General features: G+C 37.5%; 183 protein-coding genes, 1 tRNA gene, 2 pseudogenes and 1 riboswitch (2 of these 187 running past the window's edge). Of the genes and pseudogenes, 103 read left to right on the top strand and 83 right to left on the bottom strand.

All coding sequences use genetic code 11. The annotated features are described in order from the left end of the window. The 3 genes in view from eboC to AC0L6O_RS06045 are tightly spaced (at most 34 nt apart) and all read right to left on the bottom strand, a layout consistent with a single transcriptional unit that may run on beyond the window. A protein-coding gene (gene eboC, locus AC0L6O_RS06055; protein ID WP_473307082.1) for a UbiA-like protein EboC crosses the window boundary here: on the bottom strand, positions 1–653 show its 5' portion. 232 nt of this gene lie to the left of the window's left edge; the window shows 653 of its 885 coding nt (coding positions 1–653); it begins with the start codon at positions 651–653; the stop codon falls past the left edge of the window. Next, on the bottom strand, positions 653–1,564 hold the full coding sequence (locus tag AC0L6O_RS06050) for a TatD family hydrolase (protein ID WP_473307081.1): 912 nt from the start codon (positions 1,562–1,564) through the stop codon (positions 653–655). The genes eboC and AC0L6O_RS06050 overlap by 1 nt, the downstream gene beginning before the upstream one ends. Positions 1,565–1,598: 34 nt before the next feature. Further along, on the bottom strand, positions 1,599–2,444 hold the full coding sequence (locus AC0L6O_RS06045; RefSeq protein ID WP_473307079.1) for an EboA domain-containing protein: 846 nt from the start codon (positions 2,442–2,444) through the stop codon (positions 1,599–1,601). Between the two features lie 276 nt (positions 2,445–2,720). Between AC0L6O_RS06045 and AC0L6O_RS06040 the strand changes: the two genes are divergently transcribed. After that, entirely contained in the window at positions 2,721–3,725 is a 1,005-nt protein-coding gene (locus tag AC0L6O_RS06040) for an NADP-dependent oxidoreductase (RefSeq protein ID WP_473307077.1), read from the top strand. A gap of 70 nt (positions 3,726–3,795) precedes the next feature. Here AC0L6O_RS06040 and AC0L6O_RS06035 read toward each other — a convergent pair whose 3' ends face one another. The 5 genes from AC0L6O_RS06035 to AC0L6O_RS06015 all read right to left on the bottom strand — a co-directional run bounded on the left by AC0L6O_RS06035 (position 3,796) and on the right by AC0L6O_RS06015 (position 7,410). Further along, complete coding sequence (locus AC0L6O_RS06035) at positions 3,796–4,764, bottom strand: succinylglutamate desuccinylase/aspartoacylase family protein (RefSeq protein WP_473307076.1); 969 nt, start codon at positions 4,762–4,764, stop codon at positions 3,796–3,798. A 75-nt stretch (positions 4,765–4,839) separates the two neighbouring features. Next, positions 4,840–5,610 carry a glutamate 5-kinase gene (gene proB, locus AC0L6O_RS06030; protein WP_473307074.1) on the bottom strand — a complete coding sequence of 257 codons (771 nt, stop codon included), beginning with the start codon at positions 5,608–5,610 and terminating at the stop codon, positions 4,840–4,842. A gap of 188 nt (positions 5,611–5,798) precedes the next feature. Further along, a tRNA-Ser gene (locus AC0L6O_RS06025) sits at positions 5,799–5,885 on the bottom strand. 143 nt (positions 5,886–6,028) lie between these two features. Further along, entirely contained in the window at positions 6,029–7,102 is a 1,074-nt protein-coding gene (locus AC0L6O_RS06020; protein WP_473307073.1) for an asparaginase, read from the bottom strand. Further along, on the bottom strand, positions 7,096–7,410 hold the full coding sequence (locus tag AC0L6O_RS06015; RefSeq protein ID WP_473307072.1) for a tetratricopeptide repeat protein: 315 nt from the start codon (positions 7,408–7,410) through the stop codon (positions 7,096–7,098). Before AC0L6O_RS06015 ends, AC0L6O_RS06020 begins: the two co-directional genes overlap by 7 nt. Before the next feature lie 118 nt (positions 7,411–7,528). On the opposite strand from AC0L6O_RS06015, the gene AC0L6O_RS06010 reads away from it, so the two are divergent. The 3 genes from AC0L6O_RS06010 (at position 7,529) to AC0L6O_RS06000 (ending at position 9,724) form a co-directional block, all read left to right on the top strand. Beyond that, positions 7,529–8,263, top strand: a complete 735-nt coding sequence (locus AC0L6O_RS06010) for an electron transfer flavoprotein subunit beta/FixA family protein (RefSeq protein ID WP_473307070.1) — start codon at positions 7,529–7,531, stop codon at positions 8,261–8,263. A 53-nt stretch (positions 8,264–8,316) separates the two neighbouring features. Beyond that, the gene (locus AC0L6O_RS06005; RefSeq protein ID WP_473307069.1) at positions 8,317–8,670 is read left to right on the top strand and encodes a four helix bundle protein; all 354 of its coding nucleotides are present in this window, start codon (positions 8,317–8,319) and stop codon (positions 8,668–8,670) included. A gap of 91 nt (positions 8,671–8,761) precedes the next feature. After that, entirely contained in the window at positions 8,762–9,724 is a 963-nt protein-coding gene (locus AC0L6O_RS06000; protein WP_473307068.1) for an electron transfer flavoprotein subunit alpha/FixB family protein, read from the top strand. Positions 9,725–9,898: 174 nt separating this feature from the next. Here the strand turns inward: AC0L6O_RS06000 and AC0L6O_RS05995 are convergent, their stop codons facing one another. Beyond that, the gene (locus AC0L6O_RS05995) at positions 9,899–10,882 is read right to left on the bottom strand and encodes a zinc dependent phospholipase C family protein (protein WP_473307066.1); all 984 of its coding nucleotides are present in this window, start codon (positions 10,880–10,882) and stop codon (positions 9,899–9,901) included. A gap of 173 nt (positions 10,883–11,055) precedes the next feature. Between AC0L6O_RS05995 and rpsT the strand changes: the two genes are divergently transcribed. The 8 genes from rpsT (at position 11,056) to AC0L6O_RS05955 (ending at position 21,214) form a co-directional block, all read left to right on the top strand. Next, a complete protein-coding gene (rpsT, locus tag AC0L6O_RS05990) occupies positions 11,056–11,313 on the top strand; it encodes a 30S ribosomal protein S20 (RefSeq protein WP_341226924.1) in 258 nt (85 codons plus the stop codon). Between the two features lie 90 nt (positions 11,314–11,403). After that, entirely contained in the window at positions 11,404–12,102 is a 699-nt protein-coding gene (gene radC / locus AC0L6O_RS05985; protein WP_473307064.1) for a RadC family protein, read from the top strand. After that, positions 12,083–12,379, top strand: a complete 297-nt coding sequence (locus AC0L6O_RS05980) for a rhodanese-like domain-containing protein (protein ID WP_473307062.1) — start codon at positions 12,083–12,085, stop codon at positions 12,377–12,379. Before radC ends, AC0L6O_RS05980 begins: the two co-directional genes overlap by 20 nt. Before the next feature lie 368 nt (positions 12,380–12,747). Next, positions 12,748–13,791, top strand: a complete 1,044-nt coding sequence (locus AC0L6O_RS05975; RefSeq protein WP_473307061.1) for an efflux RND transporter periplasmic adaptor subunit — start codon at positions 12,748–12,750, stop codon at positions 13,789–13,791. 7 nt (positions 13,792–13,798) lie between these two features. Then, a complete protein-coding gene (locus AC0L6O_RS05970) occupies positions 13,799–16,891 on the top strand; it encodes an efflux RND transporter permease subunit (RefSeq protein ID WP_473307060.1) in 3,093 nt (1,030 codons plus the stop codon). Between the two features lie 32 nt (positions 16,892–16,923). After that, complete coding sequence (locus tag AC0L6O_RS05965) at positions 16,924–18,267, top strand: TolC family protein (protein WP_473307058.1); 1,344 nt, start codon at positions 16,924–16,926, stop codon at positions 18,265–18,267. A 350-nt stretch (positions 18,268–18,617) separates the two neighbouring features. Continuing rightward, positions 18,618–20,630: a cyclic nucleotide-binding domain-containing protein gene (locus tag AC0L6O_RS05960; protein ID WP_473307057.1), complete on the top strand. Its 2,013-nt coding sequence runs from the start codon at positions 18,618–18,620 to the stop codon at positions 20,628–20,630. After that, complete coding sequence (locus AC0L6O_RS05955; RefSeq protein ID WP_473307055.1) at positions 20,627–21,214, top strand: SGNH/GDSL hydrolase family protein; 588 nt, start codon at positions 20,627–20,629, stop codon at positions 21,212–21,214. The genes AC0L6O_RS05960 and AC0L6O_RS05955 overlap by 4 nt, the downstream gene beginning before the upstream one ends. 128 nt (positions 21,215–21,342) lie before the next feature. Here AC0L6O_RS05955 and AC0L6O_RS05950 read toward each other — a convergent pair whose 3' ends face one another. After that, entirely contained in the window at positions 21,343–21,663 is a 321-nt protein-coding gene (locus AC0L6O_RS05950; protein ID WP_111371282.1) for a single-stranded DNA-binding protein, read from the bottom strand. Between the two features lie 260 nt (positions 21,664–21,923). Between AC0L6O_RS05950 and AC0L6O_RS05945 the strand changes: the two genes are divergently transcribed. Both AC0L6O_RS05945 and AC0L6O_RS05940 read left to right on the top strand, forming a co-directional pair. Then, positions 21,924–23,912 carry a DUF2075 domain-containing protein gene (locus tag AC0L6O_RS05945; RefSeq protein WP_473307054.1) on the top strand — a complete coding sequence of 663 codons (1,989 nt, stop codon included), beginning with the start codon at positions 21,924–21,926 and terminating at the stop codon, positions 23,910–23,912. 30 nt (positions 23,913–23,942) lie between these two features. Next, entirely contained in the window at positions 23,943–24,359 is a 417-nt protein-coding gene (locus AC0L6O_RS05940) for a hypothetical protein (protein ID WP_473307053.1), read from the top strand. A 143-nt stretch (positions 24,360–24,502) separates the two neighbouring features. Here the strand turns inward: AC0L6O_RS05940 and AC0L6O_RS05935 are convergent, their stop codons facing one another. From AC0L6O_RS05935 to AC0L6O_RS05920, 4 genes are all read right to left on the bottom strand, one after another. Then, positions 24,503–26,071 carry a sulfatase family protein gene (locus AC0L6O_RS05935; protein ID WP_473307052.1) on the bottom strand — a complete coding sequence of 523 codons (1,569 nt, stop codon included), beginning with the start codon at positions 26,069–26,071 and terminating at the stop codon, positions 24,503–24,505. A gap of 113 nt (positions 26,072–26,184) precedes the next feature. After that, positions 26,185–26,766 (bottom strand): hypothetical protein, encoded by a 582-nt coding sequence (locus AC0L6O_RS05930; RefSeq protein WP_473307050.1) that lies wholly within the window; start codon positions 26,764–26,766, stop codon positions 26,185–26,187. 72 nt (positions 26,767–26,838) lie between these two features. Next, positions 26,839–27,429, bottom strand: coding sequence for a DUF4126 domain-containing protein (locus tag AC0L6O_RS05925; RefSeq protein WP_473307049.1), 591 nt, complete (start codon positions 27,427–27,429; stop codon positions 26,839–26,841). 40 nt (positions 27,430–27,469) lie between these two features. Further along, the gene (locus AC0L6O_RS05920; protein ID WP_473307047.1) at positions 27,470–28,354 is read right to left on the bottom strand and encodes a YicC/YloC family endoribonuclease; all 885 of its coding nucleotides are present in this window, start codon (positions 28,352–28,354) and stop codon (positions 27,470–27,472) included. Positions 28,355–28,669: 315 nt separating this feature from the next. Here AC0L6O_RS05920 and argS point away from each other — a divergent pair, with 315 nt between their 5' ends. Next, on the top strand, positions 28,670–30,439 hold the full coding sequence (gene argS / locus AC0L6O_RS05915) for an arginine--tRNA ligase (protein ID WP_473307045.1): 1,770 nt from the start codon (positions 28,670–28,672) through the stop codon (positions 30,437–30,439). A 29-nt stretch (positions 30,440–30,468) separates the two neighbouring features. Beyond that, positions 30,469–30,813 carry an arsenate reductase (glutaredoxin) gene (gene arsC / locus AC0L6O_RS05910; RefSeq protein WP_473307043.1) on the top strand — a complete coding sequence of 115 codons (345 nt, stop codon included), beginning with the start codon at positions 30,469–30,471 and terminating at the stop codon, positions 30,811–30,813. A 47-nt stretch (positions 30,814–30,860) separates the two neighbouring features. On the opposite strand, the gene AC0L6O_RS05905 is transcribed toward arsC, so the two are convergent. Continuing rightward, on the bottom strand, positions 30,861–31,376 hold the full coding sequence (locus AC0L6O_RS05905) for a hypothetical protein (RefSeq protein ID WP_473307041.1): 516 nt from the start codon (positions 31,374–31,376) through the stop codon (positions 30,861–30,863). Positions 31,377–31,548: 172 nt separating this feature from the next. Between AC0L6O_RS05905 and AC0L6O_RS05900 the strand changes: the two genes are divergently transcribed. Both AC0L6O_RS05900 and AC0L6O_RS05895 read left to right on the top strand, forming a co-directional pair. Continuing rightward, positions 31,549–32,508 (top strand): glycosyl hydrolase family 18 protein, encoded by a 960-nt coding sequence (locus tag AC0L6O_RS05900; protein ID WP_473307039.1) that lies wholly within the window; start codon positions 31,549–31,551, stop codon positions 32,506–32,508. Next, positions 32,505–35,315 carry a CHAT domain-containing protein gene (locus AC0L6O_RS05895; protein WP_473307037.1) on the top strand — a complete coding sequence of 937 codons (2,811 nt, stop codon included), beginning with the start codon at positions 32,505–32,507 and terminating at the stop codon, positions 35,313–35,315. Before AC0L6O_RS05900 ends, AC0L6O_RS05895 begins: the two co-directional genes overlap by 4 nt. Here AC0L6O_RS05895 and AC0L6O_RS05890 read toward each other — a convergent pair. Continuing rightward, positions 35,282–35,878 carry a hypothetical protein gene (locus AC0L6O_RS05890; RefSeq protein WP_473307035.1) on the bottom strand — a complete coding sequence of 199 codons (597 nt, stop codon included), beginning with the start codon at positions 35,876–35,878 and terminating at the stop codon, positions 35,282–35,284. The two genes, AC0L6O_RS05895 and AC0L6O_RS05890, sit on opposite strands and share 34 nt — an antisense overlap. After that, positions 35,871–36,395, bottom strand: a complete 525-nt coding sequence (locus tag AC0L6O_RS05885; protein ID WP_473307033.1) for an RNA polymerase sigma factor — start codon at positions 36,393–36,395, stop codon at positions 35,871–35,873. The genes AC0L6O_RS05890 and AC0L6O_RS05885 overlap by 8 nt, the downstream gene beginning before the upstream one ends. A 144-nt stretch (positions 36,396–36,539) precedes the next feature. Here AC0L6O_RS05885 and AC0L6O_RS05880 point away from each other — a divergent pair, with 144 nt between their 5' ends. Next, positions 36,540–37,625, top strand: a complete 1,086-nt coding sequence (locus AC0L6O_RS05880; protein WP_473307031.1) for a 3-coathanger stack domain-containing protein — start codon at positions 36,540–36,542, stop codon at positions 37,623–37,625. Positions 37,626–37,681: 56 nt separating this feature from the next. Beyond that, entirely contained in the window at positions 37,682–40,033 is a 2,352-nt protein-coding gene (locus tag AC0L6O_RS05875; protein ID WP_473307030.1) for a 3-coathanger stack domain-containing protein, read from the top strand. An 84-nt stretch (positions 40,034–40,117) separates the two neighbouring features. On the opposite strand, the gene AC0L6O_RS05870 is transcribed toward AC0L6O_RS05875, so the two are convergent. After that, positions 40,118–40,750: a hypothetical protein gene (locus tag AC0L6O_RS05870; protein ID WP_473307029.1), complete on the bottom strand. Its 633-nt coding sequence runs from the start codon at positions 40,748–40,750 to the stop codon at positions 40,118–40,120. A 19-nt stretch (positions 40,751–40,769) separates the two neighbouring features. Then, a complete protein-coding gene (locus tag AC0L6O_RS05865; RefSeq protein WP_473307028.1) occupies positions 40,770–41,780 on the bottom strand; it encodes a hypothetical protein in 1,011 nt (336 codons plus the stop codon). 104 nt (positions 41,781–41,884) lie between these two features. On the opposite strand from AC0L6O_RS05865, the gene AC0L6O_RS05860 reads away from it, so the two are divergent. Then, a complete protein-coding gene (locus AC0L6O_RS05860) occupies positions 41,885–42,868 on the top strand; it encodes a polysaccharide deacetylase family protein (protein ID WP_473307027.1) in 984 nt (327 codons plus the stop codon). A 27-nt stretch (positions 42,869–42,895) separates the two neighbouring features. Here AC0L6O_RS05860 and AC0L6O_RS05855 read toward each other — a convergent pair whose 3' ends face one another. Continuing rightward, the gene (locus AC0L6O_RS05855) at positions 42,896–43,531 is read right to left on the bottom strand and encodes a DUF4230 domain-containing protein (protein WP_473307025.1); all 636 of its coding nucleotides are present in this window, start codon (positions 43,529–43,531) and stop codon (positions 42,896–42,898) included. Positions 43,532–43,596: 65 nt separating this feature from the next. Here AC0L6O_RS05855 and miaA point away from each other — a divergent pair, with 65 nt between their 5' ends. The 13 genes from miaA (at position 43,597) to lpdA (ending at position 69,067) form a co-directional block, all read left to right on the top strand. Next, complete coding sequence (gene miaA / locus AC0L6O_RS05850; protein ID WP_473307024.1) at positions 43,597–44,505, top strand: tRNA (adenosine(37)-N6)-dimethylallyltransferase MiaA; 909 nt, start codon at positions 43,597–43,599, stop codon at positions 44,503–44,505. A gap of 86 nt (positions 44,506–44,591) precedes the next feature. Beyond that, positions 44,592–45,209 carry a YceI family protein gene (locus tag AC0L6O_RS05845; RefSeq protein ID WP_473307023.1) on the top strand — a complete coding sequence of 206 codons (618 nt, stop codon included), beginning with the start codon at positions 44,592–44,594 and terminating at the stop codon, positions 45,207–45,209. A 107-nt stretch (positions 45,210–45,316) separates the two neighbouring features. Then, positions 45,317–46,003, top strand: a complete 687-nt coding sequence (gene cmk, locus AC0L6O_RS05840; RefSeq protein ID WP_473307021.1) for a (d)CMP kinase — start codon at positions 45,317–45,319, stop codon at positions 46,001–46,003. Position 46,004: 1 nt separating this feature from the next. Then, entirely contained in the window at positions 46,005–47,066 is a 1,062-nt protein-coding gene (locus AC0L6O_RS05835) for an NAD(P)/FAD-dependent oxidoreductase (RefSeq protein ID WP_473307019.1), read from the top strand. 23 nt (positions 47,067–47,089) lie between these two features. Next, a complete protein-coding gene (locus tag AC0L6O_RS05830; protein WP_473307018.1) occupies positions 47,090–49,387 on the top strand; it encodes a ShlB/FhaC/HecB family protein in 2,298 nt (765 codons plus the stop codon). Positions 49,388–49,515: 128 nt separating this feature from the next. Beyond that, complete coding sequence (locus AC0L6O_RS05825) at positions 49,516–49,776, top strand: hypothetical protein (RefSeq protein WP_473307016.1); 261 nt, start codon at positions 49,516–49,518, stop codon at positions 49,774–49,776. Beyond that, a complete protein-coding gene (locus AC0L6O_RS05820; protein ID WP_473307015.1) occupies positions 49,748–58,411 on the top strand; it encodes an SdrD B-like domain-containing protein in 8,664 nt (2,887 codons plus the stop codon). The genes AC0L6O_RS05825 and AC0L6O_RS05820 overlap by 29 nt, the downstream gene beginning before the upstream one ends. Before the next feature lie 121 nt (positions 58,412–58,532). Beyond that, complete coding sequence (locus AC0L6O_RS05815; protein WP_473307014.1) at positions 58,533–59,537, top strand: PorP/SprF family type IX secretion system membrane protein; 1,005 nt, start codon at positions 58,533–58,535, stop codon at positions 59,535–59,537. 53 nt (positions 59,538–59,590) lie between these two features. Further along, on the top strand, positions 59,591–62,080 hold the full coding sequence (locus AC0L6O_RS05810; protein WP_473307013.1) for an OmpA family protein: 2,490 nt from the start codon (positions 59,591–59,593) through the stop codon (positions 62,078–62,080). A 105-nt stretch (positions 62,081–62,185) separates the two neighbouring features. After that, positions 62,186–63,073: a type IX secretion system membrane protein PorP/SprF gene (locus tag AC0L6O_RS05805; protein ID WP_473307011.1), complete on the top strand. Its 888-nt coding sequence runs from the start codon at positions 62,186–62,188 to the stop codon at positions 63,071–63,073. Positions 63,074–63,270: 197 nt separating this feature from the next. Next, the gene (locus tag AC0L6O_RS05800; RefSeq protein WP_473307009.1) at positions 63,271–66,057 is read left to right on the top strand and encodes a 2-oxoglutarate dehydrogenase E1 component; all 2,787 of its coding nucleotides are present in this window, start codon (positions 63,271–63,273) and stop codon (positions 66,055–66,057) included. A 3-nt stretch (positions 66,058–66,060) separates the two neighbouring features. Then, on the top strand, positions 66,061–67,596 hold the full coding sequence (gene odhB, locus AC0L6O_RS05795) for a 2-oxoglutarate dehydrogenase complex dihydrolipoyllysine-residue succinyltransferase (RefSeq protein ID WP_473307007.1): 1,536 nt from the start codon (positions 66,061–66,063) through the stop codon (positions 67,594–67,596). A gap of 64 nt (positions 67,597–67,660) precedes the next feature. Next, on the top strand, positions 67,661–69,067 hold the full coding sequence (gene lpdA / locus AC0L6O_RS05790; protein ID WP_473307006.1) for a dihydrolipoyl dehydrogenase: 1,407 nt from the start codon (positions 67,661–67,663) through the stop codon (positions 69,065–69,067). A gap of 74 nt (positions 69,068–69,141) precedes the next feature. On the opposite strand, the gene AC0L6O_RS05785 is transcribed toward lpdA, so the two are convergent. Further along, a complete protein-coding gene (locus AC0L6O_RS05785; protein WP_473307004.1) occupies positions 69,142–71,496 on the bottom strand; it encodes a thrombospondin type 3 repeat-containing protein in 2,355 nt (784 codons plus the stop codon). A gap of 267 nt (positions 71,497–71,763) precedes the next feature. Here AC0L6O_RS05785 and AC0L6O_RS05780 point away from each other — a divergent pair, with 267 nt between their 5' ends. Together AC0L6O_RS05780 and AC0L6O_RS05775 are read left to right on the top strand one after the other, a co-directional pair. Continuing rightward, positions 71,764–72,933, top strand: a complete 1,170-nt coding sequence (locus tag AC0L6O_RS05780; RefSeq protein ID WP_473307003.1) for a DUF4249 family protein — start codon at positions 71,764–71,766, stop codon at positions 72,931–72,933. Positions 72,934–72,937: 4 nt separating this feature from the next. After that, the gene (locus AC0L6O_RS05775; RefSeq protein WP_473307001.1) at positions 72,938–75,319 is read left to right on the top strand and encodes a TonB-dependent receptor; all 2,382 of its coding nucleotides are present in this window, start codon (positions 72,938–72,940) and stop codon (positions 75,317–75,319) included. 21 nt (positions 75,320–75,340) lie between these two features. Here AC0L6O_RS05775 and AC0L6O_RS05770 read toward each other — a convergent pair whose 3' ends face one another. The 6 genes and pseudogenes from AC0L6O_RS05770 to AC0L6O_RS05745 form a co-directional block, all read right to left on the bottom strand. Next, positions 75,341–76,801: an FG-GAP repeat domain-containing protein gene (locus AC0L6O_RS05770; protein WP_473306999.1), complete on the bottom strand. Its 1,461-nt coding sequence runs from the start codon at positions 76,799–76,801 to the stop codon at positions 75,341–75,343. Next, positions 76,794–80,294, bottom strand: a complete 3,501-nt coding sequence (locus AC0L6O_RS05765) for a VCBS repeat-containing protein (protein ID WP_473306997.1) — start codon at positions 80,292–80,294, stop codon at positions 76,794–76,796. The genes AC0L6O_RS05770 and AC0L6O_RS05765 overlap by 8 nt, the downstream gene beginning before the upstream one ends. Before the next feature lie 149 nt (positions 80,295–80,443). After that, positions 80,444–82,168 (bottom strand): RagB/SusD family nutrient uptake outer membrane protein, encoded by a 1,725-nt coding sequence (locus AC0L6O_RS05760; RefSeq protein WP_473306995.1) that lies wholly within the window; start codon positions 82,166–82,168, stop codon positions 80,444–80,446. A 26-nt stretch (positions 82,169–82,194) separates the two neighbouring features. Further along, a complete protein-coding gene (locus AC0L6O_RS05755) occupies positions 82,195–85,425 on the bottom strand; it encodes a SusC/RagA family TonB-linked outer membrane protein (RefSeq protein ID WP_473306993.1) in 3,231 nt (1,076 codons plus the stop codon). 142 nt (positions 85,426–85,567) lie between these two features. Next, positions 85,568–87,235: a lamin tail domain-containing protein gene (locus tag AC0L6O_RS05750; RefSeq protein ID WP_473306991.1), complete on the bottom strand. Its 1,668-nt coding sequence runs from the start codon at positions 87,233–87,235 to the stop codon at positions 85,568–85,570. Positions 87,236–87,248: 13 nt separating this feature from the next. Beyond that, positions 87,249–88,145, bottom strand: a pseudogene (locus tag AC0L6O_RS05745) (hydroxypyruvate isomerase family protein). A gap of 56 nt (positions 88,146–88,201) precedes the next feature. On the opposite strand from AC0L6O_RS05745, the gene AC0L6O_RS05740 reads away from it, so the two are divergent. Further along, on the top strand, positions 88,202–89,065 hold the full coding sequence (locus AC0L6O_RS05740; RefSeq protein WP_473306990.1) for a glycoside hydrolase family 16 protein: 864 nt from the start codon (positions 88,202–88,204) through the stop codon (positions 89,063–89,065). Positions 89,066–89,067: 2 nt separating this feature from the next. Here AC0L6O_RS05740 and AC0L6O_RS05735 read toward each other — a convergent pair whose 3' ends face one another. After that, the gene (locus AC0L6O_RS05735; RefSeq protein ID WP_473306989.1) at positions 89,068–90,363 is read right to left on the bottom strand and encodes a hypothetical protein; all 1,296 of its coding nucleotides are present in this window, start codon (positions 90,361–90,363) and stop codon (positions 89,068–89,070) included. Between the two features lie 40 nt (positions 90,364–90,403). Between AC0L6O_RS05735 and AC0L6O_RS05730 the strand changes: the two genes are divergently transcribed. Beyond that, positions 90,404–90,970 (top strand): RNA methyltransferase, encoded by a 567-nt coding sequence (locus AC0L6O_RS05730; protein ID WP_473306987.1) that lies wholly within the window; start codon positions 90,404–90,406, stop codon positions 90,968–90,970. On the opposite strand, the gene AC0L6O_RS05725 is transcribed toward AC0L6O_RS05730, so the two are convergent. Together AC0L6O_RS05725 and pheS are read right to left on the bottom strand one after the other, a co-directional pair. After that, complete coding sequence (locus AC0L6O_RS05725; RefSeq protein ID WP_473306986.1) at positions 90,928–93,216, bottom strand: T9SS type A sorting domain-containing protein; 2,289 nt, start codon at positions 93,214–93,216, stop codon at positions 90,928–90,930. The genes AC0L6O_RS05730 and AC0L6O_RS05725 overlap by 43 nt on opposite strands. A gap of 21 nt (positions 93,217–93,237) precedes the next feature. Beyond that, positions 93,238–94,266, bottom strand: coding sequence for a phenylalanine--tRNA ligase subunit alpha (gene pheS / locus AC0L6O_RS05720; RefSeq protein ID WP_473306984.1), 1,029 nt, complete (start codon positions 94,264–94,266; stop codon positions 93,238–93,240). 296 nt (positions 94,267–94,562) lie between these two features. On the opposite strand from pheS, the gene AC0L6O_RS05715 reads away from it, so the two are divergent. Then, positions 94,563–94,904: a LytR/AlgR family response regulator transcription factor gene (locus AC0L6O_RS05715; RefSeq protein ID WP_473306982.1), complete on the top strand. Its 342-nt coding sequence runs from the start codon at positions 94,563–94,565 to the stop codon at positions 94,902–94,904. A gap of 63 nt (positions 94,905–94,967) precedes the next feature. Here the strand turns inward: AC0L6O_RS05715 and AC0L6O_RS05710 are convergent, their stop codons facing one another. Continuing rightward, positions 94,968–95,714, bottom strand: a complete 747-nt coding sequence (locus AC0L6O_RS05710) for a M15 family metallopeptidase (RefSeq protein ID WP_473306981.1) — start codon at positions 95,712–95,714, stop codon at positions 94,968–94,970. 87 nt (positions 95,715–95,801) lie between these two features. On the opposite strand from AC0L6O_RS05710, the gene AC0L6O_RS05705 reads away from it, so the two are divergent. The 3 genes from AC0L6O_RS05705 to AC0L6O_RS05695 all read left to right on the top strand — a co-directional run bounded on the left by AC0L6O_RS05705 (position 95,802) and on the right by AC0L6O_RS05695 (position 99,034). After that, on the top strand, positions 95,802–97,040 hold the full coding sequence (locus AC0L6O_RS05705) for a nucleoside recognition domain-containing protein (protein WP_473306979.1): 1,239 nt from the start codon (positions 95,802–95,804) through the stop codon (positions 97,038–97,040). A 263-nt stretch (positions 97,041–97,303) separates the two neighbouring features. After that, on the top strand, positions 97,304–97,744 hold the full coding sequence (locus AC0L6O_RS05700) for a DM13 domain-containing protein (protein ID WP_473306978.1): 441 nt from the start codon (positions 97,304–97,306) through the stop codon (positions 97,742–97,744). Positions 97,745–97,882: 138 nt separating this feature from the next. Next, positions 97,883–99,034, top strand: a complete 1,152-nt coding sequence (locus AC0L6O_RS05695) for a hypothetical protein (protein WP_473306976.1) — start codon at positions 97,883–97,885, stop codon at positions 99,032–99,034. 69 nt (positions 99,035–99,103) lie between these two features. Here the strand turns inward: AC0L6O_RS05695 and AC0L6O_RS05690 are convergent, their stop codons facing one another. The 3 genes from AC0L6O_RS05690 to AC0L6O_RS05680 all read right to left on the bottom strand — a co-directional run bounded on the left by AC0L6O_RS05690 (position 99,104) and on the right by AC0L6O_RS05680 (position 102,103). Beyond that, a complete protein-coding gene (locus AC0L6O_RS05690) occupies positions 99,104–100,660 on the bottom strand; it encodes an Rne/Rng family ribonuclease (RefSeq protein WP_473306975.1) in 1,557 nt (518 codons plus the stop codon). 335 nt (positions 100,661–100,995) lie between these two features. Then, positions 100,996–101,814, bottom strand: a complete 819-nt coding sequence (locus tag AC0L6O_RS05685) for a tetratricopeptide repeat protein (protein ID WP_473306973.1) — start codon at positions 101,812–101,814, stop codon at positions 100,996–100,998. Positions 101,815–101,818: 4 nt separating this feature from the next. Continuing rightward, positions 101,819–102,103, bottom strand: coding sequence for an HU family DNA-binding protein (locus AC0L6O_RS05680; protein WP_111371231.1), 285 nt, complete (start codon positions 102,101–102,103; stop codon positions 101,819–101,821). 189 nt (positions 102,104–102,292) lie between these two features. Here AC0L6O_RS05680 and mutY point away from each other — a divergent pair, with 189 nt between their 5' ends. Together mutY and AC0L6O_RS05670 are read left to right on the top strand one after the other, a co-directional pair. Continuing rightward, positions 102,293–103,327 (top strand): A/G-specific adenine glycosylase, encoded by a 1,035-nt coding sequence (gene mutY / locus AC0L6O_RS05675; protein ID WP_473306971.1) that lies wholly within the window; start codon positions 102,293–102,295, stop codon positions 103,325–103,327. 38 nt (positions 103,328–103,365) lie between these two features. Beyond that, positions 103,366–103,836 (top strand): single-stranded DNA-binding protein, encoded by a 471-nt coding sequence (locus AC0L6O_RS05670; protein WP_473306969.1) that lies wholly within the window; start codon positions 103,366–103,368, stop codon positions 103,834–103,836. Here the strand turns inward: AC0L6O_RS05670 and AC0L6O_RS05665 are convergent. Continuing rightward, positions 103,833–106,418 (bottom strand): OmpA family protein, encoded by a 2,586-nt coding sequence (locus AC0L6O_RS05665; RefSeq protein ID WP_473306967.1) that lies wholly within the window; start codon positions 106,416–106,418, stop codon positions 103,833–103,835. The two genes, AC0L6O_RS05670 and AC0L6O_RS05665, sit on opposite strands and share 4 nt — an antisense overlap. 129 nt (positions 106,419–106,547) lie before the next feature. After that, a complete protein-coding gene (locus tag AC0L6O_RS05660) occupies positions 106,548–109,118 on the bottom strand; it encodes a zinc-dependent metalloprotease (protein ID WP_473306965.1) in 2,571 nt (856 codons plus the stop codon). Positions 109,119–109,376: 258 nt separating this feature from the next. On the opposite strand from AC0L6O_RS05660, the gene AC0L6O_RS05655 reads away from it, so the two are divergent. Continuing rightward, positions 109,377–110,051, top strand: a complete 675-nt coding sequence (locus AC0L6O_RS05655) for a hypothetical protein (protein WP_473306963.1) — start codon at positions 109,377–109,379, stop codon at positions 110,049–110,051. On the opposite strand, the gene dnaG is transcribed toward AC0L6O_RS05655, so the two are convergent. Beyond that, positions 110,022–111,989, bottom strand: a complete 1,968-nt coding sequence (dnaG, locus tag AC0L6O_RS05650) for a DNA primase (RefSeq protein ID WP_473306962.1) — start codon at positions 111,987–111,989, stop codon at positions 110,022–110,024. The two genes, AC0L6O_RS05655 and dnaG, sit on opposite strands and share 30 nt — an antisense overlap. A gap of 135 nt (positions 111,990–112,124) precedes the next feature. Here dnaG and AC0L6O_RS05645 point away from each other — a divergent pair, with 135 nt between their 5' ends. Next, positions 112,125–113,492 carry a phosphatase PAP2 family protein gene (locus AC0L6O_RS05645; protein ID WP_473306960.1) on the top strand — a complete coding sequence of 456 codons (1,368 nt, stop codon included), beginning with the start codon at positions 112,125–112,127 and terminating at the stop codon, positions 113,490–113,492. Positions 113,493–113,642: 150 nt separating this feature from the next. Here AC0L6O_RS05645 and rlmB read toward each other — a convergent pair whose 3' ends face one another. Both rlmB and AC0L6O_RS05635 read right to left on the bottom strand, forming a co-directional pair. Then, positions 113,643–114,458 carry a 23S rRNA (guanosine(2251)-2'-O)-methyltransferase RlmB gene (gene rlmB, locus AC0L6O_RS05640; RefSeq protein WP_473306958.1) on the bottom strand — a complete coding sequence of 272 codons (816 nt, stop codon included), beginning with the start codon at positions 114,456–114,458 and terminating at the stop codon, positions 113,643–113,645. Beyond that, positions 114,431–115,726 (bottom strand): GWxTD domain-containing protein, encoded by a 1,296-nt coding sequence (locus AC0L6O_RS05635; RefSeq protein ID WP_473306956.1) that lies wholly within the window; start codon positions 115,724–115,726, stop codon positions 114,431–114,433. Before AC0L6O_RS05635 ends, rlmB begins: the two co-directional genes overlap by 28 nt. 61 nt (positions 115,727–115,787) lie before the next feature. Here AC0L6O_RS05635 and AC0L6O_RS05630 point away from each other — a divergent pair, with 61 nt between their 5' ends. Then, positions 115,788–116,156, top strand: coding sequence for a group III truncated hemoglobin (locus tag AC0L6O_RS05630; protein WP_473306954.1), 369 nt, complete (start codon positions 115,788–115,790; stop codon positions 116,154–116,156). Then, positions 116,153–116,815, top strand: a complete 663-nt coding sequence (locus AC0L6O_RS05625) for an alpha/beta hydrolase (protein ID WP_473306953.1) — start codon at positions 116,153–116,155, stop codon at positions 116,813–116,815. The genes AC0L6O_RS05630 and AC0L6O_RS05625 overlap by 4 nt, the downstream gene beginning before the upstream one ends. Here AC0L6O_RS05625 and AC0L6O_RS05620 read toward each other — a convergent pair. The 6 genes from AC0L6O_RS05620 to gcvP all read right to left on the bottom strand — a co-directional run bounded on the left by AC0L6O_RS05620 (position 116,796) and on the right by gcvP (position 124,464). Beyond that, on the bottom strand, positions 116,796–117,809 hold the full coding sequence (locus AC0L6O_RS05620; protein ID WP_473306952.1) for a homoserine O-acetyltransferase family protein: 1,014 nt from the start codon (positions 117,807–117,809) through the stop codon (positions 116,796–116,798). The two genes, AC0L6O_RS05625 and AC0L6O_RS05620, sit on opposite strands and share 20 nt — an antisense overlap. A gap of 57 nt (positions 117,810–117,866) precedes the next feature. Beyond that, positions 117,867–119,159: an O-acetylhomoserine aminocarboxypropyltransferase/cysteine synthase family protein gene (locus AC0L6O_RS05615; RefSeq protein WP_473306949.1), complete on the bottom strand. Its 1,293-nt coding sequence runs from the start codon at positions 119,157–119,159 to the stop codon at positions 117,867–117,869. Between the two features lie 106 nt (positions 119,160–119,265). After that, positions 119,266–119,387, bottom strand: a riboswitch (SAM riboswitch). Positions 119,388–119,528: 141 nt separating this feature from the next. Beyond that, positions 119,529–119,960, bottom strand: a complete 432-nt coding sequence (locus tag AC0L6O_RS05610; RefSeq protein ID WP_473306945.1) for a hypothetical protein — start codon at positions 119,958–119,960, stop codon at positions 119,529–119,531. Then, positions 119,957–120,568: an aminotransferase class IV gene (locus tag AC0L6O_RS05605; RefSeq protein ID WP_473306944.1), complete on the bottom strand. Its 612-nt coding sequence runs from the start codon at positions 120,566–120,568 to the stop codon at positions 119,957–119,959. The genes AC0L6O_RS05610 and AC0L6O_RS05605 overlap by 4 nt, the downstream gene beginning before the upstream one ends. Next, on the bottom strand, positions 120,552–121,571 hold the full coding sequence (locus AC0L6O_RS05600) for an aminodeoxychorismate synthase component I (RefSeq protein ID WP_473306942.1): 1,020 nt from the start codon (positions 121,569–121,571) through the stop codon (positions 120,552–120,554). Before AC0L6O_RS05600 ends, AC0L6O_RS05605 begins: the two co-directional genes overlap by 17 nt. Further along, positions 121,558–124,464, bottom strand: coding sequence for an aminomethyl-transferring glycine dehydrogenase (gene gcvP / locus AC0L6O_RS05595; protein ID WP_473306941.1), 2,907 nt, complete (start codon positions 124,462–124,464; stop codon positions 121,558–121,560). Before gcvP ends, AC0L6O_RS05600 begins: the two co-directional genes overlap by 14 nt. 481 nt (positions 124,465–124,945) lie before the next feature. On the opposite strand from gcvP, the pseudogene AC0L6O_RS05590 reads away from it, so the two are divergent. From AC0L6O_RS05590 to AC0L6O_RS05480, 23 genes and pseudogenes are all read left to right on the top strand, one after another. Then, positions 124,946–125,638: pseudogene (locus tag AC0L6O_RS05590) on the top strand (M28 family peptidase); the annotation flags it as partial. Positions 125,639–125,979: 341 nt separating this feature from the next. Next, positions 125,980–126,822, top strand: coding sequence for a MotA/TolQ/ExbB proton channel family protein (locus AC0L6O_RS05585; protein WP_473306940.1), 843 nt, complete (start codon positions 125,980–125,982; stop codon positions 126,820–126,822). Positions 126,823–126,883: 61 nt separating this feature from the next. Continuing rightward, the gene (locus AC0L6O_RS05580) at positions 126,884–127,474 is read left to right on the top strand and encodes an ExbD/TolR family protein (RefSeq protein WP_473306939.1); all 591 of its coding nucleotides are present in this window, start codon (positions 126,884–126,886) and stop codon (positions 127,472–127,474) included. Between the two features lies 1 nt (position 127,475). After that, positions 127,476–128,033, top strand: a complete 558-nt coding sequence (locus AC0L6O_RS05575; protein WP_473306938.1) for an ExbD/TolR family protein — start codon at positions 127,476–127,478, stop codon at positions 128,031–128,033. An 18-nt stretch (positions 128,034–128,051) separates the two neighbouring features. Further along, positions 128,052–128,897 (top strand): energy transducer TonB, encoded by an 846-nt coding sequence (locus AC0L6O_RS05570; protein WP_473306936.1) that lies wholly within the window; start codon positions 128,052–128,054, stop codon positions 128,895–128,897. A gap of 292 nt (positions 128,898–129,189) precedes the next feature. Then, positions 129,190–130,098, top strand: coding sequence for a PstS family phosphate ABC transporter substrate-binding protein (locus tag AC0L6O_RS05565; protein WP_473306934.1), 909 nt, complete (start codon positions 129,190–129,192; stop codon positions 130,096–130,098). A 183-nt stretch (positions 130,099–130,281) separates the two neighbouring features. Beyond that, the gene (locus AC0L6O_RS05560; RefSeq protein ID WP_473306932.1) at positions 130,282–131,982 is read left to right on the top strand and encodes a tetratricopeptide repeat protein; all 1,701 of its coding nucleotides are present in this window, start codon (positions 130,282–130,284) and stop codon (positions 131,980–131,982) included. A 118-nt stretch (positions 131,983–132,100) separates the two neighbouring features. Beyond that, on the top strand, positions 132,101–132,679 hold the full coding sequence (locus AC0L6O_RS05555; RefSeq protein WP_473306931.1) for an adenylate kinase: 579 nt from the start codon (positions 132,101–132,103) through the stop codon (positions 132,677–132,679). 64 nt (positions 132,680–132,743) lie between these two features. Continuing rightward, complete coding sequence (gene obgE, locus AC0L6O_RS05550; RefSeq protein ID WP_473306930.1) at positions 132,744–133,730, top strand: GTPase ObgE; 987 nt, start codon at positions 132,744–132,746, stop codon at positions 133,728–133,730. 66 nt (positions 133,731–133,796) lie between these two features. Beyond that, the gene (locus tag AC0L6O_RS05545) at positions 133,797–136,508 is read left to right on the top strand and encodes a sialate O-acetylesterase (protein WP_473306928.1); all 2,712 of its coding nucleotides are present in this window, start codon (positions 133,797–133,799) and stop codon (positions 136,506–136,508) included. A 161-nt stretch (positions 136,509–136,669) separates the two neighbouring features. Beyond that, positions 136,670–137,044, top strand: a complete 375-nt coding sequence (locus AC0L6O_RS05540) for an NADH-quinone oxidoreductase subunit A (protein ID WP_473306927.1) — start codon at positions 136,670–136,672, stop codon at positions 137,042–137,044. Positions 137,045–137,062: 18 nt separating this feature from the next. Then, positions 137,063–137,602 (top strand): NADH-quinone oxidoreductase subunit B, encoded by a 540-nt coding sequence (locus tag AC0L6O_RS05535; protein WP_473306926.1) that lies wholly within the window; start codon positions 137,063–137,065, stop codon positions 137,600–137,602. Then, the gene (locus AC0L6O_RS05530; protein WP_473306925.1) at positions 137,599–138,099 is read left to right on the top strand and encodes an NADH-quinone oxidoreductase subunit C; all 501 of its coding nucleotides are present in this window, start codon (positions 137,599–137,601) and stop codon (positions 138,097–138,099) included. The genes AC0L6O_RS05535 and AC0L6O_RS05530 overlap by 4 nt, the downstream gene beginning before the upstream one ends. Before the next feature lie 3 nt (positions 138,100–138,102). Further along, positions 138,103–139,341 carry an NADH-quinone oxidoreductase subunit D gene (locus AC0L6O_RS05525; RefSeq protein ID WP_473306923.1) on the top strand — a complete coding sequence of 413 codons (1,239 nt, stop codon included), beginning with the start codon at positions 138,103–138,105 and terminating at the stop codon, positions 139,339–139,341. Further along, complete coding sequence (nuoE, locus tag AC0L6O_RS05520; RefSeq protein ID WP_473306922.1) at positions 139,334–139,837, top strand: NADH-quinone oxidoreductase subunit NuoE; 504 nt, start codon at positions 139,334–139,336, stop codon at positions 139,835–139,837. Before AC0L6O_RS05525 ends, nuoE begins: the two co-directional genes overlap by 8 nt. After that, complete coding sequence (nuoF, locus tag AC0L6O_RS05515) at positions 139,837–141,189, top strand: NADH-quinone oxidoreductase subunit NuoF (protein ID WP_473306920.1); 1,353 nt, start codon at positions 139,837–139,839, stop codon at positions 141,187–141,189. Before nuoE ends, nuoF begins: the two co-directional genes overlap by 1 nt. Then, complete coding sequence (locus AC0L6O_RS05510; protein WP_473306918.1) at positions 141,189–142,361, top strand: SGNH/GDSL hydrolase family protein; 1,173 nt, start codon at positions 141,189–141,191, stop codon at positions 142,359–142,361. Before nuoF ends, AC0L6O_RS05510 begins: the two co-directional genes overlap by 1 nt. Next, entirely contained in the window at positions 142,362–143,447 is a 1,086-nt protein-coding gene (locus tag AC0L6O_RS05505; protein WP_473306916.1) for an NADH-quinone oxidoreductase subunit G, read from the top strand. Between the two features lie 4 nt (positions 143,448–143,451). Further along, entirely contained in the window at positions 143,452–144,594 is a 1,143-nt protein-coding gene (gene nuoH / locus AC0L6O_RS05500; protein ID WP_473306914.1) for an NADH-quinone oxidoreductase subunit NuoH, read from the top strand. A 1-nt stretch (position 144,595) separates the two neighbouring features. Beyond that, positions 144,596–145,162, top strand: a complete 567-nt coding sequence (locus AC0L6O_RS05495) for a NuoI/complex I 23 kDa subunit family protein (RefSeq protein ID WP_473306913.1) — start codon at positions 144,596–144,598, stop codon at positions 145,160–145,162. A 41-nt stretch (positions 145,163–145,203) separates the two neighbouring features. After that, positions 145,204–145,725 carry an NADH-quinone oxidoreductase subunit J family protein gene (locus tag AC0L6O_RS05490; RefSeq protein ID WP_473306912.1) on the top strand — a complete coding sequence of 174 codons (522 nt, stop codon included), beginning with the start codon at positions 145,204–145,206 and terminating at the stop codon, positions 145,723–145,725. Then, complete coding sequence (locus AC0L6O_RS05485; protein ID WP_473306910.1) at positions 145,725–146,210, top strand: GNAT family N-acetyltransferase; 486 nt, start codon at positions 145,725–145,727, stop codon at positions 146,208–146,210. The genes AC0L6O_RS05490 and AC0L6O_RS05485 overlap by 1 nt, the downstream gene beginning before the upstream one ends. Before the next feature lies 1 nt (position 146,211). After that, positions 146,212–146,736, top strand: a complete 525-nt coding sequence (locus AC0L6O_RS05480) for a gamma carbonic anhydrase family protein (RefSeq protein ID WP_473306909.1) — start codon at positions 146,212–146,214, stop codon at positions 146,734–146,736. Positions 146,737–146,751: 15 nt separating this feature from the next. Here AC0L6O_RS05480 and AC0L6O_RS05475 read toward each other — a convergent pair whose 3' ends face one another. From AC0L6O_RS05475 to gldD, 4 genes are read right to left on the bottom strand one after another with little or no spacing between them, the layout of a single operon-like run. Next, a complete protein-coding gene (locus AC0L6O_RS05475) occupies positions 146,752–147,456 on the bottom strand; it encodes a carboxypeptidase-like regulatory domain-containing protein (protein WP_473306908.1) in 705 nt (234 codons plus the stop codon). After that, positions 147,456–148,289, bottom strand: a complete 834-nt coding sequence (locus AC0L6O_RS05470; protein WP_473306906.1) for a phosphatidate cytidylyltransferase — start codon at positions 148,287–148,289, stop codon at positions 147,456–147,458. The genes AC0L6O_RS05475 and AC0L6O_RS05470 overlap by 1 nt, the downstream gene beginning before the upstream one ends. After that, entirely contained in the window at positions 148,270–148,512 is a 243-nt protein-coding gene (locus AC0L6O_RS05465) for a putative signal transducing protein (protein ID WP_473306904.1), read from the bottom strand. Before AC0L6O_RS05465 ends, AC0L6O_RS05470 begins: the two co-directional genes overlap by 20 nt. Further along, positions 148,509–149,099: a gliding motility lipoprotein GldD gene (gene gldD, locus AC0L6O_RS05460; protein WP_473306903.1), complete on the bottom strand. Its 591-nt coding sequence runs from the start codon at positions 149,097–149,099 to the stop codon at positions 148,509–148,511. The genes AC0L6O_RS05465 and gldD overlap by 4 nt, the downstream gene beginning before the upstream one ends. Before the next feature lie 170 nt (positions 149,100–149,269). On the opposite strand from gldD, the gene AC0L6O_RS05455 reads away from it, so the two are divergent. From AC0L6O_RS05455 to AC0L6O_RS05445, 3 genes are read left to right on the top strand one after another with little or no spacing between them, the layout of a single operon-like run. Then, positions 149,270–149,587 (top strand): LytTR family transcriptional regulator DNA-binding domain-containing protein, encoded by a 318-nt coding sequence (locus AC0L6O_RS05455; RefSeq protein ID WP_473306902.1) that lies wholly within the window; start codon positions 149,270–149,272, stop codon positions 149,585–149,587. A gap of 10 nt (positions 149,588–149,597) precedes the next feature. Further along, positions 149,598–150,206, top strand: a complete 609-nt coding sequence (locus AC0L6O_RS05450; RefSeq protein WP_473306901.1) for a hypothetical protein — start codon at positions 149,598–149,600, stop codon at positions 150,204–150,206. Positions 150,207–150,264: 58 nt separating this feature from the next. After that, positions 150,265–152,571, top strand: coding sequence for an acyl-CoA dehydrogenase family protein (locus tag AC0L6O_RS05445; protein ID WP_473306899.1), 2,307 nt, complete (start codon positions 150,265–150,267; stop codon positions 152,569–152,571). Here the strand turns inward: AC0L6O_RS05445 and AC0L6O_RS05440 are convergent. Further along, positions 152,568–152,927, bottom strand: a complete 360-nt coding sequence (locus AC0L6O_RS05440) for a hypothetical protein (RefSeq protein WP_473306898.1) — start codon at positions 152,925–152,927, stop codon at positions 152,568–152,570. The genes AC0L6O_RS05445 and AC0L6O_RS05440 overlap by 4 nt on opposite strands. A gap of 339 nt (positions 152,928–153,266) precedes the next feature. On the opposite strand from AC0L6O_RS05440, the gene AC0L6O_RS05435 reads away from it, so the two are divergent. After that, entirely contained in the window at positions 153,267–155,144 is a 1,878-nt protein-coding gene (locus AC0L6O_RS05435) for an ABC-F family ATP-binding cassette domain-containing protein (protein ID WP_473306896.1), read from the top strand. Positions 155,145–155,240: 96 nt separating this feature from the next. Then, on the top strand, positions 155,241–155,879 hold the full coding sequence (locus AC0L6O_RS05430) for a DedA family protein (RefSeq protein ID WP_473306894.1): 639 nt from the start codon (positions 155,241–155,243) through the stop codon (positions 155,877–155,879). A 56-nt stretch (positions 155,880–155,935) separates the two neighbouring features. On the opposite strand, the gene AC0L6O_RS05425 is transcribed toward AC0L6O_RS05430, so the two are convergent. The 5 genes from AC0L6O_RS05425 to AC0L6O_RS05405 form a co-directional block, all read right to left on the bottom strand. Continuing rightward, positions 155,936–156,847, bottom strand: coding sequence for an OmpA/MotB family protein (locus tag AC0L6O_RS05425; protein WP_473306892.1), 912 nt, complete (start codon positions 156,845–156,847; stop codon positions 155,936–155,938). A 121-nt stretch (positions 156,848–156,968) separates the two neighbouring features. Beyond that, positions 156,969–158,336: a sensor histidine kinase gene (locus AC0L6O_RS05420; RefSeq protein ID WP_473306891.1), complete on the bottom strand. Its 1,368-nt coding sequence runs from the start codon at positions 158,334–158,336 to the stop codon at positions 156,969–156,971. Continuing rightward, positions 158,333–159,025 (bottom strand): response regulator transcription factor, encoded by a 693-nt coding sequence (locus tag AC0L6O_RS05415; RefSeq protein WP_473306890.1) that lies wholly within the window; start codon positions 159,023–159,025, stop codon positions 158,333–158,335. The genes AC0L6O_RS05420 and AC0L6O_RS05415 overlap by 4 nt, the downstream gene beginning before the upstream one ends. Before the next feature lie 206 nt (positions 159,026–159,231). Next, positions 159,232–160,146: an OmpA/MotB family protein gene (locus AC0L6O_RS05410; protein ID WP_473306888.1), complete on the bottom strand. Its 915-nt coding sequence runs from the start codon at positions 160,144–160,146 to the stop codon at positions 159,232–159,234. A 182-nt stretch (positions 160,147–160,328) separates the two neighbouring features. Beyond that, on the bottom strand, positions 160,329–161,117 hold the full coding sequence (locus AC0L6O_RS05405; protein ID WP_473306886.1) for a UDP-2,3-diacylglucosamine diphosphatase: 789 nt from the start codon (positions 161,115–161,117) through the stop codon (positions 160,329–160,331). A gap of 144 nt (positions 161,118–161,261) precedes the next feature. Here AC0L6O_RS05405 and AC0L6O_RS05400 point away from each other — a divergent pair, with 144 nt between their 5' ends. The 7 genes from AC0L6O_RS05400 to AC0L6O_RS05370 all read left to right on the top strand — a co-directional run bounded on the left by AC0L6O_RS05400 (position 161,262) and on the right by AC0L6O_RS05370 (position 166,856). Then, on the top strand, positions 161,262–161,729 hold the full coding sequence (locus AC0L6O_RS05400) for a TspO/MBR family protein (RefSeq protein ID WP_473306885.1): 468 nt from the start codon (positions 161,262–161,264) through the stop codon (positions 161,727–161,729). Between the two features lie 62 nt (positions 161,730–161,791). After that, on the top strand, positions 161,792–162,214 hold the full coding sequence (locus AC0L6O_RS05395) for a DUF1801 domain-containing protein (RefSeq protein WP_473306883.1): 423 nt from the start codon (positions 161,792–161,794) through the stop codon (positions 162,212–162,214). A gap of 128 nt (positions 162,215–162,342) precedes the next feature. Continuing rightward, the gene (locus tag AC0L6O_RS05390) at positions 162,343–163,299 is read left to right on the top strand and encodes an RraA family protein (protein WP_473306881.1); all 957 of its coding nucleotides are present in this window, start codon (positions 162,343–162,345) and stop codon (positions 163,297–163,299) included. Positions 163,300–163,364: 65 nt separating this feature from the next. Beyond that, positions 163,365–164,636 (top strand): mandelate racemase/muconate lactonizing enzyme family protein, encoded by a 1,272-nt coding sequence (locus AC0L6O_RS05385; protein WP_473306880.1) that lies wholly within the window; start codon positions 163,365–163,367, stop codon positions 164,634–164,636. 98 nt (positions 164,637–164,734) lie between these two features. Continuing rightward, positions 164,735–165,286: a DinB family protein gene (locus AC0L6O_RS05380; protein ID WP_473306878.1), complete on the top strand. Its 552-nt coding sequence runs from the start codon at positions 164,735–164,737 to the stop codon at positions 165,284–165,286. Positions 165,287–165,406: 120 nt separating this feature from the next. Then, entirely contained in the window at positions 165,407–166,444 is a 1,038-nt protein-coding gene (locus AC0L6O_RS05375; RefSeq protein ID WP_473306877.1) for a DUF4056 domain-containing protein, read from the top strand. A gap of 190 nt (positions 166,445–166,634) precedes the next feature. Continuing rightward, positions 166,635–166,856 (top strand): PspC domain-containing protein, encoded by a 222-nt coding sequence (locus AC0L6O_RS05370; RefSeq protein ID WP_473306875.1) that lies wholly within the window; start codon positions 166,635–166,637, stop codon positions 166,854–166,856. Positions 166,857–166,961: 105 nt separating this feature from the next. Here the strand turns inward: AC0L6O_RS05370 and AC0L6O_RS05365 are convergent, their stop codons facing one another. Together AC0L6O_RS05365 and AC0L6O_RS05360 are read right to left on the bottom strand one after the other, a co-directional pair. After that, positions 166,962–167,162, bottom strand: coding sequence for a PspC domain-containing protein (locus AC0L6O_RS05365; protein WP_473306874.1), 201 nt, complete (start codon positions 167,160–167,162; stop codon positions 166,962–166,964). A gap of 12 nt (positions 167,163–167,174) precedes the next feature. Then, the gene (locus AC0L6O_RS05360; protein WP_473306873.1) at positions 167,175–167,501 is read right to left on the bottom strand and encodes a HesB/IscA family protein; all 327 of its coding nucleotides are present in this window, start codon (positions 167,499–167,501) and stop codon (positions 167,175–167,177) included. 95 nt (positions 167,502–167,596) lie between these two features. Here AC0L6O_RS05360 and AC0L6O_RS05355 point away from each other — a divergent pair, with 95 nt between their 5' ends. After that, a complete protein-coding gene (locus AC0L6O_RS05355; RefSeq protein ID WP_473306872.1) occupies positions 167,597–168,190 on the top strand; it encodes a YiiX/YebB-like N1pC/P60 family cysteine hydrolase in 594 nt (197 codons plus the stop codon). Between the two features lie 138 nt (positions 168,191–168,328). On the opposite strand, the gene AC0L6O_RS05350 is transcribed toward AC0L6O_RS05355, so the two are convergent. Beyond that, entirely contained in the window at positions 168,329–169,159 is an 831-nt protein-coding gene (locus AC0L6O_RS05350; RefSeq protein WP_473306871.1) for a hypothetical protein, read from the bottom strand. A gap of 271 nt (positions 169,160–169,430) precedes the next feature. Further along, positions 169,431–170,153, bottom strand: coding sequence for a 3-keto-disaccharide hydrolase (locus AC0L6O_RS05345; protein WP_473306870.1), 723 nt, complete (start codon positions 170,151–170,153; stop codon positions 169,431–169,433). A 501-nt stretch (positions 170,154–170,654) separates the two neighbouring features. Here AC0L6O_RS05345 and AC0L6O_RS05340 point away from each other — a divergent pair. Next, complete coding sequence (locus AC0L6O_RS05340) at positions 170,655–171,026, top strand: BlaI/MecI/CopY family transcriptional regulator (RefSeq protein WP_111374002.1); 372 nt, start codon at positions 170,655–170,657, stop codon at positions 171,024–171,026. Between the two features lie 77 nt (positions 171,027–171,103). Further along, positions 171,104–173,089 (top strand): M56 family metallopeptidase, encoded by a 1,986-nt coding sequence (locus tag AC0L6O_RS05335; protein ID WP_473306868.1) that lies wholly within the window; start codon positions 171,104–171,106, stop codon positions 173,087–173,089. 48 nt (positions 173,090–173,137) lie between these two features. Here the strand turns inward: AC0L6O_RS05335 and AC0L6O_RS05330 are convergent, their stop codons facing one another. The 5 genes from AC0L6O_RS05330 to AC0L6O_RS05310 all read right to left on the bottom strand — a co-directional run bounded on the left by AC0L6O_RS05330 (position 173,138) and on the right by AC0L6O_RS05310 (position 182,538). Further along, complete coding sequence (locus AC0L6O_RS05330) at positions 173,138–173,335, bottom strand: hypothetical protein (RefSeq protein WP_473306867.1); 198 nt, start codon at positions 173,333–173,335, stop codon at positions 173,138–173,140. A gap of 211 nt (positions 173,336–173,546) precedes the next feature. Further along, the gene (locus tag AC0L6O_RS05325; RefSeq protein WP_473306865.1) at positions 173,547–174,452 is read right to left on the bottom strand and encodes a hypothetical protein; all 906 of its coding nucleotides are present in this window, start codon (positions 174,450–174,452) and stop codon (positions 173,547–173,549) included. Positions 174,453–174,614: 162 nt separating this feature from the next. Next, positions 174,615–176,924: a translocation and assembly module lipoprotein TamL gene (gene tamL, locus AC0L6O_RS05320; protein WP_473306864.1), complete on the bottom strand. Its 2,310-nt coding sequence runs from the start codon at positions 176,922–176,924 to the stop codon at positions 174,615–174,617. Next, positions 176,925–181,817 carry a translocation/assembly module TamB domain-containing protein gene (locus AC0L6O_RS05315; RefSeq protein ID WP_473306862.1) on the bottom strand — a complete coding sequence of 1,631 codons (4,893 nt, stop codon included), beginning with the start codon at positions 181,815–181,817 and terminating at the stop codon, positions 176,925–176,927. A 4-nt stretch (positions 181,818–181,821) separates the two neighbouring features. Continuing rightward, the gene (locus AC0L6O_RS05310; RefSeq protein WP_473306861.1) at positions 181,822–182,538 is read right to left on the bottom strand and encodes a hypothetical protein; all 717 of its coding nucleotides are present in this window, start codon (positions 182,536–182,538) and stop codon (positions 181,822–181,824) included. Positions 182,539–182,700: 162 nt separating this feature from the next. Here AC0L6O_RS05310 and AC0L6O_RS05305 point away from each other — a divergent pair, with 162 nt between their 5' ends. Continuing rightward, positions 182,701–183,270, top strand: a complete 570-nt coding sequence (locus tag AC0L6O_RS05305) for a uracil-DNA glycosylase family protein (RefSeq protein ID WP_473306860.1) — start codon at positions 182,701–182,703, stop codon at positions 183,268–183,270. Between the two features lie 33 nt (positions 183,271–183,303). Here AC0L6O_RS05305 and AC0L6O_RS05300 read toward each other — a convergent pair whose 3' ends face one another. After that, complete coding sequence (locus AC0L6O_RS05300; RefSeq protein ID WP_473306858.1) at positions 183,304–183,723, bottom strand: SRPBCC family protein; 420 nt, start codon at positions 183,721–183,723, stop codon at positions 183,304–183,306. 71 nt (positions 183,724–183,794) lie between these two features. Then, the gene (locus AC0L6O_RS05295) at positions 183,795–184,748 is read right to left on the bottom strand and encodes a mechanosensitive ion channel family protein (RefSeq protein WP_473306857.1); all 954 of its coding nucleotides are present in this window, start codon (positions 184,746–184,748) and stop codon (positions 183,795–183,797) included. Between the two features lie 220 nt (positions 184,749–184,968). Here AC0L6O_RS05295 and AC0L6O_RS05290 point away from each other — a divergent pair, with 220 nt between their 5' ends. Both AC0L6O_RS05290 and AC0L6O_RS05285 read left to right on the top strand, forming a co-directional pair. Beyond that, positions 184,969–186,588: a sulfatase family protein gene (locus tag AC0L6O_RS05290; RefSeq protein ID WP_473306856.1), complete on the top strand. Its 1,620-nt coding sequence runs from the start codon at positions 184,969–184,971 to the stop codon at positions 186,586–186,588. A gap of 231 nt (positions 186,589–186,819) precedes the next feature. Next, positions 186,820–187,815: a glycosyltransferase family 2 protein gene (locus tag AC0L6O_RS05285; protein WP_473306855.1), complete on the top strand. Its 996-nt coding sequence runs from the start codon at positions 186,820–186,822 to the stop codon at positions 187,813–187,815. 11 nt (positions 187,816–187,826) lie between these two features. On the opposite strand, the gene AC0L6O_RS05280 is transcribed toward AC0L6O_RS05285, so the two are convergent. The 5 genes from AC0L6O_RS05280 to AC0L6O_RS05260 form a co-directional block, all read right to left on the bottom strand. Further along, positions 187,827–188,360, bottom strand: a complete 534-nt coding sequence (locus AC0L6O_RS05280) for an NADPH-dependent FMN reductase (protein ID WP_473306854.1) — start codon at positions 188,358–188,360, stop codon at positions 187,827–187,829. Positions 188,361–188,367: 7 nt separating this feature from the next. Beyond that, positions 188,368–188,589 carry a hypothetical protein gene (locus AC0L6O_RS05275; RefSeq protein WP_473306853.1) on the bottom strand — a complete coding sequence of 74 codons (222 nt, stop codon included), beginning with the start codon at positions 188,587–188,589 and terminating at the stop codon, positions 188,368–188,370. 1 nt (position 188,590) lies between these two features. After that, positions 188,591–190,810, bottom strand: a complete 2,220-nt coding sequence (locus AC0L6O_RS05270) for a SulP family inorganic anion transporter (RefSeq protein ID WP_473306852.1) — start codon at positions 190,808–190,810, stop codon at positions 188,591–188,593. Positions 190,811–190,854: 44 nt separating this feature from the next. Beyond that, positions 190,855–199,398, bottom strand: a complete 8,544-nt coding sequence (locus AC0L6O_RS05265; protein WP_473306851.1) for an Ig-like domain-containing protein — start codon at positions 199,396–199,398, stop codon at positions 190,855–190,857. Between the two features lie 126 nt (positions 199,399–199,524). Then, complete coding sequence (locus AC0L6O_RS05260; RefSeq protein ID WP_473306850.1) at positions 199,525–199,662, bottom strand: hypothetical protein; 138 nt, start codon at positions 199,660–199,662, stop codon at positions 199,525–199,527. A 417-nt stretch (positions 199,663–200,079) separates the two neighbouring features. Between AC0L6O_RS05260 and AC0L6O_RS05255 the strand changes: the two genes are divergently transcribed. Further along, positions 200,080–201,264 (top strand): mechanosensitive ion channel, encoded by a 1,185-nt coding sequence (locus AC0L6O_RS05255; protein WP_473306848.1) that lies wholly within the window; start codon positions 200,080–200,082, stop codon positions 201,262–201,264. Between the two features lie 243 nt (positions 201,265–201,507). After that, a complete protein-coding gene (locus AC0L6O_RS05250; protein WP_473306847.1) occupies positions 201,508–202,026 on the top strand; it encodes a DUF4199 domain-containing protein in 519 nt (172 codons plus the stop codon). Here the strand turns inward: AC0L6O_RS05250 and AC0L6O_RS05245 are convergent. From AC0L6O_RS05245 to AC0L6O_RS05235, 3 genes are read right to left on the bottom strand one after another with little or no spacing between them, the layout of a single operon-like run. Further along, entirely contained in the window at positions 202,023–204,155 is a 2,133-nt protein-coding gene (locus AC0L6O_RS05245; protein WP_473306846.1) for a c-type cytochrome domain-containing protein, read from the bottom strand. The genes AC0L6O_RS05250 and AC0L6O_RS05245 overlap by 4 nt on opposite strands. A 20-nt stretch (positions 204,156–204,175) precedes the next feature. Then, entirely contained in the window at positions 204,176–205,630 is a 1,455-nt protein-coding gene (locus AC0L6O_RS05240) for a DUF1501 domain-containing protein (protein ID WP_473306845.1), read from the bottom strand. A gap of 4 nt (positions 205,631–205,634) precedes the next feature. Next, positions 205,635–207,947: a PSD1 and planctomycete cytochrome C domain-containing protein gene (locus AC0L6O_RS05235; protein ID WP_473306844.1), complete on the bottom strand. Its 2,313-nt coding sequence runs from the start codon at positions 207,945–207,947 to the stop codon at positions 205,635–205,637. A 355-nt stretch (positions 207,948–208,302) separates the two neighbouring features. On the opposite strand from AC0L6O_RS05235, the gene AC0L6O_RS05230 reads away from it, so the two are divergent. The 6 genes from AC0L6O_RS05230 to AC0L6O_RS05205 all read left to right on the top strand — a co-directional run bounded on the left by AC0L6O_RS05230 (position 208,303) and on the right by AC0L6O_RS05205 (position 213,879). Beyond that, entirely contained in the window at positions 208,303–208,647 is a 345-nt protein-coding gene (locus AC0L6O_RS05230) for a hypothetical protein (RefSeq protein WP_473306843.1), read from the top strand. 106 nt (positions 208,648–208,753) lie between these two features. After that, complete coding sequence (locus tag AC0L6O_RS05225; protein WP_473306841.1) at positions 208,754–209,965, top strand: hypothetical protein; 1,212 nt, start codon at positions 208,754–208,756, stop codon at positions 209,963–209,965. A 305-nt stretch (positions 209,966–210,270) separates the two neighbouring features. Then, positions 210,271–211,482: a phage integrase SAM-like domain-containing protein gene (locus AC0L6O_RS05220; protein ID WP_473306840.1), complete on the top strand. Its 1,212-nt coding sequence runs from the start codon at positions 210,271–210,273 to the stop codon at positions 211,480–211,482. Between the two features lie 65 nt (positions 211,483–211,547). Further along, on the top strand, positions 211,548–211,865 hold the full coding sequence (locus tag AC0L6O_RS05215; protein WP_473306839.1) for a helix-turn-helix domain-containing protein: 318 nt from the start codon (positions 211,548–211,550) through the stop codon (positions 211,863–211,865). Beyond that, entirely contained in the window at positions 211,862–213,100 is a 1,239-nt protein-coding gene (locus AC0L6O_RS05210; protein ID WP_473306837.1) for a type II toxin-antitoxin system HipA family toxin, read from the top strand. The genes AC0L6O_RS05215 and AC0L6O_RS05210 overlap by 4 nt, the downstream gene beginning before the upstream one ends. A 413-nt stretch (positions 213,101–213,513) precedes the next feature. Further along, a complete protein-coding gene (locus AC0L6O_RS05205; protein WP_473306836.1) occupies positions 213,514–213,879 on the top strand; it encodes a hypothetical protein in 366 nt (121 codons plus the stop codon). Here the strand turns inward: AC0L6O_RS05205 and AC0L6O_RS05200 are convergent. Further along, the gene (locus AC0L6O_RS05200; protein WP_473306835.1) at positions 213,876–214,961 is read right to left on the bottom strand and encodes a hypothetical protein; all 1,086 of its coding nucleotides are present in this window, start codon (positions 214,959–214,961) and stop codon (positions 213,876–213,878) included. The genes AC0L6O_RS05205 and AC0L6O_RS05200 overlap by 4 nt on opposite strands. Positions 214,962–215,109: 148 nt before the next feature. On the opposite strand from AC0L6O_RS05200, the gene AC0L6O_RS05195 reads away from it, so the two are divergent. Next, positions 215,110–215,445, top strand: a complete 336-nt coding sequence (locus AC0L6O_RS05195; protein WP_473306834.1) for a hypothetical protein — start codon at positions 215,110–215,112, stop codon at positions 215,443–215,445. Here the strand turns inward: AC0L6O_RS05195 and AC0L6O_RS05190 are convergent. From AC0L6O_RS05190 to AC0L6O_RS05155, 8 genes are all read right to left on the bottom strand, one after another. Further along, positions 215,432–216,532: a hypothetical protein gene (locus AC0L6O_RS05190; RefSeq protein WP_473306833.1), complete on the bottom strand. Its 1,101-nt coding sequence runs from the start codon at positions 216,530–216,532 to the stop codon at positions 215,432–215,434. The genes AC0L6O_RS05195 and AC0L6O_RS05190 overlap by 14 nt on opposite strands. 9 nt (positions 216,533–216,541) lie before the next feature. Continuing rightward, positions 216,542–216,970 carry a hypothetical protein gene (locus AC0L6O_RS05185; protein ID WP_473306831.1) on the bottom strand — a complete coding sequence of 143 codons (429 nt, stop codon included), beginning with the start codon at positions 216,968–216,970 and terminating at the stop codon, positions 216,542–216,544. A gap of 562 nt (positions 216,971–217,532) precedes the next feature. After that, complete coding sequence (locus AC0L6O_RS05180) at positions 217,533–217,697, bottom strand: hypothetical protein (RefSeq protein WP_473306830.1); 165 nt, start codon at positions 217,695–217,697, stop codon at positions 217,533–217,535. 21 nt (positions 217,698–217,718) lie between these two features. Then, positions 217,719–218,381 carry a hypothetical protein gene (locus AC0L6O_RS05175; RefSeq protein ID WP_473306829.1) on the bottom strand — a complete coding sequence of 221 codons (663 nt, stop codon included), beginning with the start codon at positions 218,379–218,381 and terminating at the stop codon, positions 217,719–217,721. 4 nt (positions 218,382–218,385) lie between these two features. Then, entirely contained in the window at positions 218,386–219,258 is an 873-nt protein-coding gene (locus AC0L6O_RS05170; RefSeq protein ID WP_473306827.1) for a hypothetical protein, read from the bottom strand. 52 nt (positions 219,259–219,310) lie between these two features. Next, complete coding sequence (locus AC0L6O_RS05165) at positions 219,311–219,463, bottom strand: hypothetical protein (RefSeq protein ID WP_473306826.1); 153 nt, start codon at positions 219,461–219,463, stop codon at positions 219,311–219,313. Positions 219,464–219,914: 451 nt separating this feature from the next. Continuing rightward, a complete protein-coding gene (locus AC0L6O_RS05160) occupies positions 219,915–220,463 on the bottom strand; it encodes a hypothetical protein (RefSeq protein ID WP_473306825.1) in 549 nt (182 codons plus the stop codon). A gap of 49 nt (positions 220,464–220,512) precedes the next feature. Continuing rightward, positions 220,513–221,100, bottom strand: coding sequence for a hypothetical protein (locus AC0L6O_RS05155; RefSeq protein WP_473306823.1), 588 nt, complete (start codon positions 221,098–221,100; stop codon positions 220,513–220,515). A gap of 588 nt (positions 221,101–221,688) precedes the next feature. On the opposite strand from AC0L6O_RS05155, the gene AC0L6O_RS05150 reads away from it, so the two are divergent. From AC0L6O_RS05150 to AC0L6O_RS05130, 5 genes are all read left to right on the top strand, one after another. Then, positions 221,689–222,336 (top strand): hypothetical protein, encoded by a 648-nt coding sequence (locus tag AC0L6O_RS05150; protein ID WP_473306821.1) that lies wholly within the window; start codon positions 221,689–221,691, stop codon positions 222,334–222,336. A 72-nt stretch (positions 222,337–222,408) separates the two neighbouring features. After that, entirely contained in the window at positions 222,409–223,386 is a 978-nt protein-coding gene (locus AC0L6O_RS05145) for a toprim domain-containing protein (protein WP_473306820.1), read from the top strand. A gap of 240 nt (positions 223,387–223,626) precedes the next feature. Then, positions 223,627–225,165 (top strand): hypothetical protein, encoded by a 1,539-nt coding sequence (locus AC0L6O_RS05140; protein ID WP_473306818.1) that lies wholly within the window; start codon positions 223,627–223,629, stop codon positions 225,163–225,165. Positions 225,166–225,188: 23 nt separating this feature from the next. Beyond that, a complete protein-coding gene (locus AC0L6O_RS05135) occupies positions 225,189–228,962 on the top strand; it encodes an NPCBM/NEW2 domain-containing protein (RefSeq protein ID WP_473306816.1) in 3,774 nt (1,257 codons plus the stop codon). Positions 228,963–229,477: 515 nt separating this feature from the next. Continuing rightward, positions 229,478–230,686 carry the 5' end (the start) of a hypothetical protein gene (locus AC0L6O_RS05130; RefSeq protein WP_473306814.1) on the top strand. It continues 2,421 nt past the right edge of the window, so 1,209 of the gene's 3,630 nt are visible here — the first part of the coding sequence; its start codon is at positions 229,478–229,480; its stop codon lies beyond the right edge, outside the window.

The following is a 230,686-nucleotide window of genomic DNA, read 5'->3' as shown; positions in this document are numbered from 1 at the left end:
ATCCATAAATTCATAATGCCTTTAAAGGCCAATACTAAAATAGTAGCGGTCACAAGCAAATCTAAAACCAAAGCGAAAGCGACCGAGAGTTTATTATTTCCTAAAACCTCGCCTTGACTAGTTAAGGTAATAGCAGCTATAAACACGATAGGAATAAAAGCCATCATCCACATTTCTGGCAACTGACCATTAGCCAGAATACTCATCCCCAAGGTTAAATTCAAACCTCTACAAAGCCCCATGGTTAATGGCCCAGCCACTATATGATGCTTTGCAAATTTGTCATACAAAACCGCACAAAGTGCCACCAAAGCTGCTATAACGCCACTCTGAATACTCACCAATGAAGCAAAAAATATAGCACATATAAAAAGTGCCATTCCAAAAAATATGGCTTGACTAGAAGTCAGTTTTCCGCTCGGTATTATTCTTTCGGGTCTTTCTACTTTATCTAACTCTAAATCAAAAACATCATTAAAAACAATGCCTCCTGCGTAAAGTCCTGAGGTGGCTAAAGCCAAAAACAGAAACGATGTCCATGGAAAAGGGCTTAAAGCAAAAGCTCCTGCTATAGCTACGCCAGCCGCAATATCTGAAACCGCAGTAATGACATTGGCGGGCCTAGTTAAAGCCAAATAATAAAAAAGCTTCATCAGTTTTCTATGATATCGGAATCTGCAGCAGTTCCTTTTACTGGTTCTTGACCACGTAAAACACTGTTTCCTCCATAAAGAACCGACTGGTCAAAGGTCACACCGTTTTCCCAATCGCTTTCATTCATGTTTCCACTTTGAGCATAAGCATCTAAAGCATTTTGGTAACAGGTCATATGTACATCTTCTTTTGAGATGCCATTTGCCAACATAAGATTGGCTGTTTTAGGCACTGCAAGCGGGTCACTCACACCCCAGTCGGCAGAGCTATCCACGATTATTCTTTCAGAACCATATTGTTTTACAACCTCCACCATTCTCTCGCTACCCATTTTTGTTCTTGGGTAAATGGTAAATGCTGCCCAATAGCCTCTATCCAAAACAGCTTTTGCCGTTTCTTCATTATTATGGTCTATGATGGCCATTTTAGGGTCAATGCCATGCTCTTCTAGCACATCCATGCTGCGTAGCGTACCGTTTTTCTTATCTCTATGCGGTGTATGAATCAAAATAGGAAGATTCACTTCTTTTGCCAGCTCTATTTGAGCTCTGAAAAACCTATCTTCTGCTTCGGTTTGGTCATCATAACCAATTTCGCCTATTGCCACCACATTATCTTTCATAGCGTATAATGGTAATAATTCCATTACCTGCTCCGCTAAAGGCACATTATTGGCTTCTTTAGAGTTTAAGCCAATAGTACAGTAATGTTTGATACCAAACTGAGAAGACCTAAACGGCTCCCAACCCACTATACTGCTATAATAATCTTTAAAAGCACCTTTTTCTGTACGCGGCTGACCCAACCAAAACGCTGGCTCTATAATGGCCACAATTCCCGCTTTTTGCATTGCTTGATAGTCGTCCGTGGTTCTGGATGACATATGCACATGAGGGTCTATAAATTTCATATTTCTAAATATTAATGTTCGTATTTTATCTTTTCTAAGCCTCCCAGATTTCTTTGCCTATTTCTTCCCAAGTAAGTTTAACAGGTTCCAATCCTTGACTTTTTATCCATTCCGTTTGACCTGCATCTTCTAATACCTTTTGAGCGGCAGCTTTACCTAAATCAGTATCGTTAAGCACCGCTTTTTTCAAATCTTCGATGATTGATTCTGTGGTAAGTCCACTAATCATTCTCCATAGCTCGGGTGTGACGACTCTTCCAGCAGCCCATCTTTCATGCACAAAGTCTTGAAGTATGCCTGCTAGCTTTCCGTTTTTACGTTGGTCTATGCCATGAATTCTATAAATAGGCCTTTCCATGAAAATGGCTTTCAAAACCATGTGGTTCCAAGCATCTTCACTGAAATACGTAAACGCATAATTGTTTTCTAAGGCAATGGCATCAAAAACATCAATCATATTGGTACGGATACCGTCAATGATATTCAATTTAAAATCTTCTGCATTTTCTAGGTATTGCAAAGCTTTATAGATAATCACCTGCTCTTTTATATCAGCAGAGGCGAGCAGCGTCTCTATTTTCTCTTTATTCTCTGGCGTATTTAATTGAAGCAAAAAGGCAAGCCGACAGAAAGAAACTAAATCCCAATCTTCTTCCGAAAAAGCAGGATTAGCACTTTTCAAATTACTTTTTAAAGATGTAGAAATAATGACAGAGCCATTTTCCACTTTCCTTTTTAACATACCAAAAGCAAGAAAGAAAGCCGAAGCAGTCTCTAGGTTCTTAGCTTTTTCGGTAAACCAGCTTAGGGAAGCCTGCTTCGCTAAATTATCTAAACAACAGTTAAATACGTCTTCTTTTAAACTTGTATTTCCACTCACAATACTCCTGATGCTTTCAGCACTTTATTCATTAATCAAGGACAATTCTCAATAGGTTGGACAAAATTAGGGATTTTAAGGTTCAAAATAGCCTGTTTTTGACCTAATTCGATGGGTTCTGACAAAATCAAAAAAAATATGGATGATTATACGAAATCTGGAGTTCTAATCAAGAAAAGAGACTTTCTAGAAACAGTAAATGGGAAGAAAAACTGTATTTAATTTTCCATTGACTAATTTTAGGGTGCACTATTGAAAAACTTCAAAACAAATTAAATGAACAAACAAATCTTATTGAAAGAACGTCCAGAAGGATTGCCAACGGCATCAACATGGACTTTAAACAATGCCGAAATTCCAGAATTAGCTGACGGCGAAATTTTAATCAAAAACGAATACATTTCTTTAGACCCTGCCATGCGAGGTTGGCTTAGAGATGTACGCTCTTACATCCCACCTGTTGGCATTAATGAAGTGATGCGTGCTGGCTCCTTAGGCCGAGTGGTAAAAGCCAATAATCATCCTAAATTTAAAGAAGGTGACTTACTAGTAGGCACCGGTGGTGTGCAGCAGTATGTGGTCTCTAACGGAAAGGGATTTTTAAAAATAGAAGAAGGCAACAGACCTTTAACAGAATATCTCGGCGTATTAGGCATGCCAGGTATGACAGCCTATTTTGGAATACTAGAAGTAGGTGAGTTAAAAGACGGTGAAACCGTAGTGGTTTCTGGTGCTGCAGGTGCCGTAGGAAGTGTAGTGGGGCAAATTGCCAAAATTAAAGGCTGTAAAGTCATAGGAATAGCTGGCGGCAAAGCCAAATGCGATTACCTCGTCAACGAACTAGGTTTTGATGCCGCCATTGATTATAAATCTGAGAATATTTACGCTGCTATAAAAGAACATTGCCCAAAGGGAATTGATGTATATTTTGACAATGTAGGTGGTGAAATTTTAGATGCCGCTCTTTCAAGATTAGCAATGCACGCTAGAATTGTTATTTGCGGAGCCATCTCCCAATATAACAACACCGAAAAAGTAAGCGGGCCTAGCAATTATATGTCGTTACTGGTCAACCGAGCTTCTATGAAAGGTATGGTGGTTTTTGATTATGCCAGCCGTTACCACGTAGCTAGAGAGCAAATGGAAATTTGGCTAAACGAAGGCAAGCTAAAAAGTAAAGAAGACATTTATGAAGGTATTGAAAACTTCAACGATACCTTGCTAAGGCTATTTGATGGCAACAAACAAGGAAAGTTAATCTTGAAAGTTTCGGAAGATTGATAAAACGAAAAGCGGCACAATTTCAAATTTTGTGCCGCTTTTATTTAATGGCTCTGTGTCTTTTCTAAAACTACACCATCTCTTCATGCACGGTACTCACATGTACCAAAGCATCGCCTTGATTAACAATAGGTGAATGATTAGAACCTATTATATAACCAGTGTAAGTTGATTTCACCTTCTTTTCAAAATCACCGTAAGGGTCAGAAATACTGCCGATAGTATCACCTTTTTCTACTTTTTGACCAATACTAACCACCCTTCTATACATACCAGAATGATTGGCTCGTAGCCAAGTAGATTTTCGAATATATATCTGTTCTTTGGATGCTGGTTTGGTTTCCAGTTCTTTGGAAAAGTCTCTTAATCCCAAATACTGCATCACACGCATGGTGCCATTAATGGCTTGTCGAGTTACCTCTTTATCCAAATGGTGATCTTTCCCTCCTTCAAAAAGCAATACCTTTTTGCCTAAAATACTGGCAGATTTTCTAAATGACTTATCACGGATAGGTGCGTCAATCACAAATTTGACCCCAAAAATCTTTGCAAGGGCTATACACTCCTTGTCTTCGCCATCCATTCTGACTTGAGCATAATTAAAACGACTACTACTTCCTGTATGGAAGTCGATGCAATAATCTACATGTGGAACTATATCATGCATAATGGCATGAGCAAAACGCCCTGCCAACGAACCTTTGGCAGAACCAGGGAAAGTTCTATTCAAATCTCTTCCATCTGGGAAGTCACGTGTTTGATTCAAAAAACCAAAAACATTCACCACCGGAATGCAAATTACGGTACCGCTAGTGGGCTTACTTATTTTCTTTGAAATGATTTGGCGGACTATCTCTACGCCATTAACCTCGTCTCCATGAATTCCTGCAAGCAGCAACAAAACGGGGCCATCAACAGCAGAGCGTTCAATAATCACAGGCACTTCTAAACTAGTACGCGTGTGTAATTTGGCTATATCAAGCGATAAAACTGTCTTACCTACACCAATATCTTGACCAAGAATTTGTAATGATTTCATTAATGCAAAATATAAAATTTTGCAAATAACGCTATATATTGATTACTAACCATCAAAAAACAGTTTGAAGCTATTTTACTTGGAAACCCTAGTTCCAATAGCCTCACCATGAACAATATCAATGATAACGTTCTCTCTTTTTCCGTTTGCTATTACCGTAGGAATATCTTTTCTGGCAGTGGCTTTTGCCATATTTAATTTAGAGCCCATTCCACCTCTTCCTTCGCCTTCTCCTTTTTCTTTGTCGTCTACGTATTTTTCTACGTTTTGACCTACCGAAACATTTTTAATTAGCGTGGTATCTTTTGACTCTGGGTCACCCGTAAAAAGTCCGTCTGTACTTGTTAATATAATCAACAAATCTGCATTGATAAGTTCTGCCACTAAAGAAGCTAACTCATCGTTATCAGAAAACATAGATTTGGTTACTGATACGGCATCATCCTCATTTGCCACCGGAATAACACCCTCTGCCAATAAACCCTCGTAGCAGTTTATCATATTCTCACGGTGCATGCCTGGATTAAAGTCTCTTTTAGTAGCCAAAACCTGAGCACACTTTAAACCATACTGGCCAAAAAGAGTGTAATAATGGAACATCATTCTTGGCTGCCCCACTGCGGAATAAACCTGTCTTTTTTGAGCTTTATCCTGTATTTTAATTCTTCCTAAAACTTCTCTTCCTGCTATCACAGAACCTGAAGAAACCAACACGCAGATGATATCTTCTTCAAAAAGTGTCGCAATTTGCTTTACCAAACTCTCCAACACAGGCTTTATAATCCTTTTGGACTTATTCACCATTACGTTGGTACCTACCTTAATTACTATTCTTTTTTTATACATAAAAATTGAGCGTTAATCGAGAAGACTATTCCCGATTATTATTAAATAAAATTTCAAAGATGGAGGCTAGCCTGACTGCTACCCCATAAATTGACCGACATAGACCTACCGTCAAATGCCCTAAGACACAAGCTAGGTGTCTTAAAATGAGTGAGGTACCTGAACTCAGATACCTCAATGCGTTTATGCAGAGGGAGCGGGATTCGAACCCGCGAAGCCATTGCTGACTTACACGCTTTCCAAGCGTGCTCCTTCAGCCACTCGGACACCCCTCTGTATCGGGCTGCAAAGTAAACGTTTTAAGTTTAAATTGACAATAGATATTAGTCGTAAGATTTACGAACATATTCGCTATTAAGTTCCAAAAAGCTCTATTAACTCGAATAGCAAAATTTGTAATTTCTTATAGTACAGCTCACTAATCCACCACTTCACCTCTCAAATTCTCCTGAAGCAACCTCTTCGTTTCGGAAATAGGATTACCCATGGCCAGTAAATACATCAATTTACAAACCGCGGCTTCGGTAGTAGTATCCTTTCCACTTATTACACCAGCATTTTGAAGCCCCTTACCAGTATCATAGTCTCCCTGACGCACCTCTCCCCCACTACACTGCGACACATTATAGATGATAATACCTTTATCCGAAGCAGCTTTTAACAAGTTTAAAAAGCCTTCGTCTGAAGAAGCATTTCCTGAGCCGTATGTTTCCAAAACCACAGCTTCTAGATTCTCCGTCGCCAACATTTGCTTCACAAAAGCATTTGAAATCCCAGGAAAGAGTTTCAAAATCAAAACATTAGGATTTAAAGCTGTGTAAACTTTAAAATCTCCCGCCGGCTTAGAAAGCATGTAGGGCCTATTATAAACACAGTAAATGCCAACCTCCGCCAGCATAGGATAATTTTCTGACTGAAAAGCGTCAAACTGTGAGCTTTCATACTTCTTAGCCCTATTCCCTCTTAATAACCTGCCATTAAAATAAATACACACTTCGTGCAAAATGGTTTCGCCGTCCACTTTATCAGCTGCCAACTCCAGTGCGGTCATCATGTTTTCTCTAGCATCTGTCCTCGTCACTCCTATAGGTAACTGTGCCCCTGTAAGTATGACAGGCTTTGTCAAATTTTCTAACAAAAAGCTCAAAGCAGAAGCTGTATGAGCCATAGTATCGGTACCATGAAGTATCACAAAACCATCATATTTTTCATATTGCTTCGCAATCAATGCTGCCAATTCTATCCAAATAGCTGGACTCATATTAGAAGAGTCAATAGGTGGCTCAATAGGAATAATGGTCAGCTCTGACTCAAACCTTTCTAACTCTGGAATGTTCTTTTGAATCTCTTCAAACTTTAGCGGAACCAGCGTTTTCTTAAGCTTATCATAAACCATCCCTAAGGTTCCTCCTGTATATATCATCAAAACCTTTGACACGGCAGCTTTCCCTTTAGTATCGGTATCTATTTTAAACGATTTATATTTCACCATTCTTCCATTTCGTCTTTTAACATTTGATAAGCTCCCTCTAATTCTTTTTCAATTTTCAGGTTCTTTTGGGCCTTGGCCAAAGCAATTCCCGCTTTGTAAACCTCCGCAGCTTTCTCTAAGTCATCTTTGTCAAAATACAACTGAGCTAATTGATAATAAGTGGGTAAATACTCAGGAAAGTCAGCAGCCAAAATCTCTAAATGTTCTATGCTCCTTTGAGCATCAACCTTTAACAACTCCATAGCCACCGCATATCTGTTAAAGGGCAGATTAGGTTCTTCTTCCAAAAATTCTAATAATAATTTCAAACGGTCTACTTGCATACTCCTAAAAGCCTATTTACATTTGTAATGTTATGCATGCATAACAATTTTATGAGTTTAAGACTCAAATATCAATATTTCAATCAAACAAATTTTATAAAGCATGAAAATACTGGTTTGTATATCAAGTGTTCCTGATACAACTTCCAAGATAAGTTTTACAGATAACGACACCACTTTCGACAGTAATGGTGTGACTTATATTATTGGACCCTATGACGATTACGCATTAGCAAGAGCTGTAGAATTAAAAGAGCAAAACGGAGGAACGCTTACCGTTTTAAATGTAGGCACTGCCTCTTCCGACCCACAAATAAGAAAGGCTTTAGCCATTGGTGCTGATGATGCCATCAGAGTAAATGCAGAACCAACTGATTCTTATTTTGTAGCGGAACAAATAGCTCACATAGCAAAAGACGCAGGATATGACTTAATTATGATGGGTAGAGAAACTACCGATTATAACTCAGGCGTGGTTCATGGTATAGTAGGAGAACTTTTAGAAATCCCTTCTTTATCACCCGTAATGGAATTGACCATTGATGGCGACAAAGCCAATATCTCAAGAGAAATAGAAGGAGGAAAAGAGAAAATTGAAGCAACACTTCCCCTAGTTTTAGGCTGTCAAGAGCCAATAGCAGAATGGAAAATAGCAAGCATGAGAGGTATCATGACTGCTAGAAAGAAGCCTTTAAATGTAGTAGAGCCCGTAGGCGACACATTGACAAGCATTTCTTCTTACTCACTTCCTCCGGCAAAAGGAGCATGTAAAATGATTCCTGCAGAAGAGGCGGAAAAGCTTATTGAACTTCTAAGAACGGAGGCTAAAGTCATTTAATTTGTTAAGTGCCCGAAGTCGGGTGTCTGATGATTGATGTTTTTTTAAGCGATATGAAATTTAAATTTGAGAAATTAAATATTTGGCAGAAAGCAATGGATTTTGGTGAAGAGATGCACTCGGTAGCTCAATCCTTCCCGAAATCAGAAATTTACAATCTGTCTTCTCAAATTTTAAGAGCAGGTGACTCAATAGCTCTAAATATTGCTGAAGGTTCCATATTTCAATCAAAAAAGGAGTTTCATAAATTCCTTGGATACTCAATCAGGTCCTTAGCAGAAGTGGTAACATGTTTACACAAAGCCAAAAGAAGAAATTATTTAAATGAAGAAACTTTCATCAAACACGAGGCAGAAGCTTTTCACTTGATGAATATGATGATAGCATTTAAGAAAACAATAGATTAAAAACGCTGAACAACGAGCATCTGACAACGGACATCAAACACCCGACATCAAACATCTATTACTCAGCATCAAACATTAAAACAAAAACATCATGTCAATTTTAGTATTTGCAGAATTAGCAGATGGAGCAGTAAAAAAGACCTCTTTAGAGGCTGTATATTATGGAGCTAAGGTAGCAGAAATGCTAGGTAGCACCAATACTGTAATAGCCATTGGAAATGCATCCGAAACAGAGTTAGCCAAACTGGGTAACTACGGAGCTAGTAAAGTTTTACATGCTGCCGACAGCAAATTAGAATCTGCCAACATCATGGCTTATTCGGAAACATTAACCGCTGCAGCCAAAAGCACAGGTGCTACGGTAATAATTACCGCAAAATCATCCCTAGCTGATGCTGTAACAGCAAGAACAGCGGGAGCTCTTAAAGCAGGTGTAGTAGGAAACGTAACAGAATTACCAAAGCTTGACAATGGCTTTAGTGTAACCAGAAGCATATTTACAGGGAAAGCTTTCGCTGAAACCACTATCAATACAGACGTTAAAGTTTTGGCTATTAAGAAAAACGCCATTACTCCAGTAACATCTGACGCATCTGCTCCAGTAGAAACCTTTCAAGCAGAAATTAATGATGCAGCTTTCGGAGCAAAAATCACTGAAACATTAAAAGCTACTGGAACAGTTTCGCTTCCAGAGGCAGACTTAGTAGTATCAGGAGGAAGAGGAATGAAAGGCCCTGAAAACTGGCAACCATTATTAGACCTAGCAGAAGCATTAGGAGCAACCACAGCATGCTCTAAACCAGTGTCTGATTTAGACTGGAGACCTCACCACGAACACGTAGGACAAACAGGCGTAAAAGTGGCTCCAAATCTTTATATAGCTTGCGGTATTTCTGGAGCTATTCAGCATTTGGCTGGTGTTAACTCATCAAAAGTTATTGTGGTTATAAACACAGACCCAGAAGCACCTTTCTTTAAGGCAGCTGATTACGGAATAGTAGGAGACGTTTTTGACGTACTTCCTAAGCTTACTGCCGCTGTAAAAGCAGGTTAATAAGCTAAATAGTATTTTATCAAAAAGGAGGAAGTCTCATAAGTAAAAAGTAAGCTCTGAGAATTGCTTATTTGAAAATGTTCTCAGATAGGAGTCCAAATAAAAAGAGGCTGTCTCACACTTTTGAGACAGCCTCCTTTTTTTATGCTTTACTAAGGTGTTTATCTATCCAAATCAAATATCATCCGCCTCTTTTCTTACTTTCAATATTTGGCGAAGCCATGCTTTTTTGAGCTCTACTTCGTCTTCATTACTTTCAAATTCAAAAACGCCTAGCCCATCTAAATCAGGCTGTCCGGCATCTACCCAGCAGGTATACCAAAAATTCCCGACCATTTTGACAGAAGAACGCATCCGTTTTTCTACCTGACCTTCTAGCATTTTATGATATTTTTTTGAGAAGTCTTTAGAATACTGCTTTACGGTTTGACCGTTTCGCTCTCCTACTGAATATTTCTTATCGTCACTCATTTTGAGCGTAAGCTCTCTTTCAAAAGCAAATACCGAATCTAGAGCTGCATGAGAGCTTAAAACCACCTCCCAAATGCTTTCATGAACATTATTTAAATAAGTAGCTTGGCCTATCCAGAAGGAATAATTATTAGAAAAAAGCTCTGGTAAGCGTGACTCCCAAAAGCCATGAATTCCTATTTGATTAGTCATTTGACCATTATAATTTTCTGTAGTATGTAAAGGCACATGAGCATCTGCTATATAATGCCCTACATCAGCAGATAGTCTTAAAATATTTGGCAAATCACGTTTGACAAAAGCGTCAGTAAGTTGATACTTCATTCGTACCACCTGCCATGGCACCACACCATAGGCCATCAGCGTATCTTCCGAATATTTTTCTACCGCTTTTGACCAGCTTAAACTAGCCAAATCTTCTTGCACCTCCTTTGGGTAAATATCTAAGTCAATATAATGCCTTGGAGCCTCCCCTTCTACCGCATACCTCCTTCTATCAGGATTTACGGCATTTTCTGTAACATAATCAATATTCTTTTTATAAAAACCCAGCATTTCCTCAGGCAGGGTGTAAATTGCTAATCTATTGATTTGCTGATGGGCATAAAAGCCCCAAATAAATGAACTAAATGCCCCTAAAGACATTAAACCAACAATGAGAATAACAAAAGGCCTTATTTTTTTCAATACGTAACAGTTTTAAAATGACTTCATTTTAGTCAATTTAAAGGACTCCCACATAAATTTTTCAATTATTTTATATCTGTTCTACTTTTTTTTAAGTAAGACTAGTAAATTATTTTCTTTCTCTTTATCTTTGCAGCCCGAAAGAAGAAGAATCGTACAAATATTTAGATATAATGGCAAATCATAAGTCAGCATTAAAGAGAATTAGGTCTAACGAAAGCAAGACTTTAAGAAATAAGTATCAGCACAAAACTACACGTACTGCTGTAAGAAAATTACGTGCTGCAACAGATGCTAAAGAAGCTGCTGAGCAATTAAAAGTTGTTTCTGCTATGCTTGATAAATTAGCTCGTAAGAACGTAATTCATAAAAACAAAGCTGCTAACATCAAGTCTTCATTGACTAAGTTAGTAAACGGACTAGCGGCGTAAGCCTCAAGTTTTTGTTTTTGAAAAGATACAGGAAGCTGTACTCGGAAGAGTACAGCTTTTTTTTTGTGATAATTGGCTGTATATTTCGCTATGACACATAACGACCGCATCTCTATTTCTTACTGGGCAGAAGAAGACCGACCTAGAGAAAAACTTTTATTAAAAGGCCGAGGTGCATTATCTGACTCTGAACTCATAGCAATATTGATAGGCTCTGGCAGTAGAGATAAATCTGCCGTAGAGCTTTCTAGAGATATTTTAGCTTACTATAAAAACGACATCAACCTTTTAGCCAAAGCCAGTATCAAAGAACTGACAAGCTTTAAAGGAATTGGCGAAGCTAAAGCCATCTCCATAGTCGCGGCATTAGAATTAGGAAGAAGAAGAAAACCAGAAAGCACTGAAGTAGTGGCTAAGATTGATTCGCCAGCTAAGGCTTACAACTACTTCAAACCATTTTTAATGGACCTACATCATGAAGAGTTTTGGATACTCTTGCTAGATCGCTCTTTAAAGCCCATCAAGCACTTTAAAATAGGACAAGGCGGTGTAGCCATGGTCATGGCAGACCCAAAGCTAGTTTTCAAACATGCAATAGACCACCTAGCCACTTCTATCATACTTTGCCATAATCATCCATCTGGAAAAAAGATACCAAGCCATGCGGATATGCAGCTCACCAAAAAACTACAGCATGGAGCAGTGCTACTAGACATGATAATTTACGACCATATAATATTTACCGATAACGGCTTTTACAGCTTTTCTAATGAAGACAAACTCAAGTGAGATAAAAGAGATTAGTCAAAAGGAACTTCAGGAAGTTCTTGACAATCAAAACGCAGTCATAGTAGATGTGAGAGAGACGTCGGAATTTAATGACTTCAATATTGGCGGAATTAGTGTTCCCGCACATTTGCTCAATGAGCACCTTAATGACTTGGAAGAATTTGACACACTAATAGTAGCATGCTCAAATGGAGCTAGAAGCTATATTCTAGCCAGAGTAATTCAGAAAAAATTACCAGAAAAAAATGTCCTACACTTAACGGAAGGCGTTTTCTAGAAACCTTTATACTTTCTATCATTCTTTACCAACCACTTACCTACTACGTAAGAGCCAGCTAAAAGAACAACGAAAAATAAGATAGGTAACCAAGTAGGAAACTGATAATCAAACATGCTTTTTTGCTTTTTTAAATTACTCCTACAAAAGTACAAAGCTTTCAAATAGAAGCTAAATATTTTAAAAAAAATATCCCAAAATAGTCAAAAAGAGAATATTTGGCGTCCACTATTGATGTATCTACAAACATTCCTTTGGTCTATGCAAAACTTAGCTCTATCCATATAGCTAAAATTGTATTATTCTTAGGATGTAAATTCAATCAGATTTAATCCTTTTCTACGCTAACCAAAAACACTTGATTTAATATGCGACCACTACTAATAGTCGGTTTACTTTTGGTTCTTTTAATCATCGGTAAAGTTTTTTTCTGGGGCAAATCAGATGATACACCCACTTCCTCTGGTGTTTCCAATATACCTACAGCCACCTTTGTAAGCACTATTTTAGTTTCTTCAGACAACTCTGACCAACTGGTATATTCATCAGGTACACTCTCCCCCAATGAAGAGGTAGAGTTAAGAAGCGAATACGCTGGAAGGCTGGTAAAACTTAACCTTAGCGAAGGCTCTTATGTTAAAAAAGGAGCATTGATAGCCAAAATAAAGGATGACGACATTCAGGCTCAATTAAAGAAAGTCGCTATTGAAGAAGAACTAGCAAACCAGATTGAGGCACGTCAAAAGAAACTCTTAGAAATAGAGGCTATTAGCAAAGAAGAGTACGAAATATCGGCTAGTAGAGTAAGTACACTAAACGCAGATAAAGAGTTATTAGAAGTTCAGCTAGCCAAAACCGAAATTAGGGCTCCTTTTTCAGGACGAATTGGCCTTAAAAACATATCGGAAGGAGCTTACGTTACGCCAAACACGCTTATAGCTACCTTGGTACAGATTAATCCACTAAAGATAGACTTCGCAATTCCTGAGAAATACCTAACCAAAGTAAAACCTGGCCAACAAGTTTCTTTTGAGATTGACGGCACAGCCGAATCTTTTAATTCAAAAATTTTAGCGATTGACCCAAAAATTGATGCTACCCTTAGAACTCTAAAGATAAGAGGTTTAACTAGTAACACTAATGGCAAACTCCTTCCAGGAATGTTTGTGAAAGTGAAATTAAATTTAGGCAAAGAGCAATCACTTATGATTCCGTCTGAAACTATTATTCCAGTATTAGAAGGTAAAAAGGTTTACCTAAAAAGGAATGGTGTGGTAGAATCAGTTTTGATAGAAACTGGCTTAAGAAACGAAAAAATGGTACAGGTTTTAAGTGGATTGAACGAAGGCGATTCTTTAATCACAACCGCATTACAAGTTTTAAAACCTGGTATACCGGTAACATCTAACTAAGATTATTATGTCAATATCAACCCTATCCATCAAAAGGCCGGTTTTAGCGATAGTAATGAATCTGCTGATTCTACTTTTTGGAATAGTTAGTTTCCAATATTTGGGTGTTAGAGAATACCCATCTGTAGACCCTCCTGTGGTAACAGTAAGCACAAGTTATCCTGGTGCCAATGCCGACATTATAGAATCCCAGATTACAGAACCATTAGAGAAAGCCCTTAACAGCGTAGAGGGTATTCGTTCTGTGAGTTCTTCTAGTAACCAGGGGTCTAGCCGAATCACCATTGAATTTAAGCTAGGCCATGACATGGAGCGAGCCGCTAATGATGTGCGAGACAAAGTATCTCAGGCTGTTAGGCAGCTTCCAAACGACATTGATGGCTTGCCAAACGTAAGTAAAGCGGATGCCGATGCGGAAACCATACTTTCTTTTACACTGCAAAGTGATAAAAGAGACATGTTGGAAATTTCGGATTATGCCGAAAATGTAATCTCTCCTAGATTTGAGACTATTGAAGGCGTAAGCTCTGTAAGAATATGGGGCTTTAAAAGATATGCCATGCGTTTATGGATGGACCCAGACAAAATGGCCTCGCAAGGTGTAACCACGCAAGACGTAAAAGCAGCCTTAGATAGAGAAAATGTAGAACTCCCTTCTGGTAAACTTCAAGGAGACAATACCGAACTGGTGGTGAAAACCATTGGGAAGTTTGTGAACGAAGAGGATTTCAACGACATGATTGTTAGAAACGAAGGAGAACAAATCATTCGTTTCAAAGACATTGGCTTTGCCGAATTAGGCCCAGAAAACCCAGAAACCTTATTAAGATGGAATGGCGTACCCATGGTAGGAATAGCCATCACCCCACAGCCTGGCTCTAATTACCTCGACATAGCCAAAGAATCACACAATAGAGCCGACCAAGTCAGAGCCATGCTTCCAGACGATTACTCTATGGAAACCATCATGGACAACACAGTTTTTGTGGAACAATCTGTAGAAGAAGTGGCCGAAACCATCTTAATAGCCATCTGCCTGGTGGTGGTGATTATCTTCTTATTTTTCAGGGATTGGATAGTGGCTATTAGGCCATTGATTGACATTCCTGTTTCCTTGGTAGGAACATTCTTTATCATGTGGATTTTCGGTTTTTCTATTAATGTTTTGACACTACTGGCCATAGTGCTTGCCACTGGACTGGTGGTGGACGATGGTATTGTGGTCACGGAAAACATTTATAAGAAAATAGAAGGCGGCATGAATCCTATAGAAGCTGCCATCAAAGGTTCTAATGAAATTCTCTTTGCGGTACTTTCTACTTCCATCACGCTGGCTGCGGTATTTTTACCTGTAATTTTCATGGAGGGTTTTGTGGGGAAATTATTCCAAGAGTTCGGTATTGTCTTAGCCACTGCAGTATTGATTTCTGCTTTTGTTTCATTAACGCTTACGCCAATTCTTAATGCCTATATAAACCGAAAGGTTATCAGAAAAACTAAGTTCTGGACTGCTACAGAGCCATTTTTCAAAAACATGGAAACAAGCTACAACACTAGTCTTGGCAATTTCCTGAATAAAAAAATAGTGGCTGTATTTATTCTAATTGGCACTTTTGGCTTGACTTACTATTTTGGAAGTAGCCTTGATTCTGAGCTTGCTCCTCTAGATGACCGAAGTGACTTAAGCCTTCGAATGACCGGTCCAGAAGGCTCTTCTTATGAGTACATGGATAATTACATGCAAAAAGTTTCTCAAATGGTCATGGATTCCATTCCTGAAATTAACGGAATACTTAGTGTTACCTCTCCTGGTTTTTCGGGCTCTGGTGCCTCAAATACAGGGTTTGGAAGAGTTAAATTAAAATCAAAAACAGAACGAGAGAAATCCCAATCTGAATGGGGCGATTACTTAAATACTCAGCTAAAAACTATACCAGAGGCCAAGGCTTTTGTAAGTGAAAGGCAGACCATTGCTCTAAATAAGCGAGGTGGTCTTCCTATACAATATGTAATCCAAGCTCCGGGTTTTGAAAAACTCAGAGAGTATTTACCAAAGTTTACAGAAGCCGTTCAAAACGACCCAACCTTTACCATTATTGACCAGGATCTTAAATTTAGTAAACCTGAGCTCTCCATTAGTATTGACAGAGAAAAAGCGAAGAGCATGAATGTGTCTGTGGCAGATGTGGCTCAGAGCATGCAGTTGGCCTTTGCAGGACAAAGATTCAGCTATTTCAACATGAATGGAAGACAGTATCAAGTGATTGGCCAGTTTGACAGAGGAAACAGAAATGAGCCAATTGACCTGAGAAGTATGTATGTCAAAAACTCCGATGGCGAATTAGTGCAGCTTGATAATATTATTAAAACCGAAGAGCAAAGTAGCCCTCCTCAGTTATATCATTATGACAGGTATATGTCTGCCACGGTATCGGCTGGTTTAGCTCCTGGAAAAACTATTGCCGACGGCATAAAAGCCATGGACGATATTAGAGACAAGATTGGCGATGAAGCTATTCTTACTTCGCTAACTGGTTCTTCTCGTGATTTTGAAGAGAGTTCTAGTAACACCATGTTCTCCTTTATTCTTGCTTTGGTTTTGGTTTATTTGATTCTTTCTGCTCAGTTTGAAAGTTTTATTGACCCACTCATTATCATGCTTACCGTGCCGCTAGCCATTGCAGGAGCTGTAATTTCCTTGTGGTTATTTGACCAAACGTTAAATATTTTCAGCCAAATAGGTATTATCATGTTGGTAGGTTTGGTGACTAAAAATGGTATTCTGATTGTGGAATTTGCCAATCAATTAAGAGAACAGGGCTTAACAAAAACCGAAGCAGTGATACAGGCCGCCACTTCCAGACTAAGGCCTATCTTAATGACCACACTTGCCACATGTTTTGGTGCTATGCCAATTGCTTTAGCCTTAGGTTCAGCAGGAGAAAGCCGCAGGTCGATGGGAATAGTGGTGATAGGAGGTTTAATGTTATCACTAATGCTTACCCTATATGTGATACCTGCCATGTATTTATATTTAAGCAAAAAGAAAGACATCAAACGCCAACAAGAGATTGATGAAATGGCTTTAGAATACGCTTAAATCCTTTTTATAAATTGCTTCAAGAAAGCCGTATGCAGACAAAAAATACTTTTCTTCAAATATTCAATTCTCTTCTTCAGCCCTCTATAAAGGGGCTCGGAGTTTTATTATTGCTTTCCGTTTCGGCACAAGGTCAAAACGTCATGACGCTAGAAAAAGCTATCTCAGAAGCTTTAGAAGGCAACTTTGGTATTCAGATAGCGGAAAGACAGCTGGACGCCGCCGAAAACCAGATTTACAAAGGAAACGCTGGCATGACTCCGACTATAGACTGGAATACGAATGTAAATGGTAACCTAAGTCAGGTAAACCAAGTTTTTTTAGACGACAGAAAGATAAATCGTTTGGGTCAATCTTTTGCTCCTAGTACCAATGTGGCTCTTAGCTGGACGCTGTATGACGGCAGAAGAATGCAAACGAGGTATGAGCGATTAAAGTCGGAAGGACAGCAAAGTCAGATAGAAAAGAAACTGGTAGTGCAAAATGCGGTGGCAAATGTCATGCAGACCTATTATCAAATATTGAGACAAAAGGAATCTGTAGATTACCTTACTACCATTATTGGCTATTACGACGAGCGACTAAAAATCACGGAAGAACGCTGGCAAATAGGACGAGGTTCTAAACTAGATTTTTTACAATCAAAAGCCGACCTCAACACCCAGAAATCTAGTTTGGTCAATGCCAAAAACGAACTTAAAAATGCTAAAATCAGACTTAACAATATTTTAGGAGCTGCAGCGGAGCGAGATTTTAATATAGCAAACATAGCCTCGCCAAAAACGCAGTACACACTAGCCGAAATGCTAGACCAAGCCAAATCATCAAACCAAGATTTAGTACTTCTTAACAAAGCTTTGGAAATAAGCCTGCTAGACCAGCAAGAAATGGAGTCTTTCCGTAAGCCGAGGATAGCTTTAAATTCTTCTTTTGGTTACTCATTAAGTAAAAACAATGCGGGTTTCCTTGCTCTTAATCAGAGTTTAGGACTTAGTTCCGGAATTTCTGCAACTTGGAATATTTTTAATGGACAGGCTACGCAAAGAAATATTCAGCTGGCTAAAATAAATACCGACATAGTTAACAAGCAAAAAGAAAGTCTTCTTAACCAATTAGATGCTGATATAGCCACTGCTTTTTATCAATTTCAGACCGACCGTGAGCTTTTCAATTTAGAAACAGAAAACAAAGACGTGGCAGAAGAAAACTTGACTATTTCTTTAGAAAAATTTAAGCTTGGTAGTAGTACAATCTTGGAGCTAAACGATGCCCAAAGAAGGTTTGATGACTCACTAAACAGGCTGGTCAATGCTCAGTATAACGAACGAGTTTCTGAATTAGAATTGCTTAGGCTTAGTGGGGCTTTGGTGGAGTAGATTCTTCCTTAAGTTAACATTCTACTTGGAAATCTTCGCGGCAAAAAAAGACAATCGCTAAGACGACAAGCTTATTCTTTGTGCCTTTGCCTTATAGCGATAGAAATACCTGACGGCCATAAAGCTAAACTCCCTCATGATTATTCACAGAAGCACCTGAACTATGAAAAAATCAATCCTAAATATGTTCCATAGCCAAAGAACTTAAAACTATTTTTGATGGATTGGCGTAGCAGTATTTTGTCATTATCAACTAGTTGCCATTTCTAGGCTACTCTATTCTGAATTGTATTATTTTCATTTTCATTCTTCGCCTTGGCGAACTCTGAATTGTTACATACTTTTATGCAATGCCGCCTTTTGACATATTTAAAGCACTATCCTTTCTGGATGAACCAGACCAAGACATACTCGATGAACTTGCTAATGCTTGTAAAAAAATAAGTTTCAATAAAGGAGAGGAAATCACTACACAATTTGCTTCAAGTACCCATTTCTATTTATTACTGAATGGCGAGGTGTCGTTTTCTATTCAGTTAGAGCATGAAGCAGCCCAATTTGAGGTTGGATATACCACAGGGCCTCTAACCCCATTAGGTTGGTCTGGATTCAGAAGTCCTTATAGATACGCCACCACAGATACGGCATCAACAGATTGTGAGGTTTTGCAGTGGAGTCATGAGTTCCTTAGAAACATGTTCACCAAGCACCCAGACCTGGGTAGTAAATTTCTAGAATTTGTACTTGAACATGCCGTAAAGTTACTATCCAAGGTAAGAACGGAATTAAGTACGTATCACATTGCGGATTGGGACTCTGACCAGTTACTAGAGAACATTGAAGACCGACAGTCAACCAACTCCCCTTCTCTAACCGACTTATTGAGAAAGTCCCCATTCTTTGAGGTATTTAGTGACAAGTATTTAAAAGAGCTTGCAAAAATTGGTAAGCGAAAAAAATTTACTGCGGGTGAGGTCATTATGGAACAAGGAGAAGCAGCAATAGGCTATGACATCCTAGTTTCCGGAAAGGTTTCTCTAAATTTCACGCCTAAAGAAGACATTGGTAAAAAATTAGCCCTGATGCGTACTTTAACGCATGAGGGATATACCATCTCATGGGCTGGATGTTTAAAAGACAAATCGAACGTTTCCACCGCCATTGCCCTTCAAGATTCTGTAGTCTTTCACTTTCCTAAGAAAAAACTTCTTAGCCTTATAGAGCAATACTCAGACTTTAAATTATCGCACCATTATAGGCTCCTATGGCTGATTGGCAATCAATTAAGGTCAGCAAGGTCAAGGCTTATTTCTCAAAAATTTGAAAAGGAGATACTTGCTATTCGGAACTTAATAGAGCAGAACTCTACCCAGCTAGACGCAAGCTCTAAGCTTCATAAAGTTCCATATTTACTGAACAACATTCTTACGTTAGAAGATGCCTTTTTATGTTTGAGAACATTAATAAAAAACGGTAATACCTTAGAAAAAGGTTTAGCGAACGTATGTCTTGGTGTGCTAGGCAATGTAAATCAAGAAAATAAATTCTACAAAGCCTTAGTCAATGTGTACGAGTCCGTGGTTAAATCACCAAGTGATGAGCCTAGTTCAGCTATCCGAAAAAAATGTGCTATCTGTTTTCAAGAAGCTTTTGAACACTCAGATTTTGTGATTGGTGGCTGGGAAAATTTACCGGACCAAGCAGGACATATTTTCATTTATAACCATTTATTAAATCATCCTTATAATACGCTTCCTAATAATTTTCAGCTAACGCTAGACTCGCACTTTGTAAGTTCTATGATTTTGCAAAAGAAATACGGAGACCCTGGAATTAGGGTAGTAAGAGTGAGCAGAAATGTAGAATATGGGCATCAAAATTACTATGACCGCCTTGGGCATATTAATGTACATACTCCAGAGTCCGTAAGAATTAAAGAATCTGATGCTGAAAAAAAGAACAGAAAACAGCAGTTTTATGATGAGGCACAGGCCTATATTCAGGGTGGAATTAATATCATGATAAGTCCGGAAGGAACAAGCCGAATTACCACTCAATCTCCGGGAGCATTAAAACCTGGGGCATTTAAACTTGCTTTAGAAATAAGTCCAGAACCATTTATAGTACCGATTTCCGTTGCTAATTTTGACAAAAGATTAAGCCATAACGTACTATCAGCTTATATTCATAAGCCAATGCGAATGAGTGATTTTATAAAAGATAAGGATAACAGAGAAGAGCTCTCTACGTTTTTAATAAACTTAGAAGCTCAGTATAAAGATTATGTAAAACAGGCTATAGATTTAGCTGACGATTATAAAATAAAAATTTCTCAACCGGCCGTTTTTAAGAAAAAGATATGACAGAAGAATACGAAGTATTGGTTGAAGAATTAGAGAGCAAATTACAAGGTAGTAAAGTAGAAACAGGCAAAACTGTGTTTTATGGCTCGTCTTCTTTCAGATTATGGGAAAGTGTTAATTCAGACTTAGCTGACGACCAAATTATTAATCTAGCATTTGGTGGCTCTACTATGGAAGCCTGCCAATACTATTTTGAAAGAATAGTGCTTCCTTATGCACCTACTAAAATGGTGATTTATGCTGGCGATAATGATATTGGCAATGGAAGTACACCTGAGGAAATACTGGAGTCATTCACGAAATTATATCATAAAATACGAGCTAACTTTAATGACATACCTCTTACCTTTCTTTCTATAAAACCCAGCCCCAGCAGATGGGACCAAGTAGAGAAAATCAAAAAAACTAACCGTCTAATCAAGCATTTTATTAGTGCCGATATCCATTGCAAATACATTGATATTTTTGAGCCAATGCTGGATGAAAACAAAAAGGTAAAAGAAGAGCTTTTCATAGAAGATGGGCTACACATGAATGCCGCAGGTTATGCTATATGGAGTCAGGTAATGACAGATAGCATTTGATAATTGGACATTTCTCTAATGAAACATCCAACTATCATTAAGCTTAAATCCTCGTAAACTGCACGCTATACTTCGAAAAGTGTGATAGTCTTGGGGAAATACTATGCCAAAAGCTATAAGAAGGTACATTACGCTTGACGGTTAACCTCTTCTACTTTATAGGCTTGTATCTCTGTTACGTACACTTTTTGATTGTCTTTGTTCATGTAGTTTCTGTAAACCAACTTCCCTTCTACTTTCACAAATTTCCCTTTGGAGATAAGTGCTTCACATTGCTCTGCCATTTTTCCCCAGGCTATGATATTGTGCCAGCTTGTAACCGTTTTCTCCTCGTTGTTTTGCTTGAATCTTTCGTTGGTGGCTAAACTAAAACTCGCCTTCTTAGACTTGTCAAATTTTAATACTTCTACATTTCCACCTGCGTTACCTACTAATGTTACTGTGTTCATAATTGATAAGTTATATTTAAATTAATGTTTGATTATGATGCCGATATACTTTGTTTCAAATCGACGATACAAAGGTGCGGCGGCTGTCAAGCATTAATCGGTTAATAAGCGTTTGTATTCGAATAAAAGCATTTGTAAACGTTTGTTGTCGGATAATTATTTCTATATTTGATTGAAACACAAATATTTATATAGATAGGTGCGTATATCCAGATGTTGTGTTTCATCCAGAACAAACTGCAAAAAAAAGATAATCATATATGAAAAGAGCCTATTACTCGAATAACATACAAGACTTCTTAATAGAACCTGATTCGAGTATCTTGGGTGAATTAACGGCTAATCATAGTAATAGAACTCTTGAAGAATTACAAGTAAATGCATGGCGTAAACAAATCACCATTCTGAAAGATCAGCTTAGGGGTTTTGGAGGTCAAATTTATTTTGAGTTTGCAATTCCGAGAATGGGAAAACGAGTTGATAATATCGTAATCATCAATAATGTTGCCTACATAATAGAATTTAAAGTTGGTGATGGTGGTTATGAAAAACATGCAATTGAACAAGTAATTGATTACACAATTGACTTAAAAAACTTCCACGAAGGAAGCCATAAAATTAAGCTTATACCAGTTTTGGTTGCAACAAATGCAACAAGTGTTACTGAAAAGAATAGTCAAATTGTCGCTCATGAAACTGCTGCTAAATCCAATCAAAATGATTTAGCCGAAACACTCAAACAATATTTAAATGATGATGGAGAATCAATAAATATTGAATATTGGGAAAATTCGATTTACAAACCAACACCAACAATAGTAGAAGCAGCACAAGCTCTTTACAAGGGACATAATGTTAAAGAAATAACTAGATCAGACTCTGGCACCATTAATCTTTCTAAAACTGCTGACTGCATTAATTCAGTAATTAATAAGTCCAAAGTCAGAGGTGTAAAATCAATTTGTTTTGTGACTGGTGTACCCGGTGCAGGTAAAACTTTAGCTGGATTAAATATAGCAGTAGAAAGAATGAAAACAGATGAGGATGAACACGCTGTATTTTTATCTGGAAATGGACCATTAGTTGACGTTCTAAGAGAGGCACTTACAAGGGACGAAGTAGTAACAGCTAAAGAAAACGGAGAAAAACTAAGCAAAAAGCAGGCTTCTATTAAAGCAAATGCGTTTATTCAAAACATTCACCATTTTCGAGATGATAATCTACTTTCAGATAAGGCCCCAATTGAAAAAGTTGTAGTTTTTGATGAAGCTCAAAGAGCTTGGACAAATCACCAGGTTAGTAAATTCATGAAAACCAAGAAACAGGTTGAGGATTTTAATAAATCTGAACCACAATTCTTGATTGAAGTTATGGATAGGCATACGGACTGGTGCACCATCGTTTGTTTAATTGGCGGTGGACAAGAAATAAATACAGGTGAAGCTGGATTGGAAGAATGGATTAGTTCACTTAAAAATCATTTCCCTAATTGGAACATTCACTATTCTAGTTCAATATTGGAAAGCGACAACTATCTAAAATCGGAAGAATCAAGAAGATGGTTAGTTGAAAATGGATTAAGTGAAATTGAATTGCACCTTGCAGTTTCTGTAAGATCATTTAGATCAGAAAAATTATCAAGTTTTATACATGAATTACTCAATGCAGAAATTAAAAAATCAAAACAAATTTATTTAGAAATAGAAAAATTATATCCTATAGTTATAACTAGAAATCTTAAAAAAGCTAAGGTTTGGTTACGAAATCAGGCAAGAGGAAGTGAACGTACTGGGTTACTAATATCTTCAGGAGCAAAAAGGATTAGGTCAAGCGGGATCGATTCAGAAAATAGTCTGCGATCTAACTCAGGTTCTGATAAAATTTCTAATTGGTTCTTAAACGATAAGCGAGATGTGCGATCATCATACTTTTTAGAGACTGCTGCTACAGAATTTGTTGTTCAAGGACTTGAAATAGATTGGGCATGTGTTGCCTGGGGTGGTAATTTCCACATGAATAAGACAGATTGGAAATATCAGAATTTTAAAGGAACTAAATGGCAAAATATTAACAAGGATATTGACAAAGAATATCTAAAAAACACATACCGGGTTCTTCTTACAAGAGCAAGACAAGGAATGGTAATATTTGTTCCTGAAAGTAATGAACTTGACCATACAAGGCCCAAGGAATTTTATGACAGGACTTATGAATATTTAAAGGAAATTGGAATAAAAGAAATTGATTAAATAAAACACGAAAACACAACAATGTGTTTAATGCATAGCACCCTGCGGGATGCTAAGACACCATACACGGAACGTCCGATAACTCCTATGAACCAAAAATGCCTAGTATGTGAAACGCCATTTTCTGGCAGAAAAGACAAGAAGTTCTGTTCAGACTTATGTAGGAATACATACAACAATCAGCAAAATTCAGACGGTGTAAACTTGGTAAGAAACACCAATAATGCCCTAAGAAAAAACCGCAGAATACTGGCTAAAATATGCCCAGAGCAAAAAGCCAAAACAAGGCGAAACACCTTATTAGATAAAGGCTTTGATTTTAACCTTATCACCAGTGTAAGAACCACTAAAAAAGGCAGCACGTATTACTTTGTCTATGATTATGGCTACCTGGAGTTAGATAATGATTTCTTCTTGGTGGTTAAGGATAATAGAACTGAGAGTTAGTTTTTAATTTAGCCTAGCCTCATCGCGTTTAATTTTCGACCTCAAAGACGCAAAGGCACGAAGACTTCTTTCGAAAAACTTAGCGTCCTCGCGTCTTGGCGATTGTCTTTTTAACCACGAAGAGGCGTCCCAGTACCAAAAGCTTAAATACTCACCGCAGTATCGTCATCATATTTCACCACCAATCTTTTCAGTTCATTTTTCAACTCCTCCGTTATTTCTTCATAGCCAGCTTTTCCGTAAAGATTATCCATCTCATTAGGGTCTGTCTCTAAATCAAACAACTGCCAATCATCAATATCATAGAAGTGCATCAGCTTGTACCTGTAAGTGCTCACACCATTATGCCTAGGCACATGATGCCAGCCTGTACCCTGATAGTAATGATAGTAAATAGATTTTTGCCAGTCTACATCAGGATTATCAGTTAGCATGGTTTTCAGGGAAGTACCTTGCATATCTGCCGGAACAGTTTCACCCACAAAGTCTAAAATGGTAGGTGCCAAGTCTAAATTTTGAACAAGTTTTGAAGTTTTCTGACCTGCTTTTATTCCCGCAGGGTAACGCACTACCAAAGGCATCCCGAAAGATTCTTCGTACATATAACGCTTATCATACCAGCCATGCTCTCCTAAGTAGAAGCCTTGGTCTGAGGTGTAAATTATCAGTGTATTTTCGTCTAAACCTTCTTTTTTAAGGTATTCCATTAGCCTACCCACGTTATCATCTACAGACTGTACCGTTTTGGTATAATCATTCATATAACGATTAAACATCCACTGGGCTAAGTCTTTCCCTTTTGGCTTAGTTTTGTAAAACTCTTCTATAATTGGCTGATAATACTCATCCCAAGCGGCCTTTTGGTCGGGTTTTAAATCATTATAAGCCCTTTCCCAGCTACCTGCTCTATCATTTCCTGCCATACCGCCAGTTCCTGGGTCGTCTTTTTTATCAAAAATCGGAAGTTTCATATCGCCAGACCAATACATATCCGTCACTTTCATGTCTTGCCCTTGGGCTCCTACCCTGCCCTCGTAATTATCAAAGAAATTATCAGGCATGTCAAAATGCTTTTCTTCATACGCTTTCAGGTAAGAACTATCTGGCATCCAGTTTCTATGCGGAGCTTTGTGATGTAACATCATGAAAAATGGTTTCTCTCCATCTTTTTGTTTGTCAATCACATCAATAGCCATGTCTGTTATCAAATTAGTAGCATAGCCTTCTGTTTTGGTGGTATCACCATTTGACCCAACAAACCTTGGATTATAATATTCTCCTTGGCCTATTAAAAGCTTATATTCATCAAAACCCTGCGGCTTAGACACCAAATGCCATTTCCCTAATACAGAAGTATGGTAACCGGCTGTTTGTAGATATTTGGCAAGTGTGGCTTGGTCTCCATTAAAAGTATCGTGGTTAGACATGAAACCATTCTTATGAGAGAATTTACCTGTCAAAAACACTGCCCTACTTGGCCCACATATAGAGTTAGTACAGTAAGCCCTATCAAACAATACGCCCTCAGATGCCAACTGGTCAAGATGTGGCGTTTGCATCACAGCACCCTCATAAGCACTCATGGCTTTTTTGGCGTGGTCGTCAGTCATGATAAAAATGACGTTAGGTCTTTTGGCTTTTTTCTCGGTTTGACAGGAAAAAAGAAATGCCGTAAAAATGAGTATTAAGAAGGATTTGGTTGATATAGTCATAAGGTTAGGGTTGTTTTCAGCAACAGTAAATTTAAGGAAAAACTTAACCATTGACCATAAAAAAAACCTCCATGCTTTCACATGGAGGTCACCGTCCTTGTTGATGAAAAGTATTACAACAATCCGTTAAGTAGATTCAGTGAAGTTCCTAGTTTCTTTGAAACAGCTTTCTCAGCCAAATTGGCAAAGATTCCTGTATTCTCCAGTTTACTACTTTTCTTAGTAACTGCTCCTAAAACACTTGATAATTTGTCAACAGATGAACCAGAACCTAAGGCTCCAAGACCCGATTGAATCAAACCAACGTTAGAATTGACTTGAGAGCTTTTACCCAAAAGACTGCCACCTCCTAAAAGGCTTTTAAGTCGCTGAGCAGCTACCAATGTTTTAATAGTGCTAATTACCTTCTGCACTAAATTCATATCTGCGTTTCCTTTTTGGATTGATGGAATTAAACCACCTAAGGCAGTAGCCTGACTTATTAACTTTGAAGAAAAGTTGTTATCTGAGCTTTTGGCTTCGTCTTTAAGACTCATAACCGCATCACCCAAAATCCCAGCCACTTTTGTGTTATTGTCGCCACTTTTAATCATGCCCATTGCATTATCTAGCATACCTAAATCAAAAGATTGAGCTTGAAGGTTTCCGAAAGTAAAAAGTGTGATGAAGCTTAGTATAAAAATCGATTTTCTCATTTGTAGAAGTTTATGTTTTGTTTCTATTAAGACCTTGAAATCTTTAGAAGTCACAAAAAATCTACATTGTTTTTATACGCTCGCCTTTTGACGTCTTTGTTTGATAAGCTTTCGCCATATCCAAACCACAAAGTATAAGACTATTGCCCCTATAAAAATAGGTAGCATTAAAGCCACTATAGAAAGCACAGCCGAAAAGCCATTTTCTACACTTGCGATTAAATTATTCCCTAAACCACCGGTAAACTTAGTGCTACCTAGACGTAAAAGCGAAGTACCTGCCTGAATGGTACCTGCCACACCTCCACCAGCTACGAGTCCCAAACCCCACTGAAGCATGGGGTCGTCAATTTGTAAAAAAGAAGAGGTTAAAATAGTACCTGCCGCTACAGCAACAGGCATAGCAATGGTATCTAAAAGATTATCGACTACAGGAATATAATATGCCGCTAGTTCAAAAACCGCAGCCACAGCCAAAACTATGGTGGTGGTAGAATCTCCCATCCATGCCATATTATCAGCTAAATCATAAACACCAAACTTACCTGCCAAGTTACCAACCAACAGTGGCAAAAACACCCTAAACCCTGAAGCGGCACTGAGACCAATACCGAGTAAAAGGGCGGGAATAAGCGTAGATATTTCTTCCGAACTAAAAGACATGCTGTAAAAAGTCTAGCCTCAAAAAGCTGACAAGTATTTATTAAACAATATTTAAAGTTTGCTCTTTAATCTTCTCCAACTCATCTTTCATCTGAACTACAAGTTTTTGAATAATAGCATCATTTGCTTTAGAGCCAATTGTATTTATTTCTCTTCCTATTTCTTGAGAAATGAAGTTTAGGCGTTTTCCGTTGGTGCCTTTTTCTAATTCAGCCACAAAATAAGTCAGGTGATTTCCTAATCTTACTTTCTCTTCTGAAATGTCATATTTCTCTACGTAGTATACCAACTCCTGCTCAAACCTATCTTGGTTAAAATTGTCACTTTGAACCAATTCAGAAATAGCTTTTTCTATTCTTTCTCTGATAACTGGAATTCTGTGCGGGTCTTGCTCTACCACTGCCTCTAGGTGCTTGCCTATGTTGGCTATGTATTCCTTAAATTTCTCTGCTGTTACTGCTCCTTCCTGACTTCTAAACTCTTGACATTTTGTAATGGCCTGCTTTACCGTTTCTAAAATCAACTTCCATTCTTCTTCTCCAGCTTCATCATTTACCACATTGGTAACATAAGCGTTTGGCATCATGGTAGCCATTCTTAAAATGTCTGTAGGTGCCGCATCAAAATCCAATTCTTTGGCGGTAGCCATCAAATCTTTAAAATATGCTTTAACCAGTCCTCTATTCACACTGGTTCCTGCTACGCCTTCATCTTTAGAAACTACATTAAGAGAAAGCTCCATTTTACCTCTAGATAACTCTGTAGAAAGCAAATTTCTTAGCTCTACCTCTTTATCGGAGTAGGTTCTGGGCATTCTGCAAAAAATGTCTGTGAACTTTGAATTAAGTGTTTTCACCTCTGCCGAAACAGCAAGTTTATCGTTTTCTATGGCGGCCGAGCCGAAGCCCGTCATTGATTGCAGCATTCTCTTTTTATTATAATTTACTTTCCAAAATTATGAAATGTATGGCGTCTATCACTACAAAAAGAATATAAGTGGCTCTATTTCCGCAAATTAGATTCTTTTAAAGTTATTATACTGGCTTGCTACTCTCGTTTTAAGAGACCAACTACTCCGTTACGAACACTTATCTTGTGGATAAAAAGAACAATAAGCGGGTAGTCACGCTATTCAATTTTTGCACCTAACATTCGCAAAAATATCAGTCTTAAAACCATCTGCCTAGAATTCTCTCCTTAAAAGTTCTAATTTTGCGGTTCATTTTCAAAAACCTGTACTATGAACATTGAGCAGCAGCTTCAAAACGACATTTCTAAGGCTTTAAAATCGCTTTTTGACGAAGAAGGCGAAGTAAGCTTACAGCCTACCAGAAAAGATTTTGAAGGAACTTACACTTTTGTGGTTTTTCCTTTAGTCAAAAAACTTAGGAAAAAGCCTGTAGAGATAGGTGAAAGCTTAGGAAACCATTTGGTTGAAAACTCTGCCTTAATTTCTGGTTTTAATGTGGTACAAGGTTTTTTAAACTTGGTATTGGCAGAAAGCATTTGGTCAGACCTTTTCAATGCTCAACTTTCTGAAAGTGGCACTTTTGAAAAGAAAAACGCCTCTGTCTTAGTAGAATTCTCTTCTCCTAACACCAACAAGCCACTTCACTTAGGGCACTTAAGAAATAACTTCTTAGGAGCTTCTGTTTCTGAAATATTAAAAGCTAATGGTTACGATGTAACTAAGGTTTGTTTAGTAAATGACCGAGGCATTCACATTTGCAAATCTATGATAGCCTACCAATTATTTGGCAATGGCGAAACGCCAGAAAGTGCTGGAATAAAAGGTGACCATTTGGCAGGAAAGTATTATGTCAAATTTGACCAAGCTTATAAAGCTGAAATAGCCGATTTGATGGTCGCAGGCCAAACAGAAGACGACGCCAAAAAGAACGCTCCTTTGATGAAACAGGCACAAGCCATGCTCATAAAATGGGAAAATGGCGATGCGGAAGTCATGGAGCTTTGGAAAAAAATGAACACTTGGGTTTATGATGGTTTCAATGCCACTTATAAGCAAATTGGTGTGAGTTTTGACAAAACCTATTACGAGTCTGACACCTATCTATTAGGCAAAGACATTGTAGACGAAGGATTAGAAAAAGGTGTATTCTTCAAAAAAGACGATAACTCTGTTTGGATAGATTTGACAGAGGAAGGTATGGACGAGAAGTTGGTACTCCGCGGAGATGGAACTTCGGTTTATATCACGCAAGATTTGGGAACTACAGAGCTGAAATTTAAAGATTACGACTCGGAAAAAGCCATTTGGGTAGTTGGAAATGAGCAAGATTACCACTTCAAGGTACTTTTTGCTATTCTCAAAAAACTAGGCAGAAAATATGCAGAGGGCTGTTACCACCTTAGTTATGGTATGGTAGACTTGCCTACCGGCAAAATGAAGTCAAGAGAAGGTACCGTGGTAGATGCGGATGATTTGGTTGCTGAAATGATAGCTACCGCCAAAGCGTCAACCGAAGAAAAAGGCAAAGTAGACAGCTTTACAGAAAGCGAAAAAGAGGAGTTGTTTGAAATGCTTGCTTTGGGTGCATTAAAGTACTTCTTACTAAAAGTAGAGCCTAAGAAAAGAATGCAGTTTAATCCTGCCGAGTCTATTGACTTCCAAGGAAACACGGGTCCATTTATTCAATACACGCATGCTAGAATCAAGTCTATTTTGAGAAAGGCTGCTTCTGAGAATATTACTACACCTTCTAAAATTGAAGCGGTAGAAATGGCAAGTATTGAGACTGATTTGGTTTATTTATTAGGCGAATATAAAAACAGCGTAGATAAAGCCGCAGCTGACTTTGCCCCTTCTATTGTGGCAAACTACTGTTATGATTTAGCGAAGACTTTCAACTCTTTTTATGGAGAGTTAAGCGTCATGAACGAAACTGATTTAGCTAAAAGAGACTTTAGATTGGCCTTGATTCAGCAAGTAGCTCAAACATTGAAAAATGGCATGAAGCTATTGGGAATTGATGTTCCTGAGAGAATGTAAAATTTGAGCTTAAAGAAAACTCCCCAACTATGAAGATATATCATAATAGTAGATGCTCTAAAAGCAGAGACAGCTATAACTTATTAAAAGAAAAAGGCGTCGATTTTGAAACCATTGAGTATTTAAAGAACCCTTTGACGGAAGTAGAATTAACTGAGTTACTGGCTAAGCTAAATATTCCGGCAGAAGATTTAATTAGAAAAGGAGAGGCTGTTTATAAGGAAAACTTTAAAGGAAAGAAACTATCTGAAACAGAATGGATAGCAGCGATGGTTGAATTTCCTAAGTTAATAGAACGCCCGATAATTGTTAAAGGAAATAAAGCTGTAATAGGAAGACCAATAGAAAAAGTGATTGAATTGTTAGCAGAATAATATCACTATCTCCAAAGTAAAAAGGCTGTGTACTTTTTGACTAAAATTTAATCAACTTTAGAAAACACATAAACCTTCTGAAGGGAGGTGGCATTTCTAATATCGCTTTCTGGCAACTGCCCTTCTAGCATAAAAACGGCATCTTGAATAAGATTTCCTTCTTCTGAGTTATGCGAATAATCAAAAGATAGGTCTGTCAATTCTTTAGAGCTGGCTTCTAAATTCCCGTTAGAAAGTGTTAGAAAGAAAGATTCTGTGAATAACTTATTTCCACTAATGGTAATGCTACTTTGTTTGCTATTAAAGTCATAATTATGACTAAAAGTCTTAGCATTTTGACGCTCCTCTAAGATAAACTCGCTCCTAAAATTCCATACCAACTGGCTGAGATTTGCTAAATATAACTTTGAAGTACTAGCTGTATAACTTTTACCATCAATTTTAAACTGTACCTCCTCAATCTCCCAAGTACCTATAAAGTTTATGGCTTTAATATCTTTTGACGAATCTGTTTCACAAGAAAAAGTAAAGAAAACTAAAAAAACAAGAAGGTATTTAAACACTCGTTGGGGGTTTATTAATTACTGCAACAATAACAATTAAGATGCCACTTGCCCGCAAATATCAATAAATAAAGCTTCATTTTAAAGTTTCTTATTTAGCGGAAAGAGATAGCTCAGAATGTTCAAGAGCCTATTATTTTTGATTAACTTCGAATTCAATCAATTAACTAAAATGATAAAGAAAAGTCTATTTACTCTAGTATCCTTATTTATAATCACTTTGGGAGTTTCTGCTCAAAATAATTTTAAAACCGTGGCGTATTATACTCCTAACACGCCACCGTCTGCTATTCCTTTTGAAAACATTACGCACCTAAATTATTCTTTTGCCATTCCAGCAAAAACGGGAGATACCTTAATACCGCTTAAAGATGACAGTGTACTTAAAGAACTAGTACCATTGGCCCATAAAAATGGTGTGGAAGTATTTATTTCTGTAGGCGGCTGGGGCATAGGCGATGGCGGTGGAGAAGATGGAAGATTTCACAGAATGGCTGAAACCGCAAAAGGAAGAGCCACTTTTATCAAATCTACCATGGATTTTGTAGAAAAATATAATTTAGACGGCGTAGACCTAGACTGGGAATACCCAGACCCTGACCATCGCTCGGCAGATGATTATATTTTATTATGTAAAGACTTACACGCTGCTTTGCACAAAAGAGGAGGCAAACTTACTGCCGCAGTGGTTTCTAAAGGAAAACAAGCCTACGGTATCAAAGAAGAAGTATATCCTTACATGGACTGGTTAAACATCATGGTTTATGATGGCGACTATGGCCCAAAAGAATTAAAGCATCATTCTCCTTACTCTATGGCTGTTACCTGTATTGACTTTTGGTTAAATGAGCGTAACTTACCTGCTGAAAAGTGTGTTTTAGGCTTGCCTTTCTATGCCAAAAAAGGACATGGGAATTTTGGTTTTACGTATAAGCAGCTGCTAGAAGCTGGGGCAAGTCATTATGACGACTATTGGAATGGGCACTACTATAACGGTACCATCACCATTGCAAACAAAACTAGACTAGCCATGGATAAAAAGCTAGGCGGTGTAATGGTTTGGGAATTAAGCTGTGACACCACAGATGAATATTCACTTTTCAAAACTATTCACGAAACTATAGAAAAATGAGATTTGGGTTCTTTTTGGTTTTTGTAATTCTTTCTTGCTCAAAGAATAATCAAGAAGAACCCACCTCTGCACCTTCTGAGAACTGCATCAAGGCACACGACTTGTACGCAACCTACGATTCTTTAAGTGCAGAAAATGACTCATTAGCTCAGGTAAGCCTTCACGAGGCTATAGAAACCATACAAGAAGAGCCAAATGCGGTAGATAGCCTCTTCAAATATCTAGAACCAAGAATCACTTATTTAGGCGATAATTTCGGATATGACACCACTCAATATTACTTTGAAAAATATCAGCTTGAGAAGAAGAAAGACTTAGGCACACCTAAAAGTAAAGCCCTTTATTATTATTTAAAAGGCTACAGTTTATATCACAATCAGGATTATAACGGAAGTATTGATAATCATAATACGGCCATTGAAATTCTTGATAAAAATGGAATTGAAGACGACATTCTCCTCCCAATAATTCTTGGTGAAGCGGGTTTTGCCTATTGGCAAATAGACATAGAACATAAGAGCAAAGCTTATAATACACGAGCTCATGACTTACTCTGGAAGTATCATCAAAAAAATGAGCCAAGTGCCATGGTTTCGTCTTTTATGAATTTACTTCAAAACATGCAGGAGTACGGAGACTGGGAAAATGGCCAGCAAATTCTTCACAATTTCGAAGAATATTTTGCTCGATTACAGTCTGGCGAATTTGACATCACAGAAGAGCAGCTTCAAATATTTGGTTACAAGTTTTATTACTCCAAAAGCTACTTTCTAGTACTCAGACCTGACAAAAAAGCATATACCCAGCTTTTAGCTGAATTTACCGCTTGGCATCAAAGACATCAACTAGATAGCTATTTTGACCATTATCTGTATGCGTTTGACAGCATGGGATACGGCATGTTAAACGAAAAACATTTTGACGAAGCCAAAGCCTATTTTGACAAAATGCTGGAATTGGCAAGGTCAGACCATAATAAAATGAAGGCCCTTTCTAACTATGCCTCACTGTATTATGCCCAAGATATGCCAGATTTAATGCTAGAATACACACGGAAAAGTTTAGCAGAAAAGAGCTTTGAGAACAATGATATAAGCTACTTAATTCTCAAACTTACGGAGGCCAAATTGATGGCAAAACCAGAAAACGCAAGTGAGGTTCAGAGCATGGTCAAAAATGCTATCGAGCGATTTCTTGACAAGGAAATTGATATCAAAAACATGAGCCTTGATGACATCAATAATTCCATTTCTAATAGATGGATGTATATATTAAATTCTGCATCTGCAGTTTATAGGAAATCGGCCGGAGATAATAAAGAATACCAGCAAACGGCTTTAAGCCTCTCTCAGCTTTCGCTCAAAATATTTCTAATATACTACGAAAAAGGCACCTTCAATTTTCCACTAGACGAAACACATAAGACTATCAATGAGGAAATCCTTTTTAATGTAAAAGCTGCCAATTTTAGCCAGACCCAACTCTTAGATATACTTGAAAAGATAGAAAATGGCTCTTCACAGCACCTCTGGAACTCCTTTTTAAATAAGAACATGGAGAACCTAAACTTGCCAGAAAATCTTCTTGAAGAGAAAAATAGGCTCCAATTAAAGCTAGCAAACATTAAGAAGAACACCCCAGAAGAAACGGCTATAAAAGATAGTATTAGCACCGCAGAACTAGAAATAGCCAAGCAAAATAAAAGCTTTGACAGGAACAGTTATCATGAATTCTCTGTCAAAAAAATCTTAGATGGGCTTAAAGAAAACCAATCTATATTGAGGTATTTCGTGACAGAAAATGAAGTTTTTGCCACCTACGCACATAAAGAAATGGTGGAGCTTTATCATCTCGGAGATAAAGATAGTTTGAGCAGAAGTATAGATACCTATATTCAACAAATTAGAACGCTGGATGCTTCATGGGAAGAAACCTCCACCTATCTTTTTGATAAACTTATAGCACCAATAGCCGAAAACTTAAAGGAGCAAATCATCATAATTCCTGAAAGCTTTTTACAAGAATTACCTTTTGAAACTTTGACTTCAAATGGAGAGCCAATTGGTCTTAAACATCAAATAAGTTATGCTCACGGCATCCAATTCTTGCAACATGAAAGCCAGAAAAAAGCCTCTGGCTTGCTAAGCATTGCCCCTAATTATCAAAATAGCAAATACCTGAATATCCCCGAAAATGTGGCGGAGACAGAAAATATAGCACAAATAACACCCACTTATGAGTTATTAAATAATGCCGCAACCAAAGCGAATTTCTTAGCATCACTAGGTAAATACAATGCCTACCACCTGGCCATGCATGCCCATATGGACACCACTAATTACGAGTCGTCATCGTTAGTTTTTTCTAATGACGAAGAACTAAAATTCAAAGAACTCTATAACCTAAACTTCCCTGCTAGCATGGTGACTTTAAGTGCATGTAACACGGGGGTGGGGCAAGAACTGGTGGGTGAAGGATTGATGAGTTTGTCTAGGGCTTTAACTTATGCTGGTGTAGCCTCTGTAGTACATAGTTTATGGCGAATTCCTGATACAGAAACCGCTGAACTGATGAAGCATTTTTACCAGAACATGAAAAATGGTGAAGCTAAAAATATAGCCCTAAGTAATGCCAAAAGGCAGTTTATCAAGGAAAACCCTTTAAAGCAGCATCCCTTTTATTGGGCTGGTTTTGTGACTGTGGGTGACAATTCGCCTGTAGATTTGGAAGCGAATAACTATTGGTGGCTATTGCTCCTACTTTTGCCAATTGGCTATTTGGCATTAAGGTCTTTTAGGAGAAGTTGAACATTTTCAGACAAAGCAAAATCTTCCTTTTCTAATTCTTTTAACAAACGCTTTGCTCCTGTTTCATCCTCTATTTTAAGCAAAGAAAGAGCCATATACCACTTGGCATATAAGTTAAAAGTAGAGTTAGACAAATCATCCAAACTCAGTATAGTAACTGCCTTTTCAAATTCTTCCCACTCCATCAAACTTAGGGCAAGGTAGAAAGAAGCCGTGTCTGATTTCAATAATTCCAAACCCGAAATAGCTAAAGCATAATCTCCTTTTTCGTAGTCTTGGTACAGCTTTTCTTTTTCAGAAACCTCCGCTGCACTTCGTGTCAATGGTGAAACTACATTCGGGTATTTTTGATAATAGGCGGCATATAGGTCTGGCTGAGTTTCTGTTTCATTTAACATCCAAAACGAAAAGGCAGCCACACAAAGCATAGCTGCAGCTATGGCGTAAGGCCACCAGGGCTTCTTGGGCTCAGCAAGCTCATCTTCTTCTGCCAGAAATTGTTTGAGCTTTAGCCGCTCATTTCTGACAATCGCTTTTTTTATAATTTCGTCCTCTTTATCCATTCTTCTTCACCAAAGCCTTCAGCTGTTTCATACATCTTGACTTTTGGCTTTTTAATACATTTTTGTCTTTATAAGTCAGTATTGACATTATTTCATCCAAACTTTTCTCTTCATAGTAAAACAGCCTCAAAACCTCTTGGCATTGCCCTCCTAGTTTCACAAAAGCCGCTCTCATGCGTCTTTCTTCTAAAGTTTCTTCCTCTTCAAATGGGTCTTCAAAATTGACTATTTCTATATTTTCTAAGTCAACCGTTTTTGCTTTTTGCTTAAACCGTTTGAAGATTAAATTCTTTCCAATACCAAACAAATAGGTTTTCAAACTACTGTTTATGTCATCTAATTTACCTGCCTTAAGCTTTTCAAAAAGCACTATACAGGCATCTTGGTAGACATCTGTTAATTCCTCTTGGCCTAAATCATATCTATTACCAAAAAACAGAAAAGCCGATTTATGTTCTCCATAAAAAGCCTTTAAGGCTAATTGGTTTCCAGACTTGAGTAAATCTATTTGCTTCAAATATTAGTGCTTGTACTGACTTAAAGGTAAACATAAAATCAAAAAAGATTAATTTCTAATAGCTCAGAAATTGATTTCAAAAAAATGCACGGTCTATGTTTACTTTCTTCTGTGAGCAGGCACTAAGTCATAAAACTTATAGCCATGAAAAAGCTCATCACCATATTTTTAATATGTTTTAGCCAAAGTGTTTTTAGCCAAGAGTGCTACATAGCAGACTGGGAAGCTCTGAAAAGCCTCTACCTTAGTACCAATGGTGATAACTGGACAGACACTACTGGCTGGAGCAATATCAAAAATGGTATAGGCCCCACGGTAGACTGTCCAGCATCAGATCTTTATGGTGTTGTTTTAATCGAGTCTGATTTCTTTGAGATTGAAGGTAGGGGGACTGTAAGTATACAGTCGGTTTATGAAATCAATCTACCAAACAACAACTTGACAGGCACCCTAGACGCCAGCATTGGCAATATTCCAACCTTGCACTACCTAAGGCTAAATCAGAATAACCTAACTGGAAGTATTCCAGCAGAAATGGGCGACCTAGAGTTCCTTGTTGACCTTAACCTAAGCCACAATGCCTTTTCTGGGACATTACCTTCAGAAATGAATCAATTATCAGTTAGAAAACTTCATCTCTCTCATAATCAATTCACCGGAAACCCCTTTAATAACTTACCAAAGCTTTATTCACTTACAGAAATACTTTTAGATAATAACCTTTTTGAAGGAGATATTATTGGTCTTTATGAGGCAGAATCAGAGTTCGAATTAGTCAATCTATCTCACAATAATTTTTATGGTATTTTACCTATTAGCTTGGCAAACTCAAATAACATAATTGACTTAGATTTTAGCTATACAAACATATCTGGCTGCCTGCCAAACACCTTTTACAAGTATTGCACTGTTTTCAATCCAATTTCGCATTCTAAAATAACCGACAATAATGACATAATTACCAACTGGTCAGACTTCTGTTTGAATCAAAAAGGACTTTGCAAAGGCTGTAGCGGAGACATTATACTTAGTAGCTCTAAAGACGACTTTGATAGAGGTAAAGGCACATTTTTTACGTCAATAGAAGAAAATATAACCGCCTCAAATGAATTAACTGGTGATGTCAATATGACTTATGACGCAGGCTTTGTCATTTTAGAACCAGGCTTTAAGGCAGATACAGGAACCGTTTTTGTTGCAAAGACTGGTGGTTGCGGAATTACCAACTAAAATATTGCCACGGGTGTTAACCTTTAGGAGCTTTTATGAACTAATGATAAAAGTTCATGAAAAAGATACTCTCCTGCCTACTATTAAGCCTGATTATTCATAAGGCTACCGCCCAAAGTGTTTACTATGTTGATTCACAAAAACCTGACAATGTTCTATCCGGACTGAGCTGGTCAAATGCTTTTAAAGACTTGCAGTATGCCATAGACCTAGCCACGGTCAATGATGAAATATGGGTAAAAGCTGGCACTTATTTACCTACAGAAACGCCATCGCCAGCAGACCCAGGACTAAAAGAAAAGACCTTTCACTTCAGTCATGATGTCAAAGTATTTGGAGGTTTTAATGGCACGGAAACCGAAAGGAACCAAAGAAATTGGCATTCGAATTTGAGCATTTTAAGTGGTGACATTTTACAGAATGACTCCATTGTAGGCATAGCAGAAAACGTAACATTTTATCATTCTGGAGATAATGTTTACCATGTTATCACTACGGCAAATTTATCAAACGCTGCCATAATAGATGGGTTTGTCATAACATCAGGGCATGCCAAAGGCGAGAATGACTTCACTTTTGAAACCTATACATATAATCATAATACCGGAGCTGGTTTAACTAACTACTCCTCCTCCCCTACTATAAATAACTGCGTTTTTGAGCATAATAGAGCCACTTACGGTGGAGCCATTTATAATACTGAAGAAAGTCACAGCGAGTATGACAGCTGTACTTTTCAGCACAATTACGCCTATGATTTCAGCTCTGCAGAGCAAAGTACTTCTGAATCCAACACGGATTCAGATGCCGACGTGGGAGCCAGTGCTTTAGCCTATGGTGGTGCATTCTATAATAATCGTGACGCTGCACCTCACCTAGAAAACAGCATTTTCAGGTATAATTATGCGGTTACTAAAGCCACTACCTCTTCATACGCTCTAAGCGATATTAACTTAGGAAGTTCGGCACAAGATATTGAAGCGACAGCTTACTCAGAAGCCAGTTCCAATAGCAAAGGAGGTGCATTTTATAATTATTTTGGAAGCTCACCTGTATTTGAAAATGTCACGTTTGAGTTTAATCAAGCTATTTCCAAAACCAATACCCGAGTGGAAGCTGTAGTTCAGGCACATTCTCTGGCAGATGGCGAAAGTAGTGCTTATGATGAGGCCTATGCTACCTCTTTTGGTGGGGCTGTATTTTCAAGAATTGGAGGAAATCCTGTATTTAATAAATGCCTCTTCTCTGAAAATAGTGCTATTTGTGAATTGAACAGTGAAACTATTGCCACCGCTCCTTTGCATGCCAACTCAACTTCGCAACCTTATAGTGAATCTGAAGGAGAGGCTGAAGCATTTGGTGGAGCTTGTTACTTTGAATCAAGTTCCGTTCCTCAAATTACCAATTCTATCTTTTATAAAAACTTAGCAAAAGCAAACACCGATTCGGATGCTCAATCTAGTGGTGCCGGTGACTATAATACAGCTAGTACAGAAGCCAATGCAGATGCCTACGGTGGAGCCATTTTCATCAACAGCACAAGCCTAGAATATGCTATACTTAGAAATGTTCTTTTTAGTAATAACACTACCGATACAGATGCAAGGGCTCACTCAAATGGCAAGCTAAGTATTTTTGAAGATGCCGATGCCATCAGTAAAGGTGGAGCTCTATGGTCTTATAATGCGAGAACCGACCTATCAAATGTAACACTAGTGAATAACGAATGTTTGGCAAACAGCGTGGCAGATATAAACAGCTCAGATTTCACAGCAGACTTAGAAATTGCGACTGGTGGTGGCATTACCATTGGTGGTGGGTCTAGCAAAACAAATGTGCTTAATAGCATTATTTGGGGTAACCTGGGAGACACTTTACCAAATATTGAGCTTACGGGAGATAAAATTGATAAAATGGCTTATTCCATCATGCAAGGTTCTGGTGGAAGTACCGCTTGGAACTTTGACCAAGCTATTGACGGTGGACATAACCTAGATACTATTCCAAATTTCAAAAACATGGCTAATCCAAGAGGTTTCGATGGTCTGTTTTTCACGGCAGATGATGGACTAGGCTTAAGCTTCGGTAGTCCTGCCATTGACAAAGGTGATAGTAGTACAATAAGCTATAGTACAGACATTTTAGGAACAGCCCATTTTGGTAAAACCGATATAGGAGCTTATGAATTTTTCTGCGAAGCTCCCGCAACTTTAGACATTACACAAGATATCAATGGGGTCGATACTAGCCATGAAGCCATAGAATTTATTACTGCCACTAACTCCCTAAACCCCGCAGCTAACATTAACTATAATGCTGGTAAATCAATCATACTAAACCCTGGTTTTGAAGTTAATAATGGTGTTGTATTTGAAGCTAAAATAGAAAACCCATGCGGTTCAAATTAAACTTCCAGCAATTAAGCAAACACAAAAAGAGCTTGGCAAAATGGCCAAGCTCTTTTCTTCTGAAATACTGAGAGTTATTTATAATTATAACATAGCTGCTACTTTACCAGCCATGGCCTTTGCTTTTTCTAATGCTTCGGCTTTATCACCTCCACAATAGGTGTTCACAAAGAAAACTTCAGTTCCTTCTAAAACGGTCAATTGTGATGTTTTGACACTCCACATAGCCTTATCTCCTACTCCATCTACTTCAGAAAATGTTTGACCTTTCACGCTTACACCATCTTTTAAGACTCCGCTTAAGTCCGTATCTATTCCCATTTCTTTTGCCTTCTCTTGAATGGCTTCATTACTAATTTTCATACCGCCAGTCATTCTAGAGATAATCAAATCAAAGCCCTTAGCTGCTTCTTCTTCAGAGGTAGCATTTAGGGTACTAAAATTCATACTTACGGAGTAATGGTTAGATGCTGGGTCTACAGTAGGGTCCTTTTTCCAATCCAAACTACATATCCCATAACTCTCATGTCTTCTGATTTGATTTGATTCATCAAGGCCATACACTTCCCGCACATCATCATCTGTCAGGTAATCACATACTTCACCTTTGGCTTTTACTTGTTCTTCTATGTTTTCTTTCAGAGTTTCGCTGTTGCTTTCAGACTGACATGCGGCTAAAGCAAATATGCTTAGGGTACTTAGGATTAATTTTCTCATTGGTATTCTTTGTTTAATTTTAGTTATTCTGATTTTGAGCATCGCTCATGATTTTACTTATGTCCATCATGTTTTCGTAACCTGTGGTGTTAAAAGTAAAATCATCCTTTGCCTTAATTTCTTTAATTCTAAGCTGGGTTTCTGCTCCTTTTTTGTCCTTACTATCCATTCCTAAAACGGCCCTTCCTTCCCTAACTAACTTGTTCATTTCAGCATTTCCTGCATAAGGATTAGCTTTTGCATTCTTGTCGTTTCGCATCATTTTTTGAAAGGTTTTATAATATGCCGCTACCTCAGGTACTGCTTTATCGCTAATCCATGTTTTACTCACCGTACCCTTCTCATCCGTCATGATATAGGCGTGTGTGTTTCTGCCTGCTATGGTGAGCGTCTCGTTTGTCTTCACAAAACTTCCATGTTCGTTTCCTTCGTTAACCAGTTGTTGTATATCTTCTTGGGTTTCTTTTCCCAGCGAAACACCTATCATGCTTTTTTTGCCATTCATATTCATGAAAGAGTACATGCCGTTATTTTTGGTATCCATCACCATAAAGTCAATAGCCTGAGCTTCTTTATTTAGGTTTTTACTACTTGACATTGAAAGCACTTTTGAACCTACATGCTCCCCATTTTTATCAAAAAAATACTTAGTAGTCATCTCTGTGGTCTCTTTTTTCTCTGACACTTTAATTTCCATCACATAGGAAGACTGAAAAGTATAAGTTGAAAGTGGTGTTGGGGCATTGCCCAATCCTCCAAAAAGCCCTCCCAATAAATCAGCAGTTTGAGCCTCCGCTGGTTCTGGTTTCTTTTCCTTTTTAGCTATAGGTTGGTCCACTTTTCTAAAGACTCCGTCCAAAACTTTATCTACCCCAGAATCTACTTTATCATTTACTTTTTGTTCGGTTCTGTTATTTACTCGCTCTTTTGCTCTTTTCAAAAGGCGTTCTGCACTGAATATTTGAGAATAACCAACCGTCGAAGCACTTAAAATGGTTAAAATCAATACACTTATAATTTTATTTTTCATGATTGCTTATCTTTAATGGTACTTTTAACTGTTTGTTCAGTAATCATTATAAAAGTTAACATCCGTCTAATTATTTTTATCAAAAAACTTTATCAGCCATTAAAATGAAATACCTTATAACCCTCTTTTTCTTAGTCAATACCATATATGCTCAGTGCCAAGAAACCTATGCGGAAAAACTAGGCTACCCAAAAGGCAGCAAAGTATTAATCTTACATATTGACGATGTAGGCATGAGTTACGACTCTAACCTTGGAACCATAAAAGCTATGGAAGAGGGAGTAGCGAACTCCTTAAGCATGATGATGCCCTGCCCTTGGATTCCTGGTTTCTTTAAATATTTAGATAAAAATCCTAACACGGATGCAGGATTACACCTAACCCTCACCTCTGAATTTGGCGATTATAGATGGGGACCTTTGGCAGGCAAACCAGCCGTGCCAGGACTAGTAGACAAACAAGGAGCCATATGGCCTTCTGTAATGGCTACCGCTACACATGCTAGCCCAGACGAAATAGAAACAGAGATAAGGGCTCAGCTAGAAAGGAGCCGCACCATGGGATGGGAACCTACTCACTTAGACTCTCACATGGGGACGCTTTTTGCCACAAAAGGTTTCCTAGAAAGGTACCTAAAAGTTGGAATGGAAGAAGGTATTCCAGTCATGTTCCCAGGAGGACATAACACCATGATATCTAAAACAGCTGCTTCTGCTGGTCTTACTCAGGAAGTGACAAATGCCATAGGAAAACAATTATGGGATGCCAATTTACCTGTTCTAGATGATCTTCATAACATATCTTACGGCTGGAAAGGCGACGAAAAGATGAGCGACACTGAACTGCAAGCGTATAAAACAAAGCGATATATCAAGACCATAAAAAGCCTAAAACCTGGCCTTACCATGGTTATCATGCACTGTACTTGGACTACTGAGGTTTTTCCAGAAATATCAGGTTCTGGCCCTACTAGAAAAGGAGACATGCTAGCTATGATGGATCCTGCTTTTAAAGAGTATTTGGAAGATAATAACATTATTCTCACCACATGGAGAGAAATCAAAAAACGAAGAGAAGCTTTAAATTAAGATTTGCAGAAAACACTAAAGCATAAATCAAACCTTAAGATAACCCTTAATGGTTTCTTTTATGCTTTTAAATTTGGTAGGTTTTTCTTCATGAATATCTAGTTCCCAATCCATAGAATTGGCAAGCTGCTTAATGATTACGCTAATCTGTTTATTGGCAGAAGATGGCAAATCACTTTCTAAAGCTTTCTCTTTCATGAGGTCTTTAGCTTCACCAATAATTTTGGTGTAGTCTTCTGGTTTAAACCTACTCATTAAGCCCTGGTTTATATCGTAAAATTTGTATTGAGGGTCAATGGAAAGCACCTCAGCTTTAGGGAAATTTTCAATCACAATCTTCTTTTTACCTTCTTCCAGTCGCCAAGTCATTTTTGAAAAATCAAAGCCAATAGAAACTTTGGCTTTGGCCACTATCAAAGCCTTTTTATGGGTTTCAAACAAGCCCCAAAAGTCTTTCTTATGGCTATGATCATAAATTTCGGAGAAGTAGCCTTCGGCCAATATCACCTTAAAAACTTTCTCAATACGTTCCAAAAGTATAGTTGACTCTGTTTCTAACAGTTCTTTTTTCTTGCGTTTGCTTACGCTGTAACGCCACACAAAAATTTGCCATGCTGCTATGGCACCTATCGCCAGAGCTAATATAAAAAGTAAGGACTCCATGTTATAATATAAAATTTAAAAATGCATTTAGCTATTTTTGTGACGGTAATTTACACCTTTGGTCATTGAAAAAACAGAAATATTTAGTTTTGATAGTTGGTCCTACTGCTGTAGGAAAGACAGATTTATGTTTGGCCTTGGCCAAAAAACTGGATGCAGAAATATTCTCTTGTGACTCCAGACAGTTCTATAAAGAAATAAGTATTGGCACCGCTAAACCAACAGCTGAAGAGCTTGCACAGGTTCCACATCATTTCATTAACAACCTCCATATTGACCAAAACTACACCGTTGCTGATTTTGAAAAAGGAGTTTTAAATAGTTTAGAAATTTACTTTCAAAACAAAGACATCGCCATCATGACAGGTGGTTCAGGTTTGTTTGCAAAAGCCATAACCCACGGTTTTGACAACATTCCGGAAGTGCCTTCCAGCTTCCGGGAGGCATTAAAACAAAGATTAGAAACCGAGGGTTTAGATGATTTAGTAACAGAATTAGAAACATTAGACCCAGAATACTGCACCGAAGCCGACCTTTCAAATGCCCAAAGAGTCATCAGAGCCTTAGAAGTTTCGCAGTTTACTGGCAAACCATTCTCTTCTTGGCAAATTCAGCAAAAACAAATCAGACCTTTCGAAATCATAAAAGTGGCTTTAGAACGCCCAAGAGAAGAACTTTATCAAAGAATAAACCATCGAGTAGACCTTATGCTTGCTGCAGGACTCATTGACGAAGTTAAAAGTGTAAGCCAATACAGAGACCAAAATGCCCTCCAAACTGTAGGCTATAAAGAAGCCTTTAGCTTTCTAGATGGTGATATTGACCAAAACACTATGGTAGAGTTAATCAAAAGAAACTCACGCCGTTATGCCAAAAGACAGATGACCTGGTTTAGAAATCAAGACACTTTCAAATGGTTTAGTCCCACTGACTTTGGAAATATCTTTACATATATCTCAAACGAAATAAAATAAATCCTTCAAACAATAAACTTTTTTGACTTTAAGTTGTTTATGCAATTGTATGTAAGAACATACAAAAAACATTAAATATTAAAAATATGAAACAAATTACTCTTTTAGGCCTTGCATTTATGGCCGCTCTTTCTTTCCAATCATGTACTTCTTCTGAAACAACTGAAACTGAAGAAGCAGAATCAGCAATGCTTGAAGATGGAACAGTTAATTTAGACCTTGCCGCTAGTTCTGTAGAGTGGAAAGGTGTTATGCTTGGTGTTAAAGAGCATACTGGTAATGTAACAATTACTGAAGGTTCTGTAGATATTACAGGTGGAGCCGTTTCAGGTGGAAAATTTGTAGTTGACTTAACTTCAATTGTTCCTACTGACACTACGTATGACGAAAACAGCACAAAAGAAAAATTAGTAGGTCATTTATCTTCTCCAGACTTTTTCAATGTTGAAGAATTCCCAACTGCTACTTTTGAAATCACTGGTTCTACTGGAACTACTGTTACTGGTAATCTTACTGTAAGAGGTATTACTAACGAAGAAACTGTAGAAGACGTAGCAATAGTAACGGTAGGAGATGTAACTAACATCACTGGTAACCTTACTTTTGACCGTAAGAAATACGATGTTTCTTTTGACGTTCCTGTGAAAGAAATGGTTCTTTCTAACGACGTTCAATTAAGCATTAACCTAGTAGCTGCTCAATAAGCTTCGCTAGCTCTTATTTTTAACAAAAACCACTTCCAAACGGAGGTGGTTTTTGTTTTATTAGGCTCTTAAATAGTATCCACTTATTTTTGAACAAATAAATCTGAATGGAGAAAATCATCATAGCCATAGACGGCTATTCTAGCTGCGGAAAATCAACTACTGCCAAAGGTGTGGCTGCTAATTTAGGTTATGCCTATATTGACACAGGTGCCATGTATAGGGCTGTTACGCTTTATTTTCATGAAAAGCACATTTCACTGACCGACCAAAGCGATATAAACAAAGCTTTAAGCGAAATCAATATAGAATTTAGGAGAAATAAGTTTGGTGAAAACCAAGTACACCTGAACGGTCTTAACGTAGAAAATGAAATAAGAAAGCTTTATGTGGCCAATAAAGTTAGTGATGTAAGTGCCATAGCCGAAGTACGTGTAGCCTTGGTAGACCAACAAAGGAAAATGGGTCAAAAAAGAGGTGTAGTTATGGACGGAAGAGATATAGCCTCGGTAGTTTTCCCAGATGCCGAACTTAAAGTTTTTATGACTGCAGACCCTATCATTAGAGCTCAAAGGCGTCAGATAGAGCTCATGGCAAAAGGTGAAATGATAAGTTTTGAAGAAATCATTGCCAATATTGAAAAAAGAGACAAAATAGACACTACGCGAAAAGAAAGCCCTCTAATTCAGGTAGAAGATGCCCAAATAGTGGACACGTCTCACATGACACTCGACGAACAAATAGAGATGGTATGCATTATGGCCGAACTAACCATGTCAAAGCGAAAAGCCTAATATGGAAGCTGATTATCTAATTGTAGGTCAAGGATTAGCAGGAACGTGCATAGCACATCAACTTCTTCAAAGAGGTAAAAGCATAAAAATTATTCAAAATCAAGAGCTACCTAGTAGTTCAAAAGTGGCTGGAGGCATGTTTAATCCAGTTACGGGAAAGCGGTTGGCTAGAACCTGGAAACAGCAAGAAACCTTTTCTTATCTTAATACTTTCTATCAAGACTTAGAAGTTTCCCTAAATACCAAACTACTTCATAAAATACCATTATTTAGGCCTTACAAAAACGAAAATCAGAAGTCTCAATTTCTTCGGGCAATTGAAACTAAAGGCCTTTCAGACCTTCTTGAAAACAAAGAAACTAAAGAGGAATTAAAAGACATAATTCAAGCTCCACTTGGAGGTATTTTAACCTCAGAAAGCGGCAGACTTGATGTACCATTATTTATAGAAAAATCTGCTCAATATTTCCATAAAAAAGGAATCTTAGAACAAGGTAATTTTGATTACGAAAGTTTAGACATAGCTAAAGAAACAGCTGAATACAAATTAGTTAAATATTCAAAAATTATTTTTTGTGAAGGTTTTCATGTCAAAAACAACACCTTATTTAACTGGCTTCCTTTTAACCCTGTCAAAGGAGAAACTTTGGATGTAACATTACCAAAAAACATCAACATAAAAGAGATCATAAACCAAGGGGCTTGGCTGATGCCTATGGGTGGAAACAAATACAAAATGGGCTCCACCTATGACTGGGATAACCTAGACTTTGAAACTACTCAAAAAGCAAAAGAGGATATCTTAGAAAAGTCTAAAAACTTCCTAAGTCCAGTGCCTACAATATTTGCTCAGTCTGCCGGTATTAGACCTGCCGTAGATGACCGAAGGCCTATACTCGGAGCACACCCAAAATACCCCAACATTGTCATATTTAATGGCTTGGGTACCAAAGGTGTTTCCTTAGCCCCATACCTTTCAAAACAATTGGCAGAACACCTTACAGAAGGAAAAGAAATTGACGCTGAATCAACTATTGAGCGGTTTTATACGTTATATTCGTAAGCATTATTTTTAAGTCTTTTACTATGAAAAAAGTTTTTACGCTACTTCTATTCTTAGGAAGTTTGACGGCCTTTTCCCAAGGGTACTATTCCGTCACTCAAGAAACCTTTGGCAGAAATAGAATCCAGCTCCGTAAGCTTGATTGGAAAACGATCAATAGTAATAACTTTGAATTTAATTACTACCGTGGCGGACAAGACATTGCAATGAAAGCCGCGAAAATAGCGGAAAAGGAATACCAGAAGATAACTGACATTCTTGGTTACACGCCTTTTACCACCATGAAAATATTCCTCTACAACACTCCACGCCAAATGGAGCAGAGTAATATTGGCTTAACCACACCAATAGAATATGATGGTGGCATTCTTAATCTCTCAAGATCTCGTATTGAAATTCCTTACACAGGAAATGATAGCATTTTCAAAACTCAACTGGTAGAAGAAATCTCTGGTCTTTTTGTTTATGATATGCTCTTTGGCGGTTCTTTAAAAGAGGTACTTCAAAGCTCATTACTTCTTACTGTTCCCGAATGGTACATGAGTGGAATAGCAGCTTACATAGCTAAAGATGGCATGACCACCGAAGACATAGCTAAAGTAAAGGAGACCATTTTAAAAAACGATGGTAAAAAATTAAACCATCTTAGTTCTGAAGATGCGGAGATAATTGGACAATCTATTTGGCACTACATAGCAGAAAGGTACGGCAGAGACAATATCTCAAACATTCTTAATCTTACCAGAATCATAAGAGCCGAACAAAGTAGCATTACTAGCACTTTAGGAATCTCGTTTAATAGATTTTTAGAACAATGGAAAGCCTATTATCTAACGAATGGAGCTACTCCTGAAACAAAGAAAATTGCGGTATCTTCGCCAGAGGACCAAAAACCAAACTTCAAAAAAACAGCTAACCAGGTTCCTAAATTAGCCAATCTAAAAGACGATGAAGTTGACACCGAACATTACGAATTTGATGAAGTCAATGTTCTAAAATCTAAAGAATTCTTAAGTGACGTACTTCCAGAGCAAACCAGTACTTTTAACAGGAGTAGGCTTTCAAGAACCACAGAAGAACTAAAGATATCCGCCCCTAAGGCTTATCAAAATTTACTTTTAGCCCAAGAGCTTAAAACAGATATTTATAACGACCCTATTCGCCGTTTAGGTTTAAACGCAGGTTTAACGTTAAATGATTTACTAGAAAATCATGTTATCGACTTTAATCTTTTCATTACCCCTACTGTAAAAAATCATGATATTAAAGCGAGCTACTTTAATTATGAAAAAAGGGTGGATTGGGGTCTTACTTTTGAAAGGCGTTCTGTCATTCTTGACTCCCGTTCAGAGAAACAATTTTACATTCTCAACCCCCTAAATATCGCTTTAAGGAGAGAAACCCTTAGTAGGAGAATACTTCTTCACAAACTTATGGGAACAGTAAGTTACCCATTAAGTCAAAACTTAAAAGTAAATCTTTTACCATCGGTATTTTTCAATAATGACATTGACTATTACGAGGTGGCAAACGAAATTAAGAGTAACTCATACGCTGGTTTAAAGGCAGAAATAGTCTATGACAATACCAAAAAATTACTAGGAGATGGCTTTCTTTCTGGAACGCGTGCTAAGGTTTCGTATCAAAAGAACCTTGCATTCTCCAATCCAGACGAAAACTTTAATGGTCTTAATATAGACCTCCGCCATTATCAAAACATTACATCAGGCATTCAGTTTGCTGGAAGGTTTAATTTTGGAAACTCATACGGAATGAGCCCTAAATACACATTCTTGGGCGGTATGGAAAACACTCTAAACAGAGATATTTATAGTAATCTTAGTCAAACAAGTGGTACTTCAGGAAACTTGAAAGACATCGTCTTTTATAACTATGCAGGAAATCTTCGAGGGTTTGATTTTGCTAAATTATATGGTTCAAAGCACATATTAATTAACTTAGAACTTAGATTATCTTTAGCTGGATACTTCTCTAAAAACACAGTAACATCTAGCATGATAAGAAATCTGCAACTGGTTCTTTTCAATGACATAGGTACAGCTTGGAACGGAGACAAAGGACCTTGGAGTCGTCAAAATAGCTTAAACACTCAGATTATTGGGGGCTCTAAAGTTCAGGGGGACAACAGCCCGTTTTACGCCGTTGTCACTAACTTCAAAAACCCTTTTCTTTCTGGATATGGAGGAGGTATAAGAACCACGCTATTAGGCTTTTTCGTAAAGGCCGACTATGGCTTTGGATTAGAAAATAAAGAGTTTGGCAAAGGTAAATTTTACCTGTCTTTAGGCCACGATTTTTAAGAAAAAAAACACCTACCTTCAAGGCAAACCCCTTTTCATTTAGTTACTAAACCAATCTGTAAACCAGAATGGTGTATTCTTTTGGCACAGTTTTAGTGATACCCTTTCCTAGCGATTCCTATTAAAAAATGGCTATTAGAGGAGATTTACACCAATTTGAGCAAACAGAAGACACCACAATGGAAACAACTGAAAATAAGCAGATTACAGCAACCCTTAAGAAGGAGCCTGTGAATAGTTCAATCAGTTCATCCTTGTGGCATAATTTTCGTTCCATTATTAATGGTTCGGGAAAGATCTGTTTCAAAAATTGGCTAAAATCAATTTTTGCTTTTTTTCTTGAACAAAATCTGATTGCAGATGACACAAATGTTTACTTTAAAAACTAGAAAGGATAACGAAAGTTCTCCGACGTATTTAACAGGCACCAAGGTTAAAAATAGTACAGCTATTTTCGGTCTTGGATTTCCCCTTTTTAGAGATACAGATGAGTCTTCTCCGATTCATGGTTCAACGAGTTTCAAAGAGTCTGCCTCTTTAAAACTGAAAAACACTACTGCCATCGAAAAAACTATACTTACTTATGAAAACCAGAGGAACCTTGCTTTCAATTACTTCAACTCGTGCAAAATCCTAAATAATATGACTACTTCACTATCACTTAAAGCTGGCTCGTTGAGACTAATGACCTCCTTGATCATGTTTCTAACGCTCTCTGCCTCAAACCTATTCGGACAAGATATTGATATTGCTTTGACGCAAACTATTGATAAATCTTCTCCCATGCTTGGTGAAACTATCAATTACACGATTTACGTCAAAAACGAGGGAGCTACCAATGCCACTGGAATTACGGTCAACGACCAAACTCCATTTGGTGCACTTACTAATGTAGCCTTAACACCAGAAACTGGAGGGATAGCAAATTACAATGCAGCCAATGGGCTTATTGATTGGACCATTGCTTCTCTTGCAGCAGGTGACTCTATTAAATTAGACATTAGTGCCGAAGCAGTAGCTCAAGGTATTTACTTCAGTGTGGCTGAAATTGTAGCTGCCGACCAAAATGATATAGATTCTAGCCCGGGTAATAATTCCTTGTATGAAGACGACATGAGCAATTCCTGCTTTACTATACCCCTCACTTGGTATCCCGGAGAAGCATATGAAATTAGTATTCCTGCACCATTTAATAGCGGTGTAGGAATTAGGTGGTTTAAGGATGGTATAGAGGTTGATAATAACACAGTAGGTGCCAGCATTAACCCTGATAGTACTTTGAGCATATTCAGTGTAGGTGCTTATACTTTTGAAACTAGTAATACTATTTGTCCTGCCAATGGCTGCTGCCCAGTCATATTAGAAGAAGGTCCTTACGGGTCTATTGGTGATTATGTATGGCAAGATGCTAATGAAAATGGTGTTCAAGATTTTGGTGAAAGTCCAATAGCCAATATATTGGTAAGACTTCTAGATAATTTAGATAATGTTATAGACAGTGCCTATACTAATGGAGACGGTCTTTATCTTTTTGACAGCCTTATAACAGGCGATTATAAACTACAATTTGAGGCACCATCAAGTTATGCCTTTTCACCTACAGGTGTTAGTAATGATAATGTTAATAACGACGCAGGGTCAAATGGACTTACAAACCTAATAAGTATTGACACTTCATTACCACTAGGAAATAAAGGAAGAAACAATAATGATGTTGATGCTGGTATCTATATCAATGAAACTTGTAGCGAAATTATTTCTATAGCAGTAACTGATGATAATTTATGTGTAGGAGACTCCACTTTTGTCATGGCTAGTTCTACAAACGCTAGCGACATTTTATGGTATTATAGCTCAGCTGGAGGGTCGCCTATTTTTACCACTCAAAGTGGTGTTCAAGAATTAATTTACCCTACCACCACCACTACATACTATGCGGAACTAGCTTCAGTGCCTTCTTCGTGTGTTAATCCAAGAATACCAGTGGCTGTTGTGGTAAATGCAAGACCGTCAAACCCTTCATGTTTTAATGTAATTGAAGTATGCGGCAGCGAAACTATTAATCTTGATGACCTTATTATTAATGGAATTACCACCCCAGGAGGTGTATTTGAATGGCATTCAGGTCCATTGCCTAGTTCGCCTCTCATGACCAGTACAGACGCCGTTGGCGAAGGAAATTATTATTTGTTTGAAAAGTCAGGAGCTGGATGTTACAGTAATCCTGCTGTGGCAGAGATTGTTCAAAAATCTTGTGAGCTATTCGTTGATTTAGACCTAATTAAAGTAGCTGATAATAGAGTGGTATCCTTAAATGATATTGTAAACTACACTATTAGAGTTTCTAACAGTGGCCCAGATGCTGCTACCAATGTAACTGTCCAAGACATATTGCCAGAAGGTCTTGAATTTGTATCAAGTAGTGACTTGACTAACTCGGCTGGAACTTTAACAGCATCTATACCTAGCATTGCTGTTAACCAGACTATCTTTTTAAGATACGCTACTAGAGTTACAGGTACTGGAACTATCATTAACGTAGCAGAAGTAATGAGTGCAGACCAAGTAGACTTAGACTCTACTCCTGGTAATGGCTTAACAGCGAACGAGGATGATGATGATGATGAAGTTATTAGAGTTATATCTGACGACCCAATTGCAGACTTAAGTCTTCAAAAACTTGTTAGTGATAACAGCCCATCTCAAGGAGATGAAATAAGCTATAGTATTAGAGTAACCAATAACGGCCCTGATGCCGCTACCAATGTAGAAGTTACAGACGTTTTACCAACAGGCTTAAGCCATGTTTCATCATCTGGAGCTAGTAGCATTTCTGTAAACGATAATTTGATTAAAGCTAATTTTGATGTAATTGGCGTTGGTCAAACCTTACAATTCTCTATAAGAGCTAGTGTAACTGCTGAAAGTGGCACCATTTCTAACAGAGCCGAAGTTACAGCCTCCGACCAAGGCGATCCTGATTCAAACCCTGCTTCTGGAGTAGGAGAAGATGACGAAGACACTGTGGACATAATTGTTACACCAGCATGTAATCCACTTACACCTATTGTTTCCGCAACCAATATGGCTATTTGTAATGGTCAAAGCACCACTTTGGTGGCTGCTGGGTGTACTGGAACAGTAGAATGGTCTGATGGTTCTGTGGGAGCTTCTGTTCAAGTAAGCCCTAGCACTATCACTAATTATACTGCTATATGTAGAGTAAACACTTGCGTTAGTGAAGAGTCTAACCTTCTAACTATTATTGTAAGTGCTCCTACTACGCCAACAGTGGCAGCAAGCAATACCAATATTTGTTCTGGTGAATTGGTTACCTTAACTGCAGCTGGCTGTAATGGTAATGTAAATTGGAGCAACGGTATGACCGGAGCAAGCATTAATGTAACACCAAGTATTACTACTACTTACTCTGCCATGTGTACAGTAGGTACATGTACTGGTGACGCTTCTGGGACTGTCACTATAGAAGTAGGTACTGGACAATCTCCAGTCATTACTGCTTCGTCAAACAATATTTGTTCAGGTGATGATGTAACTCTTACTGTCACGAACTGTACTGGTAATGTAACATGGAGCACAGGGGCTACTACTGCTAGTATTACCGCTTCACCTACAGCCACTACTACATACTCTGTCACTTGTGGTTCTAGCTCTTGCTCAGGAACTGCCTTTGAAACAATTAATGTAGGCACAGGTCTTAACCCAACAGTTTCAGCTTCATCTTCAGAAATTTGTACTGGAGAGAGCACGACTTTAACCGTTGCCAATTGTTCTGAAGCTATTTTATGGAGCACAGGAGCTACTACTGGTTCAATATCTGTAAGCCCAACAGCGAATACTACTTATACCGTGACTTGCGGTTCAGGTAATTGTTCGGGTGAGGCTTCTATTGACATTAATGTTGGTACTGGTCAAGCCCCAGTTATTGCAGCTTCTTCTTCACAAGTATGTGAAAACACAGACATAACATTAACTTCAACAGGCTGTAATGGAACAGTGAATTGGTCAAATGGTCAGTCAGGTGAATCTATTACCGTAAATATTTCAGCAAATACTTCTTTCACTGCTACATGTTCTACAGGAACTTGTGTAAGTGGAAATTCAAATACAATAAACATCACTATTGGTGACATAGACTCTCCAAATATCACTTCTAGTGGTACAGTGGTTTGTTCTGGCTCTAGTATTACGCTTACTGCAACTAACTGTAGCGGAATCGTAAGATGGTCAGATGGTCAAACAGGAAATGAGATAACCGTCTCACCAGTTTTTGAAACCACATACACAGCAAACTGTGAAGCAGGCAGCTGTCTTTCTGATGCTTCCAATGCAATTACTATTGAAATTTTAAACGCTACACCTACTTCTCCAGTTATCAGCTGTAGTGCATCAAGAATTTGCCCAGGCGAATCAATTACACTGAATGGTTTAGGATGTGAGGGTACTGTTTTATGGAGCGACGGTTCTACTGGCGAATCTATCACAGTAAGCCCTACAGTAACTACTGTATATACTGCTTCATGTTGGATTGGAACTTGTGAAAGTGAAATTTCAGCTCCAGCTACTATTAATGTAGGTAACCCATTCCCTCCACAGCTTAAGTGTGAAAACACTCAAATCTGTTTAGGAGCATCTACTACATTAGAAGCTGCTGGTTGTGTAGGAACAGTAGTATGGAACACAGGTGAAACTGGTTCAGTAATAAATGTTTCTCCTACCACTATGACAAGTTACTCTGCCTTCTGTAAAGGTAGCACATGCCAAAGTGAAGAATCTAACGTAATCACAGTGGGTGTTACTAATAATAGTATTACCCCTCCTACTGTAACTACACTTTCAAATGTGTGTCCGGTAGAAACTGTAAACCTTAATGACGCTATCACTAGCACCATAAATACATCAGGAGGAAGCTTTGTATTCAGAATGGAGAATTCTCCAAACTCTGCTGAAGTTTCTAACGCTACGGCAATTGCCACAAGCGGAACTTTCTATGTTTTCGAAAATGGTGGAAATGGATGTTATAGTGCAGGTGCACAAATTGACGTAGGTGTTATAGCCTGTGAGTCACCTGTAGATTGTCAAATTAACCCAGCAACTGCTTCAGCAGGAACAGATGCCACGGTTTGCTTATCTGGTGACTCTTATACCTTAACGGGTAGCATAGGAGGCTCAGCCCAAACTAGTACATGGACTACTTCTGGCTCTGGTACATTTACAAATGCAATGAGTCCAACATCGGAATACATGTATAGTGCTGCTGATATAAGCAATGGTTCTGTAACACTTACATTAACCACTAATGACCCAGATGGAGACGGAGCTTGTACCGCAGCAACATCATCGGTTACTATCACTGTAAATGGTATTGATGTAATACCTACAATTGATACAGACAAATCACCAATCATTTGTGAAGGTGACTCTGTAACTCTTGAAGCAAATGAAACAGCCGCAGGTTACTTATGGAGCAATGGCGAATCTACAAAATCAATAAAAGTAGGAACACCAGGAAACTATACTGTTAAACTTATTAATGCTGATGGATGTAGCTCATTAAGCTCAGAAATCATGGAAGTGACTAACATGTCTGGTGTGACTGGACCAACCGTCAACGACCTAGCTAATAATACTTGTCCAGCGACTACGGTAGACTTAAACGACCATGTTTTAAGCTCACCAAGCACCGTAAATGGAACTTTTGAATTCCACACTGGTATCACTTCTGACTCTCCAATGTTAGGCAATGTTTCTGCAATGCCAACTGGAGACTACTATGTCTTTGAAAGATCGGAACTTGGCTGCTATAGCAATCCTTCTCAAATCAAAGTCATCATAGAAGACTGTGATGTACAAACTGAAGAAGCTGAAGTTGGTATCTTAATAGTAGGTAGTGAGTCTGCGATATCAATTGGAGACGAAGTAACATACACTATTACCGTAACTAACAATGGCCCAAATACGGCTACAAATGTGAAAATTGAAAATGTAATTCCTGACGGAATTGACATTGTGAGTTCCACTCCAGGTTTAACTCTATCTAACGGTAATTTGATTACTACCATTGATAGCATTCCTTCTGGAAATTCTAGAACATTTATTTATACGGCTGAAATCACAGAGTCCGGTATCTTATCAAATGTTGCAAACATCAATGGTCTTGACCAAAACGACCCAATACTAAGCAACAATTCAAGTCACTTTGACATTGAGTGTGCTACTTGCCAGCAAGTATGTATTGCAACAGCTTTAAATGCTGATACTCTTAGACAAAGCGACGGAACTTACAACATACTATTCACTGCTCTTATTCAGAACTGTGACAATGTAGTTAACCTCTCTAAGGTTGGTCTTAAAACTAACTTGAACAATATGTTTGCTAGCCCTGCTACTTATACTGTGATTCAACAGCCTACTGTAAATGCAGGAAGCGCCTTAGTGCCAAATCCTAATTATGACGGAAATTCTGATGTTGAATTATTAGATATAACAAGTGCACTAGAAGGTGGCTTGACTGATACGGTAACATGGATGGTTAATTTAGTACCAAATGGTACCGAAGGTCCATACAGCACCAACGCTTTTGCATCTGGTTCTGGTAAAACCATATTCGACCTCGACATTGATGTATCTGATGTATCAAATGACGGTTTAATTATTGAGGCTCCTAGTGGAGACCCAACAGTGGTAAGGCTTTACAAAACACCGAGTATCGGACTTGCTTTAGCCATCATAGATACATTAAGTGAGTTTGACGGTTCGTTGAATGTAACTTACCAAGCTTTGGTTAAAAATAATGGTGCTATTCCATTGAACAACGTAGTGGTGAGTGATACATTAAGTAACACTTATGCCTCACCTGCATCTTATGCAGTATTAGGTACACCAACAGTGAATGCTGGAAGTGGTTTAGTTATTAATACTAATTTTGATGGAAATGCAAACCCAGAACTTACTCTACCTAGCAGTACATTAGATTTGGGTGTAACAGACACAATAATTTTTAAAGTCAATGTTTTACCAAACGACGTAGAAGAGTTTATAAATCAGGCCATAGCTCAAGGCACAGGAACGCTGAATGGTGGTGGTACAGAAACCGTGGTAGATGTATCTAACACAGGTTACAACCCAGATGCACCAGGAAGTGCACCTACTATGCTTGACCTTAAAAATCCTGACAATACACAATCTACGCAGGATCCATGTTTAGGTGTAGCTTTATATGTTTCTGATACTACTAAACTAGAAAATGGTTCGTTTGACATTACTTATACAGCTCTTATTTCAAACTGTGGTAATGTAAATCTTACTAACATAAGCCTTTGCGATACACTGGCAAGTGATTTCCAATCACCTTCGGTGGTAACATTGAAAAACGCACCAAGTCTAGGACTTAATAGTAGCCTTGCGTTAGATGTTAACTATGATGGCGAAACCAACACTTGTATGCTTACTAGTGCAAGTACCTTGGCTCCAAACAAAGTAGACACCGTAAGATGGACTGTCAACCTAACGCTTAACAGCAATAATGGCCCATTCCGTAAGAATGTAACTGTAGCGGCAAATGCCAGCGACAATGAGATTATCTCCGATGTTTCGAACGACGGGACCAATCCATCACCAGATGGTGACAATCCAACTGTACTTAACTTCAATAACCTTCCAGATGACCTAATTGGATTATCTAAAGAGATGGTTAGTATAGTAGAAGTGTCTGACAATGTTTATGATGTAGTATTTAAATTCAATGTTAAAAACTACGGTATCCTAGACTTCACAGGTGTTCAAATTCAAGATAACTTGGCCGAAACCTTCGGCAGCGATGTCATGATTGACAGTGTAAACATATTTGATGTATCTGACGGCTTTGTAGTCAACCCTAACTTTACAGGTAAGGGGATTTTGATTGACATGTTAGTAGACAGCTTAAGTACACTTCCTGTCAAAACCACGAAGAGTCTATCATTATTAACTCGCCTTGACTTGTCGCAAACAAGCTCTACATACCATGAGAATATGGCATTGGCAATAGGTTACCAAAACGGAACGTCAACAGATGACTTGTCAGCTGTTGGAAATAATCCTGACCCAGACGCAGATGGTACGCCTGCTAATAATAGTGACCCTACGCCTATTGTATTCCCTGACTTACCAAATAATGTAACACCATTAGGTATTTCAAAATCAATTAGCGATACGGTATCAATAGTGGATGGTAGTTATCAAATCACTTACACCGTTATAATTAAAAATTATGGCGATGAAGATTTGACTAATGTACAATTGACGGATTCTCTGTCAACGGTATTTGGAGACAGTACAGATTTCGCTTTAATAGGTAATCCTACATTGAGCGGAAACAGTACACTTGAACTTAACCCTGCCTTTGATGGAGTTACTGAATTAAGTTTCTTAAATATCAGCAACAGTACTTTGACTGCAGGAGGAAGCGACACTTTAACTTTCAAAGTGAAAGTTAGAAATAACAGTTCCACTTCTAAAAGCTATAATAATACTATTTATGGTTCTGGAGACAACAGTGCCGGTACAGTAACAGACATGTCTACAGAAGGCATTGACCCTGACTCCGACAATGATGGTAACCCAGGAAATAATAATATTCCTACGGCCATAGTTCTTGAAGGTGGTAAAAGTAATAATCCTACCAACTTAGCATTCTCTATTCCTGGAGGTATATCTCCAAATGACGATGGTGTCAATGACAACCTAGTTATTACGGGAATTACAGAAGATGACGAAGTAGCACTAAGAGTTTATAACAGATGGGGTGAGCTTGTTTTTGAAACGGCTAACTACAAGTTACTCTTCCCTGGTGCAACGGACGGTTGGAATGGTACAGCTAACACAGGTATTAGACCAACTAAGCAAGAAACTAAACTACCAGACGGTACATACTTCTTTAGTGCAGAAAGTAGCAATAGTGAATTGTTTGAGGGTAAGGCTTATTACAACTTCCTAACCATAGCAGGTGGTAGTAAAAAATAAGTGACAAATTGAAATGAACACGTCTCATAAAGAGACTTTGAATAAATAGTTTAAAAATTAGAAAATATTGACAATCAGAAGCTTACTGATTTCAAAAGTTGAATCTATAGAATAATAAAAAATGAGAGGTTTAAAATTATTTACTGGAAAGATGGCGTTACTGCTAGTTGGTATTTTATCAGCACTACAGTCCAATGCCCAGCAGGAAGTTATGTACTCACAGTACATGTTTAATACATTGGCCATTAATCCCTCCTACGCAGGTAGTAGAGATGTATTGAGCCTAACCGCTCTCGGAAGATATCAGTGGATTGGTGTCAATGGTTCACCTACTACCTATTCTTTCACCCTTGATATGCCTATCAAAAATGAAAAGATGGGATTAGGGTTAATGGCTTATACCGATGCTATTGGAGTTAGTAGAACTACCGGTATTAATATCCCGTATGCCTACCGTCTTAAAGTGGGAACAAAAACCACATTAGCCTTGGGTGTTCAACTTGGTCTTGATTACGTCAGCAATAACCTCTCAAGTGTTGCCAATGTAAGTTCAGGTGATAATGTATTCGATGGCTCCAACGATATCAACAAAATGTTTCCAAATGCTGGTCTTGGTTTATTCTTAAGCACAGACCGTGGTTATATAGGAGTGTCGGTACCTAAAATTATAGAAAACCAACTCTCATCTTATGTTCAAAATGGTGAGACTTACGAAAGTAAGCAAAGAAGACATTACTTCATGATGATGGGTTTTGTGTTAGGAAAAGGTAATGTCAAAATAAAACCATCGACTATGCTTAGATATACTAAAGGAGCACCTTTAGGAATTGACGGTAATATCAACTTTTGGTTTAGAGATAAAATTGCGGTTGGCTTCTCTGCCAGAAAATCTCAAGCTACCCTCTCTGGTCAAGATGTTATGGACGCACTTGTTGGAATTTTCGAATTGCAGCTTACACCTCAGTTAAGACTAGGTTACTCATATGACTATAACATGACCTCTTTAAATAATGAGGGCTCAGGCGATTTCAAAAACAGACTAACAGGTACGCCTACCCATGAAGGCTTGCTACGTTATGAGTTTGGATACAGCAAAAACAAAATCCTTACACCACGTTATTTCTAATCACACTATTACATAAAAAACTGACCATTAATTGGTTTATAAATAAAATAATCATGATAGCCAGAATCAAAAAAACTACCCTTTTGGTGATGCTAGGCTTAGTAGTCACAATGTCCGCCATAGCCCAGCAGTCCCTGCTAAAAATGGCCGAACATCATTATGACAATTTATCTTTTGTCAAAGCCGTTGAAGCTTACGAACAAGCTTTAACTAAAAAAGGTATTGACCCAGAAAATGCTAAGCTGGCCAGAATAAAACTTGCAGATAGTTACTGCAAATTAAAAGATAATACAAATGCCGAAAGAGTTTTTAATGAGCTTTTCAATGGTGATACCGATATTAACGCTGAACCAATAGTATATCTAAAATATGCACAAGTGCTTGCCAGCAATGGTAAATACCAAGAGTCGCAAAACATCTATAATATTTATAATGAAAAAGCTTCTAATGACCCAAGAGGAGAAGAATTTTCAAAACTTTATAGTGACGTTTCTGTGCTTTCTAAAAATGCAGACTGCTACAATGTAGATTACCTCTCTATAAACACCACGGCATCAGACTTTAGTCCTTCTTATTTCAGAAACGGACTAGTTTTCGTATCAAACAGACAAAATACAGCTGGGGTAAGCAGAGTATTTCAATGGAACGAAACACCCTTTCTTGATTTATTCTTTTTAGAAGACTTAGCAGCCTTAGGCGGAAGCTCTTCGGCAGCAGGATTGGGCGGAAGCTCTTCAGAAGAAACGGCTAGCTCAAAATCTAAGAAGAAAAAGGGCGTAGGCCTTGTTGGTTCTGACGAATACACAGCACCTACAGCGAACGACTCTGAAACCTTGGGCTCTTTTGGAAGAGGAATTTCTTTAGGCCATGGCTATGGTGACAGTCCAGAAACAGACTCAGAAAGATTTGATGGCGATATCAACTCTAAATATCATGAAGGACCTTCAGCCTTTTTCAAAGATGGGCAACGTGTTATTTTCACTCGAAATAACTTTGTAAAAGGGAAAGCGGAAAAAAGCTCAGACGGTATAAATAAGCTTAAATTATACATTGCCAATGCTGACAAAAATAGCTGGACAGATATAGCAGAGCTTCCTTTCAATAGTAGCGAATACTCTACTGGTCACCCTACCCTATCTCCAGAAGAAGATTATCTTTTCTTTGCTTCTGATATGCCAGGTGGGTTTGGTGGAACAGATATTTATGCAGCAAAAATTGACAACGGAAACTGGTCTCAACCTATAAACTTGGGACCACAAATCAACACAAAGGGTAATGAGATGTTCCCTTACATTGATGAAAATGGCGACTTGTACTTCTCATCAGAAGGTCTTCCAGGACTTGGTGGATTAGATATTTTCTTTGTTAAACTTAATGCGACAGAAGCTATAACTACTCCTGAAAACTTAGGAACACCTATTAACTCTAGTCAAGATGACTTCGGAATGTTGACAGATGGTTTGAGAAAATCTGGTTACTTCAGTTCTAATAGAAAGAGAGGTGGAGATGATGATGATATTTACAAATTTGAAAGAGAATGTGAACTTCAGCAAGGTTGCGATTTAATTATTGCAGCATATGATGCTGAAACAAAAATGCCTCTTGATAATGTGGTTATTGAATATACTGACGCTAAAGGAAACATTCAAGAAGGAATCACAAATGAAGATGGAAGTTTAACGTTAGAAAATCTTGATAGCAATACAGAATTTGCTTTCTCTGCAAGTAGAGATGGTTACAATCCAAATATCATAAGCCTAACTACTGAAGAGTGTGATGGGGAGCCTACTCGTTTAGAAATCCCAATGACCACTCCGACTGATAAAGACGCTTTAGCTGGCAATAATTCAGGCCAATCAGGTGGTGTACAAGGCCCAGAAAGTGGCCTTTCTGAAAGTGGTTTTTCAAATAACACCTCTTGTACCATTAGAGGTCGTGTGTTACTACAAAACACTAGCAACCCTATTGATGGTGTTCTAGTGACCTTAAGAAACGAATGCGACGGAAGCACTCAAACCGCTTATACCGACAATTCTGGATATTATGAATTTATAGTTGCCGAAGGCTGTGATTATACTCTTAGTGGCTCCAAAGCCGACCTAGCCTCTCATGATAAAACAGTATCAAAGTTAAGCTGTGCTAATGGCGGTATAACGGCAGATATTATGATGTTTGGTTCTGGTGACATTGTAGCTATTGAAAACATTTACTTCAATTATGGTAAATGCAATATTAGACCAGACGCTCGCGAGGGTATTGATAAATTAGTAAAACTGATGCGTGAATACCCTGGAATGAAAATTGAGATTGCCTCTCATACAGACAGTAGAAGCCCTAAAGACTTCAATCAGAAACTATCTGAAGGAAGAGCTAAAGAATCTGCAGAGTACCTATTTAAAAGAGGTGTTAGTAGAAACAGAGTTACTTACGCTGGATATGGCGAGTCTAAAATTACTAATGGCTGTGTCGATGGTGTAAAATGCTCTGAAGCTCAGCACCAAGCAAACAGAAGAACAGAATTTGAAATTCTTCAAATGCAATAGTTAAAACAATATTTCTAAAGCCGCCTGCTAACCGCTGGCGGCTTTTTTGTTTTCATAGCATCATATTTGACCTAATTTCGTTAGGTTTGATTTTGAAACAATCACATGAAAAAAATACTCTTCTTATTTTTACTATTCTCCCAAACTGCCTTCTCCCAATTTGGCTTAGCAGACCAATATCAATTTAATTTCCTTGCCATAAATCCTGCATTTGCCGGAGAAAGAGGGAATGTTGGGGTAACAGCTATGCTTGGGAATCAATTTAGCGGCAACTTTAGGCCAAACTTAATTTCTCAAATCGTTTCGCTAGAAGGAAAACTAGGTACTAGTAAAAGCTCATTAGGTTTTCAGGGGTATAGAAATACTATCACAGGAAACACTAGCAGTGGTTTAGGGCTATCTTATGCCTATACCATTGACACCGACGCTGCCAAACTAAAAATAGGCTTAAATGGTGGTTTCACTGTATCTCCCAACCTTATAGGCTCCCAAAACTTCACCCAACAGCTCAGCCCTTTCTTTGGGCTAGGGTTTGCCGCCTTTACCGAAAATGGCTTTTTGAGTATCTCTAGTCCTACCCTATATGCAAAAAGCAATTTCTTTACTGCCGTTTACCAACCCATAAATCTAATGCTGGGTTACCGCCTAAAATTAGCAGAGAACGTTAACCTGAACCTTAGTACGCTTGCGGGCTTAGACCTGAAATATGAAAATGCAAATTTCTTTCATGTTAACCCAAAATTATGGCTTGGGGAGAAATTAGCACTTGGTGCTAGTTTAAGATTTAGAGACAGTAAAGAGTTAAATGCCATAAGCTCTGCCGAATTAAGAATTGCCGAAACTGCAACCGTTGGCATTTCCTATGACCCAAAACCTTTGAGGCTCTTTACTTCAAATACAGGGTTCATAAATTCTAATGGTTTGATACAGCTCATGTTCAGATATGATGTCTTTGGTTTTCATGAAGAAATTCCATTATTGAATTCCTTCTAGCAAAAAACGATTAGAATAATCCAATTTGATCAAGAATAACTGTACGATAATTAACAAAAAGTGGTAATACCTTGACCTAATTAAATAAATAGGTATAATTCGCAGAGAAAAAAGGGTTAATGTTACTTCATTTTAAAAGCAAATTTTAACTTTGCCTTTCCTATCTTATCAGAGCTTTAAGCATTATAAAAAATTAAATGGACCAGTACTCTTACTTGGCAAATGCAGACGTCTCAGCTATAGAATCACTCTATGAGCAGTTCAAAGAAAATCCTGAATCAGTAGATGAAAGCTGGCGTAATTTCTTTAAAGGTTTTGAGTTTTCCGAAACCTGGAAAAGCAACGGTACTACCAATACCGGAACAGACAAATCAAATGAACACGTTCGAAAAGAAATCGAAGTAGTTCATCTTATCCGTGGGATTAGAGCCCGTGGCCATATGGCTGCTAAGATCAATCCTCTTTGGCCGGAGCGAAAACACAATCCAAGTTTAGACTTAGAAGATTTCAAACTTTCTGAGGCTGACTTAGACACGGTTTTTGAAGCAGGAATTGAGGTACTAGGCCGCCCTGCTACCCTAAGAGAAATTAACGACAAGCTAAGAAAAGTCTATCTTGGACCTATTGGTTTTGAATATCAATATATAAGAGACAGACAGATTAAAGGCTGGTTTAGAAGAAAGATTGAAGGAGAGTACATCGACTTCAAGCCTTCTCCAGAACAACAAAAAAGAATTTTAAAGAAATTAAATGAGGCTGCGGCTTTTGAAAATTTCTTACATACTAAATACCTTGGAAAGAAGCGTTTTTCTATTGAAGGTGGCGAGTCTACCATCCCAGGTTTAGACGCAGCTATTCTGAAAGGTGCCGAATTAGGCGTAGAAGAAGTAGTTATAGGTATGGCTCACAGAGGTAGGCTTAATGTTTTAACTAACATTATGCAGAAACCCTATGAGCAAATTTTCAATGAATTTGAAGAAAACATTGAAGAAGAAGAATATAGCGATGGTGATGTAAAATATCACATGGGTTATACCTCTCAGGTTCTTACACCTGCAGGAAAAAGAGTTAGTCTTAAACTAATGTCAAATCCTTCTCACCTTGAAGCTGTAGACCCTGTGGTTTTAGGCTATGCAAGAGCTCGAGCCGATGGCCATTTTGAAAGCCATGGTAGAAAGATTAATGACTTTGATGATATCTATGACAAAATTTTGCCAATCATCATACATGGTGATGCATCTTTAGCAGGTCAAGGTATTGCTTATGAAATAGCCCAAATGTCAAACCTTCCGGGGTATTACGTAGGAGGTGCTATACATTTCATTATCAATAACCAAGTAGGTTTCACAACAGACAATGACGACGCTCGCTCAAGCCTTTACTGTTCAGATGTAGCTAAAATATTAGATACACCTATTTTCCATGTCAATGGAGATGATCCAGAAGCAGTGGTTTATGCCATGCAATTGGCTATTGAGTTTAGACAAGAATTTAATAAAGATGTGTTTATTGATATGATATGTTACCGTAAATACGGTCATAACGAGGCTGACGAACCTAAGTTCACTCAGCCTGCCATGTATAAATACATTAATAAGCATAAGAATCCTCGTGATGTCTATTTGCAAAAACTTAAAGACCAAGGAGAAGATAACCTTGGTTTAGCGAAGCAATTGAAATCTTCTTTTGATAGCAATCTTCAAGAATTACTTGCAAAAGTTAAGCAAAGACAATTGCCTTATGAAGTGCCAAAACTTGAGAGAGATTGGCAAGAGCTTCGTAAGTCTAAAAAGGAAGATTTCTTAATTTCTCCTGAAACTGGAATTGATAAAGATGCCATAGCCCTAATAGGTAAAGCACTATCAAATATCCCAAAAGGTTTTAAGGCGATTAAGCAAATCACAAAAGTGCTTGCTGAAAGAGAAAGTATTTTTGCGGGCGAAAAAGAATTCAACTGGGCGGCGGCCGAACTAATGGCCTTTGGTTCAATTTTGAATGATGGAAAATGGCTAAGAATGACTGGTCAGGATGTACAAAGAGGTACATTCTCACACAGGCATGCTGTTTTGCATGACACCGTCACCAATGAAACATACAGCAACCTAGAACACATCAAGGAAGGGCAAGGAAAAATAGAGTTGTACAACTCGCTTCTGTCTGAATATGCTGTAATGGGTTTTGAATACGGTTATGCACTTGCTAACCCTAACGCGTTGGTAATTTGGGAAGCTCAGTTTGGTGATTTTGCCAACGGTGCACAAACCATGATTGACCAGTTTATTTCGGCAGCGGAATCTAAGTGGAAAACTCAGAATGGTTTGGTACTTCTTTTACCTCATGGTTATGAAGGACAAGGGCCTGAGCACTCAAATGCTAGACCAGAAAGGTTTTTACAGCTAGCTGCGGAGTATAACATGTATGTATGTGCATGTACTACGCCTGCCAACTTCTTCCATATGTTAAGAAGACAGCTGGCACTTCCTTTCAGAAAGCCATGTGTGCATATGTCTCCAAAATCGATGCTCCGTCATCCTGGAGCTATTTCTAAAATGGAAGAGTTCTTACCTGGTACTAAGTTTAAAGAGACTTATGGTGATGATTACGCCGACCCTAAAAAGGTGAAAAGAGTATTATTATGCTCTGGTAAAATTTACTTTGACTTATTAGAAAAGCAGCAAGCAGATAAGAGAAAAGATGTGGCTATACTTCGTGTAGAGCAACTTCATCCTTTCCCTAAGCATCAGGTAACAGAGTTATTGGCTAGTTATCCTGAAAAAGTACAAACGATTTGGGTTCAAGAAGAACCTCAAAACATGGGTGCTTGGTCGTTTATTCTTCGTGAGTTCCCAGAAATTGGAATCTCTGATTTAATAGCGAGAAAGAAAAGTGCATCCCCAGCTACTGGATATACCAAATATCACCAGCAGGGACAAACCAATATTATTAATAAAGCATTTGATTTGACTAATAAAGAGAATATATAGATCATGGCAGTTGAAATGAAAGTACCTTCAGTAGGTGAATCAGTAACGGAAGTTACGATAGCCTCGTGGGTAAAAAAAGATGGTGATTTTGTTGAAATGGATGAAATCATATGCGAACTAGAGTCCGACAAAGCAACTTTTGAATTGCCGGCAGAAGCCGCAGGAATTTTAAGGATTGTAGCTCAAGAAGAAGAAACACTTGAGATAGGTGCACTGGTTTGTAGAATTGAGGAGTCTGCAGAAGCCACCTCTACTCCTGCTCCAGCCGAAACACCAAAAGTAGAAGAGTCTGCAGCCCCTGCGGCCGCACCCGCTGCTGCTAGTGGTTCTGGTGAAATAATAGAAGTTACCGTACCAAGTGTGGGTGAGTCTATTACCGAAGTAACTTTAAGTTCATGGGTTAAGAAAGATGGTGATACCGTTGAAATGGATGAAATCATCTGTGAATTGGAATCAGATAAAGCCACTTTTGAATTGCCTTCTCCAAGTGCCGGGGTAATAAAAATCATAGCTGAAGAAGGTGCTGTTATTCCAGTAGGAGATTTAGTTGCAAAAATAACTGCAGGTGCAGGAGCTAGCTCAGCTGCCCCTACCCCTGCCGCAAGTCCAACAGCTGCTAGCACGCCAGCCGCCGGAAAAGACACATACGCTTCTGGTCATCCATCTCCATCAGCTGCTAAGATTCTTGCTGAAAAAGGAATTGACGCTAGTGCGGTTAAAGGAACTGGTGTAGACGGAAGAGTAACTAAAGAAGATGCTCAAAATGCTCAGAAAGCAGCCCCAGCAAAAGCTAGTCCTGCTCCTGCCGCTGCCGCAGCTCCTGCTGTTTCTGAAGGAGACAGAGGTCAGCGAAGAGAGAAAATGACTTCACTTCGTAAGACTATTGCGAAGCGATTAGTTGCTGTAAAAAATGAGACAGCTATGTTGACCACCTTTAACGAGGTTGACATGAAGCCTATCATGGACTTAAGAAAAAGCTATAAAGAGAAATTTAAAGATATACATGGCGTAGGTCTTGGTTTTATGTCTTTCTTCACCAAAGCTTGTTCTATTGCTCTTCAAGAGTTCCCTACTATCAATGCTTACATTGACGGTAACGAAATAGTTTTCAATGACTTTACAGATATTTCTATTGCAGTTTCTGCTCCTAAAGGATTGGTAGTACCTGTGATTAGAAATGCAGAGAAGTTATCTTTTGCAGGAATTGAGTCTGAAGTAATTCGTTTGGCTTTAAAAGCAAGAGACGGAAAACTTACTATTCCTGAAATGACTGGAGGAACTTTCACTATTACAAATGGTGGAATATTTGGCTCAATGCTGTCAACACCTATTATCAATGCTCCGCAATCAGCTATTTTGGGAATGCATAATATAGTAGAAAGGCCGGTAGCCATAAACGGACAGGTTGAAATTAGACCTATCATGTATTTGGCTCTATCTTATGACCACAGAACTATTGACGGAAAGCAGTCTGTTAGTTTCTTGGTAAGACTTAAGCAGTTATTAGAGGACCCAATGAGAATGATGCTTCAAGTTTAAGTTCTTGAAGAATTTTATTAATACTAAATATTGAAAGGCTCTGCCTTTATTAAAATATAGACTTATGGATTTTGATGTAATAGTAATTGGTTCTGGCCCTGGAGGATATGTAGCAGCAATACGTGCAGCTCAATTAGGCAAAAAAGTAGCTATCATTGAGAAATATGATGTTTTGGGTGGTACATGCCTTAACGTAGGTTGTATCCCTTCAAAAGCACTTTTAGATTCGTCTGAACATTTTCATAACGCAACTCACCATTTTGCGGAGCATGGTATCAAAATCAATGCTCCAAAAGTTGATCTTAAAACCATGATTGGTAGAAAGAACGACGTGGTAAGCAAGATGAATAATGGTGTTCAGTTTTTGATGAAGAAAAACAAAATCAAAGTTTTCAATGGTTTTGGTTCTTTCATTGACAAAAACACTGTAAAAATAGCAAAGACAGATGGTACCGAAGAGCAAATCAAAGGAACCAATGTTATTATAGCTACGGGTTCTAAACCAACTATTCTTCCGTTCATGAATTTTGACGGAAAAAGAATTATCACTTCTACCGAAGCTCTAAACCTTACGGAAGTACCTAAAAACCTTTTGGTGATTGGTGCTGGTGTAATTGGAGCTGAGTTAGGTTCGGTTTACGCTAGACTTGGAGCTAAGGTTACTTTTATTGAGTTTGCTGGAGGTATGATTCCTACCATGGATGGTACTTTAGGAAAAGAGCTTCAAAAAGTACTTAAGAAACAACATGGTGCGGAGTTTAACTTCAACACCAAAGTGACCAACATTTCAAACACTGGAAAAGAAGTAGAAGTTACTGCGGAAAACAGCAAAGGCGAAACAGTGACCTTTAAAGGCGACTACTGTTTAGTATCAATCGGAAGAAAAGCATATTCTGATAATCTGAACTTAGCAGCAATAGGCATTACTCCTGATAAAAGAGGAATGATAGAGGTAACCGATGGTACGTTAGAAACATCGGTACCGGGTATTTATGCCATAGGTGATGTTATAAAAGGAGCTATGCTAGCTCACAAAGCAGAAGAAGAAGGTGTTTTAGTGGCAGAAACCATTGCTGGTCAAAAACCACATATTCATTATAACTTAATACCGGGTGTAGTTTACACATGGCCTGAGGTAGCTTCTGTAGGTGCTACAGAAGAAGAATTAAAGGCTTCTGGTAGAGCTTATAAAAAAGGTCAATTCCCATACAAAGCCTTAGGTAGAGCCACAGCTAGTGGAGATACAGATGGTTTAGTAAAAGTATTGGCAGATAAAGAGACCGACGAAGTATTAGGAATGCATATTATAGGTGCAAGAGCGGCAGATATGATAGCCGAAGGTGTTACTGCAATGGAGTTTAGAGCCAGTGCAGAAGACTTAGGAAGAATATCGCACGCCCACCCTACTTACATGGAAGCTGTTAAAGAAGCGGCATTAGCTGCTACGGATAACAGGTCTATTCATTCGTAATGATAGGCAATCATATATAAGAAAAAGGTCAGCATCTGCTGGCCTTTTTTATACCTTTAACTCAACCGTCTCTTTTAGTTTCTCCTAACTATCTTTCGTGTAAATAGGAGTCTACTCGCACTATCATAGAAGTGTAACAGGTAGATTCCATCGCTTACAGCGTTCAAATCAAGCTGGCCTTCATTACTGTCTAGTTTATAGCTTTTCAAAAGCTTACCATTCATGGTATAAAGTTCTGCTTTGTACAAGTCTTTGTGAGTTGAGATATAATTTATCCTATATTGAGTTGGTATTGGATAAACTATTGAACTTAAATCCTCCTGATTTCCAAGAAGAACAACCTCGTCTGGAGTAAATACTCTTAAAGCTTCTGAAACAACGCTATTACAGCCATTTTTATCCGCTATAAACACTGCATATTCTGAAGAATCTCGCACTATATATAAATTATCATTTGTAGTCTCGCTGAATGCTCCATTTACAACCCAATGGTATTGAGTGGCAGATAAAGATGAATAAATTTTATTTCCATCTGTTATAACTAATTGCGGCTTTGGCGGATTAGTCTGAAACAAACAATTATCTTCATCATCAGGTACTAAATCACCATCGGCATCTAAATCACAGGTATCTCCTACTCCATCCTTATCAAAATCTGTTTGCTCAAAATTCTTTCTTTCATTACAGTTATCCCAGTTATCTGGAATACCATCTTCATCTGTATCTAATACCTCCTCCCCATTCAAACTGTAAGCCATGGGTGCAGACTCTGACAGTGAATTGCTGTATCTCAGGATTAACATATTAGACTGCGTCAAGTTTTCAAAATCAGCCTTTGGCAAATCTACTTTTAAGTTTTCGCTAGCCACAGATTTTAGAAAAACACGACCATTATTTGTCAAATAACTTATCTCAAGTTCACAATCATTACACTCTTTAGCCCTAACTTCATTAATGAAAAGTTGAACTACGCTTCCATCAGAAACGGACTTATCAATTATTGGTTTTGGTAATTCATCCTGAATTTCCACTTCATAAAACGTGAGGGCTGGGGTACCCAGCCTATTTTTAATAAAAGGTCCTCCATAAGGCTTACCCTCTGGGTCACTAAAAAAGCCAGGTAAATAAGTCAAACTATTAGCTGGTAGATTGTCATAACTTAAATAAAGGTTTTTTCCTTCACGCTCTATACCATTTATAAAACCAGATACACGACCTGCATAGAAATGGTCTTTCATCAGGCTTGAATAGTACCCAAAATTGATACTATCTCTTACCGTTATTTCTTGATTAAAAACGAGCTTTAACCTTTGCTCACCATTTAAATTTATAAGTTTCTGTAAGTCTGGTGTCTCAAACTTCTTCTCTCCTTTTTCAAAAGCTAAATAACTATTATAAAGCCACTTAGCAATAACTCCGTAACCATCTAAACTATAATGTAAGCCATCGAAATCCCAAAAGCCAAAACCTGTAGCTGGCACCACAGAAACATTGTCATAAACTCTAGTTAGCTGTCTTTTAAACTCTCTAAGCTTTCCTGCCTCCCAGAGAGCATGCGTATTCATTACACCTAATTGATATACATAATACCTATCTATTGGAGGAACATCCAAACTTAAATTATTCTTAAAAGTATCAAACAATGCTGGGTATTCATCTACACTTTGAAGGCTAGTGTTTGCCTCAGACTCCCCTTGTAGAAAAATAAAACCTTTGATAGATTTCACTTTACTATCAAAAACCCTTTTCAGCATCAAACCATATGGTGTGTGAACGTCATACAAAAAATCCGGATTTCTTTGAGACAGATACTTCAGGTCTGTCCCACCCAATGCGGCGTTAATCACCAAAATGGGAATTTCCTCTTTTTCTGTAAAGTTTTTGATAAACCATTTCCCTAGAGTACCCACTTCAGGAAAAGTGGCATCATGCCATCCATCGGTACTGTGAGAATTATTCAAATAATGCGTATAATTTCTGGTATACTTCTTTGAAATACTATCATTTAGTACCAAGTAATTCGCATAAGAAACTGCATTGGATTGACCGTAGATAATAAATGCATCTCCACAAAGTACCTTTTGGGCAGATTTAACCAATAAAGAATCATTTGACTTTTTTAACCAAAACTCTAAAGTATATTCGGTCAATTGAGCTTCAATAGGAATCTGAAAGCTAAGGTCTAAACCAGCTTTCAAATCATCTACAACAAACGTGGAAGAAAGATTATCTTCCGAAAATAGCTTAACTACCGCTTGTTCATAATCTGAAGTCTGAATTGTTCCAATTATATCTACTAATGCCTCATTATTTCTATTTCTTGAATAAAGCTGCATGTTCTCCGGAAATTCAGTAAAAGTTACCTGAGCAAAGAGTAGGTTACTTTCTAAAAACAAAAATAAAAAAGTCAGTATATGTGGGAGCTTCATTGCTAATATGTCTAAATTCAGCTCAAAGATAGTCATGCCAAAATATTTCAGAAATAATTTACCGATAGTCTCTCAGAATATTATTAATCGGTCAATAATTCTAAAACTAAGTTTGCAATACCTATATAAAAAAACAATTACAAGCTTAATAAACGACAAAAAAGGCTGATTAGTAGATAATTAAAAACTATCCCTCTAATAGATTCATGTTTGTTTATTTAAATCTCTATATTAGAATTTCAACCCATACGTAAAAGTAAAATCTTAATGAGCCTCAAAATATTATCCTTTCTTAAAAGGGCATTTTTGGCCATCATGCTAACGGCTATTTCTTGTGTAGAACCATTTGACAAGGCCTTTCCAGCTAGCGAAACCATTTATATAGTAGATGGAAGATTGACAGACAATAGCTCCAGTAATTACGTCAAACTAACAATTTCCAAACCCGTTTCATCGTCATTCCCAACTTATCAACCCGTGTCAGGAGCAAGCGTGAAAGTAATAGTTAACACTGAAACGGAAGTGCCATTAACAGAGACAACTCCTGGTCTATATTCCTTTCCATCAGAATTTAAAGGAGAAGTAGGCAGTTCCTACCAATTAGTTTTCACTCTTGCTAATGGTCTTCTATTTGAATCCAATTTGGAAAAAATGAATCCCGCTTCCAAAATCAACAAAGTTTATCATGCTTTTGATGAAAGGGCTATAAAATTACCCGAAGAAACGCTTCCGGGGCAATATGTATACATTGACACTAAAGACGAAGAGTCTACTATAGACTTCTATATGTGGGACTGGATTCTTTATGAACAACAAGTTTACTGTAAAACCTGTGACAGATCTTTATATTATAATGATGCAAGCACTGGTCCACTAGGAGAATGTAGACCATTAAGTAGAAATAGAGACGTCATTTATGATTACAGGTGCGACATACCTTGCTGGGAAATAATTTCGGCAGGGAAAATAAACGTCATGAATGATGAATTTTCTAATGGAAGAGAAATTATTGGACGGCAAGTTGCCGAAATACCGGTTTATCAAAAAGTAGGAGCCTTAATAGAAATTCGACAATATGCTATAAATAATAATGTTTACGACTACCTGAGGCTTGTAGAATCGCAAGGCCAAAATACTGGAGGACTGGCAGACACCCCACCAGCAACATTAGCAGGAAACATTAATAGCAAAGATGACATTAAACAAGCCATAGGTGGGTATTTCATTGTAGCTGCAGTTGATAAACAACTATACTGGTTAGATAAACAAGATATCCCTGGAACTCTTCCAACGGTTGGCCTTTTTGGTGGACGTAGAGCAAATCCAGAACCGGTGAATCCTGCTGATACCAGCAGACCCCCTTTAGCTCCCTGCATAAATAGTGACACACGAACTAGCACCCAACCTGAAGGCTGGTTTACTGCTCGCCAAAATTAATCCCATGAAATACATAATCACACTATTACTCTGCCTTTCACTCGGTATCGCTCATTCTCAAGAAACTTACATACTAAAAGGAACAGTAACAGATGATGTAGAAAAAGAGCCTTTAATTGGGGCTACAATAAGTATTGACTACGGCGACCAAACAGATTTTACAGATATAAATGGGAAATTCACTTTCGTTCTACCTCGAAAAACGGTAGTTATTACAGTAAGGTATGTAGGTTATGTACCTTTTAGAAGGGAACTAACCCTTCCGCTTAATGACCTCAATGTAGAATTAAAATTAGTTGAGAATACGCTCCAAGAGATTATAGTAAGTGGAATCGAAAACCAAACAGTCAGAAGGCCCATTATGGGTGTGAGTACTCTGAGCATGAAAACTGTAGAAAAACTACCTTCAGCTCTTGGTGAAGTAGATTTACTAAAAGGTCTACAAATGTTGCCAGGTGTATCTAGTGTAGGAGAGGCTTCTAATGGTGTAAACGTAAGAGGAGGCACCACAGACCAAAATCTAATGTTGCTGGAAGATGCACCTATTTTCAATCCTACCCACATGTTTGGTTTATTTTCGGCCTTTCCTTCAGAAGCAATCTCATCGTTTGACCTCTATAAAGGAAATGTTCCAGCAAGGTATGGGGGAAGAACAGCGGGCATTTTAGATATAAAGTTGGCCACACCTTCTATGGACAAGTTTAAAATGCAAGGTGGAATAAGTTTTGTTTCCAATAAGCTCATGGCCGAAATTCCAATAGTAAAGAAAAAGCTATCCCTTCTTGTAGCTGGGAGAGGCTCTTTTAATGACTTCTTGTTCCCTGTAGTCTCCGACCAATTGAAAGACCTTAAAGCAAAATTTGCAGATGGAGCCGCCAAGCTATTTTATCAGGTTAATGACAAAAACACGATCTCGCTATCTGCCTATTATAGTTATGACTTTTTCCAAACAGAAATATTAGGAACCATAGGGAATATCAATGCCTCTTCTTCTCAATTTCAATATGAAACAGCCAATTTCTCCGGCAAGTGGTTTTACAATATAAGCAGCAAAGCCAATATCCAAACCACCTTAGTAAGCTCAAATTACCAACCAAACACCTTACTACCAGAACTTAATAGCGATAACGTAGTTAAGATAAAACAGAATATAGATTATAAACAGATAAAATCTAACTTGAACCTCTACCAAGGCAAGCATAATTTTGAGATTGGTGTAGATGCGATTAGATACGCTATAAACCCCGGCGAAATAGTTCCTGGTACTAGCGAAAGTGTCTTGGCTATTTCCACACCCATTGAAAACGGGATAGAGCTGGGAGCAAGTATTGAAGATGTAATAGATCTAAATTCTAAAACGAAGATTTCCTTAGGCTTACGATATTCTCATTACCTATCTATGGGGCCTTCTAGTGTAAATACTTACAAAGAAAACGAACCTAAAAATCAAATTTCAGTGCTAGAAACAATCCAATATAACAAAGGTGAAGTAGCCCAAAGTTATGGAGGATTAGAGCCTCGAATAGGCTTTAGCTATTTACTGAACGAAAGCAGCAGTATAAAGGGAGGCTATAATTTGGCTAGACAATACTTACAAGTGATTTCCAACACCACTACCCCCATTCCTACTTCTAGATGGAAACTTTCAGATTTGAACATAAAACCCCAAGTTAGCCAATTGGCTTCATTAGGCTACTTTAAAAACTTATCAGGGAGCGTGTATGAGGTTTCAATGGAAGCTTACTACAGAAAAACCAAAAACATAATTGACTACAAGCCTGGAGCCGATTTTCTATTAAACCCAACACCAGAAACTGAAATACTACAAGGGGTTAACTCATCTTATGGCACAGAGCTAATGATATCAAAAAAGAAAGGTGAATTTACTGGATGGATAAACTACACCTATGCTCGCTCACTAAACCAAGTGGATGAGGGGCCACTACTTAGTCAAAGGGTAAATTTTGGTCAAAAATACGCCGCAAACTATGACCGACCACATACAGTAAACGCCGCATTGATAATTAACCAAGGAGTTCATCATGACTTCTCTTTCAATTTTACATATTCTACAGGAAGACCCTTTACTTCTCCTGAAGGGTATATTAAATACAGCAATCAGGTTTTACCTTTTTACTTTTTAAGAAATAACAATCGTTTACCAGATTATCACCGTCTTGATTTCGCTTGGAACATTTACAACCCGAACATGAGAAACAGGAAGTTCAAAGGAAATTTTGCTTTTACTATTTATAATATTTATGCCAGGAAAAATGCCTATTCTATATTCTTCCGACCTTTAGGAAATGCTTCAAAGCCATATAAACTAACCATTTTTGGAGCACCAATTTTCTCTTTAGCCTATAAATTCAAATTCAACCACTAAGCATAAAACGTTCTCCTATGATTAAGGTTTGATAGTATTTTTCAAGAGGTATACCATCTTTTTCTCCTTATCTCCTCCCCTATCAAACCCTCCAAGAATGATGTCTTTATAGCCATCGTCATCCAAATCTCCTATATCCATAGTAAGCCATTTTTCTTTAGACAGAGTTGGCTCAGAATAGACCTGAAAACCATTATCATCAGTACCTTCAAAATATAGGAAGCCCTCATTTTTAACAGCCTTCGGAAAATACGAAATAACTGCTAAGTCCAGTTTGGAGTCTTTATTGAAATCTTCTACACCCACTTTAGAGGCACCATTAATGGAGTAAAAATAGGTCTCCTTAAAATTGCCGCCCGTGTTGGTATAAATATGTACTCCATGGTAATACTTAAACACTATTGACAAATCGGCATTGTCACCATTGGTATAAACTATGTCTAAGTCACCATCAGCATCCATATCTTTTAGTAAAAAATAGCTGCTACCATGATAAGGAGGAAAAGTAAGAAGCACCTTTTCTTCATATCTCCCACCACCTATGTTTTTATAGAAAACCACTTGTTCCCTACCCTGCGTCATTAAAGTTAAAATATCTTTCTTTCCGTCTTTATCAAAATCTATATAATAAAGCTTCCTGGCACCTGATTCATTTGACAGTATATGTTTCCTGAAGTCTCTCCCATCATACCAGCTCAAATCACCTAAATGATAGCCAAAGTTTGCAACTAGAAAATCATCTACCCCATCATCATTAATATCTTCTATTAAAAAATCTACAGGCCTTGCTAAGTTTTCAATTAAAACTTCTCCAGTATCTGCCACTTTTAAAGCTCCTAATGGTAAGTCTTTAGGGTTTAAGTGTCCTATTTCTAAAAGTACTTTGCCATAGTCTTTATGATGTCTATATTTTACTATTGGGCTTTTACTTTCAGCCATTTCTTCCTTTACTTCATTATTGCCCCCTATTGAAAATAGCTTGTCATAGGTTGCCACATAGAATTGTTTCTCCGAACTGTCCCATTGTGTCATCACTATGTTTTTTGAATCAATGGACTGTTGTTCTGCTTTAAAGTAGGCCAAACCACTTAGCATACTATTTTGCTGTATGGTAGAGTCAATACTTTCAGGAGATTCTAACTCATAATATTTTACTATTTTATCCCAATCCTCCTTAGTCATCATTGGCTTTTGAGGGTAAAAGCCAGCTTGCAGCATATACATTCTATCTTCGTCAGATAAGGAAAGTAACTCTTTCATTAAATCTCCATTACCCGTTCTCAAAGCCATATTTGGCAGTACTTTACTTAGCCAAATATTTTTTGGCAACATTTCCGGCTTAGGAAAATCATGGCAACTAGTACAATAGATTTTCGCTAGTTCTTCGCCACTTTTGTCGGAGGTAACAGGCTCGCGTTCCTCATTTTCCTTTCCGCAAGACACCAATAAGAACATTAAAACAGCTGCCAGAACCTTACTCATATACCTTGACATTTTGGGCTCCTTTAGGAAGAGAAACACTCCTACTAGATTGACTCAAATAAGAAGAACCCGCGTAAATTTCCTTCTTCACTGTTTTTCCATTTAACTCATAGATTAAATATTTATGCTTTGCTGTTATATCTACACCATTCCTTTCTACTTGCGTTTTAAAAACCTTTAATGGTCCTCTATTTTGCGAAGCTAACAGTATCATTTTACCAGAAGCGTCAAACATATAAGCCGAAGCTTTAGCATTCTGAGCTACATAAAAACCTGTGTTCATTTTTTCATCAAAATTCCCATGACCGTCTCCTTTTAAAAACAAACCATTTGAAGCATCATAACGTCCTCCAATAGGTTCGTTACCATAATTATTTCCAGATAAAACTATATCTTCATAACCATCTCGATCAAAATCTTGAATCAATATTCCAGTAACTTGACTAAACTGAGCTCTTCTTGGAAGTTTTTTATAATTAAATTTCCCATTGCCTAGGTTCTCTATATATATGGAAGAAGAGCAATTAAGTGACAAAATCTGAGCATCCTTTTTTTCTTCAGCCGTCAGTAAATTGTCCATATTAGCTAAGGTGAAATCTTTATAGGACACAAAACGAGTCCTAACAACATTCAGCTGCTTATTTACATCATCACGCCCATTATATGGCACCAATTTTCTTTCTCCACTTTCAGTATTGAAATACACAAAAGGAATGATATCATAATTACCATTATTGTCAAAGTCTTTTGCCACAATCATGGTGGGCTCCTTCTCTGTACCTTTCATCAATGAATTCTCCCCAATATTCCCAACCACATAATCAATGTCGCCATCTTGGTCAAAGTCTGCTCCGTTAATAGAAGTCCAAATACCTTTTAAACCTTCTAATCCGGTATTCTTAGCTTTAGTAAATTTCCCATTGTCATTTTTCATGAAAATAATTTCGCTCCATTCTCCTAATAGAATGGCGTCGGTTTGACCATCATTATCAAAATCTGTCAATAGAATATCGCAGATTAGCCCTACATTATTAAAACCTGGGGCTATTTCATCAGTAACATCGGTAAAACTTACTTGACCTCCTTTAGAATCATTTCTTAGAATTTTTGAAGTTTCAAATTTCGGATATTCCGATGGTACAGACCTACCTGCCACAAAAAGGTCTAAATCACCATCATTATCATAATCAGTTCCTCTTACACATGATGTGCTTATTTTAAATTCGGGTAAGCCACTAGTACTCAAAGTAAAATTTCCGTTACCATCGTTTAAAAACAATTGGTCTTGATAGCTTGATTCATACTTTGTAGACTCTGTTCCACCTTTGCATATGTACAGGTCCAAATCACCATCGGCATCCGCATCAAAAAGTAGACTTCCTAAATCTTCTCCAAGTTTAGTCGGTACTTTCATTTCGTCTAATAAGTATGTACGTTCAAAGTCTCCATTAGCTTTTTGTGTCATAAAGACTCCACTTTGTCCTTTTGAACCACCTATAAAGAAGTCTTCTAAACCATCGTTGTTTATATCTCCTACAGAGAGACCAGGGCCAGATTCTGAAAGCTTAAACGGGATAAGGTTTTGAAGGTTAAAGTCTATAAAATCAGCCTCAAAATGAGTGTACGCTATATTTAAACTATCAGAGATATCTTCAAAATACCTAGTTACATTTAAGTCTTTCGAGAAATCTGATGTAAGATTAGCTTCTGATATGTTTACCTCCAACACTTGGTTCAGCACTGGATTAGTAATTTGCTGCATTTTGCCATTCGGCCAAAAAACCTTTAAGCTTAGCACTTTCTTATCTCCCAATCCAAAATGAAGGGTTGGCTCCACACTAGAAAGATACCCTCGCTGAGGCATGTTTTCATGAATCATCTTTTCTCCAGAGGCTAACTCTAGTAGCACTACTGCTCCAATCCCGTTAATATTTAAGCCATCACCCTTACATTTGATACGTAAATAGTTACGAACCTCTTCCTCCTTATTTTCAATTAGATTATTACGGAATACGAAAGCTTCATCATCTATATTATTAACCACATAATCTAAATCACCATCATTATCTAAATCAGCATACACTGCTCCACTTGAAAAAGAAGGTATTTCCATACCCCATTCTTTGGTAACATCTTCAAATTCTAAATTGCCATTATTCCTAAAAGCGTAATTACTAATCTTAACTTCCGGCATTTGCCCCAACAAATAAGGTCTTGAAGCTAAAAACTCAGCTTCCTGCCTGTAAGCCATAAAATCCCTATCGGTTACATCTTTAGGAAAACCATTTGTAACTATTAAATCACGATAGCCATCATTGTCAAAATCAGCTAAAGAAGGTGTCCAACTCCAGTCCGTTTCAGCAAAACCAGCCAAAAGGCTAATTTCACTAAACATCGGTTTATTATATTCACTTATGCCATTATTTAACTGCAAGGTGTTTCGCATATACTGATATGTATAGCCAAATTCATTACTAAACATAAACAGTTGATAGTTCATTGGCCCAGCCAAAACCTTCTTTCTTTCATTATCTTTTGCCAACATATCCAAAGCTACCATGTCCAAATAGCCATCATTGTTTATGTCTGCTACATCATTTCCCATGGCAGAGTTACTAGTATGCTTAAAATATTCACTCGCCATATCTTGAAAGGTTCCATCTTTCATGTTGATATAAAGTAAATCATCCGCAGCATAGTCATTGGTAACATAAATATCCTTCCAGCCATCTTTATTTATATCACAAATACTTAGTCCTAAACCGTAACCTTCAATTGTTATTCCCGCTTGCTTTGAAATGTTCTTATAAACTGGATGACCCAAACCTTCACTCCATGTACACTCGTAAAATCTATCTGTATTAGGATATGAGCCATCAGTAATCTTCTTCCTAAAGCTATTAGGATTGCTATCAGCTATATTGGTTAAAACATATAAATCTAAGTCTCCATCATTATCATAGTCAAAAAATGCAGCGTTTTCTGTGTGGCCAGAATCATTAACACCATACTCTACTCCCATTTCTTTAAACCTCGGTACTCCTTCGGTCAAACCTTGATTGACAAATAGTAAATTTTGACGCTCTTCGGCTGTTCCTTTAACTGTAGCAGCTACATATACGTCCATCAGGCCATCGGCATTAATATCTACTGTTATTACACCAGCACTCCACCTTTCTTTTCCTTCTATACCTGCCAGTTCCGATATATCTTCAAACTTGAAATCACCCTTATTAAGGTACATTTTATTGGCAACTTGATTACCACTAAAGAATATATCTTGGAGACCATCATTATCAAAATCAGCAATTCCGACACCTGAGCCATTATAGAAATACTCGAAGTCTAGAATATTCAAAGTGTCACTTTCCACCAATACATTTGAAAAAGTAATATTAGAATGAGTTGACTCAATCTTTTCAAAGAGGTTCTTCTCTTTACATGAAAGCAATAAGCTAATTAATATAAAAAAAGGCAGATTTTTTAGATTCATAAGAGCATCAATTTTCATCAAAAATATCAAAAAAAGTGGAGGTTTAATAGATAAAAGACCTTGCAAAAAAGTATAAATCAAATCCCTTTAAAACAAAAAAGAGGCTGTCCCAACAAAGTGGAACAGCCTCTAAATATAGATACCTAATCCTAGTTATAATCTGGATTTTGTACTAAGATATCACTTCCTATTAAGTCAATTTGACCTTGAGGAATTGGCAATAAAGCATGCTTTGCTTCGTATTTACCTTCGCCTAAAGCACCTGGCAAAAACTGAGAATCGTATGCTAAATACCTAGAAATCTCATCTACATCAGTTCCCCAACGAACTAAGTCATAAAAACGGTATCCTTCCATTCCTAATTCAAGCTTACGCTCAAATCTTACTGCTTTTCTTGCAAAATCCTTATCTGGGAAAGAATCATACAGTCCAATATTGTAATTTGCTGCAGGGTTTCCGTCTTCGTCCATAACGAAATCAGATGCTACACTAGCTCTACTTCTAATCATGTTAGTATACTCTAGAGCTTTCGCTAAACTTCCAACTTCAATTTCTGCCTCAGCAGCCATCAAAAGAATATCAGCAAAACGAATAATTGTTACATTATAAGCATTGAAAGTTTGGTGTCCCCAACCTCCAGTCTCTGTTAAACCTGACTCTTTCTCAGCTTTTGTGAAAAGATACTTCTTTGGAGAATATGGACCACCATTAGGTTGGTTACGAATCATACTCTGACCTCTGTGCACTCCCCAATCCATGAAAGGTATTCCTCTACGACCAACTGTATGATCCAATCTTGGATCTAAGTTACCCGTATCTAGACTAAAGTCAGTACTTGACTCAATACCCATGTCATTCTTCACAGCATTAGCATCATCATTGTAAGACTCATCAAGAAGAGGAAGGCCATTAGCATCCGTTCTGAAAGAGTTCACAAAAGTAAAACTAGGCTGGAAAAAACCACAACATGTTCCTGGGTCACTTCCTTGGATAAAGTTCAATTGAAGATCCGCATTTGCATTGTTTGCATCTCCAGAACCAACAGTTGCTTGAACAGCAAAAACTGATTCTGAGCTGTTATCATTTGCAACTCTGTAAATACCAGAGTAAGTAGGCAAAAGACCATACTTCACACCTGATGTAGTTACACCGTTTGCAATAATTTGGTCAAAAAGAGCCTTTGCTTCAGAAAACTTGTTTTGAAACATGTAAACTTTAGCCAAATAACTCATAGCAGCCCATTTGTTAACACGACCCGCACTACCAAATGTTTCAGGTAATCCACTAACTGCAGCTTGTAAATCAGCCTCAATTTTAGGCCATAAGTCCACGTTATTAGCTACTAATTCAATACCGTTAGTTACATCATTAGTTTCATCCACATAAGGAACCATATTAAAATTCCTTTTAAGCTGGAAGTAATAATGAGCTCTTAAGAACTTAACCTCTGCCGTCATTCTAGCGATATCTTCCGCTTTTACATCTGGCTGAGCCTCTGATAAAAGAATCAAAGCGTTGTTTGCTCTTGATACTCCATCAAAATGACCTCTATAAGCATCAGCTATAAAGTTTAATGTTGGCGTATAAGCATACGTTTGAATTGGATTGATATCAGAGAAATCCCCTGGATCTGTTCCTTTGTTGGCATCTCCACCACGAATACTACCCCAAACCCAGTTAGATGGGCCCGCTGCGTAGTTACTAAGACCACTTAATTGGGCATAGGTGGCAAGAACCGACCCTTCAAGACCCGCTAAAGTAGTTAACTGGTTTTTAGAAAGTGAACCCGTAGGCAACACTTCTAAGAAGCTCTCCTTGCAAGCGTAACTTCCTAAAAGAAGTACACTGAGTATTGCTAATTTTATTTTTCTCATTTTATAAGTTTCTTCTTAAAGTTTTATTATAGTCCTAAGTTAACACCAAAAGTAAATTGACGTGTAACTGGGAAGTTTCCTAAGTCAATACCGAAACTTGTATCTGCACTACCAGCAACTTGAGGGTCAAGACCATCATAACCAGTAATTGTAAACAAGTTATTTACAGAACCAAATACACGTAGCTTACTTATTTTCATTTTGTCTAAGATGTTTCCTGGAAGATTATATGCAAGAGATAAGTTCTGGAATCTTAAGTAAGAACCATTTTGTACATAAAAATCACTTGCCTGAGAACCAGTACTGAAACCATCATTTCCTTCAAAAATTGGAATATCAGTATCTCTATTATCAGGAGTCCAAGAATCTTTTACTCTTTCTGAGATAGCTGAACCTGCAAACAATGGATAGAAATCAGTGAATCTTCTTGAGATATTAAAGATTTCATTACCAATAGAAGTATAGAAGTAAGAAAGTAACTCAAAATTCTTGTACCTAAGTGTAAAGTTCAAACCACCTGTAAAGTCAGCTACTGGACTTCCTAAGTAAGTTCTATCATCTGCATTAATCTTACCGTCATTATTAATATCTACATATTTAAAACGACCTAAGCCAGCTCCATCCTGTGTAGGTGCAGAGTCAATTTCCTCTTGAGTTTGGAAAAGACCAGCTACTTTATATCCGAAGAAAGAAGACAGAGAATGTCCTAACTGGTTACGGATAGGGTTTACACCTCTAAATCCAGGATTAACATCTGTAAGGTATGTTTGACCATCAGCAATATAAGTAATCTCGTTATCTAAGAATCCACCTGATAAATCAAGTTCAAATCCGATTTCTTGAGAAATATCACCTTTAGTAGAGATTAAGAAATCAATACCTTTATTAACCATTGTTCCAATGTTAACAGAAGGAGGGCTTGCACTTCCTGCTGTTTGCGTAATTGGTAATGTATAAAGAAGGTCTCTTGTATCTTTTTGCCAAATATCTAATACGATATCTAACTTTCCTTTTAAGAATGAACCGTCAAAACCAATATTCTTTGTAACACTAGTCTCCCATTTTGCATCTGGGTTACCAATTCTTGACTGTCTAAATCCATTAACAATACCACTGTTAGAACCGTTGATATCATAACCAGAGTTACTAATACTCTGAGCATATAAATTATACTGGTTAGCAGGGTTTACGTTATTTGAGTTACCCATTAAACCATAACCTCCACGAATTTTAAGCTCCTGAATCCAAGAAAGATCTTTCATGAACTCTTCTTCAGAGATTCTCCAAGCAGCAGAAACCGCAGGGAATGTTCCGTACTTATTATTAGCACCGAAACGAGAAGAACCGTCACGTCTTACAACTCCAGTAAGAATATACTTATCATTGAAGTTATAAATAGCTCTACCGAAGTATGAGTTAAAAGTAACACCATTATCCTTTACACTAAAAGCAGGGTTTCTAATATCCAAGGTAGAAATAGTGATGTAGTCAATATCTCCAGCAAATGGGTTTCTACCATCAGCTCCTATGTTTTTACCACTACCAGTATTCAAGGCTTCTTGACCAGCAAGTAACTCTATACCGTGAAGACCAAATTTCTTTTTGTAATTAATGGTATTTGTGAATGTCCAACCAAATCTATATCCACCACCTTCATTATAAGACCATCTAGTTCCTTTATTTTCTAAAGTCTCATAAATTGGTCTACCATAACCCCAGCCATAAAAGTTATTAAATGTTGCACCTATAGAGGTTCTTACAGTTAAATCTTTAATGATATCAAGCTCAGCATAAAGGTTACCCATGCCTAAAGCGTTAAAGTTTCTATTTCTCTTTCCACCTTCTTGGTTTGCAATTGGGTTAGAACCTTGACCAAAACCTAATGCTGTTGTACCAGCAAATCCACCAAACTCATCATAAACTGGAAGTATAGTTGGAGATCTAAATGCTCCAAGAATATCATTCTCATCAGATGAACTAGATAAACCATTATTACCACCTTGTCTTCCTAAGACCTGGTTATAAGTAATTTGCATATTCTCTCCAATTCTGAAGTTTTTGAATACGTCAAATTCAGTATTTACTCTCAAAGCATATCTAGTAGCCTCTTGGCTAGGTAAAATACCTTTTTGATTTTGAGCAGACATACCTACATAAAATCTAGAACTTTCTGTTCCTCCACTAAAGCCTAATGAATGACGCTGAATTGGAGCATTTCTTGTTAACTCTTTGTACCAATCTGTTCCTTCTTTGTTTGCTTTAATTACTTGGTAGAAATCAGAAATTTCTGGACCAGTAATGTTATATTTTTCTCTTTCCGCTTCTAAATCAACAGTTCCGATAACACCACTTTGATCACCTACTTTCAAATAATCTGGAATAATTGGAGTTTCTCCAGAACCATACTGAGGGTGAGTAAGCTGGCTACCTGAATTTCTTAGTGCATTCCAAGTCCAAGTAGCTTGATCTTGAGGATTCATCATTTTCTGACCTTCGCCTGGCGTAGTAACACCATATAATCCGTCATAAGTAATTTGAAGCTTTTGAGCTCCTTTTTTACCTCTCTTAGTAGTGTAAACTATTACACCATTAGCAGCTCTTGCTCCATATATAGACGCAGCAGATGCATCCTTTAATACGGTAGTAGACTCAATATCGTCAGGATTTAAGAAATCTGTAGAACCAACAGGATAACCATCTACAATAAGTAATGGCTCATTTCCTCCAAAAGCTCCAAAACCTCTTACCCTTACTTGGCTACCCGCACCTGGCTGGCTATTAGTAACTACTGTAAGACCCGCAACTCTACCTTGTAACTGCTGCTCAATATTAGCAGAAGGAACTGTAGTCAAATCTTTAGGCTTCACAATAGAAATTGCACCAGTAGATTCCTTTCTACTATCAACAGAGTAACCAGTAACGATTACCTCTTCTAAGGTAGATATATCAGATGCTAAGGATACATTAATAACAGACTGATTCCCAACTGTTACTTCTTGAGATTCATAACCCACAAAACTAAATACCAAAACGGTATTTGCATTATTGAAAGAAAGTGAATAATTTCCTTCAACATCCGTACTAACACCGTTCGTAGTGCCTTTAACTACGACAGATACACCTGGTATCTCAAGTCCGTCATCCGCACCTGTAACTTTTCCACTTACAGTTTGATTCTGAGCGAATACCTCACTAAAAGAGAGAGATAAACCCATCAAAACCAATAGTAAGCCTTTCGAGTAAAGTTTTACTTTCATAAAAAAATGGTTAATGGTTTAAGTAAATAAAAGTCAATTAAACATTGACAGAGTGCAATATTAAACATTCACACCCTGATAATCCAACTATATCTACACAAAATCTTTTTTTACGGTTAAAAAAGTGCAAATGATTGCATAGTCAGTGCAAGCCGAGTGCTATTTTCTGCTTTTGTCGATAAATGGTTGTGGCTGTTCTTAGCTCTCCCAAGACAATATAGTAACCTGCAGGCATAGCTTCATTTGAAGCACTATAGCCGTCCCAAGTTATTTCAAGACCATTTGTAACATATTGCCCTTGAGATAAAGAAGTAATATGTCTGCCGTTTGCATCATATATGCTAGCGTCTAAATTACCTGTTTCATCGATTTTAAAGCTAAACAATGCTTCATCATCTATCCCATCATCATTTGGAGAAAATACTTCAGTTAACACAATAATTTGAAAACCTGTATTCTCGATATTATTCCATTTTTTATACCCTGGGCTAGCGTAATTTTCTGAGGAAGATACAGACACCCAATCAGCAAATTCGCTTTCAAAGCTTTTTCGTTCTAAAGAAACACCATCTACTATATCTAAAGAAGGGTGATGCATGTCTTCGTTAAACGCAAAACGATCCAGCTCTAAACCATCTGCTGAAACTAGCACCGCAATACCTTCTCCATTATTAAATGAAGGAAGCTTACTTACCTCTATTATATTATTTACTATCGCTTTGGGATAAAATTCTACTAGTGCATCTTTATCTGTTGTAAAGCACAGAAAACCTTTCGCTTCTATTATTAAATTTGTTGAACTAAGTACTACAATTTCTTCATCTCCTCTTGTTAAACCAATGCCTTTCAGATTAATACCTTCATCTGAGTAATTATAAAGCTCAATGAAATCTTCGCCACCTGGCTTTGGATTAAATAGTATTTCTGACAGAAAAAGACTCCCTACCACTGGTCTTGGCAAATTTCCTATAGAAACCTGTATAGGAGCAGACAGATTTCCTGAACAATCTGCAATAGTGTTAAAAGTAATATCAAAAAGCCCACTCTCTGGTAGTGGGTTCTTAAGTTTGATATTTATGGTATTATTCGCCTCAGAAAACGAAACTTCTTGAATTTCGAGTTCTTCGGAATCAATATCAAGAGTTTCCGAATTCTCACTAAGTTTTTCTGAAAAAATAAATTCATACGTATTTTCACCTAAATCATTATACGAAACAAAGCTGGGTCCTTCTAAATCAATTAGGCTTTGTGCTGAGGCGTTTACCGCACCTGGCGTACCTCCTTGCTCAGAAGCGGAAGAGGTCCAATTATCCCCATCACGACATGGATTACTCAAATCAATCATTTCTAAAGAATAACCTTGGTCTCTCCCTGGAGCATACCAATCATCAGAATAAACAACCTCATGAACTAATTCGCCATCAGCACTCTCCAGTCTTAACCTTGTTCCTCCATTTAATAGCGAAAATTTACTAAGACCAAGCACATTGCCGTAAGGCTCCAAAAATGAAACATTATTCTCTCGGCAAACTATAAGATAGTTACCAGGTTCGATCTCCGCACTTGGGAAAGAGACTTCAGAGGTATTATAGAATAATGTATATGACCTGAGATTAATTGAGTTATTCGAATTGTTATATAACTCTATATACTCTTTTTCAGGCAAACCATGGCTAGGTGTAGGGTCTGCAAAAATTTCTGTTATTAAAACACTGTAGTTTGCTTGTGCAAAAGCAAGATTCTGAAAAAAAAACAAGACAAAAAAAAGGACAATTGACTTCAAACAACCATTAAGCTTATAATTTCGCATATCGTTATTGCACTTATATATCGCAAATAGTAACCCCTTGTTTAAGAGAAGCTAACTTATTATCTCTTTTTGGAATAAATTCTTGTCCTACAAAACCTTTATATCCTGTCTCCAAAATTGCTTTAATTATGGCAGGGTAATTAAGTTCTTGGGTATCATCAATTTCGTTTCTCCCTGGTACTCCCCCTGTATGGTAATGAGCTATATACTTATTGTTTTCTTGAATAGTTCTAATGACGTCACCTTCCATAATTTGCATATGGTAAATATCATATAGAAGTTAAAAATTGTCGGAATCTAACTTTTGACATAATTCTACACCCCAACTAGTGTGGTCACACATATAGCTTGGATGATTAACTTTAGAATTCAACAATTCCATCACCAAGTTAACTTTTTTCTTTTCCGCATAAGCCATTACCTTCTTTAAGCCTTCGGCACAATTTTGAAGTCCTTCTTCATCTGAAAGTTCGGTTTCTCTATTTCCAGAAAAGACAATAATATTTTTCAAGCCGGCTTTAGCCACCTCATCAATCTCGTGGAGATAAAGTTCAATCAAACCTTCATGGTTTTCCTTTTTATTCCAACCACTGCTTATCCCATATTTACTTCCTGATGCCGAAACCATAGCACAGGTCAGACCGTACTTCTGTATCTTTTTAAAATCTTTAATACTCAGCAGCTCTATAGAACTCAACCCTATTTCTACTGCTGCTTTTGCTAAGTCGTCTAATTCTACCCCTTTGTAACACCATCGGCATACAGAATGATTAACATCCCCTTTAAGATTCTGAGGTAACACTTTATCTGCAGCCGACAGCCTAGACGATAAACCAGAAACCAGACTCAAACTGGCAACACTAGTTAATGCTCCCAAAGCTTTTCTCCTTGAAGTATTTTTTCTGTTCATTTATTATTTCATTTGCGATAGGTAAGCTAAATAAAATTATTTAAAATATTAAATAAATGAAAAAACTACTTCTTTTTGTGTTACCATTATCAGCCTTTATTTTGACACTTTGCTCATCATCACATACAGTGGAACCAGAAATTATAATTCCGACACCAAAAACACCAGACCCCATCCCTGTTTATGGCTTCCAGAAAGAGGTAAGCTGGTCAGATGAGTTTGACATAGATGGAAAACCAGACACTAATATTTGGGCTTATGATTTAGGAGGAAATGGCTGGGGAAACAATGAAGCTCAGGTTTATACCAACGAACTTGAAAACGCTAGTGTAGAAAGTGGTAATCTCATAATTGAAGCTAAGAAAAAAAATGCAGCCTATACTTCTGCTAGACTTGTTACAAAAAACAAGAAGGACTTCTTATACGGACGAATGGAAGTTAAAGCACTGCTTCCTGTGGGGAGAGGCACATGGCCTGCCATTTGGACACTTGCCTCGGAAAGCAATTACGGCGAAAACTATTGGCCAGACAATGGCGAAATGGACATCATGGAACATGTGGGAATGGACCAAGATAAGGTACATACAAATATTCATACCAAAGCATTTCATCACTCAATTGGCACTAATAAGGGTAATAGCAAAACTGTAGATAAGGCTTCAGAGGAGTTCCATATTTATAGATTGGACTGGTATCCAAACACCATTCAGTTCTATATTGATAATGAACTATTGTTTGAGTTCAAAAAAGAGGCTGGTTACACTTGGAAAGAGTGGCCTTTTGACAAACCGCAACACCTCCTTTTAAATATTGCTATTGGGGGAAACTGGGGAGGTCAACAAGGTATTGACGACACCATTTTCCCTCAAAAAATGCTTATAGATTACGTTAGATTCTATGATTTAGTAGAAATCAAATAGTATTAATTGATTGCTGGGCGTTTCACCTTTACAATAACTCTATCATTTATGGTGTGACCATGATAGGTTTTTGCAGCAAATTGGTAATCACCATCAGGTAAATATCCTAAGTCAAAAACATTTCCGAACTGTTGAATATTATAGTAAGATTGGCCTGTACTCACGTTAACTAAAATTTGGTCTGTGTCCCAGTTTATCCCTTGAGCTGAAACGGTCACCCTTCCATCGTGCCTTGTCATGGTTGTTACTGTACTCCAGTGACCACCTTGATAATTTCTATATACAGTATAACGGGAGGCTGTTTGATAGCCATCATCTGAAATATCAATAATAAAATCTTTCTTAACGTTAAGAGATGACGTTACCATCATATCTCTATTAGGTCTAACTTGGAAAAGTGGATAAGAATAAGTCTCAAAACCGAAAAAATCTCTACCATTTACCCTAACATTAAGGTTAGGAATATTTCTATCAGCATATAAATTATATACAGGAATATCATTCCATAATGGCCTTCCTTCTAACTCTGAATTAACCATGATATAATAATCTTTAGTAGAAGGGTTAATACTTGGCATGGCATAAGTAGGCAAGCCATACCACTCTTCAAGGGTGTTTGTATAAACCTTCTGGTTTCTTACATCTCTATATTCAGGACACCCTGCCTTTGTTCGTAAAAGTGTATTTCTTTCCCAGCCATCATAAGGCTCTTCATAATATTGATAATTTATATCGGAATTAGGAATAACTGGACCTGCTGTGGTCATTAATTTCCAATCTGTTAACCCTTCTATCTTATACTCAGGAGTGTACTTAGAAATCAAGTTACCGACAAATGAGTTTGAGGAAAAATTAGCATAAAGGTGAGGGTTGGTAGGGCCATGATTAGAAAAGTCTTCACATTGCTTTTCTGTATCAGGAGTTGGGTCAACCGGTTCTGGATCTGGATTTGGATCAGGATCTGGATTTGTGCCTGGAATTTCACTAACAATCTGAGCATCAAACGTGCTACCATACTCTGAGTCAAAAAACTCATCAAGATCAATATAGTCTGTAGCCTTAATTTCTAAACAACCTTCTGAAGAACCGTTAATTACAGTATTAACAACATTTACCTCGTTTCCATACTCTGTCTGACAGTTTGGATCATCTACCGTTCTAGAAACCTGAATTTGCTGATTTGAAACAGCCACATTTTGGGCTTCATTATTTTGTGCTTTGGCTTCTGATAAGGTACTTTGTGCTTGTACCTGATAAGCAAAAACTGTGAGAAGTATTATTGATTTTGAAACACGCATATAATTTCTTTTCCTGTATAAACCAAATAACTCAATTATTATGCCATCTACTGAAATCAAAAAAACAAGTATGGAAGAATTAGGGCGAATTAGCCCTAAGCAATTCAAAAAAAGTGATAAAGCTCCTATATGTTTAGTGCTCGACAATATTCGAAGCCTTCAGAATGTTGGCTCAATTTTTAGAACCGCCGACGCCTTCAGAGTTACCAAAATTTATCTTTGTGGAATCACAGGGCAGCCACCAAATAGAGAAATTGAAAAAACAGCTTTAGGAGCAACCGAGTCTGTCGATTTCGAATACTTCAATACAACTTTAGAAGCAGTAAAAGTCTTGAAGGAGGATAATTATAAAATTATTTCTATTGAACAAACCAATAATAGCACCTCTCTAGAAAATTTCAAAACACATACTGAAGGGAAATATGCCTTTGTTTTTGGAAATGAGGTATTTGGAGTAGAAGATGTTATAGTTCAGGAATCTGACGAAGTCGTAGAGATTCCACAATTTGGTACAAAACACTCTTTGAATGTAAGTATTTCTGCCGGAATTGTCATTTGGGACTACTACTCAAAAAACAATTTAAATCTTTTCTCAAGCCCATTGTAGTCTAGCGTTAAGAAGTAAATTCCAGAAGGCAAGTCTGAAGAAACTTTAATTTTTTGAGGGTAACTCAGTTTCTGAATAGCGAAAGGATTCATCAGTACTCTACCTTTAGCATCTTTAAGTGAAATTATGGCGTCAATAGGAACATCAGATGTTAAAGAAAACTCGCCATCAATTACTGGATTAGGGTAAACAATTAATCCATTATGTTCTGGACTTCTTTCGTATCTAAATAATTCTGATTTATCTGATGCACAAGAAGACGCATAAGGTGCAGGATGAACTTCAATACCTTTAACAGAATAAAAGCCATTTTCACTAGCCAAAACTTCGGAATCAACCTGACCAGCTAACTCCCTACCTTCAAAGTACCATTGAAAACTTTCATAATTTTCAAGTTCTGAAACGCCAACAGAATAAGGACCTGATTTGAATAAAGAAGGTGGCGTTGGTTTCTCAAATATCCTTATAGCTACTGGTTCAGAAAATTCTGAGTCACAACCATTTTCGGTAATAGTTAGAACTTTATACTCTCGCTCTCCTACTCCATTAACCACTAATTGCTCGCCCCATTCACCACTACTCCACCTAAATATTTTATTTTCCGAATTAGCCTTAAGTACAATGGATTCTCCATCACAAGCACCAAAACTATTAAAAAGACTAGTTATGGTTGGTGGTTCAGGTGTAAGGGTAAAAGACGCTCTTAAAGTAGAAGACCTATCAGAGGTACACCCGTATTGGTCTGTTTGAACAGCATACACCGGATTAGTATTCTTGGTTAAAAATTCATATCCTAAAGTTCCATCCGACCACTCCACTTCATTCGCTGTGCTATTAATATAAAACCTAGCGTCATCACCTTCACAAGCCACGCCATCATTTTCTGCAATAACACTCGGTGCAGGTGGTATTAAACCATTTACTGTTACTTTTTCCGACAAATGATAATTACCAGCCTGATCTCTTAATATGCCGGATGCATCACCACTGATAATTGACATTGAACTAGAAGTAGAACCATTAGACCATTTATATCCAGTAAAACCACTATTAATAGGTGTAAGATTTATGGTATTTCCAAAACTGCATGTGTATTTTAAAGCTTCAATTTCTGTTCCTAATGTAGGTGACATGGACTGAATAACATTAAAACTAAGTTCTCTATCAAATGCGTGTGCCAATTCTGTTATTCCATCATAAGACAAGTGTACCCCATCCGTTCTAGGATTTTGAATTCTGTCTGTAAAAGGACCAGAAAATACATTACTATTATCAGCCACAACCTCATTCTGAGCAGCTATAATTTGACCATAGGTTCTATCAAAAATATACGAGGTTCTACTTACCATCCAATTGATATTTTTCCCAGTATCTGTAGCAACTTTTTTTACTAGTGTATTTAATCCGTTTTTATAATCTATTTGTTTGGTATCAAAATCATTCTCCCCTTGCATCCAAATGATAGTTCTAAGTCCATAAACTGAAACATGGTTCTGCAGAGTAACCCTCATAAAAGAATAAGGAGCACCATTTTCAAAAGCGGTTCCTAAACCATCATTATAAGTAGGCAAACCAGCTGAACTACTCACCCAGTTTTCAATAGTAGTACCTTCATAAGCTACATTAAAGAAGAGTATGGGAACGTTAAGTTTAGCTGCTAATAAATCACCTAGCATGCCCCATGCCCAAGCACTTTGACCATGAGGTCCAATGTTTAGCTCCCTATCTAAATGACGAATGTCGGTTAATGTAGGGTTTTCGGGAATTGAATTTTCATTATAATATCCATAACCATTTACTCTATCGTCAAAAGCTCCCACTGGAGGATTAAAAAACAGAAAACCCTGAGCATTTGACTGACCAGCTACCATTAAGACCTCACCAATTCCTACTTTATAAACCGTAGAAGACGATGAAATATTTCCGTTTACTATAGCTCTTACCTCTAATTTATACCAGCCACCTACCCCCTGAACTTTACCAGAGTAAGCCCCATTAAGAAGGTTTGAATCAATAATTTGCCAGTCTGTAGCAACACCTTGACCTGAAGTTACTGGAATTAATCTAGCCTCAATAGCGTCTGCATTTACCGGGCCTATCCCATAAACAGGAATAGCTCCTTGATTAGAATTATTGCGTTGAAATATAGCTCGTTCAGAAGGAAAAGCTATGCTTAATTGAGCATGCCCGATTTGAACAAAACCTAATAAAATAAATAGTAGTCCGAAAAATCTTTTAATAGTCATTCTTACGCAAACAAATTACAATTAAGCCCCTTGAAACTGCTTTAAGAATCTAACATCGTTGTCAAAAAACAATCTGATATCATTAATATCGTATTTTAACATAGCAATTCTCTCAATACCCATTCCAAAGGCAAACCCTGTATACTCTTCAGGGTCAATATTGGCACTTTCTAATACATTTGGATCTACCATTCCAGAGCCTCCTATCTCAACCCAACCCGTTTTTTTGCAAATATTACATCCCTTTCCTTTACATATAAAACAAGAAATGTCTATCTCGGCACTTGGCTCAGTAAAAGGAAAATAGCTTGGTCTCAGTCTAATTTGAGTATCCTTACCAAACATTTCTTTTGCAAAATGAAGCAAGGTGTTTTTCAAATCTAAGAAACTAACATTTTTATCAATATACAAACCTTCAGCTTGATGAAATTGACAATGTGCTCTAGCAGAAATAGCCTCGTTTCGATAAACCCTCCCAATCATAATCGACCGAATAGGTGGTTTATTGTTTTCCATCAGCCTTACCTGCACATTTGAAGTATGCGTCCTTAATAAAACGTCATCACTTTGCTGTTCTCCTTTTGAAACGAAGAACGTATCCTGCATCTCTCTTGCTGGATGATTCTCAGGAAAGTTAAGAGCCGTAAAGTTATATCTATCAGTTTCTATTTCAGGGCCATCCTCACTGCTGAAACCCATTCTTGCAAAAATCTCCGTAATTCTTCTTTTAACTAGAGTTAGAGGGTGAAGTGCTCCCAAGTCATTATTTAAGTCTGGCAAAGAAAGGTCAAAAGCATTGCTCACACTCTTCTCTTCAACCACCTCAGCTTGGAGCTTTTGAAATTTTTCGTCTAAGTTGTTCTTTAACTTGTTTAACTCCTGTCCAAATTCCCTTTTCTTTTCTTTAGAAACAGTTTTAAACTCGTCAAAGAGCTCATTTAAAGCCCCTTTTTTACTTAAAAATTTTAAACGGTATTTTTCCAAGTCATCAGAATTCTTGACTTTCCACTCTTCCGCCTCTTGTAGTATTCTATTTATTGAGTCTAACACTGAACTTTGGTTTTAATAAAAAAGTCCACAAAGATAAAAAGAAACTAAGAATAGTCTCAATCCTATCTAACAGAACATCTTGCAAGATAAAACACCTCTAGCGAGCTAAATCATCAAAGAGAATCTACGCAAAGCACTACGTACTTCTACGTTATAATCTCTACCAAAAACAACCTTAAACACTAATTATAAGCAAAATACGTAAAACAGGGATTCCTGAATGAGTTGACTCTAACAACATTATGACCTAACATTGTAAACGAAAACTAGATTTACAATAAAACAAAAGCCAGATAATGTTACAGTATAATGAGGCTAAAAACTTTAAAGTATTTCTTAAAAAGAAAAGTAATCAGATAAAGCCAGAAAACATTTTACGCCTAGAAGCCGAAGCTAATTACACCTATGTCTACACAAAATCTGGCAAATTCATTTTTGCCAAAACTTTAAAATCATTTGAGACCGCACTAGACTCAGCTCAATTTATTAGAGCTCATAGGTCTCATTTGATTAACAAAACGCATGTTAAATCTGCATCCTCAAAGGGCCAAGGATTAGTCTTAAAATTAGAATCTGGAATTGAAATTGATGTATCACGAAGACGTCAAAGAAAAGTAAGAAAGTTCTTCGCGTCTTAAAAGACCCAATTAGATTTAAAAGTCCCTTTAAAGCAGCTATTCTATTTAGTGAGTAGCTGCTTTTTAATTTATCAAAGCAAAATCTTGCTTAGCTCGTAACAAGGTGGTGCTGTTAAAATGCCACCACTCACTGGTAATTGGCATAAAACCCGCCTGTTTCATCACAGATCTTAAAATCTCTCTATTAGCTATTTGCTCTTTATTCAATAAACCTTGGGCTAGCATCTCCATTTCTTTTCTAGGATATGCTAAATAACCAAAATAGTCATATTTCGTACCCATATCCAGAAGACTGTCCTTTGCCACATCATAAATACTCAAATCTATAGCACAGCCATAATTGTGTAATGAACCCACTGTTGGGTCTGCCACATAGGCTTTTCTGATATTTACTGGAATACTATCAAGAGCATCCCACAAGATTTGCTGAACACTGTGCGGCCTAACAGCATCAAAAACCATTAATCTAAGATTAGGAATTTGGCTTATCAAACTATCACTCGCTACTCCAAGCTTAGTAGCAACATTTTTTGGTAAAAAAGCCTTTTCAAGTTTCCCGTAAACATCCTTACCAAAAAAGTTATCTGTAGTAGAGTACTTCAAATCGACCAAGATTAGTGGTGATTCCTTCTGAATATCAACCAAGCCCTGAGCTATTAAACTTTTTTCCATTGCTCCTATTTCTAATTCCTTTATAGTAGGCAGTACAGAAAGTTTTTCTTTTGGAGGACTGGATATGGGTTTCTCTACTTCAGAAGTACAAGAAATGGTTAGAACCAATAACACAAACGACGATAATATTTCTTTCAAAAAAGTCTTTAGAATCATTAAAATACGATACTTAATAGAGTAATTTGCTCTAAATTTCGTCAATTAATTTTTAGACATCTTCCTTTTATGGTTTTAAATTACGTTTGGTCTGGGTTCTTTATTATTGCCATGATCGTGGCATTATTTAAATACTTCTTTTTAAACGACCAGCTAATTTTTGAAACCTTAGTTGCTGGAATTTTTGATTCTGCAAAAACCGGATTTGAAATATCATTGGCTCTAACGGGTATAATGACCTTATTCCTAGGTATTTTAAAAATTGGCGAAGCCGCTGGTGCCATACGATTCATGTCAAGAATTGTTGGCCCTTTTTTCAACAAACTCTTTCCTGAGGTGCCTAAAGATCATCCCGCTCATGGGCAAATGATTATGAATTTTTCGGCAAATATGCTAAACCTTGATAATGCCGCTACTCCCTTTGGGCTAAAAGCCATGGAAAGTTTACAAGAGCTTAACCCAAAAAAAGACACCGCTTCAAACTCTCAAATTATGTTTTTGGTTCTTCAAACTTCCGGTTTGACCCTAATTCCAATTAACATTATGACCTATAGAGCTTCCATGGGTGCTTCTGACCCATCTGACGTATTTATTCCGCTTTTGATAAGTACTTATTTTGCCACGGTAATAAGTCTTATAGTTTTAATGTTTAAGCAGAAAATAAAAATCTGGGATAAAACCATTATCGGCTGGATTGGCGGAATCTCTGCCTTCATCTTATTATTACTTTGGTATTTGTCTAAGCTTAGCCAGGGTGAAATAGAAGGGTTCTCTAAAGTTTATAGCAATCTTATCTTGTTCTCCGTTATAGTGGTTTTCATCATCGGAGGATTAAGAAAGAAAATTGACATTTTTGATACTTTTATAGAAGGAGCTAAAGAAGGATTCCAAGTTGCCGTAAAAATCATTCCCTACCTAGTGGGCATGCTCGTCGCCATAAGTGTATTAAGAAACTCAGGCGTACTTAATGCTATTACAGATGCTTTGGCCTTTATCATAGGCAGTATGGGAATTGACACTAGATTTGTGGAAGCTCTTCCTGTTGCCATTATGCGTCCATTATCAGGTAGCGGAGCTAGAGGTTTGATGTTAGAAGCTATGGCTCCTGAAAATGGTGGACCAGACTCCTTTATAGGAAGGTTGGTGTGCATATTTCAAGGAACCACAGATACCACGTTCTACATTGTGGCATTATACTTTGGTTCCGTGGGCGTAACCAAAGTAAGATATGCTATCCAATATGGTCTTCTTGCCGATTTCATAGGCATAGTAGCAGCCATTTTGATAGGTTACATGTTTTTTGCCTAGTGCCTTCTTCTATAGTTAAACTGTGTAGGTTTTCTACAGCTACCGCTGCTACAACCTACATTAAGTAAGGTTTGAATTAAAAAGCCAAACCCTAAAACATATAGAAAGAAACTATGATCATAAAAAAATGCTAGGCCAATAAAAACCAGAGAGACCACTAAATACGTAAATCTGACAAGTGTCCAATTTTCTTTAAGATTTTTCATAAGATTGTTGTTTACACTTATTTACGTTTTTTCTCTCATCAAAGTTCTATTTCAATTATGAAAACCAAAATATTACTTTCTCTAGCCGTCTACTCTTTTTTATTTACAGCATGCAGTAAAACTGATGTAAATCCACCTGAAATTATAAGTGATGAAGAGATTGCTATGAGCAATGATGATATTGAAGTTTTATACAATGGCGACTTCATGGATGCGGCTCACCCGACCTCAGGAATGGTTCAGGTTTATGAAGAAAATGGTGTAAAGAAATTACGCTTCATCAACTTCAAAACTGATTCTGGACCAGATTTAAGAGTTTATTTGGCCGAAAACGATGGTGCTTCAAACTTTATAGAGGTTAGCAAAAAGGTTGAAAACGGAACTTTAGAATACACTTTACCCGCAGATGCTGACCTATCAAAACAGAATCATGTATTAATATGGTGTAAATTATTCAAGGTTAATTTTGGTACCGCAGTGCTTTCTATGCCTCAGTAAAACCCAGTGTTTGAAACCGTTATATAAATTCCTTTCCTGATTTTAATAATTTGTTAAGACCTTCATTAATTTTGATTTTCAAAAACAATAACTAGTAAATTGATTTTGAATTCTTTATTAACCTTAACTTATACTATCATGAAAGCTATATTTATTAGGTCAATTTTCGTACTGACCACCGCTATAATATTTGTATCCTGCAGCAAAAGTGGGACAAAAGCTCTTGACAAAGGAGACTACTACAACGCCGTCCTTCAGTCTGTGGACAAGCTAAAGAAAGACATTGACAACGAAAAGTCTTTAGCCGTTTTACCGGAGGCTTATACCTATGCAAGCCAAGATTTATTAGCAGACATTAGTTCTGCAAAAAATGCAAATCAACAATTTAGATGGGAAAGAGTCTTAGAAGACTACTCTAAATTAAATAAAATGCATGACCTTATAGCTCGCTGCATGCCATGTAGAAGAGTTATTAGCCCTACCTCTTATTTCAAAGAAGCAGAAGAAGCGAGAGATTTAGCTGCCAATGAAAGATATATTTACGCCAACGAAATGCTTGAGAGAGGAACTATTGAAGCCGGAAGGGCTGCATTTGACTCCTACGAAGAGTTATTTCAATTTGCTCCGAACTATAAAGATGTAAGAATTAAAATGGATGAGGCCCTAAATGCAGGCTCTTATCATGTAGTGGTAGAGCAACCGACTATTAACTCTAGAACTTACCAACTCAGTCATGAATACTTTCAAGAGCAGATTGATGAATTTCTTAGAGAAAACAAGCGAGTAAACAAGTTTATTAGATTCTATAGTCCATCAGAAGCAAAAGCTACTAATGTAGAACCAGACCATATAGTTAGACTAGAATTTGCCGATTTTGTTGTAGGTGAAACCTTCCTTGAAAAAAAGGAAACTTCGCTAACGAGTGTAGATAGTGTAAAAACAGGAACCGCAACCATAAAAGGTGAAAAAGTAGATGTTTACGCCAAAGTAAAGGCCAAGTTTTATGAGAATAGAAAAGTAGTAAATTCGAAAGGCCTGCTTGTCATGCAAATAATTGATTTCCAAAATGATAAACTTCTTAAAAAAGAAGAACTGCCAGGCGAGTTTACTTGGGTTAATGAGTGGGCTAGTTTTAATGGAGATGAACGTGCTTTAACGGATGAGGAATTAGCTTTGACCAAAAACAAAGAAGAAGTACCTCCAGCACCGCAGCAGTTATTTATAGAATTTAGTAGACCCATTTATGAGCAGTTTACTTATAAGATTAAAAACTTTTACGACGACTACTAAACCTCTAAAATCAAAAAAGTCCTGTCGGTGTTAAACCAACAGGACTTTAATATAATCTTTTTTCCAGCTTTAGTTAAGCTCTATTTCTTCTCCATGTGAATTGATAAAATGGAAATCTGTAACTCCTAAAGACGTATCTTTAGTAAGCTTTATCCATTTCTTATACTTCATAAACCACTTCATCTGACGTGATATTAAACCTTCTTTGTAATAAGCATAAATAAATGGGTGAAGAATCATACTTACACCAGATTCATTTTGCTTCTCCATCAAATGCTCCAAGTTGTTTTCGATAGTATCCGTAACCGCAATACTAGCTTGAATATTACCAGTTCCACTACATGTAGGGCACTTCTCTTTGGTAATAATATTCATTTCAGGTCTTACACGCTGACGAGTAATTTGGGCTAAGCCAAACTTGGTAATTGGTAGTATGGTATACTTTGACCTATCACCTTTCATCTCAGCTTTCAAAACATCGTTTATTTCACGTCTGTTTTGAGCCTTTTTCATGTCAATGAAATCAACTACCACAATACCACCCATATCTCTTAGGCGTAACTGTCTAGCTATTTCTTTAGCAGCTTCCTTATTAACATTAATGGCTGTGGCTTCTTGGTCTTCCTCTTTGGTCGACTTATTTCCACTATTAACATCAATAACGTGCAAAGCCTCTGTATGCTCAATAATCAAATAGCCACCGCTAGGTAAACTAACAGACTTACCAAAACATGATTTTAGCTGCTTTTCAATACCATATTGCTCGTAAAGCTTTGATTTGGTACTGTTATGGTATTTTAGAATCTTAGCCTTTTCTGGAGCTATGCTTTGAAGAAACGAACTGATTTTGTCATGGTTTTCTTTATCATCAACCACTATATTGTCAAAATCATCGTTCAGCATATCTCTTAAAAGAGAAGCTGCACGATCCATTTCAGTAACAATTCTATCACGAGATTTCGCATTTTTCAATGCTCTTATCCCAGCTTCCCATTTCTCTATACACTCTTCTAAATCACGTTGAAGCTCTTGAATGTCTTTATTTTCTGCTACTGTACGAACAATCACCCCAAAATTATCTGGTTTGACAGAGTACAATAATTTATGAAGTCTTTGACGTTCTTGCTTACTAGTAATTTTCTTTGAAATATTAACAGCATTCGCAAATGGTACTAAAACCACGTAACGACCAGCTATTGATATGTCACAAGAGAGTCTAGGGCCTTTTGATGAAATTGGCTCTTTAACTACCTGTACTAAAATAGGTTGCCCTTTAGTTAGTACATCAGTAATTTTACCAAGTTTATCAATTTGAGGCTGTAGCTTAAAACCTTTTAGTTTTGTGCTAAAGGGCTTTTTATTCAAAATACCTTTAGTATAGGCATTTAATGACTTGATGTTCGGGCTTAGGTCATGGTAATGAAGAAAGGCGTCTTTCTCATAACCAATATCAATAAAAGCGGCGTTTAGACCCGAAACAACTTTTTTCACCGTCCCTAAATATATATCTCCAACGGCAAAGTGACTCTCTGCGTTGTCGAAATGATATTCAATAAGACGTTTGTCCTGCAAAAGAGCTATCCGCTCACCTTTCTGCGTGGAACTTATAAATAATTCGTTGCTCAAATTTGAGTTAGAATTAAGGGTGATAAATTATATTAGATAAAACTAAAAAAGCAGTAAACAGGTAGATCTATATGAATAGCTCCTCTGCTCACTGCTAGTTTACTTAAGAAGATTGAAATCTATAGTTGCAAAGAAGACTACTTCTTCTTGTGTCTATTTTTTCTTAAACGCTTCTTTCTTTTGTGAGTAGACATTTTATGTCTTTTTCTTTTCTTTCCGCAAGGCATAATTTATAAGCTAAATACCCTATCCCACTGGGCAATTTTAAAAATAATTTCTTTGAAAACAACCCCTTTGGGAAAAGGTCAGTTATTATCGAATCGCAAAAGTAGAAATTAGTTTAAACTTTTCAAAGTGTTGTCGATTTCATTTTGCAATACCTCGCCAACATCAAATTTTGAAACTTCTAAAAGAATCTCTTTCGCTTGGTCTCTCTCTCCAGTTTCTATCAAACTGTAAGCAAGACCCAGCTTTGCATTAATATTAGTAGGTGACAGACCTAAAACCTGCTGAAACCTAGACACAGCCTTATCATATTGCCCAGACTGCATAGATAATGCACCCATACTCATAATGGCTGGAATAAACTTCGGGTCTTCGTCAAGCACCTGTCTTAACATCAAAATAGCCTGCATTGGCGAACTTGATGTAGTATAAGTCATAGCAATATTCGTTTTTGCCTGAAGTTGATTTGGGTTAATCTCTAAAACCCTTTGATAAACTTCTCTGGTCTTTTCTGCCATCTCCTCTCTTTTGATAGGATTTAGCGTCAACGAATATGCTTGGTAATAAAAATCTGCGGTTTGTAACCAACTAGCTTCTGTATTGCTAGTTTGAGCCAAAACGCCTGAATAGTAAGCTGCACTATCAAAAATGCTTTGTTCACTAAAGAAATTAACCAATGACTGGTTCATCTCTTCCTCGGTCAGATTTTCCGAGTTTTTAATTGAAGTAAGTGTTTGTTCTTGCTCTGGGCTAAGAACTGTGTGACTTTCAGTATCTTCAGATGAAGAAATAGTACTGGCGGATTGCTCCTTTGAATCACCGTCGGTGCTAATAACAGTTTTAGGTAGAAAATAAAGCCCTGCTGTAAGCATAGCTCCTACCAATAACATAATACCAAAATGGTTTTGAGGTTTCAATCCGCCAGACATAAAATTACTTGATGTTAGTTTTGATCATATCAACAAACTCCTTAGCTGGTTTAAAGCTAGGGATATGATGCTCGGGTACTGTAACCGTTGTTTTCTTTGAAATATTCCTGGCCTTTTTAGCGGCTCTTTTTTTGTTGACAAAACTTCCAAACCCTCTAACGTATAGAGCTTCTCCGCTTCCTAATGTGTCTTTTACTGTTACGAAAAAGGCTTCTAGTGTTGTTGATACACTGGCCTTATCAATACCAGTTTTGTCAGATATCACTGCAATTGCTTCTGCTTTAGTCACTTTATTAAAAAATTTTAGTTATAATTAAGAGATTATTAAGATGATTTATCATCTCGAATACTTTAATGGGCTCGCAAAGATAGCCCAATAGATTTTACACACACAAATTAATAATGATATTTTCGTCTACTCAATTTACTACAAGAGAGTTATCAAAACAACATCTTAAACAATAATATTTAGGCATTTATGCTTTCAACAAAAATTATCGGGTGGTATCAAAAAAACAAACGCGACCTGCCATGGCGAAAAACTCTCGATCCTTATAAAATATGGCTATCCGAGATAATTTTGCAACAAACAAGGGTTAAACAGGGTTTACCGTACTATAACGAGTTTGTTAGAAAATTTAAAACCGTCGAAGATTTGGCGAATGCCAGCGAAGAAGAGGTACTAAGAACATGGCAAGGTTTGGGCTACTATTCACGTGCCAGAAACCTCCATTTTACAGCTCAATATATTAGTAAAAATTTAAAGGGTGTGTTCCCAAAAAACTACTTAGAGCTCTTAAAACTAAAAGGAATTGGTGCTTATACCGCTGCAGCTATATCATCTATCTCCTATGGTGAGAAGAGAGCTGTGGTTGACGGAAATGTTTACAGAGTCCTTTCGAGGGTATACGAAATTGCAACTCCCATAAATAGTTCAAAAGGCATAAAAGAATTTGCCACATTAGCCCAAAAACTAATTACTTCAGATAACCCAGCAGACTACAATCAAGGAATTATGGAGATTGGAGCTAGAGTCTGTCTGCCGAGAAATCCACTTTGCCTAGAGTGCCCAATATCGGACCATTGCGGGGCTTTAAAAAACAAGAGTCATGACAAATACCCAGTGAAGCTAAAAAAACAAAAGAGCAGGGACAGGCACTTTAACTATCTAGTCATCAACAATAAAGACAAAACATACTTAGTTAAGAGAGAGAAGAAAGACATCTGGATTGGACTTTTTGAATTTCTGCTTATTGAAACAGAAACACCTATCGAAGATATTACTGCATTAGAAAAAAGTTTTCCAAATTGGCTAAAGAACATTAAAAATATTGGTACTCCCATAAACTCAAAACAAGTACTCAGCCATCAGAATATCTTTGCTAGGTTTTGGCCAATAGAAGTGGATAACCTGGAAGAACTACCAGCAAAGGACTTCTATTCTAGCTACAATATTGAGCAATTGCCAAAGCACAAGCTCATCGAGAAGTATTTATTGGACAATATTAAATAGAACCGTATCTTTAATTTTCATTAAGTGAATCGAATACCATGGCAGGATTAAATAAAGTATTACTTATAGGCAACGTGGGTGGAGACCCAGAAATAAGAACGCTTCCTAGCGGAGCTAAAGTGGCAAACTTTTCACTAGCTACCACAGAAAGCTATACCGACAGAACTGGTCAAAAGCAAAGCCAAACAGAGTGGCATAGAATAGAGATATGGGAAGGGCTAGCCAATGTAGTGGAGCAATACGTTAAAAAAGGTGACCCGCTGTATATTGAAGGAAAAATAAAAAACGAGAAATGGACTGACCAAAACGGTCAAGAAAAAACTGGAATTAGAATTAGAGCCAACTCAATGCAAATGCTAGGTGGAAGACCTTCTTCTGGCAACAATAGTGCACAAGAAAGCAGCGGAAACACTTACGGTAATCAGAACACTCAAAGCACAAGTAACAAACCTTCTGAGCCAGCTTCTCAGATGATTACTGGTTCTGACGAAGATGACCTTCCTTTCTAAATTCTTTCTATCTGTAATATCTTAAATTCGGTTCTTCTGTTTCTGCGATATTCAGCTTCAGTACATTGAACGCCGTCTTTGCATTTATTGACAGGGTATTTTTCTCCCATACCTACTGCCTTAATTCTAGAAGATGCAATCCCTTTTCTTACTAGGTAAGCTTTCACGTCATCTGCCCTGTTTTGAGAGAGAAGTAAATTACTTCTGGATGTGCCTCTAGAATCAGTATGAGAAAATATTTCTATAACCATATCTGAATATGATTCCATCACTAGAATTAATTGATCTAAATCCTGCTGAGCACTAGACGCCAATTTGAAATCTTTGGTTTCGTAATAAATATTATCAAGCTTAACAAAATCACCTACCTTGAAAATTCTTGGGTCAAAAAACGAGTTCGACTCTCGTTTAGTTGTATTTGAATTTGAAGAGCCTGTATTCGATTTACTTCTCGAAGTTCCTACCCCAGAAACTCCAGAGGCATCACTATCATTATAGCCACCACTCCCAGTACTATTACCTCTCCTATTGCTACTGCCAGTACCCGTGCTTGATACCGAAGGATTAGCTCTAATAGCACTCCTATCTTCCATAGGAACAAATTCATAGTTGGTTGCAAAACCAGCCTTTATCGCGATAAATTCATAATCACAAGCAGGGTCTCTGTTAAAGCTATATTTACCATCATCAGAAGTAACAACTTCTGACGCCCTTCCCGTGCACTTATTAACAAAACGAACCCTTACCCCTTCTACTCCCTTATCTACATCCCCCAAAAAGATAACACCTCTATACTTATCAATTCTAGAAAGGTCCCGCTCTCTTCCCATTACTAAAACCTGCGGTCTGAGAATATTGGTTTCCTGAGGCTTTTCTAACACTATGTCAATAGGGTTTACACGGTAGTCAGAAATACCTTTGGTATCAATATATTTCCCGGCACTCACATAACTTGTATCTGCAAATTCAAAGTAATAAACAGACTCTGCATTTAGGCATAACTCCATCTGCCCCTTACTGTCCGTTTTACCTTTCTGTACATTGTCTTTATCACTCAGTTCGTAATAAATGAATGACAAATCAGCTACAGGCCTTTCATCTGCTACTACCGAAAGCAATGCATCTTTACAGCCTAATTTCTCGCCAGTTCTAGTGAATCTATAAATATCATCATCAGAACCTCCTCTCTTACGATTACTACTAAAATATCCTTTCTTAAAATCCTTATCACTAAGAATTCCAAAGTCGTCAAATGACGAATTTAAGGGCTCTCCTAAATTATGTAGCCCACTCTCTACCTCTCCATTTTCGTTCAAAGTGATAGTAAATAAGTCTAAGCCTCCTAAACCAGGGTGTCCATCAGAAGAGAAATAAAGATTATAACTTTCGTCAATAAATGGGAACATCTCATTGCCGTCCGTATTAATTTCGGGACCAGCATTCTTTGGAGTTTGCCACTCTTCATTCTCCAGTTTTGAATAATAAATATCTGTACCGCCATATCCACCTGGCATATCAGACACAAAGAAGAGTGTTTTTTCCCCTGGCATAAATGCGGGATGACCAGTAGAGTAATTCCCATCATTAAATGGAAAGCCTTCTAAATTACCCCAATTTTTACCTATCTTTTTTGCCAAATAAAGGTGCACTCTATTTAAACCATCATCTGACTCGTAAGACAAGTTTTTGATACCGTTTCTAGTAAAAATAACACGCTCACCATTATCAAAAAACTGACACGGCCCCTCATGATATGTAGAATTTAACTTCCCACTAAATTCATCGGAAGCTAACTTTGGTTTGGTTTGAAAACCCATAGCAGTTTTAAAACTAAGGGTTGGACCATCATTGGCTGTGTGTTGCCTATAAGAATCATTTAAACTTGCAGTAGCATCAGCATCATAAGAACTTGAGCTTAAACCGGCACTTGTAGAACCATCTTCAGACTCTAGCTGCCCCTCATCTTCTATAAAGAATAAATCTAAAAAAGGAGAGTAATCCCATGCAAAAACTCGTTTTATTGGAGAGTTTTTAGAACGAGCAGAAACAAAGACCAAACCGTCGTTATAAGCGGTTGGGCTAAAATCAGCATTATTGGTATTGATTGGCAAAAAGTAGGTTTGATAACTACTTGAATTTCTTTTTAAGGCTTGGATATTTGATTGCAAGGCTTTAAAATCACTTGCTCTGCTATTTGGACTATTTTCGCCATATTCTGACCAAACTTTAGAAGATTGTTCATATTTTCCATTCCCAGCCAATACTTTGGCATACTTAGCCAGAACATCTTTATCTGCTTCAGAATTGCCCCTCACTAATGATGCCAAAAGTGAAAAGTACTCTTCAGCCTGCTTGTAATCATTGATATTATACAGTGAATAAGATAACTTAGTAAGCACCTCTTTCTTCTGAGATTCGTCTAGAGAGTTATCTCTCTTCAAAATGTTTTTAGCATCGCTAATCACCCTCTGGTAAGATAGTTTGGCATAATCCTTCGCCAATTTATCTACCTGCCAATTGCCACTTTGAGCAAAAGTCATGCATGAGATAAAAAGTAATATTATAGTAAGTAAGCGATTCAAACGAACAGGTTTTTTAAGTTAAGACCTTAACGCAAAACTATGCAAAAATCGTGCCTTAGATAACCTAAAATGAAAAAATATGCCATCAGGTTCTGATGGCATATTTCATATATCGAGAATGACTAGCGTCTATTTAGGGTCTAAAGCTAAAGTCACTCTTTCTAATAAATCTTTATAATGATAAGAAGTCAATTTATCGGAAGTACGCTGAGCAGCAGTAAGCCTCGTTTTTAACAAAACTAAATGCCCCCTAGCAATAGAAGGAAGATCTGTTTGATTTAAATCAATAGTGCTGCCTTGAAAGCCATAAGTAACGCCTACAGGAACGGTTCTAAGAACCGCTTTCCCTGGTTTTAATAAGCCTATCAACTCTGATACATAAACTTTATGTAGGTTTCTTCTGTATTGGTCTGCTACTGTTCTGCTTTTAACTTCAGAAAGAATTCCATTTTCCAAATCTGTCAATAACTCATCTACAGAATAATTTCCTGCATCCATAGCACTATATTCCATAACTCTTGCCAGTCTTTCGCCATTCAGTATTTGACCAAGCACCCTTGCCTGCGTGCTCTTAATTTCCTCTAAGCCTGTTTCTGCTTTGGTCTTGCTATAAATAGCCGAAGGATAAAGCCATTCAGGAGTTTTGAACAGTTGCTCATTTAAAAAGGCTACAGCCTCTTTTTGTTTTGCCTTTGGCACCACCACAAATTGCTCACCCTCCATATCGTAGGTTTTTTGCGTATCATAAACACCACCAATATTCTTGGTTACATGTCCCATGTATCTTTTAAACTGGGTGGCTACTTGGCCATGTAATTCACCAAGTTCCTTGTAAGATTCTGCATCTTTTGCACTCCATTTCTCCAGATTAGGAATTATTCTTTTTAGATTTTTAATTCCATAAGAAGATGCTAGCATGGCATCATCACCTAAATCTTCTGTTTGATATCTTGGGTCGTAAGGGCTTATTTCTGTACCAAATCTTAAGTTTGGCGTCTTGTAGGCCTCTTTGGTCCATTCGTTTAGAATCAGCTTTTCTTGTTCTTCGTTTTCTGTGTCTGCAAAATAACTGTAACCCCATTTTATAGCCCATTTATCATAAGCTCCAATACCTGCAAAAAGGTGCGTAACACTATCTTCTGGCTGAGCCACATAGTTAAATCTGGCATAATCCATTATAGAAGAAGTATGTCCGTTTTCCGCCAACCATTTATCATCACGAAGCCTTTCTACTGGTGTGGCAGATGACGCTCCCATATTATGTCTCAAACCTAATGTATGACCAACTTCATGAGATGATACAAACTGAATTAACTCACCCATCAAATCATCATCAAACTCCATTTCCCTAGCTCTTGGGTCTACGGCTGCTGTTTGCACCAAATACCAGTTTCTTAACAATCTCATGACGTTATGGTACCACCCAATATGACTTTCTAGTATTTCGCCACTTCGCGGGTCGTGTACATTAGGCCCATAGGCATTAGAAATAGGTGAAGCAAAATACCTAACAACAGAGAACCTAGCGTCTTCCAAACTCATAGTGGTATCACCTTCTGGCCAATATTCTCCTCTAATCGCATTTTTCCAACCTGCTTGCTCAAAAGCTACATTCCAGTCGTCAATCCCTGCTTTGATATAAGGTTTCCATTTATCTGGCGTAGCTGGATCCACGTAATATACAATTGGCTTAGCAGGCTCAATCAGTTCTCCTGCTTTCTGAAGTTCCGCGTCACTTTTACTTTTTGGCTCCAATCTCCAACGAACCGCAAATACATCTGAATCAGACTTTTGAGACTCTTCTTTGAAAACATCATATTGATTAGCAAAATAACCAACCCTTGCGTCAAACAATCTTTTACGCATTGGTACTTTAGGAAGCACCAAGAAAGATGTATTAAACTCCATAGTTACCACACCCGCATCTCTTGAAGCTGGTAAATAACGGCCAACCGATGGAGATGGCTTTAGTTGCAACCTTGGAGTAGAAACCCCAAAAGTTTTAACGGTTCTTATTTCTGTATTTATCGGGTACGTTTTTATATTTTCAATATAAGACCTGTCTTTTTTTATACTCGTAATATTGAGCCTTTGCTTGTCTATTGGACTCAAAGAGAAAACTTGCTCATCTCCATCAAAGGTCGATGTCATATCAATCACGTATGATTTAAGACCAGAAACCGTATCATTCTTTATTGCTTTTATTTCAAAAGCTCCAATGATAGGGTCGGCACTAGAATTCCTAACTGCTGTTGCAATAGGTTTGGTACTATCAGGACTCATGATGATGTAAGAAATAGACTTCATGAATAACTGGTCTTTAGGACCTTTTTCAAATTTCACCACCTGTCTATTCACCAACTCTCCTCCATAAATAGAACCACCAGCCGCCGTCTGAGAATAACGAGAAACTGTCATTATCTCTCTACCTAACAAAGTATCGGATACTTCAAAATACCACTTATCATTCATCAAATGGACACTAAAAAGTCCATTTTGACTCACAGCGGTGCTATCAATAAAATCACTAAAGTCTTTTGGACCTTTCTTTTTCTTTTCTGGGGTTTTAGCTTTCGCCAAACTATCGGAAACAGTTTGGGCTATGGCTTCCATTTCTTTCTTCTTTTTTTTCTTTTGAGCGTTAGCTCCAAAAAACACGAAGAAACACATGGCAAGAAGTATTGCCTTTTGAAATTTCATTTTATAACAGTTTAAGGTTTATATGATATTTGATTGACAAGAGCTTTCAGATAAAGCTGCATCAATAACTTAAATCGCAATATAATTTAGTCTTTACTCGCATTCAATATTCTTGTATTTTTTAACGTTGCTATTCATCAAAATACTGGTCAATTGACAATTGAACTAGGCTAAATTTATATTAGCTTTTGGTTTTTTTGAATATTTTGAAGCATATTGCCACCGAGTCAAAAAATACCCTATCTAGACCTTTTATTGATGCCCTTAGAAAGTACTATAAGTAATATCTCTTCCGAAACTTTGATTGACCAAAGTAAAATAAGCTCGGAAGAAACCATTAATTATCTTAAAGATAATAAACTAGAAACACTTGGAGACCTAGAAGGCATGAATTCTATGTGCTACATAGATGGTGTTGATAAAGACTTTTACTTACACAGTAAGTCTTATGATCTAGACTTTGATATTGAAACTGTTTGGGATGGATACATGACTGTACCACCTTCTACCTCTTGGTGTGGCAGTAAATTATCATTCTCTTTTGCTTTTGACTCCAAGCCTAGAAATATTTCTTATGCTGGAGAAAAATACGATGGCTTAAAAGATGACCAGTTAATTTTCATAGTGATAAAATTACTATTTGGCTTTTTCAAATTAGCTGTAACGCACTATGTAAGCAAAGTCTCTCCAAAAGAAAAAATGGTCAAACTATGCTATGTGGAGGGCGGAAAATCTTCTGGTTCACAGTATATTAGGTTTGAAAAATTAGAAGAGAATAAAACGAGGGTTATTCATGATACTCGCTATAAAAGTGACTCAAAATTCAGAGATGAAAAGCTCTACCCTTTTCTTCATGAAATGATTATTAATCAGTTTCATAATAATGTTAAAAAGTATTTAATGTCAGATTACAGACCCCAACTGGTCAGCTAATTTCTGAACAAGCTTTTTGATTTTCATTGCCTGAAGTAAGACCTCTTCCTGCTCATCGGTGTCTTCTAAAGACTCAAGTTTTTCAATTAATCTTAGATAATCATCTTCAAAACGTTCCTTCTTTATTCTAAGAATATTCCGATAACTCAAATCATCAAGGCTATCCACATAGTCTCTAATGAAAATCTCATATTTCTTCCAGCTTTCACTCAACTCATACGGAGGCGAAAGCCAATCAACTACCTTTTTCTGAACTTGCTCATCAGGGTGAGAAGTAAAAAATGACGTTTCTGGCAATCTTCCAGCCTCATATTCTTCCCTATATAGTTCGAGTATTTTATTTAACTGCACCGACTGGAATTTAGCATCTCCAATTTCGTGTAAAACGTAATCTGCCAAACGAACCTCCTCCCCTGTTTCTGGGTCTTTTTCTATCACTGCACTTCCGTAGCACACTAAATCTTTAACAAAAAGCTCTTCTTTATAAGAGACTGAAGATGATAAATTATGTTCTTCGTTGCCACTTGAAGAACCCGAAGAATCATCTGGAGGATTTATAAAAAAATCATCTGGTGGCAAATCTCCATCTGAAGGAGGGCCGGGAAACCTATTCTTAGCTTTGTTTTTATCGCTAGTACTTTTTCTTAAAAGCTTATTTCCCTCGTTTATTAAAACAGTTTCGTCTATCTGTAAGAGTGTCGCTACTTCTTTATAAAAAACTGCTCGCTTTATAGCATCAGGAATTCTAGTAATAGTCTCTACCAATTCACTAATCAAACCCGCCTTAGCTACAGGGTCGTTGCCTACCTTTTCTAAACTAACTTCCGTTTTGAAACGAATAAAATCTTTTGACTTTTCAGTGACATAAGTTTTAAAGGCTTCCGAACCCACACTTTGAACAAAACTATCAGGGTCTTCTCCGTCAGGAAAAACTACCACCCTCACATTCATTCCTTCTTCTAGAATAAGGTCTGTTCCTCTTAAAGATGCATTTATACCGGCAGCATCTCCATCATATAAGACCGTAATATTAGTACTGAATCGTCTGATTAGTTGAATTTGCTCTTTGGTAAGTGAGGTTCCAGAAGAAGCCACCACATTTTCAATACCAGATTGGTTTAGAGAAACTACATCTGTATATCCCTCCACCAAATAGCAGTTGTCCTCATTTCTAATACCATTTTTAGCGGTATAGATTCCATAGACAATTCTACTCTTATGGTAGATATCTGTTTCAGGTGAATTAAGGTATTTAGGAGATTTTGGGTTAGGTTTTAAAATTCTCGCTCCAAAAGCGATAGGCTTCCCTGCCACATTATTGATAGGAAAAATCACCCTACCTCTAAATCTATCAATTGGGTCTTTACCTTCTTTGATAATAGTTAGACCTGCCTTTTCTAAGATTGGAAGCGAGAAACCACTCTTTAATGCGTGTTTAGTAAAAGTATCCCAAGCATCTGGACTATAGCCTAAGCCAAATCGCTCTATAGTGGCATCATTAAAGCCTCTTTCCTTAAAATAACTATAACCTATACTTCTTCCCTCATCAGATTTTAACTGCTCCGCGTAGTACTTTTGAGCAAACTCCGAGACTATAAAAAGACTATCTCTTTCATTTTGAGCTAAGAGTTCTTCATCGGTATACTCTTTCTCTTTTATTTCAATTCCGTATTTTTTTGCCAGCCATTTTAGAGCTTCGGGGTAACTGAGCCCCTCTAGGTCCATAATAAACCTAACGGCATCTCCTCCTTTGCCACAGCCAAAACATTTATAAATCTGCTTGGTAGCCGAAACAGAAAAAGAAGGTGTTTTTTCATTATGAAAAGGGCAACACGCAATCATGTTGGCACCTCGTTTCTTTAAAGAAACAAAATCGCCAACTACATCTACCACATCTGCGGCTTGCAGAATCTGCTGAATGGTATCCTGAGGAATCATACCCAAAATTAGTGTTAAACATCCTCAGATAAAATGAAATCAAGAAATCATATAATTCTTAATGCTATAAGCCACAATTAAATGTCAAACTGGCAAGGTATTTGCCTAGTTTTTGCCGAATTAAACTAATAGTTTATGACTAAAATACAATCATTCCTACTCGTAGGATTGACCATTATACTTGCTACTTCATGTAATAAAGGCACTGATGACGCCGAACCAATTCAAGAAGAAATTTCAACGCCAGTTTCTAATTACTCCGCTGCTATCTTAAATGATTATGCAGGACTTCAATTAGAAGTAATTAAAGCTACGCCAGGCTATGAAGGCCCTGTAGCTGCCAGAAGCATGGCTTACCTTGCACTTGCCGCTTATGAATCTGCTGCACCAGGAATATCTGGAAAACAGAGTTTAGCTGGAAAATTACAAGGTTTTGATAACATCCCGGTTATTGAAGAAAACCTAGAGTATAACTGGCCAATCGCTGTGAATGCTTCACAGCACACCTTAATGAAACTCCTTTATGGAACTACCAGCGATGTTTACAAAACAAAGATGGATGACCTTAAAAAGGAATATGAGCAAACTTTAAAGGTTGGTATTGGAACGGATGCCATAGAGCGTTCTATTAGGTTTGGAGCTGAAATGGCAAACGCTATTTGGAACTATGCCAAAACAGACGGAGGTCACCTAGCTTACGATAATAATTATCCTCTTAGTAATTCTCTTTTCAATTCTGTTTCTTCATGGAAGCCAACTGGAGACAAGAATAGACCTCTTTTACCAAAATGGGGAGACGTAAGAAGTTTTGTCTCAGCAAATAGCTCTTTCCGAGCACCTGCAGCTGAAGCCTTTTCTTTTGACGAAAATTCAACCTTTTTTGCTCAAGCATATGATACATATGTTACAGTAAACTCACTAAGTGTTGGTCAAAAAGAAATCATGGATTTCTGGGAAATGCCCCACGGCTCGGTTACACAAGCTGGAAATCAGTTAGCCTTAGTTTCAAAATTAATTACTAAGGAAAATTATAAGTTAGACCAAGCTCTAGAACTGTATCTAAAAGTTACATTTGCTATGCATGATGCTCTAGTAAGTTCTTGGAAAAGTAAGTTTGGAAATAATTTAATGCGACCAGAGACATACATTAATCAAGCGATTGACCCTAGCTGGTCTCCACTACAAGAGGCTATAGCCGCTCCAGATTATACATCTGAAGAAGCTTCTTTAGTTTCGGCCGTTGCTACCATTTTAGCAAATGAATTTGGTGAGGAGTATACATTTGAAATTACTAATCAAAGCTCATCTTCGAAAAGAGCATACAAAAACTTTACAGACTTTATTAAAGAAGCTAAGGTAGCTCCAGTTTACGCAGGTATACATTACAGAATGTCTACCGAAAGTGGGACAAGCCAAGGAATTCAGATTGCAAATAACGTTTTAAACATTAATCTTAACAGTATGCCAGCTACAGATAGTACTGCAGTTAGAATAGCTTTTTAGAGAAAGTTTGACATCATAAAATAAGGTCTTGCTAAGAGATACAGAGTCCAATCAAATTAAAATTCGATTGGACTTTTTTATATAAAAACTCTATAAAAAAAGGGATGCTATTTATTAAAATGGCATCCCTTACTCTTTAAAGACTTTGATTTATTCTTCTACACTCATTCGTTGACGGTTGGTTTCATAAAGTAAAACACCGCAGGCCACAGATACATTTAATGAGCCTACCTTGCCTAGCATTGGTATTTTACCTAGCATGTCACATTTCTCCATCAATTCGTCAGAAATACCATCTTCTTCAGAACCCATCACAATAGCCAAAGGCCCTGTAAGGTCATGTCTAAAATAAGTATCTTTTGTTTTTTCCGTACAGCCTATTACCGTAAACCCACTCTCTTGAAGCTCTTTTACCGCCGCTGTAAGTTCATTAACTCTACAAACCGGAATATGCGTTAAAGCCCCAGAAGAGGTCTTCATTGCGTCCGAATTGATTTGTGCCGCTCCTTTAGTTGGAATCACTATGGCGTTCACTGCAGATGCCTCAGAAGTTCTGGCAATGGCTCCAAAGTTTCTAACGTCAGTTATTCTATCTAAAATAAGAACGATAGGTGTTCTACCAGTTTCAAAAGAAGTAGCAATAACATTACTAAGGCTAGCATAATTAATGGCAGACACATAAGCTATCACTCCTTGGTGATTCTTTCCTGTTACCTTATTAAGCCTTTCTACTGGCACACGCTGAATCCCGATATTCTTTTCTCTTGCCAAGGTTTCTACCTCGTCATGCGAAAAGCCTTTCTGAATCAATATCTTTTCTACATCTTTTTCAGAGTTTAAAACCTCCAAAACAGACTGAACACCAAACACAAAATCATCTGTATTTTGTTTAGGTACTGGCTTATGAAATCTAGTTTTTTGCTGAAATGAATCCTGCTTTACTCCAAAACGCTTCCTGTTCTCCATGCTTCTACAAACGGGTACCAGTATGCCCCATATTCTGGGTATCTTACTAGCTCATAATGGTCCTCGCTAAATTGATTTTGTTTACGATAAAATGTAAATATTATTTCAGAAAAATTGGCACTCTGTGCATACAACCACACCTCTCTCTGACCCGACCTTTGAATTCTGGACGGTGACCCCAAAATTAGGTAAATCATTCCTTTATCTGTCTTCCAACCCTCTTTATATGTTGTAAATAAATCATTTGCCTTTTCTACTCTTCTGTAGTAAGACTTGATTATTTGCTTCGCCAAAGACTCTTTCCCTGCCGTCATGGCTAAAAAATATAAATCTAAAGACTCCTTAAATTCTTCTGTTTCCTTTAAAGCTTTTATCTCATCATTGGTACTCATGTAAATAAGCGGTTCTACCAAATCTTCTACTTTGGTAAGACGTGGATATCGATTATTTACTACCAAAAATCCAAAACCATTTTTAACGCCTTCATTGCTATCTAAAAGTACATAAGTACCTTCTTTTGACAAATTCAGCGTTTCGCCAGACATAAAACTTATTAGTTCTTCTTCTTTAAAACCAGTAAGTTCGTCTCTTTTAGAAGTGCTCATAGGAGAAAGTGCCGCCAAACTTTCTGAAGAATACCGTTTCAAATAAAGTGGCTGCGGCTTACCATTCATGCTTTTAAAAGCAATAGGTGTACCCGCCAAAACAAAAGATTCAAAAGTAGGTCTATCGCTACCATTGACAAACAAACCGTATCTATGATTTGGCCTTATGCCATTAAAATCAATAAGCGTTTGATTTGTAAACTTTCTAGACGCTGATAAGTCAATAAATTCTAAAGCAAAAATAGCTTCTGCGTATTCTCTTAATCTTGGAATTTCTAATTTAAGATAAAGTCTGTTGCCATCTAATTCCGCATTGTTGGCATCCATTTCTACTCGGCCAGATTCCAATTTTTCTTTGATACCTGCAGATGGATTATAAGCCCAATTGGTTTTAAATTTCTTATTTATAGCCGCTACCGAGGTTAAGCCGCTTCCTGCTAAGTTTTCAAAATCAACCTTCAGATACATTACTATCATGGAGGAATCTTTCAGGATGTAGTCCGTTTTTATCGCAGAAATTAATGGTTCCACGTCTTTTTTGACATTTCGTTGTAATGCGGAAGCATCACCATTTACAGCGGTTTTCTTTTGCACTTTGCACGCAGACAGAAAGCCCAACATCAAAAAGACCAATAATGTATGTAAGTAGCTCTTTTGTATCATAACTTTATCCTCAAATATAAACATATACTAAAGAACGAATAGTTGGGCTCATAATTATTTTATGAAAGAAATTGAAAATAGAACCGATATTATAAACCTTGTCAACAAATTCTACGAATACGTTCATGACGACCCTAAAATGGCTCCGGTTTTTGTGATGCCACCCGGACAATGGGAGCGTCATTTAGAAAGAACTTATAATTTTTGGGACAACTGGCTTTTCCAAACAGGAGGCTACAAAGGTGGATTAATGTGGGTTCACATAGAGAAAAACCAGAGCCACCCTATCACTACCGAACTATTTGAGCATTGGCTTTCGCATTGGTTTAGAACTGTTGACGAACTTTTCATTGGCGAAAAAGCAGAATTTGTAAAGAGTAAGGCTTTAGAATTAGGTCAAATGATGAACGCAAGATTAAACCGTCAATGAATTATCAGAAGATAAAAATAGAGCGAACTGCACGTTATATTTTACTGGGTGAAGTTAGCCAAAAGACTAAAAATATCTGGATATGCCTGCATGGCTACGGACAGTTGGCCTCCTATTTTGGAAAGCGATTCAAGTTTATGGAAGATGAGGAAACGGTAATTATCGTTCCTGAAGGTTTATCAAGATTCTACCTAAATGATAAATATGAAAGAATAGGTGCTAGCTGGATTACCCGAGAAATGAAAAAGGAAGAGGCGGAAGATTATATTAATTACCTCAATGCTCTTTTGACGCAAGTCACCAGTGAAATTAATATTGACAATGTAAAAATTAGCGTTCTTGGCTTTTCGCAAGGCTGTACCACAGCTTGTCGTTGGCTAAATCAAACTGAATTTACAGCTACCAATCTTGTACTTTGGGCAGGTTTCTTCGGAAACGGAATTGAGGATGTAATTGAACCCCAAAAGCTAGCGTCAACGGATTGTTACTATGTTTATGGCAGTAGTGATTTCTATTTTGTCAATCATCCAGAAATGAAGAATAAAATGCTAGTCAATCTGACTGATAAAATTTCACCAAGCATCATTGAATTTGATGGTGATCATGTAATTCACCCAAGAGTTTTAAAGGAATTAATGGCTAAGATTGCCAAGTCTTAATAACGTTGGTCATTTCCTCAAACTCTATCAAAAAGCCATCATGCCCATAGGTAGAGTCTATTTTCGCAAAAGTAGCATTAGGAATTAAGTCACCTAAACGCTCCTGCTCAGAAATAGGAAAAAGCATATCCGAAGAAATTCCAATTACCAGCGTTTTGGCGGTAACCAAAGATAAAGCATCGGCAATGGTTCCTCTTCCCCTACTCACGTCATGCGAATCGAACATTCTGCTCAAAACCCAATAAGAATAAGCGTTAAATCTTTTCTTGATTTTTTCGCCTTGGTAACTTTGATAGGTACTCGCTCTAAAAAAGTTTATTTGTCCCTCGTCTCTCGACTGCGTTCTATTATATGTTTCGTAATTTCTGTAAGAAAGTAGAGCAATACTTCGTGCTACTTTCATACCTTCTTTTCCAGCATTTTCATGCGGTTCTTGCCAAGTTGGGTCACTTGCAATAGCCATTCGCTGGCTTTCATTAAAAGCAATCCCCCATGGCGAATGAATAGCATTGGTAGAAAACAATATTACATTCTCAAACAAATCTGGGTTACTTACCGCCCACTCAATAGCTTGCTGACCTCCTAAAGAACCACCCATTAAAGTGTTAATTTTTTCAATACCTAAGTCTTCTCTCAGTAACTCAAAACATTGAATCACATCACGAATAGTAAGCATTGGGAAAGAGAAGAAATAAGGTTCTCCCGTTTCTGGGTTAACACTCAACGGATTTGAGCTACCATAGTGTGAACCGGGCACATTGACACAAATCACAAAGTGCTCTTGCGGGTTAAAAAGTCTGTTTTCACCAATCAGACCTGCCCACCAATCAGAAGGGTTTGCGTTACCCGTAAAAGCATGACACACCCATACTACATTGCTTTTTTCTTCATTAAGCTCACCATACGTGGTGTAGCCTAATTCTAATTCTGGCAAAAACTCACCATCTTCTAAGTGAATGGGAGCTCGGTGATTAAAAGTATGATATTTTAACATAAATAGACTTAAGTACGAAAAAATGCACGGTCAAAATATTTGACCGTGCATTAAAAATTAGACTTCTAAAGCTTGCGTAATATCAGCTTTGATATCATCTATGTGCTCTATACCTAAAGAAACTCTTAATTGATTTGGTAAAACATTAGCTTTTAACTGCTCTTGCTCATTAAGCTGCGAATGCGTAGTACTTGCAGGGTGGATAATCAATGTTTTAGCATCTCCCACATTAGCTAAATGCGAAATCAATTTCAATGAATTCACAAATTTCTCAGCTCTAGCTCTATCTCCTTTCAAGTTGAAAGAAAGTACACCACCAAAACCTCTTGTTAAGTACTTCTTAGCTAAATCATGTGTAGGATGACTTTCAAGACCTGGGTAGCTTACACCTTCCACTTCTGGGTGAGCTAATAACCATTCCGCTAAGCCCATTGCATTTTCACAAGTTCTTTCCACTCTTAAAGTAAGTGTTTCAAGCCCTTGTAATAACATGAATGAATTAAAAGGAGACTGTGCAGGACCAAAATCTCTAAGGCCTTCTACTCTACATCTGATAATGAATTGAATATTACCAAATGGTCCACCGATTCCGAAAACGTCATTCATTACTAAACCATTATAACTTGGAGATGGCTCAGTAAACTGAGGATACTTACCATTTCCCCAGTTAAAGGTTCCTGCGTCAATAATTACACCACCCATGGTAGTACCATGACCGCCAATCCACTTAGTAGCCGACTCTACCACCACATGAGCTCCTAATTTAATAGGTTGAACCAAAGAACCTCCTGCACCAAAAGTATTATCAACAAATAATGGCAAGTCATGCTTTTTTGCCAAAGCTACTAAACCTTCAAAATCAGGTACATTAAGACCTGGGTTTCCAATAGACTCTACATAAAGTAATTTCGTTTTCTCATCAATCAATGCTTCGAAACTGTCAATATCATTTCCGTTAGCAAACCTTGCTTCTACACCAAGATTTTTGAATGAGTTTTTGAATTGATTAAAAGAACCACCGTATAAGAAAGAACTACTTACAAAGTTATCTCCTACAGTAGTAATATTATTAATAGCTAAAAACTGAGCTGAGTGACCAGAAGCCGTAGCCAATGCTGCCACTCCACCTTCTAATGCAGCCATTCTTTTTTCAAAGACGTCATTAGTCGGGTTCATAATTCGGGTATAAATATTCCCGAATTCTTTCAAAGCAAATAGATTAGCTCCATGCTCGGAATTCTTAAATTGATAGGCAGTAGTTTGGTGAATAGGTACTGCTCTTGAAAGAGTAGTTGGGTCAATTTCTTGACCTGCGTGTAATTGTAGCGTTTCAAATTTTAAATCAGACATAACCAATTTTAATTTTTAATAGTTTTAAATCATATACCCCAAACACAAGGCATAAGCTCCCGAATATCGGAATAAAACCAACAGGATTGTTTGAAAATCACAGACTGGTTTATAAGTCCCAAGGGCATTTATTGCACCGTTAGGTAGGTATTGGCACCTTATCGCATTATGCGGGACAGGTTGCCCGAGGTTCGTAGAGCCTATTCTCTCCCCTCATCTTTATAAATCAATCTTTACGCGGGAAATCCGCTTGAAGAATGATGTCGCAAATATAAGTTCTTGGTTATTTAATTTCCAAGACATCTAATGACTTTCTTAAAGCTTACCTCTTAATGAGGTTAAAATCACAAAAATTAAAATGAAAGCTTATTAATGTCTCCTAACAAACCGAAGTGTCTGCTCTCCCTCACCACTAATTTCTAAAAAGTGCCAAGTAGGACTAGCCAAAACATCAGGGTAAAAATAGAAGGTTCTACCATCAGCTAAGGCTTGCGTATAATCAATAAACCCTTGGTCATTTACCACATCTCGCTGTAAATAGCCTAAAGCCATTCTATATCTAAAGCCTTTTACAAAGCCTATGGAGGTATTCAGTATCTCATAAAAACCCATAAACTTCCCATTTTTTAAAACACCATTAAGTTCTCCTTTCTCGATATCTATATCAAGAAAGTTATTTGACGTTATAGCAGCTTGGTACGCCGTTTCATTATTCTCCGATGAGATAATCAAATAATATCGTTCCTGACCAAAAGCACTTAGACTGAATACCGTAATCAATAAAAAGAAAGTAAATTTCATACGTCTAAAGTAAGGTGAATTTCATTATTTAGAAGAGAAAAGCTATAAACCAACTCAAAATCACGCATGGCATTTATGAAAGCAATTTTGTGATAGCTTGACAAATCTGATTTTGACACCTCTTTGACTTTCAAGAAGCCTGTATTTATCAAAAATTGACGTTTGACACCATTAAGTAAATATGTTTTGGGCGTGAGCCAATTTTTCCCATCAAATAAAGCCAAATTAGAATAAGAAGCATCTGTCAAATAGCCATTCTTTAGAAAAATAATATCGTCTGCCTTTGACGCTGATACAGCATTATTCAAAAAAGAGCGGTCACTAGATTTATAGCTATAATCATAGTCTCCACAGTCTTTTAATAATACTTTAGAATGCTGAGCTGCCTCGTATGGATAAAATGAAATTTTGGATATCTCTTTATCATAGTCAATTCTGCATCTATAAAGACCATTATCTTCTGGAGCTCCTTTCATAGCCGCTGCTATGTTTAAGGAATTACTTAATCCTAACTTTTCAAAACGGGTACGGTTCAGTCTTTCGGCATGATAATCAAGCAAAAAAAACTCTCCTTTCTGATATTTGACCGTTTCAAAAAATAGGGACATAAATTTTACTTAATAATTCTTCGTACTCTTTTTCGGCACTGCTTCTAGAGGTAATACCTCCCCCACTCTTGAATACCAAGCCTTTAGATGTTTCTTCAATAAAGCGAATCATTACTGCAGAGTCAAGTTTATCCCCATCAAAAACACCAAAGACTCCTGTATAAAAGCCTCTTTTACCACTTTCAAAAGTTTTCCTCTCGGCTTCCTTTATTATTTCTAAAGTTTTAGGTTTCGGTGCTCCTGATATTGACCCAGCTGGGAGTAGCTTAAATATTATTTCACCAACACGTTCTTTCCATAAAGTCCCTAACTCTCCGCATATTTCAGAGCTAACTTGAAGCAATTCGGAACCATCTTCCTTTTTTATCTTCTCAATATACCTAAATCGTTCTACCCAAACCTTATCAGCAACCCTACTAAGGTCATTCCTAATCAAGTCTACAATGGTGGTATGCTCATATTTTTCTTTCTCATCTGCCAAAATAATAGCTTCCGCTCCATCTATTTGAGCATTGATGGTTCCTTTCATAGGGAAAGAAGAAATTTTACCAGATTCCCTTATTTGAACAAAAGTCTCTGGAGAAAAGCAGATGAATTTGCCTTTGACAAAAAGCTTATACTTGGACTTACATTTATGAAAAAGTGTTTCTAAAGACCAATTGCTTGAAATAGCTGTTTCGGCCGTCAGGTTTGTCAAAAAACTATTTCCTTTTTTAAGATTGGCCAAAACTTGGTCAAAAGCTTCTTTAAAAGCCTTTAGTCCTATTGGCTTCTTAATTATCTGAAGGGGTTTTAAATCTTTAAAATTGATAGGATTAAAGTTCTGATAACTAACAAAGTTATCATTCATGGCATAAAATAGCTTATTATTATCTAAATCATGAAGTGGAATAACCATTGGGGCTCCCATCTCAAAATCTACCATAAAAAGAAAAGGAGTTTGGCTTTTGCCAAACTCATTCATCTTTTCTATTACTTCTTGATTTTTATTAAGCTTCTGCATAAGCTTCTAGTGGCAGACAGCTACACACTAGATTTCTGTCGCCGTAAGCCGAATCAATTCTGCTTACTGATGGCCAAAATTTACTATTCTTAACATACTCCACAGGAAAAGCCGCCTTGTTTCTAGAATAAGGCCTCTCCCAAACGTCCGCCATCACTACCTCCATGGTATGTGGTGCATTTACCAATACATTATCTTCTGCTGAAGCTTCACCTCTTTCTATCTCAGCTATTTCTGCTCTAATAGAAATCAATGCATCACAGAATCTATCTAATTCTTGCTTAGATTCCGATTCTGTAGGCTCTATCATTAAAGTACCCGCTACTGGAAAAGAGACTGTAGGTGAATGGAATCCATAATCAATCAATCTTTTAGCAATATCCTCCACTTCTACTCCTGTAGAAGCTTTGAAGGCACGACAATCCACAATCATCTCATGAGCACATCTTCCATTTTTCCCAGTATATAATATAGGATAATGCTCTTCCAATCTTGCTTTGATATAATTGGCATTCAAAATGGCATATTGCGTAGCATTCTTTAAACCTTCTGCACCCATCATCTCTATATAAGCATACGAGATAGGCAAAATACTAGCACTACCCCATGGTGCTGCAGAAATAGCATGCGTAGACCCAAATGAATAACCACTAGAATCCGTCTCAACACTTTTCCTACCTTTCATCTGAACATGACCTGGCAAAAAAGGCTCTAAGTCTTTTACTACACCAATTGGTCCCATTCCTGGCCCACCACCACCGTGAGGAATACAGAACGTTTTATGAAGGTTCAGATGACAAACATCTGCCCCAATGGTACCAGGTGAAGTTAAACCTACCTGTGCGTTCATATTGGCTCCGTCCATATAAACTCTACCGCCATGCTCGTGAATTAAGGCACATATTTCTTTTATACCTTCTTCAAAAACACCATGAGTAGAAGGATACGTCACCATCAAACAAGCTAAATTTTCAGAATGCTCTTTTGCTTTAGCTTTTAAATCTTCTATATCAATATTTCCATTTTCATCACATGCGGTCACTACCACTTTCATACCTGCCATTACAGCAGAAGCAGGATTAGTACCATGTGCCGATGAAGGTATAAGTGCTATATTTCTATGTGTATCTCCTCTGCTCTCATGAAAAGCTCTAATAACCATCAAGCCCGCATACTCACCTTGAGCACCAGAATTGGGTTGAAGAGACACTGCGTCAAAACCAGTTATTTCGGCCAGCCAATCTTGAAGGTTTTTGAAAAGTTCGTGGTAACCTTCTGTTTGATTTGCGGGAGCAAAAGGGTGCAACCCTCCTATTTCTGGCCAAGTTACAGGAATCATTTCTGCTGTAGCATTTAATTTCATGGTACAACTACCTAATGAGATCATAGAGTGCACGAGCGATAAATCTCTATTTTCTAACGTTTTCAAATAACGCAACATCTCATGTTCTGTATGATGTGTATTGAAAACTTCATTGGTCAAAAACGCCGAACATCTTTTCAAAATACTTGGAATACCAGACTCTATTTCGCCTTTCAGGCTCATCAAAACTCTATCGCCTCTGGTCTCAGCAAAAATCTCTAATAAATCGCCTACATCACTTAATGTTTTAGCTTCATCAAAGCTTATACAAACAGTATCTTCGTCAACATATCTAAGATTGATGCCTTTGGCTTCTGCCAATTCTTTTAACTTATCTGTTCCATTTACCTCTACAGATACCGTATCAAAAAAGTCTTCATTATTGATTTTGAAATCTAAGCCTTGCACAGAGTTGGCAAAAAATCGAGCTAAACCGTGTACTCTTTCCGCTATTTTTGTCAACCCCTCCGAACCATGGTATAAAGCATAGGCAGCAGAAAGTACCGCTAATAACACCTGCGATGTACAAATATTTGAAGTTGCTTTTTCTCTTCTTATATGCTGCTCTCTGGTTTGAAGTGCCATTCTATAGGCATTATTTCCTTGAGCATCTTTTGACATCCCTATTATTCTTCCAGGAATTTGTCTTTTGTAATTTTCTGTAACAGCAAAAAATGCTGCGTGTGGACCACCAAGTCCCATAGGAATACCAAACCTTTGGGCAGTACCTAAAACACAATCTGCTCCCATTTCACCAGGAGACTTAATAAGCGTTAATGATAACAAATCTGCGGCTACAGCTACTTGAACACTTGCTGCATGAGCTTCTTCAATAAGCTCTGTATAATCTTTTATTTCTCCATCTTTTCCGGGGTTCTGAATCAAAACGCCGAAAACCTCTTCTGAAAACTCCATTTCTGATTCAGAAACCACTTTTACCTTCAAACCTTGAGATAAGGCTCTACCTATAACAATATCAATAGTTTGAGGAAGACAATTTTCAGAAACTAAGAAAACATCGGCTACTTTCTTTTTGGCTCCTTTTCTGTTTCCATAAAACATTGCCATGGCTTCTGCCGCTGCCGTACCTTCATCTAATAAGGATGCATTGGCCAAAGGCATTTGTGTTAAATCACAAATTACTGTCTGGAAATTAAATAGCATTTCAAGTCTTCCTTGAGCTATTTCCGCCTGATAAGGTGTATAAGCAGTATACCATGCCGGATTCTCTAAAATATTTCGCTGAACTACATTTGGCAATACCGACTCATAATAACCTAAACCTATAAAAGACTTGAAAACTTTATTCTTGTCTGCTAGAACTCTGAAATCTTTCAAAAACTGAGTTTCTGTTTTTGCTTCAGGCAAAGAAAGTGACTTCTTTAATCTGATATCTGCAGGAACCGTTTCTCTAATTAGTTGGTCTATATTTTCAACACCAACTTTCTGTAGCATTTCTTCTAGGTTCTTTGACCTTTTCCCATGATGTCTGTCTTCAAATTTTTCATGAGTGTTAAGACTTATTGTCATATGATTTCAATACTTTATTTAAGGTAAATTTCAGCGGCACAAAAGTACTAATAATGAATTGTTTGATAAAGCGAAACCTTTTACCTTATTTAACTATCATTTAATAACCATATCAAACACCATTTTCTGAATGAAAACTCCTTACATCCTAATATTGCTCTTCAGTTTATTATCTATTAATGAGGCAACATCCCAAAAAAAACCAAAGGTTTATGCTGAAACTATTACTACCTCCGACTTGAGAAAGCATTTAGAGATTATCGCCTCTGATGATATGGAAGGCAGAGAAACTACCACCAAAGGCCAATACAAAGCGGCTAACTACTTGGCTGGCGAATTTGAGAAACTGGGTTTGGAAAGAATAGTAGACCTAGGTGAATATAAATCATATTTTCAATGGTTTGATGTAGCCGTAAAAGGTAAATCTCAAAAACTCCTAGCTTCCGATGCAGAAGTGCCGCCAAACTTTGAAAGACGTTCAACCATGAATACCTTAGGTTTGCTACCTGGAAAATCAAAGAAAGACGAAGTTATTATCATTTCTGCTCATTATGACCATATAGGAATTGATAGTAATGGAGAAATAAATAATGGAGCTGATGACGATGGTAGTGGTACTGCAGCTATTCTTGAAATTGCAGAAGCCTTTGTCAAAGCTAAAAATGAAGGGCATGGCCCAGAAAGAAGTATTCTTTTCTTATTAGTTGCCGGAGAAGAAAAGGGATTACTAGGTTCTAGATACTATACAGATTACGCTCCGGTCATTCCACTTGCTAATACAGTTTGCAATCTTAACATAGATATGATAGGAAGAAAAGACGAACATCATAAAACGGACAAATACGTTTACCTAATAGGGGCAGACAAACTATCCTCCGATCTAGATAAAATAAGCAAGAAGGTTAACAAGAAATATATTAAATATAAACTCGACTATACCTATAACGATGAAAAAGACCCAAATCGGTTTTATTACCGTTCTGACCATTATAATTTTGCAAAAAATAATATTCCCGTAATATTCTTTTTTACGGGCGTTCATGAAGATTATCACAAACCCGGCGATGATATTGAAAAAATATTATTCCCTAAATACTCCTACATTACAAGGCTTGTTTTTCACACTGCATGGGAAGTCGCCAATAGACCAGAAAGATTGGAAGTTAATCGTTAAATCAAACCCAATTGTCTTCATTCGATTATAGTCCATCTACTTAACCTACATTTCTGGCCCTAAATTAACCTATCCGTTAAATAACAAAATATGAGTTCATTGCATAAAAAAGGCTTCCAACGACTCTAAAGCGGCCTGAGGTAAAAACACAAAAAAATGAAGCGGCCGTAAAAAAAGGAATCACAAATGTTTTAGGTTCTAAGGTATTTTCCTTAGAATTGCCAAAGTTTTGTTTAGAATCTGACTACTTAAATCAGTTTTAGCGTTCTTTCGAAACCAATTAATATTTTTTTTATAACAAACGGTTTTATTAAATCAAAAACCCCAAAAATTCTAATCTAATGGAAAAAAAGACTACAGCTCCTGCGGCAAAGAAACCCGCACCAAAAAAAGCGGCAGCACCTAAAAAAGGTGGAGGACTTAATGCAGGTATTATCATTCCAATACTATTGGTAATTGGTATTTGTATTTGGAAATTTATTTTAGGTGACGGTGCCAACTTTGACGATCCTGAAGTAAAGCATCATCCTTCTAACATGCTAGGAATTGTTTACTCTGGTGGTGTTATTGTACCAATCCTTATTACTTGTTTTTTAATTGTAGTCGTTTTCTCAATTGAGCGTTTTATCACTATTGGTAAATCTTCTGGAAAAGGAAACTTAGATGCATTCGTTGCAAAGATTCGTTCTCAGGTTTCAGCTGGAAACTTAGAAGATGCTATCAAAGAGTGTGACAAACAAAGTGGTACTGTAGGAAATGTTGCTAAAACAGCTCTTGCTAAGTACAATCAATTAGTTGGTGAAACTCAATTAACTAAAGACCAAAAACTAGCTGCTCTTCAGAAAGAAATCGAAGAAGCTACTTCTTTAGAATTACCTATGCTTGAGAAAAACCTTACTATTCTTTCTACTTTAGGTTCTGTTGCTACGCTTATTGCACTTTTAGGTACAGTACTTGGTATGATTCGTTCTTTCTTCGCTATTGGTGAAGGTGGAGGAGCTCCTGATGCTGCCGAGCTAGCTCGTGGTATTGCAGAAGCACTTATTAACACAGGTCTTGGAATTGGAACATCTGCTGTTGCAATTATCATGTACAACTTGTTTACTAGCAAAATTGACAGTCTTACATTTAAGATTGACGAAATTGGAATGAGCTTACAGCAAACATTCTCTGCGAATAATTAATCAACTAATTCTTTAGTTGTTAAGAATAATTGTTTAACTTTAAGCATTAAAAGAAAAATATATGGCAGCTGTAAAACCAAAAAGACATGGTCCTTCAATGGACATGACTGCGATGTGTGATGTGGCGTTCTTGTTATTGACATTCTTTATCATGGCTAGTTCATTTAAGAGTGAAGAAACAGTAACTATTGATACTCCTTCATCTATATCGTCAGATTTAATCCCTGAAACTGATGCCTCTATGGTGTCAATTGACAAGGATGGCAGGTACTACTTCGGAATTGTAGATCCATCTCAAAGAGATGATTTTGCAAAAGTTTTAAGTGATAAATATAATCTTGGATTATCAAATCAAGAGATTATTGGCTTCACTACGCTTTCTGAAGTTGGTGTACCAATGAAACAATTGAAAGCTTACATCAATCTGACTGAAGAGCAAAGAATGTCTTATGATCTAACTGGAATTCCTTTAGATTCTACAGATAACGAATTAGTGGATTGGGTTAAGACTTTCGGAGAATCGTTCTCTGGTTCTAAGATTACGGTAAGAGGTGATGGTGGTACACCATACCCTTCTTTAAGAAATCTATTTAAAGAGTTCAGTGCGGCCGATTTGAATAAGTTTAAACTGATAACCAAAACCGAGAAATAAGATGGCTGAAGTTCAAGTAAAAGATTCCGGTGGAGGTAAGGGTAAATCAAAAGTAAAGAAAGGTGCAGGTAAACCAGATATGACACCAATGGTGGATTTAGGTTTCTTACTTATTACATTCTTTATTTATACTACTACCTTCAGTAAACCGAATACAATGGTGTATAACACACCAAAAGAGTTGCCACCCGAAGATAGAGTAGAGCAGGAACTTGATATTAAAGTTTCTAACACTATTACTATTATTCTAGGCGAAGACGACAGAGTATTCTGGTACCAAAAACCTTTAAAAGAGGTTACTGCAGATGATTTAGTGGAAACTGATTATTCTAAAGATGGTATTAGAACTGCTATTCTTCTAAAGAAAAGCAAAGCTCTAGATCAAGATAACTGGACGGTGATCATCAAACCTAGTGATGAGTCTACCTGGAAAAATTCAGTAGATATCTTGGATGAAATGGCTATTACTGAAAGTAATAAGAAAGCCGTAGTGGAATTGCAACAAGTAGAGAAGGAAGCCTATTACACAAAAATAGGTAAGCCAGTACCTGCTGAATAAATTTAAATTCCTTAAGAAATGGATAATAATAAAAATAGCAGTCCAGCAAATTTGGATGATATAATTTTTGAACATAGAAATAAGACCTATGGTGCTTATTTCTTGAGAAAGAATTATTCCAAATTTCTGACAAAAGCAGCAGTATATGGCATTAGTTCATGTCTCTTGCTTATAGGAGGTGCTTGGGGATACCAAAAATTTGTTGTTCCTAATTTAGCACCGGAAGAAATAACCTCTGTAGAGATTGACTTATCTGCACTGGAAGAGGAACTGGAAGAGGAGGAGGAAATTGATATTCCGCCTCCAGAGGAGGAGGAACCACCACCACCACCACCAGAACTTAAACAAGTTCAATTCTTGCCTCCTGAGCCTAAGGCTGATGAAGAGGTGATTATTGAGACGCCTCCTCCAGAAGATAAAGACTTGGAAGACGCCATTGTATCTACACAAGATGTAGAAGGTGAAGATGTGACTGATGTATTTACGCCACCACCTCCACCACCTCCAGCTATCACAAAACCAGCTGGCCTTGGTAAACCAAAAGAAGAACAAATCTTTACTGCGGTAGAGCAGAATCCTGAATTTCCAGGAGGAACCTCCGAAATGTACAAGTTCATCGCTTCTAAAATTAAATACCCACCTGCAGCTCAAAGAGCTAATATTTCGGGTAGAGTGTTTGTGAAGTTCGTTGTTGAAAAAGATGGTTCAATTGGTAAAATTGATGTTCTTAAGGGAATTGGTTTTGGCTGTGATGAAGAAGCGATTCGTGTAATCAAAGCAATGCCGAAATGGAATCCTGGACGTCAAAACGGTAAGAATGTTCGTGTATTCTTTACCATGCCAGTATTTTATCAACTTGAGTAATGCTTGGGCATAAGGACCCTAAAAAACTATGGGAACTAACGAAAGTTATTCTCCATGTTACTATGGGCTTGTTATATATAATCATTGGTGCCTATATTATAGATAAACAATGGTTTATGTCAAGCCTACCTCCTAATGTAAGTTACGCTTTAGGAGCAGTACTCATAGTTTACGGGCTATTTCGAATTTACCGTATTTGGAAAAACAGGTCACTTTAAGTGACCTGTTCTTTTTTAAAGCCTCCGTAAAACCATTTGCGTTAATTATCGTATCTATTATAAATACACTTCTTATGAAAAACCTACTTATAACAAGCCTTGCTCTTACCTTTTTAATTTCCTGTTCACACCCTAAAGATACCGCGACACTATCAGTAGCAAGAGGAGAAATCACGATAGCCGTTGATGAATCTTTTCGACCTATAGCAGAAGCTGAAATGGGTGCTTACCAAGCACATTATCCTGAAGCAAAGTTTAATGTTTTATATGTACCCGAGCAAAAGGCTGTCAATTACATGCTTTCAGATTCTGCTGACCTCATTATGATTTCTAGAGAATTAACTTTGGATGAGCAGCAATACTACACTCAAAGAAATAGAGAATATCACCCTGCCACCATGGCCTTAGACGCTGTTACACTAATCACCAACAAAGAAAGTGACGTAAATAACATTGACATTGAAGAGATAGAAGCTATTCTTAAAGGAAAAGAAACCGATATTAAATTAGTTTTTGACAACAGTAGCTCTAGTAATCTTAACTTAATGCTATCAAAATTTGACATAACAGAAATTAATAAATCCAACATATTTGCAACCAACGGAACCCTCGAAGTTTTTGAACAAGTAAAGAAGAACAAAAATGCGATTGGTCTTATAGGACTCAATTGGATAAGCGATGAGGATGATAAAAACTCAATGAAACTAAAAGATCAAATTAAGATTCTTGGCGTAAACACTAGTACTTCATCTGAGCCCGTACTACCAACTTTAAGTACTCTAAAAAACCAGGAATATCCTTTTGTTAAGATAATCTACCTTCACACCACTCAAAATGGTTGGGGAGTAGCTATGGGTTTTGTAAGGTTTGCTTGTACGCAAATAGGTCAACTTGTGGTGGAGAAAATGGGACTTCAGCCTTTTTACCTTATTCCTAAGAATTACCAACTTACCTCAAGTGCCCCTTTTCAAGTAGTAGAATAATTATATTTTCTATTAACAAATCGTTTACAATCCTATTAATCTTAAAAAAGTCTAAATAAAACATAAAAAAAACATTAGTTTGTGCAGATAAAGGCTTTTGGTTAAGCCACATTTTTATAAATTTGCAGACTTTAATTTAACAGAAATACAAACCTTAACTTGGAAGTGAAGATGAAGAAGATTATGAAAACACTGTTATTTAGCTTTTCAGTTTTAATACTGACAGCTTTAAATGGCAATGCCCAATCAATAGATGAAGGCCTTAAACATTTAAATGCCGAACGTTATCTCAAAGCTGGGGAAGTATTTAACAAATTGGTTAGTTCAAATCCAACGGCTGAAAATTATTTTGAGTTAGGGAGATACTATTTAAGCACGCCAAATGCTAAAGAGAACCTTGACAAAGCTCAAGAAGTATTTACAAAAGGGAATGCCCTTGACAAAAAAGGTAATCCATTAAACAACATTGGTCTTGCCATGGTAAAAATTGGCAAAGGAGATTTAGCTGGTGCTAAACTTCTTATTGACGATGAAATTGGCAAAGGAAGAGGAGCAAAAGACTCTGAACTAATTTACAGAGCAGCGGAAGCTTATACTATGTTCGACTGGTCAAACGACCCTGCCGAAGCAATTATGTTAATTGATAAAGCTTTAGAGGTTAAAAAGATTGATAATCCTCAATATTATGTAGTTAAAGCAAAGGCTTACGACATAAAGAATGAGGGTGGTGATTTGATGAATGCTTTGAGAAATGCTGAAAGACTTAATCCTAAAGATAAAGCAGCTATCTATTCTTTCATGGCTAAGATTTGGCTACAAGGTAAAAACTACCCAGAAGCACAAGAGGCCATTGACAAAGCTATTGCCGCAGACCCAACGCATGCTCCAGCTTACTACTATAAGTCTTCTTTACTTCAAACATACCAGAAATGGGGTGAAGCTGCAGGAGCTGCAAAACAATACCTTCAAAACGGAGATGGTGATTGCTTGGCCAACTTAAGATATGCTAAACTTGCATTTACTGCGAAAGATTTTGACAATGTATTAGCCAAAATTAAAGAGATTGAGTCTTGTAACACTGATCCAATCGTTCATAGACTTTCAGGTATCTCTAAATTTGAGCAAGGTAAGTATGACGCAGCGATTGCTGACTTAAAGAAATATATAAGCGTAGCTTCTAAAGAAGAAATTTTCGGCCTTGATTATGGATTTATTGGTAGAGCATTTTTAGCTAAAGCTACTGACGATGAAGAGCCTGCTGCAAACGAAGGTTTGGCCATTCAAAACATTGAAAAGGCGGTTTCCTTGAACGATACTACTTACGAGTACTATACAGAATTAGGAAGATACTTCCAGGAGAAGAGAGACTACGACAACGCATTGGTTTATGTAAAGAAATCGATTGACACTAAAAAGAAACCAAACGGACAAGACTTTTGGACTTTGGGTTCTCTTCAGTATATGACGAAAAACTTCGAAAAAGCTGATTCTACTTTTGATAAGGTAAAGGCAGCCTATAAGGACTCTTGGCCTATGCCGTATTTAATGAGTGCTAGAACTAAAATAAACATTAACAGAGAAGATACTACCTTTATTGCTGCGGAAATGTATGAAAAATACATCTCTCTAATTCCAGAAGAGCAAAAAGCAGCTGATGCAAGGAATCTTTCTGAAGCATACAGCTACCTAGCTGGTAAAGAGTGGTTGGTTAATAAGAATACAGAGAAAGCAATGGTTTATGTTGACGAACTTCTTAAATATGACCCAACTAATCAAAGAGCAATTGACCTTAAAAATTCAATCTTAGGAATCGAGCCTGAAATTGAAGAAATGGAAGGCGATAGCACGGGAACAGATAGCAATGCTACTGAGTCTGGTAAATAAGCGACCTTAATAATATATAAGCCTGGCATAGCCAGGCTTTTTTTGTTTACATAAGTTTATATCTTCTCATTTGACAAATAGTCCTAAATTTGTCAAACGTTAATCTAAAAATCTATTCATGTTTAATCTTGTTATTTTTGGGCCTCCAGGGGCAGGAAAAGGCACACAGTCTGCCAAAATTATTGAAAAGTATAATCTAGCTCATATTTCCACAGGAGATATGTTCAGAATGCACATTACACAAAATACTGTGCTAGGCCAAAAGGTAAAAGAACTACTCTCAGAAGGAATTTTAGTACCAGATTCTATCACCATTAATATGTTGGAAGAAGAGGTAAATAACAACCCTGACGTTTCTGGCTTTATTTTTGATGGATTTCCACGAACGGTAGCACAGGCCGAGTCTCTTGATGTTTTTCTAAAAGCGAAAAATGAAGAAATTAGTCTTGTGTTGCAGTTAGATGTGAATGAAGACGAAATAAAACAAAGAATTGCTGAAAGAAAAAAAGTAAGCGGCAGAGCCGATGACGACGAAACAAAACTGATTAGACGAATAGACGAATACTTCCAAAAAACTGTTCATGTACTTCCGTACTATGAAAAACAAGGAAAGCTTATTAAAATCGAGGGAGTTGGAGCAATAGATGATATCTTTGCAAATATTACCAAAGCCATTGATAATCAGCTGAACCGTTAAATCATTTTCTAGCTTCTGGCTTATTTTTTAAATTATTACTTTCTAGTTTTAAACTATTCTTTCAATGACATCGAATTTTATTGATTATGTAAAAATTCACTGCCAATCCGGTGACGGAGGTGCGGGTTCAGTTCATTTTAGAAGGGAGAAAATGGTTGACAAAGGTGGACCAGATGGAGGTGACGGCGGTAGAGGCGGTCATGTGATTCTAAAAGGGAATCGCAATTTATGGACATTAATTCATCTGCGATACCAGAAACACATTAAAGCAAGTAAAGGAGTTCGTGGAAGCGGTAGTAGAAGTACTGGTGCTCAAGGTCAGGATGTAATGATAGAAGTTCCAATGGGAACAGTTGTTAAAGACCCTGAAACCGGAGAAATACTAGCTGAAATCACCGAAGATGGTCAAGAAGAAATTCTTTTCGCAGGTGGCATGGGAGGTTTGGGAAATACACATTTCAAATCTTCTACCAAACAAACCCCTCATTATGCTCAACCTGGGCAACCGGGTAAAGACGGTTGGGTTATTTGTGAGTTAAAAGTTTTGGCTGATGTTGGCTTAGTTGGTTTTCCAAATGCTGGAAAGTCTACATTGCTCTCAGTAGTTTCGGCCGCAAAGCCTGAAATTGCCAATTATGCTTTTACCACACTTACACCGAATTTGGGTGTTGTAGCATACCATGATTATAAGTCATTTATAATGGCAGATATTCCTGGAATCATAGAAGGTGCTGCAGAAGGAAAGGGGCTTGGGATAAGGTTTTTGAGACATATAGAGCGAAACTCTATATTACTCTTCTTGGTCTCTGCTGAAAGTGAAGACGTAGAAGCCGAGTACAAAACCTTATTAAACGAACTAAAAAAATATAATCCTGAATTGTTAGATAAAAACAGGATTTTGGGTATTTCTAAGATAGATACTCAGACAGATGAAGACCTTGAAAAAATAAAGAAAAAATTACCTCAGGATATTCCAGTGGTTTTCTTTTCATCCCTAAACCTAAAAGGAATTAATGAGTTAAAGGATATTCTCTGGGATAACCTTGCTTAAAAATTCCCCCTGAAAAAATGTGCTTTTTTATAACTGATTTTAAAAATAAAAAACCGTTTTGGTTAGATGGGAATTTTAAAAAAAGGACTTTTTATTCTTTTAGCTTGCTGCTATACAAATTCATTTGGACAGGATATTGATATAACCTTCCCTTCTGAGAGAGCTGTTTTTCAGAGAAATAATGGCAATGCTACTATTGTTTACATAGCTGGCAACTACAGAAAGAGAATGGATAGAATTGAGGCTAAACTCATTCCTATTCAAGGAGGGCAAGCTATAGACTGGACCTCCATAGTTGCACAACCTTTTTTTGGTAGCTACCGTGGCTCTTTAGTTGTTCAAGGTGGTTGGTACCAACTTAAGGTTAGAGGTATTTTAGAAGGTCAGGTTGTTGCTGAAAACACAATTAACAAATTTGGAGTAGGCGAAGTCTTTTTGATTTCTGGACAATCAAATGCTCAAGGCTATTACGGTCGTGGTCAAAGAGGTGCCTATGACGACAGGGTCAATGTAGTTTCAAATTTCTTTAGCGAAGGCTATAACCAACCCATATTCCCCTCATTTGGTCATCTTGATGCTGGTTCTTCTATTGCTCCCACAGGTAAAGGAGCTTGGTATTGGGGAGAGCTTGGTGACTTACTCGCTACCAAACTAAATGTACCAGTACTTTTCATGAATGCGGCTTGGGAAGGTTTTCAAGTTTCTCAATTTGTAAAATCATCTCAAGGAGGAAAAGGTACCAACCCCTACTCCTATAATCAAGCACCTGCTGGTTATCCTTTCGGAAGTATCACAGACGCCCTACATTACTATACTAACTTAACAGGTTTAAGAGCAATCTTATGGCATCAAGGAGAAAGCGACAATTACTTGAACACAGGGTTTCAATCATATTACAATGACTTGAATCAAATTGTTTCTGAAACTAACAGCAGAACAGGTAAGAATATTTCTTGGATGGTGGCCAGAGTATCTAAGGATCAGAATAGATTTTATCAACCCGTTATTGACGCTCAAAACGCAGTTATTGCAAACAACTCTAATGTTTTCCCCGGACCTAACACCGATGATATTTTAGACAGAGTAGATGGCGTGCATTTCTCTACCACCGGCTTTTCCAAAGTAGCCGAGCATTGGAATAACTACATGTCTTCTGAGTTTTTCGCTTATTCTAATCCAACCTATGGCAATCCGCCTGTTCAGTTGGAATCTTATTGTGGAAACGAAGACCCTAGCAAACCTATGAGCCTTAGAGCTCCTTTCGGTTATTCTTCCTACCAATGGAACAATGGCTCGCAAGACAAAGATATTCAAGTAGGTCCTGGATACCATCAAACAATGGCTAAAGACATCTACGGGAACGTATACTACTCTGCTCCTATCCTGTTTGAAAACTCGCTATATCCCGTTAAACCAAACATTCAAGCCTTAGGAACAACAGAGTTTTGTCAAGGACAGTATGTTGAACTTAAAACTGACAAGCCTTACTGGAATTATTGGAACACTGGTCAAAATGCACAAAGTATTTACGCTAGCCAAGAAGGCAGTTATTTCCTGACACATGTAAACCTTTACTTGTGCGGAGCAGAAAGTGATAAAATTCAAATCAAGAACTACCCAACCCCTGTTCCAGAAATAATAGCATCCGGACCATTAGATATCTGTTCTGACGAAGAATTAATACTTCGTTCTAATCTTAATAATGGAATAGAGTGGAGTACAGGCTCTACAGAGCCTGAGCTAAAAATCAATACCTCTGGTACATTTACATTAAAGGCAAAGAATAATTTCGGATGCCAAGGGGAATCCAATCCCGTTAATGTCACTATTAAGCCAGCGGCTCAAAAACCAACCATAGAAAATCTTGGTTTAGATGTCCTATGTCAAAGAGATTCTACCATTTTAAGAGTCCAAAATGACCAAAACATGAAGTGGAACCTTGGTGCGACTTCTAAAGAATTAGTCATAAAAAACACAGGTGAATACTTCGCAATTAACACCAACGAGTTTGGCTGTACATCTGCATCAAACACCATCAATGTTTTAGTAAACCCTATTCCGAGCAAACCTACAATTATATCTGAAGGTAGTTTAGAAGTATGCGATGACGAATCAGTTATCCTTAAAGCCACACCTGCTTACGCCTACAACTGGAGCACAGGCCATACTAGTGAACAAATAGAACTAACTAATACCCGAGAAGTATACCTTAGAACCAAAAATGAATTTGGCTGTATGTCAGTACCGTCTGACATCAAAGAAATAGTGGTTTTAGAAAAACCGAAAAATCCAACCATTATTCAAACGGGTACCTTTACATTGAGCTCTTTGTTTACTTCAGATACATCTAATGTGATTTACCAATGGAGTGTTAACGACACTAAGATTGAAAGTAATAAAGCATATATCAAAGCTGTTAGAACTGGAGATTACACACTGCAAGGATTAAAGAGCTACCAGCTTAAAAACGGTGGTCAAAAAGTTTGTGTATCAGATAGCTCAGATGCCTTTCAGTATTATTTAGATGGCAGTAAAAATGGCTTCAGCTACTATCCTAACCCTACTACCGACAAAAAAATCACTATAGAAACTCTAGAAGATGTGGATAGAGCTACAATAACTATTTTTGATTTACATGGCAAACCACGTTTCTCAGAATATGTTGACGTATTTAACGAACCAAAGACGTTTGAATTCCTGAATTTACCCCAAGGTAAGTACATTTTAAAGGTCAAAAACAACCGAACCAAATTCACTGGTAAAATCATGGTTGAATAAAAAAACAGGCATTTTCCCTTATTATTAAATACTTTCTCCCAAATATTCTATTTCTAGCCGTCTTGAATATTTCAAGCATATTTTTAAGTTCAATTTACCTTCTGTTCAATTTTGAAAACACTCTTAGTAGTGGTAATTTTGCGTCTTGATTACAAGACAAAATGAACAGTAATTTACCTCAGGAATACCTACCGATAATATTTCAATTTGCTTTAGCCGCAGGTTTTGTAGGCTTTACAATTGTGATAACACACCTTATTGGCCCTAGGCTAAAAAGTAAGGTTAAAGAAAGTCCATTTGAATGTGGTATTGAATCAGAGGGTGATGCTAGAGCTCCACTTTCTGTAAGGTATTTCTTAATAGCCATTTTGTTTGTATTATTTGATGTAGAAATCATCTTTATGTATCCATGGGCTGTAAACTTCAAAAGTTTAGGTTGGTTTGGTTTTATGGAGATGTTACTTTTTGTCACCTTTCTTATGGCAGGTTTTTACTACATCATCAGAAAAGGCGTATTAAACTGGGAGCGAGATTAGATATACTAAACAAAACTCATGAGTACAGTAAAAACAGTAGAAGCACCAAGTGGTTATGAAGGTTCAGGCTTCTTCGCTACTTCATTAGACCAAGTTATTGGTATAGCTCGAAGTAATTCATTATGGCCTCTTCCATTCGCCACATCTTGTTGCGGAATTGAATTCATGGCTACCATGGGTTCACATTATGATATTTCAAGGTTTGGTTCAGAAAGACCTAGTTTTTCGCCGAGACAAGCAGATTTACTAATGGTAATGGGTACTATCGCAAAAAAAATGGGTCCTGTAGTTAAGCAAGTTTACGAACAAATGGCAGAACCTAGATGGGTGATGGCTGTAGGTGCTTGTGCTTCTTCAGGTGGAATTTTTGACACCTATTCTGTTTTGCAAGGTATTGATAGAATTATACCTGTGGATGTTTATGTACCAGGTTGCCCACCTAGGCCAGAACAAATTTTAGATGGTTTAATGCAAGTTCAAGAACTAGCTAAAAATGAGCCGCTAAGAAGACGTGAATCTGACGAATACAAAGCCCTTTTAGCCTCCTACAATATATGATTAGCCACCAAGAAATAGTAGAAGAACTAGTTGGCCATTTTGGTACAAAGGTTACGGAGTTTGACGAACCTCATGGTTTACTTACGTTCACGTGTCCATCAAATGACATCATCGACATTCTTACTTACCTTAATAAAAGTGACCGCCTTAAGTTTCGTTTTTTGACAGACATTACGGGAATTCACTTTCCAGATGCTAAAGGCAAAGAGTTTGGTGTGGTTTACCACTTACATAGCTTTGAAAATGCCGTTAGACTAAGAATTAAGGTTTACCTTTCAAAAGACGACATAAACATCCCTACGGCTAGTGAGCTTTATGCTGGAGCCAACTGGATGGAGCGTGAGACCTTTGACTTTTACGGAATTAAATTTACTGGTCATCCTAATCTGACTCGTATTCTAAATATGGATGAAATGGATTATCACCCAATGCGAAAAGAATACCCATTGGAAGATGCCACCAGAGAAGATAAAATTGATGCACTATTTGGAAGATAAAAAATGGCAGAAGAATTAAACGTACCAAAAATAACTTCCGACGCACTCGCTCTCAATCTACCAATAGTAGAAGAGAACGAGCACACTACGCTTAACCTTGGTCCTACCCACCCAGCCACCCATGGTATATTTCAGAATGTACTTAAAATGGACGGTGACAAAATAGTTTCTGGTGTTCAGACCGTTGGGTACATCCATAGAGCGTTTGAAAAAATTGCAGAAAGAAGACCTTTCTATCAAATTACTACACTTACCGATAGACTAAACTATTGCTCATCGCCAATAAATAATTTTGGTTGGCACATGACCGTAGAAAAGTTATTGAATGTAGAAGTTCCAAAAAGAGCACAATACATTCGTGTAATTTTGATGGAATTGGCTAGAATTTCAGACCATCTAATTTGTAATTCTATTTTAGGTGTAGATACTGGAGCGTATTCTGGTTTCTTATATGTCTTTCAAGAAAGAGAAAAGATATATGAAATTTATGAAGAAATATGTGGTGCTAGACTAACCACAAACATGGGTCGTGTGGGTGGTATGGAAAGAGACCTCTCTCCTACTGCTTTGGCTAAAATAAAAGATTTAGTTTATAACTCCTTCCCGAAGGTACTTGCCGAATTCGAAAATCTACTAAGTAGAAATAGAATTTTCATGGACAGAACTATCAATGTAGGAGGTATAACAGCCGAAAGAGCCATGGAATATGGTTTCACTGGTCCTAACCTAAGAGCTGCGGGTGTAGATTATGACGTAAGAGCCATGGAGCCTTACTCCTCTTATGAAGATTTTGAATTTGAAATTCCAGTAGGTCACAATGGTGACACCTACGACCGTTACCAAGTAAGAAATGCGGAGATGTGGGAGAGCTTGAAAATCATAAGACAAGCACTAGAAAACCTTCCTGAAGGACCATATTTCGCAAATGAAGACCATTACTATTTACCTCCTAAAAAGGAAGTTTATAGAAGTATGGAAGCTTTAATCTATCACTTCAAAATTATCATGGGAGAAATAGAAGCTCCTATTGGTGAAGTGTACCATGCTGTTGAAGGTGGAAATGGAGAATTAGGATATTACCTAGTGAGTGATGGTGGTAGAACACCTTACAGACTTCATTTTAGAAGACCGAGTTTTATATATTATCAAGCCTACTCTGAAATGGTACAAGGATTAACCATATCAGATGCCGTAGCAATAATGAGTAGTTTAAATGTAATCGCTGGAGAATTAGATGCCTGAGTTAACAGAAAATATCGTTTTCAGTAAAGAGAGACTTGCAAAAGTTGAAGAAATAATAGCTCGATACCCAGAAGGTAAGCAGAAATCAGCATTACTGCCTATTCTTCATTTGGCTCAAGAGCAGTTTGGTTGGTTAAGTTCAGGAACCATGAACTATGTAGCCGGACTTTTATCTATCCAGCCTGTTGAAGTATACGAAGTAGCTACTTTTTATACCATGTTTCACCTTGAGCCAGTTGGTAAGCACGTTATAGAGTATTGCCGAACTGGTCCTTGCTGTGTGATGGGTGGCGAAGAAGTTTTTGCTCACTTAAGAGAGAAACTCAATATAGAAGCAGGACAAACTACGGAAGATGGTTTAATTACCCTCAAAGAAGTAGAATGTTTAGCCGCTTGCGGTTGGGGACCTTGTTTCCAAATAAGAGAAAAATATTTTATGCACCTTGATAATCAAAAAGTTGATGAGATTATCGAAGACCTGAGGAAGACTAACTAATGGCAAACAATATCAAAATATTGACCAAAGATATAGGTACTGATGGTCTTGAAGGCATCAGTGTTTATAAAAAACTTGGAGGTTATTTAGGCGTAGAAAAAGCCCTAAAGCAAATGTCTCCAGACGAGGTGGTAGAAGAGGTCAAAAAAGCCGGAGTAAGAGGACGTGGTGGAGCTGGTTTCCCAATGGGTATGAAATGGGGATTCTTAGCAAAACCAGAAGGAGTTCCTCGTTACTTGGTATGTAATGCTGACGAATCTGAGCCAGGTACTTTCAAAGACCATTACCTAATGATGAAAAACCCTCATCTTTTGATAGAGGGAATGATTATATCCAGTTTTGCTCTCGGAGCCAATAAGTCTTTCATCTATGTGAGAGGAGAGCTAATGTATGTAATACATATTTTAGAGAAGGCTATAGAAGAAGCCAAACAAGCAGGCTACTTAGGAAAAAATATTTTAGGAACAGGTTTTGACTTAGAACTTATCGTTCAACCTGGTGGTGGAGCATATATTTGTGGTGAGGAAACTGCTCTTTTAGAATCTTTAGAAGGTAAAAGAGGTAACCCAAGAAATAAACCTCCTTTTCCTGCGGTCAAAGGTTTATACCAATGCCCTACTGTAGTAAATAACGTAGAATCAATTGCCAATACCCCATGGATAATCCAAAACGGAGGAGACTCTTATGCAGGTATTGGAATTGGAAGAAGTACAGGAACAAAACTTATTTCGGCATCTGGCCATGTTAAAAATCCAGGTGTTTACGAATTAGAGTTAGGACTTCCAGTAGAAGAATTTATTTATTCTGATGAATATTTAGGAGGAATAAGAGATGGTCATCATTTGAAAGCTGTGGTAGCTGGGGGCTCTTCTGTGCCAATTTTGCCAGCAGGACTTATTCTAAAAACTGCGGAAGGCGAACCAAGGTTAATGACTTACGAATCACTTTCAGAAGGTGGTTTTGTTTCAGGAACCATGTTGGGTTCTGGTGGCTTTATTGCTATGGACGAAACAACTTGTATTGTTAGAAATACATGGAATTTCACCCGATTCTATCGTCATGAGTCTTGTGGCCAATGTTCTCCTTGTCGTGAAGGTACCGGCTGGATGGAAAAAGTGCTTTACAGAATAGAGCATGGTACTGGTAACGAAAGAGATATTGACCTTTTGGTAGATGTAGCTAAAAGAATTGAAGGCAATACTATATGCCCACTAGGTGATGCCGCGGCATGGCCAGTAGGAAGTGCGATTCGTCATTTTAGAGATGAGTTCGAATGGCATATTAAACATCCTGCTCAGGCTACAGCAAAGGGGGCTATATTTTCAAAATCATTAATGGATGTAATGGCATAATGAAAAAAGTGGTTTACAGCTTAATAGTATTTGTTTTTACGCTTCTGTTAGCAGAGGTTGTATTACTGTTCTTTGTAAAACTACCTGACCCATATGCACATTTAAGGGTGAAATCTTATTCCACAGGTGAAGTAGTAAGGCTTCAAAATAGCCGAAACTCTGATTTCGCTTTCCTTTTTAGACCAAACGAGCTTTTCCCAGCAGATTCCAGCGTTGTTAATGACATCCATATAAATAACTTTGGTTTTAGGCATAATGATGATGTGGATACTAGCCGAAATGAGTTTAGTATTTATGCCATTGGCGGCAGCACTACTCAGGGTTATGACTATCCCTATGAGCAAAGCTGGTGTCAGGTGGTTGAAAAAAAGTTAGAAAAACACACTAACAAACCTATCAATATCTATAACGGAGGTACTGCTGGAGCAGCCATGTTTGACCATATAGCTTTGCTCCAAAACAGGGTAATTCACCTTAACCCAGATATGGTTATTCTTTTTTCCGGAATTAACGATTTAAATGTTTTGCTTGGTGATAATAATTTACATCGTTTTGATGATATTAATGAATCAAGTGAACTCGTAAATTGGCCGAAGCTTTTATTAGGGAAATCTGCAATTTTCAGATTAGCTCATAATGCTAAAAATAGATTTAAAAGTAACTCTCCCCTCTTAAAAAACCTTCAAGAAAGAAAGCATAGGCCAATACCAGATAGTATCCCTATCCATTTTTCTGACCATTTACTTCCGCCACTCATGACCGAAAAGCTTCCTTTAGGAAAACATGATTCGGTAAACTTTGATTATTACAAAAAAATGGTCACTTCATTTGTTGGTATCTGTAAGGCAAATGAAATTCCAGTAGTGGTAATGACGCAGCCTACCACATGGGCTTCAAAAGATACTACGCTTTTGAAATACCACTGGATGAATAAGAACAAAAATTTTAAGTTCCCTAAAGAATTTATGCAAGCAGCTATGGATAGGATGAACAAAGACGTAGTTCAAATAGCTTCCAGTTTAGAGATACCTGTCATTAAACTTGACGAAGAAATCCCAAAAACAGGCGAATTCTTTTATGATGATTGTCATTTCACACCAAAAGGCTCTGTGTTTGTTGGAGAAACAGTAGCTCGATATATATCTGAGAATAATTTAATACCCATTAAATAAATGGAGAATAGTATAAAAGTAACAATAGACGGTGTAGAAACTGAGGTTCCTCAAGGCACCACAATTCTACAAGCCGCAAGGCAAATAGGACCAGAAGTGGCTCCTCCGGCAATGTGTTACTATAAGCCACTAGAAAAATCTGGTGGTAAGTGTAGAGCATGTTTGGTGAAGGTAACGCAAGGTTCTGAAAGAGATAAAAGACCTATGCCAAAGTTGGTAGCCTCGTGTATAACACCTGCTCAAGATGGCATGATAGTAGAAAACTACACCAACGAAGAGGTAGTAGACACTAGAAAAGGAATCGTAGAGTTTTTATTGATTAATCATCCGCTAGATTGCCCAGTATGCGACCAAGCAGGAGAATGTCATCTTCAAGATTTTTCCTTCAAACATGGTACAGAAACCCAACGATTTGAAGAAGATAGAAGAATTTTTGAGAAAGAAGATATAGGTTCGAATATCCAATTACACATGAACCGCTGTATTTTATGTTACAGGTGTGTTCACACTGCCGACCAAATTACGGATGGTAGATGTCATGGTGTAATGAACAGAGGTGACCACGCCGAAATAAGCACATACATTGGCCAAGCTATTGACAATGATTTCTCCGGAAACATGATTGATGTTTGTCCAGTAGGAGCTCTTACAGATAAAACTTATCGTTTCAAAAACCGTGTTTGGTTTACCAAACCAATGGATGCACACAGAGACTGTGACAAATGCTGTGGCGAGGTTCATTTATGGTACAAAGGAGAAGAGATAATCCGTGTAACTGGACGCAAAAATCAATGGGGTGAAGTAGATGAATTCATTTGCAACACCTGTAGATTTGACAAAAAAGAAACGGCAGACTGGACCATAGAAGGACCAGCTGTAATGACACGTCATTCGGTTACTTCGGCAAATAAGTACCGTAAAGATTTAATAGCCAAACCGTCTTTTGCGGTAGACTATGCCAAACATCATTACAAGAACATTAACGACGACAGACCATATGATAAAAATCTAAAAGAGGTTAAAGCTTCTGAAGATTATAAGGCATTAATGGAAAAGAATAAGGACTTTAAATTGCTAGAAGAATAATTTAATGGAAGGAGCAATCATTATAAAAGGTTTAATTATTCTGGGCATATTCGCTATTTCTTTAACTATAGCAGCCTATGAAACCTACTTTGAGCGTGTAATAGCCGCCTATATTCAAGATAGAGTTGGACCAGATAGAGCTGGGCCATTTGGTATCTTGCAACCATTGGCAGATGCAGGAAAGCTATTCTTCAAAGAAGATTTTGTGCCAACACTGGCCGACAAATGGTTATTTATTTTTGGGCCATCTTTAGCCATGCTAACTGCCATGATGACCAGTGCGGTCATTCCTTTTGGCGATAGTATTTTATATGAAGGAAAAGAGATTTTCGTTCAGGCTATTGAAGTTAATATCGGTATCCTGTGGGTGTTTGGTGTTGTGTCCTTAGGTGTGTATGGCATTTTAATTGGAGGCTGGGCCTCTAATAATAAATATTCCCTTTACGGAGCCATTAGAGCAGCTTCGCAAAATATCTCTTATGAGCTAGCCATGGGCGTTTCTATCATTGCCATTGTAATGATGTCAAGTTCATTATCCTTAAGAACTATTGTAGAAGGTCAACATGGTGGAAACTGGAATATCTTTTATCAGCCACTGGGCTTTTTGATTTTCTTAGTGTGTTCTTTTGCAGAATGTAACAGAACTCCTTTTGACCTTCCAGAATCTGAAAACGAGTTAGTAGCAGGATACCATACAGAATATGGTTCTATGAAACTAGGTCTTTATCTTTTCTCTGAATATGTCAATATGTTTATCACTTCGGCAGTAATTGCAACCTTGTATTTAGGTGGTTTTAATTACTTCGGTATGGACTGGGTTTCTTCACAACTTATAGGTCAATTTGGAGACACCGTTGGTCATAACTTAGCTACCCTATTGGGCACTATAGTATTCTTTGGAAAAATATTCTTCTTCATCTTTGTTTTCATGTGGGTAAGATGGACACTTCCACGATTTAGATATGACCAGTTAATGGATTTAGGTTGGAAAGCCCTTATACCATTATCTGTTGTAAATTTGATAATCACAGCAGCCGCCGAACTTTCTGGTCAAGCCCTAATAGTTAACTGGCTTGGCTTAGCCATTTTTATCGGTTTAGCTTACGCCTACTCCTTTTTGTTCACAAAAAATAAAGCAAGTATCTAATATGCAACTTACTAATAGAGCAAAAAAAACAGATAAGACGCCTTTAACGCTTGCCGAAAGAACATATCTTCCAGGTATCGCAAAAGGAATGGGAATTACGTTAAAGCATTTCTTTTCTAAGAAAGCAACCATACGATACCCAGAACAAAAAAGATATTTAGGTCCTATTTTTAGAGGCCACCATATTCTTAAGCGTGACGAGGAAGGTAGAGAAAGATGTACCGCTTGTGGTTTATGTGCTATAGCTTGTCCTGCTGAGGCCATTTCTATGGTTGCTGCTGAAAGAGAGCCTGGTGAAGAGAAACTATATAGAGAAGAGAAGTACGCAGCAGCCTATGAAGTAAATATGCTCCGTTGTATCTTCTGTGGCTTATGTGAAGAAGCTTGCCCTAAAGAAGCTGTTTATCTTAGACATGATAAATTTGTACCTATATTTACTAGCCGCGACCAAGTCATTTATGGTAAAGACCAGCTGGTGGAAGACATGAACGAAAGGTATGAACGCGATGCATGGACAAAAGAAGAAATGCAGAAGCTTTGGGAACAACAAAAACCAGTTAATTACTAATATCGACGTCAAAAATGGACTTTATAAATAATATACAAAACATGACTTCGACGCAATGGCTATTTTATGTCATTTCGGTAGTTACTCTTTTTGGAGCTTTGGGTACCATTGCTTCTAAAAATGCCATTCATAGCGTCATATACCTTATTCTGACCTTCTTCTCCTTGTCTGCTCACTATGTGCTGATGAATGCTCAGTTTATAGCGGTGGTTAATATCATTGTATACGCAGGAGCCATCATGGTTTTATTTCTCTTTGTGGTTATGTTTTTGAATATCAAAGAAGAAAACACACCAGGCTTAAATAATAATAAGCTTATGATAGCCGCTACCATTGTAGCAGGTACTATCAGTTTGATTCTTATATCGGCTATTAGAATGACCGATATTCCTAGAACTAACCCAGCTACGTACCAAGTTAAAACAGGATTTATTGAGACTTTAGGTACCTTACTTTATAGCAAATACCTACTTCCTTTTGAATTGGTGTCTATACTGTTTTTAATAGCCATGACTGGTGCTGTAATGCTAGGTAAAAGAGAAAAAGGCGAACGTCATTTCTAATGCTAACCTCAGGTAGGTTAACATATAGACAGATAAACACTGAAGACGAAGCGGAATCTTTAGCCATGGCTCAAAGTAAGGAGGTAATGACCTACATTACGGGAGCGGCTTTAAGCCTCAAAGAGGCAAAAGAAAGGTTTCAATATCAATTAGCTGTCAATAAAGAGAATCAATACTTAGGCTTTATCAGAGCAGAATCTATAGACACGGGAGAATTCGTGGGCTATGTTAAAATGACGCCACTCACCTCCAAAGATTTAGAAATAGGCTACGCCATTCTTCCTGAATTTTGGGGCAAAGGTTTTGCCACGGAAATGCTTAAAGCCATGGAAGTATTTGCCAAGAGCTTACCTGAATTTGACAATTTGGTAGGAATAGCTAATACTTCTAACCAAGCATCCATTAAAGTTCTTCTTAAAAACGGTTTTAGCTTTCTAAAAGAAGGCGAAAGACAAGACGCTCATTACATTAAAAACATCCGATAATATGGCAACTATTCTTCCAGTAAAAGGCATAAGTCCTAAAATCCCAACATCAACTTGGCTAGCACCTAACGCCACAGTGGTGGGCGATACAGAAATGGGAGAAGATTGTACCATTTGGTTCAATGCAGTGCTCAGAGGCGATGTAAATAGTATTAGAATAGGCAACAGAGTCAATATACAAGACGGTGTAGTAATTCACTGTACTTATGAGAAGACCAAAACCATAATTGGCGATAATGTAAGCATTGGTCATAATGCTATACTTCATGGCTGTGTAGTAGAAGAAGAAGTTTTAATAGGCATGGGAGCCATAGTTATGGATGGAGCAGTCATTGAGAAAAATGCCATTATTGGAGCTGGAGCTGTAGTTACATCAAATACTCGCGTTCCTTCTGGTCAAATTTGGGTTGGAAACCCTGCCAAATACCTAAAAGATGTTTCTGAAAAAGCAGGCGAAGTTTTTATGCGAACTGCCGATAATTATCTCACCTATGCTAGTTGGTTTGGGAAAGAGAATAAAAAATAATTTTACTCGCCAAACTTAATTACTCCCACGCATAATAGCATCTCTAGAACCTTCCGTTTTGGGTATATAATCACCCTTTTTCCAAGCTTTGTTGGTAAATGTTCCGTCTTTGATTGATTTGATAAAACTAGCCCAAGCAAACGGACTTGTAAGCGGATTGGTAGTAATAGTTCCTCTACTCTGAATATGCATGAGTTGTTGATTCATGGCATAACGATAATTGGCGTCAGCACTCATTCCTTGCATCGCAAAAGCCCTATCAAGATTTTCACGACTAAGGTTTTCTTCCATATTTGCTCTTTCTCTAGCGTCTGGAAGCTCCATTTCTATCAGGGCTAATTTAAATTCTTCTTCTGTGCTAAAAGGATAAACTTTAACTTCTTTTAACATGGTGGCGTCTTGCCTAAGCTCCACAACAGCCGAATATGACAAACTTACGTCAGACGGAATGATGTGAAATTGTTTCTTAAAACCTAGGTAACTAAATATCAAACTATCGCCCGGAAAAACATTGATTAGGAAGTAACCCTTATCATTAGTCAAAGTACCTCTACCGGCACGTTCATTCACAATATATGCCCCTGGAAGTGGCTCATCGTTATCTCCATCGATAACAAAACCACTAAAGGTGACAAACTTCTTTTCCCCTTGAGCATAGGTCTTCCCTACCGCTAAAAAGGCTATTAAAAACAATAAAACGAGTATCTTCTGTTGACGCATTAAGCGAATATTTTGAGAAAAGTAAGAATAAAAGGCATTGAAAGCAACAAGCCATCAAACCTGTCAAGGAAGCCACCATGACCTGGAATAAAACTGCCAGAGTCTTTGATAGCGATACTCCTTTTAAAAAGAGATTCTACCAAATCACCTAAAGTACCCGTTACCACTATTATTCCAGCAATAACTATCCATTTCCATGGGTCTATGACATTGTAATACTTAGAAAAAACTAACGCCGCTATTAAAGAGCTTATTGCTCCGCCAAACAGCCCCTCCCAAGTCTTCTTCGGAGATATTCTTTCAAACAATTTACGCTTGCCCATCATAGTACCTACGAAATAAGCACCGCTATCGTTGACCCAAAGGATAACTAAAATACCCAAAACCAAAAGTGGTTTATAATGATGAGCCTCCATAGCTACTTCATTTACCAATGCAAAAGGCACTGCTACGTATATAATCCCTAAAAATGTATAGCCTAAATTCTCAAAAGGTTTGGGGTCTTTCCTTTTATAAAGTTTAATAAAAAAGGTAATGGCTAAAAGTGGCACTATTAAGTAATAGAACTTAAATGGCCAGTCTCCTTTTTCTATAAAAAATGTGAGAGCGTTTAAAACAGTTCCGCAGATAGTTCCATAAATGGATAATGGCAAATTCCCGTTGAGGCCTACAAGTTTATAAAACTCGTATTGCGTCATTACCGACAGAAATAAAAACACCAACCAAAAAGTATAAGCAGAGAAAAATATACCTGTTATAATAATGGCTACGCCTATTACCGCCGCTATGATACGCTGGGTAAGGTTAGAATACTTATCCAATCTCTGATTCATTCTTATTCAAAAAAACTTCAATGATAACCTTAGCCACTTGTTCATCGTTGGTTTGGGTATATAAAATATTAGCTCCAAAAATAGGGTACATCGTATCCTTCTTGTTAACAATGAAACATTTTATCTCATTATTTTCTAATTCATTTTTGAGCAATTCTGCCTGCATGGCATTTTCTGTCTTATAGACAATCTGCCAATTTTCGGATTCTGTAGATAGTATCATTCAGTCCATTTTAAGGTTTCTAAAAGATGCATACAATCATCTTTCATATAATTTACTAGCGGTCTTAGAGAATCGTTTAAAGTAGGTTCTATAAGATAAACCGCTCCTCGTAAATAGTGTTTTGAGGTATCTGTCACATAAAACTGAAAGTGACTAGGCACCTCTCCTTCTAACTCTATTACTACTGCTCTTTTTCCATTTTTAAGCTCTATTACCTTCTCTACCTGAGAGTCGGCTTTTACATGATGTCTTCCAGCCAATTTGTAAGCATCGTCAATATGTTTTGACAGCTTATTCAAATCACCATTTAATGGTTTATAGGTAAGCTGTATACGTGCCATCAAGTCTTTATAATGTAAGATAATCCAGTGAGGTTCAGCACTTCCGAAGGTATCAGGCTCTATAATGGCGTTTACATTATGCTCAAATGAATAAGGATGTTTCTCTTCTAATTGCAAGTATTTATGTGCTGGCAAATCTAAACGATTATACCCCTTTGGTTTTGGGAAATAATCAGAAGAACCTCCGCAAGAAATTAATAGCGAGGTAAACAAAACAATAAGCACATTTCTTTCTTTAAGGGGCATAGGGCTCACTTTGTGATTGACAAAGATACACAATCAATTTTCATGTACCATACTCTTTAAAATGCGGATTTAGGCAAACCTAAAAGCTTGAAGGAATAAAAAAATACAAAAAAGACGAGTAAGCGGTTACAAAATAAATATCGACTCAGATACTATCAAAACGAACGCTTATGAATGATTTAAAACAACCCGTGTTTTTAGGAGCACGCACCAGCCTTCTTCCCGCCGACGTCACACACCTTGAAGCAGAAGTCAACTATACCATTGTGTATAGTGCTTCTGGAAAAAATGAAATACTTTCTAGCACCATGAAAAAAGTTTATGAATGCCTAAAAGACCATGGAAACTTTATCCGAATAAGTAGAAAGTATGTGGTAAACATGAAGTTTGTCAAAACCAGTAATGAACAAGAGCTCATTCTGTCTTCAGGAAAAGAACTCCGCCCCTCCAGGCGAAAGAGAAAAGAACTGGACCAAATCTTTAGATAAAAAAACAATCATGAAAAAACTCTATTCTCTGGCAATACTAATGTTCCTCGCTAGTCTTTCTATAAATGCTCAAATCACTGCATCTGGTATCCAAAACCCTTCCTATATGGGAAATATGAATGTATCATATAGCCTAAACCCTGGATATGTGTGGCACGATTTACAAACACGTGACATTGGAACGGACTATTATGGAACAAGCACTAACAACACCTATACACCCTATTACTTTAGAAAAAATAATACTTGGCTGATTAAAACACATTGGAATTTCGAGTCATATTATGGTTTTCTATATCTCTTTAAATTAGTAGAGCCTGCCGTAAGCAATGAGACCTCTCCCCCTTGTTTCGGCAAATGGGAGTCTCTTGACGAAAATAATGGAAACCCTACTGGCAACTTCTTTTACATGACTCTTACAGGTACATGCTCCACCTTAAATAACGCCTCCCCTCCTCCAGTTAATGCAATCTTATTGAGTCCAAATAGTATTTCACTTCCTCAGCGTGACAATACCTCAATAAACGCAACTCTTAACCCCACCACCGGTTCAATGGTTTGGAGTATTGATGATGCTTGTGTAAAGGTATTTAATGGGACTAGCTGGAATTGTCTTTGAGATAGAGTCTATGGGTTGAGAATTTTATTCTATATTCAAGCATAAAATTTTCAACGCTATGCATTACTCCCCTGGAATCAACAGTCTCTTACCGCTATTTTATGTTGGTTGGGCCGACTCAGTATTAAGTCCGTCAGAAATGAAAATCATTCGTCAACACGTGGACGCCATGGATTTCCTAAGCTTTGCTGACAAAAAACAACTTATAAAATGGACAGACCAAGCCAATCCTCCATCAGAAGAAACATATAAAGAATGGCTGGCCGACATTCATGCTGGAGCCATGAAACTTGACCTTGACAAAAAACTTTCTCTGGTACAGTTAGGGATTAACATTGCCAAAAACACTTCAAAATCTGACGATAATAAAATTTGGGATTCTCCAAAAGTCAAGGCTTCTATAGAAGGTTTAGAAATAGCTCTTGGTGTAGACAATCAACTGTCAAAAGTAGCTTTTTATACTACCATCAAACCTGAAGATGATACACAAATAGAAGATATAGCTGGCTTTGACACAAAAAAAGTACAGGCCATTTTAGACGGAAAGTTTGCTGAACATAAAAACCGTACTAAAAAACTCATTATGGACTCCTTCTTTGAGGTTCCATATGATTTAAGAGAAAAAGACACCTTAAGGAATTTGATTTTAGAACAATGCAAAGAACTTGGGAAACAAGGATTTGGAGCACTAGCTTTTCCTGAAGAATACGGAGGTGAAAATTCGCCTGGTGCTAGTACCGCCGTTTTTGAAACCATGGCTTTAGGAAATATAAGTTTGCTCATAAAGTTTGGGGTTCAGTTTGGGCTTTTTGGCGGGGCCGTTTTACAGCTAGGCACTAAAAAACATCATGACAAATATTTGACCAAAACTGGTTCTTTAGACCTTGCGGGTTGCTTTGCCATGACCGAAACAGGTCATGGAAGTAATGTGAGAGACTTGGAAACTACCGCTACTTATAATCCCGAAGACCAAACCATCATCATTCATTCGCCCACACATACTGCTGGTAAAGAATACATTGGAAATGCCTTGCACTCTAAAATGGCAGCAGTTTTTGCTCAATTAAAAGTAGGTGAACAAAATTATGGTATCCATGCTATTTTGGTACCACTGCGTGACGAAAAGCATCAAGAGCTACCCGGAATAACCGTAAAAGACAATGGATATAAAATGGGATTAAATGGTGTGGATAATGGTAGAATTTGGTTTGACCAAGTTAAAGTGCCCTTAGAAAACCTATTAGATAAATATGGTGGGATTGATGCCGAAGGCAATTATCAAAGCAGCATAAAAAAGGAATCAAAACGCTTTTTCACCATGCTTGGAGCATTGGTTGGGGGAAGAGTATCTGTAGCCCTAGGTTCAAACACCGCAGCTAAAAAGGCTTTAGACATTGCTATTAAATATGCCTTAAAGAGAAGGCAATTTGACTCGCTAAACGAAACGACGGAAACCTTGATTTTGGACTATCCGAGTCATCAAAAACGTCTTTTCCCACTTTTGGCAAAGTCATATGCACTCAGTTTTGCCTTAGAGAGCCTTCGAGATAAATTTATAGAACAATATAACCATACCGACAAAAGAGAGGTGGAAACCCTAGCGGCTGGTTTAAAAAGCTATGCCTCATGGCATGCCACAGCCACCATCCAAGAGTGCCGTGAAGCCTGCGGCGGAAAAGGCTATTTAGCAGAAAACGAGTTTGCTGATTTAAAAGCCGACACCGACATTTTCACCACTTTTGAGGGTGATAATCATGTGTTACTCCAATTAGTAGCCAAAGCCCTTCTGACTGACTTCAAACAAGAATTTAATGATGGAGGTTTTATGGCCGTGGCTCGCCATGTCATGAAACGCGTAGGCACTACCGTTACAGACCTCAATCCACTGACCGTAAGAAATACCAATTCCGAACATATACTGAGTTATGATTTTTTAGACAGTACTTTTGAGTTTAGACAACAAAAACTACTGTTTACCCTGTCTGACAGAATGCGAAACTTTCTTAAAAAGAAACTACACCCTTCTGAGATATTCCTTCGTGTGCAAAACCACATGATTACGCTGGCACTGGCTCAGGTAGAAAATTATATCTACAAAGAATTTAAGGCTAAAGTAAAAGCCATGCCTAAAGATGCAGAAAGAGAAGCTCTGGAAACCATGCTTAAAACCTATAGCCTAGATGCCATACTTCGAGATAATGGATGGTTTTTAGAGAATGATTTCTTGACGGGAGAAAAGTCAAAAGCTATAAGACGTGTTCAAAACAGCCTTTACCGTAAAATAAGACCACTAGCAGGTAGCTATGTCGATGCTTTCGGTATTCCGAAGGTTTTAAGAAGGGCAGATATAGTGAAGGAGGTTTAAGAAACCTCCTCTTCGTTCTTATCTGCAGAATACCTTGCTAAAAGTTTGCCAGAAACCTTATACGTAGCTGCATATAGCAAGCCTTCCTCACGGTGCGTATAAGTCAAAAAGGCCTTTTTATACCATTTAGGGTCTGTAGCTTTTTTCTTGAAAGTTTCATGCACGGCAGTGTCATAAGCTTCACCATTAAGTCTAGGTGTGATTTTATAAATACCTATGCCAAAATACTCTGCTTTTTCAAGAACCTGCTCAAAATCGTCTTGAGAAAAATAATAGTTTTCACTATCGTCAAAACCGTCATTACGATTTTCTAAACCCAAAAACACATGTTTTTCTAAAAACTCCGCTTGCTCCATAATTTTCTAAAAATAAATTTCCGCAAAGGTCGCTTGTTTTTTGGTGATTGGGTTAATAATTCATTCGAAAATCAGTAATTAATTAGCAATAAGATATTGCAACGCAACGTATTCCTCAAATTCAGCTCAAATAGCGTCAATTGAATTATTCTATTTAAGAAAAAATAGTCCCTTTGACTTTATCAAAATCCTATTCACCGCAAAATATACGGCGAATAGGTCGATTATTCGCCGCACTAGTTAGAAATACACTTCAAAATCAGTTCTTAGTAAACACCTAAGCATATTAAATACCCGCTAACACGCTACTAATAATAATAGCTAAGCTAAATTTGCGGCATGAATTATCTATCGGCAGAAAATATAGGCAGAGACCTAGGGGAGAAATGGCTTTTTAAAGGTTTGACCTTTGGCATACTCCAAGGAGAAAAAGTAGCCTTAATTGGCTCTAATGGCTCAGGAAAGACCACATTACTAAACATGATAGCTGGTGTCACCGAAACCGACGGTGGCGAAATTTCTGTTAGAAAAGATATTCGTGTGGGCTACCTACCACAGGAACCAGAAATGAAAGATGAGCTTTCTGTTATGGAAACCATTTTCTATGCCGAAAATGAGATTACCACCGCCATTAAGAATTACGAACTCTCTATGGAAAATAACGACATTGAATTGATGTCGTCTGCCATAGAAACGTTGGATGCTTTACAGGCTTGGGATTATGAAGCCAAAGTGAAACAGATTCTAGGTAAACTAGGTATTCATGATTTTAACAAATTGATTTCTCAGCTTTCTGGTGGGCAGAAAAAACGTGTGGCACTTGCCAAAGTTTTGATTGACAATCCTGATTTCTTAATCTTGGATGAGCCTACCAACCACCTTGATTTACAGAGCATTGAGTGGCTAGAAGGATTTCTTTCTACGTCTAATACTACTTTATTCTTAGTTACGCATGATAGGTATTTCTTAGACAAAGTAGCTAATAGAATTATGGAATTGGCTAATAACCAAATTCATAAGTTCACGGGTAACTATGCCTATTTCTTAGAGAAAAAAGCGGCTCGTGAAGCAAATGATGCTGTGGTGCATGAGAAAAACCAACAACTTCTTAAAAAGGAACTGGAATGGATGCGTAGGCAGCCAAAGGCCAGAACCACCAAAGCTCAGTATAGAATTGATGCTTTTAATGATTTAAAAGAGAAGACGGCAGCAGGATTTAAGAAAGACGAAAAGGTAGAGCTAAATGTCCGTACTGAAAGAATGGGCAAGAAAATCATTGAAATACATGATATCAGCAAGTCTTATAATGATGTCACTTTTATAGACCATTTCAACTATGTTTTTAAGCGTGGCGACAAAATCGGTATTGTTGGTAAAAATGGAATGGGTAAAACCACCATGTTGGACATTATCATGGGCATTACCAAACCAGATAGTGGCTCAGTGATTAAGGGGGAAACCATCAAAATAGGGTACTACTCACAGGGTGGCTTAGATTTTAGCGAAGACCAAAAGGTGATTGACGCTATTAGGGAGTACGCAGAGTTTGTAAAACTGGGAGATGGCAGAGAGCTTTCTATCTCAGCTTTTTTGACCATGTTTTTATTTCCTCCTAAAGTACAGTACAACCCTATTTACAAGCTTTCTGGTGGAGAGAAAAGGCGTTTACAGCTTATGAAAGTCTTAGTACAAAGCCCTAACTTTTTGATTCTGGATGAGCCTACCAATGATTTAGACATTGACACGCTAAACGTTTTAGAAGACTTCTTAGAGAGCTTTGGCGGCTGCCTATTAGTAGTATCTCACGATAGATACTTTATGGATAAAATCATTGACCACGTTTTTGCATTTGAAGGCGAAGGATATATCAAAGATTTCCCTGGCAACTATACGGAGTACAGAAACTGGAAAGATGAGGAAGAAAAAGCTGCACTTTCTGTAAAAAAAGAAAAAGTAACCGAAGTGGTGATAGAAACACCTAAGGCTGCTCCCTCCGAAAAAAAGAAAATGAGCTTTAAGGAGAAGAAGGAGTTTGAGGATATTGAAAAAGCCATGCAAAAACTGGAAAAACGCAAAACTGAGGTATTTGACCTTATGAATGGTGGAGAAAGTGATTTTGAAAAACTGGGTGCTTTAGGCCAAGAATTGGAAGAAATCAAAAACGAATTAGAAGAAAAAGAACTCAGATGGTTAGAGCTTTCGGAAATTGAAAGCTAAGGAAATGTGAAGTTTTTATAAAAAGATATTTAAAATGATCAAAAGCATTTTCATTTAATGTCATAAGCTTTAATTTTACGGTATACCCTAGTCAAAATGGAACAAATCGCAGACTTTTTCCAGTACCTCACTAATTCTGAAGAAATCATTCAGACAGGGGGATTGATAGCGATTGTCTTGATAGTTTATATTGAAAATGGCTTATTCTTTGGCTTCTTTTTACCGGGCGACTACCTCCTCTTTTTATCTGGCGTATTCTGTGGTTTAGTCTTATTAAAGGTAAATATCTTCTTATTACTTATTTCTGTATTTCTGGCAGCTGTACTTGGCTCCTTTACGGGCTACATTTCCGGTTATTACTTTGGCGAAGCCCTAGAAAATAAAAAGGAGAACCTGTTTTTTAAGAAGAAGCATATCAAGAGAACTAAACGCTACTTCGAAAAATATGGTAGCCGTACCCTTATCATTGCTAGATTTCTGCCTATTGTAAGAACCTTCGCTCCTATTATGGCTGGTTTGGTCAAAATGAAAATTGTGCGTTTCTGGATTTATAATATTATCGGTGGTGCTATTTGGGTATTAGTTTTAGTAGGTGGCGGTTATTACTTCGGTGTTCATTTTCCGTGGATAATTGACTATGTACACTACATCATTATCTTCTTTTTAGTGGTAACATCTTTCACGGTTATCAAAGGTTATTTTTCTGCCAAAGAAGAAATAGAGCAAGAAAAATAAAAAACCTCACCACAGTTTTCACCATGATGAGGCCAAATTGAACCAAAACTCAGATGTTATTTTGATGCTAAATCAGGATTAAGCAAATCATAAAACTGATTTAACTTTGGCATTAATATGATGCGTGTTCTCCTGTTCATTGCCATGTTTTGAGGGCTATTATTTGGAGCTAAAGCATTGTATTCGCCTCTTCCTGCTGCTATTAGTCTATTTGGGTCTACGCCATATTTGTTTTGTAAAACACGTATTACAGCAGACGAACGCTTAGTACTAAGCTCCCAGTTATCTTCTATGCTTCCTGATATTGGTTTATTATCTGTATAACCTTCTACCATCACCTCTAGGTCAGGTCTAGCCTTAATTACTTTTGCTATTTTACCTAAAACCTCATTTGCTCTTGGTGTAAGTTTATAACTTCCTGAGCTATACATCATGGCATCAGAAAGATTAATCATAACCACAGTTTTGTCTACCTTAATGTCTATGTCCTTATCGTCCAAATCTAAACCAATGCTACTTTTCAGGTTTATGGCTAAAGCTAAGTTTATAGAGTCTGTTTTTGTTCTAGCCGCATGCAATAATCTGATGTACTTATCCTTATCATTCATTTGGCTTAAGGTTTTTTCAATGTTGCTATTCGCAGCTTTTGAAAGAACTGTCAAACCTTCTACCTGCATTACTTGCTGGTCTCTGTTTTTTTGTAAGTCTACCACCTGACTTCTTAGGTCTTTTAGTTGGTCTTCTCTTAATTTTGAAGTATTTGAAAGCGACATATTAGCAGCGTCCAAATCGCTTCTTAGCTTTTGATTATCCTGTTTTGCGGTAAGTAGCTCATCGCTGCATTTCATCAGACTGGCGTCAGATGTTTTGTACTTTGACTGCACGTCTACATATTTTTTCTTACTAACACATGAAACAAAAGTTCCTGCAAATAAGAGAGAAACCAATATCCATTTTAAGCTTTTCATTTTCGTTTTTTTGATTTTGATTATTTGTAAAAATCAAATAGGTAGCGTTTTTCTATCCCTTTGACGAAACAAAGTAACTGCGATATTCTTTATTAAAACTTAAGCGTACCTTAAAAGAAACTTAAATTTTAAAACCTATCCTAAAACGATTTAAAAGCGAAGATGGCGACTCATAAGAAAGCTCGGCTCCGTGAAACTGAAGTATGCGTTTGGTAATTCTAAGCCCTAAGCCATAGCCATTAACTTTAGCCGAATTGCTGCCTCTCATAAAAGAGCTAAAAAGTCGCATTTGCTCAGGTTTTGAAATAGTTTCACCACTATTTTCAATGAGTATTTGCAATGAATTTTGAGGTTCCGAAATTATTTTAACCTGAATAGAATTGTCGGAGGCATACAGAAAAGCATTTTTTATAAGATTATTAACCGCTATCTGAAGCAATGGCTTAATTCCCATCACTTCCATATGATATTCGCTGCCAATGGTTTCCACTATTTCAAATTTCATATCATAAGCAGGGTCTTGCTTTTTCATTTCTTCATAAGCCACAAAAATCAGTTCGTCTACCCTAACTTTTTCAAAGTCTTTCCCCTTTTCTTGTTTTTCTAAGCGAGAAAGTAAAAGAAGCGTATTTATCAAATCAGACATTTGATGTGCATCGTTTTTGATGCTTTTAAGATAATCTAATACCTCTGGAGGGTGCTGATAGTTTTGCATCATGCCCTCTAACTGAAAAGCAATTCTGGTCAATGGCGTTTTTAACTCATGCGAAGCATTGGCGGTAAATTCTTTTTGAGACTCAAAAGCACCATCTATGCGTTCTATCATGCTATTGAAAGAATTTGCAAGGGTCTCTATTTCGTCATTCCGGTTATTCCCCGTTATTCTATGATTTAGCCTGTTTCCGGAAATATTGACAATCTGAGCTTTAAAGTTTTCCAGCGGGAGCAATAAGTTTTTGATAAGAAAACCTGTAGATATCCAGACCAAAATGCTTCCGCCCAAAAACGTAACTAGGAGAATATACATCAAATAGGCTAGCTTCCTTCTTCCATATTTATCTTTTGCTGAGGTAATTACAAAATAATCACGCTGCTCAAAATCATAATACATACCCACCACTTCTGTATCATTCTCATTTCTATAGAAAAAGCCGTCCTTCTTTAAAAGGTCTAAATCGCTTTGATTCCAACGTATTTCTGTATCGTCAAGGCTGCTATAAATTAAATTTGAGGCATCGTCAAAAACAATAGTCTTTTCATCCAGCAGCTTGTAAATGGTATTTTGGTCAATAAGCTTTAGCAGCTGCTTATCTACTTCCTTTACTTCTAAAAGAAGCTTTGCGGTGGTGAGGGCCTTATCTTGAAGCCTGTTGATAAATTCGGTTTTTCTATACTGGGCAGATGTACTGTAAATAAGAATACAGGCTAAAGCCAAAAACATCGAAAAAACGGAGGCCACTCCTACCGATATTCTTCTTCTTAGCGTCATGATTCGTCGGCGGTGAGGTAATATCCAAAGCCGGGCTTAGTATGAATAAGCTTTTTTGAGAAACCCTTGTCAATTTTATTTCTGAGAAAATTGATATAAACCTCAATGGTATTTAGGCTGGTTTCAAAATGAATATCCCAGATTTGCTCTGCAATAGTCTGTTTTGAAACTACTCTACCTTTTGCTTTTGTCAAAAACACAAGCAGTTGATACTCTTTCTTGGTAAGTTCTATGGTAGTAGTTGCTCTTTTCACCACCATGTCGGTTTGGTTTATTTCCAAATCGCCCACAGTGAGTAAATCCGCATGTACTTTATCCGTATTTCCTCTTCTTAGAATGGAATTGATGCGTAGCAATAACTCTTCAAAATGGAAGGGCTTTACCAAATAATCATCAGCACCAAAATTGAAAGCATCTTTCTTATCTTGAATATCGCCATAAGCGGTCAGCATAATCACGGGCGTACTTATTCCCTCTTTGCGAAGCCTTTTACAAACCTCCAAACCATTTAACAAGGGTACATTGATGTCTAATAAAAGAACATCATAAGTGCTCTGGCGAATTTGTCTGAAAAGAAGTTCGCCATCAAAAACTACGTCACACTTAATATCTCTAGAATTCAAAAAACTCTTCACCTCTTTCACTAAAGTTTTATCATCTTCTAGCAAGAGGGCGTTAATTTCCATCATGGTTTCATAATCATTACTTTAAGCACCTGTACTAACTCAAAATCTGCTCTGATATTGCGACACAAATCTCAACAATATTTCTGATTTCAAAACATTATTTCAGGAAGCCCGTTTTCCCACATCTATTTGCTTAAAAATCTGCAATTTAAACACAAAAAACCGCACCACAATTTCTTATGGCACGGCCTAAATGTTATCCTAAAATGTTACTTAGAAACCATATCTGGGTTCAATAAGTCATAAAACTGATTAAGCTTTGGCATTAAGATAATTCTTGTTCTTCTGTTCATGGCCATGTTTTCTGGTGTGTTATTAGGCACCATGGTGTTATACTCTCCTCTACCAGCTGCTATCAACCTGTTAGGGTCTACGCCATACATATCTTGAAGTACTCTAATAACCGAGGTCGACCTTTTAACACTTAACTCCCAGTTATCTTGAGCCACTGCATTATTTATAGGCTGATTATCTGTATAACCCTCTACCATCACTTCTAAGTCAGGTCTCGATTTGATGATTTTCGAAATTTTCCCTAAAACTTCTTTCGCTCTTGGTGTCAAATTATGGCTACCAGAATTATACATCATGGCATCAGAAAGGTTAATCATCACCACTGTCTTGTCTACTTTGATGTCAACATCTTTATCATTCAGGTCTAAGCCTATGCTTCCTTTCAAATTAACTGCTAAAGCAAGATTGATTGAATCCACTTTGTTTCTTGCAGATAAAAGTAAGTTGATGTACTTATCTTTTTGACCAAGTTGTGTCAAGGTCTTATCTATATTACTATTTGCCGCCTGAGAAAGCACCGTTAAACCTTCTACCTGCATTACTTGCTGGTCTCTGTTTTTTTGTAAATCAGCAATTTGATCTTTCAAGTTATTAACTTGCTCTTGTCTAAATTGAGTTACATTACCCACTTCCATTTGGGCTGCCGCCAAATCGCTTTTAAGCTTCGCAATATCTTGATTCGCCGAAATCAAATCGTCATTACATGCTAAAAGGTTTTCACTGGCCGACTTCCATTTTGACTGACTGTCTACGTATTTCTTTTTGCTTACACATGAGGTAAATATACCCGCAAGCAATATAGGCACTAACACTAGTTTCAATTTTTTCATATTCTTATTCACATTAAAGTTTGTCCAATTATTCATTTACAAACAGTAAGGTTAAATAAGTATTCCCAAAGCTCTACAAAGGCATAAATCACTCAACATAAGAATATTGAACAATTTTAAGCTTGTAACAATTTGAGAACTGTAGAATTAAGTCAACAGTTTAGTGTAGAATATTAAGGCGTTTAAAACCGCTTTAGCTCTAAGGTCTCACCATCAAAGACTCCATAAGAATTAAATCTTATCCAATCGCCCAGGTTAACATACTTGGTGTGCTCATTAAGTTGGCTATCCAATGCAATGTGCCTATGGCCAAAAATATAGAAATCATGGTGGCTTCCTGATTTTTCCATCTCCATGATGTATTGATACAGAAACTCTTTTTCGAGCACTATTTCGTCAAAAACCACATCTTCCGCCCTATTTTTCTTCCAAGAGTTAAGCGACCAGGCGTTCCCTAAAAACATACCTAGGTTAGGATGCATTATTCTTCCGAACAAGAAAGTACAGATAGGATTAGTAAACAGAGACTTCTTTAAAAACTTATAGGCTTTATCTCCAGGCCCAAGGCCATCTCCATGACCCACATAAAGGGTTTTGGCTTGGCTAGAAAAAGTAATAGGTTCATGAATCACTTCTGTACCTATTTCTTTTTGAAAGTAGTCCGCCATCCAGAGGTCATGATTTCCTGTGAATATTTTAACTGTAATTCCAGCATCTACTAATTCTGCTAGTTTACCAAAAAAACGAACAAATCCCTTAGGAACAGCACGCTTATACTCAAACCAAAAATCAAACAAATCACCAACTAAAAATATCTCTTGGGCATCTGCTTTGATTTGGTCAAGCCATGTTATAATACGCTTTTCACGCACCAAACTTTCCGCATGGTTAGGTGCTCCTAAATGAAAATCAGAAGCGAAATACAACTTTTTACCTGGCTCTAGTGCTATGTGAGGAATGTCTTTTTTCATGCGTGCACAAAGGTAGGTCTTAAAATTAAAATCTTAGGTCTTTTAAGACAAAGTGCGAATACAATTTCAAGCTAGTGTCGTACCTTAATTAGATAAAACCAAAAACACTTTAGTTCAACAATATTCTAAAATCGAAATTAAAGCATGAAAAAAATCATAACATTCATTGTATGCCTTGCCATTCCGCTAGCGGTAGGTGGCATTTCTGGTTTTGCCACAGTTACAGGTATTGAATCTTGGTACAGTACTATAAACAAGCCTTTCTTTAATCCGCCAAACTGGATTTTTGCTCCTATGTGGACCACTTTGTATGCCATTATGGGTGTTGGACTGTATCTAATTTGGCAAAGTCCAAAAAGTGAAAGCAGAAAAAATGCTTTGAATATTTTCGGCATACAGCTGGCTCTAAACTTCCTATGGAGTTTCTTATTTTTCTACTTTGAAAGCCCAGGATTAGCTTTAATTGAAATATCCATACTTTGGATAGCCATACTTATGATGATAGTGTTTTTCAGAAAAGTCAATAAAATTGCTGGGAACCTTCAAATTCCTTATCTGCTATGGGTTTCTTTTGCTAGCTGTCTTAATGCTGCTATTTGGTGGCTAAATTGATTAGTAAACACGGTTTCAATAAGACTCTACTCCCTATTATTTCTTAAAATTGCTGTATGAAAATGCAGCCTTACAAATTTAGAGATGTAGAAGAAATGCTAGATTCTTTGCCAAAAGAAGAACGCAAAATCACTGAATTCTTAAGAGCCTTAGTTTTAGACACATTGCCGCAGGCAAAAGAAAAACTGTCTTTCAATGTACCATTTTACGCTATCCGTAAAAGTGTGTGTCATATCTGGCCTGGGTCAGTAGCTTGGGGAAAGAAAACCTACGAAGGAGTAAGCTTTGGTTTTGCCTATGGCAATTTACTTTTAGACGAAACCAGCTATTTAGAAAGCGGTACTCGAAAACAGATATTCACCAAGAAATTCCTCAATCTATCGGAAATAGATGCTCCACTCCTTAAATCTTACCTTTTTGAGTCTGCTTTGATTGATGAAGAAATTTATCAATCAAAAATGCTGAATCGATTAAGGAAACACTAAAAGTCAAAATATAGGGTTCTGTATACCAAAAAAGACATAATTGTCTATATGACTATAACTTTATTAAATCATAGTGTTCCGATTCTTTCTGAATTGTTTAAATTGTAAAGGAATTCAAAGAACCCTATATGAAAAAAATAAACTATTTGGCATTACTATGCCTTGGAGCTATCATGCTCTGCCCTAAAATTGGGCTATCTCAGCAAATTTCAAAAGACTACATGCTGCTGCTGACCAGAGAATGGAAAGGCGAAAGGTTTGATGATGGACGTCCTAAAGTATCTGACGACATCTTAAACAGAATGAAACTAGTGACGCTAGAAGAGGCTTGGGCCGTGCTGCGTAATCATAATTATAAACAACAATTTGAAGGCAACTGGCAGCTTATAAACCCTGACTCTGTCATGGTAGGAAGGGCATTAACAGCCACATTTATGCCGGGAAGACCAGATATTCAAAAAGCGATTGATGATAAAGGTCATAATGAAGACGGACGTGTTCAATCTCAAAACTCTTGGCCTATTGACCTTTTACAAAAAAGAGACGTTTATGTAGCCGACCAGTTTGGTGCTTATAAAGATAGTCCAACTATTGGTGATAACCTTGGCAACTCTATTTACGCTAAAAGTGGAAACGGTATAGTATACGATGGTGCCATTAGAGATATTGGTGGTTTAAAAGAGATAGGTGGTTTTACCTCTTTCTTTAGAAGTTATCATCCCTCCCATCATTTAAACAATGCCGAAAAAGCTCTAAACACTACTTTAGTGGGCATAAATCATCCAACCAGAATAGGAGACGCTACTTGTATGCCTGGTGATGTGGTATTAGGAAGAGATGGTGGTGTGGTTTTCATTCCGCCCCATTTAGCCGAGGAAGTGGTGAAAGTATCTGAAGTGGTTCGCTTAAGAGATATGTTTGGTCACCAGCGTTTGCGTGAGCAAAAATATACGCCAGGAGAGATTGACATGCGATGGTCTGATGTAATCGAGAAAGATTTCTCTGGCTGGTTAAATGAGCATATTGACGACCTACCAGTTTCTAGAGAACAAGTTCAAGAAATTTTAAGCAAAAGAACTTGGTAAAAGCTATCGCCTAAGGGCTATAAACGCATTACAAAAAAGTACAATTCAACCCTAAATCATATAAAATGAAACGTAGATCGTTTTTAAACAAAGCTGCCATTACCTCTGCACTCACGGCTGCACCCCTTTTAAATTTTGGCAGAGAATACGAAACAGCTATTAAGCGTACTCCCAAAAGCTCAATGCCCTCCGATTTAAAAATCACCGATATAAAATGTGGTTATATAAGAGGTGGACATAGTCTGTTTGTAAAAATTTATAGTAATCAGGATATAGTGGGACACGGTGAAGGTGTAGATGCCACGCCGGGAACCTACCATTTGGTCAAAATAATGGGCCAGCGAATTAAAGGTCAAAACCCTTTAAATGTTCATAAGCTTTTTGAAACTATCCGTAAGTCTGGTTTTTTTGAAGGAGCTCAAGCTGGAATGTACGTTGCTGTGCTAACAGCTGTTGAAACTGCTCTTTGGGATTTGGCAGGTAAAGCTCTTGGCTTACCTGTTTATCAGCTTTTGGGTGGTAAATTCAGGGATTCAGTTCGGGTTTATATGGATACTGCTTTATACCAAAACAGATTACCTAAACCTCAAGATTTTGCAGAGGCAGCTAAAGAAGCGGTTGACATGGGTTTTACTGCGGTAAAGTTTGACTTAGACCAAGCAAACGACCCAAATAAATACGACAAATTCAATTGGACGGCTAGTCCTGCAGAAATGCAAAGAATGTACGACCAAATGGCCGCCACACGTGCTGCTGTGGGTCCTAATATTGACATCTGTGCGGATATGCATGGAAAGTATGATGCTATTACTGGTGAGCGAGTGGCTAAGATGCTGGAGCCTTTAAACCTAATGTGGCTTGAGGAGCCAATAGCGGCTGAAAACGCAGATGCCTATAAGAAAATAACAGAGTCAACCTCCACGCCTATTTGTGCAGGAGAAAATCACTACCTAGCTCATGGTTTCCGCCCATTATTAGAAAATGGTGCTGTAGATATCATTATGCCAGATTTGCAGAAATGTGGTGGATTAGGCGAAGCCCAAAGAATAGCCAACCTTGCTAATCTTTATTATGTGCCGTTTGCACCGCATATGGTGGCGTCTTATTTAGGAGCTATGGCATCTGCCCATGTATGTGCTTCTGTGCCTAATTTCATGATTATGGAGTGGCAAATCTATTTCCATAAAAATCCGATGTATAGAGAGATAGTAACGTTTGAAGGCGAAGCTGTAGAAAACGGATTTATCAAAGTTAGGGACGTGCCTGGCATAGGCGTAGAGATAAATCAGGAGGCTATGAGAAAATATGCACCAGAAGGTGTCCCATTTTTTGAATAAGAAACGTCTTGGTAAAGAAGGGTGTCGAACCTCGGAAGTTATATTTCCGTTTATATAAAACGACACCCTTTTTAATCTTTTACCAAAATTCTTATACAATGAAAAAATTATTGACTCCTCTAAACCTTTTGATTACGCTTTTTATAGCGTCATTTTCTAGTGCAATGGCCCTAGAAAGCCCAACTGCTTCAAAAGCCGAAATGCTAGCCGATTTTGAAAGAGCTAAAGCTTTCTCACTGGAATATCTAGAAGCTATGCCCGCTGATGGTTATGCTTATAAACCTACAGAAGATATTCGCTCTTTTGCTGGTCAGTTTTTACATATAGCTGACGCCAATTTTGGTTTAACATCTATGATTGCTGGGATAGACAACCCAATGGGTGATAAGAAACTAGAAACGGATGAGAATTCTCAATCTAAAGAAGCCGTAATAAAAGCTGTAACTGCTAGTTATGACCATATCATAAGTGCCTTATCAAATTTAAATGAGGAGCAGCTAAACGAAAATGTAAAACTTTTCAATGCTTTTGAAATGACTAAGGCAAAGGCTTTCTCAAAGGTTTTTGAGCATGCTACTCATCATAGAGGTCAAACTACTATTTATCTAAGACTTAAGGGTGTTACACCACCAAACGAGCGTTTATTTTAAGTTTGAAAAACGTCCATAAAAATCTCAAGCCAAGCGGTTTGAGATTTTTTTTTGTTAAGTGTGAACATATTTAGACTCATTTAGCGTTAATCTCCTGCCTTCTAAAAATAAAGGAAACCAGTGAGACAAATTTTCGCCATTATTTTATCATTATCATTCACCACTAATGCGGCTCTTCCGCTCACAATTGGTGATAAATTAGGTGATAACCCGCCACCAAGAATCATCAGAACTTGCTGTTCTTTTGGCTCTGATGTTAAGGTAACCGGAATTCCGTTCTTAAAAATTTCAGATGTTACTAGCATTGAAAAATTAGGTGCTCATACTTATTTAGGTAGTGAGTTAGAAAACAATGGTATCATTTACACCAATAAAGGTGGCTTTATTGATATTGGTCACTTAAGAGACCAAGCAGACTGGACAGCTTATTTGTATCAACAAATATTGAACTCCGATAATCAAGACTTTGTAATAGAGTTAGGTAGAGAAGGTGGTCAAAAGAAACTAGAAATATACCCGAGTGAGCTTAAAACTACTGCAGACAAAATAGCTGTGGCAGGAAAAATAGCCTATAACCTATCTGTATGGCATGAAATAGCTACGTTTTTTGGAGCATCATACATTCCTATGGTACCAGAAAGATACTCGGCCTTTAGTCTGGAAGATGCTTACTCAAACCTTTTAGGAGTGCAGTTGGGCATGAAAGCTCTTCAAAGCAAATTGCCTTTTGAGCAGGCCATGACTATCTTATTGACAGAAAAAATGGCAGAGCTAGACGCCGTAACCGGAATTGACCCAACCTTACAGGCCATGGAAGCCGTTAGAGACATTTGGTGGACCAGAGAAGCCAAACTACCAAGTAAAAACATTTTGCTCCAAAGAGAGTTTGGCATAGAAAACTGTCTAAACCCTTGGCTGATAGAAGATATCAATAACGAGGCTAGCGACAAACTACAAATTTGCCCTCCTACTCAGACTCAAAGCGGAGCAAATTTAGAAGACTTCTATCAACTGAGCATACAGTTAAATAGCAAGTTTCCGGTGAGGCGTGTACTTCCAAAAGAATTTAATAGGGTGATTACCCAGAAAGACTTCAACCTTCTTATAGCTGAAGCAGAACGCAAAACCGAACTTAGAGACAGCCGAATAAAGCTCTAAACAGCTCCTGAAAGACCTTTCAGAGCCTATTACCAAAATCCAAGGCAGAATTACCATTCTTCATTTTAGAAAACCACTCATGTACTATGCATTGCAAAGTACCTTGCCGTAGTGTAAGTTTGTATCATCAAGTCAGCGATAAAGCGGCGAATTGATACAAATTGAAAACTTATAAAAACAAAATATTATTATGAAAAGGTTATTTAGAATAAAAGGATCGGAGAAAATGTTAGGTGGTGTAGCAGCAGGTTTAGCTCGTTATATTGATTTAGACCCTACTATAGTTAGAGTTTTACTTGCTATCGGTTTTTTCTCTCCTGTGCCTGTAGTGCTTATCTATATCATATTGTGGATAGTAATGCCAGCCGAAGAAACATACCAATTACCAGCTGTAACAGAAGCTACAGCTTAGTAAAAAGACATTCAGTTTAGATTAGGGTTACCCTTCGGGGTATAACAAATAAACCCGTCCGGTTTTACCAGACGGGTTTTTACTTTTTAATACGAATGTGAGGTATTAAGCTAACTCTTTAGGAATAATAAACGCCATAACTAGGTAAATAAGAATAGGCGAACCTACTCCTAGGAAGGTGGCTACCACCCATAACACTCTAATTAATGAAGCATCTAGGTTAAAAAACTTTGACATGCCACCGCATATTCCAAAAAGCATTGCCTCTTTACCAGTAGTTCTCCTAAGTTTTTTATCTGCATTCATATTTTTAAATTTTTATACGGAGAAACTCTCTCCACAGCCACATGTTCTAGAGGCGTTTGGATTTTTAAATTGAAAACCCTTACCATTTAAACCGTCAGAAAAATCTAACTGAGTTCCTATCAGGTATAAAAGACTCTTTTTATCAACAAAAACTTTTACTCCATTATCAACAAAAACCTGGTCGTTTTCTCTTTCTTCTGTATCAAATTCCAAATCATACATCAAACCTGAGCATCCGCCTCCTTCTACTGCCACTCTAATGCCATCCATCTCGCTTTTGCCTTCTTTTTGCTTAAGCTCTGCGATCTTATTCTTTGCTTGCTCTGTTACTGTTACCATAAAATAACTAATTTGCTCTTAATTCTAATGTACTCAAATAACCCCTCAGTCCCTCCAAAAGTTTCATGGCCATTCCCATATATAATAAACTCAAGTTGGAAAAACTCTTTAAAAGAGAAGACCGAGAAACTAATGTACAAAATTACAACAAGATTAGGTCAGAATTAAAATCTGGCGATCTTCTATTTTTTTCGGGAGACCACTGGTTATCAACACTTATTAGAGGTAGGTCTCGCTCTGCCTGGAGCCACATGGGTATAGTAGTGAAATTAGAACAAATGGATAGAATTTTTCTTGTAGAAAGTGTACTGGGCAATGGTGTTAGAATGGTGCCTATGTCAAATGTATTTACCGACTACGATGGAAACTACAAACCTTATGTGGGACGTGTAGCATGGGCTAGGCACAAATCACTAAGTCAAGATGAAATTAAAGTTAGAATTATAAAGGAGTTTTGTTTAGACAACCTTACCAAGCAATACGACAACTGGGAATATTTTAGAATAGCGTGGAGAACACTTTTAGGTAGTAAAGAGCTATTTCACGATGATAAATATACCTGTTCCGAATTTGTATGGGAGGCTTTTAAATCTGCCGGCATTACCCTCCCAAAAGAAAGGGGGTACTTTATAAGCCCCGGTGCTTTCTGGCGACTAGATGATGTGGAGATGAAGGGGATTATGATTTAGATACAAGGTTTATAATTAATTTTTCTTAGAATTTGTTTATTTAGATAGTTATAATTTTCCATTCTTCCCTTTTTCAAATTTTCCTCGGGTAAATATTGAACATTCACTTTTGGAGGCCATTCAATAGAACCTTATCCATTACCTTAAATCCCTCAAAGTGTAAACTTCAAGTTGCTTTAATTCTACTATAAATTTCTTAGCTTTCTTATACACATTAGCTTGAAACTTCTCTGTAATAACCGCATCTACATAAGGTGCCATTGCACTTAACTCTATATCGACAACATCATTAGCCGTTATTCTCTTCTTGGTCAAATGAACTCTACTAAATTGTGAATACTCCATCATACGTGCAGCTGGAAATCTTATGAAGTCAGAGGCTACATTTATACTAATACCTCGCAACTCTAAATCCTTACTAATTGTAGCTTCTTCCTGTATTCGATAATATTTGTCATTAATCATATCCAATGGATAACCCTTTGTTGTAAGCAATTCTATAGTATCATCTCTTTGCTTATTCCATGCATCGGCGACTCCTCGAAGTTCGTTTAATCCTTTTTCTATGTTCTCCCGAAACCCTTCATCCTGAAATATTTCAGTAAGAAATTCTCTAAAGTTATAACTCGCTTCCTTTCCTGCCGAGCTAAATGCATTAGCAATACTATTATCAATTTTAAAATCCAAACCAGTATTATAACATTCTGCTTCTTTCTTTAATATTAAGCTATATGGAAAAAACATTAGAGCTGGTATCTGGCAAAAGAACTCAATAAACCTCTCAAAGATATCTTTATATGGTCTTAATTCTAATACATTATAAATCGAAAAACAGAATGCATACTTCTCTTTAGATAAAATGAACTTCTCAAAAAGACGCTTCTTATATTCCTCATTATCCATACAAACTTCTCTAAGCACATTAGTATCTAAAGCAATTAACTTATAGTTGTTCTTACCTATTAGCATATATTCTTTTTTATAAACTCAGTTATGATTGTAGCCTAACACGTTAAAATAACTAACACATTAGTCACCAAAAAGACATAAAAGAAGTAAATCCAATAATTTAACAACTTAGAAATAAGGCATCCCTTCTTAAAAAACAACCAATCGCTTGGTCCAGCTATTCTCTTTAATATTCAGCTTAAAAAAATAAACTCCAAGGTTTATGTGCTCTTTTAATTTGGTGGTATTGGCATCCGCCTTAATACATCAGTACCCCTCTCAGATTATAAGCTTAAAGCTCCTTGATTTTAATATTCTTAAAAGAAACCCCTTTTGCCCAATCCTGTAAAGCTAGATGACCGGATGTGCTTTTGCCGTAGGCTTCAAAAGTTTTGAAACCGCTATTCGCTACCATTTCTTTCCACTCTTCTCCTTTTAAGTCTTGCTCAGCCGTTTTGACATCATTAAGCCAAAAGCTAACTACACCATCTTTTTGCATGATTCTAGAATAATTCCATTCTCCAGATTGGTTTGGCGTTACAGGGTTAAGGTTTGGCTTAAAGCCATATAAACATGCCGACCAGTGGGTCGTATTTTCTAAGTATTCTTTATGTATTCCTAAATTATCAAGCAGCTGATATTCTGGACCAGTGGTCCAAGCGGTAGGATATTCTTCACCTTCCTGCACATTAAAGAATACACCAGAATTACCTGCTTCAGATATTTTCCAGTCAAATTTCAAATCGAAATTACTGTATGATTTATCAGACAATAAGTCGCCATGCTCTACTTCAAAAGTGTCTGGTTTACAGTATAATTCGCCATCCACTACAATCCATGCCGAAGGCACATCTCCCCTATTATATAAATGCCAACCATTTGTAGTTTCACCATCAAATAACAAGCTCCATCCTTCTTCTATTTCGAGTTCACTTAATGTATTTTCTTTATTTTCAGGCTCTTTACATGAAATAAAGGTAATGCTTAATAAGAATAGGAGAGTAATTTTCTTCATTATTGGGTTGTTTTTTGATTGCAAGATAGGATATATTTTTAGGTTAAATAACCGTCCTTTCCTTAACAAGAACCAAAACGAGCGGGAATTTCCTAAATCAAATAGTAGATCAACTCTTTCCTGCCCTTGTCAGGCGGCACTAGGCGTGCCCGCCTACTTTTGTTTGGGCAAAAACTAAGGAAAAACCATCTGCCAAAATAAACTTGCACAATCAAAATTCAGTAACCAGATGGCTTCAATAAAACGAGTGCATTCCAAAATTTTGAGTGTGCTTCGGACAGTATTTTGACCTATAGGAATTCATTCATATTATACCCCTACACTTTTTACTATTTTACTAAACCTGCTAGCATATATTGAAAATTAAAGACCCTAGAAAACTTTGATTTCTTTAATAAAACACTCCTTAAAAAAAGTTAATTACGAAAAATATCGTAGACAAGTTTGCAAGTACGATATCTTTCGTACTACATTTGATACGAAATTAATCGTAGACAAATTATGGCATTGGCAAAACCTACAGAATCAGAACTAGAAATATTACAACTACTATGGAAGAAAGGACCGTCTTCAGTAAGAGAAATAAATGATGAACTAAGCAAAGCTAAAGAGGTAGGCTATACCACCACTTTGAAAATGATGCAGCTTATGCTGGGCAAAGAACTGGTTACCAGAACAGAGCAGGGAAGGTTTCATATTTACAAGTCTGCCGTATCACAGAAAAGTATGCAAGAGCAACTGCTAAACAAGTTTGTGGATGCTGCTTTTGGCGGTCAAGCCATGGATATGGTGATGCAAGCTCTAGGAAACCATAAGGCTTCTAAAGATGAGCTAGACCAAATAAAGAAACTTATAGAAGGACTAGAAAGCTAAGTTATTACGAATACAAATTATGAAAAACGGAAATTGATTGGTGCTTCGGCACCAGTCAACTCCAAAAAACAAAAACTATGAAAAACCTAACATTACTATTTGAAACGCCCCTGGCCGGTACTTTCGGGAAAACCATGCTGCACTCCCTCTGGCAAGGTGTCATTATTGTCGGTATTTATCTAATTGCTGTACGCTTTATAAAGTCTGCCAATACCAAAACATGGGCCGGACTAACCGCATTTGGATTACAGTTTCTAGCTTCGGCCATTACCTTTTCTATCCTTATGCCTTCTGATAGCATTTTGGCTGCCGAGGGTGCTACGCAAGTATTAACGTTTAACGGTGTGCTAACAGAATTAGTCACTTCGCCAACATCCCAATCTTACATTGACCTTATTCAAGAAAACGCTCATTGGTTATCTGTCGGATGGATTATCGGTTTTGTCTTTCTTTTTATTAGACAAATGGGCGGGCTTTTTTATGTTCAATTCCTAAAAAGCACTGGAATATCTGAGCTTTCGCAAAAAGCGGAAAAAGCCATTGAAAATGTTCTGATGAAAGTAGACGGAAAAGTACCTAGCTTCAAAGCATTCCACTCCAATAAGGTGGATACGGCCATGGTTTTAGGAGCCTTAAAGCCGGTAATACTTATCCCCTCTTCTTTAGTGAGTGGTTTAAGCTCCGAGCAGTTAGAACTTATCATTGCCCATGAAATAGCCCATATAAAAAGGAATGACTTTCTAATTAATTTGATACAGACCTTACTGGAAAACCTGTTTTTCTATCACCCAGTTTATTGGCTCGTGAGCCATCAAATAAGAGAAAACCGTGAGCATGCTTGCGACGACTGGGCTGCAGAATTGACAGGAAATAAGATACTTTTAGCCAAGACTCTTGCTCAAATCCAATTAGCTAGTCACCAACCAAGTTTAGCGATGGCTTTTGGCAAGAAAAGAATGCCAATGCTCGGGAGAATACAGCGACTACTTGGTGTTAGTCCAGAGACTCAAAAAGTAAAGTTTACCGCTCTCTTATTGATGCTTACGTCTATCTGTACGCTTGGTTTTGTGCAGGCTGAAAATATTGTGGAAGAAGAAACACAAATGGTAGCCCCCATTGCAGAGGAAGAATCAATCATTAAAGAAATTGACACTAATACAGAAACAGTAACCACGATAGAAAACTCTACAATTTCTGTAAGTGAAACTACCACAAGGAAAGATTCTGGTGACATAGACCAACATTATCATTATGACCTTGGGGACCGCAATCTGAACATTCAGACCAATGATTATAAAGTTAAAATAGACCCAAGTAAGATTGTCATTAACGGGAAAGAGCAAGCATTGACCCCTGCCGAAAAAAAGGAGCTAAAAATGCATTTTGACGAGATGCAAAAAGCCAATTTAAACATTGAAAGTATTTCTAAAGAAATAAATGTTGAGGTAAAGAAAATTACAGACTTACAGCAAAACGCCATGGCTGATGTAGATTTCAACCCTCAAAACGACCCCGCTTTCAAAAAGTCAATGGAAGTGATTCAGAAAGAATCTCAAATGATAGCTAAATATGCGGTGGAGTTTCAAAGCGATATTGCGAAGCTAGACTCCAAGGCTAGTAATTACGATGCTGAAATAGCCAAACTAGAAAAGGCTTTTGAAGCCAAAGTAAAAGTGCATGAAGACAAAATGGAAAGCTTTGAAGTAAACATGGAAGGTTTTGAGGCTAAAATGAAGGATTTCGAAATTAAAATGGAGAAGGAATTTGAAATTCCTGCGAAAGAAATAGAAGCTGTTTTAAAGAAAAAAGAGGTTGTGATAGACAAGCATGCTGATAAGATGGAAAAGCACCATGAAGCCATCTTGAAAATGTTGCCTAAGGAAGTACAAGACAATATTGGTATGGGAACGAGAGAAAGACCTGAGCGACCAGAACGTCCTGAAAGGCCGGAACGCCCAGAGAAACCCGAAAAGCCGGAGAAAGCTGAGAAACCACAGAAACCTGTAAAACCAGCCAAGCCAGCTAAAGCTGCAAAAACACCTATTCCTCCTAGAGTAGATTAATTCTAAAAAGAGGAGGCTGTCTCAAAAGTATGAGACAGCCTCTTTTTTTTAGAATGGGTGAGCAATAGCCAAATTGAAAATGAGATTGTTTTGTCTCCATACCTTTTGGTCAAAACTAATCTTATCTAACACCCAAGGGTCATCAAGCCAAGGTTTCCTGATAGGTATTGCGAAATCGCCACGTAGAACCAAATAGGTAAAATCTAAACGTAGCCCCACACCCATATCCACCGCCAAGTCTTTCACGAAATCTGCTGTGAATTTAGCTTTCTCCCCATAAAAAGTATCGTCGCGGTAGGTCTAGATATTACCAGCATCTATAAAAGTAGCCAGTTCTATATAACTTGAAGCCCTGCACCTTAATTATGTGTTTTAGTCTAACTTAATATCTTCTTGAAAATTAGCCAAAAAACTATAAGGCAAGCCTTCACTTCATAAAAGGGTACGAACAATCACCCTACCAAGGATAGACATTGTTATAAACTAAATTACTAGTAACCATATTCTGTGGAGAAATACTATTCCATCTTGAAGATTGCGGTATACTTGTTCTCCATCCTGAGCTTTCACCTTCACCCTCTAATTCAATAAACCTTGACACTTTACAATTAAAATGCATTTCATTATTTGAATCTAGCTGTCCATTATACAGTTCTAACTTAGAATATTGAACTAACTCACCATATGTTGGATATCCGTTAAAATGCAAATAAAGCCTCTTGGCATTTAATAAGCCCCAGTCTGATAGGCTCTGAAATGCCATTACGGGGGCTAAAGCAATGAATGACAGAACCCAATCTTCACTATCAAAATCTAATGCCACACGATCCACTATAACTTCACGACTATAGTATGTACCTAATTGTAATTGGGGTTCCAATTGGAGAGATTGAGTTTGTGTGACAGGCACACTAAAATCTCGAAACCTCTTTGCAGCAGCGGGATTACCAGCTCTTGTATCATAACTAAATATATCAACATTAACAATGCTAAGGTTTGTAGGTTCACGACTAAAATTTAAAAGATTAACATAAACCCTATCATCAGTATGCCATGTGCCTTCAATATTTGTTATAAAATTAACAATCGGTAAAGAAGATTGACCTATACCACTTCTTGTGTTACTTAAATTGGTGCCTCCAATATCTTCTTCAAGGGGAAAAGAGGAATTATCACTCTCTGAAATATTGTTATCAAATAAAGCTGAGACTTCATCTAAACTATGTAAATTCCCTAGTTCTGAAATAAGATCACTCGAATTCTTAGGAGAAGAATATGCATTCGGTACAATATCATTAGTATATTTTTTTGAGCAAGAAGTTATACCAATAAGAACAAAAGCTAACAAGGATTTTAAATTCATTATAATTTGTATTTGTTAAAAACAAATTTACAAAAAAAAACTTCCAACAATATAGCTTATAAAGCTTATTTTTTTGAAGGGCATTTTCAGAATAAAAGTCTATCAAGACGTATAACCCTTTCAGGCTTCCATAGTTGTACAAAACTCCAAACTACGTGACAATTAAAATGGATGAGCTATAGCCAAATTAAAAATAAGATTATTTTGACGCCAAGATTTCTGATTCAAGCTAATTTTATCGAACACCCAAGGGTCGTCAAGCCATGGTTTTCTTATAGGAATAGCTATATCCCCACGCAAAACCACATACGTGAAGTCTAAGCGTAGGCCAATACCCATATCCGCCGCCAAATCTTTCACGAAATCTTTTGTAAACTTAGCCTTCTCACCATAGAAAGTATCGTCACGGTATGTCCAGATATTTCCCATATCTACAAAACCCGCTACCTCTATATAGCTAGAAAGTTTTTGACGTAATTCGGTATTCAATTCTAATTTGATGTCGCCTTGCGAATTAGCACCAAAAAGCTCCTGACTAATATCTGCTGGAGCTACCCTTCCTGGCCCAAGACTTCTCCCTCTAAAACCCCTCAAACCATTACTGCCACCAGAAAAATACTGTTTTGTTTGTGGCAGCATTATGGAGTTTTTATAAGGAATACCAAAACCTGTAAAAAGCCTATTGGCCCAGGTGGTTTTACCTATGGTTTTAAAATATTTCCCTTCAAAATCAAATTTCACAAATTGCTCATAAGACACTCCAAAAAGCTGTTGATAGCCACCTGTTCCTCTTTCTGGTTTTTTAGCAATTAAGGAAGCTCCATTACCTGAAATATCAAAGCCAAAATTAAATAAAACCTTATCCCTGCTGCTTTGAAGAGATTTTGGAGTGTAGTTGAGCTTATATTCTAAACCTAGTAAAAGCTTGCTTTCTATAATCTGAAAATACCTTTCTAAATCACTTAGGTTGTCACTATAATAAACTTCATTCAAAAACTCATCTGAAAAGTTACTGGCTTTGATTAAACTAAAATAAACAGGCGTAAGCGTGTGCTCATACTCCGAATTTTTTCTCCAGAAATAAGAAAAAGCTGCATTAGAACTGGCTAGTGTATAAAAATCTTTTCGTCTAAGAATCTCATACGAGATATTGATATTGGTTTTAGGCACACCAGAAGAAACCTTGGTTCTTTGTTTTATAAAAGGAATCAAAAAACGAGGAAAAGTCAGGTCGCCTGCTACACTTAATCTTCTATAATTATTCCCATATTCTATTTGCCCAAACTGTAAATCTATACCTCCGTTTACTTCAAATTTCAGAATCTCGGCTCCATGAAATATGTTTCTATTTTGCCATGAGATATTAGCCTCCGACCCATAAAGCCCATTACTCTTAGTTAAGCCACTTAACTGCCCTTTTAAAGATTTTTTCTTCAGTGGCGTTAAGAAATAATTGACATCTAAATACGTAGAATCGGCCGTTCTGTGAGGTTCGTACCTATTCCTTATGTATTGGAAATTTTTAAGATTAGAAAGCCTATTCAAACTAGCCTCTTGTTTTGACCTGCTATAAAGCTCGCCCGGTCTAAAAATTATTGACTCGGTAAATACCTTTGGCTTATAAGACTTATCATTTTCAGCTATCGCAAGTCCGCTTCTTTCTAGATTTTTGAACGTAGTTTTAACCTCTTTCTCTCCTTGTTTGGCAGAGCTAAGCACATTAATTTCTCTGATGTAATATTTATCTACCGCAGCATTACTATAATCTGGAGAGAGCATTGTTTTAATGGTCAGCAAATTTGCATTAAGGTTAGTATCCACCTCTAAAATAAACTGGCTGGGACTCATATAGAAATAGCCCTTTTCTTGTAATACATTACTCAGTCGCTGCCTTTCTGCTATAAGCTGGTCTAAATTATACGGTTTCCCTTCTTTTAGAACCGTTCCTTCTCCCAAAGCCTTAGCATCTTCCCCAAAAACTTGTAAACCTAAAGTATCTATGCTTACTTCTTTAATAAAGTACTGAGGAGCTAAACTTACTTCATATTCTACCTTGGTTTTGTATTTTTTTGTTACAGACTCAGAGGTAGCGGTACTTTTAAAGTATCCGTTATTTTCTGCCACGTTAACCAAGTTAGCTCGGTTAATTTTTGGATATCCTACCTCATAAAAAACTGGTTTTTGACCTACCTTGTTACGAAGAAAATTCCTGATTCCTTTTGGCTTTTTAGGCTCTCCAATATTATAATAAAGCCAGACTTTATATGGAAAACCCAGCACCATGCTATTGGTTCTTGGAGCAAGTACCTCCTCCATATCCACCACTAAATTATCCTTATTCTTTTTAGATGTTTCGCCCACCACCTTTACGCTACCTCCACCGTAAATGGTTTTTCCTTCTGGAAGCTTTTTTGACAAACTACATCCACTCAAGAAAAGTACTAGGGCAATATATAATCCTAAATTTTTCATTTACTCTCTTACCCCCTTTTTGAATAAATCCTTAACTTTTTCATACTCTGCCTGTAAAACAAAACTCACTCCGGTCTCTAATACAAAACCTTCCAAAACTGTTTGAAACTGACTAGTTCTATACACTTTTACGGCATATCGTCCGTCGGCGGTTATGTTGTAACCAATTTCAATATTATCTAAAATCTCCGCTGAGTTTTGGTCAATACCAGACCCGTTTTCCAATTCAAAGTTCTTTCCTACCGAGATTTTGACTCTATCATTTAGAAAGCTTTTCTTGAGACCAATATTAAGGTCTGTTCTGTATGCACTACTTCCTCCAGTACCAATTTGCTCTGAGTTTAAACCAAAATTTAAACCCACCGAACCTATGATATCGCCCGCTAAAGCATTGAGCTGCTCTGTCAATAATTTACTTACACTTTGCCTAGCAGACTGGCTTCCTAGCACTTCACCTAATCGAAAATCATCTGTATTAAACAAAAACTGATTTAATGTCAACAGCACAAAAACCTGCTGATTCATAATATTTGCATCTTTGCTTAAAAAGGATAAAACGTCATTACTTTCTAAGAGGGTTTTAGTGGTGCTTGATGCTTTATCAGACACCTCCATATCAAAACTTATAAGTGGATTTTCAATGGTTCCATCTATTTTCAAAATTACATCAAGTGGCACTTTACCTAGGTCTTTCAAGAGTATCCCAGCCTCCTCAAGTAATGGGTTAATATCTGGGTTTACCTGATAAACCGCTTTTAACTGTAACGAAGCTCTCATAGGGTCGCCAGACCAAATAATCACACTGCCAGGCTCTATCAAAAAGTTCTTTTTCAAGACCTCTACCAGCGTAGTATTATAAGAACCCGAAGTGATTTCATAAATACCAATACAGAAAATCTCCCCAGTAGGATAAATCCCAACCGTCAAGTTTGCGGAACCTTTAACGCTTAACTTGTCGCCAGTAAGCTCGTCTAATATGATGCTCAACTCCGCCTTTGGATCCGTTTCTATATCTAAAATAACTTCCGAATCTAAGCCCGTACCCTTTGCCAGTTTTGTGGTAGGTATTTCCAAAGTTTCAATTTCCTTATCGCTCGGTGGTGGCACAAAAGTAACTACGCCATTTGACTCCGCGGTTTCTACCTCGGTTGGCATAATAACGGTCACATTACTTTGCTCATTCACCCTTATTTTACCGTTCATACTCGGGCTAGCTCCTACTCCAGAAACGTTCAAGTTTGCATTAACATTTGCCTTCCCATAAAAGAGCTCATTACTTCCTCTTTCGGTATTTATTAAAAGGAAATTCTTAGTATCTAATTTTAAATCATAAGAAACCGCATCCAAATTTGACCAGTTCACCTTTCCATTCACAGCCATTTTTTGATTCAATGAATCTTTAACCACAAAATTCTCAAAACTGACATCGTTTCCTTTAAAATAGACTTGTTGGTCTTCAATTTTTAAAGGAATACCCAAATAGTAAGGTGTAACATTATAATCTACAAAAGACAGTTTTCCGTCTGCTAAAGGTTTATCAGCATTTCCAGATAATTTGACTTTTCCAGTTACAAAACCCTTTGATTTGGTCAACTGACCTCCGCTTAAACTTTCAATTAATCTCGCATCTACTTTTGTAATATTAGCTGTAAAGTCCACAGGAACGTCACCTGTTAAACCTACATTTCCTTTAAAATCAAGCTTGCTATCTTTCCCATCCAAACCACCACTAATGGCAGCGTGAGTAGCATTTACTTCTTCTATGTTAAGTGTCAAATCTCCTCCCGCTATACCACCTACCTCAAAACCCTTTACAGCTAAATCACCTTTGACATTGTAGTCTTCCATATAATCTACCACCACCACATCGCCATTTAGCTTACCTTTCACCCCTTCTGATTTATAACCAGCAAAATTGGCAAATGGATTAATAGCAATATCTAGCACGTTAGCATTAAGCTGCTTTTTGGTGGCGTTTATGGTTAGCATCTCATTATCTTTTGAAATGGTCAAGCCATTGATAAGAATGCCTTCATCACCGTAATAGATGGGTGTCTTACTTATTTTGTATTCCTTTTTATCAACGGTAAGGTCGTTTAAGGCAATTTTGTACAGCGGTCCTTCTGTTTCCATCCTCAAGGCTAAACCATGTCTCTTATCTTCAGAAAGGCTATCCTTTGATACAAAAATGGCGTCCAAAATGCTGTTAGAAAGCTTAAGGTCAAATTCATTTTTAGCCAATACAAAACTACCAGAACGTAAACTTTTCAATTTGGCATTTCCCTTCAATTCTTTACCATTTCCAGTCAATTCCAATTGAAAGTCTTTCAAAAGCATATCTCCATAAGTAAGATTCCCGAAGTTCATTTCCCCTTTTAACTTGTCTTCATTCAGTGTAGCATTAAGCCTAATGCTTCTGTCAAAAGCCAATTCAGGAACAAAAACCTGCCAAATAGGATGTTCCAATACCTCCGCTTTTAATTCAAAATCTCGCTTTCCAGAAATCTCCTGAAATTCCACGGAATCTGGCTTAAAATAACCATTAACCTCTGCCGCGAGAATGTCAGGCAATGCATAATAGTCAAACTCACCTTCTAAATTGACTTTCAAAAAGGGTGACTCTATTTTAGCAATGTGCTTATTTTTCTCATTTATAAAATCACCAGAAAGCTCCCCTACATTTAGAGTTCCTAAAGCCAGCTGCTTGACCTTAAAAGTACCAGCCAACTCCTCGGGCTTTAAAGAAGTCATGTTTAAATCAAAAACACCTTTTATGTCTTCTTCAAAATCAGACAGTCCTAAGGCTGCCAAATTCAACTTCGTTATAGAAACATTGCCATTTACGGGATATTCCTCTTTTCCTAAATCAACAGTAACCTCGGTAGTCAAACGAGCGTTTGGGTCTTCAGACGAACCCTTTAAATTTAAGAGACTATCTTCCATGGTAGCGTCAATCTCCAAACCCTGATAGGTATAGCCACTGTAAACAATCTTTTGAATCTCTCCTTTAGCTTCAATTGTCTGAAAGCTTGCGTCAGATTTGAGGTAAATATCTGTAGAAAGTAAACCGAGGTCTTGCTTCTCTTTGAAGAACTTATCTACCGCCAAATCTTCTGTATGAAGGTTTCCTTCATAAGACATTAATGTGGAGTCTCCCAAGTTTCTCACTACACCGTTTAGCTTTAAATCTCCCAAAGTACTGGTCACATCCGTGTCAATGTTTAAAACACCAGCATCTCCTTTTATTTTGCCTTTCAGGCTTAACCTTTCAGGAATATTATAGTCTGCCAACATCTCGGCGTCTGAAACTAATAGATTTACCAAGCCCGAATTAACCGTAAACTCTTGAATATTTAAATCGGCTTTCAGATAATCCAAATTATCTAATCGAGCTACACTTCCAGAAACACTAACCTTAGAATTTTGTAAGCCCTCCATCTTTAGCTCGTTTATCTGCAAGGCACTCATGCCGCCTTTAATGGCTGCTTTTATTTTTATTTTCTGGTTTCTTTCACTTGCCACTATTTGGTTAGAATCCAAGCTCGGACTTAGCAAAAGCATATCGCTAACAGCCAGAAAACTGTTATTAATTTTTAAATCAAGATTTACAGCGGGAAGGTTTTCTGTTAAATCATCAATGCTGTTATAAGTGACCTTTGTATCTGTTTTAATCTCGGAATATGGTGTTCTTAAATCAATGTTTTCAAGCGTAATTCCAGTATCAGAATATGTAACTTTTCCGCTTAAACGCTCTAAAGTAAGTTTTGACTTATCTCTAAATTGCACATCGTTTAAATTCACCTTGATGCCCGACTCTGTATATGACACTTCACCCAAGTCTATCTTGGTGCATTTAAAATCTAAGTGATTATAATCAAAGCCTCTGGCCAAACGTGGAGCGTTTTCGTCATCGTAAACCACATTGGTATTGTCTATCAAAAGTTCTCCTAATGAAATGTTCCAAGGTGTTGATGGTTCTTCGGTTTCTGTTGATGTAGATGTTGAAGAAAATGAACCTGCTCTAAAAGCTACCTGTACTTTAGAATCTATTAAGTTGACAAAATCAATTTTGACCAAGTTTTGGTTTAAGTCTAATTCATCAAGTTCTAATTCAAAGTTTTTGAAGATGATTTTATTATCTATTCCGAGGTCATCTCCTATCAACTTCCAAGCTACATTATTTACTCTTACCCCATTTAAATCTAGGTCAAGAGCACTGGAGGCTTCATCCACGGTACTGAGAGTTTTGCCTTTGAAAGTTTTCAAAACAGCATAACCGTCGTTTACATCAATATTATTAATATGGTATTTATTAGTGTTCAGGTCTATCTCGCTAAAGCTGACTCTAATGTCGTCCAGTTTTCCTTTAAAATTAACTCCTCCGTATTCGTCTTTATAAGCGAGGGATAATCGGTTAGCTTTTACCTGATTTAATGAAAAGAATGGTCCCGTTGTAGGCTCTTCTTCTACTTGATTTTCAACAACTGTGGTGTCTGATGCAAAAGCATCAATCAAAAATTGATAATTAAAGTCTTCATTAGGGGCATTTCTATAAACATTGACATTGGCATCTTCTATTAAAATTTGGTCTATATCTATAATACCTCTTACCAGAGCCCAAATAGAAATATCTACCCTAAATCTCTTGGTGCTAAGCAGTTCGTTTTGTTCTGTGTCTTCCACATAAACATCTGCCACGCTTATATAATCAGGAATTTCGTATCGGATGGCTCCTATACTAAATGGTGTGTCAATCTTGGATTTTAGAAACTTATTAACCTCCGTAGTTACTAGCTTTTGACCACTCTCTGTGCCCACATACCAAAACACGAAAAGCATCAGCGAAACGCTGATGCCTATTATCCAAGCCAATACTTTTAAAGCTTTGGTCATAAAACTATTTTACTTCAAACTCGTCGTCTGGCACATTATTGATTTTTATATCTGTTTTCACAGTTCTGGTTTTTCCTTGCTCTGTCATTACACTTTCAGAAGGATACCTAAGGCCGTTTTCTAATTTATCATAAGCTGTATGCTTATAAGTGATTTTATCACCATTTGAATACGTTAAATCTTCCTGAACTATCAAGTTGGTTTTTGTCGAGAAATAATAGTTTCTAGTTACATCATTGTTTGACAGTTCTACCTGAGTGGTATTTTCACCTCCAATGTTTTTAGGGCCTACCACTTTAGCTCGGTAGCCTTTGGCTTTATAGTTCATAAATGGCAAATACTTGTCATTCAATTCTACCTGTAACTTTGACTTCTCAAAATCGCTCAATTTTTGTGTTTGGAAAGAGTTACCTCTATTTAAACCGCCTGTAGGCACGTGAAGGTTAGCATTATTGCCATTCAACTCATAAAGGAAATTTCTTGATAATACCGTTCTAGAGCGAAGTACTTTGTTGTTTTTGACAGATACGGCTAAATTAGACTCATAAGGTACTTTTGCCTCCTCATCTGATTGATGAATGGAAAATGCCTCTATGCTATTGTAAACTTCCTCGCCACCTGTGGCTTTCACGTAATTGTCAAAAATGGCGTCTGCTGTCTGAGCAAAAGCCCCGAAAGACATTGCCATAAAACCTAAAATTATTAATGCTTGCTTTTTCATTGATTATGTTGATTTATTCTTTTCTAAACGAAATCTATTTTTACTTATTCCAGACCTGCAAAGTATTTTAGAATAACACTATTGACAAATCTATACTAAGATAACGTTGATTTTAGTCAAAAAGATCCTAAGAAACTGTTAATAGATCATATATATTTAGGCATGCAAAAACTTCTCCAAGAGATTTCCAATTGTCGTGTTTGTGAAAGTTTTTTATTGACAGGTTGTAGGCCTGTTATTCAAGCTAGTAAAAAGAGTAAAATAGCCATAATAGGCCAAGCACCAGGCCGTAAAGTACATGAAAGCGGTATTCCATGGGATGACAAAAGCGGCGGCAACCTAAGAGCATGGCTTGGAGTTTCTAAAGAAATATTTTACGACCCAGATATTTTCGCTCTTATTCCTATGGGGTTTTGTTATCCCGGAACAGGTAAAAGTGGGGATTTGCCACCACGTCCTGAGTGTGCTCCTCTCTGGCACCAAAAACTTTGGGATTTTATGCCAGATATTCAATTAAACTTACTTTTTGGGCAGTATGCCCAAAAACATTACTTAGGAAAAAGTACAAAGAAAACCCTGACAGAAACGGTTAAAAATTATGAGGCATATTTGCCAAAATTCTTGCCACTTCCACACCCTTCACCTAGGAATAATATTTGGATGAAAAAGAATGAGTGGTTTGCCGAAGAAATAATCCCAGAATTAAGAAAAGTAGTTACTGCTGTTCTTTAAACTCCCTCGCGATTTATCAAGAACTTGATGCTATTAAACTAAAGCCTCTGTGTACTTTTTAAAATTGTCTAAAATAGCTTGCCAACCCGCCTTTTGCATTTCAAAAGGATTTTCAGATTCAGGCTCGAAAAGCTCAACTACTTTAATCACATTATCTAACTGCATAAACTCTATCCTAACTTTTCTGCCGTCTTCTAAAGTATAGGCTATCAATTCTTTTTCTACCACAGCCGTATACACACCACCAAAGTCAAAACTAAAACTGCCATCTTTGGCAGCCATCGTATAAGTAAACTTCCCCGACACTTTAAGATCATTAGAAGCTGCAGGTGTATGCCAGTCGTCTGAGGCGTTATTCCAATTCATGATGTGTGAAGGCGTAGTCCAACTTTCCCAAACCTTTTCTAAAGAGGCACTTACTATGGTTTCTACTAAAATGGTGTCTTTATTCATCTTTCAAAGGATTAATTAACCTTCTAATTTAGATATTTCCCATAATTCCAGCACCAGTAACATCATAATTATCAACTTGCCAAAGCAGGCATATTATCCGCTCCCAAGGGCTTTTTATCTTTGAGCTCTACCCTAGTTTTTGGTAAACTTTCTGGATAATTATTTTGAATAAACGCAATCATTTTTTCACGAATGAGGACCCTTAAGTCCCATGCTGTTGGTGAGTTTTTGGCACTTACTAAAATCCTAATTTCTACTGAAAACTCTTTTGAATCTGTCACCTGAAGTACATTCACTTTTCTATCCCAAAGGTCAGTTCCTTCCAAAAGCTTAGTTAGTTCTGCCCGCAGGGCATCAAAAGGCACATTATAATCAGTATAAAGAAAGACCGTTCCGATAATGTCTGCCGAGTTTCTAGTCCAGTTTTGAAAAGGCTTATCTAAGAAATAAGTCGACGGCAAAACAAGTCGTCTTTTGTCCCAAATCCTGACAACTACATAGGTCAGGTTTATTTCTTCTATCCAGCCCCACTCTCCTTCCACCACCACGGCATCTTCAATTCTAAAGGGCTGAGTAATGGCTATTTGAATACCCGCCAATAGCGTTCCCATTATCTTTTGAGCTGATAAACCTAGAATAATACCAGCCACACCTGCCGAGGCAAACAAGCCAATTCCTAATTCTCTAATTTTATCAAAAGACAGAAGGATGAGACCTATCCCAAAAAGTATGACTATAAAATTGGCTATTTTTTCAAGCAGATTTATCTGCGTATAGACCTTACGAGATTCTAGATTATTTTCTTGATTCATGTCATATTGGCGAAGCAATAAAACCTTTAATCGAGCTATAAGCTCAATCACAAACCAAGTTCCTCCCACAATAATTAAGATATAGCTGTAGTCCTTAATGAAACTAAGAAGCTCACTCTCAAAACTAACAAACTTGTTTAAGAGAGGTTTAATAAAGATAGTTGCTAATGTGAACACAATACTGACGTAAAAGCTCTTTCTGTTTTTTCTCATAATTTTCTAATCTTATTAAATGGCTTTTGATAAAAGATTTACGACTAGAGCTATAAGCTAGTTTCCAGATTTATGTTTATCCGGACAATCCCTTCTTAAAACACAATCTCATCTTTAATATCTTATCACAAAGCATTCTTATCTATACATTACCTCCTTAACTTGTTTGCTAAAGCCCTTTTTAACAACTTTGATACTTTACTGACTCAACCATTATCAAATGAAATTCAAAAAATTAGCAATTGCTGTATTGGCCTTTACAGCATTCTCTTGTCAACAAGAAGAGCAAAAAAAGCCCAACATTCTGTTTATTATGTCGGACGACCACGCTTATCAGGCTATTTCTGCTTATGATAATACGCTGATAGAAACTCCGAACATTGACAGGATAGCGAACGAAGGCATGTTATTTACCAACGCCTGTGTCACTAACTCTATCTGTGCTCCTTCTAGAGCAGTAATTTTGACAGGAAAACACAGTCATTTGAATGGAAAAATTGACAATAACTTTCCTTTTGACACTACTCAAATGACCTTTCCGCAATTACTCCAAGAAAATGGTTACCAAACTGCCATGTTCGGGAAACTTCATTTTGGAAACAATCCTAAGGGTTTTGACGAATTTCAAATATTACCTGGTCAAGGGAGGTATTACAACCCAGAATTTATAACCAAGAAAGAAGGCAAAAAGACTATCACCGGTTATGTGACAGATATCATCACAGACTTGACTATAAACTGGCTGAGTAAAGAAAGAGATGCCGAAAAACCTTTCTTCATGGCTTATCTTCATAAGGCTCCACACAGAGAGTGGTTACCTGCAGAAAGACATTATAAAGAGTTTACAACGAAAACTTTTAAAGAGCCTGCTACGCTTTTTGACAATTATGAAGGTAGAGGTTCTGCCGCAAAAGAGGCTGAAATGAATTTACTTACACACATGAACTGGGCTGGTGATTCTAAAATTTATCCTGATGTAATGGACGAATTAGGAATAGCAGAAACGTCAACATGGGACAAAGGTGCTTTCAAAAGAGAAGTGGGTGCCATGAACGCAGAACAAAGAGCTGCTTGGGATAAAGTATACGGCCCAATGAATGAAAAATTCAAAAAGCTTTATCCAAATATGACACAGGCAGACAAAATGAAATGGAGATATCAACGATACATGCAGGATTATCTTGGTAGCATAGCTTCTGTGGATGAGGGTGTAGGTAAGGTTTTAGACTATCTGGAAGAAAGCGGACTGGCTGAAAACACGATAGTGATTTATACTTCTGACCAAGGTTTTTACTTAGGTGAGCATGGCTGGTTTGACAAGCGTTTTATTTACAACGAATCTTTCAAAACGCCTCTTTTAGTTAAATGGCCAAACGTTATTAAGCCAGGAACCACGAATACGCAGATGGTTCAAAACTTAGATTTTGCTCAAACCATTTTAGCTGCCGCTCAAATAGAAGCTCCATCTGACATGCAAGGCGAAAATCTGATTCCGCTATTTAAAGGAGAAACAGAGAACTTTAGAGAAGCCGTGTATTACCACTACTATGAATACCCTGCGGTACATATGGTAAAAAGGCATTACGGTATTGTGACGGAAGATTATAAGCTAATCCACTTCTATGATGATGTGGACGAATGGGAGCTTTACGACCGTAAAAAAGATCCACAAGAAATGAAAAGCGTGTTTGACGACCCTGCTTATGCAGAAACCCTAACAAAACTAAAGTCTGACCTAGCCGACCTAAGGGTAAAATATAAAGACTCTGAAGACCTAGATAAAAAATACATGGAAATGTATAAAAACAAAAACTTTATGCCTTCTGGGGGTGGGAAGTAGACCTGTTCTTTTTATTTAACAAAGGAAGGGCTTTGCCCTTCCTTTGTTGCGTTTAAGACTCTGGTAATTAACTCTTTGAAGTGGTTTTCAAAACCACACTTTACCCAAACATCTCTAAAACTTTCAAACCTAGGCTGAAACAATACAATCTAAAACAATTTTTAATCCCTTATCTTCATGGCACAATTCTCGCTTTCTGATAAGCACGTGCTAACTGATAAATAAATTTCGATGTTTTACTCTTTCATCATTCCGGTCTACAACCGTCCAGACGAAACACAAGAGCTTTTACAAAGTTTTGAAGCTTTGGAGACTGAAATCCCTTTTGAAATTGTCATCATTGAAGATGGCTCTACCAAATCGTCAAAAACGGTTGTAGAGCGTTATAAGGACAAACTGAACATCACTTACTTCTTTAAAGAAAATTCAGGCCCTGGAGATTCACGAAATTTTGGAATGCAGAATGCTAAGGGTGATTATTTTATCATTTTAGATAGTGACTGTATTGTACCGAAAGATTATCTAAACAAAGTTGACGCTAGTTTAAACGAAGACTATGTAGACTGCTTTGGTGGACCAGACGCTGCACATCAATCATTCACCAGCCTCCAAAAAGCCATTAATTTTTCTATGACTTCTTTTATCACCACGGGTGGTATTCGAGGTGGCAAAAAGAGTGTAGGGAAGTTTCAGCCAAGAAGTTTCAATATGGGGCTATCAAAACAAGCTTTTGAAGCTTCCAAAGGTTTCGGTAGCATTCACCCTGGCGAAGACCCAGATTTGTCTATTCGCCTTTGGAACTTAGGTTTTAAAACGAAGCTAATTTCAGAAGCGTGGGTATATCACAAACGACGAATTTCTTGGAAAAAATTCTATACGCAAGTGAATAAATTTGGAATGGTACGTCCCATTTTAAATAAATGGCATCCGTCAACTAAAAAGGTAACATATTGGTTTCCTTCGTTATTCTGCCTTGGTTTTATAGCCTCCATTATAGGCTGGCTTTTAGGCATCAAATGGATCTTATTTGGCTATATAGCTTACTTCTTAATTGCGTTTGTCTCAGCTTTAATTTCAAGCAAAAGCATAAATGTAGCTATACTGTCCATCATGGCCATTCTAGTGCAGTTTTGTGGCTACGGCTTTGGGTTTTTAAAATCTACTATTGCTATTGATTTATTAAAGAAAAACCCAGAGAAGCAGTTCCCTAAACTGTTCTTTAAATAATCGACTCTACTTTAAAGTGCAGCCTTAAACTTATCTAGCTCCACAAAGAGCTGCGTTTTTAGTTCCTCATTTGTTATTCCTTCACCTTCTTTAAAATTCTCATAAAAAGAGGGCAAAGAGAATTTTGTAACCAAATTCTTATTGGCGAAGCTATAGGCATCAAAAGCAATGTCGAGTACTCTCATCCCCCCTCTTGGCCCTGGTGAAGTAGCCAGTAAACAGAGCGGCTTATCATAGAAAAAACTTTTCTCTATTCTAGAAGCCCAATCATATATGTTTTTATATGCTGCTGAGTAAGCTCCATTATGCTCGGCAAAAGAAATTAGAATACCATCGGCACTCTTCAAGTGCTCTTTAAACTTAAAGGCCAAAGAATGAATCCCGTCTTCCTTTTCTCTATCGACACTAAAAATAGGCATCTCAAAATCATTGAGGTCTAAAACTTCTACCTCCCCACCTTCCATGGCATTCGCCGCATAAGTTGCCAAGGCTTTATTGATAGATGCTTTACTGCTGCTAGCCCCGAAAGCTACTATTCTTTTCATAAAATGCTTAGTTATCAGAAGGTTCTCCAGCTTTCACCCCATCATAGACCGACTTTATTGACGACATTTCTTTTATTAAAAAACTTTGAAGTGCCTCATTAAAAGCTGGTTTTTCTTCTTCAGGAAGTTGAGCATAATAGTCTTTCAACTCTTTATTTATTGCCGCCTTTTCTTCATGACTGGCAGCATTCATTGCCCTCACATGATATTTTTTAAAGTCAAATGCCATTTTATTTTTTAAGATCTAATTCTAAAGATTGATTAATAATAGCCTCTAATCTAATACCAAAATCTACTAAAGCTTTCACTTCCGCTACTCCGCTATGTCTTTCTTTGTCCATTATCAAAATACCACCTTCTCCATTGGATTCAATATGGTAATAACTATTACTTTCAAAAAACAAAATAAGTTCATCAGAGAAAAATCTTCTAATCCCCAATAAGTTTTCACCACGAAGTGTAAACCTTCTAGCAAAGTCTCTAAAGGTCTTAAACTTAATTTCTTTGTAACCTCCTAAGTAGTGCATACGCTCATAAAAGTCTCCTTTATCAAGCGTAAATGCAGGTATTCTATTTCTAGTATTAATATAAAGCATAGTAGCATGAAGTTGCTCTTCCAAGATAAACGCACCTTCGGAGTATTCTACATCAAACAGCTTAAAGACCTTACTCTTATCACTGGCTTTATTATAAAGGTGATCTACCTGTCTTGTTCTAAAATAATTAAAATGCCTCAAAAAGAACATGTGGTAATCATTTTCTGTGCTGAAATACCAACCCAAACTCTCGACAAAGCTTCCAATCTCCTTTTGACGCTTTGTTTGCACATCTGGAGCATTCACAAAAGGTACATATTTCAATGCCCTTCTTAATGCAAATGGATGGCTAGATTCGGCACTATGAAGGTCTAATCCTATAACCTCAAATTCTCCACCATTTTTGTCAAATGTTTGCTCATAATCCCACAGGTTTTCCATTACCGTATGGTCCACAAAATTACATTCCAACAAATCAACCACTACTCTTTCGCTTGGTTTGATACCATCTAGTACATTTTTAAGTCTAAAAAAGTTAAGGAAAGTGCTGAAGTATTTGACTGAAATATGTTGTTTCCCATCTTCTTCTAAATACTTTGTAACGTTGTTGTTTTTAATATTTGAAAAGAATAAGGTCATACTCCTAGTCAATATCATATGAACTAGGAAAGTAGTCAAAATACCAACCGCTATACCTATTATCAAACTGGTTAGAAGCGTAGTGATTAGAGTTACTAAAAATATTAGAACCTGCTCTTTTCCTATCTCACGTATTTTCTGAAGAATAGCGGGAGATGCCAGTTTATAACCGGTATAAACCAAAATAGCCGCCAATGCTGGGAATGGAATATTCTCTAACTGGTCTTTAAACAACCAAATGAACAATACTAAAAAGATAGCATGAAAGAAGTTTGCACTTCTATTAGTGGCATTATTATTAACATTTACCGAGCTTCGGGCTATTACGGTCACTACGTTCAAACCACCTAAAAAACCTGAAATAACAGTGGCTAAGCCAAGGGCTTTCAAATCCTTATTTACATTTGACTGTCTACGCCTCGGGTCAAGCTTATCTACCGCTTTAATAGAAAGCAATGATTCTATACTTGCTATTAATGTTATACTGACCACAGCCAACATAAAGTCTCCAGAAAGCACTTTTGAAAAGTCTGGTCTAGGAAAATTAGAGAACACATTATCAGGAATACTGACAAGATATTCGTCTGAAATAGGATTATCCATCCCTAGTTTATTGGCATAAAAATAAGCTATCCCTACAGATAAAAAGACAATCCACATGGGTGCCGGAATTAGCTGAAAATACTTATTTCTAACTCTAGAATAAAAAATCATAATTAACAAAGAACACACTCCAGCAATAGCCGCAGGGTGTCTTTCTGGAGTTCTAAAACACTCCATAATAGACTTAGGAATGGATGCTAAAAGTCCCAAAGGGGAACCAGATGCATCCAAATTACCTATCATAATATGAAACTGCTTTGCCAATATAATGATACCAATGGCCGCCAACATTCCCTGAATGGCAGAAGAAGGAAAGAAATTTGACAACTTCCCTAAATTCACAAAAGCTAAAAGTGTAATTAATGCTCCAGAAATAATAATAGCAGCAAGCGTGTAAAGATAGCCTTGATACATATCACCTTCTCCTAAAGTAGTAATGGCGGCTAAAACAGCTACCACCAAACCATTACCAGGACCAGTAATAGTTACATTAGAACCACCTAAAATAGAAACCAATACTCCACCGACTACCGCCGCAATTACACCTGAAATGGGTGGTGCTCCTGAAGCTAAAGCCAAGCCTAAGCCCAACGGCAAAGCAATAAGGGATACAACTAGGCCAGAAAAAATATTACTGGCTAAGTCTTCTCCAAAAACTTTTTTAAAAGACATAAATTATATTTAGTGGTTTCTTACACTTGGATACGTAAAAACACTTAGTCTCTCACAACCATTTTCCACCGACAGTGGTTTCCGTATTCTCCAAGAATCCTCAAAATATAAACCCCTTCCTTTAAATCCGAATTTATATTCATTTTTTGAGGCTTCCCTTTTTCTCCATAAAGCGAATTGGACACACTTTGCCCTTGCGAATTGAATACTTCTACACTTTCAAAAACTAAATTTTCAGTATACAAATCAATGCTTTGACTTGGCTTAACTGGATTAGGATAAGTTACACAAACAGGCTCGCCTTCCGCATTATTTACTACTACATTATCTTCCCCTTCCACTGGTGTGTCTGCTTCACAACTCTCTACTCTCACAATTATTTCCGTTAATGGACTTGTACAGCCATTCTCGTACTTTGTTTCAAAAAGATAGGTTCCTTGCTGAGCTTCATTAAGAACTACGCTTAATGTGTCTCCTAAGGCCGTATGAAGACTATCTGCAGTGTACCAAGAATAGTTTGAGACACCTTCAATATTTAAAATAGCAGTGCTATCATCTGTACAAAAAACAAACTCATTATTCATCAAGAAGACTGAATCCACTGGTAATACTTCTAATAGCAAGGTATCTTTTTCGCTGTAGCAGCCAGTTATTGAATCTTGATTAGCATAATAATATTCAAACACTCCCGTGCTGTCTGAAGGAATCATAGCGAGCAAAGAAGTATCATTCTGAGTTTCAAACCACACATAATTTAAAGAGTCCATAGCTGGCAATTCAATTTCCGAATATTGACAGATTTCTTCTGTCAGCTTTTCTGGTTTCTTAGGGCGTTCATCTAATCGGAAATTAAACTCATCCGTACTTCTAGCACATGTTCCACCATTCTCTGCTTCAAAAACCATCCTTATTCGGTAATCTGAATCAGTAAAGACACTGTCTTTCAATCCATAAAAACTTAATATCCTAGTGGAGTCAAGATTAAAAACAGTATCTAATGTAATCCAAGACCTTTCAGGCTGTACCTGAAGTTGATACTCATTAACCTTTCCTTGAATATTCAAACTATCTAGATTTACTCGCCAATTATCATCTGTACAGTAATACTGAGCATTAAGACTTCCTGTAATTTCATTGACCAATAAATACGCAGCATTTGAAGTTTCTACACCCGTGCTGTCACTCACTTTTACTCTAAACTGAGTTTTATGCGGATTATCTTCAGAACCAATTTTTGATACTAATAAAGTGCTTCCCGTTTCACCTTCAATTTCTCTAAACAAAGTATCACTTGGCAATTTCCTTTCCCAGAGATATTCTAGACTTCCTAAACCTTTTCCATTTGCCACAAATCGCACACTATTGCCATCGCAATCCGCTCTATCTTCTAGCTCCTTTTTAAAGCCTAGCGTTCCTTGAATAAAAGAGACTATTAGTGTTCTGTCGCTTTCGCAACCAAAATCATTTGATTGAGAAACATAATGCTTATACTCGTCAATTTCCGTATAAAATGGTTTCTCAATTTGAAATTTCTTACCAGTTCTTGAAGTAAACCAATGTAAGTTTTCGCCATTGGCGTCAAAAAGCAAGGTATCTCCCTCATTGACAAACTGCGGTGTAGTGCTGGCAGGAGCATCTGGCTTAGCATGTATAATGACTGTATATTTTGCCTTTGGGCTTTCACAGTTTTCGTCTGTAATTTCTGTAAACCACCAAGTAAAAACTCCTGCTTCATCAGAGCTTGGTTTTGGTGCTTTTTTGAAACCTATAGCTTCCTTATTTTCATGTGTGTACCATAGTTCATCATTTGGTTTTCCATTAAAAGAAAGTGTTTTCGTTGTTTTCCCTTGACAGTATTCTGCAGATAAATCTGGCGGCCTGTTTGGATATGAACCGACTTTGAGAATGGTTTGGTCGGTATTTTCAGTACACTGAAAGCCCCCAGTATTAAACACTAGGCTACATCTATACTTCCTATTATCATAAGTTTGGATGTTTTTGATAGTCATATTCGCTGTCTGCGAACCGGAAGTTCTAAAATCGTCCGAAATATCAATCCACTTGTCAATCACATCGTCTCTAATTTGCCATTGAAATGACATAATATCACCTGTAGTTCTCACAAAATCGTACAGTCTAAATTCAAAATCATTTCCAACACAAGCTTCTACATTTGGTATGGTACCATCAATAACATTAGCGTAAAGCACTCGCTCATATGTTTGAATATAGCTGAGCGAGTCGCTCATTCTACACCTATACTCCGATAATACAGGATTGTCATTATCTCCAACTGCCGAGACTCTTAGGTCAGCAGTAAGAGGAAACTTAATTCCTTCATCACCATCCTTCAGGTCTGTAAACTCCGTTTCTCCGGGACGCTTTCTTTGCCATTGATAAAAAATAGTCCCAGCACCTATCGCTTCTACAGAGAAATATACCGAATTCCCCTCGCAATCAAATTGGTCTGTTGGCTGATTAACTATTGTAAGAGGACTGTAAACGGCTGCGTTTATCTCAATCCTAGGACTTTCACAAGTGCTGTTTGATTGACTTACATAATAGGTATATTCTCCAATTTCCGATTCGGTAGGTGCCGCATATAAACTAGTATCAACGGTGGCCGAAGCATACCATGTCAAATTAGTACCAGCCGCAGAAAATGTTAGTATATCTGGCTGAATAGCACTTATTGGTGTGGTGTTTACCGGAGGTTCAAAACCAGGAATTGCATTAAGATTTGCGGTAGCTGTATAAGTTCCGCAGGCACTAGTACAGGTAGCTGTATAAGAAGCGGAACCTGTTATCTCAATGTTCCTCGAAACACCTTCTCCCCCATCAGACCATGTCAAAGTACCTCCGCAGCTAGACGCCGTAAGCAATACAGTATTACCGATACAAACGGTAGAATCTGAAATATTCAAAGCAACTTCTGAAGATGGTAAAACCTGAACTTCAAAAGCGTCGGAAGTAGCTTTATTACAATTGGTCAAATCACAATCATAAATTGCTCTATAGTAAACCGAAATAGTAGTGACCTCGGTGTTTTCTAAATCAGAAATAGTATTGGTCAATGCTGTACCAGGAATATCTTCCCAAAAAGATGAACCAGAGGCTGAAGACTTTAAGTTTCGCTGCCAAATGGTATTACACACGCCTGTACCGCCATTGACAGTAGCCGTGAGCGTGAAACTTTGATTTGAGCAAATACTGGTTTCTGTAGAGCTTACTATTACCGATGGGTCATCCACAATTTCGATGGTTGATATATTGGAATAAACCTCAGTACCACATTCATCTACCCCCTTTCTTCTGTAACAGGTAGTTTTTTGAATCGTTGAAGGATTAAAGGTCATGCCTGTTTCGTCAGGAATGGTTGTCCATATAGGGCTAAGGGCAGAACAGTCTTCTGACATTTCCCAAGAAATACTTAAAGCTCCTTTTCCTCCAACCGCATCATTTTCACTGCTAATAGTTGCTGGATTAAAACCTGCACAGTTTACGTCACTATAAATCCCGATACTCCCTGGAATTAATTCTGGGTAACCTTGAACATCGATGGTATTTGAAGTAGGGCTAGTACATGAATTTGCAGAGCAAGTAGCCGAATAAGTCACTAAGCTTGTAGGTTTCACTATTATTTGAGCAGTAGTTTCTGCATTACTCCATAATACATCACCTGAGCAGCCCGCAATACTTAATGTGACAGAATCACCAAAACAGATTTCTGATTTAGTTGCCATTATGGTAGGAGTCGCAATTCCGGGTCTTACTGTAATTTCCACAGAATCTTTCGCTGCCGTAGCACAAGCAGAAATAGAGCAAGTAGCCACCAAATATCCTGATGTAGTTGGACTTAAAACTCGAAGAGAATCTGAACTGGTGTCAAACCAAGTCAAATCACCATGACAGCCTTTGGCGGAAACATTGATACTTTCTCCCTCACAAATATCATTCTTATCAGAACTTACATTAACTACTATTTTAGGAGCAACCTGAACTTCAAAAGCATCTGAGGTGGCTTTATTACAATTAGTCAAATCACAATCATAAATAGCTCTAAAATAAACCGAGATAGTAGCTGCTCCGGTGTTTTCTAAATCAGAAATAGTATTTGTCAATGCTGTACCAGGAATGTCTTCCCAAAAAGATGAACCAGAGGCTGAAGACTTTAAGTTTCGCTGCCAAATAGTATTACATACACCTGTACCGCCATTAACAGTAGCCGTGAGCGTGAAACTTTGATTTGAGCAAATACTGGTTTCGGTAGAACTTACTGTTACCGATGGGTCATCCACAATTTGGATAGTTGATATATTGGAATTAACCTCCGCTCCGCACTCATCTACCACCTTTCTTCTATAACAGGTAGTTTTAGTTAGAGCTGTAGGGTTGAAAGTTTCACTGGAAGCACTTGGCACTATTGCCCATGTTGGGCTTACATCAGAACAGTTTTCTGACATTTCCCAAGAGATAGTTAAGGCCCCCTTTCCTCCCATAGGACTTGTTTCATTTGAAATAGTGGAAGGATTAAATCCAGCACAATTCACATCTGATGATTCTGAAATACTTCCTGCTAGCAATTCTGGATAAGATGTGATATCAATTGTATTAGAAACAGGACTAGTACAACCTAAATCAGAGCAGGTGGCAGAATATGTAACCGTACCAATAGACTTGGCAATAATTTCTGTAGTGTTCTCACCCGAACTCCAAAGAATGGTCCCTCCACATCCTGAAATGGACAAAGTAGCCGAGTCGCCAAAACAAACTTCTTTAATAGGAGCCGTTATAATAGGAGCTAAAATGCCTGGTTTTACAGTTACCGTTACATTATTTGATGCAGGGACGGAACAATTATTTAAATCACAAGTGGCCGTGTAAATTGTAGTTTCGGAAGGAGAAACTGAAATGTTTTCACCTTCCTGGGTGTCAGACCAAGTTACGGTTCCGTTACAGCCAGTTGCTGTTAAAGGAGTGCTTTCTCCTTCACATATTTCTATGGTTCCTGCAAGTGTAGTTTCTGTTACTTCCGTAACGTTTAGTGTGCCGCCATCAGAAGTTTCTAAGCAAGTTCCTCCTGTTTTTTCAAAGGTGATTTTGACACGGTACTGGTCAGCATCTTCCCCACCTGTCACGGCATTTATTTCATAGTTTGGTGAAGTTCCAGACTGAACCAACACAAAACTTCCTCCTGAAACTTTTCGTTGCCATTCATAATTTTGAATAGTCCCTACTGTAGCTGGCGGAATCCAGGTAACCAAATCGCCAGCACACACATCTTGACTTGCCAAGTTTTCCGTAAAATCGTTGACACTTAAAACTACTTCATCAGAAACAGTGCTACAGCTAGACGATGCAGCTGTTGCCCTGTAAGAAGTGCCGTGCGGGTTGGTAGCATTTCCTACATTAGTAAGTCTTAAATCAACGTCCGTTTCTCCTACAATTACAGTCCAATCTCCATCAGGTATTTTCTTTTCCCATGACATGGTATAAGCTGCATCTGTTATGGTTTCAAAAGTTACTGTATTACCATCGCAATTGATTTGACTAAGAGGTTGCGTAGTAAAAACGGGTGCCGCACCAGCAGTCATATTAAGCGAAGTGGTGGCCGAACAGCCTTTATTATCTTGTAAGGTAATTTGATAGGCTTTCGCCGTTAGGTTGTTAAAAATATTGCCTGTTTGAAAAGAACCGTCATCTAACTTAAACTGATAGGGTACATTACCCGTTTTCGGAGCTAAAGAAAAACTTCCGTCTCCTTCTCCAGGGCAACTTTCTGGTGTTATTGTTTCTACAATAGCAGGAGTATCATAAACCGAAATACTAACTGGCGTTCTTTCTGTTTCACAAGTGGTCAGGCCATCTGTTTGCTGTACAGCAGCATAATATGTTTTGGCCGAAAGTATGTTGGAAATATTATAAATGGCAGAGTTGTTCAAACTCGCATTCCCTGTTGGTGATGCATACCATTTATAGTCAGTACCAGCTGTATTTGTAGTAGCACTAAAAGTAGCATTGCTACCCGGACAAACCGTATATGGTAGCACCAAACCAGAACCCGAAACCGTAGGACCTTGACTAGCAGATGACAGTACAGAAGTAATTGCCGCTGTTTTGGTAACATCACAATAGCCCGAAGTTACCTTGACGTAATAGTCTCCTGCACCAGAACCCGTATAGGTCTCATTAGTTTCACCATCAATATCAACATTACCTTTCCCCCATTGATAGGTGTAATTTCCATCTCCGTTTTGACCAGCAATAGTAAACAGTACCGTTTTGTTAATTTCGCCATGAGCACAAACCGCTGATGTACTTGTTGATAAATTTGCCGTTACGGCATCAGTAACTTTTACTTTTATTATTGCTCTATCACTTTCGCAGGAGTTCGCATCGGTTTGAGAAACATAATAATTTACCGTTCCTGATGCAGATGTGCTTGGGGTCGGTGCTACAGAGGATGCTGTCCCTCCCGTTTGGCTGTTGCCATACCAGTTTAATTGATTGCTTCCGCTTGCCGTAGCAGTTAATGCACTTGGTGTACTATTTAAACAGTAACCAGTATCTACCACAGTGGGTGCAAGCGGTAAAGCATAAACCGTCAAAGTGGCTTCTGCAGAAAGGCTGTCGCCACAGTCGCCCTGAACCAAACAAGTTATTTTAGCTCCATTGTCTGAGACAGAAACATCTGTTAAACTCAGCGTATTTGAATTAGTGCCAACATTATTTCCGTCCTTTTTCCATTGATATGTTAATGTACCTGAGCCAGTAGCTGTTATTGAAAAACTGACATCCGAGCCTTCACAAACTGTTTCACTTACAGGCTGAGTGGAAATTTTAGTTTTGGGTTTTACCGTCAAAGCTACAGCTGAAGAATTCACAAAACCGCAAGTAGCCGTTACTTTACAATAATAAGAACCTCCATTTGAAAGAGCGGCATTGCTAATTTGGTTGCTGGCACTTTCTGCTCCTGAAATCAAATTAGTCTCAAAATACCATTGGTATGTTACAGTTCCTTCGCCCTCACCAACTACAGAAAATGTATGAGATTCTCCTTCACATATTTCAGCCACCATTGGCTGGGTAGTGATACTGGTAGCTTTTTGAATGTAAAGATTGATAGGAATCACCTCTGATAGACATTCCGTTGCTGAGTTTTCTAAAACTAAGTTAAAGGTATAGTTACCGTTTTCAGCAGTAGAAGGTAATGCAATGATTAAGGCTGTGGCGGTAATAGCCGCGTCTGAAATAGCTACAAAGTCAGGCATAGTACCAGAAGATAAGGTCAAAGAAAACTTATCTGCTCCTGCCGAGAGGTTAGTATAAGGAATTTCAAAAGTGCTAACACCTGGGCAAACTGGAGCAATAGTACCTAAAGTTAAAGTAGGTAATAGATTAACCGTGGCCAAAACCGAGTCTGGTCCTGATTTACAATTATTGGCATCTGTATAGCTTACATAATAAAATGCACTTGAACTCAAACTTGGTGTCACAAAAGTTTTTCCTGTTCCAAGTACAGCACCATCAGCCGTGGCTGACCAATTCCAGTCTGTTCGCGAGTCTGTCACTTCTAGGTTTACCACGCCACTTCCACAAACTGAATCTGCCGCAATAGCCGTTGGGCCTACTGGTTTTGGGTTTGTGGTGTAATAGTTACTTCTATCTCTAGAATAAGCACAAGTTCCTGCGAGCAGAGAACCATTTGACTGCATTAGGCTATTGGTAAATTGTAGCGTCACCTCTACTCCTGTTAAACTTACAGGTACTTTATTGACATTAAAACTCGAGGCAGACACTTCTTCAAATTCACTACCTGAAAAGTTTGAGGTTCCGTCATTCGCTGTCCATTGATAAGAGTCAATAGTTCCATTTACTCCACTTGCATTTAATGAAAAATTGGCAAAGCCATCTTCACAGAATTCCGTGGAGCTAGTAGGCTGAATGGTACTTGTGCTGTTTATAGAAATTGTTCCAGCATTGGAAGTGTTTTCACAGCCATTTGCATCGGTTACTTTACACCTAAATGAATCATTTTCTTCTGCTGAATTGGCACCATCTATCCAGAGTGCCGAAGTATTCTCATTTTTTATTTTTGATGCGAAGCCCGAAGTAGAAAAGGCTGCTCCATTATTAGACCGCTCCCATTCATAGGTATTTCCTGCCACCTCGTCCACGTAGAAGTAAACATCTTCACCAGAACATTGAACTTGATTTTGGGGCTGAATAGTAAAAGTTGGTCGTTGAGCAAACACTTGAAAATCGTCTGAATTAGTAGTTCCGTTAGCATTGGTAAAAGTTACGCGTAGCGTTAACTCTTGTGTAACATTGGCCAAATTAATGGTAATAGCACCCGCAGTTGCGTCTCCAGTATATCCTCCAAAATCTGAATATGTATTTAATACGGTATTTTTGGTTTGAAGTTGATAAGTATTGGCATTGGTAACATTCGCCTTAATTTCAGCATCTGTTCCGTAGCACACAAAACCTCCATTTAAGTATGGCTGAGTAGTAATATTTGGAGGAGATTGAGCTAAAAGTGTGGCATAAAACAAAGAACAAATTACAGTCAAAAAAGCAAGTTTCATATGTAGACAAATAAGGTTTCGTCTACAATATAACACACATCACCCTTTACATCAGCATCTTAATGAAAAAATCCAGCCGAAAAGCACGACTGGATTTTGAATTAACCCTGAACTCGATTCTAATAACTAATGTCTTTTGTAATAATTAAAATTGCTCTTTTTCTCTTTAATGAAGAGCGTTTTGCCTAAATAGCCTAGTAAGGCAGGAATGATGAAAATTAGCAGCATGCGAACTAAGGTAAAAATCAACTCTGATGCACTCATGTCTTTATAGTTTAGATTCAAAAACTAAATTTCCTAACTATAACGAAACAAGACCAGGGTATTATTACCCTATTTGTGACCGTAAAATAAAAAACATGGTAGCTCTTGCATTTCAAACTTAAATTACTGAACTTTAGAGAAGTACAGTTTATAAAGTTGGTGAGCATTTTATGCTCACAATTAATGGTTTGAAAGAATAACCCGATTCATATGAGTCGGGTTATCTTTTTTCAAAGATCAACCATACACTATTACACCATGTACCTCTTTAGCCAAGCCTCCGGTAAATTAAATCAGGTTAAATGTGACTTATTTGACTTTACTCAATCTAAAGAGAAAGATCAGCACTCTACCTAAACTACTGATTTACAATAATTAACTACGACTACTTATTAATTACTCAAAACAAAAAGAGATATGGAAAATCAACTTCAAGAATTCATGAATTCAAATTTCGGTTCACAGCTATCAGGAATGATAGGGCCTGGGCTATTAAGGGCATTATCTGCTATGCTTATCTTTTTTATTACCTGGATAGTAGCCAAATTCATCTCAGGACTGGTTACTAAAATTGCTAAGAAAGCACCTTTTGACGAAAGAATGGCTGAAAAAGGAAATACAAAACCATCAAAACTCATTGGTAAACTAGTGCATTACCTCCTTTTAATAATGGGCTCACTTATAGCCTTGGAGATACTAGGCGTTAGCAACGTTTTAGAGCCATTAAAAGACATGCTTTCAAAATTCATGCAGTCTGTTCCTAACATTATCGGTGCAGGAGTTATTGGTGTTATAGGCTATTATTTAGCCCAATTTGTTTCAGAACTAGTTTCTATGGGAGGTGATTTTATAAACAAATACTCCTCAAAACTAAATCTAGGTAATCTAGACTTAGGTAATATCTTAAAAAAGATTGTTTTTGTAATTGTCTTTGTTCCAATATTAATGGTGGCTTTAGACTACCTTAAAATGGATGTCATCACAGACCCAGCCAAAGTACTTTTCACTAATTTACTAAGTGCTATACCCAAAATAATACTAGCTGTTGTTATAATGGCAGTTTTTTACATAGTTGGAAAATACGTAGTTCAACTTTTAGAAGGTATCCTTGAAAACATCGGTATCAACGAATACGCATCAAAATATAACTTAGACTCTATCACTGGAGACAAAAAGCTTAGTTCTCTTATAGGAAACGTGGCTACTTTTATGATTCTGCTTATTGGGGCTACCACCGCAGCTGGTGAATTAGATTTTGAGGCACTTACCACTATTTTAAATGAGGTTTTAGTTTTAGCTTCTAAAGTTCTATTTGGACTTATCATCCTTCTGCTAGGGAACTTCTTAGCCAATACGGCATACAAATTCCTTAATAAATCTGATGAAAATACATTGATTGCTAATATTGCGAAATATGTTATTCTATCGTTGTTTATTGCCATATCATTGCGTCAAATGGGCATTGCTAATGAAATTATTGAGCTCGCTTTCGGACTTACACTTGGAGCTATTGCCGTAGCTTTTGCTCTAATGTTTGGCTTAGGTGGTAGAGAAGCTGCGGGCGAACAGGTTCGTGAATTCTTTAAGAAATTCAAAAAATAAAGCATAATTGCCAGTCTATAAAAGCCACCTTAAAAATGAGGTGGCTTTTGTTTTTTATAAGAACAAACTCCTTCTGTTTGATTAAAATATCAATTGCATAAAACAATTAAAATTTAGCTAACACAAAAACTGCACTAAAACAGCTATTGTTAAATTAGCTATTGAAATCCACCTTTAAAATGCTTATATTTAGAAGCCTACAAAGTAGACCATCTAATAACGTTTCAATATTAAACAGCTATTATGAATAAATCTGCATTAAAATTTGGCTTTATTTCGGGAGGAATTCAAGCTGCTCTTATGGTAGCATTTGCCCCTGTAATATTGACGAACGAATCGTCTTTAAATTCGTCGCAAGTAGTAGGCTACACAAGCTTGGCAATAGCCCTAAGTCTTATCTTTTTTGGAATACGCGAGCGTAAAATTATCACCTTAAAAGGAGAGATAACCTTTAAAGAAGCTTTTAAAACTGGGGCTTCCATAGCATTAATAAGTGCCTTACTTTATACCATAGCTTGGATGATAATGTCTGACTTAAACCCCGAACTAAATGAAAGTATAGCTAATATGTACAAACACAGTTTAAAGGACAAAAATCTATCTCCTAGCGAATTATCTATAGCGTTGGAAGATATTGACAGGAGAATGGAGAACTACCAAAATCCATTTGTAAAATTCGGCATGACCATGTTAGAAATATTCCCCATAGGGCTTTTCATTAGTTTATTAGCCTCATGGATTCTAAGGACTAAAAAAGATTAATAAAGATAAATCTCATCAATAAATAGCCAGCCGTTCTGTCCTGCTCCGCCATGCCATTTTGGTAGTTTACTAATGGGCTTACCTATTACTTTAATGTATTTATAACTTTTATCTAGTTTAAAGTTAAGTCCATCATAACTCACGGGCTCTTTTTCCATCATAGTTTCAGGACTCTTTTTGGCTATCAGCTTTAAATTACTACGACTATCTCCAGCCCAAACCTGAATTTCTTGCGGTGGCATGATATAGCTTGGAGAAGCTTTCAAGTAACTTACTGTAAGTCCTTTTACTTTATCCTTCGAGTTGGTTTTTAATAAAATTTCGGCATCACTTCCTTTATATCCTAACCATGCAAAATCTTTAAAGTTGGCTTTATCACCCTGTGCTTGGTCTATCACTGTGCTACTTCCTACCCCAGGATACTGGCTATTTGTTTCAGTTAGCAGCCATGCACTATCTGCTTTATAATTGCTTCTAAAAAAAGAGAATTCTCTTACATCAGAAACGTACCAACCTTCTTTTGTTGCCAACGTTTTCACCTTGGCAAAGCCTTCTAACTCAATCTCACCTTTGTAAATATTACCATTGACAGAATCTAGTTTAGAACCGTCAGTAACGTATCTGATTTCAACATTTGGCAGCCCGTGTTTTAATTGCACTTTTTCGCCTGCTTTCAGAATCACAGACTTACTTAATAAAGTAGGTGGGTTGATTTTGAGCATATCTTCACTAGTAGGCACAAAACCCCTAGAAACAGCTACTTCCTTATTTGATTTTTCAAAGGCGTCTATTTCTGATTCGTCCAAGCCTGTATTCCAGACAAAAAGTTGCTTCAAGACTGGAAACCTTGCCAGCTTCTCTAAACTCCCTTTCTCTAATTTACATCCGCTTAAACTTAAGCTTTCTAGCTTTTCAAGCTTGGCTAAAGCATCAATATTTTTCCCAGTAACGTCAGAACTGTTTAGCACTAATTTCTCTAAGTTTTCAAAACCAGCAATCAACTTTAAATCATCATCAGAAACTGGCATTTTAGCCAAATTTAACTCTACTAATTGCTCCGAGACCTTAGCAAGCTTTGACAAAGCCTCTGGGTCATATCTTTCTATCACATAAAAATTGGCCTTTAAGGCAGGAGAATTTAAAGCCAAAGCCTCCACCGTACAGAAAGGTGTATTGACATCGGCTAATGTACTTTCAGAAACAGCCGGAAATTCATACGTTTTTTCTTCTTTGACACTGCCATATTGTTTCATCACCAATTGACGCAAAGAATCTCCCTCTGTTAAATCTGCCAAACTTAAATCCGTTTTAGCACCTTGATTTATCCAACGTTCTAAAATTTCAATTTCCATAGCAGTAAGCTGTGGTTTGCCCTTAGGGGGCATATGCTTTTTATCATCTAAAGGCAGCTTGGCACTTTTAATAATGTGGCTATTTAAAGCATCGCCTGCTAACCAAAGTGGTCCATCTTCGCCACCTTTCATGATTTTTGAAAGCGAAGCCATATTAAGCTCCCCTTTCATTTTTTTGTCGTTGTGACAAGACAGACATTTAGCCTCTAAAATAGGATTTATAGCTTCCGCGAAAATAGGCCCGTTTGGGTCAAAAGGCTTTTTAGTTTCTTTTTGAAGCGGAGCAAAAACATAATTTTCACCATGTGTAATTTCTCCACCCAAATGCCCTGTAATCAAAATAACAAGGGCAGCTACGGCTGTCAATGGTTTACTATATTGCCACGTTTGCTCTAAAGAAAAATAAGCTCCCCAGAGTATCAAACTAGTTAAAACACCAAGCCATTTATGCCACTTTAGTTGCTCTGCAGCATAACCAGCCTCTTGCCCTAAAAAGAAGCCAAAAAGTGCTGTTAAGGCTGCAGTAAATGCAGAAACAAGAAAAAGGAAGCGAAGGAGCTCGTCAAGTTTAGTTTCTTTGAAAAACTTAGCTCCCAAATGTAAGAAAGCTGCCACAAAAAACACACCTATAGGAAAATGTAAGAACAAGGGGTGCATTCTACCAAGCGGGGCAAAAAGGAGCGGCAAATCAACTTTGGACTCAAATATTAATAAAAAAACGAGCATCACATTGACCAAAATCAATATGGACGAACCTACTTTCTGAACTTTATTCATTTACCAAACACTCGTTTGTTTTAAGCAATAATATCATTAATAACCTTACCAGCCACATCTGTCAATCGATATCTCCTACCCAGATGCTTGTAGGTTAATTGTTCGTGGTCTAGACCCATTTGATTCATAACAGTAGCATGAAAATCATTAACATGTACCGGGTCTTTTATAATGTTATAACCCAAATCGTCGGTTTCTCCATAAACCATTCCTGGCTTAATACCTCCACCTGCCATCCAGATACTGTAGGCTCTTGGGTGATGGTCTCTACCATAATTATCTTCTGTAAAACCACCTTGACAGTAGTTTGTTCTTCCGAACTCGCCACCCCAAATCACCAAAGTCTCGTCTAACATACCCCGCTGTTTCAGGTCTGTCACCAGTGCTGCAGAAGCTCTATCAACCTCTTCGGCCTGTAAAGCCATTTCGTTAGGTAAGTTTCCGTGCTGGTCCCATCCTTGATGATAAAGCTGCACAAAACGCACACCTGACTCCGATAGTTTTCTGGCCAAAAGTGCATTTGCCGCATAAGTTCCAGGCACTAAACACTCAGGACCATACATTTTGATGGTGGCATCAGATTCTTTAGAAAGGTCTGTAAGTTCTGGCACCGCAGTTTGCATACGGTAAGCCATTTCATATTGCTGCACTTTAGCCTGCACCTCTGGGTCTCCGTTTTGGTCAAAACCCATGTGATTTAGTTCTGCCAGTTTATCTAACATCTTTCTTCTAGATGCCTTACTCATGGCATCAGGGTCGTTCAGGTATAAAATAGGGTCTTCGCCACTGCTAAAAAGAACACCTTGGTGCGTAGAATCTAAGAAACCGTTTGTCCACAGTTTTGAATAAACCCCTTGCCCGTTTCCTCTTCCTCTAGAGAGAAGTACCGTAAAAGCAGGTAAGTTTTGATTTTCACTTCCCAAACCATAACTCATCCAAGCACCCATACTTGGTCGGTTTCCTATCTGAGAACCCGTCTGCATAAAAGTGAGTGCTGGGTCATGATTTATAGCCTCCGTATTCATGGAACGAACAATACAAAGGTCATCCGCTATTTTGGCAATGTTAGGAAACAAATCACTTATCCAAGCTCCTGACTTTCCATATTGTTTAAAATCATAATAAGAGCCTACCAAAGGAAACTTTGTTTGACCTGAAGTCATTCCAGTCAGTCGCTGCCCATTTCTAATAGATTCTGGCAAATCTTGCCCTGCCATTTTATTAAGCTTTGGCTTATAATCAAAACTCTCTAGTTGGCTAGGTGCACCGTTTTGAAATAGATAAATAACTCGCTTTGCTTTGGGTGCAAAATGAGGAATTCCTACCGGCAAACCTTCGGTCAATCCTTTACCACCTTTAAATAAATCAGGCATTAGTAAAGAACCGAGGGCTATTCCACCTATTCCAGCAGCTGCTTTCCCAAGAAAGTGCCTTCTATTAACATTAAACCTATTTTCTAAGAAATCTTTATCCATAATCTTATACTTTAGTAATGGCCTCTTCCATGTTATATATCAATTGAATACAGGTCATCAAAGCCGCTTTTTCGGCCGTATTTTCGTCAATATTGTTTTTAAACTCCCCTACTTTCAGCGTCTCTTTAGCACGCTCAGGATTCTCTTTGAAAAAGGTCAATTCCTCTTCAAAATACTCTTCTAAAAGCTCGAGCTCATCTTTCATCCCTTTTCTACAAAGCACCATTCTGAAAGCCGTTCCTAATTTGTCTTTGGCACCTTCATCCACCAGTTTTTCTGACAAAACCCTTGCGGCCTCTAAAACCGTTGGATTATTCAGCATGGCCAGAGCCTGCAATGGCGTGTTAGTCGTTATTCTTTGCACTTCACACTGGTCTCTATTGCTAGAGTCAAAAATTAGCATAGACGGTGGAGGCACTGTTCTTTTTATAAAGACGTACATTCCTCTTCTATATAAATCATCACCATGGTCTTGCACATATTTGGCCAAAACACCTCTTCCAGAAGTAGCTCCTTCCCAAATACCATCTGGCTGATAAGCTTTGACGCTAGGCCCTCCTATTTCATCATTTAATAAACCTGAACTTGATAAAACTATATCTTTTACCAATTCGGCAGAAACACGTTCTCGGCTACTTCTAGCTAAATAAATATTCGTAGGGTCAGTTTGAAGATGCTTTTTCTCCACTTTAGATGATTGCTGATAGGTAGCCGTCATCACTATTTGTTTTACCAAACGCTTTATATTCCAGCCGTTTTCCTTAAAATCTACAGCTAACCAATCCAACAATTCTGGATGAGATGGTAAATCGCCTTGCATTCCAAAATCACCAGTAGTTCTCACTATGCCCATACCAAAAATTTGTTGCCAAATTCTGTTGACATATACCCTAGCGGTCAAAGGATTTCCATCATCAATAAGCCATTCTGACAAACCCAGTCTATTTTTTGCAAACTTGGTGGTATCAAATTCCATGATACTTTTAGGTAGACCAAAAGGAACTTCATCTCCATGAGCATCATAATTCCCTCTTTCTAAAAGGTAAGTAGGGCGTAGCTTAGGCTGGTCTTCCATAACCATCACTTCTAGCTTAACCGTGTCTTTTTTGTTAATAAACTTAAAGATGTCATCCACCTCTTCGTTTGTTATTTGCATTTTGGGTGGGTCAGCCAAAGAGCCCAAACTAATATCTCCTACCAAGCCTTTCTCAGGCACCTGATTAAAGAAGGCAAAAGAACTGTAATACTCCTTTTGTGAAATTGGGTCATACTTATGATCATGGCAGTGGGCACACTCAAAAGTTAAAGCCAAAAAGCTTTTCCCGAAGGTATTCACCCTATCTGTTACATATTCTATTCTATATTCTTCGTCTATGACGCCACCTTCTTGGGTAATCTTATGATTCCTGTTAAAGCCTGTGGCCAAAATAGATTCTTTAGAAGGCTTGTCGATTAAATCTCCCGCTAGCTGCCACTGCAAAAACTTATCGTAAGAGTAATTTTCATTATAAGCATGAATCACCCAGTCTCTCCAAGGCCACATAGTTCTCAATCCGTCATCTTGATAACCATGAGAATCTGCATAGCGGGCTACATCTAGCCAAGGCAAAGCCATTCTTTCTCCGTAGTGCTTATTTGTCAATAATTCATCCACCACTTTTTCAAAAGCGTCTTCCGAATCATCTGCCAAGAAGCTCTCCTGTGCTTCAATACTTGGTGGCAAACCTATTAAATCTAAATAAACACGTTTCAGCAATTGTTCCTTTGACGCCTGCTCACTAGGAGAAAGACCATTTTCTTTCATTTTAGCGTAAACAAAATAGTCGAGCTCATTTTTCACCCAGTCCTTATCAGCCTTTGGCAATTCTGGTTTTTCAGGAACAATAAACGCCCAGTGTGGTTTGTATTCAGCTCCTTGTTCTATCCATTTTTTAATGAGGTCAATTTCAAATTTGGTCAATTTCAAATTAGACTCCACCGGCGGCATCATCTCAGTGCTGTCTGTGGTGATTATACGTTGATAAACAGCAGACAATTCTGGTTTACCTGCCACTATAGCATGAGCATCAGGGGAGTCTTTCAAAGCAGCAAAAGCACCTTCAGGCGTATCTAAACGTAAGTCAGCCTCACGAGTATTTGCATCTGGACCATGGCATTTAAAGCATCTGTCAGAAAGAATAGGTCTAATATGGAAATTGAAATCGACTTGGTCAGGAATAGTTGTTTTAGCCGCTTCAGAAGAATTACAAGATTCAAAAACGGCTATACTAAGGCATAGGCCAAAGGCCAATAAGACAAATTTTATTTTAACATTCATAGTAATAGGTTAAAGAAGTGATTTAACACTCTAAGCAAATATAGGTTTTTGAAGGACAAAAAGAAATTATCAAATGAGCGACCTAAAAACACATAATAGACGAACAGTCCAAAAGAAGAGCCGTAAAGGCAAAAATGAGAATTCTACAAATTAAACATGAATAAATAATATCACTAAATGTCAAGTGAGGTCAAGGAGGTCTTTTAAGGGTCAAAAACTGTTCATTTCAAAGGCTCACAAGCCTAATGCTAGTCAAAATATGTTTTGACTAGTGTCCTTAGAAACTTTTCTTGCAACACTGTTGCATTTAAAGAACCCCTATTTATATATTTGCAACATTGTTGCATCTAGTTATATGCCCATAAAAAAACACCAACCGAAACCACTTTTACTTTTGCTGCTTTACAGCATCAGCATGGCTTGCTTATGGTTTCATGGGCATGAGTCTGGTCATACTTCTGATAATTCAAACTATATCCAAGAAGAATCTTGTAAAGACTGTAATCATCGAGCCCATTTCAAAGTTAAGATTCTTAGTTGCAATTGGTGCCAACTACATCAGAAGCTAACACAAACTTGGAATAAAACATCTTTCTATTTCAAACCCTATCTTCTCAATTTCATATTTGAAAAAGAACTGGAAGACCTCGTATCTCACCTAGTCTTTTTTAAGCCAGCAAGAGGCCCTCCTGTCCTTTAAATCGGTCAACTATTTCCAATTATACTTAAAAACATCACTAATGAAGACTGGGCAAATGCCCTAGTCTCAATAGAGAATGATGTATTACCCAAACATGTCCAATAAAATGAAAAATATATATTCAAAATACTCTATAATATTACTATTCACCTCTTTAGCTATCCTCTCATGTACAGACACTGAAAATGAGATAGCACCAGATAACTCAACTGAAGAACACAAATACCTACGACTTTTAGTTTCTGATGAAATAGAGAACTCCTTATACTTGGTGGCACCTCTTAGTGGAGAGGTCACAAGCTTTGATGCTAAATTTCCAAAATCAGCTCTTTACAGTACTGATGCCGGAAGGTTTGCAGGTATAGTGCATAGAGAGAATAACCTAACAGAATTTTTTGACAGTGGATTTGAATTTCATGGCGACCATGTAGATGTAAGAGGAACACCGAAATTTGGAGCTCTACTAGGTGAATCATTACAACCAACTCACTTTAAAAGTAAAAATGATGAAATATTAACTTTCAATGATGGAGACGGCACACTTTCTTATGCTAAAGAATCGGAGATTCACAACATAGGCGTAAAAATGGAAACTATCAATGCTGGCTTACTCAAACATCATGGAGCTATGGCTATTTTTTCTAACGGAACCTTTGCTGTAACAGAAAAAGATAACAGCATTGCTGGTGTATTACCAGAAAGGGTCAAGATAATTGACAAGCAAGGAAACACACTATATAACTCTCAAATAGCTACGCAAGGCATACATGGTAATGCCACAGACGGAAATTATGCTGTTTTCGGCTCAGCCAGTGGAATACTTGTGGTTGAAAGCAATGGCCAACAAAAGCTCATTCCTCATCCTTCCGATTTTGAAACCGCTTGGTTCGGAAGCATTTTAGAAACGTCTATTGCGGGAAAATTTGTAGGATATACTGCTGCAAAGGGTGCTTACTTAATTGATGTAAACACAGACTCAGTGAGCCCGATTTTTGAAAGCACCGACATTATGCAATGTAAAGTAAGCTACAATAGCTCTAAGCTGGGGATATTGCTGCATTCAGGAGACTTCAAACTTTTCGATTTAGGTACTTCTGCCCTGTTAACAGAAGGAACAATAGTAAATTCGACCGAGAGCCCTTCTACACAAAAACCTCAAATAGAACTGACTGAAAGATTTGTATATGTAACTCAACCTTTATCCGGTGAAATAGTAAAAGTTATGCTTTCAAACATTTCTAATAAGGTCAACATAAAAGTAGGAAACACGCCATATAGAATAGCCCTACTAGGTCACGAGAGTAGCGAAGACCATTAAACAATAAACAAAACAGTAGTGCATCATACTTATGGTGCACTACTCCTTTAAGTTTGACAGTCTAAAAAAGGATACTGCAAAACGAAAAAAAGCCCAACCTTGCGGCTGAGCTTTTTGTGATCCCAGAACGATTCGAACGTTCGACCGTCTGCTTAGAAGGCAACACTTATGTGGAATTTATATAATTCAACATGACACTAATACACTATATATAAATAGTTTAACTTATATTTGAAAACATATAGATACATATAAAACCTCAATTTGTTTGAAAATTGTTTGAAACTTAAACCAACACATCAATCATGAGTCTTACTACAAAAGTATTTCTAGACGGAAGGTATACTAAATCTGATGGCAAACAAGTCATTAAAATAAGAGCAATAATTGATAGAAAACTAATTGAATTCACAAGCGGAATTGCCATTTCTCCCGCTTGTTGGAATCCTAATAAAATGGAAATCAAACCATCTTGTAAAGACTTTAAAAATGTCACTCGCCTTAATCATTCCTTAAAACGCCAAAGGCTAGATATTGAAGACAGGCTGCTTGAACTAATTAGTAACCAATCCATAACCACTATGTCTCTCAAAGATATAAAAGCATTCGTCTTAAGAGAACAAGTAAAATTTGGTCTTCTAGAATACAACCAAAAACATATTGACCAACTAAAAGAAGCAAAAAAATTCGGTAATGCTAGAGTCTATACTACATTGTATCGTAGCCTTAAAACATTTCTCAAACAAAAAGACATCGCCATTGCTACTCTTTCCTATTCTTGGCTTACCAAGTACCAATCTTGGTATCTTGGCAAAGGAAACTCTGTAAATGGCCTAAGTGTTCACCTAAGAACACTTAGGGCACTGATTAACAAAGCAATTGCAGAAGGCTTAATTTCAAGGGAACAATACCCTTTTGAAAACTTCACAATCAAATCAGAAAAAACTAAGAAACGAGCTATTTCAGAAGAAGATATCCTAAAAGTAAAGGAATATCAGCCCACCACCAAGCAAAAGGAAAGAGCCAAAGACTATTTCCTAATGAGTTTCTATCTTATGGGAGCTTCGTTCGTTGATTTAGCTTACATGAAAATGCATCAAATTCAAGATGGCCGCATAGAGTACCGGAGAAAAAAGACACATCAGCTATATAATATTAAAATAACTCAACCGCTTCAAACTATATTAGATAAGTATACTTTAGGAAAAGAGAAGGACGACTTCGTACTGAACGTTATTAAGTCAAAAAACGAGAGTAAACAATATCAACAGGTTCGTGAAGAGCTTGACCGGTACAACAAAAAGATAAAGGAAGTTGGCAAAAGTTGTGGCATTACTAAAACAATGTCAAGCTATGTGGCTAGACATACTTTTGCTTCTGTAGCTAAATTCAAAGGTATATCTACATCAATAATTTCGCAAGCACTGGGACATGAGAACTCTAAAACGACAGAGATTTACCTAGCCCAATTTGATAATGAAACTATGGATAACTTTAATGAACAAATCCTTGGATAAGTTATAAATAATAAGTACTATATTTATAGTAATTATTTAAGAAATATGCTATAATTATTCTTATAATGGTATTTATCAATTCAAAAGACATCATGGGACGCCTCCCTGCCCTGCTCCGTGAAAGGAGGGTCGGCTCAGGTTTGACGCAAGCTAATCTTGCCGCAAAAGCCAATGTAAGTTTAGGGGTGTTGCGTAAGTTTGAACAAACTGGTCAGATTTCTCTGGAATCATTTATCAAATTGGCCTTTGTTCTAGATTTGGCTGAAGCCATTCTTAAAGCCATCGAGGGCAGTGTTGAAATACCTAAAACCATTGAAGAGGTTATTAAGAAAAATGCCTTAACCAATGACAAGACTAACACAAAAAAACGGGTACGCAAATGAAACTCAATCATAAGCCAGTCAAACTATTGCATGTCCGTTTGGACTTTGGTAACCGCCCTGCCCTGCCAGTTGGCCGCTTGGCTTTAGACGAGGACAAGATATATTTTGAGTATGATGCTGATTTTCTTTCTTCAGATCTGCAAATCTCCCCTTACAAACTGCCTTTAAAATCAGGGATGGTTTCGTTTGAGCGGCATTTGTTTGACGGCCTTCCTGGGGTTTTCAATGATAGTTTGCCGGATGGATGGGGACGATTGTTGCTTGACCGACTCTTGCGGTCAAAAGGAATTTTACCCGAACAGTTCTCTGCTTTGGATAGGCTAGCCCATGTAGGGCATACCGGCATGGGAGCCTTAATCTATGAACCAGATTATGCACCCTCCTCCTCCAATGAGGCCATTAATCTCGATACGTTAAGCCAGCAGACGGAACAAGTGTTGAAAGGCCAGCCCTCGGAGGTATTGGAAGAGTTAATTAACCTCAATGGTTCTTCTGCCGGTGCAAGGCCAAAAGCCATGATTGGGTATGCTAAAGACACAAATTCAATTATTCATGGAAACGAACACATTCCCTATGGGTTTGAACATTGGATTGTTAAATTTAGCAACGCAAGTGATGGCTTGGATGCTGGAGCCATAGAATATGTTTATAACCAAATGGCCATTAAGGCGGGTTTGGAGCTTCCTGAGTGTCATTTGTTTTCTGGGACGCGTAACGCAGGCTATTTTGCCTCTAAACGTTTCGACAGACTTGCAGGTGGAAAAAGAATGCATGTGCTAACGGCTTGTGGGCTTCTGCATTCTGATTTTAGGGCCCCTACTCTGGATTATGAGGATTTGATTAAAGCTACTTTATGGCTCACTAAAGATCTACGAGAAGCACGGAAAATTTTCCGTTATGCGGTATTTAATGTTTTAGCACATAACCGAGACGATCACTCAAAAAACTTTTCCTTTATTATGGATGCTAAAGGCCATTGGAAAGTAGCTCCAGCCTATGACCTAACATTTTCTTCCGGACCGAGAGGTCATCAAAGCATGATGATTGCAGGTGAAGGTGAAAATCCAAGTTTGAAAGATTTAATAAAACTGGCCGGTCATGCCGATTTATCTGAATTCGAAACGAAAGAAATTATAGAACAGGTTCAAGAAGCTTTGTCTGAATGGAAAGTTCTTGCTAAAAACTATGGCGTTTTAACTGGAAACATGAATTTAATCTCTGGAAAAATTAATTAGGTTTTAACAACTTTAAAGTTGTAAATAACACCGTGTATACCTCAACTTCCCCTCTTTCCTTAATGCACCAATCTCAACTAACACCTGAAGATCGCGTGTGCCGATGCTCTTGATGTTTGGGATATCCTTATAGGTAGCTCTCCGCACTCAAACCTCCTTTCTGATGTTCCCAAATACATTTCATGAGGTATAACTCCAATTTCTATGCATCAATAATAGTATAAAAATGAGCTATAAAAAGAAGTTCTATAACTCATTGCAAACTTTCTTTTTTTAATATTCTTCAAGAGCATCTTTAATATACTATTTGGTAGCTGCATCCGAAAGAATAACCCCTGAATGGTCTTCCAAAAGAAATCTTTACTTGACGTAAGTCTATGTTATATGATACCACTACTGCTTAGGGAGCAAAAATGTCATTTATTCTATCGCCAGAAAATAAAATCATCCTTTATAAAGTTGCTGGCTGGTCGGGCAGTGTCTATAATTATGTGGAAATCGAGTTAAAGGCTTTGTCTGATTTGGACAAAGTTAGACTGCGTTGGGAACTTAACCGTTGGCAGGTCAAAAAGGCATTTAGCCAAAACCCCTTTAGATGTATAGATGATGATCTTGCTATTCTTATAATTCAGTCTACGAAGGAAACAATCCCTAAGAATGAACATATTAAATATTCTGTTAGGTTATTTAATTTTGAGAAAAATATAATAAGAATTAATAAAATTTTATCTCCTTATATCCCTAAGTCCGACAATAATCATTCTTTTAATAAATGCTAATTCCATTCTTCCGGAGGTAACCAAGAGTAGTGCCGGCAAACTCCACGATGAATCTTGGCATTTTCAATAAGCCCCTGCATTAAGCCATCTTGACGTCTAAAAATATCCTCAATTATTACTTCGGGTTGGTTTAAAGAAAATTGTTCCAGACGTTCATCAAATTGGTCAAAATACATGGGTAATTTTTCAAGGATATACGCTAAATCCAATTTGTTTCTTTCTTTCATTCTTGTGATAACAGCATCCTTAACATACATCGCTCTTAGTAGAGGATGAGGATGTTCAGACATAGCATTATATTTCAACTCCCCTCGTCCTTGAATATATACAAACATCGCATAAAGAAACATTAGAGATAGCATCAGGATATCTTCCTGTAACTTCCCCTGAGAGATTACCTCTTTAAATATTTCTTGATGACGCTTATTGCTTTTTACGGATTTGCTTAGCTGCTCTATATATTGGGGTAAAAGAGCCGAGGCCACAATGTCTGCGTCGTACTCCATGGCCTGCTTTAGTTCAACAGTTATATCCTTGGAAGTCGTAATTGAGAAAAAATCTAAACATTCCGAATTAAAGAGGGTCTTAAAAAATGCGGTATGGCCACAAATAATATGGCCTATCTCATGACAAAGAATAAATGTCGCACACATATCAGCCATTAAATCTGAAAACAAAAGCCGGTTGGCGTTATCGGGAGCCTCACCCTGTAATTGGAAGTTTACCTCAAATGGATCAGCCAGAAAATTGGGAATATTCTCACGCTTGGCATATTTATCAGAACCAACAATCGTTGGTAGAAACCCTTCATTAGCTAATAATTGATCACATAGTGAGCGAACCATATAGATGGTTGGAGAGGAAACCCTAATTTTATCATACTTCCAAATGCTCGTTGTATAAGCCCTAAGTTTATCTCCTTTTATGTATTTATAATCCAAGATACGTTTTTTACCTCTTGGATAATGAGCAGAGAAGGAACTATAAACCTCATTGGCCCTAATTGCCTGATAGGTGTAAATTCTCCTTAAACTTTCTTCTTGTATGTTTTCTGGATTAAAATCACTGGACTTCCAAAGCATAGCATTCTAGAATTTTCGGGTGGAATATCTAAAATTTTAGGCGTACAAACTAGCCATTTCGATTTCTTTGGTAGGAATATAAAAGAGCCTAAAGAACCCATGGATAAAAAAAATGCTATTAACATCCTGGTTTAATGGTTCATTTAAAATGAACAAATCTCTTGTCGTAAAAATGACAGGCGGTTTATTAGGTAGTAATGGAGACACTATCTCCTTCATTAAATTTGACGAGCTATCCCACAAAGAAAGCTCACAAATTAATAAAGAACTCAAAACCCTTGGGCTACCATTCGCAAGGATAAACTCCAACGTGGTAGGTGATTATGCCTACGAAGTGCAACTTATTTTGCTTAAAACAAATTTTACCATTTATCGTGGTAAACCATTTTGTCCAATACCGCAGGCCATGTTTAACCTATTGGACAAACTGGAGGAAATTGAAGGCAAGCAGAGAGACACTGAATTTTCTCTTAAACCGAAGTGAAAGGATAATACCATCCTTTATCACGGTATTTTCTATTATACTTCAAACGCTGACTTTCAAGGCGATCAACGACCTTAAAAACACTTTTCCAACTAGAAAGATCTTTAAAATTGGATGAGTCTGATAAACCCATGTCCCCCCAAGCACTATTTGCCACTAGAATTCCTTCAAAAATCGTGTTTCGTAACCGTTCTCCATCGGAGAAAGTATTTTTCTTATGCTCGAGCATAGAACTTATTAATTCTTCACTTATGGCCGCAATTCTAACAAATGGGTGAGGGTGAACTTTTGAACTCATTATTGATTTTTGGCTTGCTTGTGAAAACAAATGAAAGACTCCATAAATCGCCAGAGTTACTAACCCCATTATTTCGTAAGGTGATTCTCTAGGATCTATCTGAAATGAGTTGTAGAAGGCATCCGAATTTTGCTCTCTCAGCAAATCTGATACAACCATAATAGAGGCAATTTTATCGGCTTCATATTCCCATACTCTTCTTATTCGTCTATGCCTCCATTCAAAGAGGCTCCCTCCTCCCAGTTCAAGAAAAAAAGATGACCCATTGCTATCAATCAAAGCGTTAACATGGCCAATTTCGATGTGACTTAATTCATGATAAACACAAAAAGACATAGCTATTTGTGTAAGCCGACTGGCCGCTTCGGCCCTGACATCTTGCTTGGGTCTTGAAGCACCGATTATGCCCGGAATAGCCTCTTCAATTGCCAAGTCTTTTGGTAAGGAAAGGGGTATTCCATTCAAGCTAAAGTCCCTGTAAAAATGCTCCTTTTTAACATCGCCAAGATGATCTAAAAGCATTGGCGACCTCATTAGGTTATTAAAGTAATAGTGGAGAATGCAAGGTAGAGCAATGTGTATACCAATTACGAACTTATCTTCCGCTTCCTTTTTAACCCTTGCATTAATTCTTCTGTCATCCAAATATTCTGTTCTCACAAATGGCTTCGGCTTGTTAAAGCTTTTTTCCTTCCCCTCAGAATCGTACCAGAAATTGATGAGTTCCTCGTAAAATGCTCCATATTCCTTGGGCAATAATGTGGTATCAAATCTATGCCAATCTTTCATTCGGATTCATTAAGCCTTAAGGTCGCCTTTATAAATGTATGGGACTACAAATACCCATACGGCCATCATCAGCGTTGCTATCCATTTCTCATGCCAGCCAAGTTTCACAAATAACTGACCTATGGAATACACCCAAATAAAAAATGAAATTAAAGAAATAAAGATAGCCGCCCATTGTGGACTCTGGCCGCCTCCTTCACTTGTTAATTGCATCCGAGTAAGAACCAACAAAACAGAACATACAATAGTAAAAACTAGCAGTGCGTTTACGTTCTCATCAGGAATAGTATTTTGACCAAATATATATAACGCTAGAATATCTGAGGGGATTAACTTCAACAATCTGGTGACATAATTATCCCCTTTATCATGGCTAGAATCATCAGCAAAGTTCAGACCATCGGTTGAGCTTCGCCATATTCGGAGTGTTCCTTTCATAATCTTTTTTTTTAAAGAAAAGTTACTCGCATTTCGCCACTTGTCAAAGAATATGTCATTGAATTACCAAATGATTTTGAAAAGAAGCCACTATCTCATCAATTTTCAAAGCTTTGGGTTTCCCCACCGCCTTTGCTTAATTACCGCTATATCCATGAGCGGAGTCACCTACTCTGTCCAAAAAGCATGTTATCTAAAGAAAAATAAAACCTCGTTTCCTACAAAATAAACTATAATGAAGGATAGCTTTTCATTAAAACTTTTGAGACTTATCCATTGAAGAAAGTACCAAATAAATAAAAAAGCCTGCTAAAAGGCAATTAACAAAAGAGGCCATTCTGTGAACCTTTGGGCAAACCGCCTAAATAAAAACCTAAATAATTGAAAAAAGCCAAACAAAGCCGTAATTATTGCGGCAGCGGGTAAAAAACTCACGAATGTGTTCATTTTAGAAAAATTTTAAGTTGTGCAAACAACAAAGGTAAGTGTTTTTATATATAAATTTAAAACCTGACATTTCGGGCAATCCCCTATTGGGTCGGGCTTTACGCTTTTACGCTTCTCAACCAAAAGCGTGCTGCAGGGTAACCACTTCAATCCCTATTGCGGTATGCCGAACATTTAGGCTCCCTACTCTCATACGCACCATACCATCCGGTAAAGCAAAATCGTTTGGATATGCACTCATTGACCTTGGCTGAAAAGGGGCTTTCCTATGATGAAACATTATCTCTCGTTTCTTAAACGTTCAGAAATGTATAAAGGAAGTTGAAATTCCTAGGTCAAAACTGGAAGGGTACATTTTTAACAACTGGAGAGTGTTAATATACGCAAGAGGTGTAAAAGCAGGATTCCACTTTAATTTTAACTGGGTACGACCTAAAACATAGTTTAGGCCAAGAGAGGCACCTAGGGTGAGTTTATTAAAACTAACCTTGTCAGAATTAAAACCTTGGCCAAAATAGTTATTATGTTTATAAGTTCCTGTACTATTAGAGGTGAAAGAATTAAAGGATGTTAGATAGTTAATTGTAGGTGCTCCTTCCAGGTATGTATTTTTTAGTATCTTGAATTTTCTGTTTAAGGCAAGTCCAAGAGTTGAGAACCTTTCGTATTGTCTTATTGAAGGAAATGAATTTGGCCCTTCAATTCCAAAATTCTTAAAAGTGATTAAAACTGACCAATTATCAAGTAATGATTGGGTATTTGCTTTCTGCTTCTTTGACCATTGGAGCCCAATATTATAACCATTTACTGATTTGTATCCCGGTCTACCATTTAGGACATTCCAAGACTCTTTAATTGAGGCATTTCCTTGTACATAGCTAATGTTTAGGTCAATTAGATTCTTCTGACCCAGACATGGAATTGTCTGAGTCAGAAGAAATAGATAAAAAATAATACGACTCATTGGGTTATGGGCATTTATACCAAACGCTAGCCCCACTTAAAGATGAGGAAGATAGCCTTCCAGTGCCTTCGGTAAGGCTGACGGTATATCGGTCAAGCTCGTCTTCCAGCAAATATATGAGTGGTGAGCTTTCTTCATCAGTAAATACCCTGTTTTCATAGCTGCCGTTAATTGTACTGACCGCATCTTGAGGCTCGTTTATAACCTGAACGCCATCTAAATAGGCATTAATTGTATGGTTTCTATAAACAGTTTTATCTGTGTTTTTGTTATGCCAAATCCCAAAGGTCTTCTTCCTGACCTGTCCCCCAGTATTCGTAGAGACATTCATGCGATACTGGTATTTTCCATTTATGACGAGCCCTGTAACATTGCCCACAGAATATGAATTAGCCCAAGAGATCCCTTTGTAATTATTATGTGTTGTAAAAGAGGCTTCCATATATTGACATGATGCATTAATGGCTCTAAATTTTGAATGTGAGCCTGAGATACGAGCTCTGGCTACAGATAGAAGGTCCTTTTCTCCAGATAAAACAGGTTGAACTTTATTAAGATCACCATCCATAATGGTGATTTGTTCTCCATTTTTATATATCTGAATCATCTCACCAATGTAGAAATATGGTCTATCTATATCTGGGATAAATCTATCATAAATTGTTTTATCCGCAATCTCAATCTCATCGCCAACAAGCTCTACAGAATTACTATATTTCTTTAAAAGCTCATTGAATTCTTCCCGTGAGGTTAGCTTCTCACATGCTTCGTTCATTTCTATGTATTTCTTTTCTTTCGAGTCAAAATTTATATAATCAGAACTTAGTTTATTTAATTCATCTATACTTTTGGTCGATAATTCACGAAAAGTATCCATTGATTTAAAATGAATTATTCCTTCTATGACTGTCAGGTCTTCGGTTTGCCCATTAGACCGTAAATTGTGGCTGTAATCCTTCTGTTTCCAAAGGGGCTATCTCTTGGATATTAGTGGCTTCATTCGACCCTTCTTTTTCGCAGGAAAGAAAGAAAAACATGATTAAAATAAGTGCATAATGCGAAAGTGTGAAATGATTTCTCATGATGGATTAAATTGATTTTAAAATTGTGAATTAACTTAAATGACATTTGTAAATACGCTCGAAGGTAGAAAGAAAAAAAAATTACATGTAAAAAACTTATTATACGGCTAGTCTATATTTTTTGTCACTATCACTTGTTTATCAATAAGTTACATGTTATTTGCTGTTGTTTTTGAGATCGAATAACGTAATTGTCAATATGAAATGCTGAATGATAGATATATACAGGAAGTTTTTTTTCAGACAGAAACTTGAGTAATTCCTATTGCGGTATGCCGAACATTTAGGCCCCCTACTCTCTTCGGCACCATATCATCAACTCAAAGCGAAATCCTTTGGATATTCACATTTGACCATGCTGAAAAGGTGCTTTTCCGTGGGATACATTTTGGGTAGTAAGCGGTAACTAGAATATTGCTCGATTGCATCAGATCAATACCCTCGTTTTAATTTATAATTGTGGCTTAGGAAAAGGGTTTGCTTCCTTTAACTGTTTACGCAGTAGTGCAAAGTCCTCTAAAGCTACTTTTTTGTCCCGATTTGAAAACTTTTCGAATTGGGCGGAAAGTGTTGTTAATTGGTTGAGCTCTTCAAAACTGGCTTCTGTATCAATGAGGAAGCTGAATAACCCACATCGTTTGGAGGGTTGTTTTTCGAGAAAATCAAAATCCTTTAACCTTGTATTGCAAATTAACTCCCGTGCCTTTGGATGAAGTTGATTCGTGAAAGTTGGATCATTGTGCCAAGCAATCAAGGTATCCTTTAGATTCCAATCATACTGCTCTAACCATGATCTATAATAATTATAGCCATCCAGGCAATCAAACCCGACATATTCAATGGAATAGCCCTTTGTTGAAAAATGACCAGGAACATGACTATAGCAAGCCAAAGCACATCTAGATAAATTAACGACCTGAACCACTTCTTCTAATGGAGCAGTATCAGGATACGGGATTTCAAATATGATGGGGCTATTTATTTTTTCTAATGGGGTCATTCTTATCACTGAAATTCTGTTTGTGAGGTGTTCTATTGTTTAAATCTTGCTATCCAAACAATTTAGAAAAGAAGCCCCTACTCTGCTCGACTTCCAAAGCTTTGAGTTTTTCTTCACGTCTTCGCTTAATTGCATCCTGACGCTCTTTTTGTCGTGCCTTCTCTACATTTAGAAGCTCTTGTACCTGTTTGGCCAAATCATCATTTGCTTTTTTCAGATGCTCGATTTCAGAATCATTCTTTTTGCCGGAATGGTCTTCCAGTAAACGCACATAGGTTTCTTTGTCCTTACGACCTTCTTCCACAGTTCTAGTCAGAAGCTCAATTTGCTGGTGTAGGGCTTCTCGCTCTTTTTCACGGGAATCAGCTATCTCATGACGGATCGCTTCAAGCTGTTTTTCCCAATCTGACGGCTTTACTGTAACCTTACTGTCAGATTTTACACTATCTGACTGTTTCTTTACAGCATCAGGTTTGTTGATTATTGAAAAAACACGCTCCAATTCTGACACGTCAATGACTTTGTGCCCTCTGGCGTTCTTCTCAAAACTTAATGTACCATCCTTGGTAGCATCATTGATTGTTTGTCTGCTTTTATCCGTTAGTTCTGCGGCTTGTCGTACGGTTACCTTACTCATAACTTGCTCCTTATTCTTTACTGTAAAAAGTCTACCCTATATTTTTTCTACTGACAAGTGTATTCAAGCCCCCTGCTCGCTTATCCTCAAGTCTTACTGTAAGCTTACAGTACGGTCAGTGTAAAATCTGACGGCTCTTTACAGTCAGATTTCGCTGTAAACCTGACAATCACTGACTGTAAGCGTTTGTAAGATTTGACAGTAAGGAAGAGGCTACTTTACAGTAAGGTGTGGTTAAGTGCTTGTTTTTATTGATTTTTCAACTTTACTGCTTTACTATCATTGAACAAATCTGACAGTTGTGTTACTGTAAAGTGCGATTCTTATAGAATCACCCCGCCCTTCTCACTTTTCAATGGTGAGAAGACCACATTCAACCAAAACTCAAGAAGGAGCAGCCTTAGCTTTAAATAGGGAACTTAAAAAGCAAAAACCCCGATCTCTAAAACCGGGGCTTTTATTGGATACACACCTGTACCTCTTAATTCGCACTTAAAAGTCTACAGCTTTGGTCCTTTCAATGCAAGCATAATTATGCTTGCAATGCCTTTTTGTATCTTATTTTTAGGGCAGGGCGGTTAGACAGCCATGCATTATCCAAAACTTACTTCACCAAGAAAAAGAGAAGCCTCGCTTCAGGGCTTTGCCCAAATTGGAGCAGTTGCTCTTATAAGGACATTTGACCCATATTTAGAAAAGCCTGAGATATCTTCTGACCAGCCAAAGCGTAAATCCTTGCTGTGTCCAGAGGATAACGGCACTTTCGTTAAACCTATAAAACAAAGCTTCGTTCGTAATCCACGCTTGATGCCAATGACCAGAATGATGCTGACCTTACTTGCTGGATGGAACGGTAAAGGGCAGGGGGCTATCAAAACCACCACGGGAATTTTGGCTAAACATTTAAGCCGGTCAAACAGGATGGTCTATAATTACCTTCAAGATGCTATGGAGGAGGGGTATCTGACCTATTCACGCATCAAGGATCGTATGGGCTATTATATCGGTATTAAGATTACGCTGAATTTCGGGGCTATCAGGAAGGTTTATAAGCCAAAACATCCACAAGAGAGGCAAAAAAATCAAGAAACACGGGATCGGAAATTTACTTCCGAGATAAAACCCAATTTAATTAATACTAAAGCTTTAGATGAGCAAATAATGGATACTTTGGCACGTTTTGCCCTTAAAGCAGGGTATTTGGATAATACAGTGCCCAAAATATCACCAAGTTGATGTAAATTAGGATGCTCACTGAAAGAATAAAAAGGCAGGAGAAAGGGTGAATCCACTCCTGAAGTTGAAAATATGAATTGTAAACAAGCCAATAATACTATCCGTATGACTGACCTGATGGAAAAACTAGGCTATGAGGTTAAAAAGAAAGAGCGGGGCGGTAGTGAATGGCGATATCTAAGCCCGTTTCGCTCCGAGGCAGAACCTAGCTTTTACATCAATGTTAGGGATAATTGTTGGTATGACCATGGAGAGGCCGAAGGCTCTCGCTCTGTGGTAGATTTTGCCATGAAATACCTACAAAGCAGTGGCAAGCCCTCTGCTGTAGCAGATGCACTCGCTTTTCTGGAAGATGTTGGTTTGGGAAGCACTATACCTACGAAACCTCTTTTTCCTTCTGCAAGCTCCTTTGAAGAAATAAAAGAAGAACTCCCTCGTGATTTGGAATTCATCAGAGCAAAGCCGGTTGCTCATCCAGCCATATTTCAATACTTACAGGGCAGGGGGATTCCAAAAGAATTGGTCAATAAATACCTTATTGAAGTGCAATACCGCAATCTTAAAAAGGATAAAGTATTCTTTGCCTTTGGTATTGAAAACAGAGCAGGGGGGTATGAAATCCGTTCTGCCTCTGATACGCCAGTATTCAAATCAGCCCTTATTAAAAGAGATATTACCATTATAAAAGGAAACGATACTGCCCGCTCTCTTAATGTCTTTGAGGGAATGCTAGACTTCCTTTCTCTCCTAGTGCTTTTCAATGGCTCAAAGCTTCAGGGAGACACCATCATCATGCACTCCTTGTCCTCTTTTCAAAATACTTTGGGACACATCCAAAACGGAGTGTATCAAAATGTAAACCTTTGGCTAGACAACGATAGAAGCGGAAAAAAGATGGTTGCGAAATTCGTGGAGGAGGGGGTTGAAAACATTCAGGACAAATATGATTTGTATGGCAGTTCTAAGGACTTGAACGATTTGTTAAAAAAGAGGCTAAGTTCAGAAAAAGAAATTGGTAAAATTGACAAACCAACGCTCAATCAAACCTAAACATACTTCGTACTCCTAAAGAGCCAATTTATATACCTAAAACATATCATAACCAAGGCCTTTTTAGCCAAACAAGCCTCAAAGCACTTATAACCAGCACAGTAAATATTAATCGACAAAATTACTCATTTGGTCTTTATTCTTCAAGCAAGCTACACGGGCTAGTTACCTTTGAATGAGTATAATAAGCTAAATTTATACGTATAAATCTTATCGTTCACAATGAATAACAAATACATAATGACATTTCTCGCAACTGCTTTTATTACCGCTTCCATGATAAGTTGTAATTCCGCTGATTTATTACCCGAAATCCCTGATTTATCATTCTCCGTTATTGATGGAGACACTATTGATAATAGGATTGAAAAGGTTTACGAAATAAATAAAGATAAACTGCCCAATTCTAGGTCTTATATATTTCTCGGAGATACTCTGGTACGCTACAAACAACCACTTTCTTCACCAAAAAGCACAGAACCTAGGAAACTCGGAAATATTAAAAACCCGTTAGATTTAGATACAGAAGTGAAAATGGCCGCATTTGGAGGAGGAGCCGCCGCGGGTTTTAGAGATGGTGGATATTTCAACGAAGGAATTGAAACCTCCTATCCAGCTTTAGTCGCCAAACAAATGAATATAGCGTTTAAGCAACCTAAGTTTTTCCCTTCAGACTACAACGGGGTTGGGAGAATGGTTAGATCTAAGGAAAATTACACTGGAGGTCCAACGCCCAAATTTAAATTGGCAAACAATAATACTGGAATTACAGCTAGTGACGAAATGGGTATAAAATTAAAGGGCTCTGAGAATACAGAAATAGATAATTTCTCCTATCTTAATATGACAGCCGGAAAACTATTAGTTGCAACTATGACATCGGACTATAGTTATTCAGGAGAAAATGTTGTAAACGAACCCATCCACTATTTAGAATCTCAACTTTATAGAAGAATTTTTATAAAGGAAAAAAAGAGTACCATACTTGAGAAACTTCAAACCAAAAAGTATGACCTTGTTTTAATGAATTTCGGCGAACTTCGTAAAGGTAATCTACCTCAGGCCTATGATATCCCTTTTGGTAAAGGTGAATTTATTAATCAAAAAGAATACATCTTTACTGAAGATAAGTTGGATCCAGACCAGTACTCTTATTCAAAAATTGATTCCGATGTAAAACTTTTGAGAACACTATTCGAAAAAGAGTTGGTTCATAAGGGAGTAGTATATAACATGCCAAATTATTGGGAATTGCCATATTTCAATTCGATAAACCCTCTTGAAGTAGAGAAAATTTTTGGTTCTCAGTCTGTTGTAATTCAAGATATTGGGCCATATCCAAGTAACGCAGAAAAAGTTCATTTAATGCCCGTCTCTCAGATAGATTCCTTACTTAGTCCCAAAGTGCATATTTCATTAAAATCAGGAATCCCGCCTAATCCACCTATTTCAAGGCAAAGTTATGTTTTAGCTAGAGCAAGGGATTATGATAGATTTATAAAATACGACGAAAAAATAGACATGATGGCTGAGCGTTATAATTTGGCCAAAGTTGACCTACTTACTCTATATCGCAAAATACTAGAAGGAAAATATGTCACAAACGATGGAGTCGCTGTAAATCCTAGCTGGCCTGAAGGCAACTTTTTTTCCTTAGACGGAATTTATCCAACAGCTTTTGGCCAAGCCATAATTGCAAATGAAACTATAAACGCAATTAACAAGAAATACGAGACAGATATTCCTCTTATTGAAACTCGATTCTATTTAGAAAATTAAATCTTCACTTAAACCAACTTAAAATGAAATTTACGCTAAAAAGTAGTTTAGCAATACTTGCTATATGCCTAAATTCCGTAATCGGGTTTACACAAACCACACGCATTACTTTTCCTTTAAATGGAATGGTTTTTCAACAAAACAATGGTTCTGCGGACATTCCTTTTTCAGCTATAGTCAGTGGTATTGACGCCACAACATATAGTGGATTCGGATATTATATAGAGACTTTGAACAATCAAAATGGACAGGTCAATACTAGCATACCTAAAATTTATGGTTATGGCTTTAGTCCTGGCCTTCAGGCGGGCTATTACAAATTAATTAATGATTCCATATCCAATCTATCAAAAGGATGGTACAAAATAACTTTTGGACCACACGTAGGCTTGAACGTGTATCTTTGCCATCAAATCACCTTTGGTGTTGGGGATGTGTATTTAATAAGCGGTCAATCTAATGCTTCGGGTTACGGAGGAATAGATGAGGATGAAAGTGAGGAAGAAGCGAATATCTTACAATCCTACACTCTTGCTGGAACTCAACAGCATGATGCGGTAAGGGGTTTGCCATCTAACTCCGGTACTTTAAATAATACTAATATCAAAGGTCTGCCTACTGGCGTAAGTTCATTTAACCAAATTGGATTTTCGAAGCTAGAAAATAACACTGCTAGTCAGACCGGCTCTGGAATTTTCCCAAATGGAAGAGATTCGTGGTCATGGGTTCCTTTTGCAAACAAAGTGGCTTCAACAGGAACCCCTGTAGCGTTATTTAATGTAGCTAAACCGGGCACGGCTATAGCAGATTGGACCGGAGATCTAACCTCCACAGGAATCTCGTATACCGATAATAACAAACCCACTTTCCAAATAATGCGAAGTCTAATTCAAACTTTGGGAAAGGCGACAGGTTTAAGAGCCGTTCTTTGGCAACAAGGTGAAGATGACACAAAACTGTTTTCTGGTCGACAATCAACAAATAATTCTAGTACCTACCTCACTGACTATACCGGTGCATTAAATCAATTAATAACATGGAGTCGAGCTGCTACTGGTTCTAGTAACAGTACAGATTTAAATTGGGTTATAGCTAGAACAAGTTATAGAACACTAGGATCGAATAAATTTTGGGCCGATCCTGATCCTACTTTTTCCGCTGAAAACGCTGATTACCCGGCAATAAGAGGTGATCTATCGCATATCTCCACCTCCCCTGGGATAATTAATTCGCAAAACTCAGCAGTTCAGGGTATTCATGTATATGCAGGTCCTGAAACTGACTTATATAAGGAATCATATCGAGCTAAACATCAGAGAATTCATTTCTCAGGAAACGATTCAGGTAATACGAATTCTGAAACTTCTACTGGCTCAGATGGTCTTTTCAAATTAAGTGATCTATGGTTTAACCAATTGTATAATGGGAACGGTACTCATAAGTTTGCGGCAACAAATAATTTAAACCCGATAAGCTCTCTTGAAACTCTTACTGTTAGTTCCATATCGGGGGGGTACAAAATAACAGCACCGGCTGGTTACTCTAAATATTTTTGGTGCAAGAATGGTCAGGGGATTGGTGAGGTTACTCCTACGACAAATAACTTTAAGGAAGTTTTAAATTCCAACGACCCCGATACATATATCTGTTACATGACAAATGATACTGATACAGCAACAGATGGCTGGGATTTGCCTAATTTAAAAATTTCTCAACCATTTATTTCAAGAAATAATGCTGACGCCTTAGCAAGAAATGTCTCGCTTTCTCAAACATCACTAAGTTTCCCTTCCTCTAATTATGTTAGTAAGGACATTCTGGTAGAATCTAACGGGGTGGTTTGGGATGTAATAAACGCACCTTCTTGGGTAACCATTAATACTCAGGAAGGGGGATTTGGAACGACTCCCTTAAATCTTAATCCATCACCTAATACCTCCACTTCTACCAGATCTCATACCCTAATTATTCGAGACAGAAGCAACACTGTACCAGACAGGAATTTGACAATTTCACAAACGGGAACCTCCGTTTCAGAAGTCTCTTTAACTACTCTTACGCCCGTCTCCTATTCCCAAAGCTATCTTACAACTAACTTTAACGGAACTAATATCGCTGGCAATGATATGTACATTAACGGAATTCAATATACGCAAGGCATAGGAACTTCTGCTCAAGGTAGTATTGTTTATAACATTCCTTCTGGCTATAGCTTTTTTAACGGTAAAGTGGGAAGAGATGATGGAGCTGATAACTGTGCCTGTGGACCAATGAACTGTAGCTTTCAAATTAAACTGAATGGTTCTGTAATTTGGTCTAGTGGGATACACAGTATAAATTCAGCCGCAGAAGATTTTTCAGTTAATGTATCTGGTGGTGGTACTTTAGAATTAATTTCTAACGAGACAGGAGATGGCCAGTGGGGCGATTGGGCTGATTGGGTTAACGTTTATCTAAGTGGTTCTGGAGGAGGAGGCTCAAACAATGTTCCTGAACCAACCAATTATTTTGCCAACCCCACACCCGTAACTGCTAATTCACCCTCAAGTTTATCTGCCACATGTAGCCAAGGGACTGTAACATGGAGTACTAATCAGACAGGTTCTCCTGTGACTGTATACCCTAGTACAACTACAAATTATACTGTCAAATGTGTAAGCGGTTCACAATCAAGTGCAAATAGAACTGTAACCGTTACCGTTACTAATTCAAACAATTGTGCTCCATTATCAAATAATCTTTATATGGGAGTTTGGACAGTAACTGGAGATTCTTTCTTCGCTCGATTTTTCAATAATCAGTATTGGTTAACCCAAAAAGTTAATGTGAATGGCTCACAGTATGACGAATTTGTAGTTAGAGCCTCAGAAATGCTTACAAGAGGCGATTTCACAACCTCCTACAGCAACGACTTCAATAATTCCTGTTGGGGCATGATTTATTCCCAATACGGTGGTCTTGAAGGTCCGAATAACGCTAATACGCCTACCTTTAATACGCCACCTGGTTACTATTTATATCAATCAAATGGTACACATTACTATTCTACGTATAACAACAACAGTTCTGGCCCAATAACGAATGGAGCATGTTACACGATTAAATCAAACTCTAACAATAATTACCTAACGGCCATTGGAGGTGATTTTAACGAATTCCAATCTGGTAATTCTGGGAGCAATAAAATTTGGAAATTTACCAGTTCGGACAATGTAAATTGGAAGGTGACTTCTGGTGAAGGGAGTGGCAAGTTTCTTTACGCTACAGACATGTATTGTGGAGCAAGAATAAAACGAACTACCTCCAGTGGTCAATCCAACCAACTATGGCAGTTTGACATGAATGGGAATGATTTCAGATTCTTTGCCTCGAACGGTACTACTTGGGATCATGAAGGAGCTGGTTCTTTGAACAATCTTCAAATGTGTGGAGATAATACACAAGGGTTTCAGCCTTACCGTTTGTTTTCTTTAGCAAGTGCAAGTTGCCCTTCTGGTGTAAGAATGGGTAATTTGGAAGAGGCTAGAGAAACGGAGGAAGCGGAATTACCTTTTATTACCGTAAGTCCAAATCCAAATTCAGGAAGGTTTAAGGTACATATTAACTTAGAACAAGAAGAGCTGGTTACGCTTAACCTATTAGACCTTCTTGGAAGAAAGCACTTTGAGCATGCCTTTACAGGACAAGCCGGACTGACCGTTGAGGATTTAAATATTAAAAACATTAATCCCGGGACTTATTTTATTCAAGCAGTTACGAATGGTAAAACAGGAAGTACAAGAGTCGTTATAGAGTAAGAATGTAATCTCTGAGCAACAAGAGGCTGTCTCTCCATTTTGAGGCAGCCTTTTGTTATTTTATACAACAGCAACAGAGCTTTTGGAACACATCCAAAACGGTTCGTATCAAAATATAAACTTTACCTCGACAACGATAGAAGCAAAAAAAGTGGGTATCAAATTCATGGAGGAGGGGGGTGAAAATATTCAGGACAAATATGATTTGTATGGTAGTATCAAGGACTTGAACGATTTGTTAAAGAAAAGGATTAAGAACCCTTCACTTTCTAAAAGCCGTTTGTCTTTGTGAGCCTACCGAATAATCAATTTATTTCTAATTATTTGGAGAGATAGGAAGTATTTAAATAACTTACTTCCAGAAAAATAATTTGCGAAAGCACCTAACCCAATCCATTTGTTAAATGTCACATGGATTAAAGCTTAAAATTCACCGATGCCTCCATGCTACCGCCCCATATCATATCTAGTTCTTTGATTGGTGGGTTGCCAAGAGGATAATCGCAATCACAACAATGATAAAGAAAATCCCAATTCTTTTACTGCTCTGCTGTATTTATGACGGCTCTTTTGCTCAAGAGATTAGACACCGGGTTGAGCCCGTACCTTATTACCCGCCTTTAGAAGAACCTATTTCTATCTTTGTTAAGAACAGTTCTGAAGACCCGACAACCGCTTCCGTTGGTGTTGGTTATAACATTGCTAGCCCATCTCCAGAAACAAGCCGAGCTAATGCGATTCAGGACATCCCTGTTAATTTATATACAGGTACGCCCCAAATCAACATTCCCCTAACAGGAATGTCCGAAGGGCGGGTAGGCGTTTCCTTAGGCTTAAATTATAACCCTAGTACCATACGTACACATGCTTTATCTGGATGGACAGGTTTGGGATGGGAATTAAGCGGAATACCAACGCTTTCTAGAATAGTCAGAGGCTTTCCAGATGAAGGCAGCTTAAACAACAATGTAGGACGAAAGGGTTATTATTTTTATGGTACATCTCTAACTCTTTCCGATATCACGCAGGATAAAGAGGCGGACATTTTCTTTTTGAATACACCTTCGGGCACATATAAATTCATGTTTGACCGTTATAAGCGGCCACATTTTTTCCCTGAAGCTGATATTAAAGTAGAGGTACAATGGATCAACAATCCAAATGAAAGTGGGTCTAACCATTATGCCCGTAAATTCACGGAATTTAAGTTCACCATGGCTGATGGCTCTTTGCTCTATTTCCCTATTGCGAATGTAGAAGAAACGACCGAAGTAGAAGTCAAGGATGCACAAAACAATGGTTTTTATCCAGGTGGTAGTAATTTCTTGAGCTTTCTAAATAACAGCTTATTAGCTAGTGCCTGGAATTGTTCAAAAATAGAATCGCCATATGGTGAAGTTATCAATTTTGAATACGACCGTATTGCTTACACCTATTATAAATTGGCTGAAAACCAGGAAGAGGGGTCTTGTCCTTCCAGTGTTAGCAAAAAACTAAATAAAGTTTATGTTCGTGGAGCTCAAATTTCTCAGATTTCTAGCCCGCACATAAAAATTGTTTTCAATGCTGGATTGGAAACTTGTAGCACAGATTATTCGGTTTCTCCGCCGGACACAGTTTGCACAATTACAGGTGGGGTCCGATACGATATAGACAGTTGGGGCAATGCTCCTACCAGTCAGTCAGCGGCTAAGATACTATTGAGCATACAGGTTTCCGACAAT

This window comes from Arcticibacterium sp. GJ41-1, from assembly GCF_055808875.1.
The sequence above is the reverse complement of the archived record's forward strand: the minus strand, read 5'-3'. Positions and strand labels throughout refer to the sequence as shown.

Excerpts from the sequence above, each read along its gene's own strand:
- AC0L6O_RS05475 (WP_473306908.1), bottom strand. The coding sequence starts at position 147,456 with ATGCGTCAACAGAAGATACTCGTTTTATTGTTTTTAATAGCCTTTTTA.
- dnaG (WP_473306962.1), bottom strand. The coding sequence starts at position 111,989 with ATGATTCCTCAGGATACCATTCAGCAGATTCTGCAAGCCGCAGATGTG.
- AC0L6O_RS05195 (WP_473306834.1), top strand. The coding sequence starts at position 215,110 with ATGAACAAATCTCTTGTCGTAAAAATGACAGGCGGTTTATTAGGTAGT.
- AC0L6O_RS05725 (WP_473306986.1), bottom strand. The coding sequence starts at position 93,216 with ATGACTATTAAAAGATTTTTCGGACTACTATTTATTTTATTAGGTTTT.
- AC0L6O_RS05770 (WP_473306999.1), bottom strand. The coding sequence starts at position 76,801 with ATGAGTAAGGTTCTGGCAGCTGTTTTAATGTTCTTATTGGTGTCTTGC.
- AC0L6O_RS05305 (WP_473306860.1), top strand. The coding sequence starts at position 182,701 with ATGCAAAAACTTCTCCAAGAGATTTCCAATTGTCGTGTTTGTGAAAGT.
- AC0L6O_RS05140 (WP_473306818.1), top strand. The coding sequence starts at position 223,627 with ATGACATTTCTCGCAACTGCTTTTATTACCGCTTCCATGATAAGTTGT.
- AC0L6O_RS05325 (WP_473306865.1), bottom strand. The coding sequence starts at position 174,452 with ATGAATTTAAAATCCTTGTTAGCTTTTGTTCTTATTGGTATAACTTCT.
- AC0L6O_RS05150 (WP_473306821.1), top strand. The coding sequence starts at position 221,689 with ATGCATTATCCAAAACTTACTTCACCAAGAAAAAGAGAAGCCTCGCTT.
- AC0L6O_RS05235 (WP_473306844.1), bottom strand. The coding sequence starts at position 207,947 with ATGAATGTTAAAATAAAATTTGTCTTATTGGCCTTTGGCCTATGCCTT.
- AC0L6O_RS05940 (WP_473307053.1), top strand. The coding sequence starts at position 23,943 with ATGCATAGCACCCTGCGGGATGCTAAGACACCATACACGGAACGTCCG.
- gcvP (WP_473306941.1), bottom strand. The coding sequence starts at position 124,464 with ATGACAATAAGTCTTAACACTCATGAAAAATTTGAAGACAGACATCAT.
- AC0L6O_RS05750 (WP_473306991.1), bottom strand. The coding sequence starts at position 87,235 with ATGCGAAATTATAAGCTTAATGGTTGTTTGAAGTCAATTGTCCTTTTT.
- AC0L6O_RS05600 (WP_473306942.1), bottom strand. The coding sequence starts at position 121,571 with ATGCAGAAGCTTAATAAAAATCAAGAAGTAATAGAAAAGATGAATGAG.
- AC0L6O_RS05830 (WP_473307018.1), top strand. The coding sequence starts at position 47,090 with ATGAAAAAAGTTTTTACGCTACTTCTATTCTTAGGAAGTTTGACGGCC.
- AC0L6O_RS05170 (WP_473306827.1), bottom strand. The coding sequence starts at position 219,258 with ATGGATACTTTTCGTGAATTATCGACCAAAAGTATAGATGAATTAAAT.
- AC0L6O_RS05465 (WP_473306904.1), bottom strand. The coding sequence starts at position 148,512 with ATGATACTATCTACAGAATCCGAAAATTGGCAGATTGTCTATAAGACA.
- AC0L6O_RS05230 (WP_473306843.1), top strand. The coding sequence starts at position 208,303 with ATGCCCATAAAAAAACACCAACCGAAACCACTTTTACTTTTGCTGCTT.
- AC0L6O_RS05245 (WP_473306846.1), bottom strand. The coding sequence starts at position 204,155 with ATGAATAAAGTTCAGAAAGTAGGTTCGTCCATATTGATTTTGGTCAAT.
- AC0L6O_RS05210 (WP_473306837.1), top strand. The coding sequence starts at position 211,862 with ATGAAACTCAATCATAAGCCAGTCAAACTATTGCATGTCCGTTTGGAC.
- AC0L6O_RS05165 (WP_473306826.1), bottom strand. The coding sequence starts at position 219,463 with ATGAGAAATCATTTCACACTTTCGCATTATGCACTTATTTTAATCATG.
- AC0L6O_RS05575 (WP_473306938.1), top strand. The coding sequence starts at position 127,476 with ATGGCTGAAGTTCAAGTAAAAGATTCCGGTGGAGGTAAGGGTAAATCA.
- AC0L6O_RS05535 (WP_473306926.1), top strand. The coding sequence starts at position 137,063 with ATGAGTACAGTAAAAACAGTAGAAGCACCAAGTGGTTATGAAGGTTCA.
- AC0L6O_RS05390 (WP_473306881.1), top strand. The coding sequence starts at position 162,343 with ATGAAAAAAATAAACTATTTGGCATTACTATGCCTTGGAGCTATCATG.
- AC0L6O_RS05565 (WP_473306934.1), top strand. The coding sequence starts at position 129,190 with ATGAAAAACCTACTTATAACAAGCCTTGCTCTTACCTTTTTAATTTCC.
- AC0L6O_RS05155 (WP_473306823.1), bottom strand. The coding sequence starts at position 221,100 with ATGAGTAAGGTAACCGTACGACAAGCCGCAGAACTAACGGATAAAAGC.
- AC0L6O_RS05385 (WP_473306880.1), top strand. The coding sequence starts at position 163,365 with ATGAAACGTAGATCGTTTTTAAACAAAGCTGCCATTACCTCTGCACTC.
- AC0L6O_RS05965 (WP_473307058.1), top strand. The coding sequence starts at position 16,924 with ATGCAGACAAAAAATACTTTTCTTCAAATATTCAATTCTCTTCTTCAG.
- AC0L6O_RS05485 (WP_473306910.1), top strand. The coding sequence starts at position 145,725 with ATGCTAACCTCAGGTAGGTTAACATATAGACAGATAAACACTGAAGAC.
- AC0L6O_RS05715 (WP_473306982.1), top strand. The coding sequence starts at position 94,563 with ATGTTACAGTATAATGAGGCTAAAAACTTTAAAGTATTTCTTAAAAAG.
- AC0L6O_RS05415 (WP_473306890.1), bottom strand. The coding sequence starts at position 159,025 with ATGATGGAAATTAACGCCCTCTTGCTAGAAGATGATAAAACTTTAGTG.
- AC0L6O_RS05200 (WP_473306835.1), bottom strand. The coding sequence starts at position 214,961 with ATGCTTTGGAAGTCCAGTGATTTTAATCCAGAAAACATACAAGAAGAA.
- AC0L6O_RS05510 (WP_473306918.1), top strand. The coding sequence starts at position 141,189 with ATGAAAAAAGTGGTTTACAGCTTAATAGTATTTGTTTTTACGCTTCTG.
- AC0L6O_RS05755 (WP_473306993.1), bottom strand. The coding sequence starts at position 85,425 with ATGAAAGTAAAACTTTACTCGAAAGGCTTACTATTGGTTTTGATGGGT.
- tamL (WP_473306864.1), bottom strand. The coding sequence starts at position 176,924 with ATGAAAAATTTAGGATTATATATTGCCCTAGTACTTTTCTTGAGTGGA.
- AC0L6O_RS05730 (WP_473306987.1), top strand. The coding sequence starts at position 90,404 with ATGCCATCTACTGAAATCAAAAAAACAAGTATGGAAGAATTAGGGCGA.
- AC0L6O_RS05695 (WP_473306976.1), top strand. The coding sequence starts at position 97,883 with ATGAAAGCTATATTTATTAGGTCAATTTTCGTACTGACCACCGCTATA.
- AC0L6O_RS05900 (WP_473307039.1), top strand. The coding sequence starts at position 31,549 with ATGATAAAGAAAAGTCTATTTACTCTAGTATCCTTATTTATAATCACT.
- AC0L6O_RS05875 (WP_473307030.1), top strand. The coding sequence starts at position 37,682 with ATGAAAAAGATACTCTCCTGCCTACTATTAAGCCTGATTATTCATAAG.
- AC0L6O_RS05220 (WP_473306840.1), top strand. The coding sequence starts at position 210,271 with ATGAGTCTTACTACAAAAGTATTTCTAGACGGAAGGTATACTAAATCT.
- AC0L6O_RS05275 (WP_473306853.1), bottom strand. The coding sequence starts at position 188,589 with ATGGCATTTGACTTTAAAAAATATCATGTGAGGGCAATGAATGCTGCC.
- AC0L6O_RS05365 (WP_473306874.1), bottom strand. The coding sequence starts at position 167,162 with ATGAATGCAGATAAAAAACTTAGGAGAACTACTGGTAAAGAGGCAATG.
- AC0L6O_RS05740 (WP_473306990.1), top strand. The coding sequence starts at position 88,202 with ATGAAAAAACTACTTCTTTTTGTGTTACCATTATCAGCCTTTATTTTG.
- AC0L6O_RS05785 (WP_473307004.1), bottom strand. The coding sequence starts at position 71,496 with ATGAAGCTCCCACATATACTGACTTTTTTATTTTTGTTTTTAGAAAGT.
- AC0L6O_RS05980 (WP_473307062.1), top strand. The coding sequence starts at position 12,083 with ATGAAGACAAACTCAAGTGAGATAAAAGAGATTAGTCAAAAGGAACTT.
- AC0L6O_RS05145 (WP_473306820.1), top strand. The coding sequence starts at position 222,409 with ATGAATTGTAAACAAGCCAATAATACTATCCGTATGACTGACCTGATG.
- AC0L6O_RS05445 (WP_473306899.1), top strand. The coding sequence starts at position 150,265 with ATGCATTACTCCCCTGGAATCAACAGTCTCTTACCGCTATTTTATGTT.
- AC0L6O_RS05870 (WP_473307029.1), bottom strand. The coding sequence starts at position 40,750 with ATGAGAAAATTAATCCTAAGTACCCTAAGCATATTTGCTTTAGCCGCA.
- AC0L6O_RS05175 (WP_473306829.1), bottom strand. The coding sequence starts at position 218,381 with ATGAGTCGTATTATTTTTTATCTATTTCTTCTGACTCAGACAATTCCA.
- AC0L6O_RS05855 (WP_473307025.1), bottom strand. The coding sequence starts at position 43,531 with ATGGAGTCCTTACTTTTTATATTAGCTCTGGCGATAGGTGCCATAGCA.
- AC0L6O_RS05585 (WP_473306940.1), top strand. The coding sequence starts at position 125,980 with ATGGAAAAAAAGACTACAGCTCCTGCGGCAAAGAAACCCGCACCAAAA.
- AC0L6O_RS05435 (WP_473306896.1), top strand. The coding sequence starts at position 153,267 with ATGAATTATCTATCGGCAGAAAATATAGGCAGAGACCTAGGGGAGAAA.
- AC0L6O_RS05360 (WP_473306873.1), bottom strand. The coding sequence starts at position 167,501 with ATGGTAACAGTAACAGAGCAAGCAAAGAATAAGATCGCAGAGCTTAAG.
- AC0L6O_RS05620 (WP_473306952.1), bottom strand. The coding sequence starts at position 117,809 with ATGTTAAAATATCATACTTTTAATCACCGAGCTCCCATTCACTTAGAA.
- AC0L6O_RS05215 (WP_473306839.1), top strand. The coding sequence starts at position 211,548 with ATGGTATTTATCAATTCAAAAGACATCATGGGACGCCTCCCTGCCCTG.
- AC0L6O_RS05605 (WP_473306944.1), bottom strand. The coding sequence starts at position 120,568 with ATGTCCCTATTTTTTGAAACGGTCAAATATCAGAAAGGAGAGTTTTTT.
- AC0L6O_RS05225 (WP_473306841.1), top strand. The coding sequence starts at position 208,754 with ATGAAAAATATATATTCAAAATACTCTATAATATTACTATTCACCTCT.
- AC0L6O_RS05760 (WP_473306995.1), bottom strand. The coding sequence starts at position 82,168 with ATGAGAAAAATAAAATTAGCAATACTCAGTGTACTTCTTTTAGGAAGT.
- AC0L6O_RS05350 (WP_473306871.1), bottom strand. The coding sequence starts at position 169,159 with ATGCTAATAGGTAAGAACAACTATAAGTTAATTGCTTTAGATACTAAT.
- AC0L6O_RS05735 (WP_473306989.1), bottom strand. The coding sequence starts at position 90,363 with ATGCGTGTTTCAAAATCAATAATACTTCTCACAGTTTTTGCTTATCAG.
- AC0L6O_RS05290 (WP_473306856.1), top strand. The coding sequence starts at position 184,969 with ATGAAATTCAAAAAATTAGCAATTGCTGTATTGGCCTTTACAGCATTC.
- AC0L6O_RS05775 (WP_473307001.1), top strand. The coding sequence starts at position 72,938 with ATGAAATACATAATCACACTATTACTCTGCCTTTCACTCGGTATCGCT.
- AC0L6O_RS05835 (WP_473307019.1), top strand. The coding sequence starts at position 46,005 with ATGGAAGCTGATTATCTAATTGTAGGTCAAGGATTAGCAGGAACGTGC.
- AC0L6O_RS05260 (WP_473306850.1), bottom strand. The coding sequence starts at position 199,662 with ATGAGTGCATCAGAGTTGATTTTTACCTTAGTTCGCATGCTGCTAATT.
- AC0L6O_RS05400 (WP_473306885.1), top strand. The coding sequence starts at position 161,262 with ATGAAAAAAATCATAACATTCATTGTATGCCTTGCCATTCCGCTAGCG.
- AC0L6O_RS05810 (WP_473307013.1), top strand. The coding sequence starts at position 59,591 with ATGATAGCCAGAATCAAAAAAACTACCCTTTTGGTGATGCTAGGCTTA.
- AC0L6O_RS05380 (WP_473306878.1), top strand. The coding sequence starts at position 164,735 with ATGAAAAAATTATTGACTCCTCTAAACCTTTTGATTACGCTTTTTATA.
- AC0L6O_RS05280 (WP_473306854.1), bottom strand. The coding sequence starts at position 188,360 with ATGAAAAGAATAGTAGCTTTCGGGGCTAGCAGCAGTAAAGCATCTATC.
- AC0L6O_RS05490 (WP_473306912.1), top strand. The coding sequence starts at position 145,204 with ATGACTTCGACGCAATGGCTATTTTATGTCATTTCGGTAGTTACTCTT.
- AC0L6O_RS05495 (WP_473306913.1), top strand. The coding sequence starts at position 144,596 with ATGCAACTTACTAATAGAGCAAAAAAAACAGATAAGACGCCTTTAACG.
- AC0L6O_RS05345 (WP_473306870.1), bottom strand. The coding sequence starts at position 170,153 with ATGAAGAAAATTACTCTCCTATTCTTATTAAGCATTACCTTTATTTCA.
- rlmB (WP_473306958.1), bottom strand. The coding sequence starts at position 114,458 with ATGGAGAACAGGAAGCGTTTTGGAGTAAAGCAGGATTCATTTCAGCAA.
- AC0L6O_RS05765 (WP_473306997.1), bottom strand. The coding sequence starts at position 80,294 with ATGAATCTAAAAAATCTGCCTTTTTTTATATTAATTAGCTTATTGCTT.
- AC0L6O_RS05700 (WP_473306978.1), top strand. The coding sequence starts at position 97,304 with ATGAAAACCAAAATATTACTTTCTCTAGCCGTCTACTCTTTTTTATTT.
- cmk (WP_473307021.1), top strand. The coding sequence starts at position 45,317 with ATGGAGAAAATCATCATAGCCATAGACGGCTATTCTAGCTGCGGAAAA.
- AC0L6O_RS05370 (WP_473306875.1), top strand. The coding sequence starts at position 166,635 with ATGAAAAGGTTATTTAGAATAAAAGGATCGGAGAAAATGTTAGGTGGT.
- arsC (WP_473307043.1), top strand. The coding sequence starts at position 30,469 with ATGAAGATATATCATAATAGTAGATGCTCTAAAAGCAGAGACAGCTAT.
- AC0L6O_RS05645 (WP_473306960.1), top strand. The coding sequence starts at position 112,125 with ATGACTAAAATACAATCATTCCTACTCGTAGGATTGACCATTATACTT.
- AC0L6O_RS05450 (WP_473306901.1), top strand. The coding sequence starts at position 149,598 with ATGAAAAAACTCTATTCTCTGGCAATACTAATGTTCCTCGCTAGTCTT.
- AC0L6O_RS05540 (WP_473306927.1), top strand. The coding sequence starts at position 136,670 with ATGAACAGTAATTTACCTCAGGAATACCTACCGATAATATTTCAATTT.
- AC0L6O_RS05950 (WP_111371282.1), bottom strand. The coding sequence starts at position 21,663 with ATGAACACAGTAACATTAGTAGGTAACGCAGGTGGAAATGTAGAAGTA.
- AC0L6O_RS05405 (WP_473306886.1), bottom strand. The coding sequence starts at position 161,117 with ATGAAAAAAGACATTCCTCACATAGCACTAGAGCCAGGTAAAAAGTTG.
- AC0L6O_RS05425 (WP_473306892.1), bottom strand. The coding sequence starts at position 156,847 with ATGAAAAGCTTAAAATGGATATTGGTTTCTCTCTTATTTGCAGGAACT.
- AC0L6O_RS05270 (WP_473306852.1), bottom strand. The coding sequence starts at position 190,810 with ATGTCTTTTAAAAAAGTTTTTGGAGAAGACTTAGCCAGTAATATTTTT.
- AC0L6O_RS05865 (WP_473307028.1), bottom strand. The coding sequence starts at position 41,780 with ATGAAAAATAAAATTATAAGTGTATTGATTTTAACCATTTTAAGTGCT.
- AC0L6O_RS05880 (WP_473307031.1), top strand. The coding sequence starts at position 36,540 with ATGAAAAAGCTCATCACCATATTTTTAATATGTTTTAGCCAAAGTGTT.
- AC0L6O_RS05135 (WP_473306816.1), top strand. The coding sequence starts at position 225,189 with ATGAAATTTACGCTAAAAAGTAGTTTAGCAATACTTGCTATATGCCTA.
- AC0L6O_RS05705 (WP_473306979.1), top strand. The coding sequence starts at position 95,802 with ATGGTTTTAAATTACGTTTGGTCTGGGTTCTTTATTATTGCCATGATC.
- AC0L6O_RS05255 (WP_473306848.1), top strand. The coding sequence starts at position 200,080 with ATGGAAAATCAACTTCAAGAATTCATGAATTCAAATTTCGGTTCACAG.
- AC0L6O_RS05895 (WP_473307037.1), top strand. The coding sequence starts at position 32,505 with ATGAGATTTGGGTTCTTTTTGGTTTTTGTAATTCTTTCTTGCTCAAAG.
- radC (WP_473307064.1), top strand. The coding sequence starts at position 11,404 with ATGACACATAACGACCGCATCTCTATTTCTTACTGGGCAGAAGAAGAC.
- AC0L6O_RS05630 (WP_473306954.1), top strand. The coding sequence starts at position 115,788 with ATGAAAGAAATTGAAAATAGAACCGATATTATAAACCTTGTCAACAAA.
- AC0L6O_RS05815 (WP_473307014.1), top strand. The coding sequence starts at position 58,533 with ATGAGAGGTTTAAAATTATTTACTGGAAAGATGGCGTTACTGCTAGTT.
- odhB (WP_473307007.1), top strand. The coding sequence starts at position 66,061 with ATGGCAGTTGAAATGAAAGTACCTTCAGTAGGTGAATCAGTAACGGAA.
- AC0L6O_RS05265 (WP_473306851.1), bottom strand. The coding sequence starts at position 199,398 with ATGAAACTTGCTTTTTTGACTGTAATTTGTTCTTTGTTTTATGCCACA.
- AC0L6O_RS05635 (WP_473306956.1), bottom strand. The coding sequence starts at position 115,726 with ATGATACAAAAGAGCTACTTACATACATTATTGGTCTTTTTGATGTTG.
- AC0L6O_RS05160 (WP_473306825.1), bottom strand. The coding sequence starts at position 220,463 with ATGACCCCATTAGAAAAAATAAATAGCCCCATCATATTTGAAATCCCG.
- AC0L6O_RS05825 (WP_473307016.1), top strand. The coding sequence starts at position 49,516 with ATGGCTATTAGAGGAGATTTACACCAATTTGAGCAAACAGAAGACACC.
- AC0L6O_RS05315 (WP_473306862.1), bottom strand. The coding sequence starts at position 181,817 with ATGACCAAAGCTTTAAAAGTATTGGCTTGGATAATAGGCATCAGCGTT.
- AC0L6O_RS05560 (WP_473306932.1), top strand. The coding sequence starts at position 130,282 with ATGAAAACACTGTTATTTAGCTTTTCAGTTTTAATACTGACAGCTTTA.
- rpsT (WP_341226924.1), top strand. The coding sequence starts at position 11,056 with ATGGCAAATCATAAGTCAGCATTAAAGAGAATTAGGTCTAACGAAAGC.
- AC0L6O_RS05240 (WP_473306845.1), bottom strand. The coding sequence starts at position 205,630 with ATGGATAAAGATTTCTTAGAAAATAGGTTTAATGTTAATAGAAGGCAC.
- obgE (WP_473306930.1), top strand. The coding sequence starts at position 132,744 with ATGACATCGAATTTTATTGATTATGTAAAAATTCACTGCCAATCCGGT.
- AC0L6O_RS05860 (WP_473307027.1), top strand. The coding sequence starts at position 41,885 with ATGAAATACCTTATAACCCTCTTTTTCTTAGTCAATACCATATATGCT.
- AC0L6O_RS05250 (WP_473306847.1), top strand. The coding sequence starts at position 201,508 with ATGAATAAATCTGCATTAAAATTTGGCTTTATTTCGGGAGGAATTCAA.
- AC0L6O_RS05960 (WP_473307057.1), top strand. The coding sequence starts at position 18,618 with ATGCCGCCTTTTGACATATTTAAAGCACTATCCTTTCTGGATGAACCA.
- AC0L6O_RS05470 (WP_473306906.1), bottom strand. The coding sequence starts at position 148,289 with ATGAATCAGAGATTGGATAAGTATTCTAACCTTACCCAGCGTATCATA.
- AC0L6O_RS06000 (WP_473307068.1), top strand. The coding sequence starts at position 8,762 with ATGTCAATTTTAGTATTTGCAGAATTAGCAGATGGAGCAGTAAAAAAG.
- AC0L6O_RS05580 (WP_473306939.1), top strand. The coding sequence starts at position 126,884 with ATGGCAGCTGTAAAACCAAAAAGACATGGTCCTTCAATGGACATGACT.
- AC0L6O_RS05925 (WP_473307049.1), bottom strand. The coding sequence starts at position 27,429 with ATGTCTTTTAGTTCGGAAGAAATATCTACGCTTATTCCCGCCCTTTTA.
- AC0L6O_RS05970 (WP_473307060.1), top strand. The coding sequence starts at position 13,799 with ATGTCAATATCAACCCTATCCATCAAAAGGCCGGTTTTAGCGATAGTA.
- AC0L6O_RS05190 (WP_473306833.1), bottom strand. The coding sequence starts at position 216,532 with ATGAAAGATTGGCATAGATTTGATACCACATTATTGCCCAAGGAATAT.
- AC0L6O_RS05570 (WP_473306936.1), top strand. The coding sequence starts at position 128,052 with ATGGATAATAATAAAAATAGCAGTCCAGCAAATTTGGATGATATAATT.
- AC0L6O_RS05670 (WP_473306969.1), top strand. The coding sequence starts at position 103,366 with ATGGCAGGATTAAATAAAGTATTACTTATAGGCAACGTGGGTGGAGAC.
- AC0L6O_RS05505 (WP_473306916.1), top strand. The coding sequence starts at position 142,362 with ATGGAGAATAGTATAAAAGTAACAATAGACGGTGTAGAAACTGAGGTT.
- AC0L6O_RS05610 (WP_473306945.1), bottom strand. The coding sequence starts at position 119,960 with ATGAAATTTACTTTCTTTTTATTGATTACGGTATTCAGTCTAAGTGCT.
- AC0L6O_RS05295 (WP_473306857.1), bottom strand. The coding sequence starts at position 184,748 with ATGAGAAAAAACAGAAAGAGCTTTTACGTCAGTATTGTGTTCACATTA.
- AC0L6O_RS05480 (WP_473306909.1), top strand. The coding sequence starts at position 146,212 with ATGGCAACTATTCTTCCAGTAAAAGGCATAAGTCCTAAAATCCCAACA.
- AC0L6O_RS05655 (WP_473306963.1), top strand. The coding sequence starts at position 109,377 with ATGCCCTTAGAAAGTACTATAAGTAATATCTCTTCCGAAACTTTGATT.
- AC0L6O_RS05935 (WP_473307052.1), bottom strand. The coding sequence starts at position 26,071 with ATGACTATATCAACCAAATCCTTCTTAATACTCATTTTTACGGCATTT.
- AC0L6O_RS05420 (WP_473306891.1), bottom strand. The coding sequence starts at position 158,336 with ATGACGCTAAGAAGAAGAATATCGGTAGGAGTGGCCTCCGTTTTTTCG.
- AC0L6O_RS05525 (WP_473306923.1), top strand. The coding sequence starts at position 138,103 with ATGGCAGAAGAATTAAACGTACCAAAAATAACTTCCGACGCACTCGCT.
- AC0L6O_RS05805 (WP_473307011.1), top strand. The coding sequence starts at position 62,186 with ATGAAAAAAATACTCTTCTTATTTTTACTATTCTCCCAAACTGCCTTC.
- AC0L6O_RS06040 (WP_473307077.1), top strand. The coding sequence starts at position 2,721 with ATGAACAAACAAATCTTATTGAAAGAACGTCCAGAAGGATTGCCAACG.
- AC0L6O_RS05780 (WP_473307003.1), top strand. The coding sequence starts at position 71,764 with ATGAGCCTCAAAATATTATCCTTTCTTAAAAGGGCATTTTTGGCCATC.
- nuoE (WP_473306922.1), top strand. The coding sequence starts at position 139,334 with ATGCCTGAGTTAACAGAAAATATCGTTTTCAGTAAAGAGAGACTTGCA.
- mutY (WP_473306971.1), top strand. The coding sequence starts at position 102,293 with ATGCTTTCAACAAAAATTATCGGGTGGTATCAAAAAAACAAACGCGAC.
- nuoF (WP_473306920.1), top strand. The coding sequence starts at position 139,837 with ATGGCAAACAATATCAAAATATTGACCAAAGATATAGGTACTGATGGT.
- AC0L6O_RS05820 (WP_473307015.1), top strand. The coding sequence starts at position 49,748 with ATGACACAAATGTTTACTTTAAAAACTAGAAAGGATAACGAAAGTTCT.
- lpdA (WP_473307006.1), top strand. The coding sequence starts at position 67,661 with ATGGATTTTGATGTAATAGTAATTGGTTCTGGCCCTGGAGGATATGTA.
- AC0L6O_RS05455 (WP_473306902.1), top strand. The coding sequence starts at position 149,270 with ATGAATGATTTAAAACAACCCGTGTTTTTAGGAGCACGCACCAGCCTT.
- AC0L6O_RS06035 (WP_473307076.1), bottom strand. The coding sequence starts at position 4,764 with ATGAAATCATTACAAATTCTTGGTCAAGATATTGGTGTAGGTAAGACA.
- AC0L6O_RS05335 (WP_473306868.1), top strand. The coding sequence starts at position 171,104 with ATGAAAAACCTAACATTACTATTTGAAACGCCCCTGGCCGGTACTTTC.
- AC0L6O_RS05945 (WP_473307054.1), top strand. The coding sequence starts at position 21,924 with ATGAAAAGAGCCTATTACTCGAATAACATACAAGACTTCTTAATAGAA.
- AC0L6O_RS06010 (WP_473307070.1), top strand. The coding sequence starts at position 7,529 with ATGAAAATACTGGTTTGTATATCAAGTGTTCCTGATACAACTTCCAAG.
- AC0L6O_RS05300 (WP_473306858.1), bottom strand. The coding sequence starts at position 183,723 with ATGAATAAAGACACCATTTTAGTAGAAACCATAGTAAGTGCCTCTTTA.
- AC0L6O_RS05930 (WP_473307050.1), bottom strand. The coding sequence starts at position 26,766 with ATGAGAAAATCGATTTTTATACTAAGCTTCATCACACTTTTTACTTTC.
- AC0L6O_RS05615 (WP_473306949.1), bottom strand. The coding sequence starts at position 119,159 with ATGTCTGATTTAAAATTTGAAACGCTACAATTACACGCAGGTCAAGAA.
- argS (WP_473307045.1), top strand. The coding sequence starts at position 28,670 with ATGAACATTGAGCAGCAGCTTCAAAACGACATTTCTAAGGCTTTAAAA.
- AC0L6O_RS05285 (WP_473306855.1), top strand. The coding sequence starts at position 186,820 with ATGTTTTACTCTTTCATCATTCCGGTCTACAACCGTCCAGACGAAACA.
- AC0L6O_RS06020 (WP_473307073.1), bottom strand. The coding sequence starts at position 7,102 with ATGGTGAAATATAAATCGTTTAAAATAGATACCGATACTAAAGGGAAA.
- AC0L6O_RS05555 (WP_473306931.1), top strand. The coding sequence starts at position 132,101 with ATGTTTAATCTTGTTATTTTTGGGCCTCCAGGGGCAGGAAAAGGCACA.
- AC0L6O_RS05340 (WP_111374002.1), top strand. The coding sequence starts at position 170,655 with ATGGCATTGGCAAAACCTACAGAATCAGAACTAGAAATATTACAACTA.
- gldD (WP_473306903.1), bottom strand. The coding sequence starts at position 149,099 with ATGCCCCTTAAAGAAAGAAATGTGCTTATTGTTTTGTTTACCTCGCTA.
- AC0L6O_RS05410 (WP_473306888.1), bottom strand. The coding sequence starts at position 160,146 with ATGAAAAAATTGAAACTAGTGTTAGTGCCTATATTGCTTGCGGGTATA.
- AC0L6O_RS05205 (WP_473306836.1), top strand. The coding sequence starts at position 213,514 with ATGTCATTTATTCTATCGCCAGAAAATAAAATCATCCTTTATAAAGTT.
- AC0L6O_RS05185 (WP_473306831.1), bottom strand. The coding sequence starts at position 216,970 with ATGAAAGGAACACTCCGAATATGGCGAAGCTCAACCGATGGTCTGAAC.
- AC0L6O_RS05685 (WP_473306973.1), bottom strand. The coding sequence starts at position 101,814 with ATGTCTGGCGGATTGAAACCTCAAAACCATTTTGGTATTATGTTATTG.
- AC0L6O_RS05545 (WP_473306928.1), top strand. The coding sequence starts at position 133,797 with ATGGGAATTTTAAAAAAAGGACTTTTTATTCTTTTAGCTTGCTGCTAT.
- AC0L6O_RS05430 (WP_473306894.1), top strand. The coding sequence starts at position 155,241 with ATGGAACAAATCGCAGACTTTTTCCAGTACCTCACTAATTCTGAAGAA.
- AC0L6O_RS05625 (WP_473306953.1), top strand. The coding sequence starts at position 116,153 with ATGAATTATCAGAAGATAAAAATAGAGCGAACTGCACGTTATATTTTA.
- AC0L6O_RS05845 (WP_473307023.1), top strand. The coding sequence starts at position 44,592 with ATGAAACAAATTACTCTTTTAGGCCTTGCATTTATGGCCGCTCTTTCT.
- AC0L6O_RS05890 (WP_473307035.1), bottom strand. The coding sequence starts at position 35,878 with ATGGATAAAGAGGACGAAATTATAAAAAAAGCGATTGTCAGAAATGAG.
- AC0L6O_RS05920 (WP_473307047.1), bottom strand. The coding sequence starts at position 28,354 with ATGCTGCAATCAATGACGGGCTTCGGCTCGGCCGCCATAGAAAACGAT.
- proB (WP_473307074.1), bottom strand. The coding sequence starts at position 5,610 with ATGTATAAAAAAAGAATAGTAATTAAGGTAGGTACCAACGTAATGGTG.
- AC0L6O_RS05180 (WP_473306830.1), bottom strand. The coding sequence starts at position 217,697 with ATGTTTCATCATAGGAAAGCCCCTTTTCAGCCAAGGTCAATGAGTGCA.
- AC0L6O_RS05440 (WP_473306898.1), bottom strand. The coding sequence starts at position 152,927 with ATGGAGCAAGCGGAGTTTTTAGAAAAACATGTGTTTTTGGGTTTAGAA.
- AC0L6O_RS05975 (WP_473307061.1), top strand. The coding sequence starts at position 12,748 with ATGCGACCACTACTAATAGTCGGTTTACTTTTGGTTCTTTTAATCATC.
- nuoH (WP_473306914.1), top strand. The coding sequence starts at position 143,452 with ATGGAAGGAGCAATCATTATAAAAGGTTTAATTATTCTGGGCATATTC.
- AC0L6O_RS05800 (WP_473307009.1), top strand. The coding sequence starts at position 63,271 with ATGGACCAGTACTCTTACTTGGCAAATGCAGACGTCTCAGCTATAGAA.
- AC0L6O_RS06050 (WP_473307081.1), bottom strand. The coding sequence starts at position 1,564 with ATGAAATTTATAGACCCTCATGTGCATATGTCATCCAGAACCACGGAC.
- AC0L6O_RS05530 (WP_473306925.1), top strand. The coding sequence starts at position 137,599 with ATGATTAGCCACCAAGAAATAGTAGAAGAACTAGTTGGCCATTTTGGT.
- AC0L6O_RS05660 (WP_473306965.1), bottom strand. The coding sequence starts at position 109,118 with ATGAAATTTCAAAAGGCAATACTTCTTGCCATGTGTTTCTTCGTGTTT.
- AC0L6O_RS05955 (WP_473307055.1), top strand. The coding sequence starts at position 20,627 with ATGACAGAAGAATACGAAGTATTGGTTGAAGAATTAGAGAGCAAATTA.
- AC0L6O_RS05310 (WP_473306861.1), bottom strand. The coding sequence starts at position 182,538 with ATGAAAAAGCAAGCATTAATAATTTTAGGTTTTATGGCAATGTCTTTC.
- AC0L6O_RS06005 (WP_473307069.1), top strand. The coding sequence starts at position 8,317 with ATGAAATTTAAATTTGAGAAATTAAATATTTGGCAGAAAGCAATGGAT.
- AC0L6O_RS05395 (WP_473306883.1), top strand. The coding sequence starts at position 161,792 with ATGCAGCCTTACAAATTTAGAGATGTAGAAGAAATGCTAGATTCTTTG.